Source organism: Oerskovia sp. Root22 (assembly GCF_001429135.1).
Classification (GTDB): Bacteria; Actinomycetota; Actinomycetes; order Actinomycetales; family Cellulomonadaceae; genus Oerskovia; species Oerskovia enterophila.
The window spans coordinates 344,289-570,883 of sequence record NZ_LMIL01000001.1 but is presented as its reverse complement, the minus strand read 5'-3'; the positions used below and the strand labels follow the sequence as shown (position 1 = coordinate 570,883).

204 protein-coding genes, 3 tRNA genes, 1 other RNA gene, 4 pseudogenes and 2 riboswitches (2 of these 214 cut by a window edge) are annotated in these 226,595 nt (G+C 72.1%); of the genes and pseudogenes, 111 read left to right on the top strand and 101 right to left on the bottom strand.

The genetic code is table 11. The features are described 5' to 3' along the window. Positions 1–406: the start of a TetR/AcrR family transcriptional regulator gene (locus tag ASE15_RS02410; protein ID WP_082618114.1), read on the bottom strand. The gene continues 485 nt to the left of window position 1, outside the view; the window shows 406 of its 891 coding nt (coding positions 1–406); it begins with the start codon at positions 404–406; its stop codon lies off the left edge, out of view. A 110-nt stretch (positions 407–516) separates the two neighbouring features. Between ASE15_RS02410 and ASE15_RS02405 the strand changes: the two genes are divergently transcribed. The 8 genes from ASE15_RS02405 (at position 517) to ASE15_RS02370 (ending at position 6,672) form a co-directional block, all read left to right on the top strand. Then, the gene (locus ASE15_RS02405; RefSeq protein WP_056760953.1) at positions 517–1,599 is read left to right on the top strand and encodes an ABC transporter ATP-binding protein; all 1,083 of its coding nucleotides are present in this window, start codon (positions 517–519) and stop codon (positions 1,597–1,599) included. Further along, the gene (locus ASE15_RS02400; protein WP_082618113.1) at positions 1,599–2,561 is read left to right on the top strand and encodes an ABC transporter permease; all 963 of its coding nucleotides are present in this window, start codon (positions 1,599–1,601) and stop codon (positions 2,559–2,561) included. Before ASE15_RS02405 ends, ASE15_RS02400 begins: the two co-directional genes overlap by 1 nt. A gap of 5 nt (positions 2,562–2,566) precedes the next feature. Continuing rightward, positions 2,567–3,175: a dihydrofolate reductase family protein gene (locus ASE15_RS02395; RefSeq protein ID WP_056761443.1), complete on the top strand. Its 609-nt coding sequence runs from the start codon at positions 2,567–2,569 to the stop codon at positions 3,173–3,175. A 19-nt stretch (positions 3,176–3,194) separates the two neighbouring features. After that, on the top strand, positions 3,195–3,605 hold the full coding sequence (locus ASE15_RS02390) for a MazG nucleotide pyrophosphohydrolase domain-containing protein (protein WP_056760950.1): 411 nt from the start codon (positions 3,195–3,197) through the stop codon (positions 3,603–3,605). A 75-nt stretch (positions 3,606–3,680) separates the two neighbouring features. Further along, on the top strand, positions 3,681–4,019 hold the full coding sequence (locus ASE15_RS02385; RefSeq protein WP_157277098.1) for a hypothetical protein: 339 nt from the start codon (positions 3,681–3,683) through the stop codon (positions 4,017–4,019). Positions 4,020–4,164: 145 nt separating this feature from the next. Then, complete coding sequence (locus ASE15_RS21390) at positions 4,165–4,671, top strand: hypothetical protein (RefSeq protein ID WP_056760944.1); 507 nt, start codon at positions 4,165–4,167, stop codon at positions 4,669–4,671. Between the two features lie 98 nt (positions 4,672–4,769). Further along, a complete protein-coding gene (locus tag ASE15_RS21675) occupies positions 4,770–5,546 on the top strand; it encodes an HAD hydrolase-like protein (RefSeq protein ID WP_056760941.1) in 777 nt (258 codons plus the stop codon). 328 nt (positions 5,547–5,874) lie between these two features. Continuing rightward, on the top strand, positions 5,875–6,672 hold the full coding sequence (locus tag ASE15_RS02370; RefSeq protein WP_056760938.1) for a MerR family transcriptional regulator: 798 nt from the start codon (positions 5,875–5,877) through the stop codon (positions 6,670–6,672). Between the two features lie 80 nt (positions 6,673–6,752). Here the strand turns inward: ASE15_RS02370 and ASE15_RS02365 are convergent, their stop codons facing one another. The 9 genes from ASE15_RS02365 to ASE15_RS02325 form a co-directional block, all read right to left on the bottom strand. After that, the gene (locus ASE15_RS02365) at positions 6,753–7,667 is read right to left on the bottom strand and encodes a heme ABC transporter ATP-binding protein (protein WP_056760936.1); all 915 of its coding nucleotides are present in this window, start codon (positions 7,665–7,667) and stop codon (positions 6,753–6,755) included. After that, a complete protein-coding gene (locus tag ASE15_RS02360; RefSeq protein ID WP_056646481.1) occupies positions 7,664–8,674 on the bottom strand; it encodes an iron ABC transporter permease in 1,011 nt (336 codons plus the stop codon). The genes ASE15_RS02365 and ASE15_RS02360 overlap by 4 nt, the downstream gene beginning before the upstream one ends. Before the next feature lie 230 nt (positions 8,675–8,904). Beyond that, positions 8,905–10,140 (bottom strand): hemin ABC transporter substrate-binding protein, encoded by a 1,236-nt coding sequence (locus tag ASE15_RS02355; protein ID WP_082618111.1) that lies wholly within the window; start codon positions 10,138–10,140, stop codon positions 8,905–8,907. A gap of 352 nt (positions 10,141–10,492) precedes the next feature. Beyond that, on the bottom strand, positions 10,493–11,167 hold the full coding sequence (locus tag ASE15_RS02350; RefSeq protein ID WP_369800534.1) for a heme oxygenase (biliverdin-producing): 675 nt from the start codon (positions 11,165–11,167) through the stop codon (positions 10,493–10,495). A gap of 157 nt (positions 11,168–11,324) precedes the next feature. Beyond that, positions 11,325–12,014, bottom strand: coding sequence for a hypothetical protein (locus ASE15_RS02345; protein ID WP_056644714.1), 690 nt, complete (start codon positions 12,012–12,014; stop codon positions 11,325–11,327). Continuing rightward, entirely contained in the window at positions 12,011–12,556 is a 546-nt protein-coding gene (locus ASE15_RS02340) for a SigE family RNA polymerase sigma factor (RefSeq protein WP_056760932.1), read from the bottom strand. Before ASE15_RS02340 ends, ASE15_RS02345 begins: the two co-directional genes overlap by 4 nt. Positions 12,557–12,686: 130 nt before the next feature. After that, positions 12,687–14,075 carry an MFS transporter gene (locus ASE15_RS02335; RefSeq protein ID WP_056644722.1) on the bottom strand — a complete coding sequence of 463 codons (1,389 nt, stop codon included), beginning with the start codon at positions 14,073–14,075 and terminating at the stop codon, positions 12,687–12,689. A gap of 169 nt (positions 14,076–14,244) precedes the next feature. Beyond that, the gene (locus ASE15_RS02330; protein WP_056644725.1) at positions 14,245–15,063 is read right to left on the bottom strand and encodes a CPBP family intramembrane glutamic endopeptidase; all 819 of its coding nucleotides are present in this window, start codon (positions 15,061–15,063) and stop codon (positions 14,245–14,247) included. Positions 15,064–15,100: 37 nt separating this feature from the next. Next, entirely contained in the window at positions 15,101–15,706 is a 606-nt protein-coding gene (locus tag ASE15_RS02325; RefSeq protein WP_056644728.1) for a TetR/AcrR family transcriptional regulator, read from the bottom strand. A gap of 136 nt (positions 15,707–15,842) precedes the next feature. Here ASE15_RS02325 and ASE15_RS02320 point away from each other — a divergent pair, with 136 nt between their 5' ends. The 9 genes and pseudogenes from ASE15_RS02320 (at position 15,843) to ASE15_RS02285 (ending at position 25,434) form a co-directional block, all read left to right on the top strand. After that, positions 15,843–17,204: a helix-turn-helix domain-containing protein gene (locus tag ASE15_RS02320; protein WP_056644730.1), complete on the top strand. Its 1,362-nt coding sequence runs from the start codon at positions 15,843–15,845 to the stop codon at positions 17,202–17,204. 191 nt (positions 17,205–17,395) lie between these two features. Continuing rightward, positions 17,396–18,919 (top strand): aldehyde dehydrogenase, encoded by a 1,524-nt coding sequence (adh, locus tag ASE15_RS02315; protein WP_056644733.1) that lies wholly within the window; start codon positions 17,396–17,398, stop codon positions 18,917–18,919. A 99-nt stretch (positions 18,920–19,018) separates the two neighbouring features. Continuing rightward, positions 19,019–19,300: pseudogene (locus ASE15_RS21795) on the top strand (DUF779 domain-containing protein); the annotation flags it as partial. 228 nt (positions 19,301–19,528) lie between these two features. Beyond that, positions 19,529–19,714 (top strand): annotated as a pseudogene (locus ASE15_RS21790) (DUF779 domain-containing protein); the annotation flags it as partial. A 439-nt stretch (positions 19,715–20,153) separates the two neighbouring features. Beyond that, positions 20,154–21,596 (top strand): sugar porter family MFS transporter, encoded by a 1,443-nt coding sequence (locus ASE15_RS02305; protein WP_056644737.1) that lies wholly within the window; start codon positions 20,154–20,156, stop codon positions 21,594–21,596. An 85-nt stretch (positions 21,597–21,681) separates the two neighbouring features. After that, positions 21,682–21,978: an antibiotic biosynthesis monooxygenase gene (locus tag ASE15_RS02300; protein WP_056644741.1), complete on the top strand. Its 297-nt coding sequence runs from the start codon at positions 21,682–21,684 to the stop codon at positions 21,976–21,978. 50 nt (positions 21,979–22,028) lie between these two features. Then, positions 22,029–22,595 carry a DinB family protein gene (locus ASE15_RS02295; RefSeq protein WP_056644743.1) on the top strand — a complete coding sequence of 189 codons (567 nt, stop codon included), beginning with the start codon at positions 22,029–22,031 and terminating at the stop codon, positions 22,593–22,595. A gap of 141 nt (positions 22,596–22,736) precedes the next feature. Next, positions 22,737–23,735, top strand: coding sequence for a hypothetical protein (locus tag ASE15_RS02290; RefSeq protein WP_056644746.1), 999 nt, complete (start codon positions 22,737–22,739; stop codon positions 23,733–23,735). 577 nt (positions 23,736–24,312) lie between these two features. Next, a complete protein-coding gene (locus ASE15_RS02285; RefSeq protein WP_056760928.1) occupies positions 24,313–25,434 on the top strand; it encodes a pirin family protein in 1,122 nt (373 codons plus the stop codon). A 75-nt stretch (positions 25,435–25,509) separates the two neighbouring features. Here the strand turns inward: ASE15_RS02285 and narI are convergent, their stop codons facing one another. From narI to ASE15_RS02265, 4 genes are all read right to left on the bottom strand, one after another. Continuing rightward, the gene (narI, locus tag ASE15_RS02280) at positions 25,510–26,271 is read right to left on the bottom strand and encodes a respiratory nitrate reductase subunit gamma (protein WP_056644751.1); all 762 of its coding nucleotides are present in this window, start codon (positions 26,269–26,271) and stop codon (positions 25,510–25,512) included. After that, complete coding sequence (gene narJ, locus ASE15_RS02275; RefSeq protein ID WP_056644753.1) at positions 26,268–27,017, bottom strand: nitrate reductase molybdenum cofactor assembly chaperone; 750 nt, start codon at positions 27,015–27,017, stop codon at positions 26,268–26,270. Before narJ ends, narI begins: the two co-directional genes overlap by 4 nt. After that, complete coding sequence (narH, locus tag ASE15_RS02270) at positions 27,017–28,723, bottom strand: nitrate reductase subunit beta (RefSeq protein WP_056644755.1); 1,707 nt, start codon at positions 28,721–28,723, stop codon at positions 27,017–27,019. The genes narJ and narH overlap by 1 nt, the downstream gene beginning before the upstream one ends. A 73-nt stretch (positions 28,724–28,796) precedes the next feature. Next, complete coding sequence (locus ASE15_RS02265) at positions 28,797–32,750, bottom strand: nitrate reductase subunit alpha (protein WP_056760924.1); 3,954 nt, start codon at positions 32,748–32,750, stop codon at positions 28,797–28,799. 130 nt (positions 32,751–32,880) lie between these two features. Between ASE15_RS02265 and ASE15_RS02260 the strand changes: the two genes are divergently transcribed. Beyond that, positions 32,881–33,411, top strand: coding sequence for a molybdenum cofactor biosynthesis protein B (locus ASE15_RS02260; RefSeq protein WP_056644758.1), 531 nt, complete (start codon positions 32,881–32,883; stop codon positions 33,409–33,411). A gap of 84 nt (positions 33,412–33,495) precedes the next feature. Here the strand turns inward: ASE15_RS02260 and ASE15_RS02255 are convergent, their stop codons facing one another. From ASE15_RS02255 to ASE15_RS02230, 6 genes are all read right to left on the bottom strand, one after another. After that, complete coding sequence (locus tag ASE15_RS02255; protein WP_056644761.1) at positions 33,496–33,732, bottom strand: MoaD/ThiS family protein; 237 nt, start codon at positions 33,730–33,732, stop codon at positions 33,496–33,498. A gap of 1 nt (position 33,733) precedes the next feature. Then, positions 33,734–34,084: a DUF6457 domain-containing protein gene (locus ASE15_RS02250; protein ID WP_235534080.1), complete on the bottom strand. Its 351-nt coding sequence runs from the start codon at positions 34,082–34,084 to the stop codon at positions 33,734–33,736. Next, positions 34,081–34,833: a molybdenum cofactor guanylyltransferase gene (locus ASE15_RS02245; RefSeq protein WP_235534079.1), complete on the bottom strand. Its 753-nt coding sequence runs from the start codon at positions 34,831–34,833 to the stop codon at positions 34,081–34,083. Before ASE15_RS02245 ends, ASE15_RS02250 begins: the two co-directional genes overlap by 4 nt. Further along, on the bottom strand, positions 34,830–35,303 hold the full coding sequence (gene moaC / locus ASE15_RS02240; protein WP_056644764.1) for a cyclic pyranopterin monophosphate synthase MoaC: 474 nt from the start codon (positions 35,301–35,303) through the stop codon (positions 34,830–34,832). The genes ASE15_RS02245 and moaC overlap by 4 nt, the downstream gene beginning before the upstream one ends. Continuing rightward, positions 35,300–36,682, bottom strand: a complete 1,383-nt coding sequence (gene glp, locus ASE15_RS02235; protein WP_056760919.1) for a gephyrin-like molybdotransferase Glp — start codon at positions 36,680–36,682, stop codon at positions 35,300–35,302. The genes moaC and glp overlap by 4 nt, the downstream gene beginning before the upstream one ends. A gap of 309 nt (positions 36,683–36,991) precedes the next feature. After that, complete coding sequence (locus ASE15_RS02230; RefSeq protein WP_235534078.1) at positions 36,992–38,272, bottom strand: nitrate/nitrite transporter; 1,281 nt, start codon at positions 38,270–38,272, stop codon at positions 36,992–36,994. Positions 38,273–38,498: 226 nt separating this feature from the next. On the opposite strand from ASE15_RS02230, the gene ASE15_RS02225 reads away from it, so the two are divergent. After that, the gene (locus tag ASE15_RS02225; protein WP_056644768.1) at positions 38,499–39,203 is read left to right on the top strand and encodes a DUF1361 domain-containing protein; all 705 of its coding nucleotides are present in this window, start codon (positions 38,499–38,501) and stop codon (positions 39,201–39,203) included. 11 nt (positions 39,204–39,214) lie between these two features. On the opposite strand, the gene ASE15_RS02220 is transcribed toward ASE15_RS02225, so the two are convergent. After that, positions 39,215–39,517, bottom strand: a complete 303-nt coding sequence (locus ASE15_RS02220; RefSeq protein ID WP_056644770.1) for a hypothetical protein — start codon at positions 39,515–39,517, stop codon at positions 39,215–39,217. A gap of 144 nt (positions 39,518–39,661) precedes the next feature. Next, positions 39,662–40,744 carry a LacI family DNA-binding transcriptional regulator gene (locus tag ASE15_RS02215; RefSeq protein WP_082618177.1) on the bottom strand — a complete coding sequence of 361 codons (1,083 nt, stop codon included), beginning with the start codon at positions 40,742–40,744 and terminating at the stop codon, positions 39,662–39,664. 261 nt (positions 40,745–41,005) lie between these two features. Here ASE15_RS02215 and ASE15_RS02210 point away from each other — a divergent pair, with 261 nt between their 5' ends. The 5 genes from ASE15_RS02210 (at position 41,006) to ASE15_RS02190 (ending at position 45,618) form a co-directional block, all read left to right on the top strand. Continuing rightward, positions 41,006–41,749 carry a glutamine amidotransferase gene (locus ASE15_RS02210; RefSeq protein ID WP_056644776.1) on the top strand — a complete coding sequence of 248 codons (744 nt, stop codon included), beginning with the start codon at positions 41,006–41,008 and terminating at the stop codon, positions 41,747–41,749. Next, positions 41,749–42,717, top strand: a complete 969-nt coding sequence (locus tag ASE15_RS02205; RefSeq protein WP_056644778.1) for a ribokinase — start codon at positions 41,749–41,751, stop codon at positions 42,715–42,717. Before ASE15_RS02210 ends, ASE15_RS02205 begins: the two co-directional genes overlap by 1 nt. A 136-nt stretch (positions 42,718–42,853) precedes the next feature. Then, a complete protein-coding gene (locus tag ASE15_RS02200; protein ID WP_068627678.1) occupies positions 42,854–43,936 on the top strand; it encodes a DMT family transporter in 1,083 nt (360 codons plus the stop codon). Next, positions 43,933–44,982, top strand: coding sequence for a phosphotriesterase (locus tag ASE15_RS02195; protein ID WP_056644783.1), 1,050 nt, complete (start codon positions 43,933–43,935; stop codon positions 44,980–44,982). Before ASE15_RS02200 ends, ASE15_RS02195 begins: the two co-directional genes overlap by 4 nt. A 198-nt stretch (positions 44,983–45,180) precedes the next feature. Then, positions 45,181–45,618: a YdeI/OmpD-associated family protein gene (locus tag ASE15_RS02190; RefSeq protein WP_056644786.1), complete on the top strand. Its 438-nt coding sequence runs from the start codon at positions 45,181–45,183 to the stop codon at positions 45,616–45,618. Positions 45,619–45,698: 80 nt separating this feature from the next. Here the strand turns inward: ASE15_RS02190 and ASE15_RS02185 are convergent, their stop codons facing one another. Both ASE15_RS02185 and ASE15_RS02180 read right to left on the bottom strand, forming a co-directional pair. Further along, complete coding sequence (locus tag ASE15_RS02185) at positions 45,699–47,120, bottom strand: serine hydrolase (protein ID WP_082608369.1); 1,422 nt, start codon at positions 47,118–47,120, stop codon at positions 45,699–45,701. A gap of 67 nt (positions 47,121–47,187) precedes the next feature. After that, entirely contained in the window at positions 47,188–47,457 is a 270-nt protein-coding gene (locus ASE15_RS02180) for a DUF4235 domain-containing protein (protein WP_056644793.1), read from the bottom strand. 169 nt (positions 47,458–47,626) lie between these two features. After that, positions 47,627–47,752, top strand: a riboswitch (TPP riboswitch). Between the two features lie 58 nt (positions 47,753–47,810). On the opposite strand from ASE15_RS02180, the gene ASE15_RS02175 reads away from it, so the two are divergent. The 4 genes from ASE15_RS02175 to ASE15_RS02160 all read left to right on the top strand — a co-directional run bounded on the left by ASE15_RS02175 (position 47,811) and on the right by ASE15_RS02160 (position 52,318). After that, positions 47,811–48,902 (top strand): thiamine ABC transporter substrate binding subunit, encoded by a 1,092-nt coding sequence (locus ASE15_RS02175; RefSeq protein WP_056760910.1) that lies wholly within the window; start codon positions 47,811–47,813, stop codon positions 48,900–48,902. A gap of 5 nt (positions 48,903–48,907) precedes the next feature. Continuing rightward, positions 48,908–50,605 (top strand): iron ABC transporter permease, encoded by a 1,698-nt coding sequence (locus ASE15_RS02170; RefSeq protein ID WP_056761439.1) that lies wholly within the window; start codon positions 48,908–48,910, stop codon positions 50,603–50,605. Further along, on the top strand, positions 50,605–51,906 hold the full coding sequence (locus ASE15_RS02165; RefSeq protein WP_082618109.1) for an ABC transporter ATP-binding protein: 1,302 nt from the start codon (positions 50,605–50,607) through the stop codon (positions 51,904–51,906). Before ASE15_RS02170 ends, ASE15_RS02165 begins: the two co-directional genes overlap by 1 nt. An 85-nt stretch (positions 51,907–51,991) precedes the next feature. Then, entirely contained in the window at positions 51,992–52,318 is a 327-nt protein-coding gene (locus ASE15_RS02160; RefSeq protein WP_056760907.1) for a DUF4235 domain-containing protein, read from the top strand. Between the two features lie 42 nt (positions 52,319–52,360). Here ASE15_RS02160 and ASE15_RS02155 read toward each other — a convergent pair whose 3' ends face one another. Continuing rightward, a complete protein-coding gene (locus tag ASE15_RS02155) occupies positions 52,361–53,014 on the bottom strand; it encodes a response regulator transcription factor (protein WP_056761433.1) in 654 nt (217 codons plus the stop codon). After that, the gene (locus ASE15_RS02150) at positions 53,011–54,204 is read right to left on the bottom strand and encodes a sensor histidine kinase (RefSeq protein ID WP_056760904.1); all 1,194 of its coding nucleotides are present in this window, start codon (positions 54,202–54,204) and stop codon (positions 53,011–53,013) included. Before ASE15_RS02150 ends, ASE15_RS02155 begins: the two co-directional genes overlap by 4 nt. 186 nt (positions 54,205–54,390) lie before the next feature. Between ASE15_RS02150 and ASE15_RS02145 the strand changes: the two genes are divergently transcribed. Together ASE15_RS02145 and ASE15_RS02140 are read left to right on the top strand one after the other, a co-directional pair. Continuing rightward, positions 54,391–54,828 (top strand): DUF6069 family protein, encoded by a 438-nt coding sequence (locus ASE15_RS02145; protein WP_056644803.1) that lies wholly within the window; start codon positions 54,391–54,393, stop codon positions 54,826–54,828. Positions 54,829–54,968: 140 nt separating this feature from the next. Further along, positions 54,969–55,583: a dihydrofolate reductase family protein gene (locus ASE15_RS02140; RefSeq protein WP_056644805.1), complete on the top strand. Its 615-nt coding sequence runs from the start codon at positions 54,969–54,971 to the stop codon at positions 55,581–55,583. 90 nt (positions 55,584–55,673) lie between these two features. On the opposite strand, the gene pgi is transcribed toward ASE15_RS02140, so the two are convergent. From pgi to ASE15_RS02115, 5 genes are all read right to left on the bottom strand, one after another. Next, the gene (gene pgi, locus ASE15_RS02135) at positions 55,674–57,380 is read right to left on the bottom strand and encodes a glucose-6-phosphate isomerase (RefSeq protein WP_200955867.1); all 1,707 of its coding nucleotides are present in this window, start codon (positions 57,378–57,380) and stop codon (positions 55,674–55,676) included. Between the two features lie 226 nt (positions 57,381–57,606). Then, positions 57,607–58,833 carry a GNAT family N-acetyltransferase gene (locus ASE15_RS02130; protein WP_056760900.1) on the bottom strand — a complete coding sequence of 409 codons (1,227 nt, stop codon included), beginning with the start codon at positions 58,831–58,833 and terminating at the stop codon, positions 57,607–57,609. A gap of 64 nt (positions 58,834–58,897) precedes the next feature. Continuing rightward, positions 58,898–60,076 (bottom strand): GNAT family N-acetyltransferase, encoded by a 1,179-nt coding sequence (locus ASE15_RS02125; protein ID WP_056644814.1) that lies wholly within the window; start codon positions 60,074–60,076, stop codon positions 58,898–58,900. Continuing rightward, entirely contained in the window at positions 60,073–61,206 is a 1,134-nt protein-coding gene (locus ASE15_RS02120) for a GNAT family N-acetyltransferase (protein WP_157277097.1), read from the bottom strand. Before ASE15_RS02120 ends, ASE15_RS02125 begins: the two co-directional genes overlap by 4 nt. Before the next feature lie 154 nt (positions 61,207–61,360). Beyond that, positions 61,361–61,627: a GlsB/YeaQ/YmgE family stress response membrane protein gene (locus tag ASE15_RS02115; RefSeq protein WP_056644819.1), complete on the bottom strand. Its 267-nt coding sequence runs from the start codon at positions 61,625–61,627 to the stop codon at positions 61,361–61,363. Between the two features lie 214 nt (positions 61,628–61,841). Between ASE15_RS02115 and ASE15_RS20635 the strand changes: the two genes are divergently transcribed. Then, on the top strand, positions 61,842–62,228 hold the full coding sequence (locus ASE15_RS20635) for an RNA-binding S4 domain-containing protein (RefSeq protein ID WP_056646500.1): 387 nt from the start codon (positions 61,842–61,844) through the stop codon (positions 62,226–62,228). Here the strand turns inward: ASE15_RS20635 and argG are convergent. The 3 genes from argG to ASE15_RS02095 form a co-directional block, all read right to left on the bottom strand. Next, the gene (gene argG / locus ASE15_RS02105; RefSeq protein ID WP_056644822.1) at positions 62,225–63,667 is read right to left on the bottom strand and encodes an argininosuccinate synthase; all 1,443 of its coding nucleotides are present in this window, start codon (positions 63,665–63,667) and stop codon (positions 62,225–62,227) included. The two genes, ASE15_RS20635 and argG, sit on opposite strands and share 4 nt — an antisense overlap. Before the next feature lie 154 nt (positions 63,668–63,821). Beyond that, positions 63,822–64,592, bottom strand: a complete 771-nt coding sequence (locus ASE15_RS02100; protein WP_082618108.1) for a lytic polysaccharide monooxygenase — start codon at positions 64,590–64,592, stop codon at positions 63,822–63,824. A gap of 240 nt (positions 64,593–64,832) precedes the next feature. Next, positions 64,833–65,615 (bottom strand): lytic polysaccharide monooxygenase, encoded by a 783-nt coding sequence (locus ASE15_RS02095; protein WP_235534077.1) that lies wholly within the window; start codon positions 65,613–65,615, stop codon positions 64,833–64,835. Positions 65,616–66,083: 468 nt separating this feature from the next. Here ASE15_RS02095 and ASE15_RS02090 point away from each other — a divergent pair, with 468 nt between their 5' ends. After that, on the top strand, positions 66,084–66,650 hold the full coding sequence (locus tag ASE15_RS02090) for a flavodoxin family protein (protein ID WP_056644831.1): 567 nt from the start codon (positions 66,084–66,086) through the stop codon (positions 66,648–66,650). Between the two features lie 56 nt (positions 66,651–66,706). On the opposite strand, the gene ASE15_RS02085 is transcribed toward ASE15_RS02090, so the two are convergent. The 3 genes from ASE15_RS02085 to ASE15_RS02075 all read right to left on the bottom strand — a co-directional run bounded on the left by ASE15_RS02085 (position 66,707) and on the right by ASE15_RS02075 (position 70,091). Then, the gene (locus ASE15_RS02085; RefSeq protein ID WP_056644834.1) at positions 66,707–67,099 is read right to left on the bottom strand and encodes a GntR family transcriptional regulator; all 393 of its coding nucleotides are present in this window, start codon (positions 67,097–67,099) and stop codon (positions 66,707–66,709) included. Then, complete coding sequence (locus ASE15_RS02080; protein WP_056644837.1) at positions 67,096–67,995, bottom strand: hypothetical protein; 900 nt, start codon at positions 67,993–67,995, stop codon at positions 67,096–67,098. The genes ASE15_RS02085 and ASE15_RS02080 overlap by 4 nt, the downstream gene beginning before the upstream one ends. Before the next feature lie 128 nt (positions 67,996–68,123). Further along, the gene (locus tag ASE15_RS02075) at positions 68,124–70,091 is read right to left on the bottom strand and encodes a glycosyl hydrolase family 28-related protein (RefSeq protein WP_235534074.1); all 1,968 of its coding nucleotides are present in this window, start codon (positions 70,089–70,091) and stop codon (positions 68,124–68,126) included. A 340-nt stretch (positions 70,092–70,431) separates the two neighbouring features. Here ASE15_RS02075 and ASE15_RS02070 point away from each other — a divergent pair, with 340 nt between their 5' ends. After that, positions 70,432–71,277, top strand: coding sequence for an alpha/beta hydrolase (locus ASE15_RS02070; RefSeq protein ID WP_056644843.1), 846 nt, complete (start codon positions 70,432–70,434; stop codon positions 71,275–71,277). 46 nt (positions 71,278–71,323) lie between these two features. On the opposite strand, the gene ASE15_RS02065 is transcribed toward ASE15_RS02070, so the two are convergent. From ASE15_RS02065 to ASE15_RS02050, 4 genes are all read right to left on the bottom strand, one after another. After that, positions 71,324–74,146, bottom strand: a complete 2,823-nt coding sequence (locus tag ASE15_RS02065) for a LuxR family transcriptional regulator (RefSeq protein WP_056760888.1) — start codon at positions 74,144–74,146, stop codon at positions 71,324–71,326. A 439-nt stretch (positions 74,147–74,585) separates the two neighbouring features. Next, positions 74,586–77,186 (bottom strand): ABC transporter permease, encoded by a 2,601-nt coding sequence (locus ASE15_RS02060; RefSeq protein WP_056760885.1) that lies wholly within the window; start codon positions 77,184–77,186, stop codon positions 74,586–74,588. Then, positions 77,186–77,995: an ABC transporter ATP-binding protein gene (locus tag ASE15_RS02055; protein ID WP_082618106.1), complete on the bottom strand. Its 810-nt coding sequence runs from the start codon at positions 77,993–77,995 to the stop codon at positions 77,186–77,188. The genes ASE15_RS02060 and ASE15_RS02055 overlap by 1 nt, the downstream gene beginning before the upstream one ends. A 236-nt stretch (positions 77,996–78,231) precedes the next feature. Then, on the bottom strand, positions 78,232–80,520 hold the full coding sequence (locus ASE15_RS02050; RefSeq protein ID WP_056760882.1) for a transglycosylase domain-containing protein: 2,289 nt from the start codon (positions 80,518–80,520) through the stop codon (positions 78,232–78,234). Between the two features lie 162 nt (positions 80,521–80,682). Between ASE15_RS02050 and ASE15_RS02045 the strand changes: the two genes are divergently transcribed. After that, positions 80,683–81,345 carry a TMEM175 family protein gene (locus ASE15_RS02045; protein WP_056644855.1) on the top strand — a complete coding sequence of 221 codons (663 nt, stop codon included), beginning with the start codon at positions 80,683–80,685 and terminating at the stop codon, positions 81,343–81,345. Positions 81,346–81,376: 31 nt separating this feature from the next. After that, a complete protein-coding gene (locus tag ASE15_RS02040; protein WP_056760878.1) occupies positions 81,377–81,676 on the top strand; it encodes a DUF1330 domain-containing protein in 300 nt (99 codons plus the stop codon). Positions 81,677–81,709: 33 nt separating this feature from the next. Here ASE15_RS02040 and ASE15_RS02035 read toward each other — a convergent pair whose 3' ends face one another. Beyond that, positions 81,710–82,432: a phosphatase PAP2 family protein gene (locus ASE15_RS02035; protein WP_235534072.1), complete on the bottom strand. Its 723-nt coding sequence runs from the start codon at positions 82,430–82,432 to the stop codon at positions 81,710–81,712. A 228-nt stretch (positions 82,433–82,660) separates the two neighbouring features. Here ASE15_RS02035 and ASE15_RS02030 point away from each other — a divergent pair, with 228 nt between their 5' ends. Continuing rightward, positions 82,661–83,452, top strand: coding sequence for a TIGR02569 family protein (locus ASE15_RS02030; RefSeq protein WP_157277096.1), 792 nt, complete (start codon positions 82,661–82,663; stop codon positions 83,450–83,452). A 24-nt stretch (positions 83,453–83,476) separates the two neighbouring features. Here ASE15_RS02030 and ASE15_RS02025 read toward each other — a convergent pair whose 3' ends face one another. Beyond that, positions 83,477–83,728: a hypothetical protein gene (locus ASE15_RS02025; protein ID WP_056644865.1), complete on the bottom strand. Its 252-nt coding sequence runs from the start codon at positions 83,726–83,728 to the stop codon at positions 83,477–83,479. A 100-nt stretch (positions 83,729–83,828) separates the two neighbouring features. Between ASE15_RS02025 and ASE15_RS02020 the strand changes: the two genes are divergently transcribed. The 7 genes from ASE15_RS02020 to ASE15_RS01990 all read left to right on the top strand — a co-directional run bounded on the left by ASE15_RS02020 (position 83,829) and on the right by ASE15_RS01990 (position 90,738). Further along, positions 83,829–84,359, top strand: a complete 531-nt coding sequence (locus ASE15_RS02020) for an NUDIX domain-containing protein (RefSeq protein WP_056760870.1) — start codon at positions 83,829–83,831, stop codon at positions 84,357–84,359. 207 nt (positions 84,360–84,566) lie between these two features. Further along, positions 84,567–85,496, top strand: coding sequence for a cold-shock protein (locus ASE15_RS21725; RefSeq protein ID WP_056760868.1), 930 nt, complete (start codon positions 84,567–84,569; stop codon positions 85,494–85,496). 396 nt (positions 85,497–85,892) lie between these two features. After that, entirely contained in the window at positions 85,893–87,773 is a 1,881-nt protein-coding gene (gene dnaK, locus ASE15_RS02010) for a molecular chaperone DnaK (protein ID WP_056644875.1), read from the top strand. Then, a complete protein-coding gene (gene grpE, locus ASE15_RS02005; RefSeq protein WP_056760864.1) occupies positions 87,770–88,399 on the top strand; it encodes a nucleotide exchange factor GrpE in 630 nt (209 codons plus the stop codon). The genes dnaK and grpE overlap by 4 nt, the downstream gene beginning before the upstream one ends. 238 nt (positions 88,400–88,637) lie before the next feature. After that, entirely contained in the window at positions 88,638–89,648 is a 1,011-nt protein-coding gene (locus ASE15_RS02000; protein WP_056760860.1) for a DnaJ C-terminal domain-containing protein, read from the top strand. A gap of 79 nt (positions 89,649–89,727) precedes the next feature. After that, positions 89,728–90,222, top strand: coding sequence for a heat shock protein transcriptional repressor HspR (locus ASE15_RS01995; RefSeq protein ID WP_082618104.1), 495 nt, complete (start codon positions 89,728–89,730; stop codon positions 90,220–90,222). Between the two features lie 207 nt (positions 90,223–90,429). Beyond that, positions 90,430–90,738: a DUF1540 domain-containing protein gene (locus ASE15_RS01990; protein WP_056644890.1), complete on the top strand. Its 309-nt coding sequence runs from the start codon at positions 90,430–90,432 to the stop codon at positions 90,736–90,738. Positions 90,739–90,864: 126 nt separating this feature from the next. On the opposite strand, the gene ASE15_RS01985 is transcribed toward ASE15_RS01990, so the two are convergent. Beyond that, positions 90,865–91,632, bottom strand: coding sequence for a hypothetical protein (locus ASE15_RS01985; RefSeq protein WP_056644893.1), 768 nt, complete (start codon positions 91,630–91,632; stop codon positions 90,865–90,867). A 218-nt stretch (positions 91,633–91,850) separates the two neighbouring features. On the opposite strand from ASE15_RS01985, the gene ASE15_RS21720 reads away from it, so the two are divergent. Both ASE15_RS21720 and ASE15_RS01975 read left to right on the top strand, forming a co-directional pair. After that, positions 91,851–95,369, top strand: a complete 3,519-nt coding sequence (locus ASE15_RS21720) for a sigma-70 family RNA polymerase sigma factor (RefSeq protein ID WP_056760853.1) — start codon at positions 91,851–91,853, stop codon at positions 95,367–95,369. Next, positions 95,366–96,511: a hypothetical protein gene (locus tag ASE15_RS01975; protein ID WP_056760847.1), complete on the top strand. Its 1,146-nt coding sequence runs from the start codon at positions 95,366–95,368 to the stop codon at positions 96,509–96,511. Before ASE15_RS21720 ends, ASE15_RS01975 begins: the two co-directional genes overlap by 4 nt. A 4-nt stretch (positions 96,512–96,515) precedes the next feature. Here ASE15_RS01975 and ASE15_RS01970 read toward each other — a convergent pair whose 3' ends face one another. The 4 genes from ASE15_RS01970 to upp all read right to left on the bottom strand — a co-directional run bounded on the left by ASE15_RS01970 (position 96,516) and on the right by upp (position 100,486). Beyond that, on the bottom strand, positions 96,516–97,601 hold the full coding sequence (locus ASE15_RS01970) for a glutathione S-transferase family protein (protein ID WP_082608375.1): 1,086 nt from the start codon (positions 97,599–97,601) through the stop codon (positions 96,516–96,518). A 44-nt stretch (positions 97,602–97,645) separates the two neighbouring features. Further along, complete coding sequence (locus ASE15_RS01965; protein ID WP_056644902.1) at positions 97,646–98,656, bottom strand: hypothetical protein; 1,011 nt, start codon at positions 98,654–98,656, stop codon at positions 97,646–97,648. Between the two features lie 175 nt (positions 98,657–98,831). After that, positions 98,832–99,512, bottom strand: a complete 681-nt coding sequence (locus ASE15_RS21715; RefSeq protein WP_056644905.1) for a winged helix-turn-helix domain-containing protein — start codon at positions 99,510–99,512, stop codon at positions 98,832–98,834. Positions 99,513–99,850: 338 nt separating this feature from the next. Continuing rightward, entirely contained in the window at positions 99,851–100,486 is a 636-nt protein-coding gene (gene upp / locus ASE15_RS01955; protein ID WP_056644908.1) for a uracil phosphoribosyltransferase, read from the bottom strand. A 171-nt stretch (positions 100,487–100,657) separates the two neighbouring features. Here upp and ASE15_RS01950 point away from each other — a divergent pair, with 171 nt between their 5' ends. Next, on the top strand, positions 100,658–101,089 hold the full coding sequence (locus ASE15_RS01950) for a nucleoside deaminase (protein WP_056761425.1): 432 nt from the start codon (positions 100,658–100,660) through the stop codon (positions 101,087–101,089). A 182-nt stretch (positions 101,090–101,271) separates the two neighbouring features. Further along, the gene (locus ASE15_RS01945; RefSeq protein ID WP_056760844.1) at positions 101,272–103,215 is read left to right on the top strand and encodes a glycoside hydrolase family 5 protein; all 1,944 of its coding nucleotides are present in this window, start codon (positions 101,272–101,274) and stop codon (positions 103,213–103,215) included. Positions 103,216–103,290: 75 nt separating this feature from the next. Here ASE15_RS01945 and ASE15_RS01940 read toward each other — a convergent pair whose 3' ends face one another. Next, positions 103,291–104,394: a metallophosphoesterase gene (locus ASE15_RS01940; RefSeq protein WP_162259108.1), complete on the bottom strand. Its 1,104-nt coding sequence runs from the start codon at positions 104,392–104,394 to the stop codon at positions 103,291–103,293. Between the two features lie 11 nt (positions 104,395–104,405). Beyond that, positions 104,406–106,541 carry a DUF5054 domain-containing protein gene (locus tag ASE15_RS01935; protein WP_056760836.1) on the bottom strand — a complete coding sequence of 712 codons (2,136 nt, stop codon included), beginning with the start codon at positions 106,539–106,541 and terminating at the stop codon, positions 104,406–104,408. 188 nt (positions 106,542–106,729) lie between these two features. Between ASE15_RS01935 and ASE15_RS01930 the strand changes: the two genes are divergently transcribed. The 4 genes from ASE15_RS01930 (at position 106,730) to ASE15_RS01915 (ending at position 111,842) form a co-directional block, all read left to right on the top strand. Further along, positions 106,730–107,653: a carbohydrate ABC transporter permease gene (locus tag ASE15_RS01930; protein ID WP_056646506.1), complete on the top strand. Its 924-nt coding sequence runs from the start codon at positions 106,730–106,732 to the stop codon at positions 107,651–107,653. After that, entirely contained in the window at positions 107,650–108,594 is a 945-nt protein-coding gene (locus ASE15_RS01925; protein ID WP_056644919.1) for a carbohydrate ABC transporter permease, read from the top strand. The genes ASE15_RS01930 and ASE15_RS01925 overlap by 4 nt, the downstream gene beginning before the upstream one ends. 54 nt (positions 108,595–108,648) lie before the next feature. After that, the gene (locus tag ASE15_RS01920; protein WP_056644921.1) at positions 108,649–109,977 is read left to right on the top strand and encodes a sugar ABC transporter substrate-binding protein; all 1,329 of its coding nucleotides are present in this window, start codon (positions 108,649–108,651) and stop codon (positions 109,975–109,977) included. 80 nt (positions 109,978–110,057) lie between these two features. Next, entirely contained in the window at positions 110,058–111,842 is a 1,785-nt protein-coding gene (locus ASE15_RS01915; RefSeq protein ID WP_056760833.1) for a beta-galactosidase family protein, read from the top strand. A 14-nt stretch (positions 111,843–111,856) separates the two neighbouring features. Here ASE15_RS01915 and ASE15_RS01910 read toward each other — a convergent pair whose 3' ends face one another. After that, complete coding sequence (locus ASE15_RS01910) at positions 111,857–112,906, bottom strand: LacI family DNA-binding transcriptional regulator (RefSeq protein WP_056760829.1); 1,050 nt, start codon at positions 112,904–112,906, stop codon at positions 111,857–111,859. Between the two features lie 93 nt (positions 112,907–112,999). Between ASE15_RS01910 and ASE15_RS01905 the strand changes: the two genes are divergently transcribed. Further along, positions 113,000–115,258, top strand: coding sequence for an alpha-galactosidase (locus ASE15_RS01905; protein ID WP_082618103.1), 2,259 nt, complete (start codon positions 113,000–113,002; stop codon positions 115,256–115,258). Then, complete coding sequence (locus ASE15_RS01900; RefSeq protein WP_056644940.1) at positions 115,255–116,100, top strand: hypothetical protein; 846 nt, start codon at positions 115,255–115,257, stop codon at positions 116,098–116,100. The genes ASE15_RS01905 and ASE15_RS01900 overlap by 4 nt, the downstream gene beginning before the upstream one ends. A gap of 110 nt (positions 116,101–116,210) precedes the next feature. On the opposite strand, the gene ASE15_RS01895 is transcribed toward ASE15_RS01900, so the two are convergent. Then, the gene (locus tag ASE15_RS01895) at positions 116,211–117,053 is read right to left on the bottom strand and encodes an NAD-dependent protein deacetylase (RefSeq protein WP_200960493.1); all 843 of its coding nucleotides are present in this window, start codon (positions 117,051–117,053) and stop codon (positions 116,211–116,213) included. 222 nt (positions 117,054–117,275) lie between these two features. Here ASE15_RS01895 and ASE15_RS01890 point away from each other — a divergent pair, with 222 nt between their 5' ends. Continuing rightward, positions 117,276–118,982: a glycosyl hydrolase family 18 protein gene (locus ASE15_RS01890; protein ID WP_056760827.1), complete on the top strand. Its 1,707-nt coding sequence runs from the start codon at positions 117,276–117,278 to the stop codon at positions 118,980–118,982. A gap of 174 nt (positions 118,983–119,156) precedes the next feature. Here ASE15_RS01890 and ASE15_RS01885 read toward each other — a convergent pair whose 3' ends face one another. Genes ASE15_RS01885 through ASE15_RS01875 form a run of 3 tightly spaced genes read right to left on the bottom strand, consistent with a single transcriptional unit; the run spans position 119,157 to position 122,763 of the window. Continuing rightward, the gene (locus ASE15_RS01885; protein ID WP_056760821.1) at positions 119,157–121,271 is read right to left on the bottom strand and encodes a carbohydrate-binding domain-containing protein; all 2,115 of its coding nucleotides are present in this window, start codon (positions 121,269–121,271) and stop codon (positions 119,157–119,159) included. Then, positions 121,271–122,128, bottom strand: coding sequence for a polyphosphate polymerase domain-containing protein (locus ASE15_RS01880; RefSeq protein WP_056760819.1), 858 nt, complete (start codon positions 122,126–122,128; stop codon positions 121,271–121,273). Before ASE15_RS01880 ends, ASE15_RS01885 begins: the two co-directional genes overlap by 1 nt. After that, positions 122,125–122,763 carry a DUF4956 domain-containing protein gene (locus ASE15_RS01875; protein ID WP_056644952.1) on the bottom strand — a complete coding sequence of 213 codons (639 nt, stop codon included), beginning with the start codon at positions 122,761–122,763 and terminating at the stop codon, positions 122,125–122,127. The genes ASE15_RS01880 and ASE15_RS01875 overlap by 4 nt, the downstream gene beginning before the upstream one ends. Before the next feature lie 239 nt (positions 122,764–123,002). Between ASE15_RS01875 and ASE15_RS01870 the strand changes: the two genes are divergently transcribed. The 4 genes from ASE15_RS01870 (at position 123,003) to ASE15_RS01855 (ending at position 126,072) form a co-directional block, all read left to right on the top strand. Further along, positions 123,003–123,089, top strand: a tRNA-Ser gene (locus tag ASE15_RS01870). Between the two features lie 383 nt (positions 123,090–123,472). Then, positions 123,473–124,306, top strand: a complete 834-nt coding sequence (gene lepB / locus ASE15_RS01865) for a signal peptidase I (RefSeq protein WP_082618101.1) — start codon at positions 123,473–123,475, stop codon at positions 124,304–124,306. An 82-nt stretch (positions 124,307–124,388) separates the two neighbouring features. Then, a complete protein-coding gene (locus tag ASE15_RS01860; RefSeq protein WP_056760817.1) occupies positions 124,389–125,594 on the top strand; it encodes a hypothetical protein in 1,206 nt (401 codons plus the stop codon). Between the two features lie 10 nt (positions 125,595–125,604). After that, positions 125,605–126,072 carry an NUDIX domain-containing protein gene (locus ASE15_RS01855; protein ID WP_056644960.1) on the top strand — a complete coding sequence of 156 codons (468 nt, stop codon included), beginning with the start codon at positions 125,605–125,607 and terminating at the stop codon, positions 126,070–126,072. Positions 126,073–126,093: 21 nt separating this feature from the next. Here ASE15_RS01855 and ASE15_RS01850 read toward each other — a convergent pair whose 3' ends face one another. From ASE15_RS01850 to ASE15_RS01830, 5 genes are all read right to left on the bottom strand, one after another. After that, complete coding sequence (locus ASE15_RS01850) at positions 126,094–127,914, bottom strand: FUSC family protein (protein WP_056760816.1); 1,821 nt, start codon at positions 127,912–127,914, stop codon at positions 126,094–126,096. Between the two features lie 183 nt (positions 127,915–128,097). Further along, a complete protein-coding gene (gene aztD / locus ASE15_RS01845) occupies positions 128,098–129,387 on the bottom strand; it encodes a zinc metallochaperone AztD (protein WP_056760813.1) in 1,290 nt (429 codons plus the stop codon). Positions 129,388–129,562: 175 nt separating this feature from the next. Then, entirely contained in the window at positions 129,563–130,297 is a 735-nt protein-coding gene (locus tag ASE15_RS01840) for an ABC transporter permease (protein ID WP_157277095.1), read from the bottom strand. Next, on the bottom strand, positions 130,294–131,082 hold the full coding sequence (locus ASE15_RS01835) for an ABC transporter permease (RefSeq protein WP_200960492.1): 789 nt from the start codon (positions 131,080–131,082) through the stop codon (positions 130,294–130,296). Before ASE15_RS01835 ends, ASE15_RS01840 begins: the two co-directional genes overlap by 4 nt. Beyond that, positions 131,079–131,792, bottom strand: coding sequence for an ABC transporter ATP-binding protein (locus ASE15_RS01830; protein WP_056644971.1), 714 nt, complete (start codon positions 131,790–131,792; stop codon positions 131,079–131,081). The genes ASE15_RS01835 and ASE15_RS01830 overlap by 4 nt, the downstream gene beginning before the upstream one ends. 132 nt (positions 131,793–131,924) lie before the next feature. On the opposite strand from ASE15_RS01830, the gene ASE15_RS01825 reads away from it, so the two are divergent. Beyond that, on the top strand, positions 131,925–132,812 hold the full coding sequence (locus ASE15_RS01825) for a sensor histidine kinase (RefSeq protein ID WP_056760807.1): 888 nt from the start codon (positions 131,925–131,927) through the stop codon (positions 132,810–132,812). After that, positions 132,809–133,504, top strand: coding sequence for a response regulator transcription factor (locus tag ASE15_RS01820; protein ID WP_056760804.1), 696 nt, complete (start codon positions 132,809–132,811; stop codon positions 133,502–133,504). The genes ASE15_RS01825 and ASE15_RS01820 overlap by 4 nt, the downstream gene beginning before the upstream one ends. 20 nt (positions 133,505–133,524) lie before the next feature. Here the strand turns inward: ASE15_RS01820 and ASE15_RS01815 are convergent, their stop codons facing one another. The 6 genes from ASE15_RS01815 to ASE15_RS01790 all read right to left on the bottom strand — a co-directional run bounded on the left by ASE15_RS01815 (position 133,525) and on the right by ASE15_RS01790 (position 140,288). After that, positions 133,525–134,856, bottom strand: coding sequence for a glycosyltransferase 87 family protein (locus ASE15_RS01815; RefSeq protein WP_082618100.1), 1,332 nt, complete (start codon positions 134,854–134,856; stop codon positions 133,525–133,527). 166 nt (positions 134,857–135,022) lie between these two features. Further along, on the bottom strand, positions 135,023–136,213 hold the full coding sequence (locus ASE15_RS01810) for an acetyl-CoA C-acyltransferase (protein WP_056760801.1): 1,191 nt from the start codon (positions 136,211–136,213) through the stop codon (positions 135,023–135,025). 166 nt (positions 136,214–136,379) lie between these two features. Further along, the gene (locus ASE15_RS01805; RefSeq protein WP_056760798.1) at positions 136,380–137,624 is read right to left on the bottom strand and encodes an acyl-CoA dehydrogenase family protein; all 1,245 of its coding nucleotides are present in this window, start codon (positions 137,622–137,624) and stop codon (positions 136,380–136,382) included. Positions 137,625–137,756: 132 nt separating this feature from the next. Continuing rightward, positions 137,757–138,182 (bottom strand): VOC family protein, encoded by a 426-nt coding sequence (locus ASE15_RS01800; protein ID WP_056644987.1) that lies wholly within the window; start codon positions 138,180–138,182, stop codon positions 137,757–137,759. 117 nt (positions 138,183–138,299) lie between these two features. Continuing rightward, positions 138,300–139,019, bottom strand: coding sequence for a nicotinamide riboside transporter PnuC (gene pnuC / locus ASE15_RS01795; RefSeq protein WP_056644990.1), 720 nt, complete (start codon positions 139,017–139,019; stop codon positions 138,300–138,302). 173 nt (positions 139,020–139,192) lie between these two features. Beyond that, positions 139,193–139,318: riboswitch (FMN riboswitch) on the bottom strand. 118 nt (positions 139,319–139,436) lie between these two features. Continuing rightward, positions 139,437–140,288: a TetR/AcrR family transcriptional regulator gene (locus tag ASE15_RS01790; protein ID WP_056760795.1), complete on the bottom strand. Its 852-nt coding sequence runs from the start codon at positions 140,286–140,288 to the stop codon at positions 139,437–139,439. Positions 140,289–140,514: 226 nt separating this feature from the next. Between ASE15_RS01790 and ASE15_RS01785 the strand changes: the two genes are divergently transcribed. Beyond that, complete coding sequence (locus tag ASE15_RS01785; RefSeq protein ID WP_056644994.1) at positions 140,515–141,111, top strand: hypothetical protein; 597 nt, start codon at positions 140,515–140,517, stop codon at positions 141,109–141,111. Between the two features lie 196 nt (positions 141,112–141,307). Here the strand turns inward: ASE15_RS01785 and ASE15_RS01780 are convergent, their stop codons facing one another. Continuing rightward, positions 141,308–141,955, bottom strand: coding sequence for a DUF1684 domain-containing protein (locus ASE15_RS01780; protein ID WP_056644996.1), 648 nt, complete (start codon positions 141,953–141,955; stop codon positions 141,308–141,310). A gap of 200 nt (positions 141,956–142,155) precedes the next feature. Further along, complete coding sequence (locus ASE15_RS01775; protein ID WP_082618175.1) at positions 142,156–143,355, bottom strand: methyltransferase domain-containing protein; 1,200 nt, start codon at positions 143,353–143,355, stop codon at positions 142,156–142,158. 108 nt (positions 143,356–143,463) lie between these two features. On the opposite strand from ASE15_RS01775, the gene ASE15_RS01770 reads away from it, so the two are divergent. Next, positions 143,464–144,957, top strand: a complete 1,494-nt coding sequence (locus tag ASE15_RS01770; RefSeq protein WP_056761410.1) for a 3' terminal RNA ribose 2'-O-methyltransferase Hen1 — start codon at positions 143,464–143,466, stop codon at positions 144,955–144,957. Beyond that, on the top strand, positions 144,954–147,662 hold the full coding sequence (locus ASE15_RS01765; RefSeq protein ID WP_056760792.1) for a polynucleotide kinase-phosphatase: 2,709 nt from the start codon (positions 144,954–144,956) through the stop codon (positions 147,660–147,662). The genes ASE15_RS01770 and ASE15_RS01765 overlap by 4 nt, the downstream gene beginning before the upstream one ends. Positions 147,663–147,756: 94 nt before the next feature. Here ASE15_RS01765 and ASE15_RS01760 read toward each other — a convergent pair whose 3' ends face one another. The 3 genes from ASE15_RS01760 to ASE15_RS01750 form a co-directional block, all read right to left on the bottom strand. Beyond that, entirely contained in the window at positions 147,757–148,029 is a 273-nt protein-coding gene (locus ASE15_RS01760; protein WP_056645002.1) for a hypothetical protein, read from the bottom strand. 224 nt (positions 148,030–148,253) lie between these two features. Next, entirely contained in the window at positions 148,254–148,442 is a 189-nt protein-coding gene (locus ASE15_RS01755) for a hypothetical protein (RefSeq protein ID WP_056645005.1), read from the bottom strand. Positions 148,443–148,486: 44 nt separating this feature from the next. Further along, the gene (locus ASE15_RS01750) at positions 148,487–149,146 is read right to left on the bottom strand and encodes a TetR/AcrR family transcriptional regulator (protein WP_056645008.1); all 660 of its coding nucleotides are present in this window, start codon (positions 149,144–149,146) and stop codon (positions 148,487–148,489) included. Positions 149,147–149,217: 71 nt separating this feature from the next. Here ASE15_RS01750 and ASE15_RS01745 point away from each other — a divergent pair, with 71 nt between their 5' ends. Then, complete coding sequence (locus ASE15_RS01745) at positions 149,218–151,176, top strand: ABC transporter ATP-binding protein (RefSeq protein ID WP_056760790.1); 1,959 nt, start codon at positions 149,218–149,220, stop codon at positions 151,174–151,176. Between the two features lie 89 nt (positions 151,177–151,265). Here ASE15_RS01745 and ASE15_RS01740 read toward each other — a convergent pair whose 3' ends face one another. Next, on the bottom strand, positions 151,266–152,153 hold the full coding sequence (locus ASE15_RS01740; RefSeq protein WP_056760787.1) for an LLM class flavin-dependent oxidoreductase: 888 nt from the start codon (positions 152,151–152,153) through the stop codon (positions 151,266–151,268). Positions 152,154–152,256: 103 nt separating this feature from the next. On the opposite strand from ASE15_RS01740, the gene ASE15_RS01735 reads away from it, so the two are divergent. From ASE15_RS01735 to ASE15_RS01725, 3 genes are all read left to right on the top strand, one after another. Further along, entirely contained in the window at positions 152,257–152,865 is a 609-nt protein-coding gene (locus ASE15_RS01735) for a hypothetical protein (protein WP_056760784.1), read from the top strand. Positions 152,866–152,930: 65 nt separating this feature from the next. Continuing rightward, positions 152,931–153,854, top strand: coding sequence for an LLM class F420-dependent oxidoreductase (locus ASE15_RS01730; RefSeq protein WP_197487150.1), 924 nt, complete (start codon positions 152,931–152,933; stop codon positions 153,852–153,854). A 208-nt stretch (positions 153,855–154,062) separates the two neighbouring features. Next, positions 154,063–155,376, top strand: coding sequence for a uracil-xanthine permease family protein (locus tag ASE15_RS01725; protein ID WP_056645021.1), 1,314 nt, complete (start codon positions 154,063–154,065; stop codon positions 155,374–155,376). Between the two features lie 358 nt (positions 155,377–155,734). On the opposite strand, the gene ASE15_RS01720 is transcribed toward ASE15_RS01725, so the two are convergent. The 6 genes from ASE15_RS01720 to ASE15_RS01695 all read right to left on the bottom strand — a co-directional run bounded on the left by ASE15_RS01720 (position 155,735) and on the right by ASE15_RS01695 (position 161,083). Beyond that, positions 155,735–156,343, bottom strand: a complete 609-nt coding sequence (locus ASE15_RS01720; RefSeq protein WP_056645025.1) for an N-acetyltransferase — start codon at positions 156,341–156,343, stop codon at positions 155,735–155,737. 112 nt (positions 156,344–156,455) lie between these two features. Next, positions 156,456–157,154, bottom strand: a complete 699-nt coding sequence (locus ASE15_RS01715; RefSeq protein ID WP_157277094.1) for a LytR C-terminal domain-containing protein — start codon at positions 157,152–157,154, stop codon at positions 156,456–156,458. A gap of 9 nt (positions 157,155–157,163) precedes the next feature. Beyond that, positions 157,164–157,475, bottom strand: coding sequence for a type II toxin-antitoxin system VapB family antitoxin (locus tag ASE15_RS01710; RefSeq protein WP_056760778.1), 312 nt, complete (start codon positions 157,473–157,475; stop codon positions 157,164–157,166). Between the two features lie 114 nt (positions 157,476–157,589). Further along, positions 157,590–159,257 (bottom strand): ABC transporter permease, encoded by a 1,668-nt coding sequence (locus ASE15_RS01705; protein ID WP_056760776.1) that lies wholly within the window; start codon positions 159,255–159,257, stop codon positions 157,590–157,592. Beyond that, a complete protein-coding gene (locus ASE15_RS01700; RefSeq protein WP_056645035.1) occupies positions 159,254–160,222 on the bottom strand; it encodes an ABC transporter ATP-binding protein in 969 nt (322 codons plus the stop codon). The genes ASE15_RS01705 and ASE15_RS01700 overlap by 4 nt, the downstream gene beginning before the upstream one ends. 132 nt (positions 160,223–160,354) lie before the next feature. Continuing rightward, entirely contained in the window at positions 160,355–161,083 is a 729-nt protein-coding gene (locus tag ASE15_RS01695) for a TetR/AcrR family transcriptional regulator (protein ID WP_082618099.1), read from the bottom strand. A 188-nt stretch (positions 161,084–161,271) separates the two neighbouring features. On the opposite strand from ASE15_RS01695, the gene ASE15_RS01690 reads away from it, so the two are divergent. Both ASE15_RS01690 and ASE15_RS01685 read left to right on the top strand, forming a co-directional pair. After that, positions 161,272–161,460, top strand: coding sequence for a PspC domain-containing protein (locus ASE15_RS01690; protein ID WP_056645039.1), 189 nt, complete (start codon positions 161,272–161,274; stop codon positions 161,458–161,460). Positions 161,461–161,543: 83 nt separating this feature from the next. Beyond that, positions 161,544–162,113 (top strand): hypothetical protein, encoded by a 570-nt coding sequence (locus tag ASE15_RS01685; protein WP_056760773.1) that lies wholly within the window; start codon positions 161,544–161,546, stop codon positions 162,111–162,113. Between the two features lie 46 nt (positions 162,114–162,159). On the opposite strand, the gene ASE15_RS01680 is transcribed toward ASE15_RS01685, so the two are convergent. Both ASE15_RS01680 and ASE15_RS01675 read right to left on the bottom strand, forming a co-directional pair. Next, positions 162,160–162,663: a DUF6584 family protein gene (locus tag ASE15_RS01680; RefSeq protein WP_056760770.1), complete on the bottom strand. Its 504-nt coding sequence runs from the start codon at positions 162,661–162,663 to the stop codon at positions 162,160–162,162. Between the two features lie 94 nt (positions 162,664–162,757). After that, positions 162,758–162,843, bottom strand: a tRNA-Ser gene (locus tag ASE15_RS01675). A gap of 184 nt (positions 162,844–163,027) precedes the next feature. Between ASE15_RS01675 and ffs the strand changes: the two genes are divergently transcribed. From ffs to ASE15_RS01640, 8 genes are all read left to right on the top strand, one after another. Further along, positions 163,028–163,124: signal recognition particle sRNA small type (gene ffs, locus ASE15_RS20165), an RNA gene on the top strand. A 576-nt stretch (positions 163,125–163,700) separates the two neighbouring features. Then, complete coding sequence (locus tag ASE15_RS01670; RefSeq protein ID WP_056645045.1) at positions 163,701–164,594, top strand: MetQ/NlpA family ABC transporter substrate-binding protein; 894 nt, start codon at positions 163,701–163,703, stop codon at positions 164,592–164,594. A 249-nt stretch (positions 164,595–164,843) separates the two neighbouring features. Beyond that, the gene (locus ASE15_RS01665) at positions 164,844–166,127 is read left to right on the top strand and encodes a methionine ABC transporter ATP-binding protein (RefSeq protein WP_369800532.1); all 1,284 of its coding nucleotides are present in this window, start codon (positions 164,844–164,846) and stop codon (positions 166,125–166,127) included. Then, the gene (locus tag ASE15_RS01660) at positions 166,124–166,786 is read left to right on the top strand and encodes a methionine ABC transporter permease (protein ID WP_056645046.1); all 663 of its coding nucleotides are present in this window, start codon (positions 166,124–166,126) and stop codon (positions 166,784–166,786) included. Before ASE15_RS01665 ends, ASE15_RS01660 begins: the two co-directional genes overlap by 4 nt. 114 nt (positions 166,787–166,900) lie before the next feature. Beyond that, positions 166,901–169,717: a DNA polymerase III subunit gamma and tau gene (locus ASE15_RS01655; RefSeq protein WP_056760767.1), complete on the top strand. Its 2,817-nt coding sequence runs from the start codon at positions 166,901–166,903 to the stop codon at positions 169,715–169,717. A gap of 2 nt (positions 169,718–169,719) precedes the next feature. Next, complete coding sequence (locus tag ASE15_RS01650) at positions 169,720–170,121, top strand: VOC family protein (protein WP_231907873.1); 402 nt, start codon at positions 169,720–169,722, stop codon at positions 170,119–170,121. A gap of 76 nt (positions 170,122–170,197) precedes the next feature. Beyond that, positions 170,198–170,797: a recombination mediator RecR gene (recR, locus tag ASE15_RS01645; RefSeq protein ID WP_056645051.1), complete on the top strand. Its 600-nt coding sequence runs from the start codon at positions 170,198–170,200 to the stop codon at positions 170,795–170,797. Further along, complete coding sequence (locus ASE15_RS01640) at positions 170,790–171,365, top strand: DUF5063 domain-containing protein (RefSeq protein WP_056645053.1); 576 nt, start codon at positions 170,790–170,792, stop codon at positions 171,363–171,365. Before recR ends, ASE15_RS01640 begins: the two co-directional genes overlap by 8 nt. A gap of 33 nt (positions 171,366–171,398) precedes the next feature. Here the strand turns inward: ASE15_RS01640 and ASE15_RS01635 are convergent, their stop codons facing one another. Further along, positions 171,399–172,595: a GNAT family N-acetyltransferase gene (locus ASE15_RS01635; protein ID WP_157277093.1), complete on the bottom strand. Its 1,197-nt coding sequence runs from the start codon at positions 172,593–172,595 to the stop codon at positions 171,399–171,401. A 30-nt stretch (positions 172,596–172,625) separates the two neighbouring features. On the opposite strand from ASE15_RS01635, the gene ASE15_RS01630 reads away from it, so the two are divergent. The 12 genes from ASE15_RS01630 to ASE15_RS01575 all read left to right on the top strand — a co-directional run bounded on the left by ASE15_RS01630 (position 172,626) and on the right by ASE15_RS01575 (position 183,885). Continuing rightward, on the top strand, positions 172,626–173,132 hold the full coding sequence (locus ASE15_RS01630) for a MarR family winged helix-turn-helix transcriptional regulator (RefSeq protein ID WP_082618097.1): 507 nt from the start codon (positions 172,626–172,628) through the stop codon (positions 173,130–173,132). A gap of 294 nt (positions 173,133–173,426) precedes the next feature. After that, positions 173,427–174,224: a TSUP family transporter gene (locus ASE15_RS01625; RefSeq protein WP_056646518.1), complete on the top strand. Its 798-nt coding sequence runs from the start codon at positions 173,427–173,429 to the stop codon at positions 174,222–174,224. A 71-nt stretch (positions 174,225–174,295) separates the two neighbouring features. Then, positions 174,296–174,799: a hypothetical protein gene (locus tag ASE15_RS01620; RefSeq protein WP_056760764.1), complete on the top strand. Its 504-nt coding sequence runs from the start codon at positions 174,296–174,298 to the stop codon at positions 174,797–174,799. Positions 174,800–174,942: 143 nt separating this feature from the next. Then, positions 174,943–175,638: an HAD family hydrolase gene (locus ASE15_RS01615; RefSeq protein ID WP_056760762.1), complete on the top strand. Its 696-nt coding sequence runs from the start codon at positions 174,943–174,945 to the stop codon at positions 175,636–175,638. A 272-nt stretch (positions 175,639–175,910) separates the two neighbouring features. Continuing rightward, positions 175,911–177,230: an aspartate kinase gene (locus tag ASE15_RS01610; RefSeq protein ID WP_056645058.1), complete on the top strand. Its 1,320-nt coding sequence runs from the start codon at positions 175,911–175,913 to the stop codon at positions 177,228–177,230. A gap of 14 nt (positions 177,231–177,244) precedes the next feature. After that, positions 177,245–178,324 (top strand): aspartate-semialdehyde dehydrogenase, encoded by a 1,080-nt coding sequence (locus ASE15_RS01605; protein ID WP_056760760.1) that lies wholly within the window; start codon positions 177,245–177,247, stop codon positions 178,322–178,324. A 255-nt stretch (positions 178,325–178,579) separates the two neighbouring features. Continuing rightward, a complete protein-coding gene (locus tag ASE15_RS01600) occupies positions 178,580–179,599 on the top strand; it encodes a Dyp-type peroxidase (RefSeq protein WP_082618096.1) in 1,020 nt (339 codons plus the stop codon). Positions 179,600–179,768: 169 nt separating this feature from the next. Next, complete coding sequence (locus tag ASE15_RS01595) at positions 179,769–180,158, top strand: GntR family transcriptional regulator (protein WP_056646520.1); 390 nt, start codon at positions 179,769–179,771, stop codon at positions 180,156–180,158. Beyond that, a complete protein-coding gene (locus tag ASE15_RS01590; RefSeq protein WP_056645064.1) occupies positions 180,155–181,060 on the top strand; it encodes an ATP-binding cassette domain-containing protein in 906 nt (301 codons plus the stop codon). The genes ASE15_RS01595 and ASE15_RS01590 overlap by 4 nt, the downstream gene beginning before the upstream one ends. After that, the gene (locus tag ASE15_RS01585) at positions 181,057–181,854 is read left to right on the top strand and encodes a hypothetical protein (RefSeq protein WP_056760757.1); all 798 of its coding nucleotides are present in this window, start codon (positions 181,057–181,059) and stop codon (positions 181,852–181,854) included. Before ASE15_RS01590 ends, ASE15_RS01585 begins: the two co-directional genes overlap by 4 nt. Before the next feature lie 148 nt (positions 181,855–182,002). Next, the gene (locus tag ASE15_RS01580; RefSeq protein ID WP_082618095.1) at positions 182,003–183,064 is read left to right on the top strand and encodes an ABC transporter ATP-binding protein; all 1,062 of its coding nucleotides are present in this window, start codon (positions 182,003–182,005) and stop codon (positions 183,062–183,064) included. Beyond that, positions 183,061–183,885, top strand: a complete 825-nt coding sequence (locus ASE15_RS01575; protein WP_056645069.1) for an ABC transporter permease — start codon at positions 183,061–183,063, stop codon at positions 183,883–183,885. The genes ASE15_RS01580 and ASE15_RS01575 overlap by 4 nt, the downstream gene beginning before the upstream one ends. 73 nt (positions 183,886–183,958) lie before the next feature. Here ASE15_RS01575 and ASE15_RS01570 read toward each other — a convergent pair whose 3' ends face one another. Then, positions 183,959–184,456, bottom strand: coding sequence for an NUDIX domain-containing protein (locus ASE15_RS01570; RefSeq protein WP_056760753.1), 498 nt, complete (start codon positions 184,454–184,456; stop codon positions 183,959–183,961). 440 nt (positions 184,457–184,896) lie between these two features. Between ASE15_RS01570 and ASE15_RS01565 the strand changes: the two genes are divergently transcribed. Then, positions 184,897–185,997, top strand: coding sequence for a 3-deoxy-7-phosphoheptulonate synthase (locus ASE15_RS01565; RefSeq protein ID WP_056646523.1), 1,101 nt, complete (start codon positions 184,897–184,899; stop codon positions 185,995–185,997). Positions 185,998–186,128: 131 nt separating this feature from the next. Here ASE15_RS01565 and ASE15_RS01560 read toward each other — a convergent pair whose 3' ends face one another. Then, positions 186,129–187,535, bottom strand: coding sequence for a DUF4232 domain-containing protein (locus ASE15_RS01560; protein WP_082608384.1), 1,407 nt, complete (start codon positions 187,533–187,535; stop codon positions 186,129–186,131). Positions 187,536–187,688: 153 nt separating this feature from the next. On the opposite strand from ASE15_RS01560, the gene sigK reads away from it, so the two are divergent. From sigK to ASE15_RS01545, 3 genes are all read left to right on the top strand, one after another. Next, the gene (gene sigK / locus ASE15_RS01555; RefSeq protein WP_056645075.1) at positions 187,689–188,264 is read left to right on the top strand and encodes an ECF RNA polymerase sigma factor SigK; all 576 of its coding nucleotides are present in this window, start codon (positions 187,689–187,691) and stop codon (positions 188,262–188,264) included. Further along, positions 188,257–189,033: an anti-sigma factor gene (locus ASE15_RS01550; protein WP_056645077.1), complete on the top strand. Its 777-nt coding sequence runs from the start codon at positions 188,257–188,259 to the stop codon at positions 189,031–189,033. The genes sigK and ASE15_RS01550 overlap by 8 nt, the downstream gene beginning before the upstream one ends. 195 nt (positions 189,034–189,228) lie before the next feature. After that, positions 189,229–190,707 carry a hypothetical protein gene (locus tag ASE15_RS01545; RefSeq protein WP_056760748.1) on the top strand — a complete coding sequence of 493 codons (1,479 nt, stop codon included), beginning with the start codon at positions 189,229–189,231 and terminating at the stop codon, positions 190,705–190,707. A gap of 179 nt (positions 190,708–190,886) precedes the next feature. Here the strand turns inward: ASE15_RS01545 and ASE15_RS01540 are convergent, their stop codons facing one another. Further along, positions 190,887–191,561, bottom strand: a complete 675-nt coding sequence (locus ASE15_RS01540) for a fasciclin domain-containing protein (protein ID WP_056645081.1) — start codon at positions 191,559–191,561, stop codon at positions 190,887–190,889. Positions 191,562–191,722: 161 nt separating this feature from the next. Between ASE15_RS01540 and ASE15_RS01535 the strand changes: the two genes are divergently transcribed. The 3 genes from ASE15_RS01535 (at position 191,723) to ASE15_RS01525 (ending at position 195,524) form a co-directional block, all read left to right on the top strand. Beyond that, positions 191,723–193,711 carry a cytochrome c biogenesis protein DipZ gene (locus tag ASE15_RS01535; protein ID WP_056645083.1) on the top strand — a complete coding sequence of 663 codons (1,989 nt, stop codon included), beginning with the start codon at positions 191,723–191,725 and terminating at the stop codon, positions 193,709–193,711. Between the two features lie 79 nt (positions 193,712–193,790). Next, entirely contained in the window at positions 193,791–194,693 is a 903-nt protein-coding gene (locus ASE15_RS01530) for a formate/nitrite transporter family protein (protein ID WP_082618092.1), read from the top strand. A 126-nt stretch (positions 194,694–194,819) separates the two neighbouring features. Beyond that, positions 194,820–195,524, top strand: a complete 705-nt coding sequence (locus tag ASE15_RS01525) for a DUF2625 family protein (protein ID WP_056645087.1) — start codon at positions 194,820–194,822, stop codon at positions 195,522–195,524. 114 nt (positions 195,525–195,638) lie between these two features. Here the strand turns inward: ASE15_RS01525 and ASE15_RS01520 are convergent, their stop codons facing one another. From ASE15_RS01520 to ASE15_RS01500, 5 genes are read right to left on the bottom strand one after another with little or no spacing between them, the layout of a single operon-like run. After that, complete coding sequence (locus ASE15_RS01520; RefSeq protein ID WP_056760741.1) at positions 195,639–196,718, bottom strand: sulfite oxidase; 1,080 nt, start codon at positions 196,716–196,718, stop codon at positions 195,639–195,641. Positions 196,719–196,743: 25 nt separating this feature from the next. After that, entirely contained in the window at positions 196,744–197,610 is an 867-nt protein-coding gene (locus ASE15_RS01515; RefSeq protein WP_056760738.1) for an enoyl-CoA hydratase/isomerase family protein, read from the bottom strand. After that, complete coding sequence (locus tag ASE15_RS01510) at positions 197,607–198,977, bottom strand: Dyp-type peroxidase (protein WP_056760735.1); 1,371 nt, start codon at positions 198,975–198,977, stop codon at positions 197,607–197,609. Before ASE15_RS01510 ends, ASE15_RS01515 begins: the two co-directional genes overlap by 4 nt. Positions 198,978–198,979: 2 nt before the next feature. Next, positions 198,980–200,119 carry a DUF4331 family protein gene (locus ASE15_RS01505; protein WP_056760732.1) on the bottom strand — a complete coding sequence of 380 codons (1,140 nt, stop codon included), beginning with the start codon at positions 200,117–200,119 and terminating at the stop codon, positions 198,980–198,982. A gap of 1 nt (position 200,120) precedes the next feature. Beyond that, the gene (locus tag ASE15_RS01500; protein WP_056760728.1) at positions 200,121–200,651 is read right to left on the bottom strand and encodes a hypothetical protein; all 531 of its coding nucleotides are present in this window, start codon (positions 200,649–200,651) and stop codon (positions 200,121–200,123) included. 143 nt (positions 200,652–200,794) lie between these two features. Between ASE15_RS01500 and ASE15_RS01495 the strand changes: the two genes are divergently transcribed. The 4 genes and pseudogenes from ASE15_RS01495 (at position 200,795) to ASE15_RS01480 (ending at position 205,588) form a co-directional block, all read left to right on the top strand. Continuing rightward, positions 200,795–201,502, top strand: a complete 708-nt coding sequence (locus ASE15_RS01495) for a GntR family transcriptional regulator (RefSeq protein ID WP_056760726.1) — start codon at positions 200,795–200,797, stop codon at positions 201,500–201,502. Between the two features lie 124 nt (positions 201,503–201,626). Continuing rightward, positions 201,627–203,141: pseudogene (locus ASE15_RS01490) on the top strand (MmgE/PrpD family protein); the annotation flags it as partial. A gap of 251 nt (positions 203,142–203,392) precedes the next feature. Then, on the top strand, positions 203,393–204,298 hold the full coding sequence (prpB, locus tag ASE15_RS01485) for a methylisocitrate lyase (RefSeq protein ID WP_056760723.1): 906 nt from the start codon (positions 203,393–203,395) through the stop codon (positions 204,296–204,298). A 99-nt stretch (positions 204,299–204,397) separates the two neighbouring features. Next, positions 204,398–205,588 (top strand): bifunctional 2-methylcitrate synthase/citrate synthase, encoded by a 1,191-nt coding sequence (locus ASE15_RS01480; protein WP_082618090.1) that lies wholly within the window; start codon positions 204,398–204,400, stop codon positions 205,586–205,588. A 34-nt stretch (positions 205,589–205,622) separates the two neighbouring features. Here the strand turns inward: ASE15_RS01480 and ASE15_RS01475 are convergent, their stop codons facing one another. The 4 genes and pseudogenes from ASE15_RS01475 to ASE15_RS01460 all read right to left on the bottom strand — a co-directional run. Beyond that, positions 205,623–206,861, bottom strand: a complete 1,239-nt coding sequence (locus tag ASE15_RS01475; RefSeq protein WP_056760720.1) for an NAD(P)/FAD-dependent oxidoreductase — start codon at positions 206,859–206,861, stop codon at positions 205,623–205,625. Between the two features lie 597 nt (positions 206,862–207,458). Beyond that, positions 207,459–207,992 (bottom strand): hypothetical protein, encoded by a 534-nt coding sequence (locus ASE15_RS20630; protein WP_157277092.1) that lies wholly within the window; start codon positions 207,990–207,992, stop codon positions 207,459–207,461. Between the two features lie 5 nt (positions 207,993–207,997). Continuing rightward, the gene (locus tag ASE15_RS01465) at positions 207,998–209,611 is read right to left on the bottom strand and encodes a hypothetical protein (RefSeq protein WP_056760717.1); all 1,614 of its coding nucleotides are present in this window, start codon (positions 209,609–209,611) and stop codon (positions 207,998–208,000) included. Positions 209,612–209,771: 160 nt separating this feature from the next. Beyond that, positions 209,772–210,741 (bottom strand): annotated as a pseudogene (locus ASE15_RS01460) (IS256 family transposase); the annotation flags it as partial. Between the two features lie 429 nt (positions 210,742–211,170). Between ASE15_RS01460 and ASE15_RS01455 the strand changes: the two are divergent. Together ASE15_RS01455 and ASE15_RS01450 are read left to right on the top strand one after the other, a co-directional pair. After that, the gene (locus ASE15_RS01455; protein WP_056760714.1) at positions 211,171–212,142 is read left to right on the top strand and encodes a DUF4365 domain-containing protein; all 972 of its coding nucleotides are present in this window, start codon (positions 211,171–211,173) and stop codon (positions 212,140–212,142) included. A gap of 66 nt (positions 212,143–212,208) precedes the next feature. Next, a complete protein-coding gene (locus ASE15_RS01450) occupies positions 212,209–212,877 on the top strand; it encodes a restriction endonuclease (RefSeq protein ID WP_056760712.1) in 669 nt (222 codons plus the stop codon). Positions 212,878–212,923: 46 nt separating this feature from the next. On the opposite strand, the gene ASE15_RS01445 is transcribed toward ASE15_RS01450, so the two are convergent. The 4 genes from ASE15_RS01445 to ASE15_RS01425 all read right to left on the bottom strand — a co-directional run bounded on the left by ASE15_RS01445 (position 212,924) and on the right by ASE15_RS01425 (position 217,725). Further along, positions 212,924–213,307, bottom strand: coding sequence for a hypothetical protein (locus ASE15_RS01445; protein ID WP_056760710.1), 384 nt, complete (start codon positions 213,305–213,307; stop codon positions 212,924–212,926). A 924-nt stretch (positions 213,308–214,231) separates the two neighbouring features. Continuing rightward, positions 214,232–214,308, bottom strand: a tRNA-Pro gene (locus ASE15_RS01435). A 112-nt stretch (positions 214,309–214,420) separates the two neighbouring features. After that, the gene (locus ASE15_RS01430; protein WP_056760703.1) at positions 214,421–215,365 is read right to left on the bottom strand and encodes a metallophosphoesterase; all 945 of its coding nucleotides are present in this window, start codon (positions 215,363–215,365) and stop codon (positions 214,421–214,423) included. An 11-nt stretch (positions 215,366–215,376) separates the two neighbouring features. Beyond that, a complete protein-coding gene (locus tag ASE15_RS01425; RefSeq protein ID WP_056760700.1) occupies positions 215,377–217,725 on the bottom strand; it encodes a transglycosylase domain-containing protein in 2,349 nt (782 codons plus the stop codon). Between the two features lie 221 nt (positions 217,726–217,946). On the opposite strand from ASE15_RS01425, the gene ASE15_RS21120 reads away from it, so the two are divergent. Continuing rightward, the gene (locus ASE15_RS21120) at positions 217,947–218,111 is read left to right on the top strand and encodes a hypothetical protein (protein WP_191802177.1); all 165 of its coding nucleotides are present in this window, start codon (positions 217,947–217,949) and stop codon (positions 218,109–218,111) included. Next, positions 218,111–218,587 carry a RidA family protein gene (locus ASE15_RS01415; protein WP_056645109.1) on the top strand — a complete coding sequence of 159 codons (477 nt, stop codon included), beginning with the start codon at positions 218,111–218,113 and terminating at the stop codon, positions 218,585–218,587. Before ASE15_RS21120 ends, ASE15_RS01415 begins: the two co-directional genes overlap by 1 nt. 119 nt (positions 218,588–218,706) lie before the next feature. On the opposite strand, the gene ASE15_RS01410 is transcribed toward ASE15_RS01415, so the two are convergent. Next, the gene (locus ASE15_RS01410; RefSeq protein WP_056645111.1) at positions 218,707–219,384 is read right to left on the bottom strand and encodes a Crp/Fnr family transcriptional regulator; all 678 of its coding nucleotides are present in this window, start codon (positions 219,382–219,384) and stop codon (positions 218,707–218,709) included. A gap of 186 nt (positions 219,385–219,570) precedes the next feature. Here ASE15_RS01410 and nth point away from each other — a divergent pair, with 186 nt between their 5' ends. Beyond that, on the top strand, positions 219,571–220,344 hold the full coding sequence (nth, locus tag ASE15_RS01405) for an endonuclease III (RefSeq protein ID WP_369800545.1): 774 nt from the start codon (positions 219,571–219,573) through the stop codon (positions 220,342–220,344). A 49-nt stretch (positions 220,345–220,393) separates the two neighbouring features. Here nth and ASE15_RS01400 read toward each other — a convergent pair whose 3' ends face one another. Both ASE15_RS01400 and ASE15_RS01395 read right to left on the bottom strand, forming a co-directional pair. Next, on the bottom strand, positions 220,394–221,326 hold the full coding sequence (locus ASE15_RS01400; RefSeq protein ID WP_056645115.1) for an alpha/beta fold hydrolase: 933 nt from the start codon (positions 221,324–221,326) through the stop codon (positions 220,394–220,396). Then, entirely contained in the window at positions 221,323–222,087 is a 765-nt protein-coding gene (locus ASE15_RS01395; RefSeq protein ID WP_056645117.1) for a response regulator transcription factor, read from the bottom strand. Before ASE15_RS01395 ends, ASE15_RS01400 begins: the two co-directional genes overlap by 4 nt. A gap of 207 nt (positions 222,088–222,294) precedes the next feature. Here ASE15_RS01395 and ASE15_RS01390 point away from each other — a divergent pair, with 207 nt between their 5' ends. The 4 genes from ASE15_RS01390 to ASE15_RS01375 all read left to right on the top strand — a co-directional run bounded on the left by ASE15_RS01390 (position 222,295) and on the right by ASE15_RS01375 (position 224,818). Then, positions 222,295–223,029 carry a hypothetical protein gene (locus ASE15_RS01390; protein WP_056645118.1) on the top strand — a complete coding sequence of 245 codons (735 nt, stop codon included), beginning with the start codon at positions 222,295–222,297 and terminating at the stop codon, positions 223,027–223,029. A gap of 53 nt (positions 223,030–223,082) precedes the next feature. Beyond that, complete coding sequence (locus ASE15_RS01385) at positions 223,083–223,511, top strand: thioredoxin family protein (protein WP_056645120.1); 429 nt, start codon at positions 223,083–223,085, stop codon at positions 223,509–223,511. Between the two features lie 79 nt (positions 223,512–223,590). After that, positions 223,591–224,052, top strand: a complete 462-nt coding sequence (locus ASE15_RS01380; protein WP_056645122.1) for a DUF4395 domain-containing protein — start codon at positions 223,591–223,593, stop codon at positions 224,050–224,052. Positions 224,053–224,146: 94 nt separating this feature from the next. Then, on the top strand, positions 224,147–224,818 hold the full coding sequence (locus ASE15_RS01375) for a pentapeptide repeat-containing protein (protein WP_082618088.1): 672 nt from the start codon (positions 224,147–224,149) through the stop codon (positions 224,816–224,818). 210 nt (positions 224,819–225,028) lie between these two features. On the opposite strand, the gene ASE15_RS01370 is transcribed toward ASE15_RS01375, so the two are convergent. Then, complete coding sequence (locus tag ASE15_RS01370) at positions 225,029–225,433, bottom strand: DsrE family protein (protein WP_056645125.1); 405 nt, start codon at positions 225,431–225,433, stop codon at positions 225,029–225,031. Between the two features lie 258 nt (positions 225,434–225,691). On the opposite strand from ASE15_RS01370, the gene ASE15_RS01365 reads away from it, so the two are divergent. Together ASE15_RS01365 and ASE15_RS01360 are read left to right on the top strand one after the other, a co-directional pair. Then, positions 225,692–226,312, top strand: coding sequence for an FABP family protein (locus ASE15_RS01365; RefSeq protein ID WP_056645126.1), 621 nt, complete (start codon positions 225,692–225,694; stop codon positions 226,310–226,312). An 88-nt stretch (positions 226,313–226,400) separates the two neighbouring features. Next, on the top strand, positions 226,401–226,595 hold the beginning of the coding sequence (locus ASE15_RS01360) for a folate-binding protein YgfZ (RefSeq protein WP_056760690.1). Its footprint extends 1,017 nt past the window's final position; the window shows 195 of its 1,212 coding nt (coding positions 1–195); the start codon lies at positions 226,401–226,403; the stop codon falls past the right edge of the window.

The window sequence follows — 226,595 nt, the reverse complement described above, 5'->3', positions numbered from 1 at the left end:
CGAACGCCCGGTCGATCATGAGGTCGACGAGCTCGGTGCGCCCGGGCACGTAGGTGTAGAGCGACATGGCGCCCACGCCCAGACGTGCGGCGACGCGGCGCATCGAGAGCGCCTCGAGCCCGACCTCCTGCGCGACGGCGGTCCCGGCCTCGACGACCTCGGCGAGGGTCAGGCGCGCCTTGCGCCCGCGCGTGGGCGGGGCGGGCGGGTCCCACAGGAGCGCGAGGCGCCGGGTCACGTCGTCCGGCCGGGGGATCTGGTCGGTCGGGTCGTCCACGACGTCCTGCGGGTCGTCGCTGCCGGCGTCGGGGGACGTGTCGTCGAGCGGCGCGTCGACCGATGAGTCCGGGGTCCGGGCGGAGTCCACCCCGTCGGAGGGGACGGGGGCGACGGTGTTGCTGGCCATGGTGCCTGATCCTCCCACTTCCGCGCAGTTCCGGGGACCCTTTAGTTCCCGTACGCCGTATGCTAACGTGAAATCTCTTTCCAGTACACCGTACGCGAGAGGCGTGAGTCATGATCCATACCGAAGGACTGACCAAGACGTTCCATCGCAAGAAGGAAGTGGTCGAGGCGGTCAAGGGCATCGACGTCGACGTCCACGAGGGCGAGCTCGTCGCGTTCCTCGGCCCCAACGGCGCCGGCAAGTCCACGACGCTGCGCATGCTCACGAGCCTCCTCGAACCCACCGCGGGCCGCGCCCAGGTCGCGGGCTTCGACATCCGCACCCAGCCCGCCGAGGTCCGGTCGCGCATCGGCTACATCGGCCAGGGCAACGGGGGCGGGTTCTCCTACCGGGTCGCCGACGAGCTCCACAACCAGGGCCGCTTCTACGGGCTGTCGGCCGCCGAGTACCAGCGCCGCGCCGCAGACCTCCTCGCCGCGCTCGAGCTCGACGGCCTCGGTAAGCGCACGGTCCAGAGCCTGTCGGGTGGCCAGCGCCGCCGCCTCGACGTGGCGCTCGGCCTCATGAACCACCCGCCGCTGCTGTTCCTCGACGAGCCCACCACGGGCCTCGACCCGCACAGCCGCGCGAACCTCTGGGAGCACATCGGTGCGCTGCGCGAGCGGTACGGGATGACGATCGTCCTCACCACGCACTACCTCGACGAGGCCGACTCGATGGCCGAGCGCGTCGTCGTGATCGACCACGGCACGATCGTCGCCGACGCCCCGCCCGCCGCGCTCAAGCGCGACCACGCGGACGACGTCGTGACGCTCGTCGTCGCGGGTACGCCCGGTTCCCAGGGCCAGGTGCCCGACGACGTCACGCGCGTCCGCGCGGCCCTCGCCCCGGTCGTGGGCGACGTGGGAAGCGGCGAGCGTGGCGGAGCGGGTGCAGGCAGCGGGGCTCGTGCAGCCGGCGGTGCCGGTGCGACCGGCGGAGCCGACGACGCGACGATGCAGGCGACCGTCGGCGCGGGGGGAGACGTCACCGTGACCCTGTCCACGACGCACGGCGCCGACCGGCTGCCCGAGGCGATCGAGTCCCTGCGCGTGGCAGGGTTCGCGGTCCGGTCGGCCGGGCTCAAGCAGGCGAGCCTCGACGACGTGTTCCTCAACCTGACCGGTCGGAGCCTGCGCGAGGAGGCGGCGTGATGGACGAGCAGACTGAGCCGACGACGGGCACCGGCGCAGGAGCCGGACCGGAGGCCGGACGAGCGCCCGCACCGACGGGACCGACGAACCACGGGCCCGGCACGGCCGGGACCGCGACGCAGACCGCACCACGGACCGGGGCGAGGGAGCAGACCGACCGGCGCTCCGACGTCGGGCGCTCGCGGGCCGGGAAGTTCTTCGGCGACACCTGGGCGGTCTTCACGCGCGAGATCCTCCTGGTCCTGCGCGACCCCTTCACCCTCATCTTCTCGCTGCTCCAGCCGCTGATCTTCCTGGGCCTGTTCGGGCCGCTCCTGACCGGCGCCGTGGGCGGCGGCATGGGCGGGCCCGGCGGGTCGACCGCCGCGACGCTCCAGTGGTTCGTGCCCGGCGTGATCGTCATGATCTCGCTGTTCGGGACCTCCATGACGGGCTCGAACCTGCTCTACGAGATGATGACCGGCTCCTACGAGCGGGTCCTCGCGACGCCGCTCGACCGGTCGGCGATCCTCGTGGGCCGGGCACTCAAGGAGTTCGCGCCGCTCGTCGTCCAGGGGCTCCTCATCGCGGTCGTGTGCATCCCGTTCGGCTTCACGTTCTACCCGTTGCACGCGCTCGCCGGTCTCGCGCTCCTCGGGCTGTTCGGCGTGGGCGTCGGTGCCCTGTCGTGCGCGCTCGCGCTCGCCGCGAAGAACCGCGAGTGGCTGTTCTGGGGCGTGCAGCAGTCGCTGCTCTTCCCGCTGCTCATCCTGTCCGGCATGATGCTCCCGCTCGAGGCCGGCCCCTCGTGGATGCAGACCGCGTCGAAGTTCAACCCCCTGACCTACATGGTCGACGCCGAGCGCGCCCTGTTCGGCGGGACGTTCGCGAGCACCGAGGTCCTGTGGGGCGTGGTCGCGGCCGCGGTCACGTGCGCCGTGGGGCTGTTCGTGGGCATCCGCCGGACCCGGAAGTCGGTGTGAGCGCCGTGGGCAGGGTGACGTTCGACGTCGGGCTGTCCCTCGACGGGTACGTCGCGGGACCGCACCAGTCCCTCGAGAACCCTCTCGGCGAGGGCGGCGAGGAGCTGCACCGGTGGATGTTCGAGGAGCCCGAGGTCAACACGGCCGCGCTCGAGTCCGTCGCGGCGCCCACCGCGTTCGTCATGGGGCGCAACATGTTCGCGCCCGGTCGCGGCCCGTGGGACGAGTCGTGGCGGGGGTGGTGGGGCGAGGAGCCGCCGTACCACGCGCCCGTGTTCGTGCTCACGCACCACCCGCGCGAACCTCTCGTCATGCAGGGCGGCACAACGTTCTTCTTCGTGACCGACGGGATCGCGTCCGCGCTCGCGCAGGCGCTCGCCGCCTCGAGGGACGGGCACGTCGGGATCGCGGGCGGCGCCTCGACCATGCGGGCGTACCTGGCCGCGGGGCTCGTCGACGAGTTCGGGCTGCACGTCGCGCCCGTGCTGCTCGGGGCGGGCGAGAGGTTGTTCGAGGGTCTGGGCGACCTGGGCGTCGAGCCCGGGCCGGTGACCAGCAACCACCTCGTGACGCACCTGTCGTACCGCGTCGTGCGGGGGCTCGTCGGGGAGTGACGCGTGCTTGACTGACGCGATGACCATCGCGACGCCGAGCACCCCGCCCGAGCCTGCGCCGTCGGGCCTCACGCTGCCCGCGCTCACCGAGCGCGTCGAGGCGGTGTCCGCGCTCTACGCACGCAAGTTCGGGATCGCCCGCGACCCCGACTGGTTCGTGCTCAAGCTCGCCGAGGAGACGGGCGAGCTCACGCAGGCGTACCTCGCGGCCTCGGGACGCACGCGGCCGCGCGTCGCGTCGGAGGGCGAGGTGCCCGACGGCGGACGGGCGGCGCTCGCGGCCGAGGTCGCCGACGTCCTCGCGCACCTGCTCCTGCTCGCGCGGTCGCAGGGGATCGACGTCGAGCGGGCCGTGCGGGAGAAGTGGCTCGTGTGGGAGGGAGAGGTCGGGGGCGAGGTGGACGTGCAGGCCGAGGTGGGCCGGGGGTGAGGCCGGGTGCCGGGGGTGCCCGGTGCCCGGCGCGGGGCGTTGCGGCCCCGCAGCGACCACGCCAGGATGTCCGGCATGACCGCTTCCTCTGTCCCTGGACCGACGAGCCCTCGCCCCCGCGGACTGGGTCGAGGTGAGGTGCTTGGGCTCGTGGCCGGGGTGCTGCTGGTCGGTGTGGGGGGATGGCTCGCGTCGCGCTCCTACGGTGCCGCGTCGTTCGGGTGGTTCGCGTACGCGCCCTTGTCCGGCGCGGTGTACGAGCCGTCCCGCCCGTGGTCCCAGGTCCTGGGGCTCGTCGCGGCGGGGGCCGGGCTGCTGGTGCTCGGCTTCGTGGCAGGGTGGGTGGTCGCGCGGCGGCGGGGTGGCGACGGCGGCGCCGGGGCGGACCGACCTGCGGAGCGACCGGATGCGTGACGCGAGCGTCCCGGGAGGCACCGGGGCGCCTGCCGCACGGACCGACGGGCGCGGGGGTCCCGGGCGGGCCGGTCGGGATCACGACCCAGGATCTGGGCCCGCCCCTTCCGTCGGGGAGGGACCGACGACGGGGCGCGGAGGCACCGTGTTCACCGAGGTGCGCCACGCGTCGGTCGTCACCCAGGCGCTGGTCATGACGCTCGGTATCGCGGTCACCGCGCTGACGGTGGGCCTCGCGGTGTCACCCACGGGAGGGCTCGGATGGCTCGACGTGCTGCCCGGGGCCCTGGTGCTCGCGATCTGTGCCGCGGCCGCGCGCATGTCGTCGGTCGTGGCGGTCGGGCCCGATGCCATGACGCTCTCGCTGCGCCTGGGCGGGGTGCCGGTCTGGCGTCGTCGGATCCCTGGCCACGAGATCGATCAGGTCCAGGGAGGGACGGCCGGCGGGCCGACGGTCGACGCACTGTCCGCGGGCGGGCTCGGTCTCCGGTTCCTCGGTGGCGGTCGGGTCGCGCTCATGGTCCGTCAAGGAGAGGCCGTGCGGATCGTGGTGCGCGGCGGACGACGCGAGTACCTGGTCGCGAGCGGCCGGGCGCGCGAGCTGACCGCGGCCGTGGCGGCGCTGGCGGCCCGCACCCCGACGCCGAGATAGAGGGCCGGCGTCGAGGTAGAGGGCCCGGGCCCTCTGTCTCGACGGGAAGCCGCTGTCTCGGCGACCGTGTGCGCTCGGCGCACGGCAGAATCGATGCCGTGACCACCGCGAACCCTCCCTACCGACTGGCCCTCCTCGACCTCGACGGGACGCTGACCGACTCGGCTCCCGGCATCCTCTCCTCGGTCCGGTACGCCTACACGACCCTGGGGATCGAGACCCCGACCGACGAGACCCTGCGGCGTTTCGTGGGCCCTCCGCTCACCGAGACGTTCGCGCGGCACGGCGTCCCGGTGGACCGGGTCGCGGAGGCGGTCGCGGCGTACCGCGAGGTCTACGCAGCCGGCGGCATGCTCGACAACTCGCTCTACCCGGGGATCCTCGAGTGCCTGACGGCGGCACGTGCGGCGGGCGTCCGGCTCGCGGTCGCGACGTCCAAGCCCGAGGTCTACGCGCGGCGCATCACCGCGCACTTCGGGATCGACGCCCTGGTCGAGGGGGTCTACGGCGCGACCCTCGACGGATCGCGCGGCTCCAAGGCGGACGTGATCGAGCACGCGCTCGCGTCGCTGGCCGCGTCGGAGGGTGTGGCGGGCGCGGTGGGCGCGACGGCGACGGTGGGCTCGGAGGACGAGGAAGTTCCGGGCGCAGGGGCCGGTGGGGCCGGCAGGGCCGTCCTTGACGGCCTGCCGCCGCACGAGGAGATCATCATGGTCGGCGACCGGGAGCACGACGTGCTCGGCGCTGCGGCGCACGGCATCCGTTGCCTCGGCGTCTCGTGGGGGTACGCGGTGCCGGGGGAGCTCGAGGACGCAGGGGCCCTCGCGGTCGTGGAGAGCACCGACGAGCTGGCGCGGATGCTGCGAGGCGAGTGACGCCGTCGGGCGGTGAAGACGCGAGGCGAGTGACGCCGTCGGGCAGCGAGGCCGCGAGAACCACGGGAGACGCGAGAGCCGCAGCGCTGGGCGCGACGAGCGGACCCCGCTGAGAGCGCAAGGACTAGTTGTCAGAAGTGCACCGGGGCATACCTCGGTGCACTTCTGACAACTCATCTGCGGCGACGAGGGTTGACCTTGACGTAGCGTCAACTTCTAGGGTCGATCGTGCTGCCTCACCCGAGGCGTCCAGATCCGGGCCGTCCGCGAGACGACCGGACAGCCGCGACGACATCGTGTCGTCGCGAGGCCCAGGAAGGAGGAGCGCATGACCGCGCACGCACCGCAGGCCCCGACCGACTGGTCGATCCAGGAGATCGCCCGCCTCGCCGGGACCACGAGCCGCACGCTGCGTCACTACGACGCGATCGGGCTGCTCGCGCCCAGCAGGGTCGGGCACAACGGCTACCGGTACTACGACGGGGCCGCGCTCGTCCGCCTCCAGCGGATCCTCCTCCTGCGGGACCTCGGCGTGGGCCTCCCGGCCGTCGCCGAGATCCTGGAGCGTGACGGCGAGGCCAGTCCTGCCGTGCAGGCGCGGGCCCTGCGGACCCACCTGGACGCCCTCCGGGCCGAGCGGCAGCGGCTGGCGCGACAGATCGCGTCGGTCGAGCACACGATCACGACCATGGAAGGAGGTGGGCGGCTCATGGCGGACGAGATGTTCGACGGGTTCGACCACACGAAGCACGAGGCGGAGGTCACCGAGCGGTGGGGTGCCGAGGCCTACCGGACGGGCGACACCTGGTGGCGCGGGCTCTCCGCGCAGGACAAGGCGGCCTACCAGGAGACGACCCGGCAGCTCGGGGCGGACTGGATCGCTGCGGCCCAGTCCGGGATCGCGCCCGACAGCGACGAGGCGCAGGTGCTCGCTCGCCGCCACGTCGAGTGGCTGAGCAGCATCCCGGGCACCCCGGGCCACGGCGGGGCGCCGGTCAAGGAGTACGTCGTCGGGCTCGGGGAGATGTACGTGGCCGACGAGCGGTTCGCGGCGAACTACGGCGGCGTCGAGGGCGCGACGTTCGTGCGCGACGCGCTCGCGGTGTACGCGGGGCGGAACCTGTAGGTCACCCGCCGCACTGGCCGCGAGGTAGAGGCCTGGTGTCGAGAAAGAGGGGTACAGCCCTCTACGTCGGCGGCAGGCCTCTACCTCGGCGGAACCGCAGCAGCAGACCGTGCCGGCAGGATGATCGGCGCCCCGCCACCGGGATGCTCGACGACCTCGACCGGGTAGTCGTAGACCTCGCTCAGCCGCTCGGCCGTCAGCACCTCGGCGGGCGCCCCGTCGGCGACCACGCGACCTCTAACCATGAGCGTGACCTGGTCGGCGTAGGCCGACGCGAGCCCCAGGTCGTGCACGACGACGACCACCGCACCCCCGGACGCCGCGTGGCGGCGGGCGATCTGCAGCACGAGCTCCTGGTGCTTGAGGTCGAGCGCCGCGGTCGGCTCGTCGAGCATGAGCAGCCCGGTCCGCTGGGCCAGGACACGCGCGAGCGCGACGCGCGCCTTCTCGCCCCCGGACAGCGACGGGAAGTGCCGGTCGGCGAGGTGGGACACGTCGGTCGCGGCGAGCGAGGCGGCCACGACCTCCTCGTCGGTCTCCTCGAGGGGCGTCCCGCGCCAGGGCGCGCGGCCCATCTGCACGACGTCGAGCGACGTGAACGGGAAGCTGAGGTGGATCTGTTGCATGAGCACGGCCCGGCGCATCGCGAGCTCGGTGGGCGTCCACGACCGCAGGGGCGAGCCGTCGACCAGGACCGAGCCGCCGTCGAGCGGCAGGTCGCCCGTGAGCGCCCCGAGCAGCGAGGACTTGCCCGCGCCGTTGGGGCCGAGCAGGGCCCGGACCTCCCCGGCCCGTACCGTGACCGACACGTCCCGCAGCACGGGGGTCCCGTCGAGCGAGAGCGTCGCACCGCGCGCCTCGGTCACGACGTCGCCCGCCGCCGCGGCAGAAGGCAACCGCGAGGAGCGTCGCCGCCCCGTGACCGCAGTCCGCAACGACGACCAGAAGCTGCTGCCCTCGTGGCGCGAGTCGAGCTCGACCAGTGTGCGGCTCATGCCCAGCCTCCCTGGCGAGAGCGCGTGCGGCGCAGCAGGTAGAAGAAGAACGGCCCGCCGACGAGCGAGGTGATCATGCCGAGCGGCAGCTCGACGTTCGCGACCGCCGTGCGCGAGACGAGGTCCGCGAGCAGCAGGACCACGGCCCCGCCGAGGGCCGAGGCGGGGATGAGCCAGCGGTGGCTCGGGCCGCACACCATGCGGACCAGGTGCGGCACGACGAGCCCCACGAACGCGATGATCCCCGTGAAGGCCACGCCCGCGGAGACCAGGAGCGCGACGAGGACGATCACGATCTGCCGCAGCCGCTCGACGTCGACGCCCAGGTGCTGCGCGGCGCGCTCGCCCAGGGACAGCAGGTCCAGCTGGCGGCGCAGCAGCATGGCGCCGACCACGCCGACGATCGCGATGGGAGCCACGACCGCGACCGATCCCCACGTGGCCCCGCCGAGCGATCCGAGCTGCCAGAACACGATCTGCTCGCGCGCGGCCGGGTCGGCCACGAACGTGAAGAACGCGAGCAGCCCGCCCGCGAACGCGTTGACCGCGATGCCGGTGAGCACGAGCGTCACGACCTCGGTGCGCCCGCCCGAGCGCGAGAGCGCGTAGACGACGAACGTCGTGATCAGCCCGCCGAGGAACGCGGCCGCGGCGACCCAGGTCCCCGAGACGAGAGAGCCGGCCGTGACGATGACCGCGCACGCGCCCACGGCCGCGCCCGCGGAGACGCCGATCACGCCGGGCTCGGCGAGCGGGTTGCCGAACACGCCCTGCATGAGCGCGCCCGAGCAGGCGAGCGCGGCCCCGACGAGGATCGCGAGCACGACGCGCGGGAAGCGCACGACCCACAGCGTGTTCTCGCCCTGCGGGTGCGAGGGCATGGGCCCGATGTCGAGGCCCATGTGGTGCATGAGCGAGCCGAGGACCTCGGCGGGGGACACGGGCACCTGCCCGGTCATGCCGGACAGGACGGTGAGCACGAGCAGCGCGACGCCGAGCCCGATCATGAGCCAGGTCGCGGCGCGTCGCCGCCCGCGCCCGACGGCGGTGAGCGCCGCGGCGTCCTTCTCGTCGCGCCCGGAGCCCCGGGGAGCAGCCCCGTGCCCGACGGCGTCGCTCACCGGTGTGCTCGGCTCGCGTCGGTCGGTGGTCGTCCCGTCCGCGGTGCGCTGCGCCGTGGTGAGGGCGTCGGAGGTGGGGCGTGCCGTCGTCGGGCCGGCGGGGTGGGAACCCGGCGTCACGGCGTGGCCGTCCCGGCGTCGGCCGAGGCGACCGCGGTCAGGTCGGGGGCCGGGACGCCGTAGAACGCCTCGACGAGCGACGCGATGGTCTCGCCCGTGCGCGGGCCGAACGTCAGCAGGCGGCTGCCGTCCATGTCGATCACGCGCTGGTTCTGGCCCGCCGGGGTCTGCGCCAGGCCAGGGATGGCCATCATGGCGTCGAGACCGCCGCTCGACTCGAGGCCGTCGGTCATGACGAGGTACGCCGCCGGCGCCGCCGAGATGATGGCCTCGCTCGTGACGGGCGCGTACTGCTGCGTGAGGCCGATCGCGGTGCCCGCGTCCTGGCCGCCGATCTCGCGGATCAGGTCGTCGGCGCCCGAGCCGGGACCGAACAGCATCTTGATGTTCGACCCACGCAGGTAGAGGAACGCGACGAGCGGGTTGCCCGTGTCCGCGGGGACCCCGGCGAGGGCTGCGCAGATCTGCTGGTCGGTGCGCTCGACGAGCGCCGCCCCGGCCTCGGGGACGCCGAGCGTGGTCGCGACCGCGGTGATGCGGTCGTCGATCCCGTCGAGCGTGCGGGCCTCGTCGAAGTACACGACCGGGATGCCCGAGGACTCGAGCTGCGAGCGCGCGGTGTCCGTGAGGAGCGTGGCGTCGGTCAGGATGACGCTCGGGTTCAGGCCGAGGATGGTCTCGATGTTCAGGGCGTGGCCCGCGCCGGTCACGACGGGGACGTCGGCGGCCTCGGGGAAGCCCGTCGGCAGGTCGCGACCCACGACGTTCGCGCCCAGCCCCAGGCTGTAGACGATCTCTCCGAGGGTGCCGTAGAGGTCCACCGCGATGATGCGCGAGGCGTCGGCGACCGTGACCTCGCGGCCGTCGAACGACTGCACGGTCACGGGCAGCGTCGGGGTCGGCGCCGAGACGATCGGGTCGATCACGTTGTCGGCGAACGTCGCGGTCGTCGGGCCGGTGGGGAACGTCGCGGGGTCCACGGTGGGGCGCTCGCCGGTCTCGAGGGCCGTGCACGCGTCCAGGGCGACGGTCTCGGTGGGTGCGGGCGACGAGTCCGAGGCCGAGGGGGGCGCCGTCGTCGGGCCCTCGGGCTCGTAGGGGAGGGGGGCGCAGCCTGCCCCGAGCAGCACCGCGGCGAGCGTCGCGACGCCCACGACGGACGAGCGGCGCCGGCCGCGCGACAGGGGTCCGCGCGGACGCTCGGGGGACGGGACGCGGGCAGGGTGCGACATCACAAAGGCTCCAGCGGGGGTCGGCCGCCCACGCGAGAAGGCGGCTCCGGGTAAGTTGAGGCTAACCTACGAAGGGCCTCGCCAGGGTGGCCGGTCCACGGGATCTTCTGTGATCTTGGAGACGCTGCCGGCGGTCCCGTGCGCCGGCGCAGCGGTCGGGTGCGGCCGTCTCCCGGTGCCGAGCATGCGGTGGGCGTCGAGAATCCGGGGAATCTCGACGCCCACCACCTGCTCGACGAACGTCCACCGCATGCGCGGCACCGGAGGCGGGGTGGAGGGGCCGGCGGAGCCGCGGGAGCGGCGCTCTCAGCGGGAGCGGCGAGCCGGTGGGCTCACCGCACGCTCAGCGCGGTCAGCAGTGGATCGCGCCGAGCTCCGCGAACAGCGCGCTGTTGAGGCGGAACGCGAGCTTGGCCTCCTCGACCGTCTCGGCGATCTGCTCGTCCGTGAGGTCCAGGGAGTCGAGGCGCTCGCGGTAGACGTCCTTGAAGGGCTTGGCCTTGGGGATCTCGTCGAACGTGTAGAACGCGAGGCCGTCGGGGCCGAGCCCGTAGTGGCGCTCCATCATGCGCTTGATGATCTGGCCGCCCGACAGGTCGCCCAGGTAGCGCGTGTAGGCGTGCGCCGCGTAGGCCGAGAGCGAGGTGCCGACCTCGAGCAGGCGGGCCACGTAGGCCTCGGTCGCGGGCAGGATGCGGATCTCGGTGGCCCAGTCGGACCCGACCAGGAACGCGAGGTCCTTCTCGATCGAGGGCGTGCGGGTCAGCTCGTCGAACACGAGGGTCGCGCCCTGGGCGTCGTCGCGGATCTGGGCGCTGGCCCGCTCGAGCGCCCCGTAGATCGCGTACTGCTGCGCGGCGAGGTCCGTGTAGGCGGCGACGTCGAGCTCGCCCCCCATGAGCTTCTCGACGAAGCCCGTGGTCTCGGCCTGCTCGTGCTCGGGGCGCGTGCCCTCGCGCAGGCGCAGCGACAGGGACGCGGGCGCGGGTGCGGGGGGAAGGGTCTCAGCGGTCATCTCAGCGGTCACGAGGGGCTCCTGCGGTTCGTCGTGTCACGTGCACGACGTCGGCACGCGCGCCGGGGTCCAGCGCAGGGTCCACGGTGTGGTGACACATCGTCATGACGTCGCGTCAGGAACGATACAACAGTGAGGTGAGGTTTACCTATGCTCTGTGGGAGAGATCTCACGGACTGGGCGCGAGGAGAGTGGATTCGGCGAGGATCTCGCCCGTCTCGACGTCGAGCACGACGATCGACTCGGCGGGCAGGGTGTCGAGGGGCGGCGGCACGTAGTCCGGGACCGATGTGCAGCTCCTGCGATCGAAGGTCTCGAGGACGGTACCGCTCCGGGTCTCGACCTGCGCTGTCACGGGGTGGTCGAGGATCTCCTGGGGCCACTCCTCGACGGGGAGCACGTCACCGTCGAGGTCTGCAGGGAAGCTGTTCCACCAGCCCTCCAGGCCACCCAGCGTCATGGGGTTCCCGTGCTCGTCGGCTCCCTCGACGGACCCGCGTTCGGTGGGACTGTAGTTGAAGCACGTCCGCACTCCGTTGGTCTCGCGCGCCGGTGCGGCGTCGGCCGGAGAGGACACGTCGGACGCCGTCTCGGCCGGGCTCCCGGTGTGCTGGGAGACGAGACCCGCCGGGGCCAGACCGACCGGTCCCCTGAGGGGGAGGTCGAGGCCGAGAGCCGGCAGTGCGAGCGCAGCCCCCACGGCCAGGGCGCCGACCGAGCCGGTGACGGTCACCACGCGCCGGACGCGCTGCGCTCTCCGCGCACGAGCGCGCACCTCGCCGGGCGTCGCGAGCGAGGTCAGCGGTGCGTCCTCGACCCGGGCACGCAGCCCGGCCGCGAAGTCGTCGTCGTCGTTCATCTCTCGCTCCTCTGCTCGCCCAGGAGGGCGCGCAGGGTCGCCAATCCTCTCGACGACGCTGCTTTGACGGTGCCCGGCGTGACGCCGAGGTCGGTGCTCACCTGCTCGACGGACAGGTCGAGCAGGTGCCGCATGACGACGATCCGGCGCTGCTGCAGGGGAAGGGTGCGCAGCGCCCTGACGAGCTCGTCCCGGGCGACGACCGCACGGTCGCCCGCCGCCACGGGCCGCTCGTGCACGTCAGCGACGAGGTGCTCGCGCCGCCGACGCCGCCAGTGGTCCACCCGGAGGTTGACGAGCACGCGCCGGGCGTACGGCAGAGGGTCCTGCCGGGCCCGGACCCACGCTCGCCACACCCGCTCGAACGCCTGCTGGGTCAGCTCCTCGGCGCGGTGCCGGTCCCCGACGAGCAGGTAGGCCGTCGTGAGCAGGGCGGAGGACGACTCGCGGACGAACGCCTCGAACTCGGTCGCGTGCGACCGCCCGTCGACCAGCAGGACTGTGCCCTCGCCGTCACCGACCACCAGCGCCCCCTGATCCATCCAGCCTCCCTCGACGCAGCGTGCACCCACCCTCTCAACCGGGACAACGCGCGACACCCGTCGAAGGTTGAGAGCCTGTGTGAACTCGTCGCGAGGCCCCGGGGGGCTGCGGTCACGGCGTGGTGCGCCCTCACCTGGTCGGCAGCGCGTGCTCCGCGACGTCCTCGGGGTTGGGCAGCCCGTGCAGGAACCGGTAGCCCGCGGCGGCGACCACGACCGTGAGCCCGCCCGCGACGAGCAGCGGCGTCGTGAGGTCGATGCGTGCGAGCAGGCCGCCCAGCAGCGAGCCCAGCGGCATGGTCCCCCAGAGCAACGTGCGCCACGTCCCGTGGACACGGCCCAGCAGGTGGCCCGGGATCGCGGCCTGACGCAGCGACATGACCAGGACGTTCCACACCGACGTCGACCCGAACGACACCGCGAAGCACACGACCGCGACCGGGATCGTCGGGAAGAGGCCCATGACGACGAGCGCGACGGGCCCGACGAAGTTCGCCGCGGCCATGACGGGGCCGGCCCCGAACCGGACCTTGAGCGGGCTCACGACCACGGCGCCGACGATGCCCCCGACGGCCCCCGACAGCATGAACACCCCGAACCACTGCTCGGGCACGTCGAGGCGGTCGAGCACGAACAGGACATCGGTCGCGATCGCCGCCGAGAAGAACAGTGCGATCAGGATGCTGAGGAACCAGAGGGGCCGCAGCATCGGGTGGCTCATGATGAAGCGGAAGCCGTCCGTGAGCTGGTGGGCGAACGTCGCGCGGACGGACGGGAGCGAGGGCGTCCCGGCGTCGTCGGAGGACAGGACGTCCGAGGCGGCGGTGTGCGCGTCGTCGGACCTGCGCCTGCGCGCACGGTGGGTGCGGTGCGCGCCGGCCGCGGCGGCGGGCAGGAAGAACGCGAGCACCCCCGCGACCGCGTAGGACAGGGCGCCGATGCCCAGCGGGATCACGACCGCGACCGCGAACAGCGCCGACGTCACGGGGACGGCGAGGAAGTTCTGCACGACGAGCTCGCCCGCCTCGATGCGGGAGTTGGCACGCGGCAGGTCCGCGCGGCGCACGATCGCGGGGACGACGGCCCGGATCGCGCCGTCGTACAGCGTCTCGAGCGCGCCGTACGCGAAGATCACCGCGTACAGCCACCAGATGGTCAGCGTGCCCGTCGCGAAGAGCGTGAGGAGCGTGACTGCGAGGAGCGTCCGGGTGCCGTTCGCGATCGTCATGGCGTGGCGGCGGTCGATCCGGTCGAGCAGCACCCCGGACGGGATGGCGAAGAACAGCCACGGCAGCATCGCGACGGCCGCGATGCCCGCGATGAGCAGCGGGTCGTCCGTCAGGCGGGCCGCGAGGAGAGGGGCGGCGACGCGCGCGATCCCGTCGGCCAGGCTCGAGCTGATGTTGGCCGTGAAGACGTTGGTGAAGGACCGGCCGAGCCCGCGGCGGGCGGGTTCGTCGGGGCGCCCGGGCGGTGTCCGGGCAGCGTCAGCGGGGGGTGGGGGTTCTGCGGGGGGCACCGGAGAACTCTAGGCGCCCTGCCGCGAGGGGCCGTGCGCGAGCTCGTCGGCCGCTGTGATGACGGCCCGACGGCGGCGCTCCGGCCAGGGTGTCGGGTGCGGCCCCATGCGACGGCCCGACGGCGGAGGCCGGCCCGGGCAGTCACGCGCGCCCCGTCGTCGGGACGTCCTACGCCGCGACGTCCTGCGTCCGCCGCGCCACGAGCGCGCTCTTGCCGCGCTTGCGCTGGGCCGCGGCGAACATGGCCATGAACACGGCTGTCGTCACGAGCGCGGCGATCGCGTTCGCGACGGTTCCGTCGGGGGTCGAGTGCCGGTCTCCGAGAGTGAGCAGCAGGGCGACGTTCACGAGCCAGTGCACGAGGGTCGCGAGCGCGACGCGCTGCCGCACGGTGCCTCGTCCGAAGTGCCCCATGAGCACCGACAGGGCCACGGTCGCGAGCAGGAAGCCCACGATCACGACCGGCCCCTCGGTGAAGATCTGCACGTGCCACACGCCCCACACGAGGCCTGTCACGATGCTCGCGACCAGGAGCGAGAACCGGTTCTCGAGCAGCGGCTGGAGCATGCCGCGCCACCCGATCTCCTCGCCGGCCGCGCCCACCAGGTAGGTGAGCAGGAGGAGCGCGAACGGCACACCCGCGGTCGCGTGCACCCCTTCGAGGGGTTCGCCCTGGACCAGGAGCGTCACGACGAGCACGCCCCAGTAGAGCAGGCACGCGGCGAGCGCCAGGACCAGGTGGGCGACGACCTGACGGCGAGGGACTGCGCTCGGCAGCAGCGGCGCGAGGCGCCCCCGGAAGATCGCGAACGTGAGACCGGCCCCGATCGCGGGGCCGAGCTGGACGAGGGCGAGCACCGACGGGTCGATCCCCGAGACCGGTTGGACGAGGAGCATCGCGCCCGACGCGACGAACGTCGCGAGGACGAACGTGAGGGTCGGGGCGAGGAAGGCGCGGGCCGCGGGGGCCGGGGCGGTCGGGGTCACGCCGCAGGCTCGCAGCCGATCGTGCGGGGTGTCAACCTCAACCGGCCACGAGCTCCTGGGTCCCGACAGCCCGCAGGACGAACGCCTCGGTGGCCTCGATCGCGCGCTCGCGCTGGGCGGGGTCCTCGGGGATGAGGCGGCCCGAGAGGCACGCGTTGACGAGCTGGACCGTGGTGCCGAGGTCCTGCTCGGGGAACTCGCCGCACGCGATGCCCGCGGTCAGGATGCGACGCAGCGTGTCCTCGACGATCACGGCGTGCTCGCGCAGGCGCTGCTGCGTGCCGCGCGAGAGCACGGTGCGCAGGTCCGGCCCGGGGGCCAGGTGGAAGACGCGCTTGAGCTGTGCCTGCTGGCGGATGTAGGTGCGGAGCTGCTCGACCGGGTCGTCGACCCCCTCGAGCGCGCGCTCCAGGGTGCCGACGTACTGCTCGGTCTCGTGCGTGATGAACCCCAGGAGCAGCGACTCCTTGTCGGGGAAGTGGTTGTACACCGCGGTGCGTCCCACGCCCGCCGCGGCGGCGATGTCTGCGAGCGAGATCGCGTCGAAACCGCGGTCCATCATGAGGTTCGAGAGCGCCGCGAAGAGCTTCTGACGGGTCTGTGCGCGGTGCTCGTGGAGCGAACCGCCGATGATCTTCGGCATGCTGACATCATAGGCACTTGCTGTCAGAATGCTAATTCGCGAGATCCTGCGGCTCCTGAGCCCTCCCGGCGGCGCGGCTGCCTACACTGGCAGCAGCCCCGGATCGACCCGACAAGGACGTCGGAGGAAGGCGACCATGACCGACCATCGTGCACCCGCCCGCTCCGACGGTCCCGCCGCACGCCCCGGCCCGGGCGCCACGCCCCGGCCCGCATCCGTCCGCGCGGCCCGCGAGGCCTTCCTCAGCACGGGCGCGCTCCCGCCCGGCGTCCGTCCCCTCGTGGCCGAGTCGTGGCGCCGCAGCGCACGCAGCGGCGTGGACCCCGACTCGCCCCAGCCGGACACGTCGATCACCGACCTCGACCTCGGCGCCTACCGGTCGCAGCACCCGCTCGCACGGGCCATGCCGATCGTGCGCGACCTCCTGGTCGCGGGCCTCGCGGGCGAGAGCGCGGTCGTCGCGATGACCGACGATGCCGGCCGCCTCCTGTGGGTCGAGGGCAGCTCGAGCGTGCGCGACCAGGTGGGACGCATCGGGTTCGTCGAGGGGGCGGTGTGGCGCGAGGAGCGCGTCGGGACCAACGCTCCCGGCACCGCGCTCGCCACGGGCCGCCCGGTCCAGGTCCTGGGCGCCGAGCACTTCACGCGCCCCGTCCAGTCGTTCAACTGCGCGGCCGCGCCCGTGCGCGACCTGCACACGGGCCGTGTCCTGGGCGTCCTGGACGTCACGGGAGGCCGGGTCGCGGGGTCGGGACTCGTGCTCTCGCTCGTGCGGGCGTCGGTCGCGGCGGTCGAGCGCGAGCTCGCCGAGCACGTCGCGCCCGGCGGTCGGCTCACGGGGGCCGCGAGCGCCCCGCAGCTCGACGTCCTGGGCCGCTCGGGCGGCGTCCTGCGCGCGGCACCGGGGGCAGCCGCGGGGTGGCCCGGCCCGGCCACGTACGCGACGGTGCCCGACGGCGGCACGCACGCTGCGCCGTCGGGCCGCCTGAGCCTTCGCCACAGCGAGATCCTCCTGCTGCTCGCCGCGCACCCGCGGGGGCTCGGTGCGGACGAGCTGGCCGTGCTGCTGCACCCGGGCGAGCTGTCGGACGTCACGGTGCGGGCCGAGGTGTCGCGCCTGCGTCGGGCCGTAGGGCCGCTGCTGGGCGGATCGCGACCGTACCGGCTGGGCGGGCCGCTGCGCACGGACCTCGACACGGTCCGCGACCTGCTCGCGGTGGGCGACGTGCACGGCGCGCTGACCGCGTACGCGGGTCCCGTGCTGCCGAGGTCGGTCGCGCCGGGGGTCGAGCAGCTGCGTGACGAGCTCTCGGCCGAGGTGCGAGGGGCGGTCCTCGCGTCGGGCGACCCGGGGGCCGTGGGGCGCTGGCTCGCGAGCGACGAGGGCGCCGACGACCACGCGGCGTGGCGACGGCTCGCGGCCCTGGCTGCACCGGGCAGCCCCGCGGCGGCGCGCGCGAGGGCGCGTCTCGCGCTGCTGGACCGCGCGCTGGGCTGAGGCGCCCTCCCGGACCGACCCGCGCTCGAGCTGACACCGTGACTGCAACCCTCCTGCAACCCTGGCGCCCGTAGCGTCCTGACCAGCCCGGCGCAACGGTGCGCCACGGGCTGCGGACCGCGTCGGCCGGCAGGCAGCCGACACCACGCGGGCCGCGCACGGCACGGAGCACTGCAAGGAGGCAGACGCACATGACCGTCTACGCAGCACCCGGTACCCCCGGGGCGATCGCCGAGTACAGGTCTCGCTACGACCACTGGATCGGTGGCGAGTACGTCGCCCCGGCGAGCGGCCGCTACTTCGAGAACCCGAGCCCCGTCACGGGCCGCACCTTCACCGAGGTCGCGCGCGGCACGGCCGAGGACATCGACCGCGCGCTGGACGCCGCGCACGGCGCCGCCCGCACCTGGGGGAAGACCACGGCGACCGAGCGCGCCGTGATCCTCAACAAGATCGCCGACCGCATGGAGGCCAACCTCGAGAAGATCGCGGTCGCCGAGACGTGGGAGAACGGCAAGCCCGTGCGCGAGACGCTCGCCGCGGACATCCCGCTCGCGATCGACCACTTCCGCTACTTCGCGGGCGCGATCCGGGCGCAGGAGGGCTCGATCTCCGAGATCGACGAGGACACCATCGCCTACCACTTCCACGAGCCGCTGGGCGTGGTGGGGCAGATCATCCCGTGGAACTTCCCCATCCTCATGGCGGTGTGGAAGCTGGCCCCCGCGCTCGCGGCGGGCAACTGCGTGGTCCTCAAGCCCGCCGAGCAGACGCCCGCGTCGATCCTGTTCCTGATCGACATCATCGGGGACCTGCTGCCCCCGGGCGTCCTCAACGTGGTCAACGGGTTCGGGGTCGAGGCGGGCAAGCCGCTCGCGTCGAGCCCGCGCATCCGCAAGATCGCGTTCACGGGCGAGACCACGACGGGCCGGCTCATCATGCAGTACGCGAGCCAGAACATCATCCCGGTCACGCTCGAGCTGGGCGGCAAGTCGCCCAACCTGTTCTTCGAGGACGTGGCGCGCGAGAAGGACGACTTCTACGACAAGGCCCTCGAGGGGTTCACCATGTTCGCCCTCAACCAGGGCGAGGTGTGCACGTGCCCGTCGCGCGCGCTCATCCAGTCGTCGATCTACGACTCGTTCCTGGGCGACGCGATCGAGCGGACCAAGGCGGTCAAGCAGGGCAACCCCCTGGACACCGAGACCATGATCGGCGCGCAGGCGTCGAACGACCAGCTCGAGAAGATCCTCAGCTACATCGACATCGGCAAGGCCGAGGGCGCCAAGGTCCTCACGGGCGGCACGCGGGCGGAGATGAGCGGCGACCTCGCGGGCGGCTACTACGTGACGCCGACGATCTTCGAGGGCAAGAACTCGATGCGCATCTTCCAGGAGGAGATCTTCGGGCCCGTCGTCGCGGTCACGGACTTCGCGGACTTCGACGACGCGATCACGGTCGCGAACGACACCCTGTACGGCCTGGGCGCGGGCGTGTGGTCGCGCGAGGCCAACATCGCCTACCGGGCGGGCCGCGAGATCCAGGCGGGCCGCGTGTGGACGAACTGCTACCACGCGTACCCGGCGGCGGCGGCGTTCGGCGGGTACAAGGGCTCGGGCGTGGGCCGCGAGAACCACAAGATGATGCTCGACCACTACCAGCAGACCAAGAACCTCCTGGTCAGCTACTCGGCCTCGAAGCTCGGCTTCTTCTAGGCCTGGCGCAGGCCACCGCGTGCGGGTCCCGGGGAGTCCCGGGCCCGCACGCGGTGGTGCGCACCGTCCGGACCGTCCGCCACGAGGGAAGAAGGAACCATGCCCGACGACGTCACGCCCGCCCCGCAGGTCACCGCACCGGGGGCGGTGGGGATCGTGCCGGGCGGGGCGGTGGGCGTCCCGGCCGGCGAGCCGCCCGAGCGGGTGACCCTCACCGAGGGTGCTGCCGAGCTCCTGGCACGGCTGCGTGTGCAGTACGGCGAGCTCATGTTCCACCAGTCCGGCGGGTGCTGCGACGGCTCGTCGCCCATGTGCTACCCGCAGGGGGAGTTCCTCACGTCGGACGCCGACGTGCACCTGGGGGACCTGGTGGTCACGGACTCGTACTCGGCCCTGGCCGACGTGCCCGACGCCCTGCCGCTCGGAGGACTGTCGGACGACCCTGCGCTCGTGGTGCCGCCGGGTCCCGTGGTTCCGGGCCCCGGGCCGACGGCACCCCGAGGGGCGGCGACGGTGCTGTCGGCCGCCGTCTCGGGGCACGTGCTGTCGGAGCCTGCGGGGGCACCGGGTCTCGCGGGCGACGAGACGCGGGCCGGGGGGCCCACGTTCACCGTGCCGTTCTGGATGAGCCGCAACCAGTTCGAGTACTGGAAGCACACGCACCTGACGGTCGACGTGGTCCCGGGACGGGGTTCGGGGTTCAGCGTCGAGGCGCCCGAGGGCGTGCGGTTCATGATCCGGTCGAGGCTGTTCTCGGACGAGGAGTCGGCGGCGCTCGAGGGCCAGGTGTTCTGACGGGTGGGCGGGGTCCGGGGCTCCGACGAGTTGGCGAGGGGCCAGCACCCCGACGAGTTGTCAGAACTGGGCCGGGCCATGCACCTGGCAGGTTCTGACAGGTCGCACGGCCGAGGATTCGTTGTCAGAACCGAGCCGGGCCATGCACCTGGCAGGTTCTGACAGGTCGCACGGCCGAGGATTCGTTGTCAGAACTGAGCCGGGGCATACCCCGGCTCAGTTCTGACAACTCATCGGGGCCCGTGCTCCTCGTGGCTCATCAGGCCCGCGGCCCTCGCGACGCGCCCGGCGCCCAGGACCGTACGTCCCCCGCGGACGGCGCCCGAACCCAGCGCCCGGCGCCCCGGACCGTACGTCCCCCGCGCACGCCGCTCGCACCCGCCGCGCATCACACCTCGCCACCGTGCCCGGCCACCCGTCGCATGGCAGGGTTCCGACCATGACCCCCGAACCACCCGTGGCCCCGCCCGTCCCCGCCCGCGTCCCCGGCCGGGTCGTGCTCGCGTGCCTCGCGGCGGCCCTCGGCGGGCTCCTGTTCGGGTTCGACACCTCGGTCGTCAACTCGGCCGTCGGTGCGCTGAGCGAGCACTTCGAGCTGACCGCGAGCATGCGCGGCATGGTGGCCTCGCTGTCGCTGCTGGGCTGCGCGGTGGGGGCGTGGTTCGCAGGCTCGGTCTCGGAACGCCTCGGGCGCGTCAAGGTCATGGTCCTCTCGGCACTTCTGTTCGGGGTCTGCGCAGTGCTCGCAGCCTTCGCCCCGTCGGTCGCTCTGCTGCTGCCCGTGCGCCTGCTCGCGGGGGTCGGGATCGGCGCGGCCTCGGTCATGGCCCCGGCTTACATCGCAGAGGTCGCCCCGGCGCGGGCCCGCGGGCGGCTCGGCGGGCTCCAGCAGCTCTTCATCACGATCGGGATCTTCGTGGCGCTCGCGGCCGGGCTCGCCATGGCCCGCGCGGCCGGCGGTGCGGCGCACGAGCTGTGGGGCGGCCTCCCGGCCTGGCGCTGGATGTTCCTCGCCGAGCTCGTCCCCGCCGCGCTCTACGCGCTCGCCGCGTTCCGCCTGCCCGAGTCGCCCCGCTACCTGGTGTCCCAGGGGCGCGAGGACGAGGCCAAGGCGGTCCTGCAGCGCCTCACGGGTGTCGGTGACCGCGAGGTCGACGACACGGTGCACGAGATCCGGGCCTCGATCGGTGAGCACGCGACGACGTCGCTGCGCGACCTGCGCGGCTCGGCGCTGGGTCTCAAGCCCATCGTGTGGATCGGGCTGGGCGTGGCCGCACTCATCCAGCTCAGCGGCATCAACGCGGTGTTCGTCTACTCGACGTCGCTGTGGGAGTCGGTGGGCTTCACCGAGTCGCGGGCCCTGACCATGTCGCTCGTGACCGCGGCGGTCAACATCGCCGTGACGGTCGTCGCGATCGGGCTCGCGGACCGGTTCGGGCGCCGCCCCATGCTCGCGGCCGGATCGGTCGGGATGGCGGTCTCGCTCGCGGTCACGGCCTTCGCGTTCGGGCACGCGACGACGTCGGTCTCGGGCGAGCTGGTCTTCCCGCAGGTGTGGGCCATGACCGCGCTCGTGGCCGTGAACCTCATGGTCGTCTCGTTCGGCCTGACGTGGGGGCCGCTCGGCTGGGTCCTGCTCGGCGAGATGTTCCCCCACTCGATCCGCGCGACGGCGCTCGCGGTCGCGACGGCCGTGCAGTGGTTCGTGAACTACGGCGTGACGCGCTCGTTCCCCGTCGTGAGCGAGTCGTGGGGGCTGCCCGCGACGTACGGGACGTTCGCGGCGATCTCGGCGTTCGCGGTGTTCTTCGTGCTGCGGTTCCTCCCCGAGACCAAGGGCCGGACCCTCGAGCAGATGGGGGACGGGGCCCGGGCGGGGTGACGTCCAGGATCTCACCCTGTCGGGCGCTTCCCCGGGCCCTGGCGGGAACCGTAGCGTTGGATCGGATACCTGGGGAGGGCCGCCGATGTTCACGCAGGTCATCGTGCACCGCCCCAAGGACGAGTTCCGGGGGGCGACCGTGGCGTACCTCCAGCGCGTGACCGGGGCCGCGCGGGAGCTCTCGGGCATCGTCGAGGCCGTGGTGTGGTCCGAGGGCGACGGCGAGCGGATCGTGGTCACCACCACGTGGGAGTCCCCCGCGGCCTTCGCAGCGGGCGAGGACGCGTTGTTCGACCTGATCCATGGCGTCCCGTTCACGGAGTGGATGCAGGAGCCTCTCGACGTCCTGCTCCTCGACGAGATCCCGCCACCTGCTGCCTGAGCACCGGGCAGGGGTTCACGCTCGCCGGGCGCGGGCCTACCATTCCGTGCATGACGACGACGCCCGCCCCGCCCACCCCGCAGGACCCCACGGGGATCACCCCGGACACCAAGGACTGGACGTGGGTGCTCGAGCGCCCGTGCCCGGAGTGCGGATTCGTGTCGTCGAGCGTGGACCCGGACCAGGTGGGCCCCGCGGTACGCGCAGCCGTCCCGCGGTGGCAGGAGGTCCTGGAGCGTCCCGACGCGACGCTGCGCCCGGACGAGCACACGTGGTCCCCGCTCGAGTACGCGGCGCACGTGCGCGACGTGTTCGGCATCTTCGACGTGCGGCTCGCGTCGATGGTCGAGGGTGACGACCCGCAGTTCGCCAACTGGGACCAGGACGCCGCCGCGGTCGAGGGTGACTACGCGAGCCAGGACCCGCAGGTGCTGTCGCGCGAGCTCGCGTTCGCGGGCGACCGGGTCGCGGGCCGGTTCGACGCCGTCGGGCCCGACGACTGGGAGCGCCCGGGACGTCGCTCGAACGGCTCGGTCTTCACGGTCCGCACGCTCGGGCAGTACTTCCTGCACGACGTGGTCCACCACCTGCACGACGTGGGCGCGCCGACCACCTGACGTCCGCCCGTGCGACCGTCAGGCCACCCGGCCCGCCCAGGCCAGGACGAGCCCCGTCGGCCCACCCGGCGTCCCGCGCACGACCCACGCCCGTAACCTCCCGGCATTCTTGGCGGTCGTCGCCCCGTCTAGCGTCACGTCATGACGCTTCCTCTGACGGGGTCGGTCCCCGAGATGTACAGCAGTGACCATCTGCTCGCGCTGCCGCGCTCGCGTGGCGTGGCGCGTCCGGGGATCGAGGCGCTCGCCACGGCCTGGTTCCCGGAGGCGGGGTGGGTCAGCGAGCCGTCGAGCGGTCCGGCGGAGCGTCCCATGGCAGGTGCCCGCTTCCGCGGCGTGGTGCCCGACGACGTCCGTCGCCCCGGGGTGCTGCGGCTCACCGAGGGTGTGGAGGTCGTGGGGCCGTTCGTGGTCCCGGCGCCGCAGTCGCTCGCGCTGGACCTGGCCTCGTCGGTCGCCGAGCTGTGGGCCGTGCGCGTGGCGCACCGGTCGCGCGACCGGCTCCCGGCCGAGGTCGACGACCGCGACGGCCTTGCCCGGGTCTTCGCCGCAGGGCTCCCGGACGACGTGGAGCTGCGGGTGCTGCGGTGGATGGTGGCCGCTGCGCGCAAGGTCGGGGGCACGCTGTTCGTCGACGGCGCGGTGCCGCTCGCGCCCGAGCCCGCGGCTGCGGTCGACCTGACGCTCTACAGCGCGCAGGCCCTGACCCCTGATGCCGCGCTCGGCTCGCTCCAGACCGTGGTCCCGGGCGCGCGCGTCGTGGAGGTCGTGGAGCGCCCGGACCGTCTGGTCGATTACGCGCTCGACGGGGAGACGGCCTACGACGGCGCGCTGCGGGTCGTGGTGCGCAAGGTGGACGTGGTCCCGGCGGTGCTCGGTGCCCTGGACTGGCGCGAGTACGGTCCGTTCGCGTACCGCATGAGCTGGGTCCCGGCGGACCCGTACGAGCTCGAGGTCGAGGAGCCGTCGGGTCTGCACCTCATCGCGCGCTCGCGGATGCGGGCCTCGGTGGCCCGGCTCGCGTCGGTCCTGCAGGGGCGGGCGGCCGGCGTGCTCGTGGACGACGGCGGCTTCGAGGTGACGTCCGCGGAGGTGGACGAACGCATCGCGGCGGTGAGCACGGCCCGCTTCTGGGTGTGACCCGTCCCCAGAGTTGTCCACAGATTCTGTGCACAAGCCTGTGGGTAACTCCGTGGGGCCGGGCCTCCGGTTGTGGACGAACCTGTGGTCTCGGCCCGGGCAGAAATACCTCGTGCGGAGGTCTTGCCGCGGGCCCCGGCACAGGACTAGAAACGACAGTGTTGGCTCCGACGGGTACGGACGAGGCAGCCCCGACGACGCTCTCCCGCATGGGAGGACGGACCGGCAAGGACGCTGGAACCACAACCCCGAGGGACCCTGGTCGACCGGAAAACGGTGGGACGTCTCGTGGCCGCAAGGCCCCGAGCTGCGGGTGACGACGCAGGTCTCCAGCGGACCGGAAGACCGATCGTGAGAGACACCTCCCAAGGAGACCGGGACGGACTTCGGTACGTCGCGGGGGAGGCGTCGAGCCGCGACGTCGACGCGGAGCCCGGCCGGCCTACCCCTGCGGCCGACCGCACAGGGCACACGGTCATCAGCGAGGCCCCCGGCAGCTGTCGGGGGCCTCGCTGAGTCACGGGCCCCTCGCACGCCCGGGTGGGCCCCGGTCCGGGCGCGCGCCTACGCTCGACCCATGAGCAACCTCGAGACCCGGCCCCGCGAAGAGGTGTGTGCTGCGGGGAGCCACGCTCCGTCGTCGGGCACCCCCGGAACCTCGCCGCGCGTGGAGATCCTCGACCACCGCCAGGTCCCGCTCGGCGGGACCCGCGCCATGGACGTACGCCGCACCCTGCCGCAGCGCGCTCGCTCGCTCGTGGGTGCGTGGTGCTTCCTGGACCACTACGGCCCCGACGACGTCTCGGCCTCCGACGGCATGCAGGTGCCCCCGCACCCGCACACGGGCCTGCAGACCGTGAGCTGGCTCTTCGAGGGCGAGATCCTGCACCGCGACTCGGTCGGCTCGCTGCAGACCGTACGGCCGGGCGAGCTCAACCTCATGACGGCCGGGCGGGGCATCTCGCACTCGGAGGAGTCGCCCGCGGGCCTCCGGCCGCCTCTGCTGCACGGGGTGCAGCTGTGGGTCGCGCTGCCGGGGGACCGGCTCGGCGACGAGCCGTTCTTCGAGCACCACGGCGACCTGCCCCTGTGGAGCGGGCCGAGGGGCGAGCGGGTCCAGGTGCTCGTGGGTTCGCTGAGCGTGGGCGGCGTCGAGCTGCGGTCGACCGCGACGGTCTTCACGCCCCTGGTCGGGGCGCAGGTCGACCTGCCCGCGGGGGCCTCGGTCCAGGTCGAGGTGGATCCGCGGTTCGAGCACGCGCTGCTCGTCGACACCGGCGACGCGTCGTTCGAGGGCGTGCTGGTGCCTGTCGCGTCGCTCGGCTACGTCGAGCCGGGGTGCTCGACGGTGACGGTGTCAGCGGGCGAGCGCCCCGTGCGCGCTGTGCTGATCGGCGGCGAGCCGTTCGCCGAGGAGATCGTCATGTGGTGGAACTTCGTGGGCCGCTCGCACGACGACGTCGCGGCCGCGCGTGCGGACTGGATGGCCCAGGTGGAGGTCGCCCAGGGCGACGAGGCGGGCGCGCCCGGAGCGAGCGGGGCGGAGGTGCCCGTGCCGGTCCCTGGAGACGGCGGCACGCGGTACGCCGCGGGGGCGACAGGCCGGCGGTTCGGAGAGGTCGTGGGGTACGACGGCGGGCCGCTGCCGGCCCCGGTGCTGCCGGACATCCGGCTCGTGCCGCGCAGGCGGCCCGTCTGAGGTCGTCGACGAAGACGGCGGACGCCGCGATCAGTGCTGAGAGGTCAGACCTCGTTGGCGTGGCGCGCCGCAGACCTACCGCTTCGCTCCTGGCCGCTCCGACGGGTCCCAGCCGGGCCGCGGCTCACGGGACGCCACGGCGGCGTCGCGCGAGCGGTACACGATGTAGGGCCGGAACATGTACGGCACGGGCGCCGAGAACGCGTGCACGAGCCGGGTGAAGGGCCACAGGATGAACAGCAGGTTGGCCGCGACGATGTGGAGCTGGAACGCGGCGGGCACGCCTGCCATGAGCTCGGGCTGCGGCTGGAAGTACCAGAGCGAGCGGAACCACGGCGAGATGGTCTCGCGGTAGTCGTACCCGTGGTTCGCGGCGAGGAGCTGGGTCTGGACCGTCGCCCACGTCCCGAGCACGATCGACGCCGCGAGGAACACGTACATGACCTTGTCCATGCGCGTCGTGGCGAGGAACACCGGGCCCGTGGTCCGTCGGCGGTAGATGAGGATGAGGAGCCCCGCGACGAGCACGAGCGCGGCGAGCGCACCCATGTACGTCGCGACGAAGTGGTAGGCGCCCTCGCTGATCCCTACGGCCTCGGTCCACGTCTTGGGGATCACGAGGCCCATGAGGTGCCCGAGGATCACGAACAGCAGCCCGAAGTGGAACATGGGCGACCCGAGCCGCAGCAGCTTCTTCTCGTAGAGCTCGCTCGACCGCGTGGTCCAGCCGAACTTGTCGTAGCGGTACCGCCACACGGACCCGACGACGAACACTGCGAAGGTCACGTAGGGGAAGACCACCCACAGCAGGATGCTCCCCGTGCTCGCACCGTTCATCGTCGTACCTCCTCGGAGGGCGCCCCCGCGGGGGCGAAGGGTTCGAGCGGTCCCATGGCCGACAGCCCGACCATCTCGGTCGGCGGCCCGGAGGTCACGAGCTCGAGGTACCGCCGCTCGGTCTCGGCGTCGAGCGGGGGCAGGGTCAGGCACACGGCCTCGACCACGAGCGCGTACGGGCTGGCCATGGCAGCGAGCGCAGAGCGCAGCACCTCGATGCCCTGGCGGTGCGAGCCGAGCAGGCCCGCGGCGATGCGCTCCTCGTCGCGGGACCGGGCGCGCGCGGAGAACTCGAGGGCCATGGGCAGGTAGTCGGGCAGCTCCTCGCCGTCGACCTCCCACCCGGCGGCGCGGTAGGCCTGCACGAACCGCACGAGCGCCATGCCGCGTTTCCGGGTGTCCCCGGCGGCGTAGTACGAGAGGTACATCGAGCACTTGCGCTTGAGGTCGAACGTCGCGACGTAGCGCGCCTCGAGCGCCGCGGGGTCGCCGGCTTCGAGGTCGTCGAGGAACGCGTCGAGCCGCGCCTGCACGGCGTCGGGAAGCTGCCCGACGACGTCGCGCACCTCGCGCGCGGCGGCGAGCGTCCCGGCGTCGGGGTAGTCGAGCAGGAGCGAGGCGGCCATGTGCGTGGTGCGTCGCTGCGCGGGCGTGGCCCGAACCGGGGCGAGGGGCTCCAGGAGCGGGGTGCGCGCCGTCGGGCGGGGCAGGAACGTGGTCGAGGGCGACCTCGTGAACAGTCCCATCAGCGGGCCGCCGTTCCGTCGCCCGAGGTGTCCTGCCCGGGGCCCTCGGCCCCGTCGGGAGTGCCCGGCGGGAACAGGCCCGCGGGCCGGCCGTTGCCGTCCCAGTTGAGGAGGTTGACGCGCCCCGAGGTCGACGGACCGTTGGGGGAGTCGGCCGTCTGGCGGGCCTGCAGGACGTGGAAGTTCTCGACCGCGACGGGCACCGGTGTCCCGCTCGACGAGCCGAACGGCCCGGCGCCGCCCATGCCGCCCATCCCGGGACCGCCGTCGAAGTCGAGCGAGCAGCTGATCTCCTCGAGCTCGCGCGCGATCTCCTGGTGCGCCGTGGGGATGACGTAGCGGTCCTCGTACTTGGCGATCGCGAGCAGGCGGTACATCTCCTGGATCTCGGTGCCCGTCATGCCGACCGCGCGGGCGATGGCCTCGTTGGGCTCCTCGCCCAGGTTGATGTCGCGCATGTAGGAGCGCATCGCGGCGAGTCGGCGCAGCGTGCGCTCGACCGGCACGGTGTCGCCCGCGGTGAACAGCCCCGCGAGGTACTCGAGCGGGATGCGGAGCTTGGAGATCGCCGCGAACAGGGTGCGCGGGTCTTCGCCGTCGTTTCCCGACGAGCCGACCACGTCGACCACGGGCGACAGCGGCGGGATGTACCAGACCATGGGCATGGTCCGGTACTCGGGGTGCAGCGGCAGCGCCACGCGGTACTTCTGGATGAGGGCCCAGATCGGGGAGGCCTGGGCGGCCGCGATCCAGTCCTCGGGGATCCCTTCGGCCCGGGCCGCGGCGACGACCTCGGGGTCGTGCGGGTCCAGGAACACCGAGCGCTGGGACTCGAGGAGCTCGTGCTCGTCCTCGACCGACGCGGCCTCGGTCACGCGGTCGGCGTCGTACAGGACCAGGCCCAGGTAGCGCAGGCGCCCCACGCACGTCTCGGAGCAGACCGTGGGCAGGCCGACCTCGAGGCGCGGGTAGCACAGCGTGCACTTCTCGGCCTTGCCGGTCTTGTGGTTGAAGTAGACCTTCTTGTACGGGCAGCCCGTGACGCACATGCGCCACCCGCGGCACTGGTCCTGGTCCACCAGGACGATCCCGTCCTCGGCCCGCTTGTACATGGCCCCCGACGGGCACGACGCGACGCACGCCGGGTTGAGGCAGTGCTCGCAGATACGGGGCAGGTAGAACATGAACGTCTGCTCGAACTCCGAGGCCACGTGCTCGCTCATGTGCTGCAGGATGGGGTCGTCCTGCATGGTCTCCTTGGACCCGCCCAGGTCGTCGTCCCAGTTGGCCGACCACTCGATCTTCATGTCCTCGCCCGTGAGCAGCGACTTGGGCTTCGCGACGGGGGTGTGCGGGCCCTGCGGGGCCGAGAGCAGCATGTCGTACTCGTACGTCCACGGCTCGTAGTACTCGTGGATCGAGGGGAGCTTGGGGTTGGAGAAGATCGTCGCGAGCTTCTTGGCCCGTCCGCCCGCGCGGAGCTTGAGCTTCCCGCGCTTGGTCCGGACCCAGCCGCCCTGCCACTTCTCCTGGTCCTGGTAGGTCCGGGGATAGCCGAGGCCGGGCCGCGTCTCGACGTTGTTGAACCACACGTACTCGACGCCCGTACGGTTCGTCCACGCCTGCTTGCAGGTGACCGAGCACGTGTGGCACCCGATGCACTTGTCGAGGTTCATGACCATCGACATCTGAGCCATCACGCGCACGGTGCCACCTCCTGGTCGGATCGGTACGCCAGCGGACGGCGGCGAGGGCCGGGACGCCTCTGCGGGGCGCCCATCAGTACGTCACGTCCTGCGAGCGGCGGCGGATCGTCGTGACCTCGTCGCGCTGGTTGCCCGTCGGGCCCAGGTAGTTGAACGCGAAGGCCAGCTGCGCGTAGCCCCCGACGAGGTGGCTGGGCTTGAGCAGCACACGTGTCAGCGAGTTGTGGATGCCGCCGCGCAGCCCCGAGGTCTCGGCGAGCGGGACGTCGATCGTGCGGTCGGTCGCGTGGTGCATGTAGACCGTGCCCTCGGGCATGCGGTGCGAGACCACGGCCCGGGCCACGACCACGCCGTTGCGGTTGTACGCCTCGATCCACTCGTTGTCGCGGACCCCGATCTTGTCGGCGTCGCGCGGCGACATCCAGACGTTCGGCCCGCCGCGCGAGAGCGAGAGCATGAACAGGTTGTCCTGGTACTCCGAGTGGATGGACCACTTGGAGTGCGGGGTCAGGTACCGCACCGCGACCTCGGCCTGGCCCTCCGAGCCGGGGTACCCGCTCGGGGAACGGTCGCCCAGGGGCGGGGAGTCGGGGAACAGGCGGTGCATGTCGAGCGGCGGCCGGAACACGGGCAGCTGTTCCCCGAGCTCGGTCATCCAGTCGTGGTCGAGGAAGAAGTGCTGGCGCCCCGTGAGGGTGTGCCACGGCTTGAGCCGCTCGACGTTGATCGCGAACGCGGTGTACCGGCGACCCCCGTGCTCCGAGCCGGACCACTCGGGAGAGGTGATGACCGTCGTCGGGCGGGACTGGACGTCGGGGAACGTGACGCGCTTGCCCTGCTCGTCGCGCGCGAGGTCCGCGAGCTCGACGCCCGTGCGCTTCTCGACGTGCTCGAACCCCTGGACCGCGAGGCGACCGTTGGTCGTGCCCGACAGCGCCAGGATCATCTCGCACGCGTGCGTGTCCTTGTCGAGCCGCGGGCGCCCCGCCGCGGGGCCCGAGGGCACGAGACCGTTCTTCTGCCCCAGGACCCGCACCTCCTCGCCGGGCGAGAACTGGACGCCCTTGGTGACCATGCCGAGCTTCTCGGTGAGCGGACCGAGCGAGGCCATGCGGTCGGCGAACGCCGGGTAGTCGCGCTCGACCACGACGAGCTTGGGCATGGTCACGCCCGGGACCAGGGGACGGGACGCCGACCCCGCGCCCGAGTCGACGATCGTGCCGTGCGGCACGGACATGGCGTCCGGGGTGTCGTGCAGCAGGGGCGCGGCCACGAGGTCCTTGCGCACGCCCAGGTGCTCGACCGAGTACTCGCTGATCTTCTTCGCGATCGTGTGGAAGATGTCGAAGTCGGTGCGGGTCTGCCACGGCGGGCTGATCGCGGGGTTGAACGAGTGCACGAACGGGTGCATGTCGGTCGTGGACAGGTCGTGCTTCTCGTACCAGGTGGCCGCGGGCAGCACGACGTCGGAGAACAGCGTGGTGCTCGTCATGCGGAAGTCGAGGGTCGTGAGCAGGTCGAGCTTGCCGCGCGGCGCCTCCTCGGCCCATTCGATCGACTGCGGGCGCCGCCCCGGCGCGGACTCGTCCGCGAGCACCGCGGAGTCCGTCCCGAGCAGGTGCTTGAGGAAGTACTCGTTGCCCTTGCCCGAGGACCCCAGGATGTTGGCCCGCCACACCGTGACGCAGCGCGGGAAGTTCTCGGGGGCGTCGGGGGCCTCGACCGCGAACCTGAGCGCGCCGCTGCGCAGTTCGGAGACCACGTAGTCCGCAGGCTCGGCCCCGGCCGCCTCGGCCTGGTCCACGAGGTCGAGCGGGTTGCGGTCGAACGTCGGGTAGCTGGGCATCCAGCCGCGCTGCGCGGACTCGACCAGGCAGTCGGCCGTGGTCCGGCCCGCGAACATGCCCGAGCCCAGCGGTGTCGCGAGCGCGTCGGCGGGCAGCCCGTCGTAGCGCCACTGGTCGGTCGCGACGTACCAGAACGCCGTGCCGATCATCTGGCGCGGGGGCCGCGACCAGTCCAGGCCGCCCGCGTACTGGGCCCACCCGGTGACGGGTCGGCACTTCTCCTGCCCGACGTAGTGCGCCCAGCCGCCGCCGTTGACGCCCTGGCAGCCCGTCATGGTCGTCAGCGCGAGCATGGCCCGGTAGATCGTGTCGGCGTGGAACCAGTGGTTGGCGCCGGCGCCCATGATGATCATCGAGCGCCCGCCCGACCTCTCGGCGTTGTCCGCGAACTCACGCCCGATCCGTGCGGCCGCCGCCGCGGGGACCCCCGTGAACTGCTCCTGCCACGCCGGGGTGCCGGGGGAGTCCGCGTCGTCGTAGCCCGAGGGCCACTCCCCGGGCAGGTCCAGGTCCTCGCGGTTCACGCCGTACCGGGCGAGCAGCAGGTCGAACACCGTGGTCACCAGGTGCCCGCCCACGCGCCGGACGGGCACGCCGCGCGTGACCGAGCCCGCGCCGCCGGTGTGCCTCCCGGTCTCGCCCTGGTCGGGGTCGGGCGAGAGGTCGAAGCGCGGCAGGTCCACGCGCACGGTCTCGACCCGAGTGCCACCCGGGCCCGACGGCGCCGCTCCCGTCAGCGGGTCGGGCCCGGCGGACGTGTGGCCGTCCGCGACCGACAGCAGCGGTTCGACGCCCTCCAGGTCGAGGTTCCACTTCCCCTCGTCGGCCTCGCCGAACCGGTGTCCCAGCGTGCCGTTCGGGATCACGGGCGAGCCGTCGGCGTCGAGCAGGACGGGCTTGAAGGCCGCGTTCGCGGCGCTCGCGGCGCCCGGCAGGACGTCGTCGGCCAGGTCGGCCGCGGTGAGGAACTTGCCCGGGACGTAGGTGACGTCCCCCGCGGGGCGGGCGGCGCCGTCGGGCGCTGTGCTCGACGTGCCCGCTGTGCCCGGTCTGCCCGCGGGGCTCGGCGTGAGCGTCACGAGGAACGGCGAGTCCGTGAACCTCGTCAGGTAGTCCACGAACGGCGCCGTGCGACGTTCCACGTGGAACTCGCGCAGGATGACATGTCCCATCGCGAGGGCCAGCGCGCCGTCGGTGCCGGGGTGCACCGCGAGCCACTCGTCCGCGAACTTGGTGTTGTCCGCGTAGTCGGGCGAGACCACGATCACCTTCTGGCCGCGGTAGCGCGCCTCGGCCATGAAGTGCGCGTCCGGCGTGCGGGTCACGGGGATGTTCGAGCCCCACATGATGCAGTACGAGGAGTTCCACCAGTCGGCCGACTCGGGCACGTCGGTCTGGTCGCCGAACACCTGCGGCGAGGCGACCGGGAGGTCCGCGTACCAGTCGTAGAAGGACAGCATCGCGCCGCCCAGCATCGAGATGAACCGCGCGCCCACGCCGTGCGAGACCATCGACATCGCCGGGATGGGGGAGAAGCCCGCGATGCGGTCCGGGCCGTAGGTCTTGATCGTGTGGACGTGGGCCGCCGCCACGATCTCCGCGGCCTCGTCCCACGACGCCCGGACCAGGCCGCCCTTGCCGCGCGCCTGCTTGTACGCGCGCGCGGTCTCCGGGTCGCCCGTGACCTCGGCCCACGCCCGCACGGGGTCGCCCGTGCGGGCCTTGGCGTCCCGGAACGCGCGCAGCAGCACGCCGCGCACGTACGGGTACCGGACCCGCGTCGGCGAGTAGGTGTACCAGCTGAAGGCCGCGCCGCGCGGGCAGCCCCGCGGCTCGTACTCGGGCGAGTCCGGGCCGACCGACGGGTAGTCCGTCTGCTGCGTCTCCCACGTGATGATGCCGTCCTTGACGTACACCTTCCACGAGCACGAGCCCGTGCAGTTCACGCCGTGCGTCGAGCGCACGACCTTGTCGTGCGACCACCGGTCCCGGTAGAAGACGTCGCCCTCGCGGCCCCCCTGGAGGAACAGCTGCCGCAGGTCGGGCGAGACCTCCCCGCGGCGCAGGTGCTTGCCGAGCCGGAGCAGCGCGTCCTCACCACCACCTCCGGGGGACTCAGGGCGTGCGGCGCCCGCGGCGCGGGCGGCGGTGCCCGGGCCGGGGACGGTGGACTGCGACATGCGACCTCCTGGGGCGAGCAGGACCGTGCGTGTACGTTCGTCTGCCTCGCAGTATGCCCAGGTCCGGTCGCTCCCGCCCGACGAGCACGGTTCCGTCGCCCCGCGCCGCGCGATTGTCTACGGTGCTCTCATGACCTCGTTCGACGGGCCCTCCGCGGGCTTCCCCCTCGCCCACCTGCCGGTCACCGTCGTCACGGTCTCCGACCGCGGATCGCGCGGCGAGTCGACCGACCGGTCGGGCCCGCTCCTGGTCTCGCTCCTGGAGACGGGAGGCTTCGAGCGCGTCACGCTGCGTCTGGTGCCCGACGGCGTCGACTCCGTCCGCGACGCCCTCACCTCGGCGCTGGTCGAGGGGGCGCGCCTCGTGGTCACCACGGGCGGGACGGGCATCGGCCCACGCGACCACACGCCCGAGGGTACGGCCGAGGTCGTCGATCAGGAGCTGCCGGGCGTCGCCGAGGCGATCCGGCGTCGGGGCGCGACCGTGGTGCCCAGCGCGGTGCTCTCGCGCGGGATCGTCGGGACCGCGCCCGCCGCGCACGGGACGCGCGCGCTCGTCGTGAACCTGCCCGGGTCGCCGGGCGGGGTGCGGGACGGGTGGACCGTGCTCGAGCCGCTGCTGCCGCACGTGTTCTCGCAGCTCGCTGGCGGGGACCACTAGCTTCCCGCGGCCGTCGCCCGCGACCGATCCTGGCCTCGAGCGCTGCCCCCGCGCACTCAGCGCGTGGCCGAAGGCGGGTGGCCGTCAGCCGCCCGCGAAGGGCGGCAGCACGTCGACCTGCTGGTCGTCGGCCAGCGCGACGCCGTGGTCCGCCGTCCGCACGCCGCCCACGAGCACCGAGCAGCGCGGCAGCACCTCGGCGAGCGCGGGGTGGCGCGTGGTCATCGCGGCGAAGAGCTCGCCGACCGAGGCGCCCGGGAGCGACTCCGCCTCGAGCCCGGCCGCCTCAGCGGCCCCCGCGAAGTAGCGGACCTGCGGCACGTCATGCCCTCTCGAGCGAGGGGTCTGCCGGGCTCGCTGCGCCTTCGGCTCCAGCGGTCCCGGCGGGGTCTGCGGATTCCTCGACGACCTCGTCGAGCGTCGCCTCGACGTCCCACGCGAGCGCGAGCTCGGTCGCCCGTTCCATGGCGTCCAGGCCGGGGTGGTCTGCCCCCTCGCCCGCCGAGAGCCCGGCGACGTACCCCGCGATGAACGTCGTCAAGGGTGCAGCGGGCCGTTCTACGCGGTGCGCGGCGTCCCGGGCCAGGTCGAGGATCGCTCCGATGTCCACCGCCTCGCGGTCCAGGTCGAACTCGTCGACGAGGGCGTCCACCCAACGCTCGAGGTTGCTCATGCCATGCCTCCCGATGATCCGTGCAGGTCGTGACTCGGAGTACTGCTCTGCGCGCGACGGTGCGCGTATGACTCCGCATCCTGCCACGTGTCGACGTCGGTGCTCAGGCCGTCCACGTCCTCGACCTCCAGGAGTCTCAGCCCTGAGACGAGGCGGCGGACGGGAGCGCCGTGCAGGCCCGACGGAGAGAGACCGCTCGCCGTCCCCGTGCGAGGGCCACCGGACGGGTCCCCGTCGGACGGGTCACCGACCGGGACGTCCTGCGCGACGCGGGCCACCGCGGCGTCGAGCGCCTCGCGCCGGTACAGCCCCACGAGCCACTGGGCCTTCCCGCCGGCCGCGAGGTGCGCGCCGTCGACCACGTCGCCGCTCGTGCCCGTCCGGGGCGCGCCGGCCACGCTCGCCACGAGCAGCGGCACGGCCTCCGCGGCGCGCGGGACGTCGCAGGCGAGGAGGAGGACCCAGGGGGCGGCGCCGTCGGGCAGGGCGGCGAGGCCCGCCGCGGTGCCCGCGACCGGACCGCCGAACGGCGGGTCCTCGCGCGTGAGGACGTACGCGTCGGAGGCCAGGTCGGCAGGCCCGACGACGACCGTCGCCCGCGCGTCACGGGTCGCCGCGAGCACGTGGTCGAGCAGACGGGCGCCGTCGACGACGAGCTGCGGCTTGGACGTGCCCAGGCGCCGGGCGCGCCCCCCCGCGAGCACGACGGCGTCGAACGCGAGGACCTCCGGCGGCAGGGGGGTGCTCACACCGAGCGCACCCAGTCGCCCGACTTGCCGCCCGTCTTGGCCTGGAGGCGGACGTCGCTCAGCTCGACCGACTTGTCGAGCCCCTTGACCATGTCCACGACCGCGAGGCCGGCCACCGCGACGGCCGTGAGCGCCTCCATCTCGACCCCCGTGCGGTCCGCGGTGCGCACGGTCGCGCTGATCTCCACCCCGTGGTCCTGGACGTCGAGGTCCACGGTCGCGCCGTGCACCCCGATGATGTGCGCGAGCGGCAGCAGCTCGGCCGTCTTCTTGGCCCCCTGGATGCCCGCGATGCGCGCGACCGCGAGCACGTCGCCCTTGGGGACCTCGCCCGAGCGCAGCGCCGCGACGATGTGGGGGCCGCAGCGGACGACGGCCGTCGCGGTCGCCGAGCGGACGGTGGGCTGCTTGAGGGTGACGTCGACCATGCGGGCGTGGCCGCGCTCGTCGAGGTGCGTGAACTCGCTCATGCGATCACCATGACACGCACGGTGTCGCCCGGCCCAACCGCCTCGACCTCGGGCGGCACGACCGCGATCGCGTCGGCCCGGGTCAGGGCCGAGACGTGGTGGGCGCCGGGCCCGACCGGGGCCACGCCGTCGTCCCCGACGAAACGCACCGGGAGGAACTGCTGGCGCCCCGCGGGCGATCGCCACCCCTCCGCGGCGACGCGTTCGACGAGGGGCTCGGCCGGGTCGGGGTGACCCGCGAGCCGGCGAACCGCGGGACGCACGAACGCCCGGAACGACACGTACGCGCTCACGGGGTTGCCCGGCAGCCCGAGCATCGGGGTCCCGCGCCAGCGCGCCGCGGCCTGGGGCTTGCCGGGCTGCATGCCGACCGCGACCAGCAGGACGTCGGAAGGGCCCTGCGCCGGGGTGAGCGCCGCGTCCTGGGCACCGCTCAGGACCTCCTTGACCACGTCGAACGCGCCCGCGCTGACCCCGCCCGAGGTGACGATCAGGTCCACGTGGGGAGCGACGTCGTCGAGCACCGCGCGCAGCGCCTCGGCCGTGTCCGGGACCGCCCCCACGCGCACCGGGACGCCTCCCGCGTCACGCACGCACGCCGCGAGCAGGAGCGAGTTGGAGTCGGGGATCTGGCCCGGGCCGGGCGCGGTCCCCACCGGGACCAGCTCGCTGCCCGTCGACAGCACCGCGACGCGCGGGACGCGGTGCACGGCGAGACTCGCATGGCCCGCCGAGGCCGCCGCGGAGACGAGGCGCGCGGTCGTCGGTGCGCCCGCCGCGGCGACGAGGTCGCCGATCGCGACGTCCTCCGCACGGCGGCGGATGTTGGCGCGCGAGGGGGCGTCGACCTGGATGGTCGGGTCGAGGGGCGCACCGGGTGTGAAGCGACGCGTCGAGGTCCGCTCCACGGGCACGACGGCGTCGCACCAGTCGGGCACGGGTGCGCCCGTCATGATGCGGGTCGCCTCGCCGGGCGCGTGGGCGGGGTGGGTCGTGGGTGGGGCGTCGGCGGGGGCGTCGGTGAGGGTGGCGGGCGAGCCGGCCTCGGTGAGAGGGGCGCCCGTCGGGGGCGTGGTGGGCTGTCCGGCGGCCGGCCCGGGCGTGGGCACGCTCGCCGTCGGAGCCGCCGCGATGTCGCCCACGACCCGGAGCGTCACGGGTGACGCGGCGCTCGCGGTCGCAAGGTCCGCGCTGCGGACCGCGTACCCGTCCATGGCCGAGGCGTCGAAGCGGGGCACGTCGAGGAGCGAGCGGACGTCGTGCGCGAGCACGCGCCGCGCGGGGGTCCCGGTCGCGAGCGCGTCGAGGGCGACCTGCTCGGCGGCCAGCGGCGCGACCAGCGTCAGGACGTGGTCGCGGTACTCCTCGACCGAGTGCACGCGCCCGGCAGCCGCATGGTCGGTGGGCGAGCGGCCCTCGGGACGGCTCGTCGAGCTCGCTGGCGGGTTGCCGCCTGGCGTGGACGTGTTGTCAGAACGTGGCCGGTCTGGAGCCCAATGGGCTTCTGACAACTCGCCCGGCGTGGACGTGTTGTCAGAACGTGGCCGGTCTGGAGCCCGGTGGGCTTCTGACAACTCATCGGAGGGGCGCGGGTCCATGGGGACACCGTAGGCCGACGCGCCGGGTGAGGGGCCACGCCTGGCGGCACGGCGGACGAGGACCGTCCGAGGAGCGGGCCGTGCCGCCCGTCAGCCGCGCGTGCCTCGCCGCACCGGTCCCAGCGTGAAGAGCAGCGTGACGAGTGCCGTCACCGCGAGGGCCGCGAAGCCCAGGCCGTAGTCCCCGTTGAGCTGGTACACCGCGCCCATGATGAGCGGAGGGATGAACCCGCCGAGGCCGCCCGCCGCGCCCACGAGGCCCGTGACTGCTCCGACCTTGTCCTGCGGGGCCACCTTGGCCACGAGCTCGAACGTCGCGCCCGACGACGCGCCGAGCCCAGCGGCGAGCCCGAGGAACGCGACGGTCCCGAGCGGCACCAGGTCGGGCTGGAACGCGACGACCGCCGCGAGGACCGTCACGACCGCGAAGCACACGACCGACACGGGGATGCCGCCGAACCTGTCCGAGAGCGTGCCTCCCACGGGCCGCATCGCGACGGCGAGGACCACGAACCCCGCGGTCCGCGCGGCGGCGTCGGCGGCCGTCAGGTCGTAGGCGTTCACCAGGAAGGTCGGCAGGTAGACGCTGAACGCCACGAAACCGCCGAAGCCCACGGCGTAGAGCCACGAGAGCTGGAGCGTCGCGGGCAGCTTGAACGTGGCCCAGGTCCGCGCGAGGAAGTTCCCGTGCGCGGCAGGGACGCGGCCCGGGGCGTCGCGCACCAGGAGCCACGAGACCACCGCGTAGACGGCCAGGACGCATGCCACGAGCACGAACGGTGCGGTCTCGCCGTACGTGTCGGAGATCCGCACGGTCGTGAACGCCGAGATCGCGGTGCCGCCCATGCCGATCCCGAAGATCCCGATCGCCGTCCCTCGCCTCGCCGGCGGGTACCAGGCGTTGACGAACGGGACGCCGACCGCGAACGCCGTACCGCCCAGGCCCAGGAAGAAGCCACCCAGGATGAGCATCGGGTAGCTGTCGGCGACGAAGCCGATGAACAGCACCGGCAGGATCGTCGCTGCGCTGACCAGCGGGAACATGATCCTGGCCCCGTACCGGTCCGTGAGCGCACCGACCGGGATACGGCCGAGCGAGCCCACGATGACCGGCACCGCCACGAGCACCGACTGCTGCACGGCCGACAGTCCGAGCGCCTTGCTGTACGCGCCACCGAGCGGGCTGATGAGAGCCCATGCCCAGAAGTTCACCGCGAAGCCGATCGTCGCGAGCGTGAGCATCAGGGTCGCTGAGCCGCCGGGTGCGGCGCCCGTGGGAGTCGGGGTCCCGGCACCCCCTGCGGCGGGCGTCGCGTCCTTCCCCGGGCCGGGAGCCGCCGGCGGCGTCGCTGCTTCGTCGTGGTGCGTCACTGTGACTCCCGGGGTTCGGTCGCCCGTCCTTGGACGAATCGGTGGAGCTCGAGATTCCCGCGCGACCCACGCTAGCCGCGAGGGTGACGTGTCGCGCGGGCTGGCGGAGGCGCCGTCGGGCCCTACCGTGGTCTACCTGACCGCGGCCCGGCCGCTCGGTCCCCGCCCGTGCGGCCCGAGCGGCACCCGCGCCTCACCTGCCCGCACCGCACCACGAGAGCCCACCATGAACCTGCTGTTCCTCGGCGTGATCCTCCTGAACGTCTTCGCGTTCGCGCTCGTCCTCCTGCGCGCCCCGCTGTTCCGCACCGAGGTCTACCGGCCCATGCTGCTCAACATCGGGCTGTCGGTGCTGCCAGTGTTCGTGCTGACGTTCTGGATCGTCGGTGACCTGGCGCTCAGCGCGGCCGGGGCGTCGACGTGGCTCGTCGTGACCGTCGCGGCCGCCGGGCTCGTGGTCTGGCTGCTGCTCCTGCCCAACGCCGGGTACCTCGTGACCGAGCTCAACTTCAGCCACCGCAAGGACGGCGAGGACGTGCCGCTCTGGTACGACATCGTCGCGGTCCTGTCCCTCGCGATGTCCGGGGTCCTCAACACCGTGGTCAACATCTTCCTGGTGCAGATGTTCTACGCCGTGCTGCGCTACCCCGACGACCCCAAGCCGTTCGAGCGACCGGCATCCTGGGTGGTGGTCGCGGTGGTCCTCGTGCTCGTCTCGTTCGGCATCTACCTGGGTCGGTACATCCGGTTCAACAGCTGGGACCTGGCGCACCCGATCGGCTTCCTCCGGAAGTTCCTCGGCTACTTCCGCGCCCCGGGCAAGGTGCGTGACGCGCTGCTCTTCAGCGGTCTGCACACGGTGTTCTTCGCGCTCATCTACCTGGTCGTGATCGGCTCCCTCCTGGAGACCATCACCGCGGCGACGGGGTGAGCCACGCCAGCTCAGCGGGGCGGCTCGTTGCCGGGCTTGGGCGGTGAGTACGGCGCCGGACCCGTGTAGCGCTCACCAGGGCTCCGGGTCAGTGCGCGCACGGTGAAGGCCGCCGCGACGAGTCCTGCGCCCAGGTAGTGGGCCACCGACACGAGGGACGAGACCGGTTGGAGGATCGTCTGGAAGACGGCGCTCCCTGACGAGTAGACGAGCTCGGAGACGAGCTGCGGCAGCACGAGGTTGCCCACGACTCCGGCGACGATCAGTCCCACGCCCCACCAGAGGAGTGCGGTGGCGCTGAGCCTGGGGGGCATGGGCGGTCCTCTCGACGTGCGGGCCCGGCGGCGTCGCCAGGACGGGGCCGGCTCCGCCTCGACGTCGAGGTGGGGATCACCGGTCCGTGGACACTATCGGACAGGGTGCCGCACGGGTGTGCGCCGCGCGTCGAGGGCAGGACGTCAGGCCGACGGCGGCGCGACCGATCCGCGGATGACCAGGTGGAGCGGGAGGACCGTGCGAGCGGGCTCGAAGCCCGTGGCGGCCCCACCGGTCCCGGCCGACTCCTGCGCCTCCCGGCGGGCCATGGCCCGTTCGAGCGCGTCGACCGCCGAGAGCGCGAGCGCCGCGACCGGCTGCTCGAGGGTCGTGAGCTGCGGGCGCAGCCACTGGCCGATGCGGATGCCGTCGCAGCCCACGACCGAGAGGTCCTCGGGGATGCGGATGCCGTGGAGCTCGGCCGCGCCGAGCATGCCGACGGCCACGATGTCGCTGCCGACGAACACCGCGGTGGGCGCGCTGCCCGGTCGGGTGAGGTACGGGAAGGTCGAGGCGCCGAACTGCTCGGTGTACGGGCCGTGGCGGATCAGGTCGGGGTCGGCCGTCAGCCCGGCGTCGGCCAGCGCGTCGAGGTAGCCACGCTTGCGTTCCTGGGTCGTCGAGAGCTCGGGCGGACCCGCGACGTGCGCGATGCGGCGGTGCCCCTGCTGGATGAGGTAGCTCGTGGCCTGGTACGCGCCGCCGTAGTTGTCGACCGTGACGGTGTCCACCGCGAGGTCTAGGTCGATCTCCTCGTCGATCACCACGACCGGCAGGCCGTCCGCGACCGCGCGGGCCAGGCGCTCGTCGGTGCGGCTCATCCCGAGGTAGATGAGGCCGCCCAGGACGTCGGTCCCGCCGATGAGCGGGCTGAGGCCGCCGTTGCGCTCGCCGTGCTTGCCGGAGACGGCGACGACGAGGGGGATCTGGCGGGAGGCGGCGAGGTCGGCACACTCCTCGGCGAGCGTCGTGAAGAACGGGTTGGTGAAGTCGGGGACGACCAGGGCGACGACGCCCGTCCCGCGCGCGGGCGATCCCTGCCGGGGCGTGGCCGACCGGGAGCCGCGCGCGACCCGTCCCGGTGTGGCGCCGCGGTAGTCGAGCGCGGCCACCGCGGCGTCGATGCGCGCGGCGGTCTCCGGCTGGACGTTGAGCTGGCCGCGCAGGTAGCGCGAGGCCGTCGAGGTCGAGACTCCCGCGTGTTGCGCAACTTGCGTCAACGTCATGGTGTCCACCCCTCTGCTCGTGCGCCCGGCCGTCGGATGCTCCCAGAGCCTATCGCTGCGCTGGTCGTGGGCGCGTCCAATGTCCAGGGAGCCCTGTGATCGTGCGGCATCTCGCGGGGCCCGAGGGGTGGAGGCGTCCGTCCGACAGGTCGCCGGTTGACACGAGCCTGACGCACACCTAGGTTGTTGCGCAACAGCAACACAACATTGCGCAACGTCGCCGATGTGCGGCCGAGCCCGAACCGTCTTGAGGAGAACCGCATGAGCCGCGTGCTGCTTGCCGGAGAGTCGTGGATCAATGCCGCGACGGACTACAAGGGCTACGACGCCTTCCCGCACGCCCAGCTGGAGATCGGCTGCGCCAAGCTGCTCGAGGCGCTCGCCGCCGAGGGCCACGAGGTCACCCACCTGCCCTCGCACCTCGTCGCGACCGACTTCCCGTCGACGCTCGAGGAGCTCGACGCGTACGACGTCGTCCTGCTCTCGGACATCGGCGCCAACACCCTGCTCCTGCCGCCCGTCGTGTTCTCCGAGGGACGCCCCTTCCCGAACCGCATCAAGCTCCTCGCCGAGTGGGTGCGTCGCGGCGGCGGCCTCATGATGGCCGGCGGCTACCTCAGCTTCCAGGGCTTCCAGGCCAAGGCCAACTACCACGGCACCGCGGTCGAGGCCGTGCTGCCCGTCGAGATCCTCCCGTACGACGACCGCGAGGAGACCCCCGAGGGCATCGGCGGCGTCCTGACCGAGGTCGAGCACCCCGTGACCGCGGGCCTCGACGCCGAGTGGCCCATCCTGCTCGGCTACCAGAAGCTCACGGCCAAGGCCGACGCGACCGTCCTCGCCACGATCGAGGGACGCCCGCTCGTCGCCGTGCGCACCGAGGGCGAGGGGCGCACGCTGGCCTTCGCGTCCGACATCTCCCCGCACTGGGCCCCCCGCGAGTTCATGGAGTGGTCCGGCTACCCGAAGCTCTTCGGCCAGGCCGTGACCTGGCTCGCGGGCTGATGAGCACCGACCACGGGAGCGGGGGCGCCCCGGCCCCAACTCCCGAGATCACGGTCGTCGGCAGCCTCAACATGGACGTCCGGCTGACCGTCGACCGGATCCCGCGCTCGGGCGAGACCATCAGCGCGACCGGGCTCAAGCGCTCGCCCGGCGGCAAGGGGGCCAACCAGGCCGTCGCCGCCGCGCGGCTCGGCCGCCGCGTCGCGATGGTCGGGGCCGTCGGGGACGACGACGCGGGCCGCGAGATCACGGCCCGGCTCGTGGCCGAGGGGCTCGACGTCACGTCGGTCGCGACGTCCGAGGAGCCCACCGGCACGGCCGTGATCCTCTGGGAGCAGCCCGAGTCGACCATCGTCATCGAGGCGGGCGCCAACGCCGACGTGGACGAGTCGTTCGTCGACTCGCGGGACCCCGCGGTGCGAGCCGTCGCCGACGCGCAGGTCGTGCTGTGCCAGTGCGAGACGCCGCTCGGCTCGCTCGCCGCGGTCACGCGCCTCGCGACCGGGACCACCATCCTCAACCCGGCCCCCGCGATCCCGGTCCCCGCCGAGATCCGCGACCGGTTCGACGTCCTGGTCCCCAACCGGTTCGAGCTCGCGACCCTCGCGGGAGCGGGCGAGGCCCCCGAGTCCCTCGCGGACGTCGTGGCCATGGTGCGCGGGCTCGCCTTCCCGGGCGACGTCGTCGTGACCCTCGGGGCCGACGGCTCGGTCGTGGTCCCGCGCGACGGCCTCCCGACCCCCGTCCCCGCGGTGCGCGTCGACGCGATCGACACCACGGCCGCGGGCGACAGCTTCTGCGCAGCGCTCGCCGACGGGCTGCTGCGTGGTGAGGACCTCGTCGGGGCAGCCCGCTGGGCTGCCCGCGTCGCGGCCGTCACGACCACTCGCGACGGGGCGATCGAGTCCCTGCCGCTCGCCGACGAGGTCCCTGCAGCCCTCCCGGAGGACGTCGCACCGGGGCAGTGACCCGCTCGGCCCAGCACGACCCGCACGACCGCACGACCCCCACCCAGCCCGACCACTCAGCGTCGACCCAGGGCTGGCCGTTCGATCGGTCCACCGATCCGACGTACCGTCGAAAGATGAAAGGCACGGCCAAGCAATGAAGCACACCACGCCGGAGACCGCCTCCCGCTCGGGAGGCGCCCAGACGGCCGCCCCGTCGCCCCAGCGCAGCAAGGTCAAGAGCACCGCGACCGCGCTCCTCGTCCTCGCGACCGTCCTGGCCGGGGCCCTGGGCCCCATGCAGGCGGCGGTCAACGGTCAGCTCGGCAAGACGATCGGCGACGGCCACGCGGCCGCCCTCATCTCGTTCGGCACGGGCCTGGTCCTGATGTTCGTCATCGTGTTCGCGCGTCCCGTGACGCGTCGCGAGGCGCTCGCGATCCCGCGCCTCATCAAGGGCCGCACGATCCCGTGGTGGAACTTCCTCGCGGGCCTGTGCGGTGCGGTCATCGTCCTGTCCGAGGGCGTGACGGTCGGCGTCCTGGGCGTCGCGACGTTCCAGATCTCGCTCATCTCGGGTCTCGTCATCTCGGGCGTGATCTGCGACCGCCTGGGCGTCACCGCCTCGGTCAAGCAGCCGCTCACGTTCTTCCGCCTCGCGGGCGCGGTCCTCGCGATCGTCGCGACCGTCATCGTCATCTCGCCGAACTTCTCGGCCCCGCACACGATCGCCCTCGCGATCATGCCGTTCGTCGGTGGCCTCCTCGCCGGGTGGCAGCCCGCGGGCAACGCGGCCGTGGCCGACGCCACGGGCTCGATGCTGGTCTCGATCGGCTGGAACTTCCTGGTCGGCTTCACGGCCCTGGGCATCGCCTACGCGATCCGCGCCATGACCTCGGGTGTCGACTTCCAGCTCCCCGGCTCGTGGTGGATGTACCTGGGCGGCCCGCTCGGCCTGCTCTCGATCGCGCTCATGGCGCTCCTGGTCCGCGGGCTGGGCCTGCTGCTCCTGGGCCTCGCGTCCACCGCGGGTCAGCTCGTGGGCTCGCTCCTCATCGACGCGGCCATCCCCTCGCTCGGCCACACGATCTACGCCGCCACGATCATCGGCACCGTGATCGCGCTGATCGCCGCGGTCATCGGCATGATCCCGTCGGGGAAGTCGCCGGAGACGACCGCGGACACCGCAGTGGCCGCCGCCGTCGGCGGTGGTGAAGCAGGAGAGGTGAGCCCGCGATGAACGTCACGCCGGTCGGGTTCGTCCAGACGGTCACCGGACCCGTCGCCGCGCAGGACCTGGGGCTGACCCTGCCCCACGAGCACCTGTTCAACGACCTCTCCGGTGTGCTCGACGCGCCGAGCTACGAGTTCTCCCAGGCCGTGGTCCGCGAGCCGGTGTCCGCATCGGTCGCCTGGGCGCTGCGTCAGGACCCGTACTGCTGCGCCGACAACATCGCCGACAAGCCGGTCGCCGCCGTCGAGGCCGAGATCCGCAGCTTCGCGGCCCTCGGCGGCCGGACCGTCGTGGACGCGACGTCGAGCGAGTCGATCGGGCGCAACCCCGAGCGCCTGGCGGACGTCGCGAGCCGCACGGGCCTCAACGTCGTCATGGGGGCGGGCGCCTACCTCGAGAAGTTCGAGGGCGAGCGCATCACGGTACAGGCCGTGGACGCGCAGGCCGCAGCGATCTCGCGCGAGCTCTCCGACGGCGTGCGGGACACGGGCATCCGCCCGGGCGTGATCGGCGAGATCGGCGTCTCGCCGGACTTCACCGCGGGGGAGCGGGCGTCGCTGCGGGCCTCGGCCCTGGCGCAGCTCGAGCACCCGCAGGTCGCGATGCAGATCCACCTGCCCGGGTGGCAGCGTCGCGCGCACGAGATCCTCGACCTCGTGCTCGACGAGGTGGGAGTGCGGCCGGAGAAGGTCGTGCTGTGCCACATGGACCCCTCGGCCGAGGACCCCGAGTACCAGCGGGCCGTCGCGGAGCGGGGCGTGTGGCTCGAGTTCGACATGGTCGGCATGGACATCACCTACCCCAAGGAGGGTGTCTCGCCCGACCCGCACACGACCGCGGGCGCGGTCCACCGGCTCGTCGACCTGGGGTTCGCGGGGCAGGTGCTCCTGAGCCACGACGTGTTCCTCAAGCAGATGTGGGTGCAGAACGGCGGCAACGGCTTCGCGTACGTGCCGACCGTCTTCACCGAGATGCTCGCCCGGCGCGGCGTCGAGCGCGAGGTGCTGCGTCGGCTGACGCACGACAACCCGGCGGCGATGCTGACGGCGTGACCGGGGGCGACGGCGTGACCAGGTGACCGCGAGGTAGAACGTGCTGCGCGAGGTAGTGCGCGGTGCGTTCTACCTCGCGCAGCATGTTCTACCTCGGCCCAGGCGTCCCCGCCCCCGGCGGCCCCACCCGGCCCGACGGCGGGGCGAGCGTCGAGCGGTCGGCGCGCGACGTCGTCGGGCCGGTGGAAAACTCGGCCCATGCGATTCCGGACGACGATCCTCCAGAGCGGCAAGACGGCCACCGGCATCCCCGTGCCCGACGACGTGGTCGCCGCGCTCGACGCGGGCAAGCGCGTCCCGGTGCGCGTCACGCTCGGCGGGCACACCTACCGCAGCTCGGTCGCGCCGTACCAGGGGCGGTTCATGATCGCGCTCAGCGCGGAGAACAGGGAGGCCGCCGGGGTATCGGGCGGCGACGAGGTGGACGTCGAGATCGAGGTCGACGACGCACCGCGTGAGGTCACCGTGCCCGACGACCTCGCGGCAGCGCTCACGGCCGAGGCGCGTGCGGCGTTCGACGGGCTGTCGTTCAGCCGCCGGCGCGCGCTGGTCGAGCCGATCGAGGCCGCCAAGACCCCCGAGACCCGGCAGCGGCGGATCGACAAGGCCGTCGCGGAGCTGGCTCCCGGCGCGTAGGCCCCACGACGGAGATCCCGGGCAGGGCCGGGGCAGGACGACGGTCAGCCCCGGTCCCCGGGGGCCTCGCGCAGCTCGCCCTACTTCGAGCCCGCCGCCCCACCCAGCAGCGCGAACGCGCTCTCCGCGGTGTCGACCAGCACCATCGGGTTCGCGAGCACGGCCGGGTCCGTGGCCGCGAGCTGCACGGTCACGACGTACGTGTCGCCCGCGGCGTCCTCCGCGAGCCACGAGCCCGCCAGGACGCCGGGCGCGCTGCCACCCTTGAACGCGACGTAGGGCCACGCCGTCGTGTCGACCTCGATGCCGGGGTTGGCCGAGAGCACCTCGCGCACCACGGGGTCCTGCTCGCCGCGGTCGTGCAACCAGACGTGCGCGGCGCACAGGTCCGACGACGTCGCGAACCAGTCGACGTCGTCCTGCCACACGGGCGTGGTCACTCCCGCGGGGTCGACGGCGAGGGGCCCGCCGGGCAGCGCGTCGAGCATCGCGCGCCGTCCCGCGGTGTCGGCCGCCGCCCACCCGGTGGCCTGCGACGGCGAGCCCCAGGCGATCGCGAACGCGTCGCGGGTCGTGAGGAACGGGGTGTTGAGCGACGGGTCGGCGTGCCCCAGCGTGGCCTGCGCGCGTTCGACGGCGTCACGCCCCACGGCCTGGACCAGCAGGTCGGTCGCGGTGTTGTCGCTGATCGAGATCATGAGCTCGGCCGCCTCGCGCACCGTGACCGCGGTGCCCGTGGGCGCGTCCTGGAGCTGCCCCGAGGGCAGGGACCGCACGTCGTCGGTCACGGTCAGCTCGTCGTCCCAGGTCAGCGTCCCGGCCTCGACGGCCTGCGACACCGCGCCCAGCACGTAGAGCTTGAAGATCGAGCCGAGCGGCAGCACCTCGTCCGGGTCCGAGCCGCCGGGAGCCTCCTCGACCGCCTGGCACGTCCCGTTGTCCAGGACCTGGGCCACGAGCAGCGAGCTCTGCGCGTCCACGGCGTCGAGGCGTTCGCCCAGCTCGTCCCAGCTCGCCGCGGGCTCGCGGTGCGGGTCGTCGCCCGGGCCGAAGAACAGGGTCTCGATGCGGCTGTCCGCGTCGACACCGATCTGCATCGTGAAGAACTGCCCGCTCGCCCCGACGATCGTCAGCGCGGCCTGCTTCTCGCCCGCGTCGACGACGTCGACCGAGACCGGCACCCATTCCCGGTCCGCGCGGAGCTGGTCCAGCACGGGCACGAGCTGGGCGGCGGGCACCTGGTCCAGGAACGTCCGGGCGAACCGCCGATCGAGCGTCGCGGCATCGGGGGACGCGTCCGCGTTGAGCACCTCGAGCACCCAGGCGGCCGCCTTGCCGACCGTGCCGCCCGGCAGCGCGACCGCGGTCGGGGCCACGCTCGGCGAGGGCGACACCTCGGAGCCGTTCCCGGACGACGAGCACCCGGTCAGTGCGAGCCCCACGACGAGGAGGCCTCCTACGAGGGGTGAGCGACGGCGTCGGGCGGCAGGAGAGGAGGGCATCGAGACACCCTACGGAACATCCGTGACGCGGCGGGCGCTGACCCGCCGGAGCCGCCCGACCCCGACCTCAGGACGCGCGGGCCGCGAGCCGCGTCACGACGCGCTTGGCCTCGCGCCCCGCGAAACGGCGGGCGAACACGCTCGCGGCCGCAGCGGCCGCGGCGAAGGTGACGGCGCTGATGATGCTGACCTCGGGGTCGTCCAGGTCCTTGGGGGCGTCGTGCCCCGTGGCCTTGGCCCACGCGAAGCTCACGACCTTCTGCGCGACCCAGCCCGCGGCCAGCGTCAGGGCGACGGTCGCGACCTTCTCGGTGAGGGTCTGCTCGTTCTCGGCCATGTGGACCTCCAGGTGAGGGTGAGGCGGGCGGGGCGCGCCGCGCGTCGTGAAGGTGCCCGACGGCGGAGCTCAGGTCCCACCGTAGCCGTCGCCCGGGGCGGGGCGCGCCCCGGGCGAGACCACACGCCGGACCCCTGCCTGCGCCGTCGGACCGCGGTGTAAAGTCGCAGGTGAACGACAGGGGAGCGCCGACCGCCCGGAGACAACGGGCAACAGGCGCTGAGAGTGCGGACCACCGCAGACCCTCGAACCTGATCCGGTTAGCACCGGTGGAGGAAGTCGGGCTTCTCCAGCCTCGCTCACGGGACCTCCCGTGCGCGAGGTCCCCCTCCTGTGACGTCCAAGGAGGACACATGAACACCATCAGTACCCGCCGCGGCACCGCCCGCACGATCGGCCTCGGCCTCGTCGGCGGGCTCAGCGCGCTGGCCCTCACGGCCTGTGCCGGCACGACCGACACGGGCGCGGGCGACACCTCGTCGAGCGCCGAGGCGAGCACCGTCACGCTCGTCACGCACGACTCCTTCAACGTGAGCGAGGACGTCCTCGCCGCGTTCGAGAAGGAGTCCGGGCTGACCGTCAAGCAGGTCGCTCCCGGCGACGGCGGAGCGCTCGTCAACCAGCTCATCCTGACCAAGGACGCGCCGCTCGGCGACGTCGTGTTCGGCATCGACAACTCGTTCGCGACCCGCGCGATCGACGAGGGCGTGCTCGAGCCCTACACGCCCTCGGGCCTCGCCGACTCGGCGACCCAGTACGCCGTGGGCGACGGCGAGCTCACCCCCGTGGACCTCGGCGACGTCTGCGTCAACGTCGACCGCGCCTGGTTCTCGGCCGCGGGGATCCCCGAGCCCACGACGCTCGACGACCTGACCGAGCCCGCGTACAAGGACCTGCTCGTCGTGACCAACCCCGCGACCTCGTCGCCCGGGCTGTCGTTCCTGCTCGCGACCGTCGGCGCCTACGGCGAGGACGGCTGGGAGGGCTACTGGAGCAAGCTCAAGGACAACGGCGTCAAGGTCGCCGACGGGTGGTCCGACGCCTACTACGTCGACTTCTCCGGCTCCGAGGGCAAGGGCCCACGCCCCCTCGTGCTGTCCTACTCGACGTCGCCCGCGTTCACGGTCACCGAGGACGGTACCGAGACCACCACGGGCGCGCTGCTCGACACGTGCTTCCGCCAGGTCGAGTACACGGGCGTGCTGGCCGGGGCCAAGAACCCCGAGGGCGCCAAGAAGCTCGTCGACTTCCTCGTGAGCGACGCGTTCCAGGCCGACATCGCCGACAACATGTACATGTACCCGGCGGACGCGGACACCGAGCTGCCCGAGGGCTGGGCCGAGTTCGCGCCCCTGTCCCCGTCGCCCTTCGAGGTCGCCCCCGCCGACATCACGGCCCACCGCGACGAGTGGATCAAGGCGTGGACGTCGACGGTGATCGGCTGAGCACGATGCCCGTGAGCCGCGGCCTGCCCGCGGCCGTGCAGCGCGGCGGGCGGGTCCTCCTGTGGGGGCTCGCCGCCGGGCTGCCGCTGCTCTTCCTCGGGGTGTTCTTCGCGTGGCCCGTCGTGACGCTGATCGCGCGCGGGTTCGTCACCAACGGCTCCCTCGACCTCTCCGGCTTCGCCGAGGTGTTCTCCGAGCCGCGGACCTGGCGGATCATCGGGCTGACGCTGTGGCAGGGCGTGCTCGGCACCGTGATCTCGGTGCTGCTCGGCGTGCCCGGCGCGTACGTGCTCTACCGGTGCCGGTTCCGGGGGCGCACGTTCCTGCGGGCGTTCGTGACGGTGCCGTTCGTGCTGCCGACCGTCGTGGTGGGAGTGGCGTTCCGCTCCCTGCTGGTCGAGGGCGGGCTGCTCGGGTTCCTGCGGCTCGACGGGACGTTCGGGGCGATCGTCCTGGCCCTCGTCTTCTTCAACTACTCGGTCGTGGTCCGGACCGTCGGCGGGCTCTGGGAGCACCTCGACCCGCGTGCCGAGGAGGCGGCCCGCGCCCTGGGGGCCTCGCCCTGGCGGGCGTTCCGGTCCGTGACGCTGCCGTCGCTGGCCCCGGCCATCGCGTCGGCCGCGTCGATCGTGTTCCTGTTCTGTGCCACGGCGTTCGGTGTCGTGCTCGTCCTGGGCGGGGTCCAGTATGGGACCATCGAGACCGAGATCTGGATCCAGACGACCCAGTTCCTCGACCTGCGCGCGGCCGCGGTGCTCTCGGTCGTGCAGCTCGTGGTCGTGGTGGTCGCGCTGAGCGTGGCCAACCGGACCCGCGCCCGGCGCGAGCGCGCGCTCAACCTCTCCGCGGCGACGTCCGCGGCCCGGCCGCTGCGCCTGCGGGCCGACGCGGTCCCGCTCGCGGTGACCGCCGTCGTCGTGCTGGGCCTGATCGCCCTGCCGCTCGTCAACCTCCTCGTGCGCTCGTTCCAGACCCCCGACGGCTGGAGCCTCGCGAACTACGCGAACCTCGGCACGACCGGCGGCCGCAACGCCCTGAGCGTGACCGTGTGGGAGGCCACGGCCAACTCGGTGCGGACCGCCGCGATCGCGACGCTGCTCGCGGTCGTGATCGGCGGGCTCGTCGCGCTCGTCGTCTCGCGACGGCCTCGGTCGCGCACGGGTCGTCGGGCGATCAGCGCGCTCGACTCGGTCTTCATGCTCCCGCTCGGCGTCTCGGCCGTGACGGTCGGGTTCGGGTTCCTCATCACGCTCGACAAGCCGCTCGGGATCGACGTGGACCTGCGGACCTCGGGGTTGCTCGTGCCCATCGCGCAGGCGGTCGTCGCGATCCCGCTCGTGGTCCGGACCGTGCTGCCCGTGCTGCGCGCGATCGACCCGCGGCTGCGCGAGGCCGCAGCGACGCTCGGGGCGTCGCCCGCTCGCGTGTTCGCCGCGGTCGACGGCCCCATCGCGGCCCGGTCCCTGGGTCTCGCGATCGGGTTCGCGTTCGCGGTGTCGCTCGGCGAGTTCGGGGCGACGTCGTTCCTGGCCCGGCCCGACGCGGCCACGCTCCCCGTGGTCATCTTCCGGCTCATCGGCCGGCCCGGGGCGGAGAACTACGGCATGGCACTGGCCGCGAGCGTCGTCCTCGCGGTCCTCACGGCAACGGTCATGATGGTGGCGGAACGCCTGCGCGGCGACCGCTCGGCAGGAGAGTTCTGATGGACGGAGCCACGGTGGTGGAGCGAACGACGGACGGCTCGGCTGAGCCGCACGTGCCGCACGACCCGAGCGGGAGCACGGCGGGCCGAGGGCTCGCGGTGCGCGACGTCGTCGTGCACTACCCCGACCCGGCCTCCTCGAAGGGCCCCGGGACCACGGCCGTGCGCGGAGTGAGCCTCGACCTCGCGCCGGGCGAGGTGCTCGCCCTGCTGGGGCCGAGCGGCTGCGGCAAGTCGAGCCTCCTGCGCGCCGTCGCGGGGCTCGAGCCCGTCGCGGGCGGGAGCATCGCGTGGGACGGGCGCGACCTCGCGGGCGTGCCCGTGCACCGGCGCGGGTTCGGGCTCATGTTCCAGGAGGGGCAGCTCTTCCCGCACCGGGACGTCGCGGGGAACGTGGCGTTCGGCCTCCAGATGGCGGGCCTCAAGCGGTCCGCGGCGGCGGGCAGGGTGGCCGAGCTGCTCGACGTCGTCGGGCTCGCCGGGTACGCGCAGCGGCCCGTCGCGACGCTGAGCGGTGGCGAGCGCCAGCGCGTCGCGCTCGCGCGCGCCCTGGCACCCGAGCCGCAGCTCCTCCTGCTCGACGAGCCGTTGTCGGCGCTCGACCGGGGGCTGCGCGACCGGCTCGCAGGCGACCTGCGCGCGGCGCTCGTCGCGACCGGGACCACCGCGCTGTTCGTGACGCACGACCACGACGAGGCCTTCACCGTCGCCGACCGCGTGGCCGTCATGGACGCTGGGCGGCTGCTCCAGGTCGCGGCGCCCGAGGACCTGTGGCGCGCTCCCGCGTCGCGGCGGGTCGCGGAGTTCCTCGGGTACCAGGCGTTCGTGGCGCTGGGGTCGGTGGGGGGATCTGTGGGGGGCTCCGAGGCGGCTCGTGGGGCTGATCGGTTGTCAGAACGTGGCCGGGGTATGCCGCGGGGTGGTTCTGACAACTCCTCGGCGGCGGGTGGTGAGCTGCTCGCGATCGGCCCGACAGGGCTCGTGCTCGTGCCCGGTGCCCACGCCACGGATGAGTTGTCAGAACGTGGTCGGGGTATGGACCGGGGTGGTTCTGACAACGCATCCAGGGCATGGTCCGCGAACGGCACGGTCGTCCGCAGCGCCTTCCGGCGCGGACGCACCGAGGTCACGGTCGACGTCGACCTGGGGGCCGGCCCGCAGCGCGTGGTCGCGCTCGGCATGCCGTCGGCGACACCCGTGCCCGACGGCGCCACGCACCACTCGTTCGCCCCCGCACCGGGGGAGCGGGTCCGGGTCGCGCTCGACCTCGCGGGCTGTGCGGTGGTGCCGGCGGACTCGTAGCCCGGCGGACGTGGTGTGCCGACAGGCACCCGGTATCGGCACCCCCCACCCTGCGACCGCCCGTCCCCCGCGTTAGCGTCGAAGCATGAGCGACGCCACGATCGACCACGTGACCGACCGTACCGAGGAGCACGACGGCAAGGCCGCGAAGATCCTGTACCGGCCGTTCGGGCTGATCAGCTCGATCATCGGCGGCCTGGTCGCGGGCCAGGTCTTCAAGCAGGTCTACAAGCGGGTGTCTCCTGGCCACCGCAAGGACGCACCTACGCCACTGCAGTCGGAGTACCCGCTGCGCGAGATCCTGATCGCCGCACTGATCCAGGGCGCGGTGTTCTCCGGGGTCAAGGCCCTGATCGACCGTGGCGGGGCGCGTGCCTTCCAGAAGTGGACGGGGGAGTGGCCGGGGGACTGAGCCACCCCGGCGCGTCGGCCCGGAGCACGCCTGGACGACGGCTCACGCGCCCCCGGCGTCCCGCACCAGCACGGCGAGCTGCGTCCGGTTCTCGAGCCCCAGCTTGTCCAGGACGCTCGACACGTGCGCCTTGACGGTCGGCACGCTGAGGTAGAGCTCGCGCCCGACCTCGGCGTTGCTCGCGCCGCGCCCGACGGCGAGCGCGACGTCACGCTCCCTCCCGGTCAGCCGGTCGAGCGACGCCCGCGCCCGTGCCCGCGCCTCGCCGACCGAGGCGGCCGAGGCCATGAGCCGCCGCGCGACGTCGGGGGACAGCACCGGTTCGCCGGCCGCAGCCGCGAGGACCGCTGCCGCGATCCGGGCCGGAGGCATGTCCTTGAGGAGGTAGCCGGCGGCGCCGGCGCGGAGCGCTCCGAGCACCTCGTCCTCGGTGTCGAACGTCGTGAGCACGACGACGGCGGGCGGGTTCGTCCGGGCGCGCACCCTGGCGGTCGCGGTGATCCCGTCGACCCGCGGCATCCGCAGGTCCATGAGGACCACGTCGAGGGGGTGGGCGTCGAGGAGGCCAGGGACCTCCGCGCCGTCGGCGGCCTCGCCGACCACCTCGATGCCCAGCGTGCCGTGCAGCATCATGCGCAGGCCGGACCGCACCAGGGCGTCGTCGTCGACGATGGCGATCCGTACGGGTCCGGTCATGAGCCCCACGGTAGCGACACCGTGAGCCGGAACCCGGCACCCTCCGGGAGCGGCCCGGCGAGCACCTCGCCGCGCAGCAGCCCGGCCCGCTCGCGGAGCCCGACGAGCCCGGTCCCCGTCCCCTGGAGCGAGGGCGCGTGCCCGGGGGAGGGGCCGTCGTCGGACACGTCGACCCGGACCTCGCCCGGCACGACCACGACCGCGACGCGGACCGCGCTGCCGGGAGCGTGCCGTCGGGCGTTGGTCAGTCCTTCCTGGACCGCGCGGAAGGTCGCTGCCTGCACGGTGGCCGGGACCGCGGTGAGGTCGCCGTCCAGCTCCCAGTCGACCGCGACGCCCGCGAGCCGGGACTCGTCGACGAGCCGGGCCACGTCGGCAGGCCCGGGAGCCGGGCGCAGGGCGTCGGGCTCTGCGCGCAGCACGCCCACCACGTCCCGCAGCTCCTCGAGAGCGGCGCTCACGCCCTCCCGGACCAGGCCGGCGGCACGGGCGACCTCCTCGGGCGGGGAGTCGGGCCGGAACTCGAGCGCCCCCGCGACGGTCGCGAGCAGCGACAGCCGGTGCGCGAGCGTGTCGTGCATCTCCCGGGCGATCCGCGTGCGCTCCGCGGCGCGGGCCTCCCGCACGCGCAGCTCCTGCTCACGCTCGGCCCGCCGTGCCCGCTCGCGCAGGTCGACGACGACCTGAGCCTTGGCCTGGGCGAACGCCCCCCAGCCGACGAGTGCGGCGTGCACCGCGGCGTCGCACAGCAGCCACCAGCCGAGCGGGAGGCCCGTCGGGCGCCACAGCGCCTGGACCGCGTGGCCCGCGAAGCCCGCCGCAGCGACGAGCACCGCGACACGCAGGGGCCGACGGCGGGCGACCTCGAGCGTCGCGACGGTGGATGCGGGCGTCGCCGCGGGGGACAGGGCTGCAAGTGCCGCCAGCACGAGGGCCGGCACCACGGGGTCGCCGAGCGCCGCCCCCGCGCCGCCCCGACGCCCGCGGGGTGTCCACCACAGGAGCGGGCTGAGGGCCACAGCGACCAGTCCGACGACGACGTCCAGCACGACGCGCGGCCCGGGCTCGCCCGGCAGGGCTCCCCACAGCATCAGGGCGGTGAGGGCGCCGACGGCGAGCACGGCCCCGGTCAGCACGCCCCGGGAAGGGGCCCGCGGCGGAGAGCATTTCTCGTTCGGGTAGCTGTTCATGCCGCCACCCTAGGAACGGGCGCGCTGCCGTCACCACCGACTTTCGGAGGGGGGAGCGGGCCGTCGGTCGTGAGGGGCGAGCCGTCGGGAGGGTCCGGCGAGGGAGGCCCGGGAGACACGGTGGGGACGTCGGCCGAGGGGTCGGCGCGGGCCCGGACGGGGCCCGATCGATCGGAGGGAGACGTCATGGACGCGTACCGGACAGCAACGAGCGGGGCGGCCGAGCGCACGGGCCAGGGGCGCACGAGGAAGGTGCCCGGATGGAGCGTGCCGCTGCTCGCCGCGGCGGCAGGGGTGGTCGTGTGGGGAGCCGGGACGGCGCTCGGCGTCGAGGCCGTCGTGCGGGGCGGAGCCGGTGACACGGTGATCGGACCGGTCTCCGTGATCGTCACCTCGCTGCTCGTCGGTCTCGCGGGCTGGGGTGTCCGTGCGGTGCTCCGACGGTTCGGCACGCCGCGGGCCGGGAGGACCGCAGGTGAGCGGACCTGGATGGTGACCTGCGGCGTCGTGCTCCTGGTGTCCCTGCTCGGACCGCTGGGTGCGGCGGGCGTGTCCGCGACCGTGCTCCTGGCCGCTCTCCACGTCACGGTCGGGGCCGTGGTCGCGCTGGGCCTGCGGCGCTGAGCCCACGTGGCCCGACGGCACGCCCCCCGCGCGCGCAACGCGCCGGGGTGCGTGCCACGGTGGGAGGCAGGGACCGATGAGTTCGGCAGCGTCGCCCGGTCTCAGCAGACGTACCCGCAGACCCCCGAAGGGACCTCATCATGGCGAAGCTCGTCTCCACCTTGTTCAGCTCGCTCGACGGCGTCGTCGAGATCGACCCGACGTGGCACTTCCCGTACTTCGACGAGCACATGGGCGCCGCGGTCGACGAGGACTACACGGGCGTCGACACCCTGCTGCTGGGCCGCGTCACGTACGACAGCTTCGCGGGTGCCTGGCCCGGCCGCGAGGAGGCCGGCGAGGAGGACGCGGTGTTCGCCAAGCGGCTCGGCGACCTGCGCAAGGTCGTCGCGACCCGGGGCGACGCGGACCTCGGCTGGCGCAACGTCGAGAGGATCGACGGTGACCTGGTCGAGGCCGTGACCACGCTCAAGGAGACTCCGGGCATCGCCAAGGTCCTGGTCGCGGGGTCGATCTCGGTGGTCCGCCAGCTCCTCGCGGCCGGGCTCGTGGACGAGCTGAGCCTCCTGGTCCACCCTGTCGCGGCCCGCAAGGGCGAACGGCTCTTCGACGAGGGCGACACGATCTACCCCCTGCGGCTGCTGCGCTCCGAGGTCTTCCCCACGGGCGTGGTCCACCTGGTCTACGGGCCGGCCGAGCTGCCCGGGAGCGAGGGGTACGACGAGGCCAAGGAGCACGTGCCGGGCGAGGCCTGAGCCTGCTGGAGGGGTGCCGAGCACGAGGTTGCGGTCGTTCTGGGCATCAGAACGACCGCAACCTCGTGCTCGGCACCAGCAGTCCGAGCGTCAGCTCCGCTGCTCGAGGTACCACCCGATGAGCGCCTGCGTCGACGGGTCCTGCGCAGCCAGCGCGGTGGCGTCGCCCGTGACCGCCGGGGCGATCTCGTTCGCGAGCTTCTTGCCGAGCTCGACGCCCCACTGGTCGAACGAGTCGATGCCCCACACGACGCCCTGGACGAACGTGATGTGCTCGTAGAGCGCGATGAGCTGGCCCAGCACCGAGGGCGTGAGCGCGGGCGCGAGGATCGACGTCGTGGGGCGGTTTCCCGAGAACACGCGGGCGCTCACGAGGTCCTCCGCGGTCCCCTCGGCCCGGACCTCGTCGGCGGTCTTGCCGAACGCGAGGGCCTTGGTCTGCGCGAAGAAGTTCGCGAGGAACAGCGAGTGCACGTCGACGGGCTCGTCGCCCGCCGCGGTGTCGACGAGCGGGTGCGCGGGGTTCGCGACGGCGATGAAGTCCGCGGGGACCAGACGCGTGCCCTGGTGGATGAGCTGGTAGAACGCGTGCTGGCCGTTGGTGCCCGGCTCGCCCCAGAAGACCTCGCCGGTCTCGGTCGTGACGGGGGACCCGTCCCAGCGCACCGACTTGCCGTTGGACTCCATGGTCAGCTGCTGCAGGTACGCGGGGAAGCGGTGCAGGTACTGCGCGTAGGGGAGCACCGCGTGCGTGTGCGCCCCGAGGAAGTTGACGTTCCACACGTTGAGCAGGCCCATGAGCGCGGGCACGTTCTGCTCGATCGGGGTGGTGCGGAAGTGCTCGTCGATCGCGTGGAAGCCTGCGAGGAACTCCTCGAAGCGCGCCGGGCCGATCGCGATCGCGAGCGACGTCCCGATCGCCGAGTCGACCGAGTAGCGCCCGCCGACCCAGTCCCAGAAGCCGAACGCGTTGGCGGGGTCGATCCCGAACGCGGCGACCTTGTCGAGGGCCGTGGAGACCGCGACGAAGTGCTTGCCGACCGCGGCCGTCCGGGCCTCGTCCGAGTCGTCGAGAGCGTCGACCGCCGCGAGCTCGGTCCAGAGCCAGTCGCGCGCGAGGCGTGCGTTGGTCAGGGTCTCGAGCGTCCCGAACGTCTTGGACGCGACGATGAACAGCGTGGTGCGCGGGTCGAGGCCCGCGGTCTTCTCGGCGACGTCGGTCGGGTCGATGTTGGACACGAACCGGACGTCGAGGTCCTCGGCCTTGTAGGGCAGCAGGGCCTCGTAGGCCATGACGGGGCCCAGGTCCGAGCCGCCGATACCGATGTTCACGACCGTGCGCACGCGCTCGCCCGTGACGCCCGTCCACTCGCCCGAGCGGACCTTCTCCGCGAACGCGTAGACCTTGGCGAGCTCGCGGTGCACGTCGGCGTCCACGTCCTGGCCGTCGACCGTCAGCGCCGGCGAGGCTCCGGACGGACGCCGCAGCGCGGTGTGCAGCACGGCGCGGTCCTCGGTCACGTTGATGTGGTCGCCGCGGAACATGGCGTCGCGGCGTCCGGCGAGGTCGACGTCCTGTGCGAGGCGCACGAGGAGCGCGATCGTCTCGTCGGTCACGAGGTTCTTCGACAGGTCGACGTGGAGGTCCGCGGCGTCGAACGTGAGGCGCGCGGCGCGGCCCGGGTCCTGGGCGAACCATGCGCGCAGGTCCGGGTTCAGTGCGGCCTGGTGTGCCGTGAGGTCGGCCCAGGAGGGAGTGGTGGTGGCGTCGATCGGCGGTGTGCTCGCAGTGCTCACGATGGTCTCGCTGCTCCCTGGTCGGTGGGGGTCTTCGGGGGTCGCCCGGGTCTTGGCCGGACCCGACAACCGTAGGCTGCGACCTGCGGGGTTGTCCTGGTGGCTCACGGTGCGAGCGGTTGTGAGGTGCGGTGCCGGACAGTCGGGCGCGCCCGACGGCGGATCGTCCGCCGGGTGCGCCCGTCGCCGCGCGCGGGCGGCAGGGTCTGCGACAGCCGCAGGACCGTCAGTCGAGGCGCTTCTGCCAGACGGCCGCGACCCCGACGGGCTCGAAGCCGAGCGCGACGTTGATCGCGAGCATGTGCTCGTTCTCCTGGGCGTTCCACGTGTTGATGCGGCGTTCGCCGGGTCGTCGATCCTCGTAGGCGCGCAGGTTGGCGACCTTGACGAGCATCCCGAGCCGGTGGCCACGGTGCTCGCGCAGCACGAGCGTGTCCTCCTGGAACGCGAAGGGCACGTCGGGGACGGGCATCTGCAGCACCGAGAAGGCCGCGAGCGTGCCCGTGGGTGCGTGCTCGGCGACCGTGATCAGCACGTGCTGGTGCCGGCCGGCGAGGTCGCGCAGGTGGCTGCGGACGCGTGCGGCGTCCCAGCGGCTCTCCGCGACGTCGAGGCCCGCGTTGGGGATGTCGGTGCTCATGCGCGTCCACAGGACCGCGACCTGGTCCTCCCACGCTGTGGGCACCTCGTCCCACCAGGTGTGCAGCCGGTAGTCGTCGCCGGCCGCCTCGGTGGACTGCGCGCCGAGCGCGTCGAGCAGGGTGGGGTCGACCGGGAGCCTCAGCACCGAGGCGCGCTCGACCTGCTCGAGCGTGAAGCCCCGCCCGAGCGCGAAACGTGCCGGGCGTGACGCGACGGGCACGCGGCCCGCGCCCGTCGGTGCGTCGAGGGCGTCGGGACCGGGGGACGGCTCGGGAGAGTGGTTGCTGAAGGTGATGACCGTGGTCCGGTCCGCGGCGCGCGCGATCTCCTCGACCCGTGCCAGGAGGGTGTTGCCGATGCCCTGGCCCTCGAGCCCGGGGCGCACCATGAGCGTGACGTACGCGAGGTGCGTGTTGCTCACGGTCGCGAGGTTGACGATCGCGGCACCGCCCACGTCGCGGGGGGCCGGGGTGTCAGGGGTGAGCGGCCCGCCGTCGCCGGGTCCGTCGCCGCCGCCGGCGGCGTCGGCCGTCCCCGGAGCCCCTCCAGGAGTTTCTCCGGGGAGCGCGACGACCAGGACCTTGCGCTGGTACTCCTGCTGCTGGAGCGCCCCGTGGATCACGGGCAGGGGAGCCCACCAGTCGGTCCAGCCCCAGGTCGCGAGCTGCACGTCGTGCTCGATCTCGCTGTACGCCTGGTACGCCCAGATGTCGGGGTGCTCGAGCGTGGGCGGGACGGGAGGGGCGTCGACCGCGCGCCAGGTCGTGCCTGCGGGGGCCGCGGCCCTGGGGGAGGTCTCGGTGCTCGTCATGTGCCCTACTCTTGCGCGACCAGGTCCGCGCGGGCCAGACAATAACGACACATCGCCCCGTCGGTCAGGCGAGCCGCAGCTGCCACTCCGCGTCGACGCTCGCGACCTCGAAACCGAGCGCCTCGTTGATCGCGAGCATGTGCCGGTTCTCCTGCGCGTTCCAGGTGTGGATGCGCCGCGACGAGGGCCGCACGCGCGCGAGCTCGTCGAGCACCGCGATCTTGACGAGCATCCCGAGCTGGTGGCCCCGGTGCTCCCGCAGCACCAGGGTGTCCTCCTGGACGACGACCTCGGGCCGGTCGTGCGGGTAGGAGACCATCGAGAACCCGGCCAGCCGTCCGGTCGCGACGTGCTCGGCGACCGCGATGAGATACCCCTGCCCTCGGTCGGCGAACGACCGGGAGGCCGCGCGGACGCGGTCCGCGTCCCACGGGTCCTCCTCGAGGTCGAGCCCGCCCGAGGGGGCGTCGGTGCTCATGCGGGTCTCGAGCACGGCGAACTCGTCGATCCAGTCCTCCGGGACCGTGTCCTGCCAGAGGTGGACCCGGTACCGGTCGGCGGCCGCGGCACGGGCAGCCTCGCGCAACCGGGCCACGACGTCCTGGCGAGGAGGCAGCGAGATCGCCGAGTGCCGCATGACCTGCTCGAGCGAGAACCCGCGAGAGAGCGCGAAGCGGGTGCCCGGGTCGTCGAGCGGGACGCGTCCGCTCCCGGTCGGCGACTCGAGCGCGCCGGGCCCCGCCGGGGGTTCGGGCGAGTGCGACGAGTCCGACAGGATCACGGTGCGTCCGGCCTCCCGCGCGATGCGCAGGCCCTCCTCCCAGAGCGCTGTACCCACGCCTTGGCCACGGTGGTCGGGGTCGACCCCGGCGTACACGATCGCGACGTGCGTGTTCCCCTTCTGGGGAAGGCCCACCATGCCGCGCCCGACGACGTCGCTCGCCGCCGGGGTCCGGTCCGGTTCGCCGCCACGGGCGCCGTAGGCCACCGCGACGAGCCGGACGGTCTTCTTGTACTCCTGCTGGGCCGTCATGCTGACGAGCGTGGTCGCGGCGTCCAGCGCGAGGTCGGTGTGCCCGTGGATCTCCCGGTCGACGGCCTCTCCCACACGGACGGTGCCGTGCACGCCCCACGCCTCGGGTGCGTCGAGCGAGTCCGGGACCGGCACGCGCAGGACGCGCCACGCCGTCGGGCCGGAGACCTGGTCCTCCGCAGGGATCGCGGTCTGCGACGGGCCGCTCACGCGCCCACCCGCTTCTGCCAGCCCGCGTAGCCGCCGGCAGGCGTGAAGCCCAGGTCGATGTTGATCGCGAGCATGTGGTCGTTCTCCTCGGCGTTCCAGGTGTGGATACGTTCGGTCGCGGGCCGGCGCACGGCGAGCTCGTCGAGGTTCACGACCTTGACGAGCATCCCGAGGCGGTGGCCGCGGTGCTCGCGCAGCACCAGGGTGTCCTCCTGGAAAGCGAACGCGGTGCGGTCCTTGGGGTAGGCGAAGACCGAGAACGCGGCGAGCGTGCCGGTCGGGACGTGCTCGGCGACCGTCATGAGCAGCCCGTGCCCCTTGCCGAGCAGCTCGTCGACCCAGACGCCCACGCGCTGCGCGTCCCACGGGTCCTCGCGGAAGTCGATGTCGCCCACCGGGGCGTCGGTGCTCATGCGCGTGAACAGCGTCCCGACCTGCTCGCGCCGGTCCGGGGGGACGTCGTCCTCCCACACGAGCGTGCGGTAGTCGGGGCCGGCTGCCACGACCGCGCCTGCCCGCAGGCGGTCGAGCAACGCGGGGTCGACGGGCAGCGGCAGGACCGAGTGCCGCTCGACCTGCTCGAGGGCGTAGCCCTTGCTCGCGACGAAGCGCGGCCCGGGGGCGTCCGCAGGGACGCGCCCGGCGCCCGTGCGTGCCTCGAGGGCGCCCGGTCCGGGCGGCGGCTCGGTGCCGTGCTGGGTGTCCGTGAACAGGACTGTCCGGCCCGCGTCGACGAGGATCTTCTCGCCCGTCTCCCACAGTGCGCTCCCGATCCCGTGGCGTCGGTGCGCGGGTCGGACCTGCACGGACAGCTCGCCCAGGTGCGTGTTGCTGCTGGTCGGCAGGGCGACGGCCAGGTGGCCGAGCACGTCCTGCGGCCGCGGGGTCCCGGGGGCGTCCGAGCGGACGGCGACGACGCGCTGCTTGGTCGTGTACCGCTGGCTGTTCATCCCGGCGAGGACGTCGCGCGCCTCGTCGGCGAGGTCGTCGTAGCCGTGGGCCTCGGTCGTGACCTCGGCCTCGACCTGGGCGATGCCGAGGTAGGCCCAGGCGTCGGGGGCGTCGAGGCTCGTGGGGTGCGGGGCCTCGAGGACGCGCCAGGTCGCCGTCGACTCGGTGGGGGAGCTCATGGTCCCAGCGTCCTCCGCGGGGTGGGAGCGGTCCACGGTATTTCGAGGGGTGTGTCCGCGTCGCCGGACGGCCCGGCCCGTCGAGGGGCCGGGCCGTCCGGGGTGTTGCGGTGCGCCGCGGGGAGCCGCCAGGTGCCCGACGGCGGAGCGAGCGTCAGGCCTTCGACCTGCGGCCCGAGATCAGGCCCCAGATGAGCAGCACGACGAGCGAACCGATGAAGGCCCAGAACCAGGTCGAGAAGGACCAGAACTCCTGGTTGGGGTCGGAGCCGAAAGCCCTGCCGATGAATCCACCGACGAACGCCCCGACGACGCCGACGATCAGCGTCACGACCCAGCCTCCACTTGCCCTACCAGGCATGATGGCGCGAGCGATGGCTCCCATGATGAGGCCGATGACGATCCAGGACAGAATCCACATAGCCACTCCGTTCTCCGGGCGACGACCCGGACGGTGCGAGTGCGGCCGGGTGGCGTCGGTTCCCGTTCACCGTGGCACGGTTGCGCGGGGTTCGCACGCCCAAAGACGACATTCGCCGCAGTGGCGCTCGGCGCCGTCGGGCGTGACGGCCGGTCCCGCGCAGGCCGGGAGCCGCCTACGCTGGGGTGGTCCGACGTCGGGAAGGGAAGTGGCCATGCGGGTCGACAGCTGGCTCTGGGCGGTCCGCCTGACCAAGAGCCGATCGGTGTCCACGGCCGCGTGCCGCGCCGGGCACGTCAAGGTGAACGGGACGCGGGTCAAGCCCGCCGCGAACCTCAAGGTCGGCGACACCGTGACCTACCGCGGTGAGCGTGAACGGATCGTCGAGGTCGTCCAGCTCCTCGCCAAGCGCGTCGGTGCGCCCGAGGCCGCGAAGGCGTACGTCGACCACAGCCCACCGGTGCTGCCGCGCGAGGCGGTGCCGTTCGTGCCGGTGCGCGACCGCGGGGCAGGGCGCCCGACGAAGCGAGAACGACGCGAGATCGACAAGCTGCGCGGGCGCGACCTGCCCCCGGTGGGCTGGGTCGACGAGGACGACTAGTCGACCCCGAACTCCATCGCGGCGCGGTCCAGCGCCTCGTCGAGCTCGGACGAGGACGTGCCGCGCGACGCGATGGCCTCGGCGCCGCCCTCGGGCATCTGGCCGATGAGCTCGGTCTGTCCCGTCCCGATCAGCGCCGCGTGCTGCGCGCCGACCATGCCGAGACCCGCGTACTGCTCGAGCTTGGCGCGCGAGTCGGCGATGTCGAGGTTGCGCATGGTGAGCTGGCCGATCCGGTCCGTGGGACCGAACGCCGAGTCCGTCGTGCGCTCCATCGACAGCTTGTCGGGGTGGTAGGAGAAGTTGGGGCCCGTCGTGTCGAGGATCGAGTAGTCCTCGCCGCGACGCAGGCGCAGCGTCACCTCGCCCGTGATCGCCGCACCGACCCAGCGCTGCAGGGACTCGCGGATCATGAGGGCCTGCGGGTCGAGCCAGCGGCCCTCGTACATGAGGCGGCCCAGGCGACGGCCGTCGTTGTGGTAGCTCGCGACCGTGTCCTCGTTGTGGATCGCGTTGACCAGACGCTCGTAGGCGATGAACAGCAGCGCCATGCCCGGGGCCTCGTAGATGCCGCGGCTCTTGGCCTCGATGATCCGGTTCTCGATCTGGTCGGACATGCCGAGCCCGTGGCGGCCACCGATCGCGTTCGCCTCCATGACCAGGGCGACGGCGTCGTCGAACTCCTGACCGTTGATCGCGACCGGGCGCCCCTTCTCGAAGCGGATCGCGACGTCCTCGGTCGCGATCTCGACCGAGGGGTCCCAGAAGCGCACGCCCATGATGGGCTCGACGTCCTCGAGGCCCGTGTCGAGGTGCTCGAGGGTCTTGGCCTCGTGCGTCGCACCCCAGATGTTGGCGTCGGTCGAGTAGGCCTTCTCGGTGCTGTCGCGGTACGGCAGGTCGTGCGCCAGCAGCCACTCCGACATCTCCTTGCGCCCACCGAGCTCGGTGACGAAGTCGGCGTCGAGCCACGGCTTGTAGATGCGCAGGTTCGGGTTGGCGAGCAGGCCGTAGCGGTAGAACCGCTCGATGTCGTTGCCCTTGAACGTGGAGCCGTCGCCCCAGATCTGGACGTCGTCCTCGAGCATGGCCCGCACGAGCATGGTGCCGGTCACGGCGCGACCGAGCGGGGTCGTGTTGAAGTAGGAGCGCCCGCCCGAGCGGATGTGGAACGCGCCGCACGTGATCGCGGCCAGCCCCTCCTCCACGAGCGCTGCGCGGCAGTCGACGAGACGGGCCAGCTCGGCACCGTAGGCCATGGCGCGGCCCGGCACGGAGTCGATGTCCGGCTCGTCGTACTGCCCGATGTCAGCGGTGTAGGTGCAGGGCACCGCACCCTTGTCGCGCATCCACGCGACGGCGACGGAGGTGTCGAGACCCCCGGAGAAGGCGATGCCGACGCGCTCGCCGGCCGGAAGTGAAGTGAGTACCTTGGACACGACTCAATTATATGCAGACGATTGCATATTCATGCAATCGGAACGGGGAGAGGGCCCGCCCGGGGCCGCCTGCTGATCCAGGCGGGCTCCGGACGGGCCCTGGCGATGCTCCCGCCGTCACGTTCTCCAGCGCGTCGACGGGACGGTCGTCACCTCAGCAGGCGCCGAGGTTCTTCCACACCCCCCACTGGCCGCTCGTGCCCGGGTTCTCGCCCGTGGTCCACCACTTGGCCTCGTACTTCGTGTTGTTGTAGGAGACGCGGGCGCCGCCCGTGTAGACCGAGCCCGCCGACCAGGCCGGGTCCGTGCACGTGCCGTTGCCGGTCGTGCCGCCCGTGGTGCCCGTCGGGTCGCCGCCCGTGGGGTTGCCACCGGTCGGGTCGCCGCCCGTCGGGTTGCCCGTGGGGTCGCCGCCGACCGAGATGTCGACGCAGTTGTAGAACGCGTTGACGGTGTTGGACACGTTCCACCGGGCGAGCACGGTGTGGTTGCCCGCAGGCAGGTTCGTCAGGGTGTGCGAGATGTTGCTCGGCGGCTGTGCGCCACCCTGGCTGAACGTCTGGTGCAGCTTGCCGTCGACGAAGTACTCCCACGTGCTCGTGTTGTGGGCTGCCGTGAGCTTCCACTGGAACGTCACCGTCGAGCCGACGCTCTTGCGAGGCCAGGCCTTGCTGTTGTCGTCCAGGACGGTGAACCCGCTGCCGCCCGAGCACTGCATGGACCCCTTGGGGGCCTCGGCGCTCTGGGGCTCGTACTGCACCCCGCCACAGCTGAAGGACACCGCGCCGGTCGCACAGTTGTCCTGCCGGCTGGGCGGGGACGTGATCCACCCGTGCGCCGAGGCGCTGGGTGCCACGATGATCGGGGCTGCGATCGCTGCCACTCCGAGGACGGCGGCGATCATCGCCGCGCGTAGTCGTCTCATGTTTCTCTTCTCGCTCTCCATGGAAGTCGGTAGGCCCCATTGCCGGGCGACCTACTCATGTCGAATCGGACATCTTCGACGCTAAGGAAAGAAACAGGCAGGCACAATCCGGTAAAGCACGTAGGGGGTCCTACGTATCGGGCACGCGCAGAAGTGGCGCCGTGCCAGGAGAATTCCTGGCACGGCGCCACTTCTGTGCGCTTCGTGCGCGGTACCTCACGCCCTCACGGGCATCGGGTCTCAGCAGGCGCCGAGGCTCTTCCAGGGGCCCCACTGCGCGCCGGCGCTGGGAGCCTCACCCTTGGTCCACCACTTGGCCTCGTAGACCTGACCGTCGAGCGACACCTTGGTGCCGCCCGTGTAGACGGCGTTGGTGTCCCAGGCCGCGTCGGTGCACGTGCCGGGCGTGCCGCCCGTGGTGCCGCCGGTGGTTCCACCGGTCGTGCCGGTCTCGCCGCCCGTGGTGCCACCGGTCGTGCCGGTCTCACCGCCCGTGGTGCCACCGGTCGTGCCACCCGTGGTGCCGCCACCCTCGACCGTGATGTCGATGCAGTTGTAGAACGAGTTGACCGTGTCGGCCACGTTCCAGCGCGCGAGGATGGTGTGGTTGCCCGCCGGCAGGTTCGTCAGCGTGTGCGAGATGTCCTTCGGCGGCTGGGCGCCACCCTGGTCGTAGGTCTGGTGCAGCTTGCCGTCGACGAAGTACTCCCAGGTGCTCGTCGCGTGGTTCGCGGTGAGCTTCCACTGGATCTTGACCGACGAGCCGACCGTGGTGCGGGGCCAGGGCTTGCTGTTGTCGTCGAGGATCGCGTAGGCGCTGCCGCCGCTGCAGGTCGTGCCGCCGTGCGGGGCCTCGACGCTCTGCGGCTCGTACTTCAGGGTGCCGCAGTCGAAGGACACGGCGCCGGTCGCGCAGTTGTCCTGACGGCTCGGCGGGGAGGTGACCCAGCCGTGTGCAGAGGCGGCGGGCGCCAGCACCACGGGGGCGACGATGGCGGTCGCGCCGAGAACGGCGGTGATCATTGCCGCGCGAAGTCGTCTCATGTGCATCTCGCTTTCTTTGTGGCGAACGGCGAGACGCAGGGCCTCGGTCCACCTCGACCAGAACGGTGCGACGTTAGGTCAGCGGTCGTCGCGTCTTCAAACGGTCGGCAGGCGTACGGGAAACCACGTAGTCGTGTCGTCCTGGCGCCCGGAGCGGCGTCTTGGTGCGGTTGGTGAACGGAATTCTCCGGCAGATGAGAGCTCCATGAGATCGTTTCGACGTTTAATCGTGTGGAGAACACCTATATGACTGGAACGTCCGGTCTCGGGGTGGTCGGCGCACCGGCAGGCAGCCGACGCCCGGGCTCCGGAGTGGCGTCCCGACCGCGGGAGAGCGGCGCGACCCCCTCTGGGCGAGCGGCGCCGTCGGGCGGGGGGACGAAAGTCCCTGACCCCCGGGACCGTCGTCCGTGGCCCGGGGCGGGCTGCGGACGCGAGGCTGGGAGCATGACGAACCGTGGAGAGAACCTGACTGCTGCCGTCGTCTACGAGTCGATGTTCGGGAACTGTGAGAAGGTCGCCCGCCAGATCGCCGCGGGCATGGCGACGGGCGTTCCCGTCAAGGTCGTCGACGTCGCGGACGCCGTGGCGGACCCCTCGCTCCTCGACGACGTCGACCTGGTGGTCGCGGGCGGTCCGACGCACTCCATGTCGATGAGCCGCCCGGGGACCCGGGCCGAGGCCGTCCAGCGCTCGGGCGGCACGGTGCCGGCCCGCAACGTCGGGCTCCGCGAGTGGTGCGTCGCGCTCCCCGACCACTCCGAGGGGACCGGCCCGCGCTGGGTCACGACGTTCGACACGCGCACCGCCCTGGGCCGTGCGATCCCGAGCTCGGCGTCGCGCGCCGCGGCCAGGATCATCACGCGCAAGGGCTACGAGATGCTCGTCCCGCTCAAGTCGTTCCTCGTCGAGGACGCGGCGGGGCCGCTGGTCGACGGGCACATGGAGCAGGCGTACGTGTGGGGCGAGTCGATCGCCGCGGCGCTGCGCGCGAAGGCGCCGCTCACGGTCTGAGACCGTGGGTGCACGACGGCCCCACCAGCAGCCGAGCCCGGCCGGGGAAGACGGGTTCAGCCGCCGGTGGGGCCGTCGTGCTGCTGGAGCAGGCCCGTGACGACGTCGAGGATCACGGAGTCCTCCATGCCGAGCGCCCGTCCGTGGGCCACGAGCTCGGTCGCGCGCGCGGCGAACGAGCGCTGGTCGGCCTCCGAGGTGCCGTGCTCGGGCACCGCGACCACGGTCCCCGTGCGTCGCCGCGAGACGACGGCCCCGGTCGCCTCGAGCTCGCGGTAGGCGCGCTGGACCGTCCCGACCGAGATCCCCAGGTCGCGCGCGAGGTCGCGCGACGAGGGCAGGCGGTCGCCCGGGCTCAGGGCCCCGAGCGAGACGAGCGCGGTGATCTGGCTGCGGATCTGCTCGTAGACGGGGACGGGTCCTTCGAGGTCGACCGTGAGGGTCTTCATGCGGCGGACGGCTGGGGCGCCGCGGGAGCGGCCGGTGCGGGGTGGCGCGCGAGCACCGAGAGGCCCGCGACGACCGAGGTGATCCCGATCGCCGTGGCGACCGCGAAGGCGACGAACGCGGCGGGGCTGCGGTCCGCCGAGAACAGGGCGAGGGACGCGAGGAGCATGACCGCGGCCGTGCCCAGCCCGACGAGGAGTTGCACGCCCGCGAGCACGTGCGCGGCGCTGAGGCGGCGCAGCGCGTCGTCCTCGGCGGCGGTCGCGCCGCTCACGACCGCACGGCGCGAGACCAGCTTGAGGACGCCCAGCGTCGCGAGGGTCACGACGGCCAGCGCGACGAGCAGCGGCACCCCGTAGGGCCAGCCCGGGTACGGGCCCGAGCTCCCGGTGGACCAGCCGTCGGGCGAGACCTGGATGGGGGCGTCGACGGCACGTCCGCCCTCGCCCGCGGTCAGACCGAACACCACGAGCCCGACGGCGGAGACCGCCACGGTCACGAGGAAGAGCGTCAGGCGCCACTCGCCCAGGGAGCGGACGCTGCGACGAGAGAGGGCCGCGGTCCGCACCGCGCCCTGGGTGCGGGGCCAGGTCAGCTCGCCCACGGCGCGGACGGCGAGCAGGAGCACGGCCGTGGCGGGCGGTGCGACGGCGAGCAGCAGGCCGGGGGTGTGCGTGCTGCTCGTGAGGTCCGCGGCGCCCACGGGGGAGAGGGCGTAGGCGATCACGAGCAGCGCGAGCAGGCCCGCGACGGCCGAGGTCGTCCGTTCGTGGGTCAGGGCGGCGTCGAGCACCTTGCGGGTCGGGTGCCGACGGACGCGGACGGAGCCGGCCAGGATCAGCACAGCGGCCGAGACGGCGCAGAGCGCGGCCAGGGCGGCGACGGGCGGACCGAACATGGGCACTCCTCCGACTGGATCAATGAATCATAGTATTGACTCATTGGAGCCCGGGTGTCCACCCCGCCCGTCGCGGTCCCGACCACGGGGTGCGCCTCGCCGCGTGGCTCGGCGCACCCCGCGGTCAGTCACCAGGTCGAAGGCGCCGGGGGTGCGACGACCGGGGGCCGGTCGTCGCACGTGATGGTGTTCGGCAGCTCCCACGGCGCGAGCCACGGGCCGGTGGTCCCGCCCCCGTCGTTGCCGCCGAGGTCGGTCACCGTGAACTCGGAGCCCGTCGCCGGGAAGTTGAACGAGCCGCAGTTGTTGATGCCGACCGCCCCGACGTTCCGGGCGTCGACGTTCTCGAACGTCGCCGAGCCCGCGACCCGCGCGCTCAGGACCGAGGTGCCGGTCCCGTCGATCCGCGTGTCCTTGAAGTGGACGCCACGGATCGCGACCTGGTCCTTCACGGGCCAGTCGGAGACCAGCATGATCGCGTTGTAGGTGCTGTCGAGGAAGTGGTTGCCGACGACCTGGACGTCGGCGTCGATGTCGCGGTCGAGCGCGTAGAACCAGATCGCACCGAGCCCGATGTTCCAGTTGAGCTCGTACGTCCCGGACCGCACGGTCGTGTTGTCCGTGATCCGGAGGCTGCCCGTGAAGGGCTCGGCGCCGAACCGTGACCCGACGTGGAGCGCGCTGCCCTCGCGGACGGGGTCGGCGACCAGGTTCCTCGACACGGTGTTGTCGGTGCCGCCGTAGACCGCGATCCCGTTCGCGAGCGTCGGGGACTGGATCGTGTTCCGGTCGAACGTGTTGTTCGCGTTGGCGAGCTTCTCCGACCACATGGCCAGGCCGTCGTCGCCCGTGTTGCGGACCAGGTTGTTCGAGACGACCGAGCCGGTCACGCCGCCGTGGAAGTTGAGACCGTCGGCGATCTGGTCGGTGATGACGTTGTTCGTGACGCGCAGGTTGTCCATGGGGCCGTCGAACCACAGCCCCACCTTGGTCCGGTGGATGTAGAGCCCGTCGATCGTCGAGTCGCTCATGGCCCCGCCCACGCCGTTCACCTGGTCGGTGTCGATGCGCTCGCGGACGTCTCCCTCGATCGTGAACCCGGACAGGTGGACCTCGCGGCTCCCGCCGTCCGCCGCGTCCTTGCCGTAGAAGCCCACCCCCGTGTGCACCGAGCCGTCGGGCGCGGGCGTCGCGAGCGTCGTCTCGCGGCCCTTGACGATCGTGTACCAGCTGCCCGCGCCCTGGATCGTCACGTCGTCGACCATGATGTGGCGGTTCACCTGGAAGGTGCCCGGCGGGACGTAGACGGGGAGCCTGGCCTTCTTCGCGAACGCGATCGCCTTGTCGAACGCGGCGGCCGAGTCGCGGCGACCCAACGGGTCGGCGCCGAACGCGAGCACGTTCGCGGCGCGCAGCGTGAGCTTCGGAGGGGCCACGACCTGCGAGTCGAGCAGGTCGATCACGGTCCAGGCGGCCTGGCTCCCGGCGGGGACGGTGAGCCGGACGGTCGAGCCGGCCGGGTAGGTCCTCGTCAGGAGCAGGCGCTGCTCGTCGTAGAAGTGCGTGGGCCGGAACGGCTTGGTGATCTCGGGGGCGGGGGTCGTGGCGGCCGGGACGCACGCGCACTCGGTGATCCACCAGTCGGGGTGCAGGAGGTCCGCGCCCGGGTCGTTCGTGAACGGGTACTGGTTGTAGAGCCACGAGTACTGCGAGGTGAGCGTCATGGTCCGGCTCGGGCCCCGGTCGACCGACACTGCGAGCGGAGCGGTGATCCCGCCGCCGCCCGGCGCGTCCGGGATCGAGTACCGCACGGTCAGCGCGTTGGCGGCCTTCGGCAGCGTGAACTCGACGTACTGGCCCGGTGCGAGCCGGACGCCCGAGCGTCCCGAGGCCTCGGACGCGAGCGTGTAGGCCGTCCGGTCGGGGGTGAGGACGGTGCCGTCCGTGACGGCCGACTCGGCCTCCTGCTCGACGATCCCGAGGTCCGCGCCGCGGCCCGCGACGAGGTCCGGGGCCAGTGCCGCACGGGTCGCGGCGGGGCTCGGGGGGCGCGGGTCGCGGCCATGGGCGGCCGCGCCGGCCGCGGTGCCGACCACGAGGCCGAGTGCGACGGTGAGCGCGGTGAGCGAGGTCAGGGGGGATCGGGACCGCCCTCGTCCTCCGAGGGGGAGAGTGGGGCTGAGGTGTGTTCGTGTCATCGTCGACTCGACTTCTCTCGGGAAGGCGCTGCCTTCGCGGTGCAGGGCGTCCTCGCCCTGACGGTGAGCCCGAATCTATGGCCGAGCGTTCACCCGCGCAAGGGTTCTGCGAGAAGTTTTCGCGCTTCTGTCGATTTCTTGCGTCGATCCGGTGGTGACTACCCGCGACGGGTGATGCCCCGACCACCAGGTGCCGGGGAAGGTGGGGAGCACGATCCCTCGGCCACAGGAGACCACCATGAGCGACACCACCCCGCCGACCGCCCCTGACACCGTGGTCCTCGTCCACGGCCTGTGGATGACGCCTCGCAGCTGGGAGCACTGGGTCCCGTACTACGAGGCCAAGGGGTTCCGCGTGCTCACGCCCGGCTACCCGGGGTTCGAGATCGAGGTCGAGGCGCTGCGCGAGAACCCCGAGGTCATCGCGAGGCTCACGGTCCCCGAGACCGTCGACCACCTCGCCGGGATCGTCGAGGGCCTCGACAGGCCGCCCATCATCATGGGCCACTCGTTCGGCGGCACCCTGACCCAGCTCCTGCTGGCCCGCGGCCTGGGCGCGTCGGCCGTCGTGATCGACGCGGCCCCGACCGAGGGCGTGCGGGTCAACCCGCCGTCGCAGATCAAGTCGCTCTTCCCCATCCTCAACAACCCCGCCAAGGCGCACCGCGCCGCGGGGTTCACGCCCGAGCAGTTCCACTACGCGTTCACCAACACGCTCACGGCCGAGGAGTCCCGCGAGGTCTACGACCGCTACCACATCCCTGCACCCGGGAGCTGGGTGTGGGCCTACGGGCTCATCGCCAACTTCAAGCCGGGCAAGCAGGAGACCTGGGTCGACTACGACGCCGACCGTGCACCGCTCCTGTTCATCACGGGCAGCGAGGACCACATCATGCCGGCGTCGGTGAACCGGTCGAACGCCCACAAGTACCACCGCTCGCCCGCGGTGACCGAGGTCCTGGACTTCGAGGGCCGTTCGCACTGGACGTGCGCCGAGCCCGGCTGGGAGGCCGTCGCGGACGCCGCCCTCCACTGGGCCGTCGCGCACGCCCGGGCGCCCCAGGCCGCGGGGGAGCCGGCCTGAGACGACCGACCACCTGCGCGAGGCTCCCGCCCGGCACGGGCGACGTCTACCGCCGGACCGTCGCTCCGGCGTCGGGCGGGCGCAGCGCGTGCGCGAGCTGACGGCGCGAGGAGACCCCGAGCTTCCGGAACGCCTTGCGCAGGTGGTAGTGCACGGTGTGCGGGCTGATGAACAGGTGCGCGGCGATCTCTGCGTTGGTCGCGCCCGTGGCGGCGAGCTCGGCCACGCTCTGCTCCTGCGCGGTCAGACCCGTCGTGGGGCGGTCGAGCGGGACCTGGGCCCGCCCCGTGACCGCAGCCAGCTCGCGGCGGGCGCGCGCCGCGAACGGCTCGGCGCCCATGCGCTCGAACAGGTCGAGCGCGGCGCCCAGGGCGACGGTCGCCTCGCGCCGGCGACGCCGTCGCCGCAGCCACTCGCCGTGCAGGAGGTGGGTCCGTGCGAGGTCGGCGACCGCGCGTGTCCGCGACAGGTGCCCGACGGCGTCACGGAAGTGGGCGTCCGCCTCACCGTCCTCCGCGAGGAGGGCTCGCGAGCGGGCGAGCACGCCCAGGCCCCACGGCGCCCCGCTCGCCAGGGTCACGTCGGCGAGCCGGGCGAGCGCGGCGCGGGCCGCGTCGTCGTGACCGCTGCGTCGTGCGGACTCCACGAGGTCCGGCAGGACGCGGAGCCCGACCTGCAGGAACCCCTCGCGAGCGATCGCCGACGCAGCGTCGAACGCGGCGGCGTGGTCGCCGGCGGCGAGGTCGAGCAGCATGCGCGCGGTCCGCGCCAGGCTCGCGGCCCCGCCCAGGCCCAGGTGGTCCGCGGCCCCCTGCGCCTGGTCGATCCGCTCGCGCAGCGCGGGGAAGTCGGGACCGTGCCACGCGAGCAGCTCGACGTTGGCGAAGATCCGGGCTTGCTCAGGGCTGAGCCCCACGGCCTCGCGGAGCTCGTGGACCTCGGCCAGGAGGTGGTCGGCCGCCCCGAGCTGACCCATCACGGTCTCGCACAGCGCGAGCACCCACAGGGCCGAGTCCAGGGCAGGGATCGCGCCGGCAGCCCGGGTCTGAGCGGCGGCCTGGCGCACGAGCTCGTCGCGGGCAGCGTCGTCCCACAGTGCCGTGGTCACGGCGACGGCCAGGAGGCCGTGCCGCTGGAACGTCTCGGAGGACGCCGCACCCGGCGCACGCATCGCCTCGACCGCGGCTCGTAGCGCGGGGACGCACCGGGCGTCGGGCGTCGTCGCGAGCGCTGCGAGCGCGCCCAGCAGGGTCGAGGCCATGTCGCTCGGCCGGTCGAGAGTCGTGTCGTCGGTGCTGTCGACCTCCTGGGCGCGTGCCTCGCGCGCGAGGTCCGCGAGGGTGTCGTCACCCGCCGCGCGCTCGGCGCCGAGGATCTCGCCGAACGCCGTGAGCAGCGCGTCCTGGGCAGCCGCCGGGTCCGTCGCGCGCAGCGTGCGCGCGGCGCGCAGGAAGAGGCCCGGGCTCTCGGCCGCGGCGTGCGGAGCCCCGGAGTACTTGCGGGCGACGGCCCGAGCGGTGAGGCACCGTGCGAGGACCGCCGGGGCGAGAGAGTTCTCGTCCACCCCGTCCAGGAGGGCCAGCGCACGGACCGGCGACCCGGCGAGCGACGCGGCCTCGGCCGCCGAGACCGCGCGTCCGTCCCGCCGCGGACCTGGCGCGGTGAGCTCGACCGCGCGGGCGAGGAAGGCCGCGCGGGCCGCGTAGCCGCCTCGGGCGCGGGCACGCTCGGCGCCCTGCTCGAGCGCTGCCGCCACGCCCTCGTCAGGGCCGAGGGCGGCCGCCGAGAGGTGCCAGGCACGCTGGTCGACGTCGGCCGGCCTGTTCGTCACGGCGGCGAGCGCGGCGTGGGCGGCCCGGCGCTCGCTGCCGGTCGCGCCGCGGTAGACGGCCGACCGCACGAGCGGGTGGCGGAACGCGACGTGGCTCTCGACCGTCACGAGGCGGTCGCGCTCGGGCGCGTCGGAGGCGTCGTCGGGCAGGCCGAGGGCCTCGGCGGCGGCCCTGACGTATGCCGTGTCGCCCCCGGGCTCGGTCGCGGCGAGCAGGAGCCAGCGCTGGGTCGGGCGAGCGTACGCGCGAGTGTGCCGCTGGTAGTGGTCCTCGAGGTGGCTGCCGACAGGGAGGGGCGCCGAGAGCACCGCGCCGCCCGCGAGCTGAGCGGCGCTCAGCTCGCCGCTCAGGTCGAGCAGCGCGAGCGGGTTGCCGCCGGTCGCGGCGACGATCGAGTCGGCGACCTGCGGGTCGAGGGCCGTGCCCACCCGGGAGCGCAGGAGCGAGAGCGCCGCGTCCCGCGGGAGCCCTGCGAGGTCCACCGTGGGCAGGTCCGACACCGCGGCCGCGCCCGGCGTCCCGGCCCGGACCGAGAGGACCAGGGCCACCCGCTCGGCGCGCAGCCTGCGGCCGACGAACGCGAGGAGGTCGAGGGACTCGCGGTCGAGCCACTGCGCGTCGTCGGCGAGCACGAGGACGGGGGCGTCGTCGGACAGCGCGGCCAGGAGGGACAGCACGGCGAGGCTCACGAGGAACCGGTCCGGTGCGGGGCCCGACGACGCCCCGAGGGCCGTGCGGAGCGCGTCCGCCTGGGGAGCGGGGAGGCCCGCGATGCGCGACGCCCGGGGGAGGAGCGCGCGCTGGACGGCCGCGAAGGGCAGGTCCGTCTCGGTCTCGGTCCCCGTGAGGCGTAGGACGTCGAGGCCGCCCGCCGTGGCGGACAGCCGGTCGAGCAGGGCGGTGCGGCCCGATCCGGGCTCCCCCCTCAGGACCAGCACCCGGCTCGATCCCTGACGCACCGAGGCCAGCAGGTCGTCGAGGACCTGCTTCTCGCGCTCGCGGCCGATCAGGGTCACGTCGCCCGGACGTGCGGACATGGCACCACATCCCTCGAGCCCGCCGGAGGGCTCCGTCCACGGCACGGCGGGGGTCGGGGCGCCCCTCAGCGGGACACTATCGGGTGAAGCGGGCCACGTCACCGGGAAGGGGCCACGGGCTCTGCGCGCGTCGGCGGAGGGCACCGAGAAGGTGACGGTGACGGCGACGGTGACGGTGATACGGCGACGTTCCGCCCGTGCGCCTCGCGAGCGACCACGGGCGTCCGGCTCCACTTCCCCTTCCCCTGCCCCTGCCCCCGCCCCTCTGCCTCGTGGGGCCCGGGGTACGGATGTGTTTTCTGCGTAGCCACCACAATTGTGGTGGCTACGCAGAAGAACACCCGCCTCCGGGAGGGGTGCGGACCCCTCCGGGAGGGGGCGGACCTGGATCACCGGTGACTGGAGCGCCGGCCAACCAGCCGACCGCCGCCGGGGTCCGTCAGTCGACCGTCACGGCGTCGAGCACCGGGAGCCGCGCCGCGCGCAGCGCGGGCCAGCCCGCGGCCAGGACGCCGACGAGCACCGCGATGCCCACCATGGCCCCGAGCCCGGCCCACGGGATCGCGAGGGCCGTGAAGCCCGTGCTCGCGAACACGGTGGGCATCGCAGCGGCGAGCCCCACGCCCACCGCGAGCCCGAGGAGCGTCCCGAACACGGCCGTGAGCACCGACTCGATGACGATCGTCCCGGCGAGCTGCGACCGCCCCAGACCCACGGCCCGCAAGAGCCCGATCTCACGCGTCCGTTCGATCACCGACAGCGCCAGGGTGTTGACGATGCCGAGGACCGCGATGACGATCGACAGCCCCAGCAGGGCGTAGAGGATCGTGAGCATCTGGTCGATCTGGCTCGCGAGCGCCGAGACGTACTCCTCGTCGTCCATGACCGACACGATCATGTACGGCTCGGCCGCCGCGGTGACCGCGGCGTCGAGCTCGGCCTGGGACACGCCGTCGGCCGCCTTGACCAGGAGCATGGTCGACATCTCCGCGGGGGCGACCGAGAGCTCGGCGAACACCGCGTCGGGCACGACGACCGGGACGCCCAGCGCGGGCGAGTCGAAGATCGACCCGATCGTGACGTCCACGCTGCCCTGCTGGGAGCGGAGCGTCAGCTCGTCACCCAGTCCCCAGCCCTCGTCGGCCGCGGTCGCCTGGAGGACGCTGACCTGCCCGTCGGCGAGCGAGTCGAGGCTGCCCTCGACCGTCTCGGTCTGCCACGTGCGGCCGAACACCCCCGGGTCCACCCCGAGCACGAACAAGGGAGACGCGTCGGCAGCGTCCCCAGAGGACGACCCGACGAAGTACTGGTCGGCCGTCAGCGAGTCGGCCGCACCGACCTCGGGCAACGTCGAGATGTCGCTCACGGCACCCGAGGGGACCGTGCCCGTCGCGGACTCCACGACCAGGTCGGCCAGCGACTCGTCGGCCACGATGGACTTCATCGACGCCTGCATCGACACGGCCAGGACCGAGGCCGCGCCGACGAGGGACATGCCGATCATGAGGGCGCTCGCGGTGCTCGCGGTGCGGCGCGGGTTGCGCGTCACGTTGCCGCGCGCCAACGTCCCGAGGGGCTTGGCCCACGCGACGAACGGCGCCGACATGACGTGCAGGACGCCGCGTGCGACGACGGGCGCCAGCAGGAGCGTCCCCACGATCACCCCGACGGCCCCGAGACCGAGGAGCGCCCCGGTGCCCGCGGTCTCGTCGGCCGCCGCCTGGACGACCGCGACGACCACGGCCCCGACGCCCGCCCCGGCGACGACAGCGCCCGCGATGCCACGAGCGCGGAGCGACCCGGCCTGGGCGGGGGAGTCGTCGCGCATGGCCTCGACCGGGGCGACGAGCGCCGCGCGTCGGGCAGGGAGGGCCGCCGACGCGACCGAGACGACCACACCCAGCACGAGCGAGACCACGACGGTCGTCGCGTCGAGGGGGATGTCGCCCGCGAGCTCCATGCCCATCGACCCGAACATCGCCTTGAGCGCGGTGACGAGCCCCAGCCCGCCGAGCACCCCGAGCGCGCCGCCGAGCGCCCCGATGACCGCGGCCTGGACCAGGATCGAGGCGAACACCTGGAGCGGGGACGCCCCCACGGCGCGCAGCAGGGCGAGCTCGCGCTGCCGCTGCCGCACCGTCATCGCGAACGTGTTGGCGATGATGAACCCGCCGACGAACAGCGAGATGCCCGCGAAGACCAGCAGGAACGTCTCGATGAACCCGAGCTGCGACGCGATGTCCTCGCGGGCCTCGTCGCGGGCCGTCGTGCCCGTGACGGTCTCGACGGGGGTCGTGGCGGTCAGCACGGCGGCGGACGCAGAGCTGTCGATCGCGGCCGTGATCCGGTCGGCGAGCTCCTGCTCGCCCACGCCGTCCTCGGCCAGGACCGAGATCGTCGAGACCATGCCGTCGGGCGCGAAGGCCGCCGCGGCCGTCGGCTCGTCGAAGAACACGATCCTCGCGCCCGCCATCGAGGCACCCATGTCCACGATCCCGGTCAGGGTCGCCTCGGCGACCTGTCCTGCGACGACGAGCGTGGTCGAGTCCCCGACCGTGAGGCCGCTGGCCTCGGCCGTGCCGGCCTCGAGCAGGAACTCCCCGGGGCCCGACGGCGCCGCGCCCTCCGCGATCGGCGTCGAGGGGTCGGCGGCCCGCCACGCGAGGCCGAACGTCGGCGCGCCCGTGGTGGGCGGCGGGGTGCCGTCCGCCCCGACGAGCACCAACGGACCGGTGTAGTCGGCGAAGGCGTGCGCGACGCCGTCGACCCCCTGGACCGTGTCCGTCAGGTCCGCCGGGATCGTGGTGCGGACCTCGCCCGCGCTCGCGTTCTCCTGCGTGAGCGCCGCGGAGTCCTCGCCGCCGCGCAGGTACACGTCGAACGAGGACCCGGCGTCGACGATCCCGTCGAAGGTCGAGGAGAGCATCTCGCGCAGCGAGAACGTGCCCGCGACGAACGAGACGCCGAGCACGACCGCGAGGATGGACAGCCCGAGGCGCACGAGGTGCGCGCGGACGTTGCGCAGGGCGACGCGCAGCATCAGGCGGCCGCCTTCTTGCGCGTGAGCGAACCCAGGACGGCGAGCACCGAGTCGGGCGTCGGGTCGGTGACCTCGTCGACGATCCGGCCGTCGGCCAGGAACAGGACGCGGTGCGCGTAGCTCGCCGCGACGGGGTCGTGCGTGACCATGACGACCGACTGGCCCAGGTCGTCGACCGACTCGCGGAGGAACGTCAGGACCTCGCGCGAGGACGTCGAGTCCAGGTTGCCCGTGGGCTCGTCCGCGAACACGACCGCGGGACGGGAGACCAGGGCGCGCGCGCACGCGACGCGCTGCTGCTGGCCGCCGGACAGCTCGCTCGGGCGGTGCGTCAGGCGGTCCGTGAGCCCGACGGCGTCGACCACCTTGGCGAGGTACGCCCGGTCCACGGGCTTGCGGGCGATGTCGAGGGGCAGCGTGATGTTCTCCTCGGCCGTGAGCGTCGGGACGAGGTTGAACGACTGGAAGACGAAGCCGAGCTGGGTGCGCCGCAGCTTCGTGAGCTGTCGCTGGTTCATGCCCGAGACCACCAGGTCGTCGACCACGACCGTGCCGGCCGTCGGGGAGTCGAGCCCCGCCATGCAGTGCATGAGGGTCGACTTGCCCGAGCCCGAGGGGCCCATGATCGCGGTGAAGCGGCCACGCCCGAACTCGACGTCGACGCCCGCGAGCGCGTGGACGGCCGTCGGGCCCTTGCCGTAGGTCTTGACCAGGCCACGGGCGGACGCGATGGTCGGCGCGGCCCCGCTCGGTGCGGGATCGCCGGGGAGGGCGGCGGGGGACGTCGTGGTGCGGGTCGGGGAAGGCATGGCGGACTCGTCTCTGGGAGGGTGCGCTGGGCTGTGCAGCGCCCCTGACGGAGCGAGCCGACGGGGCCGCGAGCCCTGTCCACGGTCACCCCTCCGAGCCGCTGGCACCATGCTGGCGCGCACGGCCGGTGCGGGGCATCGGGGATGCCCCTGAGACGGACCCTGAGAGTTTCCTGGGGGTGAGCCTGGGTGGGAGGGGCCCGGGCCCGGTCGGCGGGACTACGGCGTCGGCGGGACTACGGCGTCGGCGGGACCGCCGGGTCAGCGGGAGGGGCGGGGTCAGCGGGAGGGGCGGGGTCAGCAGGCGGGGCGGGGTCCGCGGGCGGGGCCGGCTCGGCCGGCGCGGCCGGGTCGCTCGGCGCATCCCCCTTGGGGGTCTTGGGGGGCTTGGGTGCGGGCGCCTGCCCGAGCATCGCGGGGTCCGGGCCCGGGAAGCCGACGACCGGCGTGCCCTCGAGCGCGGTCTCCATGTAGGACCGCCACGTCGGTGCGGCGAGCGTCGAGCCGTACCACCGCTTCTCGTAGCGGCCGTTGATGCGCATGTAGCTCATCGAGACGTCGTTCTCGGCGTTGCCGATCCACACGGCCGTGACGAGCTGGGGTGTGTACCCGATGAACCAGGTGTGATGGTTGTTGTTCGCGGTCCCCGACTTGCCCGCGCTCGGGCGGGAGAGCTGGGACTTCTTGGCCGTCCCCTGCGTCATGACGTTCTCCAGCGCGAACGTCACGGTGTTCGCGATCCGTGGGTCGACCGCGTTCGGGGTGCAGTTCGCCGAGGGGACGGGGAGGTCGGCACCGTCGGCGCCGACGACGCGCGTGATCGCGATCGGTGCGCAGTACGTGCCGCCGCTCGCGAACGTCGCGTACGCCGCGGCCATCTGCAGCGGGGACGAGTTCTGGGTGCCGATCGTCATGGTGGGCATGACGTGGATCGAGGACGCGTCGCCCTTGAGCTCGGAGGTGATCGACGGGCGCAGCCCGGCGTTCCACGCCATGTCCCGGACCCCGCACAGGTCCAGCTGGGACTCCATGGACGCGTACGCGGTGTTGACCGAGTTGAACGTCGCGCGCAGGACCGGGATCGACCCCTGGTCCGTCGACCCGTCGGAGTTCCCGGGCGACCAGGCGTCGCGGCCGAGACGGGCGCACGAGGCGCGGAAGTCCCTGTTGGGCACGAACGTGCGCTTGTTCGCGTTGACCGTGTCGTTGAGGGTGTGGCCCGAGCGTAGCCACTCGGCGAGCGTGAACACCTTCCAGGTCGACCCGGGGGAGAAGCCCCGCGACGAGCCGTGGAGCTGGTCCGAAGAGTAGTTGATGGCCGTGGTCCCGGGGGCGGGTTCGCGGGAGACGTCGTAGGGCCGGTTCTGGGCCATCGCGAGGATCTTCCCGGTCCCGGGCTCGACGGTCACCAGCGCGTCCTCGAGGCCGCTCGGGTCCAGGGCGGGGACGGCGGCCGTGATGTTGGCCTCCGCGGCGGCCTGCAGGCGGGGGTCGAGGGTCGTGGTGATGTCGAGGCCGCCGCGGTAGAGCAGGGCCTGACGATCCTTCTTGGTCTCGCCGAACGTGGGGTCCGACGTGATGACCTTGGTGACGTAGTCGCAGAAGAACGCCGCACCGGCCGCCGTCTGGCACCCGGCGGAGATGGGCTGGACGTTGAGCGTCGCGGGAAGCGGGGTCGCGACGGCCTCGTCGTGCTCCTGCTGGGTGATGTACTCCTGCTGGAGCATCCTGTCGAGGACCCTGTTGCGGCGCGCCTCGGAGTTGGCCGGGTTCGTCACGGGGTCGTACCGGGTCGGTGCGTTCGTCACCCCGGCGATGGTCGCGGCCTCGACGATGCCGAGCTCGGAGGCGTGCTTGCCGAAGTAGTGGAGCGAGGCCGTCTCGACGCCGTAGACCCGGATGCCGAACTGCGCGATGTTGAGGTAGCCCTGCAGGATCTCGTCCTTGGTCATGACCGTCTCGAGCGAGATCGCGAGCTTGGCCTCGCGGGCCTTGCGGCCCAGCGTGTCGTCGCGGGCAGCGCGGACCGCGATGGGGTCCTCGTCGCGCATGGCCTGCTCGATCAGGACGTTCTTCACGTACTGCTGCGTCAGGCTCGACCCGCCCTGCGTGTCGCCGCCGGTGAAGTTGTTGATCGCGGCACGGCTCACGCCCTCGGGGTCGAGCCCGCCGTGCTCGTAGAAGCGCTTGTCCTCGATCGCGACCACGGCGTTCTTCATGTGCTGCGAGACCTCGTCGAGCGGCACCACGATGCGGTTCTCGGTGTAGAACGTCGCGAGGAGCGTGGCCCCGTCGTTCGCGAAGACGCGCGACTTCTCGGAGAGGGGGCCGGGCTGCAGGTCGTCGGGGAGGTCCTCGAACAGCTGCGTGACGTCCTTGCTCACCGCGCTCGCACCGGCGGCGAGCGGCAGCAGGAGGCCGGCCGCGAGGACTCCCCCCACAGCCGACACGAGCAGGAAGGCCAGGAGGAGCGCGAGCGCCTTGACGGCGTGGGGCTGCTGGCGGGGTCGTGTGGACTGGCCCATCTGCCGACTGTACGTCTGGCGGTGCGGCACGGCTCGGCGACAGCACGGTCGTGACCTGGGCGTGACATGGGCGGTGCTGCACCGTCAGGCCTGACCCGCCCGGTCCTCGCCAGGCAGCGGACGACTCGTCGCCCTAGCCTGGAGGTCGACCCGGGAGGCGACATGCTCACGTCCCGCACGCCCCGAGGCCTCGACCGGCTCGTCAACTTCACGGACGCTGCGGTGGCCATCGCCATCACGCTCCTCGTCCTGCCGCTCGTCGACCTGGTGACCGACGGCAAGGAGCACCCGCTCCGCACCCTCGTGGAGGACGAGCGGGGGACGTTCCTGGCGTTCGCGATCAGCTTCGTCGTGATCGCGAGCTTCTGGACCGGGCACCACCGGGTGTTCGAGCACCTCGAGGACTACTCCTCGGCCATGCTCTGGGCCAACTTCCTGTGGCTCGCGAGCATCGTGTTCATCCCGTTCACGACCCAGCTGCTCGCCGACCAGGGCACCGACACCGCGCCCGTGAACGCGCTGTACATCGGGACCATGATCGTCACGACCGGGAGCCTGGCCCTGATCGAGGTCCTGGCGGTCCGGGATCCATCCCTCCAGCGCGCCGAGGTCCGCGGACAGCTCGACGCCCGTGGCGCGCTCGTCGCGATCGCGCTGCTGCTCGTCGCGCTCGTGCTGAGCGTCGTCACGCCGGTCGTCGGGCTGTACTGGCTGTTCCTGCTCTTCCTCTCCGGGCCGCTGACGCGGTTGTTCAGGTCGCGACGTCCCACGGAAGACGCGGGCGTCGCACGGAAGGCCTCGGAAGAGGCCGACGGCCAGGACTGACGCGCCGGCTCTGTGGCGCTAGCGTGACCTCGTGCCACTCACGCTCTGCGTCCTCCTCTGGGCCGTCGACGGTCAGGTCCGCTCCCTCGCGCGCTACGAGGACGAGGTCCTCGCGCTCGTCCCGCGCCACGGTGGGCGGGTCCTGTCGCGGGTCCGGAGCGTGCCCGGCGAGGACGCGTCCCGGCCCACCGAGGTGCAGGTCATCGAGATGCCCGACGACGCAGCGCTCGCCGCGTACATGGCCGACCCGGACCGCGTGGCGCTCGCGGACCTGCGGGACCGGTCGGTCGCACGGACCGAGATCGTGCGCGTGGAGCAGGTCGTCGGCTGACGGTCTGAAGCCGCGGGTGACGGCTCGCCGTCGTCAGGCCCTGACCTGCGACGTGTCGCGACGCAGGTAGCCCCACGCCAGGACCGCGCACACGACGCCGTTGACGAACCCGGCGAGGACGTCGGTCAGCGAGTGCATGCCGCGGTACAGCCGGGCGAAGCCGACCGCGAACGGGACGAGCACCGCGAGGACCGTGAGCACGACCCGGAGCGCCGGGTTCTGCACGCGCTGCGCGAGGAGCGCGAGCGTGAGGTAGAAGGCCGTGGAGGCCCCCGTGTGGCCGCTCGGGAAGCTCGAGGTGGGCGGGGCGTGGTCGAGCATCTCGACCTCGGGGCGCGAGCGGCCCACGACGAGCGAGGACGTCAGGAAGACCAGGGCCTGCAGAGACACCGCGAGCGCGGGGACCAGGGCGAACCACCACTGCCGCGTGCGCCACCAGATCAGGGCGACCGCGAGCACGCAGGCGCCGATGATGAACTCGGTCGTCCCGATCGCGGACAGCATCTCCGTGACCGTGTCGAGGAAGGGGGTCCGCCAGGTCACGAGGTTCTCGTTGATCCCGGCCTCTCCCGGCAGGTTCTCGAGCGGGCCCTTGATGAGGAACCCCAGACCCACGACGGCGAGCCACAGCGCGGCGCCGGGAAGGAACGCCCGGAGGGCCAGGTCGCGGGCGACCTCGCGGCCGGTCGGCCGAGAGGTGTCGAGCTCGTAGCGGTGGACGAACGGGTGCACAGGGCCTCCAGCGGTGGTCGGCACGCGACGACCTGGGTCGGCGCGTGGGCGTCACCGGACATTACGTGCAGACCGGGCGACTCGCGCGTCGGGAGTGGTCGCGTCGGCCGACGCGGCGGTGGGCGGTGGCGGCGTTCGGTGCCGAGCATGCGGTTGCCGTCGTGATCCGGCGGGTTCTCGACGACAACCGCATGCTCGACCCACGACAACCGCATGCTCGTCGCGCAGCCGGCTCCTGGGTAGGGTCGTCCGGTGCAGCCACCAAGAGAGGTCCTGGAGGCTTTCGGCGCCGTCGGCCCCGCGGTGAAGCTCGACGGCGGGCGGGGCGCCGCGTGGCGCGCGGGCGACCTGGTGCTCAAGCCGCTCGACGTGCTCCCGGCCGAGCTCGACTGGCTGCGGCGCCATGCGCCGGCCGTCTGCGACGACCTGCGGCTGAGCCTGCCTGCTCCGAGCCGGACGGGCGAGCTCGTCGTCGACGGCTGGACCGCGTTCCCGGTGCTCCAGGGCGAGCACGTCGCGGGACGGTGGGCCCGGATCGCCGACGTGGCGTGGCGGTTCGCGGAGGCGTTCGACGGCGCGGAGCGGCCGTCGTTCCTCGACGAGCGGACGCACGCCTGGGCTCGTGCGGACCGCCTCGCCTGGGGCGAGGACGCGGTGGAGGTGCCCGACGACGTCCCGCACCTCCCTGCGCTGCTCGCGGCCCGGCGGGTGGTCGCCGAACGGTCGACGATCGTCCACGGCGACCTCACGGGCAACGTGCTGTTCGCCGACAGCCTGCCGCCTGCGGTCATCGACCTCACGCTCTACTGGCGGCCCGTGCGGTACTCGGTGGCGATCGTCGCCGTCGACGCGGTCTGCTTCGAGGGAGCGCCGCTGTCTCTCCTCGGGACGATCGACCCGGGGGAGGGCTTCGCCCAGCACCTCGTGCGCGCACTGGTGTTCCGGATCGCGACGGACTGGTTCAACGGACTCCTGACCGAGACCTCCGAGGTCTATGCGGCGACAGTGGAGCAGGTGCTCGACCTGGCGACGCAGGGGCGGTAGCCGCACCCTCGCCGCGGCTGGCTGTCAGGGCGCGTCGGTGGCTTTCGCACCCGAGCGGTGCAGGGCCGCCACGACAGCTACGCCCGCGATCGTCAGGACTGGCCCGAGCACGAACGCCGCTACCTCCGCGGGCATCAGGCGACCGACGGTGTGCCCCTCGTCCGCGGCGACGCCCTCGACGTAGCCGGTGTAGGCACCCGCGGCGAACAACAGTGCTCCCACGACGATCGCGAGCCAGCACAGGACGAGGACGCCCCGTCGCAGACCTGGAGCCATGTCGTCTTCTCCTCGCTCGAACCGGCAGCTGCGGGAACCGTAGCGCAACAGCGAGATCCGCCGTCGGGAAGGTCTGGAGTGCCGCTGCGAGGATGCGTGGATGGCTGACGCAGAGACGTGGGACCTGCTCGACGACCAGGGCAGTCCCGCCGGGGAGGTGCACCGCCGAAGCGACCCGGGATGGCCCCTGGGCCGCTTCCACCTCATGGTGGCGACGTGCGTCGTCCGGTCCGACGGCCTGGTCCTGCTGACACGTCGCGCCGCGACCAAGACCTTTCCGTTTGCGTGGGAGATCCCCGGCGGCAGCGTGCTCGCGGGCGAGACCGGCGCTCAGGCGGCCGTGCGCGAGGTGCGCGAGGAGACGGGGCTCGTGATCGACGGCGAGTCCCTCACGCGGGTGGGCAGGGGGCTGCTGCCCACTGCGTTCCTCGACGTCTACGTCGCGGCCGTGCTCGGTCGCCCGCGGCTGGTCCTCGACCCGGCCGAGGTCGACGACGCCGCGTGGGTCAGCTGGGCCGAGGTCGAGGCGCAACGCGCCTCAGGAGGGATGCCTGCGCCCTGGGTCGGGAGCTTCGCCCCGCTCTGGTCGGAGCTCACGCGGGTTGTCGCGGAGGTGGCAGGCCGAGGGTGAGCCGCCAGACCACCGAGGCACGACCGGTCCACGAGCCCGTCAGTGGTGCAGGTCGATCGGGGGAGGGGCGCGGTGGTGCGTCGGTCGTAGCCATGGCCGCACGTTCGTGCCTCGACCGGGTCGAGGGTCAAGGAACCCAACGGTCGGCGGTTCCGTCCGGGGGGACAATAGGTGACAGCAATGTCTGCCGAGATAGAGGAGCCCCAAGTGCCCCAGGGAACAGTCCGATGGTTCGACGCCGACCGAGGCTTTGGCTTCATCGACCTCGGGAACGAGGCCGAAGACCTGTTCGTGCATGCGTCCGAGATCGTCGGTGACGACGGACCGAGGCTGCTCCGTGAGGGGCAGACCGTCGAGTTCGAGATGGGCGAGGGGGACCGTGGGCCCCAGGCGCGCCGCGTCCGTGTCACGGGCGACCGCGCCGCAGATGCGCCCATGGGCGTGCTCGGTACCGTCAACTGGTACGAGCCGACCAAGGGATACGGGTTCGTCACGCCCGACGACGACCGCACCGAGATCTTCGTGCACAGCTCGGCGATCGTCGGGGGCGGTGTGATCTCGGAGGGGCAGCGTGTGGCGTTCCTCGTCGTCGACGGGGAGAAGGGGCCGCAGGCCGACCACCTGCTCCCGCTCAGGGCCGAGGCCGCACGGCCCGCGTCAGACGGCGCGGACGGCACGGTGTCCTGGTACGACGACATCAAGGGCTTCGGGTTCATCGCTCCCGACTCGGGAGGCGACGACGTCTTCGTCCACGTCAAGGCGCTCGGCTCGGGGCTGACCGAGCTCTCCGAGGGCGACCGCGTGACGTATGACGTCGTCGACGGCGACAAGGGGCCGAACGCCCGCAACGTGCAGCTCGCACGCGGCTCCGGGGGCGGGCACGGCGGCATGGACCGCGGACGGCCGGGCCGTCCCGCCGCATCCGGCGGACCCGTGCGCGGCGGCGAGGGCACGGTTGCGCGCTACGACGAGGAGCGTGGTTTCGGTTTCATCACCCCCGATGACGGGGGCCTGGACCTGTTCGTGCACGTGTCGGTCGTGCGGGGTGACGAGGTCCTGGAGGAGGGCGACCGGGTCCGGTACAAGGTGCGCCAGAGCGACCGGGGACCGCAGGCTGACGCCGTCGAGCTGGCCTGAGCCAGGGGCGGGCGCCGCGAGCGAGGGGATGAGCGGCTCCAGGCGACCGGCCCCCTCGAACGACCACGGTGACCACCTCTCGCCGTGGTCGTTCGCGTGCGACACGATCTGCGTCGCCTCCTGGACGAGCCGTTCGACCCTGGGAATACTCCCCTCCAGGCCAAGGTTGAGCCTAGTGGACTCAAGTTCACGCCCCCGCCGCTTGCGCAGCGGCACGGACCGGCATAACTTGAGTGAGGACGACTCAACCGGCAGCCGGGTGGCGACACCCATCACCGGGCAGGGGAAGGTCCGGGCGAGCGCGCCACGACGCGCCGTCGGGCAGTGAACCGCCACGGGCTGCCGATCGAACGACACACACGTAGCAGCACACAGCAACACAACGGAGGCACGAACATGGCACGAGCGGTCGGAATCGACCTGGGCACCACCAACTCGGTGGTTGCCGTCCTCGAGGGTGGGGAGCCCACCGTCATCGCGAACGCCGAGGGCGCTCGCACGACCCCGTCGGTCGTCGCGTTCTCGAAGACCGGCGAGGTCCTCGTCGGCGAGATCGCCAAGCGTCAGGCGGTCACCAACGTCGACCGCACCATCACGTCGGTCAAGCGCCACATGGGCACCGACTGGTCGGTCGAGATCGACGACAAGAAGTACAGCGCGCAGGAGATCTCGGCGCGCGTGCTCGGCAAGCTGAAGCGCGACGCCGAGGAGTACCTGGGCGAGCCCGTCACGGACGCGGTCATCACGGTCCCGGCGTACTTCAACGACGCTGAGCGCCAGGCGACCAAGGACGCCGGGCAGATCGCGGGCCTCAACGTCCTGCGCATCGTCAACGAGCCCACCGCCGCCGCTCTGGCCTACGGCCTGGAGAAGGGCAAGGAGGACGAGCTCATCCTCGTCTTCGACCTCGGTGGTGGAACGTTCGACGTCTCCCTCCTCGAGGTGGGCAAGGACGAGGACGACTTCTCGACCATCCAGGTGCGCGCGACCTCGGGCGACAACCGCCTCGGTGGCGACGACTGGGACAACCGCATCGTCGAGCACCTCATCCAGCAGGTGAAGAACAGCTCGGGCGTCGACCTGTCCAAGGACAAGATCGCGCTCCAGCGTCTGCGTGAGGCTGCCGAGCAGGCGAAGAAGGAGCTCTCGTCCGCGACGAGCACCAACATCTCCATGCAGTACCTCTCGATGAGCGAGAACGGCCCCATCCACCTGGACGAGAAGCTCACGCGCGCTCAGTTCCAGCAGATGACGCAGGACCTCATCGACCGGACCAAGGCGCCGTTCCACGCCGTCATCCGTGACGCCGGCATCTCGGTCAACGACATCGACCACATCGTGCTCGTGGGTGGTTCCACCCGCATGCCCGCCGTGACCGAGGTCGTCAAGGAGCTCACGGGCGGCAAGGAGCCCAACAAGAGCGTCAACCCGGACGAGGTCGTGGCCGTCGGTGCCGCGCTGCAGGCCGGTGTCATCAAGGGCGAGCGCAAGGACGTCCTCCTGATCGACGTCACCCCGCTGTCCCTGGGCATCGAGACCAAGGGTGGCGTGATGACCAAGCTCATCGAGCGCAACACGGCCATCCCGACCAAGCGCAGCGAGGTCTTCTCGACCGCCGAGGACAACCAGCCGTCGGTGCTGATCCAGGTCTTCCAGGGTGAGCGCGAGTTCGCCCGAGACAACAAGCCGCTGGGCACGTTCGAGCTCACGGGCATCGCCCCGGCCCCGCGCGGCCTGCCGCAGATCGAGGTCACCTTCGACATCGACGCGAACGGCATCGTCCACGTCGGCGCCAAGGACCGCGGCACCGGCAAGGAGCAGAAGATGACCATCACCGGTGGCTCCGCGCTGCCGAAGGAGGACATCGACCGCATGGTCAAGGAGGCCGAGGAGCACGCGGCCGAGGACAAGAAGCGTCGCGAGGAGGCGGAGAACCGCAACCAGGCCGAGGCGTTCGTGTACTCGACCGAGAAGCTCGTCGCGGAGAACAAGGAGAAGCTCCCCGCTGAGGTCGTCACCGAGGTCGAGGCCGACATCGCGTCGGTCAAGACGGCGCTCGAGGGCACCGACGCGGAGGCCGTGAAGTCGGCCCACGAGAAGCTCCTGGCCTCGAGCCAGAAGATCGGCGAGGCGCTCTACGCCGCGGCGGAGCAGGAGCAGGCCGCGGGCAACCAGGGCGCGGCTGACGCCGACGCCGCTGCGGCCGCCGGTGCTCCGTTCGCGCCCGACGAGGACATCGTCGACGCGGAGATCGTGGACGAGGACGACAAGAAGTGACGAGCGACGCCCAGGGCCCCGAGGAGCTCGGCTCCGAGGACCAGCCCTTCCACTTCACCGACAAGCGCAAGGTGACCCCGGAGGGGCAGCCCAAGGAGGCTGCCCCCGAGGGGGCCGGCTCGGCAGGTGACGACGCCGAGAACGACCCGCTGGCGGGGCTCGACTTCGAGCCCACCGGTGAGGCCGGGGACGACGCAGCGCTGCTGGCTGCGCAGTCCGAGGCAGCTGCCCACCTCGACGCCCTCCAGCGTGAGCGGGCCAGCTTCACCAACTACCGCAACCGGTCGCTGCGTGACCAGGAGGCCGCGCGCGTCAAGGGCGTCGAGGACGTCCTGGCCGCGCTCCTGCCGGTCCTCGACGACATCGACCGGGCCCGCCAGCACGGCGAGCTCGACGGACCGTTCGTCGCGATCTCCGACAAGCTCGACGCGAGCCTCGCAAAGTTCGGCATCGAGCGGTACGGCGTCGTGGGCGAGGAGTTCGACCCGAACGTCCACGAGGCGCTCATGCACCAGGTGGACCCGCAGGCCACGTCGGCCACGGTCAACATGGTCATCGAGCCGGGCTACCGGATCGGCGAGAAGGTCGTGCGCGCCGCGCGCGTCTCGGTCGTCGGACCGGAGTAGGACGGTCGTGGGCGCCCGGTCCTCCGGGGCCGGGCACCCACGTTCCCGGTTGCCCGACGACGGAGCGCACCTTCCACGCGAAGGTGACGCTCCGCCGTCGGGCAGGCCGGGAGAGCAGGTCCCCGGGACCTGACGCACGACAGAACGACAGAACGAGCGAACGACTGAACGAACACCAAGACTTCAGAGAGCAGACGACCACCGGCCCGCGGCCGGTGACACCACGAGAGGAGGCGCCTTGACCGGTCAGGACTGGATCGAGAAGGACTTCTACGCCGCGCTCGGCGTCCCCAAGGATGCCGACGACGCCGCGATCAAGAAGGCGTACCGCAAGCTGGCCCGCACCTACCACCCCGACCAGAACCAGGGTGACGCCAAGGCCGAGGCGAAGTTCAAGGAGATCGGCGAGGCCTACGCGGTCCTCTCCGACGCCGAGCAGCGCCAGCAGTACGACGCGATCCGTGCCATGGCCGGCGGGGGCGCCCGCTTCTCCGCAGGAGCCGGTGGACCGGCCGGCGGGGCCGGAGGGTTCGAGGACATCTTCGGCGGCATGTTCGGCGGCGGCGGTGGCGGGGGAGGCCGCGTGCGGTACTCCACGCAGACCGGCGGAGGCGGAGGCTTCGAGGACATCCTCGGGTCGATGTTCGGCGGCGGGGGAGCCCAGACCGGGTTCCGTCCCAACGCGGCAAGGCCGCAGGCCGGTGCCGACGTGCACTCGTCCGCGACGCTCGGCTTCCGGCCCGCCGTCGAGGGCGCGACCGTCACCGTCTCGACCGAAGGCCGCACCGTCACGGCCCGCATCCCTGCCGGTGTGCGCGACGGCCAGAAGATCCGCCTGCGTGGCAAGGGGCGTCCGGGCGTCGCGGGCGGAGCGCCGGGCGACCTGGTCATCACGGTGCACGTCACGCCGCACCCCGTGTTCTCGGTCGACGACAAGCACAACCTGCGGCTCACGGTCCCCGTGACGTTCGCCGAGGCAGCGCTCGGTGCGACCATCGAGGTCCCGACGCTCGACGGCAAGCCCGTCAAGGTCAAGGTCCCCGCGGGCACGCCGTCCGGACGCACGCTGCGCGTCAAGGGCAAGGGCGTCAAGACCGCCAAGGCCACCGGAGACCTGCTCGTCACGATCCAGGTCGTCGTGCCGCAGAAGCTCTCGAAGGCCGCCAAGGAAGCGGTCGAGCAGCTCGCGGCAGCGACAGACGGCGAGAGCGACGTGCGTTCGGACCTGTTCGGACGCGCCGCGGAGTAGCAGGACCCGCGCTCGACGAGGCCCCCGCAGGCCTCGTCGAGCGCCACCCCCCGAGAGCAGAATGGTGAGAGGAGGACGCATGGTCAGGAAAGAGTCCGGAGCGGCAGCGGCACAGATGCCGTTCAACGCGTACGACGACGCCCCCGTGCTCGCCATCTCGCAGGCGGCGGCGCTCGCCGGGATGCACCCGCAGACGCTGCGCCAGTACGACCGGCTGGGGCTCGTGACCCCGCGCCGCACCATGGGGCGCGGGCGCCGGTACTCCCAGCGCGACGTCGCGAAGCTCCTCGAGGTCCAGCGGCTCTCCCAGGAGGAGGGCGTCAACCTCGCCGGGATCCGCCGCATCCTCGCGCTCGAGGAGCAGGTCGACCGGCTCGAGTCCCGGCTCGACGCGCTCTCGGCGCGGCTCGAGGGCGGGCGAGTCTTCGCCGCGGGGGTCAGCGGCGACGTGGTCATGGTCCCGCGCGGCCGACGGGTCCGGCGAGGCAGCCCGGAGGACGCCGGACGAACCGTCGCAGGGCAGGACACGGAGACCCGGGCACTCGTCCTCTGGCGGCCCGGGCGCGGGGACTGACCGCGCCGAGACCCGCGACGCGACGCGGGAAATGCCGGGCCGAACGCGAATCTCTTCGCATTTACGCGCGGTTCGTGTGACGTAAAATTGGCGGAATTCCGCCGAAGTGAGTGAGGCCTTGCTTCCTATACAAGGGCTGCATCAAGGAATACCGTGAAGGAAATGCACGGTTGATCTGCCCCTGTCCCTTGAGCAAGGAGAAGTCCCATGAGCAGCCTGATGGAGTTGCCCCAGGTCGTCGAGTGTTCGATCGACGGCTGCGGATACAACCACGAGCACGGCTGCCACGCCGGTGCCGTGACGATCGCCGCCCACGGCGGCGAGGCCGAGTGCGCCACGTTCATCCCGCTCACGGCCAAGGGCGGCCTCGAGAAGGTCATCGCCCACGTCGGCGCCTGCCAGCGCGGGGAGTGCGCCCACAACGAGTCGCTCGAGTGCAACGCCTCCTCGATCCGCGTCGGAGCCGGCCCCCTGGGCGCCGACCACGCGGACTGCCTCACCTACGCTCCTCGCTGAGCGAGTCCCGACCCCTCGCGCAACGTCCCCCCTCGCGCGTTCCCCCTCGACGCCCTGCTCGTCCCTCGCCGGACGACGGGCGTCGAGGTGTTTCCGGGGACACGGCGCCTCGAGGAGGAAGGTCTCTCAGCGCCCGAGCGCCTGGAGGAGCGACGCGGCTCCCGCGTGAGCGGTCGGGAGCGGCTCGACCCAGACGCGCGGAGGTCGCCGGAGCACCGCGGTGACGCCGTAGGAGAGCGCGGTGCGCTCGATCCGGTGCCGCAGCTCGGAGCGCACCGGCTCGAGGTCCGCGCCGCGCTCGCACAGCGCGGCGTAGACGCCCCCACCGAGCGTCGCGACGGGATGGCCCGTGCCGAACACCTCGGTGAAGATCTTGCCCATCGCGGCCGCGCGCGCGACCTTCTGCCAACCGTCGATCCGGTCGACCGCGACGTCCACGAGCAGCAGGCAGTGGGTGCGGGACGCGGGGCGTCCGCTGCGCTCGCCCGCGCCGTACGTCTCACGCAGACGCTGCACGAGGTACTCGGGGGTGGCCAGGCCCGACCGCGGGTCGGTCGTGAGCGGGACCAGGAGGCTCGGCTCGTTGCCGCGGACCCATCCGGTGCTCAGGGCGCGCAGGGTGTCGAGCTCGGGCTGGGTGCCCCAGGCGCCGAACAGGCACGCGAGGTCGTCGATCGTCTCGCCCATGCTGATGCCGACGTGCCCCCGAGCCTCACCGAGCCGGTCGGCGGCAGGGGCCGTGGGGCGTCCGTCCGTCAGCGCCTCGGCCAACGCTTCCACCGCAGGGTGGTACCAGTCGCCGGGGCGCAGCCAGACGGAGTCCATGCTCGCCGCCTGCCACTCGGCGAGCAGCGAGTCGACGGCTGGCTGGGGGTAGCCAGGTCGTAGGTCCATACCCATGAGACCCCTCAGGCCGACACTCATGACGCGATACCGACCGAGCACTTTGGTTTCATCCGCTCGGAGGTCCGGGCGGTTCGCGAGGATCGCCCCTGCGAGGATAGGACAAGCAGCGCATATCGCCCGTGAGACGTTGAAAACACTGGGGTTCGTGACGTCTACTATGAGCGAGAGGAGCCTCAACTGCACGAGGCGCAGTCAGGGGCGAGGGAATGACCCAGGTCGAGACGTACGCGGACGGCGCTTCGACGAGCGACGCCGAGCTGATCACCGCCGTGCGCGGTGGCGACCACTCCGCGTTCGGTGCACTCTACGAGCGGCACGCCGCTGCCGCCCGTACCGTGGCGCGCCAGTACGTCCACTCGACCTCGGACGCGGACGACGTGGTGTCCGAGGCGTTCGCCAAGGTCCTCGGCATCCTGCAGACCGGCGGGGGACCGGACGTCACGTTCCGTGCCTACCTCTTCACGGTCGTCCGCCGCCTCTCGTACGACCTGGTGAACGGAGTCAGGCGCACCCAGCCGACCGACGACGTCGAGACCTTCGAGACCGCGTTCGGCCCCATGGCCTCGACCGAGGACCCGACCCTGCAGGGTTTCGAGCGGTCGATCGTGACCAAGGCCTACCAGGGCCTGCCCGAGCGGTGGCAGGCCGTCCTCTGGTACACCGAGGTCGAGGAGATGAACCCGGCCCAGATCGCGCCCCTGCTCGGGCTGTCGGCCAACGGAGTCTCGGCCCTCGCCTACCGCGCGCGAGAGGGGCTGCGTCAGGCCTACCTCCAGCAGCACCTGACGGGAGCGGCGAGCGAGGGGTGCGAGGTCGTCAACCCGCTGCTCGGCTCCTACGTCCGGGGAGGGCTCGCGAAGCGGGAGAACGCCAAGGTCGACGCGCACCTCGAAGGCTGTGGCGAGTGCCGAGGGCTCGTGCTCGAGCTCGGTGACGTCTCGCACGGCATGCGTGCGGTGATCGCGCCCCTGGTGTTCGGGGTCGCGGGACTCGGGCTGGTGGGGCACGCGCTCCCGATCGTCGGCGGCGGTGCCGTCGCGGGCGGAGCCGGTGCGGGAACCGGGGCCTCGGCGAGCGCCTCCGGGACGACAGCAGGTACCTCCGGTGGTGCCGCGGCAGGGGGGAGCAGTGCCGTCGGGGCCGGGGGAGGCGCAGCGGCGACGGCCGGAGCAGCCGGTGGAACCACGGCCGCGGGTGCCGGGGCGGGCGGGGCCGTGGGAGCCGCAGCCGCCGCCGGTGCGACCGGTGCCGTGGCTGCCGGATCAGGGGCGGCCGTGGCCGGTGCGACAGGGATCGCCGCCTTCATCGCAGCATCACCGCTGGTCGCGGCGGCCGTCGGCGTCGTGGCCATCGCGGCTGTCGGCGTAGGCGTCGTCGCGGTGAACGGTGGATTCTCGTCCGACACGCCGCCCAGCGCGGGTGCGAGCCCGGACCCTTCCCAGTCTCCGACCGACACGCCGACCGGATCTCCGACGACAGCACCCACGCCCCCGAGCGCGGACCCCACGTCCCCCGCCAACCTGGCGCCGCTCGAGGAGGACGGCACCGGCTCGACGCCGCTGACCGCGGGCGGGAACACCGGCGGGGGCGCGGGCGGGACCGGCGCTGGCACCGGTGGCGACGCGGGTGGCGGTACGGGCACCGCCGGCGATCAGGCAGGGCCCGGGACGACCGTCCCGGCGACGCCCCTCACCCCGGTCGATCCGGTCGATCCGGTGGACCCGGTCGATCCGGTCGATCCGGTCGACCCGGTGGACCCGGTCGATCCCGCTCCGGCCACGCTCGATCTGGCCTTCGCGCCACTCCAGCTCGCTCCTCGCGACCCTGAGGATCTGACGCTCACGGCGTCGAACACCGGTGGGACGTCCGCCGAGGAGGTCGTCGTCGACGTCACGCTCCCGGCCAACGTCTCGGTCGTGAGCTCCACGGTCATTGCCGGGCGGGGCGTGGTGCCCGCCCTGAAGGCCGCGGCGCTCCCGTGCGGCACGGCCGTGCCTCAGGGCGACGGGACCTCGCTCGTGACCTGCACGGTCGGCGTGCTGGCGCCAGGGGAGAACAAGGAGCTGGTCGTCACGGTGCAGGCCTCCCGCGGAGGCACGTACAGCTTCGGTGGCACTGTCCACGGCAAGGGCCTGGTGCCCGTGAAGAAGACCTACGCGCCGGCGCCGGTCCAGTCCTACGGCGCCGAGGTGGACCTTGCGACCCCCGTCGTGGGTGAGCTGCTCAACCCCGGTGCGTCGGCGGTCCGGCTCTCGGCCCGGAACACCGGTGACGTCGACGCCCAGGGACTCACGTTCTCGGTGGGGAACCTTCCGTCGGGGAGCTCGGCCCGCGCCCTGACGCCTGGATGGTTCTGCGAGCCCGACGGATCGTCGGCGCGCTGCTCGGTGACCGGCGCAGGCGGACTCCCGGCGCCGGACGCGAGCGCGAGTGCCGGACCGGCCGTCGTGCTCGACGTGCAGCTGGTCGCAGACGGCGGGGCCCCGGCGTCGACGACCGGTCTGACGTTCGCGGCCTCGGCGAGCTCCGACGGGAAGTCGGTCCAGGACTCCGCGAGCGCGACGCTCCGGGTCGGCTCCCCGTGGGCCGGTGCGGAAGACGCGATCCCCTCGGGGACCCGCGCGGTTCCCCAGTGCGTCGGCGTCGACGCGAGCACAGCCTCGATCGCTCTCGCAGGCGTCACCAACACGACCGCGTACGACGACCTCCGGGTGCGTCTCGACGCCGTCGGCTCGACCTCGCCCGTCGTCGGACTGACTCGTGGCGAGACGGCCGACCTCCGGCTGGACGACGGGTACCGCTTCCCCGAGGGCAAGGCGACCCTGACGCTCGCGACCACCGTCGCAGGCGCCGAGTACACCCGTCCGGTCGAGGCGGGTGCCTTCGAGGCTCTCGACTGCTATCGGGTCCCGGACGGCGACTGGCTGGCCGCCGCCACGGTCACCGCAGAGAACGTGGGCGGTACGGTCCGTCTCGTCGGTTCTGCGACCAACACGTCGACGACCCCGATGGACGTGCGGATGCTCGCGCCGGAGGGTCTGGGTGACGTCGCGGACTCGAAGGTGGTCACGCTCGCGCCGGGTGCGACGGGGACGTTCGTGATCGACACGGGCAGGGCTGCGGTCGAGGCCGGGAAGGTCGCCTTCCACCAGGCCCGCTGGGTCGAGGACATCGGTCCGGGCGAGGACGGACCTCCCAGCGACGGCAAGGAGTACACGCACACCACGACCGCTGCGTTCGAGGGTGCGGTGATCGCTCCGAAGGTCGTGCAGCCGGTGGTGGGTGAGTGTCGTTTCGACGTGGCGWCGCGGACGTCGGTGTTCGACGTGGTGTTCGTGTTCGACAACTCGTCCTCGACGCTTCCGGTGGTGTTCGGGGTCGTGGGGCATGAGGGGCTGCGCACGGAGGTGGGTGCGGGCGAGAAGGCGAGCGTGACGGCGTCGGGCCTGGTGCAGGGGTTGGCTGCGCAGGACGTCAGCGTGCTGACCGATGGTCGGTCGGCGGGTTCGTTCACGGTGCAGGGTGAGAGCTGTTATGTGCCGGCGTGGTCGCAGGAGTTCTCGGTGGCTGCGCAGAACGTGGGTGGTGCGGTTCGTCTGGTGGGTACGTTGACGAACACGACGGCTGAGGCCATGGACGTGCGGATGCTCGCGCCGGAGGGCTGGGGGACGTCAAGGACTCGGAGAAGGTCACGCTCGCGCCGGGTGCGACGGGGACGTTCGTGATCGAGACGGGCAGGGCTGCGGTCGAGGCCGGGGAGGTCACCTTCCGCCAGTACCGCTGGGTCACCGAGGTCGGTGCACCGGGCAAGGGATACACGCAGAACCAGGCCGTGCTGTTCCCGGCTGCGTCGATCGCGCCCACGAGCCCGGCGCCAGCCGTCGGCCAGTGCGTGTTCGACCCGGACGCGCACTCGTCGTCGGCCCCTGTGACGCTCACGTTCGACAACTCGGCCTCCACGCTCCCCGTGCCGTTCACGGTGACGGGACGTGACGACCTCTCCCGGACGGTCGCCGCCGGGCAGACCGAGACGGTCAGCACGAGCGTCGGTCCCGCGGGCGCGACGTTCACGGTCCTGGCCGACGGTGCCCAGCTCGCGAGCCACACCGTCCCGGGCGTGAGCTGCTACGCGCCCGACTGGACGGTCAAGGCCTCCGCGACGTCCGCAGTCCTCGATCGCACGGTCCGCCTGACGGGCCGACTGACCAACTCCTCGAACGAGTCGATGCAGGTCTCGATGGTCACCCCGTACGGCACCGCCGGTGCTCCGGTAACGGTCGAGCCCGGGGCCACGGCCACGTTCACCCAGGACACGGGCAAGAGCGAGGTCCCTGCGGGGGTGGTCGAGCTCCGGCAGTCGCGCACGGTCGACGGCAAGGAGTACACGAGCACCGCGACCGCGGGCTACGAGGCGGCGCGCTACGTGCCGGTCGTCGTCGCTCCCGTCGTCGGTGCTCCCACGGTCGGTGCCTGCTGGTTCGAGGACAACGATCAGCGCTCGTACCAGCCCGTCACCTTCGTGTACGACAACACGGCGTCGACCCAGGCCGTGACGTTCCACATCGAGGGTTCGGCCGCGGTCGTCCGCGACTCGACCCGCACGGTGCAGCCCGGGACGAGCATCCAGGTCAAGGCGCCCAGCGCGGGTGAGGGCGGCGCGACCTACCGCGTCGTGACCGACGCGGGGACGTCGTGGACCTTCCAGGTCGCCGGGAAGTCGTGCCTGCCCGCCTGGCAGTACGGGCAGTTCTACGTCCGGGGTGACCGCGTCGTGAGCCATGGCACGAACTACGTCGCGACGATCTCCCACCTCTCGTTCTTCACGCCGCACACCCTCCTGGGGAGTGCGACGTGGGACGCGGAGTAGACCCTCAGTCGCGCGGCCTCGCGGCCTGGGGCTCGTCGGCCACAGGGACTGCGAGCGGCGCAAGGTGGTAGGACGCCAGGTCCGTCGCGGCCGTCGGTGCGCGTCCGTCGCCGAACGGTGAACCACCGAGCGCCTCGCGCCCGTGGGGGGTCAGCCATCCCGAGAGGTCAGGGCCGTCGGGCACGATCCCGCTCGGGTTGAGCTGCGTGTGCACGCGGTAGTAGTGGTGCTTGATGTGGTCGAAGTTCACGGTGTCGCCGAACCCCGGCGTCTGGAACAGGTCCCGCACGTAGGCCCACAGGACGCGGTCCTCGGTGATCTTGTTGCGGTTGGTCTTGAAGTGCCCGTGGTAGACCGCGTCGAAGCGCACGAGCGTCGTGAAGAGCCGCACGTCGGCCTCGGTGATGTGGTCACCCACCAGGTAGCGGCGCTCCGACAACCGGTCCGACAACCAGTCGAGCCGTTCGAAGAGGATCCCGAACGCCGTGTCGTACTTCTCCTGCGAGTCCGCGAACCCGGCCCGGTAGACCCCGTTGTTGACGTCGAGGAAGACCTTCTCGGCGACGTCGTCGATCTCGTCGCGCCACGCCTCGGGGTACAGGTCGGGCGCGCCGGGGCGGTGGTAGGCGGTCCACTCGGTCGACAGGTCGAGCGTGATCTGCGGGTAGTCGTTCGTGACGAGCAGCCGCGAGGGCACGTCGACGATCGCCGGCACGCTCACACCGCCGTCGTCCTCAGGGTCGCGCGCGAGGTAGTGCTCGGCGAGGAAGCGTGAGCCGAGCTCGGGGTCGATCCCGTCGCGGTCGAGCGTGAAGCGCCACGACCGGGAGTCCTGGATCGGGTCGACGATCCCCAACGAGATCGCGCCCTCGAGCCCCAGCAGGCGCCGCACGATGATCGAGCGGTGCGCCCACGGGCACGCGAGGCTTGCGACGAGGCGGTAGCGGCCCGGCTCGACGGGCCACCTGCCCTGGTCGTCGCCCTGGCCGCCGGGCTGCGAGGTGCTGCTCGCCGCGATCCGGTCGGTGAAGTGCGGGCCGCGGCGCTTCCAGCCGCGCGGTACGGGGTTCGATCCGGTCGAGTCGCTCATGCTCCGAACCTACGTCGGTGGCCGGGGACGTGCAGCGATCCGGGTCACGGGGCGGGTGTGACGTCCGTCCGGACCGGGCGCAGACCGGACCCGACCACCCGGGACGTGCCGTCGTCGTGCACCTCGACGAGGACCGTGACCGACTGCGAGACCGTCCACCCCGACAAGCGGGCCCCGACGGGGACCGTGCCGATCGTCCCGGTCGTGGGCGTCGGCGCCGTCCAGCCTCCCGTGAGCGCGACGCTCTGCGTGCACTCGACCGACGCCATCGCGAAGATCCCCCGGGTGGACGAGGCCCAGGCCGGGGCGGGCTCCTCGAGCGTGCAGGCGCGCTGCTCGGTCCCGGCGTCGGGCGAGAGGTCGGGCAGGGGGAAGCCCTGGGTGTGCGCGGTCGCGAGCTGGTCGGCGTCCGTCACGTCGAGCGCGGGGGCGGGCTGCCCGGTGCTCGCGTACGCGACCACGTCCTGGAGGGCGAGGTCCCCGCGGGCGCGCGCGTCGCCGTCGGGCACGACGGCGGAGCCGCCCGAGAGCGCGGGCTGCGGCAGGGCGACGGCCGGGTCGGTCGCCAGCCGGTAGGTCAGCAGCCAGGGGTCGCCCTCGCCCGCGCGCGTGAAGAACGTCGACTCGACATACTCGCCCGTGGTGTCGCCGACCGCTGTGTCGCCCGGTGCGCTCAGCGAGTAGAACCAGTCCGCGGTGCCACGCTCCGGGGCGGCGAGTGCGCCCGCGGTCGAGGTGTAGGGCGCGACGGGCGCGGCCCCCTGCGCGACCTGCGCGGCGTAGGCGAAGGTCGAGGCGCGCAGGCTCGGCCCCGTCTCGACGAGCGAGAGAGCAGCCGCGTCCCGGGCCGCGTTCGCGGTGTTCCGTGCCGAGGTGAGTCCCGCGAAGAGCGTGTCGGCCTCGGCGCGGGTCGTGACGGGTTCACGCACGGCGACAGAGGGCACAGCCGGTGCCGCGGTGGCTCCGGTCCCGGTGCACCCCGTCAGGAGCACGAGCGCGACGCCTGCGCCGAGGAGGCCGACGGACGGTCGGGCGGGCGGTGGGAGGACGGGCACGGCGGAGAGGACCTCGCGGGGACGGAACGGATGAACCGGTCCATCCAACCCCGGCGGGGCGTCCCGGCCAAACCGGTCCTCGAGGCCCGGGTGGTCTCTCGCACCGGAGCCGTGCTGCCGGGCCGCGCCGATCCCCCCACGGAATCACGAGCGCCCGACCCGGCAGCACCTGTCCTCAGGCGGCGTCCCCCGAGCCGCTGAGGACGACGTGGGTCTGCGGGTCGAACCGGTAGCCGAGCCCGCGGACGGTCGTGATGACGTGCTGGAGGCCGAGCTTCTCGCGCAGCCGCCGCACGTGGACGTCGATCGTCCGGCTGCCGTCGCGCACGGCGTCGGCTCCCCAGACGGTCGACAGGAGCTCCTCGCGGGTCACGACGCGGTGCGCCGAGCGGTAGAGGTGCGACAGGAGCTCGAACTCCTTGTACGTGAGGCGCTGGACCGAGCCGTCGACGGTGACCCGCCGACCGACCGGGTCGATCACGACGCGCGGGAACGGCGACAGGGCCGCGAGGCGGTCGCGGAACGCGTTGACGTCTCCGAGCGGGGCCAGGTCCGGTGCCGGGGTGGGCACCTCGGCGCGGCGGGCCGCGCTGCGCCCACGCACCTTGCGTCGACCGTGGTCGACGAGCGGCTCGTGCGAGTCGGTCGCCGGTTCGGAGAGCGTCAGGGCCGTGTAGGTCTCGGCGGCCGGCAGCCATTCCCGGGCGAGCTCTCCGAGGGCCTCGGCGAGCTCGACGAGCTCGGCCTGCGGGTGCTCGCCCGACGCCGCGTCGACCCCGACGTACAGGACGAACCCGGGGTGGTTGCGGCGGTGCGCGGCGTGGGGCTGGGCGGTCTTCTGGGTCAGCGTGGTCATGCGAGGCTCCGTGGGTCTTCCCGCTCGACGGCGAGGAGCCGGAGCGGCGCCGACGAGGGTCGGCAGGGTTGTCAGGGGGCTGAGCGAGTCAGGCCGGACAACAGACGCAGGAGGACATGCTGACGCTCGGGCGCCGGGTGGCACCGCGGAAGCTCAGCGAGGGGGTCACCAGGTGAGCATGGCAGCGGTGCCGAAGGCCGCCAAGGGGAAGAACCGAAGATCTCACAAGGTGAGACGCGAAAATGGGACGGACGTGGCGTCGTCGGGCATCGTCACGCAGGACGGGGCCGCCAGGTCCTCCCGGCGGCCCCGCTCCGAGCGCTCGGACGTCGACCCGGTCAGACGACGCCGTACAGGCGGTCGCCCGCGTCACCCAGGCCGGGGACGATGTAGGCCTTCTCGTCGAGCCGCTCGTCGACCGCGGCCACGACGAGCTGGACGTCGACCCGGTCGCCGATCGCCTTCTCGAGGACCTCGATGCCCTCCGGGGCCGCGAGCAGGCACACCGCCGTCACGTCACGGGCGCCACGCTCGAACACGTAGTCGATCGCCGCGACGAGCGTCCCGCCGGTCGCGAGCATGGGGTCGAGCAGGAACACGTGGCGACCCGTCAGGTCGTCCGGGAGGCGGTTGGCGTACGTGACGGCCTCGAGCGTCTCCTCGTCGCGCTGCATCCCCAGGAAGCCCACCTCGGCGGTGGGCAGCAGGCGGGTCATGCCCTCGAGCATCCCCAGGCCGGCACGCAGGATGGGGACGACGAGCGGGCGGGGCTCGGCGATGCGGACCCCGACCGTCGTGGTGACCGGGGTCTCGACCTCGTGGGGCTCGACCCGGACGTCCCGCGTCGCCTCGTAGGCCAGCAGGGTCACGAGCTCGTCCACCAGGAGGCGGAAGGTCGGGGAGGCGGTGTCCTTGTTGCGAAGGACGGTGAGCTTGTGGGCGACCAGCGGGTGGTCGGCGACGTGCAGGCGCATGGTTCGAGGGTACCGCCCGGTAGCCTCGGGAGCATGGTCCCCGACGACGTCGCCCCCACCGCAGAGTCCGGCCCAGGAACGCCCGGCCCTGCGGGGCTCGACCTCCCCTGGGCGAGCGGGACCTTCCCGCCCGACACGGTCGCGGCCCGCCGCGCGGTCTGGGACGAGCTCATGGGGCTCGCGCTGCACGAGGCGACCCACGCGCTGGCGACGGGCGACGTGCCCATCGGGGCGCTCGTCGTCGGGCCCGACGGGCGTCTGCTCGGCCTCGGGCGCAACCGGCGCGAGGAGATCGGCGACCCCACGGCCCACGCCGAGGTGCTCGCGCTGCGTCAGGCCGCCGCGACGCTCGGCTCGTGGCGCCTCGAGGGGTGCACGCTCGTCGTGACGCTCGAGCCGTGCGCCATGTGCGCCGGGGCGACGACGCTCGCGCGGGTCGAGCGCCTCGTGCTCGGCGCCTGGGATCCCAAGGCGGGCGCGTGCGGCTCGGTGTGGGACATCGTGCGCGACCGGCGCAACCCTCACCGCGTCGAGGTCGTGGGAGGCGTCCGCGACGTCGAGTGCGGCGACCTCATCCGGGAGTTCTTCGAGACGCAGCGCTGAGAGGCGAAGCGGGCCCGGCTCATCCGGAGCGGGTGATGTTTACGTTGCCACGAATGCGGATGTTTACGTTGACATCGGTGATTCGTCACCCTAGCCTGACCGGATCAGGTCGCGGGGCGCGTCCCTCCAACGGTCGGCCGAGCCTCGCGAACACGCAGAAGACGAACAGAGAGGTTCGCAGCATGCAACGTCGCATCACGCGGCTCGCCGTGGCACTCGTCACGGTCACGGCAACGATCGGGCTCACGACCACCGTCGTGACCCCGGCGACCGCCACGTCCACCGAGGAGCCCATCCCCGTGCTGACCGGCCCGGAGCTGTCGGCGTCGTGGGACGCGCCGCTCAGCACCCGCGGTCGGTACGTCGTCGACGCCGACGGGGACCGGTTCAAGCTCAAGTCCGCCAACTGGGACGGCGCTCAAGGGCACTGGAACGGCAGCGGCGACAAGAACGATCCCGCCAACCACAACAGCGGCATCAGCTACGACATCCCCATGGGCCTTGACCGGGTGCCGATGGCCACCCTCATGAGCGACTTCCACGGGCTCGGGCTGAACAGCATCCGGCTGTCCTTCTCGAACGAGATGCTCGGCATGACGGCCCCTGTGCCCGACGTCGCCGTGACAGCCAACCCCCAGCTGAGGGGCATGACACCGCTGCAGGTCTTCGACGAGGTCGTCGAAGCGCTCACGGCCGACGGGTTCGCCGTCATCCTCAACAACCACACGACGACGTCGCGCTGGTGCTGCGGCGCCGACGACGGCAACTCCAAGCCCTACAGCAGCCAGACGATCGAGAAGTGGATCGGTGACTGGGTCATGCTCACCGAGCGCTACGCCGACAATCCCCGCGTCGTGGGCATGGACCTGCGCAACGAGGTGCGTCGCGACATCCTCGACGACCCCAACTGGGGCATGGGCGACAAGAACGACCTGTACAAGTCCTACCAGCAGGCCGGCATCGCCATCCAACGCGCGGATCCTGACGTGCTCGTCATCATGGAGGGCATCAACTTCCAGGGCATCCCGACCGACGTCACCTTCCACGACCGGCCGCACCTGAAGCCCGTGCGCAACCTGTCCAACACGCTGCTCTACCCCGACAAGATCGTCTACGCCGCGCACATCTACGGGTTCACCGGACCCCAGCACACGGGCGCGACCGGGCTCGGCGAGACCACGGACCTGCGGTACCGCGACATGACGGCGGCACAGCTCAAGGCCTCCGTCACGGAAGCAGCGCTCTTCGTCAACACGACCGGTCAGCACTACACGGCCCCCGTCTGGTTCAGCGAGTTCGGCACCACCGGTGCCGGGCAGACGAACGAGAAGGAGAAGGCGTGGTGGGTCAACTTCACCGACATCCTCGTCGAGAACGACAGCGACTTCGCGGCCTGGCCCCTCGTGGCCCACGCCACGGACGACGGCAGCTTCGTCGACACCTTCTCGCTCCTCGCCTACAAGGCCGACGGCACCCGGCTGAGCATCGCCGACGACTGGCGCTACCCGCAGTGGAAGAAGCTCGTGACCTCGGACGGCAAGACCGGTCCCGTCGCTCCCGAGGTGCGCTGGAACATGCTCGGCAGCGGGAGCCACTCGCCCGACACGAACGCCTCGGCCCTCATGAACGACCGGCCCGACTGGGACCCGGGCCGGTGGAAGGGCAGCTGCCCCGACACGCAGCGTCTCGTGGGCGTCGCACGGAGCACCAACCGCGCGCTCTGCACCGACAACCTGCAGCCCGCGCTGACCACGACCCGCACGGTCGTGAGCAACGAGGCGTACGTGCAGAACGACTGGGCGAGCGGCTACGACAAGCTGCAGTGCCCCGCCGGGCAGATGGCTGTGGGCTACAGCCTGACGATCGGCACGGTCAACAAGTGGTCGACGTCGAAGCTGCTGTGCGCGCAGCCCGAGACCGCGCTGCCGTCGAACCAGGGCCGCAACGTCTGGTTCGACCAGGGCGACAACCGGCCGGCAGGCGGCGGCTCGACCGCGAGCGACTGGGCGCCCGGCAGCTACAAGGGCCAGTGCGGCGACGGCGAGTACATCGCGGGCGTCGCGTTCACGTGGCGCTGGAACCACGGGGGCACGCCCGACGCGCTGCTCTGCAAGCCGCTCGGCTGATCGACGGCTGAGCAGCACGGGGACGAGGTGAGGGCCGGGTCGCAGCTGCGACCCGGCCCTCACGTCGTCGCCGCGTCAGGCGAGCGGTGGCAGACGGACCTCGTGCAGGACCTCGCCTGCGAGGTCGCGCATCGTGAGCACGAGCTCGTCGGCGGACGCGGTGCCGTCGATCCACGCGGCAGCCTCGTCGGACGTCGGGTCGGCATCGGGACCGCCGCTGATGAGCTGCGCGTACGGGAACTCCTCGGTCGCGGGGAGCGAGGTCTGGTAGTGCGTGTGGCCCGACACGACGATCTGGGCGCCCCACCCGACGAGCGCGTCGTGCCACGCGTCGCGGCTCATGCGGCTGAACCAGTCGTAGCCGTCGGCGTCGTAGTCGACGACAGTCTCGTCGATCCACCGCAGCGGGATGTGGCAGAACACCACGCGGTAGGGAGCGTCCGCGATCTCGGGACGAGCCGTGACCTCGCGCAGCCACCTGGCCTGCTCGGCGCGCAGCGGCTCGAACGCGACACGTCCCTCGAAGGTCGGGTGGGCGTCGGGCTTGTCCTCGCCCGTGTGCAGCACGACGCATGCGACCGGACCGATGCGGAAGGCCGTGAACGGCCGCCCCTCCGGCGTGGCGACGAAGTCCTCGAGCTGGTACGCCCACGTGCCGCGCACGTCGTGGTTGCCCACGACGACCGCGAGGGGGCGGCCGTCGCTCACGTCCAGGCCCGCAGGGTTCAGGACGGTCGTGGTGAACTCCGCGGGGTCCGTCCAGTCGTTGCAGAGGTCGCCGTTCCAGACGAGCACGTCGACCTCGGGCGTCGCCTCGTGCAGCGCCCTCAGGGTGTCGTCGCGCTGGTGGGTGTCGTTCCACACCGCGAAGCGCGCGTCCTCGGACGAACCGTCGAGCGTGCGCACCGACTTCCACGCGCTCTCGTGCCGAGGGGACGAGGCGTCGACGGCCTCGGTGACGGTCCTGATGCGCAGGGTCGAGCCGTGCGGCAGGCTCTCGACCCGCACGCGCAGCACGCGGGCCCCCTGGGGCACCATGCCGAACGCGTCCCCCGACGCGGTGCCGCGCGAGCCGTCGTCGGCCTCCCACTCGACCCAGCCGCGGCACAGCCGGCTCACGCCCCAGACGACCTCGAAGCCGTCGGGGCGTGGGGCCATCACGACGGGAGGGCTGGTCACGAGCGCGCCGGTCATCGTGCGTCCCCGAGGGTGAGCACGAAGCGGAAGCGCAGGTCGTCGTCGAACCACATGGTGAAGTTCGTCCCCCAGACGTTGTTGTGCAGGTTCACGTGAAGTCCTTCGTCGGGATCGGGCAGGGAGTTGTCGAAACGGAGCAGCGCGGGGCGCCCGACCGCGACGAGCGCCGCGTCGAGCGGGCGCAGCGAGAAGGTCCGCGCCGCTGTGTGGGTGACCTCGGCCACGGCGTGCAGGCTGCGGTTGCCGTTGCGCACGACCGACCGCGGGTCGACCGGCGTGTCGATCTTGGTCAGCCGCCAGTCGCCAGGCTCGGTGCGCGGGCGGAAGCCCAACCACCCTGCCTCGGGGAGACGGGAGGCATCCTTGCCGCGCAGGTCGAGGGTGATGCCGACCGGTCCTGGATCGCCCGGGAAGCGGTACGTCAACCGGATGTCGCGTGGCCCTCCCCACGTGTCGCACGCCGCGTCGGGCAGGGCGAGCTGCAGCGTCACGACCGTGCCCGTGCCGTCGGCCGAGCGTTCGCCCGCCACGACGCGCGGGGCGAAGGTCGTGGCCGGCAGCCTCTCGGCGATCGCGAGGCCGGGCTTCGACTGGTCGGGCACCGCCCACAGGGCGTTCTCGTCCATGTCGCGGCAGTACTCGCGCATCCACCGGGCCTCGTCGCGCTCGTCGAACGTCTCGTAGCGGTAGGCCGCGAGCGGGTGCTCGGGTCCCGCCCAGTCCGTCCCCGCGGGGTCGACGAGGGAGACGAGCGAGCCGTCGGGGCCGAAGCGGACCCGGTAGGCGCCGACGTCGAGCGTGGCGTCGAGGTCGACGGGCGTCCCGCTCGACCCCGTACCCGTGCCGGGGGCCGGGCGGGTCTCGGCGATCGCGGCCTCGGCCTCGGCCCGGCGCTCGGGCGAGAGCGCGGCGAGCGCGCGGTCGACGTGGGCCCGCTGCTCGGCCCACGAGCGTTCGAACGCCGAGTAGGCGAGGCCCTGCGGGCTCGGGTGCTCGGTGTACGCCCAGGCGTACTCGTCGAACGCGGCCGGGTTCCCGGACGGGTCGACGACGTCTGCCGCGCGGGCGCGCTCGAAGTCGGCCTTCTCGTAGCTCACGTAGTCGGGCAGGTAGGTCTTGAGGTCCTCGCCCCAGGTGTGCTCGGGCACGAGCAGCAGCCCGTCGCTGAACGCGTCGCACTCCTGGGTGCCCGGTACGAGCGCGCCCGAGGCGACCCACTCGGTGCGCAGCCGCAGCAGCGCCCGCAGCCGTGCGGTCAGCACGGGATCGCTCGCGACGCCGTGGATCCAGGAGTCGCCGATCTCCTGCTCGAGCACCGGCAGGGTCGCGCGGGCCGCGACCGCCTCCCGGCTGAAGGCGTCGAGCGTCGAGGCGATCACCCGGGCGCCCGGGTACGCGGCCTGGAGCTCGGCGAACAGCGCCTCGACCTCGTCGACGGGCGGCGGTCCGAAGTTGTCGCCCGTGTGCGCGAGGTGAAGGGCCTCGGTGCCGCCGGGCACGACGGCCACACCCAGCTCGGTCGCCCCGTAGCTCCGCGCGTAGTTGACGACCACCTCGCTGCCGTCGGGAGCGCGCCAGACGAAGAACTCCGGCACCTCGGGCACCGCGGAGGCCCCGTTGACGCCCAGGTGCAGGAAGTCGAGCCCGCCGCGGGCGAGGAAGGGGACGAGGCCGATCGTGTGGCCGGGGACGTCGGTCATCTTCGCTGCTCGGGTGCAGTGGCCGAAGCGGGCGTCGAGCGACCGGCCGATCGCGATGCCGTGCTCGACGAGGCCGGCGTCCATGAGCTCGGTGTGGGTCGTCATCGGGAGCCCGTGCCAGGTCACGTGACCGGCCCGGATCGCTCGTTCCAGGGCTGCTCGTCCGTCGGCGTCGCCGAGCCGGAGCGCCTCGTGGATCAGCCAGGAACCGGTGGTCCAGACGAAGCGGGCCGCCCCGCCCCTGCGCACGAGCTCCTCGGCCAGCGCGATGGCGCGCGGCAGGTACTCGTGGACGTACCGATCGGTGACGTTCGCGGCGGTGTCGGTGAACCCCAGGTCGAGGTGGGTCTTGAAGACGACGTGGACGGTGGTGATCGGTCCGTCGGCCGGGGGTCTGGTGCCCGGTTGGGCGAGGGGGGTCGCCAGCATTCGTTACTCCTTCGTGACGTGCGGTGGCTCCATGCTGTTTGCGTAAACATACTAGGTCCCACTATCTTCCTGGTAACGCAAACACCCACGAAGGAGTGCGGCCGCGCATGTCGAAGAAGTCATCCGTTCAAGATGTGGGCGCCAGAGCGCACATCGCTCTGGCGCAGGGACCGGTCGAGCCGTCGACCGTGACCTCCGTGCACGTGCCGACGGCAAGAACCACAGCACCTCCACGGCGGCGCGTCCGCCGGGACTGGGCCGGCTGGTGGTTCGTCGGACCGTTCATGCTGGTCTTCGCGCTCGTCTTCCTCGCGCCGTTGTTCTACGCGATCTATCTCAGCCTCTTCCGCGAGACGCTGATGGGTGGCAACTCGTTCGTGGGGGTGGAGAACTACGCACAGGCCCTGACCGACCCGAAGTTCTGGGAAGCCATGGGCAGGGTCGCGATCTTCCTGCTCGTGCAGGTGCCGATCATGCTCCTGCTGGCGCTGTTCGCAGCCCTCGCCCTCGACAGCGCCCGACTGCGCTGGGTGCCGTTCTACCGGCTGTCGATCTTCCTGCCCTACGCCGTGCCCGGGGTGGTCGCGGTGATGATCTGGGGCTACATGTACGGCTCGCAGTTCGGCCTCGTCGCCGACCTGAACCACTTCTTCGGGGTCGAGCTCCCGTCGCCGCTCGCGACGAACCTGATCCTGGTCTCGATCGGCAACATCGTCACGTGGGAGTTCGTGGGCTACAACATGCTCATCTTCTTCTCCGCGCTCAAGTCCGTGCCGCAGGAGCTCTACGAGGCCGCGGAGATCGACGGCGCCGGGACGTTCCGCACGATCTTCTCGATCAAGCTCCCGTCGATCCGAGGAGCCCTCGTCATCGCCACCGTCTTCTCGGTGATCGGCAGCTTCCAGCTCTTCAACGAGCCGTCGATCCTGCAGACCCTCGCGCCGAACTCGATCCCGTCCTACTACACGCCGAACCTCTACGCCTTCAACCTGTCGTTCGCCGGTTCGCAGTTCAACTACGCGGCAGCGATCGCGATCATCTCGGGAGTCATCACCATGGTAGTGGCCTACCTCGTCCAGCTCGGCGGCGAGAAGAAGGGGGCGGGGGCATGAGCGCCGTCAGCACCGGGCGCAGGCAGGGCCGCACGCCGAGCCGTCTCGCCAGCGGTCGGATCCCGGGGGACGAGTCGCGCCGTGCGAGGCCGAAGCCTCGGCACAAACGCCCCTCGCTGCTGCTCGGCGTCCTCATGACGCTCATGGTCCTGTACTGCCTCGTGCCGCTGTGGTGGCTCGTCGTGAACTCGACCAAGACGATGGACTCCCTCTACGGCTCCTTCGCGTTCTGGTTCAGCGGCGAGTTCTCCCTGTTCCAGAACATCGCCGACACCTTCACCTACCAGGACGGGATCTTCCTGCGCTGGCTCACGAACACGCTGTTCTACGTGGTCGTCGGAGCCGGGGGCGCCACGCTGCTCGCGACGCTCGCCGGCTACGGCCTGGCGAAGTACAAGTTCCCCGGTCGCAAGTGGGTGTTCGCGATCATCCTCGGCGCGATGGCCATCCCCGGCACGGCGCTCGCGGTCCCGCAGTTCCTGCTCTTCAGCGGCCTCGGACTGACGAACACGCCGTGGTCGGTGATCATCCCGGCGATGGTGAGCGCGTTCGGCCTCTACCTCGTGTGGGTGTACGCCCGCGACGCGATCCCCGACGAGCTGCTCGAGGCGGCACGCCTCGACGGTGCCGGGGAGATCCGCATCTTCTTCGTGATCGCGCTGCGACAGCTCGCGCCGGCGCTGATCACGGTGCTGATGTTCGCGGTCGTCGCGACCTGGAACAACTACTTCCTGCCGCTCATCATGCTGAGCGACGCGCAGTGGTACCCGCTCCCCGTCGGACTGGCGCAGTGGTCCGCCCAGTCGAGCTCGATCGGCGGCCAGGCCATCCCCCACCTCGTCATCACGGGATCGCTGCTCACCGTCATCCCCATCTCGGCGGCCTTCCTCTACCTCCAGCGCTACTGGCAGTCGGGGCTGACTGCCGGGAGCGTCAAGTAGTCCGGTTCATCCGGTACCAGAAATCGAACAACCAACCGCAAAGGAATCACCTCAATGAAGAGAATCTCCACTCGCCGGTGGGAGCGCCTCGGAGCCGTCGTCGGCACCGGTGCACTGCTCGTCGGAGTGCTGGCCGGCTGCAGCACCGGCACGGCCGGGACCGACAGCGGCTCGACCGACACCGACAAGGCGCTCGAGGGCGATGTCACGCTCACCTGGTGGACCTGGTCGGACGACACCCAGGTGATCGCGGACGGCATCTCGAAGGCCTACCCGAACGTCACGTTCGACGTCGTCAAGCTCGAGAACCCGGATGCGGTGGTCACCAAGCTGCAGAACGCGATCAAGGCGGGCAAGGGTGCCCCCGACCTCGTACCGGTCGAGTACCAGACCCTCCCGCAGCTGACTCTCGGCAAGGCGCTCGCCGACCTGAACGGCTACGGTCTCGACACGTACGAGGACGGGTTCACGGCCTCGACGTGGAACGCCGTCAACGTGCAGGACAAGCTCGTCGCGCTCCCTATGGACTCGGGCCCCATGGTCATGATCTACAACAAGGACATGTACGACAAGGCCGGCGTGACGGCCGCACCCACGACGTGGGACGAGTTCGCGGCGGCGTCGCAGGCGATCCACGCGGCGGACCCCGAGGCCTACATCGCGAACAGTGGTGACGCGGGCTTCTTCACCAGCATGATCTGGGCCTCGGGCGGTCAGCCGTTCCGGACCGACGGCGAGAACGTCACGATCGACCTGCAGGACGAGGGCACCAAGAAGTTCGCCGACTTCTGGGGCGAGCGGCTCACCGCCGGCGAGCTCTCCGGCCTCTCGACCTGGTCGGACGAGTGGTCCAAGGCGCTGACCCAGGACAAGCTGGCGACGCTCCTCATGGGCTCCTGGATGATCAGCGGGATGGACGACTACGGTCCCGCGGGCAAGTGGCGCGTCGCCCCGGTCCCGTCGTGGGACGGTCAGCCGGCCTCGGCCGAGAACGGCGGCAGCGGACTGGCCGTGACCGAGCAGAGCGCGAACAAGGCCGCCGCGGCGGGCGTCCTGAAGTTCCTCGCCGACGGTGAGGGGCGCGCACTGCTCAACACGACGGGCTTCCCCTCGACGGTCGCGGACCTCTCGAACCCCGAGTTCCTCGACTTCCCGTTCGAGAACTACGCGGGCCAGCCCGCCAACCAGGTCGGCGCGGCCTCGGCGGCGTCGGTCGTCACCGACTGGCAGTACCTGCCGTACCAGGGCTACGCCAACAACGTGTTCGGTGACTCGGTCGGCAAGGCGCTGGGCTCGAACGGCGACCTCAACGCGGCGCTCCTCGAGTGGCAGGAGACGCTCGTCGCGTTCGGCAACGAGCAGGGCTTCAGCGTCAACGAGTAGCACCGATCGCACCATCCCGCGGGGCTGTCGCCGTCACGGCGGCCGCCCCGCGGGCCATTCCACGACCTACAGGATGATGCATGCCCAGCTTCGCCATCGGTGAGACGGACTTCCTTCTCGACGCCGTCCCCTTCCGCGTCCTCTCGGGCGCGCTGCACTACTTCCGCGTGCACCCCGACCAGTGGGGCGACCGGATCCGCAAGGCACGCCTCATGGGGCTGAACACGATCGAGACGTACGTGCCGTGGAACGAGCACGCGCCGGTCCGAGGCGAGTTCCGCGCCGCTGGACAGCTCGACCTCGGCCGCTTCCTCGACCTCGTGCACGCCGAGGGGATGCGCGCCATCGTGCGTCCGGGCCCGTACATCTGCGCCGAGTGGCACGACGGGGGACTCCCCGGGTGGCTCGTCGCCGACCCGGCGATCACGCTGCGCTCGAGCGATCCCGCGTACATCGAGGCGATCGGCGAGTACCTCGAGAAGGTCTACGCGATCGTCGGGCCGCGCCAGGTCCAGCACGGCGGGCCGGTCGTCCTCGTGCAGATCGAGAACGAGTACGGGGCCTACGGTGCCGATCACGAGTACCTGCGGCGTCTGACGTCGATGACCCGCGCCCTGGGGATCGACGTGCCGTTGACCACGGTCGACCAGCCGACCGACGAGATGCTCGCGAACGGCGGTCTCGACGAGCTGCACCGGACGGCCTCGTTCGGTTCGCGCGCGACCGAGCGTCTCGCGGACCTGCGCCGTCATCAGTCGACCGGGCCGTTGATGTGCTCGGAGTTCTGGTGCGGCTGGTTCGACAGCTGGGGCGAGATCCACCACACGACCTCGGCCGAGGAGTCGGCGCGCGAGCTCGACGAGCTGCTCGCGACGGGAGCCTCGGTCAACATCTACATGTTCCACGGCGGCACGAACTTCGGGTTCACGAACGGCGCGAACGACAAGGGCACCTACCGGCCCATCGTGACGTCGTACGACTACGACGCACCGCTCGCCGAGGACGGCACCCCGACCGAGAAGTACTGGCGCTTCCGCGAGGTGATCGCGAAGTACGCGCCCGTGCCCGACGAGGTCCCCGAGGAGCGGGACGACGCGCCGGTGCTCGAGGTGCGCTTCGACCGCTCCGTGCCGCTCTGGTCCGTCCCGGTCATCGACGCGCAGACCTTCGACCACCTGCCTGACGCGACCGAGCTCGGCTCGACGCGGGGGTTCACCTGCTACTCGACCACGGTCGAGCACGGAGGGCTCCTCACGTTCACCGAGGTGCGGGACCGCGCCCAGGTCTTCCTCGACGGCGTGCCGGTCGGGACGCTCGACCGTGAGCTCCACGAGAAGATGACCCCCTTGCCCCGCGGGGACGGCGGCCGGATCGCCGTCCTCGTCGAGAACCTCGGCGGCGTGAACTACGGCCCGCGGCTGGGCGAGCCCAAGGGGCTCATGGGCCCGGTGACGCTCGCCGGCGTCGAGATCGCGGAGTGGGTCGCCGGACAGGTCCGTCTCGACGACCTCGGGCCGATCCGGGAGGCGCTCTCCAGCGCGGGCGACGGGACAGGGACGGACGCCCGTCGGCGCGGGGACGAGAGCCCGGCGGTCTGCGGACCGGCGTTCGTGCGTGGTTCGTTCGTGCTCGACGAGCCGGCAGACCTTCACCTCGACCTGCGCGGGTGGGGCAAGGGCGTCCTGTGGGTCAACGGCGTGAACCTCGGCCGCTACTGGAGCCGTGGGCCGCAGCGCACCTCGTACGTCCCGCTGCCCGTGACCCGGGCCGGGGAGAACGAGGTGCTGGTCTTCGAGACGATCGGCGCCGCCACGGCGACCGCGCAGCTCGTCGCCCGCCCCGAGCTCGGACCGACCGAGGCGTGAGGATCCCCGTGGGGCTAGCCGCGAGCCGGCCCCGTGCTCGCGCGGACCACGAGACGCGTCGGTACCAGGACCTTCTGCGTACCGTTCGGGTCGCCGTCGATGATCGAGAGCAGCAGCTCCGTCGCCTGCCGGCCCACGGCGTCGAAGTTCTGGTGCACGGTGGTCAGCGCCGGCCAGTACGCGGCCGCGTCGTCGGTGTCGTCGAAGCCGACCACGCTGACGTCGTCGGGCACCTTCCAGCCGTGCGCATGGATGGCGTGCATGGCTCCGAGCGCCATCTGGTCGTTGCCCGCGAACACGGCCGTCGGTGGCTGGGTGGAGGCGAGGAGGTCGCGCATGCGCTCCATCCCCGAGGTCGCCGTCCAGTCGCCGACGACCACCGGGCGCGGCTCGAGCCCGGCGTCGGACATGATCTGGCGGTAGGCGGCGGCTCGGCGCTTGGCCGAGAAGGACGTCGCCGGTCCGGAGATGTGCGCGATGTCGCGGTGCCCGAGGCCGAGCAGGTGCTCGAGCGCGATCCGGGCGCCCTGCTCCTGGTCGGTGTCGACGATCGTGTACGGCAGCTCGGCGTCGGAGTCGACGATGACGAGCGGGAGGTCCGCCGTGAGCTTCAGCTCGTCGAGCGAGTCGAGCTCGGCCGACATCACGAGGATGATGCCGTCGACGGCCTGCTCCTCGAGCCGGCTGAAGGCGCCCGCGACCTCGAGCTGCGTCGGGTCCTCGACGGGCAGCAGCGTGGTCGTGTAGCCGGCGGCCTCGCAGGCCTCGGCGATGGCGTTGAGCGTGCGCTCGGTGCCGAGCGTGGCGAGGTTGAAGGTGACGAACCCGATGCTGCGGAACCGGCCCGACTTCAGGATGCGAGCAGCGCTGTTGGGCCGGTAGCCGAGCGCCTGCATCGAGACGCGTACGCGTTCTCGCGTCGAGGCCCGGACGTTCGTCTGCCCGTTCGCGACGCGCGAGACGGTCTGTGCGGAGACTCCCGCGTGCTTGGCGACGTCGTTGATCGACGCGCGCGGCCTGGACGAGGGCTCGGCGCCCGGCGATGTGTTCGATGAGGACGTCATGGTGGCGCAAACAATAGCGGAATTCTGCCGTTCCGTCCTCCCTCGTCCTGAAACTCGCAAGAACCTGTACGACCACCCGAAGAGAGGTCCCCGATGACCACCGACCGACCCGTCCACGGCCTGGTCCTGCGCTCCGGCGGCGTCGCCCTCGCGCTCGATCTCGCCGACGGCGCCCTTCCCTCCGTCGTGCACTGGGGGGCCGACTGCGGCCCCCTCGACGAGCGCGGCTTCGACGCCGTGCGCAGGTCCGCGGTCCTGCCCGTGGGCGCGAGCGAGGTCGACGTCCCCGTGCGGGTCGCGATCCTGCCGGAGCACACGCGCGGCTGGATGGGCCGCCCGGGACTGAGCGGGTCGCGCGGGGGCACGGCCTGGTCGCCACGCTGGCGCACGACGTCGGCGCTGCTCGACGGACGCGAGCTGCTCGCGCCCGCGGCTCTCGCGGTCGTCGACCACGGCAGCGGGACGCTCGTCGTCACGGCCGTCGACGACGACGCCGAGCTGAGTCTCGCGCTCACCGTCGAGCTGTCGGCCGCGGGGACCGTGCGCCTGCGCGCGGAGGTCGAGAACACGGGCGAGGGGCACTACCAGCTGGACGAGCTGCTGCTCTGCCTGCCCACCCCGACCGAGGCGAGCGAGATCCTCGACCTGGCCGGACGGTGGGGCGGCGAACGAGCGCCCCAACGCAGCACGGTGATGGTCGGCGCGCACCGCCGAGAGGGCAGGCGCGGCCGGACCGGGCTGGACGCGGCGACCGTGCTCTCGGTCGGCACGCCGGGGTTCGGCTTCGGTCACGGCGAGGTCTGGGGGGTGCACACCGGGTGGTCCGGCAACCACGTCCACCAGGTCGAGCGGGTCCTGGGCGGCGAACAGCTGATCGGCGGAGGGGAGCTGCTGCTGCCTGGCGAGGTGCGCCTCGCCCGCGGTGAGCGGTACACGAGCCCCTGGGTCCACGGCTTCTACGGGGCAGGCCTGGACGACGCGGCACGGCGCACGCACCGGTACCTGCGCTCGCGCCCGCAGCACCCGACCTCGCCCCGCCCCGTCACGCTCAACGTGTGGGAGGCCGTCTACTTCGACCACGACCTCGACACCCTGCGGGAGCTCGCCGACCGTGCGGCCGAGCTCGGCGTCGAACGCTTCGTGCTCGACGACGGCTGGTTCGGCGGGCGGCGCGACGACCGCGCGGGCCTGGGGGACTGGTACGTCTCGCCCGACGTGTGGCCCGACGGTCTGCACCCGCTCGTCGACCACGTGCGTGGCCTCGGCCTGCAGTTCGGGCTGTGGTTCGAGCCCGAGATGATCAGCGTCGACTCCGAGCTCGCACGCGCGCACCCCGAGTGGATCATGGCGACCGGAGGCCGGTTGCCGGTCGAGGCCCGCCACCAGCAGGTCCTGAACCTCGGGATCCCCGCGTGCTACGCCCACGTCCGCGACGCGATGTGCGCGATCCTCGACGAGTACGACATCGCGTACATCAAGTGGGACCACAACCGCGACCTGGTCGACGCGGGATCCGGGCCCGACGGGCGTCCGGGGGTGCACGAGCAGACCCTCGCCTTCTACCGGCTCGTGGACGAGCTGAGGTCCCGCTACCCGGGCCTGGAGATCGAGTCGTGCTCCTCGGGCGGCGGTCGGGTCGACCTCGGGGTGCTCGAGCGCACCGACCGCGTCTGGGCCTCCGACGACAACGACCCCCTCGAACGTCAGCAGATCAACCGGTGGACGGGCCAGCTCGTGCCCCCCGAGCTCGTCGGGGCCCACGTCGCGTCGGGTGCCTCGCACACCACGGGCAGGGTCCAGGCGCTGTCCTTCCGGGCGATCACCGCGCTGTTCGGGCACCTCGGCATCGAGTGGGACCTGCGCGCGGCGAGCGCGGCCGAGCTCGCCGAGCTGGCCGGGTGGATCGCGTTCCACAAGGAGCACCGCGCGCTGCTGCACGGAGGAGAGGTCGTGCGCCTCGACCATCCTGACGCCTCTCTCGCACTGCACGGCGTCGTGGCGGCCGACGGCTCGGAGGGCGTGTACTCGTTCGCCTCTCTCGCGCGCGCCGCGGTGGCGAGCCCGGGGCGCATCCGGCTCCCCGGGCTCGGACGCGACGTGACCTACCGCGTCGGACCCGTCCTCGTGGGAGGCGTCCCGCAGGGGGCCGACCCGGCTCCGTGGTGGGACGGCGGCCCGCTCACGCTGAGCGGTGCGGTCCTGGCCACCGTGGGCGTGGTGATGCCCGCGCTCCGGCCCGAGCAGGCCGTCCTGCTCCACGCGGTGCGCGTGGCCGACGGCGCCGGCCCTGTCGGTGCCGGCCCGGTCGGTGCCGGCTCCGAGGGCGGGGACGTGCCGGGGGGAGCGGAGTGACCGGGTCGGTCGTCGCCGTCGTCCTCGGTGCTGCGGTCCTGCACGGCACCTGGAACGCGATCGCCAAGGCGATCCCTGCCCGGCTCGTCTCCTCGACGCTCATCGCGCTCGTGTACCTCGTGGTCGGGGGAGCGGCCTGCCTGGTGCTGCCGCTCCCCGAACGGGCGGCGTGGCCGTACCTCCTGGTCTCGGCCGCCGTCCAGACGCTCTACCTCCTGCTGCTCACGGCCGCGTACGCGAAGTCGGAGTTCGGGAGCGCCTACCCCCTCACCCGTGGCATCGCGGTGCTCGGCATCACCCTCGTCTCGACGGTCTTCCTCGGGGAGGTGATGACCGCAGCGCAGCTCGGGGGTGTCGCGGTCGTCGCGCTGGCGCTGCTCACGCTCGCGTGGGCACCCAAGGGCCGCGCGAGCGCGACCGGCACGCTCATCTCGGTCGTCGTCGGCCTCACCATCACGGCGTACTCGGTGCTCGACGGCGTCGGGGTGCGCCTCTCGGGCGAGCCGCTCAGCTACGCAGCATGGCTGTTCCTGCTCCAGGGGGTCTCGATCCCGCTCACGTGCCTGCTCCTGGCACGGGACAAGGGTGAGTTCGTCCGAGGGCTGCGCACGCACGCACCGATGGGGGTGCTGGGCGGCGTCCTCTCGCTCGCGGCCTACACGATCGTGGTCTGGGCGCAGTCGATCGCACCGCTCGCGGTCGTCTCGGCGCTGCGCGAGACGGGCGTGCTCGCGGCCGGAGCGATCGGCTTCCTCGTGTTCCGCGAACCGCTGAGCGCACGGCGCGTCACGGCGACGATCTGCGCCGTCGTGGGCATCGTGGCGATCCGGCTCGGCGCCTGAGGGGACCTCCGGCCGAGAAGTGAGCAGATGCCCCTGGATCGCTCGATCCGGGGGCATCTGCTCACTTCTCGGCGCAGGCCCCACGCGCAGCTCCCGGCGCGAGACGCCCGTCAGAGCCTGTCCGCGAGCTCCTCGAGCGTCTCGGAGACGCCGGCCTCGAGCTTGATCGTCGCGAGCGGGTCGCCCCGGGTCGCGCCGCGGTTGACGATCACGACGGGCTTGCCGGTCTTCACGGCGTGCTTGACGAACCGCAGCCCGCTCATGACGGTCAGCGACGAGCCCGCGACGAGCAGCGCGTCCGCGGCGTCGACCATGGCGTAGGCCCGCTCGACCCGCTCGCGCGGCACGTTCTCGCCGAAGTACACGATCTCCGGCTTGAGCATGCCGCCGCAGAACTCGCAGGCCGCAGGCACGAAGTGCGCGGTCGACTCGATGACCGCGTCGGCGTCGGGAGCGGTCTCGACGTCCTCGAGGTCGCCGATGCTCTCGAGGAAGTGCGGGTTGAGCTCGGTGAGGCGATCGGCCAGGTGCTCGCGCGAGACGACGCGCGAGCACGACAGGCAGATCACGCGGTCGTAGCGCCCGTGCAGGTCGATCACGTTGCGCGAGCCCGCGTCCTCGTGGAGCAGGTCGACGTTCTGCGTGATGATCCCCTCGAGGACGCCGCGTTCCTCGAGCCGCACGAGGGCCTTGTGCCCGCCGTTGGGGTGCGTGCGGTGCACGCGCTGCCAGCCGACGTGGTTCCGCGCCCAGTAGTGACGGCGGAAGGCCTCGTCGCCGACGAACTGCTGGTACGTCATGGGGTTGCGCGGGGGAGAGTCGGGGCCGCGGTAGTCGGGGATGCCCGAGTCCGTCGAGATGCCCGCGCCGGTCAGGGCGGTCAGCCGCTTGCCGCGCAGGAGGTGCAGGACGTCGTCGGTCGTCGGGGTCGTGGCAGGGGTCTCCGGTAGCACCGTTCGAGCGTACGACGCGTGCCTGAAGATCGGGTGAACCTCCCGGACGGGCCTCGGTGGGACGAGGTGTAAAACACCTGTTGACGGGGCAAAAGGGACGCCTCGGGGACCAGTAGGAAACTTATTGGTTAAGGGTCTTGGCAAAGGTTCTCAGCACGGCTAATGTGCGAGGCGTCCGAACAAAGTTCCGGGCGTGCCCGGAGGAGAGCAACGAGGCCCTTCATGCAAGACACACCCACGCGCCGGCTCGCGCCGGTGGCGATCGCCGCAGCAGCGGTGCTCGCGGCATCCGTCCTGGTGGCCCCCGCTGCCCAGGCCGTCGCGACCCAGTCCGTCGCTTCTGCCAAGCCCGCTGCGACGACCGCAGGTCCCGACGACATCAACGGCTACCGCAGCGTCGGCTACCTCATGGCCGACAGCCCCGTCACGCGCGACTTCCACGTCGCGAACCTCGTGTCCTCGGGCGCGATCAAGGACCTGACCCACCTCAACTACGCGTTCGGCAACGTCACGACCGACCTGGTGTGCGACATCACCGAGGAGCCCGGCGAGGGTGACGCGCAGAACGACTTCCTGCGCCTCGTCCCCGCCAAGAGCTCCGTGGACGGCAAGGCCGACAAGCCCGGCCAGGCGCTCGCGGGCAACTTCAACCAGCTCCGCAAGCTCAAGGAGGTCAGCCCGGACACCAAGATCCTCGTGTCGCTGGGTGGCTGGACCTGGTCGGACAACTTCTCCGAGGCCGCCTCGACGGCCGAGGGGCGCACCCGGCTCGTCGACTCGTGCCTCGACATCTACATCAAGGGCAACCTGCCCCAGATCGGTGACAAGGGCGGCCCGGGTGCTGCGGCCGGCATCTTCGACGGCATCGACATCGACTGGGAGTGGCCCGTCACGGGCGGCGAGACCGCCAACGCACGCCCCGAGGACAAGGAGAACTTCTTGCTCCTCATGGAGGAGTTCCGCTCCTCGCTCGACGCGCTGGGCGACCAGGACGGTGAGGACTACCTGCTCACGGCGTTCGCGCCGGCCGGCGGCTGGAACGCGGGTCAGGGCGGCTGGCTCGACAAGCGCTTCTTCGCGTCGGTCGACTTCCTCAACGTCCAGGGCTACGACTTCCACGGCGGCTGGGTCCCCGACAAGACCGGGCACCAGGGCAACCTGCACCCGGACGGCACCGAGAACTGGGGCCTGGGCCTCGACGGCGCCATGGGCATGTACGTGAACGCCGGGGCGGACCCCCAGCAGCTCAACGCGGGCCTCGCGGCGTACGGCCACGGCTGGTACGGCGTCGAGGACGGCAGCGCGGGCTGGAAGCCCGCCGAGGGCTACGTCGGCACCAAGACCTACGCCGAGCTGCGCACGTTCGGCAAGGCGTTCTTCGACCCGACGATCGGTGCGTCGTGGCGCTACGACGGCGACCAGTGGTGGAGCTTCGACGACCCGGCATCGGTCAACGCCAAGGCAGAGTGGCTCGCGGTCCAGGGGTACGGCGGGGCCATGTGGTGGGACCTGAGCGGTGACTACAAGAACGAGCTCGGCGGGACGCTCGGCTCGACCCTGCGCGCCTCGACGCCCGGACCCGGGGTCGACGCGCAGTGCGCCGCACCGTGGTTCGGCTCGGGCGTCTACACGTCGGGTGACGTCGTCTCGCACGACGGCGCCGAGTACAAGGCCAAGTGGTGGACCCGCGGTACGGCTCCGGCAGCGACCTCGGGCAGCCCGTGGCAGAAGATCGGCCCGTGCGGCACGGCCCCCGTGGTCGAGGTCGTCAAGTGCGCCCCGGCGTTCTCGCTCGAGGCGACCTACACGGGCGGCGCCGTCGTCTCCCGTGCGGGCGTCAACCACACCGCCCAGTGGTGGACCCGCGGCGAGGTGCCCGGGAGCAACGTCTGGGGTGCGTGGGACGCGGGTCAGCCCTGCTCGGCATGACCTGCGTGACGGCGGTCTGACCGCCGCGCTGCACCGCAGCACCGTGTCGTGGGCCGTTCCATGACAGGGGAGAGGGGTGCCGCACCGTCGGGTGCGGCACCCCTCTCGTGTCGTCCTGTCGGGTGACGGGCTCGTCCCGTGCCTACGGCCGGCGGACGCGCGTGCCCGACGGCGTCACGTGCCGCTCGTCGTCGCCTCGCCCGTGGCGTCGCTGGCACCGGGTCGGCGTCCTCCGCCACCCATGCCTCCCGTGCCGCCGCCCGCGAACTCACCCGCGGTGGCCGTCGCGACCTGCGTGGCGCCGTCGGTGCTGCCGTCCGACGAGAGGCCCGTCGTGTCGGGCGAGCCGAGCGTCCCGCCCGCCTGGACGACGTACGTCGCGCCGGTCGTGATCTCCGGCGAGGAGTAGACGATGTTCTCCGTGTCCTTGGTGACCTCGTAGGACACGAGGGTCGTGCCGTCGTCGGACAGGACGTGGACCACGGTCCCGGCCGCGGCCGTCTGGTCGAGGTTCGCCGCGACCCAGCCCTGCGACGAGTCGGTGTCCGGCGCGACGGCCATGCCCGAGCTGCCCGCGGCGAGCAGCGTGCCACCCGAGACCGTGAACGCCCCGGCGGTGTCGAGCGCACCGTTGCCCGCGTTCGTCGGGCCCTGGACGACGGTCGTGCCGCCCGTGATCTCGATCGTCCCGTTGCTGTCGAGGCCGTCTCCGCCCGCGTCGACCACGAGCGTGCCGCCCGTGATCTTGAGCCAGTAGTCGCCCGTGTCGGCGCTCTCGCCTCCCGGTACACCGCCCTGGCCGCCGGCCTGACCACCCGGGGCCGCGCCGTCGGGCATCTCGCCGTCGGGCATCGCGGGAGGCTCGCCCGCCGTACCGTCGCCCGGGGCGGCGCCGTCGGGCATGGCCGGCATCTCGCCGTCGGCCGGGGGAGTGAAGTCGTCGGGCATCTCGCCGTCGCCCGCGGGAGCGCCCTGGGGTGCGGTGCCGTCCTGGGTGGTGCCCGCCGCGGTGTCCGACGTGCTGCTCGTCCCGCCAGCGGCGTTCACGCCGTCGTCGGACGACGTGATGTCGACGTCGCCGCCCGCGAGCGTGATGGTCGCCCCCTCGAGGCCCTCGACCGACTCGGTGACCGTGAGGTTGCCGTCCGCGACGGTGACGTCGCCGTCGGCGTGGACGCCGTCGTCGCCCGAGGCGAGCGTGATGTCCCCACCGGAGACGGACACCGCGCCGTTCGAGTGCAGGCCGTCGTCCGCGGCGTCGACGCGCACGTCGGCGCCGCCGCCGACCACGACCCCCACGTCGCCCTTGATGCCCTTGGCGGACGCGTCCTCGGCCACCTCGGCGCCCGCGCCCCCGGCGGCGGCGATCGTCACGGTCGCGTCGGAGACGATCGCGTCGGTCTCGGCCTGGACGCCGTCGTCGCCCGCCGTGAGGTCGACCGTGCCGCCGAGGACCGCGACGTAGCCCATGGTCTCGTCGTCGGCGTTGGTCGACTTGAGACCGTCGGCGACGGCGTCGACCGTGACCGAGGCGTCGCCCGTCACGACCAGGTAGTCCTTGCCGCGGACGCCGTCGTCGGCCGCGTCGACCGCGAGGACGCCGCCCGCGATCACCAGGCCGTCCTTGCTCACGATCCCGTCGGTCGAGGCGCTGACCACGTCGAGCGACCCGGTGCCGCCGATCGTCAGGTCGGCGGAGGAGAACAGGGCGCCGTCGGGCTCGTCGGTGCTGCCGTCGCCATCGGCATCGACAGCCGCCCCCGTCGCCTCGAGGTGGTTCGTCGAGCCGTCGGCGAGGACGACGACGGCGCTCGCCGCGTCGTCCACGACCAGGGCCGAGGTTGTCGAGCTCGTGACGCTCGCGCCGTCGAGCACGAGGCGCACCACGCCGTCGCCCGACGAGGCCACGACGAGCTGCCCGTCGGTCAGGTCCCCCGTGACGCGGTAGGTGCCGGTCTGGGTGATCGTGACGGTCGAGCCGTCCACGCTCACGCCGTCGCCGTCCGCCCGGGCCGTGTCGCCGTCGAGCGAGATCGCGACCTCCTCGGACTCGTCCCACGCGAGGTCCTCGTCGTCGGCTCCCGAGGAGTGCGGCTCGGCGTTCGCGGCCATGGCCTCCTCGGGAGTCAGGCCCGCGACGGCGGACGACGCGGTGGTGGCGGACGCGGCGTCGCTCGTGGTGGCGCTCGTGCTCTCGCCGGCGTCGGCCGAGCAGCCGACGAGCGCGGCGGCGGTGAGCGTGGCGGTCAGGACCGCGGTGGTGACGGTGGTCGGTCTGCGAAGTCGCATCAGATGCTCCTGTCGTGAGAGGTGGTCAGGGAGGGCTCGACGTAGCGGCGGATGACGCGCCGCCACGGCGTGCCCGGCAGGTCGGGGCGGAGGACCGCCAGACCCGTGCCGTACTTGGAGATGCGCTGCGGCCGGTGGCCGCTGCGCCAGAGGAGGTGGTCGAGGCACGACGGCGTCGACCCGGTCTTGGTCTCGACGACGACGAGGTCGGGGACCGCCGCGGTGCGACCGGCGGACGTGCCCTCGTCGAGCAGCCACGTGAGGTCGCTGTCGAGCGTCGCGCGGGCGGCCGGTGCTCCCTGCACGCCGCCAGGGAGGAAGAGCGTGGTGCGCTGGTAGCGGGTCACGAGCCCGGCCGCGAGCGGCAGGTCGGCGGCCGCGGGGATCGCGGCGTCGTCGAGCGTCGCGGACACGAAGCGGCGGCCGTCGCCGAGCGCGCACCTGGCGTCGGGCTCGTGCCCGACGCGCTCCTTGACGGTCGACCCACGGGCCGCGCGCGTCTTGACCTCGAGCCACACCTCGCCCGAGTCCAGGTAGGTGCGGGTGCGGACCTTGAACCGGCGGCGGCGCCGGTGGGCCGCCAGGTGGTAGCTCGTGAGATCGGGGGTGTCGAAGTACACCGACTCGTACGCGAAGTCGCGGCGGCCGTCGATGTCGAGGACCCGCACGCCCGGCTCCCGCTCGACCAGGTCGGCGAGCACCGCGCGCGCCTCGGCCCGGTGCAGGACGTACTTGCGGTCGAGCCGGGTCTGGAGCGAGGCCGACTCGACGAGCTCGTCGAGCGAGATGGGGGCGAACCCCGCGTGAGGTGCGGAGAGGGAGTCGGGCGTGGCGCCGTCGGGCAGGAGCGTGGTCATGCCGGCACCTGCCCTGCGCTCGCGCCGCCCGGGAGGGCGGCCGCGGACGGTGTGGCGTCGCTGCTCGCGATGACGCCGCCGCCCGGGGCGACCTCGTAGCGGACGTCGACCAGGGTCGTGTCGTTGACCAGGTCGAGGCGCTGGACCGAGGCCGAGTGGACGTGCGCCCCGAGGAGCTGTTCGAGGTAGGCGACGAGGCCGACCTCGTCGGGGAAGGCCCGGTCGAGCATGATGACCTGGCTGCGGTGGCGGCGCAGGAGTCGCGGGTGGTCCGCGACCGCCATGACCACCAGGATCAGGGCGCTGCCCGCGACGCCGAGCCAGCCCGCGCTGGTGCCGAGCCCGCCCAGGAGACCCAGGGCGAGGGCGGCGAAGTAGTAGGCGACCTCGTGCTGCGACAGCTCGGTCGACCGCAGGCGGATGATCGACAGGACACCGAAGAGGCCGAGTCCCAGGCCCGCGCCGACCGTGCTGCTCGCGAGCGTCGCGGCGACCGCGAGGACACCCACGTTGACGCCCAGGTAGGCGACGACCAGGTCGCGGCGCCGGTGGCGCGGGAAGTAGAGGCCGAACGTCAGGACGAGCACGGCGACCAGGTCGACGAGGTACAGCGCGAGCTGTGGGGGCTGGGTCACGGGTGACCTCCAGGTGACGGGGAAGTGAGCTCCTCCAGTGAGCCGTCCGAACCTGTGAGGTCCCTATGACCCGGGGTAGCCGGGGATATGAGTTCGGGACGCGGCGTCGGTGCCCGACGGCGGGCCCGGCGTCGGGCGTGCGACGGCGCCTCCCTCGGGTGCCGGCAGGCGCGCGGGGTGCCCGATTCGGTCCAGGCGCCGCGAGCGGGTATCCTTCTGCAGCCGGGACTTCCCGGCTGGGTAGCGTGTCCGAGTGGCCTAAGGAGCACGCCTCGAAAGCGTGTGTGGGTGAAAGTCCACCGTGAGTTCGAATCTCACCGCTACCGCAAGTACGAAGGGTCCCGACCGGTGGTCGGGGCCCTTCGTCGTTGGTGCCCCGGCTGGGGCGCTCTCGCCGGCGGAGCGGATCGTGCCGCTGACGGGGCCCGCGATCTTGCGCCACCTGCCTCGGGTTTCGCGGTCGTGCGGGACGCTTGTGCCCTGCCTGTCTCCCGGGGGTGAGATGTGTTGTTCGTGCAGCCACCACAATGGTGGTGGCTGCACGAACAACACACCCCACCCCGGCCGCTTCCGGACTCACCCCGTCGGGCGCCCGCCAGGTCTGGCGAGTCGTGAGCACCGCACCCGGACAGCGGCCCGTCACCGTCCGCGGCGCCGGCACCGCCGAGACCGACCAGCCCCACGAGCCCATTGGTGAAAGAGTGTCCCCGTGACTTCGAACGACGCCGAGCGCCCAGACGACCAGCCGAGACCGTCGGGCGCCTTCCCTGGCGCGCCCGACGTCGAGTCGGTCTTCCCCGAGGGCCAGGCGCCCAGCGGCGAGCCCGGCGACGGCTCCGCGGGGGCCCCGGCTCCGGGCGCAGCCGTGAGGACTCGCCGCCGCTGGTCGTTCGCGCGCGAGGTCGGCGTGATCGTCGTCGCGGCCCTGGTCATCTCGTTCCTCATCAAGACCTTCGTGGTCCAGCCGTTCGTCATCCCGAGCGAGTCCATGGAGAACACCCTCATCAAGGACGACAGGGTCCTGGCCTCGCGGTTCGTCCCGCGCTTCCTCGACATCCACCGTGGCGACGTCGTGGTCTTCAAGGACCCGGGCGGCTGGCTCGCGAGCCAGCCGCAGCAGGAGTCGACGGGCCTGGTCAAGGCGGGCGAGACGTTCCTGACCTTCATCGGCATCCGTCCGGTGGACGCGGGCGAGCACCTCATCAAGAGGGTCATCGGGCTGCCCGGGGACCACGTGACGTGCTGCGACGCGCAGGGCCGCGTCTCGGTCAACGGCGTCGCGATCGACGAGACGTACATCAAGCCGGGCTCGATCCCCAGCGAGATCGAGTTCGACGTGGTCGTGCCCGAGGGCTCGCTGTTCGTCCTGGGCGACAACCGGCAGAACTCGGGCGACTCGCGCTACAACACGGACAAGCCCGGGAACGGGTTCGTGCCGATCGACAACGTCGTCGGCACCGCGGTCGCCAAGGTGTGGCCGCTCGACCGGGCGTCGCTCATGCGCAACCCGGGGAGCGTCTTCGAGGACGTCCCGGAACCCTGAGCAGACTCACCCGCTCAGGCCGAGCGCGGCACCGCGTCCTCCCCTAGCGTGGTGGGACGGCCCACGCTCGGAAGGACTCTTCGTGTCACTGCGTTCTGCTCGTCCTGTCGGAACGGTGCGCCGGGCGGCGCTCGGTGCGGGGGCGGTGGTCGCGGCCCTGGCGCTGGTCGCCGGGTGCACAGGATCTCCGGGGCCCACAGAACCGGGCCCGACGGCGGAGCGCCCCACCGGGGACGTCTCACCCTCGGAGGAGCCCACGCCCGAGGAGCCGACCCCCACGCCCACGCCGACCCCCACGCGGGCGGCGTCGAACGTCCCGCTCACCAAGCTCGCGCCCGGCGAGAACCCGCCGCAGTTCATCATCTTCTCGTTCGACGGCGCCGGGTGGCACGACCGGTGGACCGAGTTCCGTGAGGCGGCGGCCCAGGTCGACGCACGGTTCACGGGATTCCTCACGGGCATCTACCTCCTGACGGACGAGCACCGCGACGCCTACACCGGACCGGGGCACGCGCCGGGCAAGGCGTCGGTGGGGTTCGGCGGGGACGCGGCCACGGTCACGACCCTCGTGAGCGACCTCAACGCTGCCTACCTGGAGGGCCACGAGATCGGCACGCACTACAACGGGCACTTCTGCGCCGACAACCCGCCCGGTGGCGCGGACTGGACCACGGCCGACTGGAACAGCGAGCTCGACCAGTTCTTCGGCTTCTGGAACGACTGGCAGGAGATCAACGGCCTCCAGGACACGCCACCGCTCGAGATCCCGGCCTCCGAGGTCACGGGCGGCCGGACGCCCTGCCTCGAGGGCAACTGGGACCAGATCGCCCCGGCGTGGGCCGCGCACGGGCAGACGTACGACTCGTCGATCCCCGGCAGCGGCATCGCGTGGCCCAAGCAGGAGTACGGCGTGTGGGAGTTCCGGATGCAGACGACGAGCTCTCCGACGCTCGGCAACGTCATGGCCATGGACTACAACTTCTGGTACAAGTTCAACAAGGCGCAGAACCAGCCCGAGCGTGCCCCCGAGATCCGCGCCGCGGTGCTCGAGACCTACCGGCACATGTACGACGTCGCCTTCAACGGCAACCGTGCGCCCGTGCTCGTGGCCAACCACTTCAACCAGTGGAGCGGCAACGCGTTCAACCCGGCGGCCAAGGACTTCATGCTCGAGGCGTGCGGCAAGCCCGAGACCATCTGCGCCACGTACCAGGACGTCATCGCCTGGATGAACGTCCAGGACCCGGCGGTGCTGGCCGAGCTCCAGGCGCGTCCCCCGGTCTCGTAGGGCGCGGGTCGTGGCGAGCAGCGCGGGGCTCCTCCTGCACCGGGTCGGTGACGGGGGAGAGGTCGAGGTGCTCGTCGGGCACATGGGCGGTCCGCTGTGGGCGCGCAAGGAAGAACGCGCCTGGACCATCCCCAAGGGCGAGCACGACCCCGACGAGGACCCGCACGCCGCGGCGGTCCGCGAGTTCACCGAGGAGCTCGGGTCCGCTCCGCCCGAGGGGCCGGAGATCGACCTGGGGCAGATCAGGCAGCGAGCGGGCAAGACCGTTCGTGCCTGGGCGCGCCGCGCCGACTTCGACGCGAGCACCGCGACGAGCAACACGTTCGAGATGGAGTGGCCGCCGCGGTCGGGCCGGACGGCGTCGTTCCCGGAGCTCGACCGGGTCGCGTGGGTGCCGCTCGCGCGGGCGCGCGAGCTCGTGGTCGCGGGGCAGGTCGAGCTGCTCGACCGCCTCGCGGAGGCGCTCGCCCGGTCCTGAGGCGAGACCGTGCGAGCCGGCTCAGGCGTGGTCCGGCAGCGTCCGCAGCAGGTACCGCTCGGCCGAGCCGGCGTGCTGGGCCAGGTCCCACAAGGTCGAGGACGCTGCGCCCGAGGTCTCGGGGGCCGTGCCGTCGGCCCCGTTCCCGCCCGTCGGGTCGTCGGGGCTCAACGCCTGGAGGACCTGGTCGAGCTCGCCGCGGTTCAGCTGCGCTGCGTCGGCCAGGACGGTCAGGTCGCGCAACCCGTTGCGCAGCGTGTCGAGCTCGGCGAGCTGCCTGTCGTCGAGCCGGTCGCGGTCGGGCACCAGCTCGTCCTGCAGGCGGACGGCGTCCCGGAGCAGGGCGATCTCCTCAGGCTGCTGTGGACCGGACCTCTCCGACGAGGCACGGAGCGCGGTCGCGGTGGCCTCGGTCGCGGTCTCGATACGTCGTCGCAGAGGTGGGGGCCGGAAGCCCGGGATCACGGCGAAGCCGAGGACCACTCCGACCAGCACCGCGCTCAGGGTGAGCACCACGTACTGCGTCAGGAGGTCGACCGCGTTCAGGTCACGGGACACGGAGTTGAAGCCGACGCTGACGACGACCATGAACGCGCCGCCCAGCGCCGGGCGGGTGACGATATACCACAGCCCCAGGCACAGGGCGACGACCGCGACCAGGGTGAGGTAGCGCGACGGGACGACCAGCAGGACCACCGCGACCGTGAGCGAGCCGGAGACCAGACCGATGATCTTGTTCCTCGTCTTGGCCACGGTGCCGCTCCAGCTGGCCTGGAGGATGCTGAAGGTGGTCAGCAGCACGGTCGAGACCAGGGGGTCGCCTCGTTCCAGGCCGGACGTGATCAGCAGCATCAGCAGCACTGCGAGCGCAGTGCGGAACGCGTGCCGGAACTGGATGGACAGCAGCCTGGCCGCGGGGTGCAGCACCGCGTCCTGGAGCTGGTGGCGCCGGTCCCGATCGAGCGTGACCGTGGTGGTGTCGCGCTTCTGGATCGCCTGCTCGACGGAGTCCAGGGCGCGCGCTGCGTCGGTGAAGGGGGGCTCGGCGACGGCTGATGCCGGCGAGGGCGACGGTGCCTTGACGGGCTCGCCCCGCCGGGGCTTGGCCTTCATCTCCTCGGCCAGCTCGTGAGCCCGCTCGCGGAGCACGGTGTCGTCGGGATCGCCCGCCGCGGTGAGGTGTGCCGTGTGCAGGGCGAGGCGGTAGCGCGAGGCCCCCTCGAGCGCGTCCGCGAGCCAGCGCTGCCTGCCGTCGCTGAGCCAGGTGCTGAACGCGGTGGCGGTGGCGCTGCTCGGATCGTCGGCGACGAGCACCGCGGCGACCTGTTCGCGGGTCTGCTTGGACGGGTCCGAGATCCCCATCAGGATGCGCAGGACGAGCGCCACGGCGACCCCCGCGACGGCCGCCGCGATCACCTGCCGATGATCGGCCCCACCCATCGGTGCGTAGCCGTAGCCGAACACCGTGGTCATCCCGAGCCCCATCCCCGCGTTGCCGAAGCGGGGGCCGAGCAGGGGGAGGAGCGCGGCCACGAACACGAGCACCACGACGAGCGCGATCGCCGCGGGGCGCGAGGTCTCGGCCACCAGGCGCGGGACGGCTGCTGCGAAGATCAGCAGCGGGCCCATCACCGCAGCGATGCGGAGGTCGGCCCGGAGCGGACCGCCCATGAAGGCCACCAGCGCGAACATGCCCGTCAGGCCGCCGATGATCCCCACCGGGCCGGCTCCCCACGCGTCGGCGAGCAGCACGGAAGGGAGGACCACGATGATCATCAGCACGATCAGCATCGGGCTGCCCGGGGGACGCTTGGGCGCCTCGGCCTTGTTTGAACCCTTCACGGGCCCTCCTCGAACGTCGGTCGGGCGGTTCACCCCTCGACGGTACGGCGGAAGCGCAAGGGCTGCCTGGGCGGAAGAGGCGATCGCCCGTCCCGGAGGGGCCCGACGACGCAGCGCGCCCCGGGCGACCACCTCGCGCGGTGAGGTGGTCGCCCGGGGCGCGTGGCGCCGTCGGGCAGGCGATCACTCGGGGAGTCCCGAGACCCCCGTCAGCTCGTTGGGGACCACGTCGAGCGTGGTGCTCGCGTAGACCTTGCCCGACTCGACGTCGACCGCGTGCACGGCCTTCGTGGCGGGGTCCGTCACGTAGGCCGTGTGGTCGAGCACGAACAGCGTGGGGCGCGGGGCCTGCCAGTCGTCGGGCTCGGTCCACGCGTCGATCACCGCGATGGTGCTGGTGACCGCCCCCGAGGCGGGGTCGATGACGCGCAGCGCGCCGTCGGTCCCCAGGACGAGCGCCTCGCCGTGCGGGCCGCGGCCGAGCGAGCGGAACGTGTAGCTCGCGCCCGTGTCGACCAGGGTGATCTGCCGGCTCACGGTGTCGACGAGCGAGACACGGGTGGGTCGCTCGAGCTCGGCGTCCGGGTCGGACTTGTAGTCGCCCAGGACCACGGGCGACTCGTCCGAGCCGGCCTGGTTGCCGATCCGGCCGTAGGCGTCGGGCGACGCGATCTTGGTCAGCTCGCCGCCTGCGTAGACGACCACGCCGTCCTCGCAGCCCACGACCACGGCCTCGTCGGACGCGACGGCCTCGCCGTGCACGCCCGGGCAGGTGTCGGTGCGCGCGACCTCGTGGCGACCGCTGTCGAGGACCACGACGCTCGACCGCGAGTCCTCGGTGCCGTCGGTGACGAGCAGGTCGCCGCTCTCGAGCTCGACCGCGACGCCGTGGTGCGGGGACGGGGTCGTGTACGTCGTGGTCTCGGGGTCGCCGTCCGCGAGGTCGTGCGGGTCGAACGACTCGACGAGCCCCGAGCCGTCGTTGAACAGGACCGTGCGGCCCGCGTGGCGGACCACGTGGCCGGGGTGGTTCGCGGCGAACTCGGTCGTCGTGAAGGCCGGCTCGGAGGTGTAGAAGTGCGAGTGGTTGCCGTGCGGCTCACCCCACGTGCCGAGGTCGAGGACCCGGAAAGCGTCACCTGCGGAGACGATCACGTGGCGCTCGTCCCCCGCGGGGTTGATACGCGTGAAGCCGTCGACCGGGAGGTCGGCGACCTGCTCGAGGCTCGTGCCGTCGAGGACGACGACCCCGCCGTCGTAGGTCAGGGCGATGCGCGGGGTGTCGGTCGCGGCCTCGGTGCCGTGGCCGCCCTCCTCGTGCTCGTCGTGCTCGTCGTGCTCGTCGTGCTCGTGTGCGGACGCGTCGGACGTCGCGGCGGGGGAGGCCTCGCCCGTGGCGCAGCCGGCGAGCACGGCGGCGGGCAGGGCGAGGGCGATCCCCAGGGCGAGGTGGCGGTGTCTGGTGCTGGTCATGGCGTCACGGGACCCCGGCGGGTCCCACCGTCCTTCCGGTAGGTGTGGGCTGCGGCGCAGGGAGCGCGCCGAACTCGCACACCGTAGCAGAGAATGAGAACCGCTCTCATTATCAACTAGAGTGGGTGCTGCCGGGGTGGGGCGCTGGGGCCCGACCACCCGCGCCTCGACCTCGTCATGCGTCCCGCGTGAGGAACCGCCACGAACCCAGGACGCCGACGACCGCCACCCAGGCGAGCGCGACGAGCGTCGCCGTCGGCCCGTCGAGCGTGCTCGGGCCCGCGTCGTACCAGGCCGACGCGGCGCGGTCCGGCAACCAGCGCGCGTGCTCGGTCGCGCCCGCGAGCAGCGGGGACACGACGAGGACCAGCGCGAGGACGCCGACGAGCGCGGGCACGAGGTGACGCACGACCAGCGCCACGGCGTGCGAGAACAGTCCGATGACGACCAGGAACGCCGCGGCACCCAGGAGCGTGCCCGCTCCGGCGTCGCCCGTCGCGGCGGGCGCGTCGAGGAGGTGCTGCGTGACCGCGGACGCGGCCAGGCAGGCGCCGAGCACCGAGACCGCGGTGAGCCCGACGGCGCAGATCGCCGCGACGCTCTTGCCCGCGACGAGGAGCCCGCGCCGCGGGACCGCGGTCAGGGTCGTGGCGACCTGGCGACCGGCGTGCTCCTGGGAGACCGGCAGCACGCCGACGAGCACGAGGCCCGCCACGACGAAGGGCACCGTGCGGAGCGTGGGATCGAGGGCCGTGACGGGCAGGCCTCGGTCGGCGGCCGCACCCGCCTGCGCGGCGGCGATCAGGGCTCCGACCAGGGTGGTCCCGACGACCGCGAGGACCGCGCCGGGCAGCGTGCGGAGCTTGTCGAGCTCCGCGGCGACCACGGACGCCAACCCCCCGGCGCTCACGCGTCCCGCCGTGAGAACACGGTGCCCGCGACCGCGAGGAGCGCCAGTGCCCACGCGGCCATCACGAGCGCACCGGGACCGGGCGACAGGCCGCCCGCGACGGTGTCGACGTCCCCGAAGAGCCTGCGGCCGGCCATGTCGGGGAGCCAGTGCGCGAGCGGCGTGAGCATCGTGAGCAGGAGCGACACCGACACCAACGAGCTGTTGACCACGAGCACCAGGAGAGGGACGACCCCGCTGCGCGTGAAGACCGTGACCGCCAGGGCCAGGAGCGCCGTGAGGGTCCAGTAGAGGGCCGCGCCGAGGCAGCGCCGGACGGCCTCGTCGAGCGGGACGGTCGCGGTCGCGGCGTCGGCGATGATCACCTCGGCGAGTGCGATGCTCGCCGGGACCGCCACGACCGCCGTGGCGATCACGAGCAGGACGACCGCGGTCACCTTCGCGACGAGGACGCTCGCGCGCCGCGGGACGGCCACCAGCGTCGTACCGATCTGCCGACCGCCTCCGGCGTCCGGGCTGTTCGCGGTGTACTCGCTGCTCACCGCGATCACGCCGATCACAACCGCGCCCACGGTCCCGATCGGCATCGCGGCGAACGCCGTGTCGAACGCGGAGCCGTAGCCCGTGTCCTCGGGACGTCCGGCGACGAGCGCGTCGCGGACGCCGACCGCGTTGAGCAGGGTCAGCGCGGCCGTCCCGAGGACGGCGACCGCAGCCCCGGTCCACACCCCGGGCAGCGCCAGCATCTTCTGCAGCTCGGCGACGAACACGTTCCACCCCCTCACCGGACCGTCCCCTGTCCGTCGCTCGTGAGCGCGAAGAAGGCGTCCTCGAGCGTGTCGTAGCGGTGGGTCACGTCGGCGAGCGTCCCGTCCGCGACGACCCGACCGCCCGAGATGACCACGAGGTCGTCGGCGATGTCGGCCACCTCGCCCATGAAGTGGCTCGACAGCAGGACCGTGCCGCCGTGGTCCGCGTGCGCACGGAGCAGGCCACGGATCCACCGGATGCCCTCCGGGTCGAGACCGTTGACGGGCTCGTCGAGGACGAGCGCCTCGGGCTCGCCCAGGAGCGCGCACGCGAGACCCAGGCGCTGTCCCATGCCGAGGGAGTAGCGCCCCACCCGTGTCCGGGCGGAGGCCGTGAGCCCGACCTGCTCGAGCACCTGGTCGACGCGCCTCTGCGAGATCCCGTTGCTGCGCGCGACCCAGGAGAGGTGGTTGCGGGCCGTGCGGGAGCGGTGCGCTCCGGAGCCGTCGAGCATCGAGCCGAGGGTGCGCAGCGGGTCGCGCAGCGACCTGTACGGCTGCCCCCCGACGAGGGCACGACCCTCGTCGGCCCGGTCCAGGCCGAGGAGGATGCGCAGGGTCGACGACTTGCCGGCTCCGTTGGGCCCGAGGAAGGCGGTCACGCGGCCCGGCCGGGCCTCGAAGGCGACGCGGTCGAGGACGGTGCGGGGACCGTGGCGTTTGACGAGGTGCTCGATCTTCAACATGCCCACAGTCCAGCCGCCAGGTGCGCGTAGGGCATCGGACCGGAGGCCGGACCTGGGGTCCGGGCCTCGGCCCGCGGTCTCTCGGACCGTGGGCCGATGTGCGGCGGGCGGCGCGTCCCTAGACTCCGGTGGATGGAGACGACCGCCCGACCCGTGCTGCGATCCCGCGTCTGGCCGATCGCGGGCGGTCTCGTCGCGGCCCTCGTGCTCGGCCTGGCGACCCTCGGCGTCGGTCGCCCCGTCGAGGCCCTCGCCGTCCTGCTGGGTGCGACCGCGGTCGCGGCGGGCGTGCTGGCCTGGGCCCTCGTCCGCTCCCGGCGCGAGCGACGTGCCTTCGAGGACGACCTGACGGGCTGGGCGGCGGAACGGGCCGCTCAGGCCGAGAGGCTGCGCATCGCACGAGACCTGCACGACCTCGCCTCGCACGGGCTGGGGCTCATCACGGTGCGTGCGGCGTCGGCGCGCACCGTGCCAGGGCCGGGCGGCGATGCCGAGCGGGCCCGCGCCCTGGCCGACATCGAGCGCGCGGGCCGGGACGCGACCACCGAGCTGCGCAGGATGCTCACGGTCCTGCGCGGACCGGGCGACGAGGCTCCGCTGCGTCCGGCGGAGACGCTCGCCGACCTACCGCGTGTCGTCACGACCGCGCGGGGCGCGGGCCTCGACGTCGCGCTCGACGCCGAGGAGGTCGTGGCCTCGGCAGGAGTGGGCCTCTGCGTGTGCACGGTGGTCCGTGAGGCCCTCGCCAACGTCCTGCGTCACGCGGGGCAGACGCGTGCCTCGGTCGTCCTCGGCCGCGACGCCGAGGGCCTGCGGCTGGTCGTCGAGGACGACGGGCCCGTCGTCGGGTGGGAGCCTCACCCGGGGGCGGGGATGGGGCTCGCAGGCCTGCGCGAGCGGGTCGAGTCGCTCGGCGGCTCTCTCGTCGCGGGGCCCTCCTCCCGAGGTTTCTGCGTGACGGTCGTGCTGCCGGACCCGGCCCCGCCGGCCGCCAGCCTGCTGGGACGAGCGCAGTCGTGACGGTGCCGGTACGGGTGCTCGTCGTGGACGACCAGCCCCTGATACGTCACAGCCTGCGGCTCGTGCTCGACGGTGCCGACGGGCTCACGGTCGTGGGCGAGGCGGGCTCGGGCGAGGCCGCGGTGGAGGTCGCGCGCCGGACCCGCCCCGACGTCGTCCTCATGGACGTCCGCATGCCCGGCGGTGACGGGATCGATGCGACGCGCCGGATCGCGGCCGACCCCGACCTCACGTCGACCCGCGTCCTCGTGCTCAGCATGTTCGAGCTCGACGAGTACGTCCACGGGGCCCTGCGCGCAGGCGCGAGCGGGTTCCTGCTCAAGGACGCCGAGCCCACGAGCCTCGTCGACGCCGTCCGGCGTACGCATGCCGGCGAGTCGCTGTTCGCCCCGGCCGTCCTGGCGCGGATCGTCGGGCACTACCTCGACGGTGGGCCGCAGCGCGGGGCCGTGGCGCCGCAGGTCCTCACCAGCCGGGAGGTCGAGGTGCTCGCGCTCGTGGGCCGTGGGCTGTCCAACCAGGAGATCGGGCGGAGGCTGACGATCTCCATGGGCACCGTCAAGACGCACATCGGCAACCTGCTCGCCAAGCTCGTCGCCCGCGACCGTGCCCAGCTCGTCATCGCGGCGTTCGACCACGGCCTCGTGACCGCCGAGCGCCCTGCGCCCGGGAGGCGCCCCGGTCCCGCGTGAGGGGCAGCCGGCATCAGTGGTCAGGCGTTCGCCACGGGCCCGGGGTCTGGCCGTGACGCGTGCGGCTCGGCCACGACGGTCGACGCGACGGTTCCCGCCGCCCCTCGCCCCAGCCGCACGAGCTGGACCACGGCCCCGACGAGCAGGACCACGAGCGCGAGGTTGCGCACGGCCGCGACCAGGACGATCCAGGGCTCCCCGACCATGAACTCGTCGTACGCGACCGGGTAGAGGAGCTGCGTCAGACCAGCGGTGCCCAGGACTGCCAGCGCGGGCGCTGACCAGACGGAGCGGGCGCCGGGTCCGGCGAGCGCGATCGCGACGGCCACGGGAGGCCCGATCCACGCGACGAACTGCGGCGATCCCACCTTGTTGAAGACGATGAGGCTCAGCAGCAGGGCCGTCACGGACAGGAGGAACACGTCGGTGCGGACCTCGGGGCGCCGCCGCACGGCCCACCAGGACAGGGCCGCGATCGCGAGCACCGCGACGGGCAGCAGCACGTCGAGCAGCCGTCCCGTCACCGCGGTGCCGGGGCCGTAGATCTCGAGCGTGCGGATGTCCTGGTTCATCCAGACCCGGAACCGGGGGTCGAACAGCCGCAGCACGCTGAACGGGGTCGCGAACACCGACTCCGACTGGAGGCCCCGCGCGTCCTGGGTCCCGAACACCCCGAGCACCCGCTTGCCCGCTCCGCCCGCGAGGGCGAGCGCGACGACGACCGCGCTGACCGCCGCGCCCGGGAGCACGACCGTGCGCAACGGGCGCTTCGCGGTCGTCAGGAGCGCCACGACCACGGCCCCGGGGGCGATCTTGACCCAGGCACCGAACGTCGCGATCGCGGTCGCCACGGCCGGGCGGCGTACCGCGAGCGCGAGCGTGATCACGAGGAGGGCAGCGGCGACGCCGTCGAGCCTGCCCAGGAAGATGGGGCCGAGCGCGACGAGGAACGCGAGCCACCACCAGGCCGCGACACGGCCGCGCCCCGGCAGGCGCGCGAGGAACCACAGCGCGAGCGCGTTCAGCGCGACGATCAGCGCGAGGAACTGCGCGTAGTACGCCTCGAACGACGTCCCCAGGAGCGCGGGGGCCGAGACCGGCACGAGCGCCCCGACCGGGTAGACCCAGTCGTAGTCCAGCACGGGCCAGATCCCGCGGTCCCAGCCTGCGCGCGCCCAGACCCGGTAGAGCTGCACGTCGCCCGAGATCCGGTACCCCCAGGTCAGGGCATCGACGACGAGCCAGGCGTGCACGAGCACGAAGCCCGCGACCAGGGCCCACGGCGAGCGCAGGGCCCAGGCGAGGAACCGGCGTCCGGTCGAGGCGGGCCGGGCGGCGGAGGTCTCGGGCACGGGCTCATCGTCGCACGACGGCGCCGCTCGCCCGGGGAGCGCGACACGCCCTGGACGCCGCACGCCGTCGGGCACGAAGAAGCGGCCCGGCCGGAGGCGAAGGGGACCTCCGGGCGGGCCGCCGGTCGCGCGGTGAGGCAGCACCGCGCGACGCGAGGGGAAGGACTCAGGCGCGCAGGATCAGCGCGTCCCCCTGGCCGCCGCCGCCGCACAGCGCGGCAGCGCCCACGCCACCCCCGCGGCGCTGGAGGGCGAGGGCCAGGTGCAGGGCCAGGCGCGCGCCCGACGCGCCGACCGGGTGACCCAGGGCGATCGCGCCGCCGTCGGCGTTGACGACCGCGTGATCGATCCCGAGGTCCTCGACCGACTGGAGCGCGACGGCCGCGAAGGCCTCGTTGATCTCGACCAGGTCGAGCTCGTCGGCCTTCATGCCCTCGCGCTCGAGCGCACGCTCGATCGCGCGGGCGGGCTGGGAGTGCAGCGAGTTGTCGGGGCCGGCGACCTGGCCGGCCGACCGGATCTCGGCCAGCCACGTGAGGCCGCGGGAGACCGCGAAGGCCTTGCTGACGACCACGACCGCCGCGGCGCCGTCGGACAGCGGGGACGACGAGCCGGCGGTGATGGTGCCGTCCGCGACGAACGCGGGACGCAGGCGGGCGAGCGCCTCGACCGTGGTGCCGGGACGGATGCCCTCGTCGTCGGCGACGACCACGGGCTCGCCCTTGCGCTGCGGGACCGTGACCGGGGCGATCTCCTCGGCCAGGCGCCCTTCCGCGCGGGCCGCGGCCGCGAGGGCGTGCGAGCGGGCAGCGTACTCGTCCTGCTCGGCGCGGCCGATGCCACGCGTGGTGCAGCCGCGGTCGGTGGCCTCGCCCATGATCTGACCGTCGAACGGGTCGCGCAGGCCGTCGTGCGTGAGCGAGTCCGCCATGGTCACGTCTCCGAACGCGAAGCCCTTGCGCGAGCCGAGCACGAGGTGCGGCGCGTTCGTCATGGACTCCTGGCCGCCCGCGACGACGACCGACGCCTCGCCCGTGCGGACCAGGCGCGCCGCGTCGATGATCGCGGTCAGGCCCGACAGGCACAGCTTGTTGATGGTGACCGTGGGGACGTCCCAGCCGATCCCGGCCGCGATCGCGGCCTGCCGGGCCGGCCCCTGGCCGCCGCCTGCCTGGATGACCTGGCCCATGATCACGGCGTCGACGTCGGAGGCCGCGACGCCAGCGGCGTCGAGCGCGCCGCGGATCGCGTGCGCGCCCAGCTCGTTCGCCGACAGGGACGCGAGCGCACCCTGGAAGCGCGTGAACGGCGTGCGCGCACCGTGCAGGAGGACGGGGACGTGGGCGTCGTTGCTCATGAGGTGCTCCGTGGGAGAAGGGGACCCGGCGCCGTGCGTGTCAGGTGAACGAGGAGGTCCGGTACGGCGCCGGGTGGTCTTGTGGTGTCGACGGGTGGCCGCTGCGGGCCAGGTGTGGCAGGAGAGGGTGCGGCGCTCCCGGTACGGGGAGCGCCGCCGCAGGGGGCTACACGAACGCCGAGACGCCCGTGATGTCGCGACCCACGATGAGGGCCTGGACGCTCTCGGTGCCCTCGTAGGTGTGCAGGGCCTCGATGTCCGCGAAGTGCCGCGCGACGCGGTTCGCGAGGAGGATGCCGTTGCCGCCCAGCATGTCGCGCGCGCTCGCCGCGATCTCGCGTGCGCCGCGCGTGCTCGTGTACTTGGCGATCGACGCCTGCGGGCCGGAGAGCTGCCCGGCCTCGTCGAGGCGGGTCATCTGCGCGACCAGGAGCTGCATCTGGGTGAGGGTCGAGAGCATGCGGGTCAGCCGCTCCTGGACCATCTGGTTGGCCGCGAGCGGGCGGCCGAACTGGACGCGCTGCTTGGCGTAGGCGACGGCCGTCTCGTAGCAGGCGGTCGCGTGCCCGACGGCGGACCATGCCACCCCGAGGCGCGTCGCCTGGAGCACGCGGCCGGTGTCCTTGAACGACCGTCCGCCCGGGAGCATGGCCGAGGCCGGGACGAACACGTCGGTCAGGACGATGTGGGCCTGCCAGATCGCGCGGAGCGAGACCTTGCCCTCGATGGTCGTGGCCGCGTAGCCCGGGGTGTCCTGGGGCACGAGGAACCCGTGCACCTGGTTGTCGCCCTCGTCGCCGACCAGTCGCGCCCACAGCACCGTGATGTCGCCGCACGACCCGAAGCCGATCCACTTCTTCTCGCCGTCGATCACGAAGCCCTCGACGCCGTCGCGGGTCTCGCGGCGGGCCGTGGTCTCGAGCGAGACCGAGTCCGAGCCGTGCGTGGGCTCGGTCAGGGCGAACGCGCCGAGCTTCTCGCCGCGCGCGAGCGGGCCGAGCCACTCGGCCTTCTGCTCGTCCGAGCCGAGGAGCTGGATCGAGCGCAGCGCGAGGCCGCCCTGGACACCGCAGATGGTCGCGACCGAGCCGTCGCCGCGCGACATCTCCATCTCGGCGAGACCGGCGCCCATGAGGCTGATCCGTGGCGCACCGGGGACGTCGACGCCGTCGCGCAGGAAGTCGAGCTCGCCCATGCGCTTGGCCAGACCGAACGGCACCTCGGCGCGCTCCCAGTACCCGTCGATCACGGGCAGGACCTCGTCCTGGACGAACGTGCGGACCCGCTGCTGCAGGTCGCGGTCGGCGTCGGTCGCGTCCGAGAACGCGCCGGCGTAGTCGATGCCGAGCGGCTGCGAGAGGTCGTAGTCCGGCTCGGTCACGTTCTGGCGGACGGGGTTCTCGATCGTCATGGGGGATGCTCCCGGTGTCGGGCCGGACGTCGGTGTCGGGCGATACCCCCCATGGTGCGTGATATCCCGTCTCAGGTCAAGAGACGGGGTATCACGGGCGTGCCCGATGCCCTGCCTGACCAGGGGGAGAGCTCAGGCCCGCGCAGCCCCGGCGATGTTCACGAGCCAGCTCACGCCGAACCCGTCGACGCACATGCCGAACGCGTCTCCCCACGGCGCGACCTCGAGCGGCACGGTCACGCTCCCGCTCGACGAGAGCTTGTCCCAGTAGCCGCGCAGCTCGGCGTCGTCGGGCTGCTCGCCGCTCAGCGAGATCGAGAAGCCGGCGCCGGTCGGGACCTCCATCGAGCTCGGGGTGTCCGCGGCCATGAGGACCAGGCCGGTGGGGGACTCGAGCTGGGAGTGCATGACCTTGTCGGCGTCGGCAGGGTCCTCGGAGGCCTGGAAGTCGGCGAACGTGCTGATCGTCACCTCGCCGCCGAACACGTCGCGGTAGAACTCGATCGCCTGCCGTGCCTCGTCGCGGAAGTTCAGGTAGGGGTTGAGTCGCGTGACCATGATGGTGCCGCCTTTCCCGTCGCGTCCTCGCGTCATCGGGCCGGAAGTGGTGCGCCCGGCGCGAGCAGGGCGCACCTTCGAGTATCCGCCCGGCCCACCCGGACGCAAGGGGTGGCTTCAGGGGGTGGTGGCGGGGGCGCTCGCCGCGACCTCCAGGGCCTTGGAGCGCCGGTCGATGCGCCACCACACGAAGAACCCGACGAGCGTGAACGCCCCGTAGAACACGTACATGAACGCGGACGCGTAGAAGCCGGCGTCGACCAGCAGGGGCACGCCCACCACGTCGACGGCCACCCAGATCAGCCAGAACTCGACCCATCCCTTGGCCATGCCGTACGTCGCAAGCAGCGAACCCATGAAGATCCATGCGTCGGCCCACACGGGCTCGTAGGACTCGAGCATCCGGAAGATCGGGGTCAGGACGAGCGTCCCGCCCACGAGCGCCACGACGAGGAAGGTTCGTTGCCGCCACGTGGCCCATCGCGGTTCGACCGAGACGCCGTGGCTGTCCGCGTCGAGACCGGCCGCGTCCTGGTCGAGGCGCGCACGGGTGCGCCGCCACTGGACCCACCCGTACACCGACACGACGACGAACATGACCTGGCGTCCGGCCTGGCCGAGGAGGTTGACAGGGTTGGGCGTCGCGAACACCGCTCCGAGGAACACCGTGAGGAGCAGCAGGTTCCCGACGATCCCCACGGGCCATGCCCAGATCTTGCGCCGCATGCCGCCGAGCGCGGAGGCCAGGCCGAACCCGTTGCCCACGATCTCGCGCCACAGCAGGTGCTGGCCGCCGATCGTCAGCTGCGCGTCGAAGAGCGCGTGGAGCAGGTCCATCGATGTTCCCTCGTCCCGGGCACGTCGGCTCCGGGGTGAGGGCGGGCGCCGGGTCGGGGGAGCCCTGTCCGGGCTGCCCGACGGCGGCGCTCACCACGGCGAGACCGGTCCGGACGGCCGGGGGTGGGCACGACGATCACGTCGTGCCCAGCCCGGCCGGGGACGGCCGCGCCGCACGTGCTTCCTCCCATCCGGACTTTCACCGTCGGTCCTGGAGTTCCACCAGGTCAACCGCGCGTGGGCGCGGGTCGCGGACTGTCACCGCCGGCTCGGAATTGCACCGACCCCGGAGCACGTTCGTGCGTACTGCTTGCTGTGTGCTGCAACCGCAGATGCTACCCGTGCATTCCCGGGGCTCAGCGGTGCTGAGCCGAGTGCGTGGTTCGGCTGCGACACGCCCGGCGAGTCGCAGCCGAATCACGCACCCAACGCGTCGCGCACGGCCTGGGCCACCTCGTCGGGGTCGGCGTCGCCGTCGAGCACGGTCACCACGACGCGGCGGGTCGGTGCGGTGCTGGCAGCAGCGGGGGCAGCCCGGTCGGCCGTGCTCTCCGTGCCTGCCGTGCCCACCCTGCCCTCGGCGCCTGCCGTGCCAGCCGTGCCCTGCGTGCGCGCCGGCGAGGGCGACGTGGACGCGGTGGCGGGCTCCGCCGTCGGGCCCGCGGGGTTGCGCGCCGCGCGCCGCAGGTCCGCGAACGCCTCCTCGAGCTCGGGGCGCAGGTCCTGGTCGGGGTCGCGCAGCCAGCGGCGCAGGATCGCGTTGTGCACCGCGACGACCGACGCCGCGAACGCGACCGACGCGGTCGAGTGCCGGGTGTCGGCGGGCAGGGTGTCGCGCAGGTAGGACGTGAACGCGCGCTCGTAGCGGTGCGTGGTCACGAGCTCCCGGTCGCGCAGCGCCGGCACGTCCTGCAGGAGGCGGTGCCGTGCGACCGACGTCTCGCGCTGGCCCACGTGGTGGTCGAACACGAGCCGGGCCGCCTTGCACACCTCGACGTACGGGTCGACGTTCTCGAGCTCCTCGGGGGTGACTCCGCGGGCGGCGGGCCGGGTCTCCCCGAGGAGGACCACCACGGCGTCCAGGAGCAGCTCGTGGTCCGCGAAGACCACGTCCTCCTTGGAGCGGAACCGGCGGAAGAACGTGGCCCGGCTGATCTGCGCGGCGTCGGCGATGTCCTCGACGGTCGTCTGCTCGTAGCCCTTCCGGGTGAACAGCTCGATCGCCGCGTCGACCGCCTGCGCGTGGGTGTTGCTTCGTGCGGCACTCATGAACGGGACGGTACACCGCGCGCAGCGGGCGGGGCATGCTGCGGCGAGGCCGTGGGAGAGCGCTGCTCGTCAGTCGGTCGGTGGGGCACGTCGCCCGAGGATCGGCGGTCGGTCGCCGCGCGCGGTGCTGGCGGGTCGGCCGCTGTCGCCGCGCGCCGGGCCCGACGGCGTCGCTACAGTGACGAGAGAGGCGGCGACAGGCCGACGCGACCCGGAGGCGACGCGGATGACTGACGGTGACGAGACGCGGGCAGCCGGCTCCGACGACGGAGCCGAGGGCGGCGCGGGCGAGCAGGCCGCGCGTTCGTGGAAGAGCGTCGACCACCACGCCCAGCGCGACAACCTGGGCGACCGGTTCGCGCGGGGTGGCCCCGCCGACTTCCTGTACGGGGCCGTGGTCTCGGGGTTCATGCTCGCGGTCTCGAGCACGCACGACGCGTCGAGCGACTTCGTGATGCTCGCGGTGGCCGGCGTGCTCGTGGGGTACTGGGCAGCGCACGTGTACGTGTCGGCGATCGGCGGGCGGTTCCGCGACACCGACCACACCATCACCGAGCGCCTGAGGCTCGCGTCGTCGGACGAGGTGTGGGTGCTGATCGGCGGGGTGCCCGCGCTCGGGGTCTTCCTCGTGGGGAGGGTGTTCGGGCTGGACGTGGTGGACGCCGCGCTGATCGCGCTGTGGTTCACGGTGCTGATGCTCGCGGTCGTCGGCCACCTCGCGGCGCACCGGGCCGGCGTCCGGGGGTGGGCGCTGACGGTCGAGACCGTGGTCGCGGGGGCTTTCGGCCTGCTCATCATCGGGCTGAAGACGCTGCTGCACTGAGGTGCTGCCCGCGAACCCGGGGCGGCCTCGCCCGTCCGAGCGACGCCCGGGCGTCGGTGCTCCCGAGGTCGTCGTCTGCGCAGCCACCACAATTGTTGTGGCTGCGGAGAAAACACACTCCGGGGTAGCGCCAGGCGTGTCCGGCACACCTGACGCGTGACCATGCTCGGTCTGCGGACCGTCGCCCGGGCGGACGCTACGCCGCGGCCCGCACCAGCTCTCCGCACGCCAGCTCGACCGCGAGCGTGTTCCCCGGTGGGGCGAGCGGGCACGCCCACGCAGGGTCGTAGGCGCACGACGGGTTGTACGCGAAGTTGAGGTCGACGACCAGGGGTGCGTCGCCGTCGGGCACGGGACGGGACGACGCGGAACCCAGGTCCGCGCCCTTGATCGTGTCCAGCAGGTACCGCCCGCCGCCGTACGTCGCAGGCGACCGGTCCTTGACCGGCACGAACAGCCCGCCGCCGTACGAGCGCAGCGCCCACACGTCGAGCGACCCCAGGCCGGGGAGGTCGAGGCGCCCGACACGCTCGAACGGCACCACGCCGTCGGTGCCCGTGGGGACGTCGAGCCGTGCGGCGTCCGGCGTGCCCCGCGCGGGGTCGGGCACGAGCGGCACCTCGAAGCGCATCGCGGCGTCGTACGGACCGACCGGGAGACCTGTGAAAGCCGCACGGTCCTCGGGCAGGAGCGGCGAGGCCGGGTGCTCGGCCAGGAGGTCGTCGCGCGACGCGACCCAGTACTCGTGCGCGGCCGCGGGGTCCTCGGCCGCCAGGTCGCGGACCCGCGCGTACAGGTGCTGGACGCGGCGGCGCCAGTCGACGACGTGCAGCTCGGTGATCATCTGGCCAGGGTGCCAGGCCGCGCAGGGACCGGCACGCCGTCGCCCCCGGTGGCCCCGGCCTAGAAGACCGGCAGGAGTCTCAGCCACCCGAACGTGAACCGGAACGGCGAACTCACCCCGGCCCACAGCACTCCCCACGCCCCCGCACGGTGCCGGACGGCCTCGACGACGTCGAGCGGCTGCCGCACCGGCAGGGGCGCTCAGTGGTGCAACCGGTAGAACCGGAAGAAGCTGAACCCCTCGATCGGCAGGACCTCGACGCGCTCGAACCCGGCGTCGAGCGCGTACCGCTCGAGCGTCGCGGGCCGCATGACCGTGCCCGTGCCGACCGACGGCGACGACGACAGGCCGTCCGGCAGGCACACGAACTGGCTGAACCCGTACATGAGCCGCTCCACCTCGTCCCCCGGCGCAGTGAACTCCTGGGCGACGGCCTCGTCCATGACGACCACGGCGCCGTCGGGCAGGACGGCCCGACGGACCGCCGACAGGACCTCGACCGGGCGCGGCATGTCGTGCGTGCACTCGAACGCGAAGGCCGCGTCGAGCGGGGCGGCCGTGGGCAGGGCCGCGGCGTCGGCGGCGTGGAACGCCACGCGGTCCGCGACGCCCGCCGCCTCAGCGTTCGCGCGCGCCATCTCGACCGAGGGGCCGTCGATGTCGTACCCGTCGAACCGGGCCTGCGGGTAGGCGCGCGCGAGCGCGACCGTCGACCACCCGGCGCCGCAGCCCACGTCCGCGACCCGCGCGGTGGGCCGCGACAGGATCGCGTGCAGGTCAGGGACCCGGCCGAGCGCGCCCGCGAGCTCGTGCTCGAACCACGGCCGGTTGAGGTCGGCCTGTGCCTCGCGCGCGTCCGGCCCGAGCCGCCCCCACGAGACCCCGCCGCCGTCGCGGTACGCGCCGAGCAGCTCGTCGAACGTGCGCCCCACGGCCGCGAACAGCCGGGGCAGCGGCGCCAGGTACGCGAGGCTGTGCTCGTCCGTCAGCACCTCGGCCGGGCCGGGCGGCAGGGCGTAGCGGCGTGCCGCCGCCTCCGTGACGAGAGGGCCCGACGACGGAGGCTCGCCCCGCGGGGAGCGGTCCGGCTGGGTCGTGGGCTCGGCCCAGGGCGCGTGCCCGGGAGCGACGGTGAGGACGCCCGCGACCGCCTGCCCCTCGAGCCACTCGCGCGCGTAACGCTCCTGCGTCCCCGTCCGGGTCGCGAGCTCGGCCGAGGTCGCGGGCCCGTCCGTCGCGAGGGACCGGTACCAGCCCAGCCGGTCGCCGAGGTACACCGAGAAGACGTCGAGAGCGCCGAGTGCCGACGCGAACAGGCGCTCGGCGAACTCGTCGGCTCCCGGACCCTCGTCGGTCGGCCCGCCGGAGGTGGCGAGCGGGACCTGGGGTGTCGTGGACATGAGTGCTCCGTCCGTCGAGGACACGGCGCTCGCGGTCGTCGTCGACGCGCGGACGCACGGACCACCTCCAGCCTAAATCCGTTGCGTCCCCGTGGGAGCATGCACAGCATGCTGGTCACCCTCACGACGACCGCCGGCGCGCCGGCCGGGTCCGTCGAGCACGGAGCCCTTCTGGACGCGACCGACCTCGGGTACCTGCTGCACAAGCACCCCGCCCGAGCCCAGTCGTTCGACCTCCCCGTCGGCACGGCGCACGTCTTCTATCCCGAGGCCGACACCGCGCGCTGCACGGTCGCGCTGCTCCTCGAGGTCGACCCCGTGGGGATCGTGCGCAACAAGCGGTTCGGCGGACGCGACGCGTTCTCGCTCGCCCAGTACGTCAACGACCGCCCCTACGCCGCCTCCTCGATGCTCGCGGTCGCGCTCGGCGCGGTGTTCCGGACGGCGATGACAGGCCGCTGCGACTCCCGGCAGGTGCTCGCGGACTCCTCGATCCCGCTCGAGATCCACGTCCCCGCGCTGCCCTGCCGCGGTGGCGCGGGGCTCGCCGAGCGCCTGTTCGGGCCCCTGGGCTGGACCGTCGACGCCACGCCCGAGCCGCTCGACCCGACCGTGCCCGAGTGGGGCGACTCGCGCTACGTCGACCTGCGCCTGACCGGGACCGTGCGCCTCGCCGACGCCCTGCACCACCTGTACGTCCTGCTGCCCGTGCTCGACGACGCCAAGCACTACTGGGTCACGGGCGACGAGGTCGACAAGCTGCTGCGCGCGGGCGAAGGATGGCTCGCCGAGCACCCTGAGCGCGACCAGATCATGCACCGCTACCTCGCGCACCAGCGCCGGTACGTCGAGGACGCGACCGACCGCCTCGTGACGCTCGACGGCGGCCCGCTGCCCGCCGACGCCGAGTCCGAGGACGCCCCGGCCGAGGGCGACGTCCCCGCCGCGGGGAGCGACGCCGTCGGGACCAGGGCGCCCACGCTCGCTCGGCAGCGCGCCGAGGCCGTGGTCGCGGCCCTGCACGAGGTCGGGGCGCGCAGCGTCGTCGACCTCGGGTGCGGCGAGGGCGCCCTGCTGCGCCTCCTCGTCGCCGACCGCCGCTTCACGCGGCTGCTCGGCACCGATGTGGCCGCGCGCGAGCTCGAGCGGGCCGCGACCCGCCTGCGTCTCGAGGACGCGAGCGACGCCGAGCGCGAGCGCGTGCAGCTCGTGCAGTCCTCGCTCACGTACCGCGACGAGCGGATCGCGGGCTTCGACGCCGCGGTGCTCATGGAGGTGATCGAGCACGTCGACCCGCCGCGCCTGGGCGCGCTCGAACGCGTCGTGTTCGCCGAGGCACGGCCGGGGACGGTCGTGGTGACGACGCCGAACGTCGAGTACAACGCGCTGTACCCCACGCTCGAGGAGCACGGCCACCGTCACACGGACCACCGGTTCGAGTGGACGCGGGCCGAGCTCCAGGCCTGGGCCGGTGGCGTCGCGCACCGCCACGGCTACGCGGTCACGTTCCGCGACGTCGGGCCCGAGGACGTCGGGCCGCGCGGGCTGGGCTCGCCGACGCAGATGGCGCTGTTCACCCGATCGACGGAGGCAGGGGCATGACCACCGAGCAGCACGTGACCAGCGGGGAACCCCGCGTCCTGACCGTGCCCGAGCTCTCGCTCGTGGTGCTCGTCGGTGTGTCCGGGTCCGGGAAGTCGACGTTCGCGCGCGAGCGCTTCGCCCCCTTCGAGGCCGTGTCCTCGGACTTCTGCCGAGGCCTCGTGTCGGGGGACGTCAACGACCAGTCGGCCACGGCCGCGGCGTTCGAGGTGCTCGACACGATCGTGAGCAAGCGGCTCGAGGCGGGGCACCTGACGGTCGTCGACGCGACCAACGTGCAGTCCGCAGCGCGCAAGAGCCTCGTCGCGCTCGCGCGGGCGCACGACGTCCTGCCCGTCGCGATCGTGCTCGACGTGCCCGAGTCCGTCGCGATCGAGCGCAACCGCTCCCGCCCCGACCGCGACCTCGGCGACCACGTCGTCAAGCGTCAGCGCCAGGCGCTGCGCTCGTCGCTCAAGTCCTTGAGCCGCGAGGGCTTCCGCAAGGTCCACGTGCTGCGCGGCGTCGACGAGATCGCCCGCGCCACGATCGCCCGCGAGCCCCTGCTGAACGACCTCCGCGACCAGACCGGGCCGTTCGACGCGATCGGCGACGTGCACGGCTGCCGCGCCGAGCTCGAGACCCTGCTCACCGAGCTGGGCTACGTGATCGAGCGCGACGAGGCCGGTCGCCCGGTCGACGCCGCCCACCCCGAGGGCCGCCGCGCGGTGTTCCTGGGCGACCTCGTCGACCGCGGACCGGACTCGCCGGGCGTCCTGCGCCTCGCCATGGGCATGGTCCGTGCGGGCCACGCGCTCGCGGTCCCGGGCAACCACGAGCACAAGCTCGTGCGCGCGCTCTCGGGGCGCAACGTGACGGTCAGCCACGGGCTGGAGACGACGCTCGCGCAGCTCGCCGACGAGCCCGAGGAGTTCCGCCAGGACGTCGAGACGTTCTGCCGTGACCTGGTCTCGCACCTGGTGCTCGACGGCGGGCGGCTCGTGGTCGCGCACGCAGGGCTCAAGGAGTCGTACCACGGGCGGGCCTCGGGTCGGGTGCGCAGCTTTGCGCTCTACGGCGACACGACGGGGGAGACCGACGAGTTCGGGCTGCCCGTGCGCTACCCGTGGGCGAACGAGTACCGCGGTCAGGCCGTTGTGCTCTACGGGCACACGCCCACGCCCGAGGCGGAGTGGGTCAACAACACGATGTGCCTCGACACGGGCTGCGTGTTCGGCGGCAAGCTCTCCGCGCTGCGGTACCCGGAGAAGGAGCTCGTCTCGGTGCCCGCGGCCCAGGTCTACTACGAGCCCGCGCGCCCGTTCCTGCCCGACGCCGGGAGCGACGCGGCAGGTGCCGAAGGGGCTCTCCGGCAGCGCGACCCCGACGTCCTCGACGTGACCGACGTGCTCGGCAGGCGCTCGGTCGTGACGGGCACGCGGGGCAGGATCACGGTCCCCGAGGAGAACGCCGCGGGCGCGCTCGAGGTCATGAGCCGGTTCGCGGTGGACCCGCGCGCGCTGCTGTACCTGCCGCCGACCATGAGCCCGGTCGCGACGTCGCGTCTGCCCGGCTACCTCGAGCACCCCGACGGTGCGTTCGCGGCCTACGCGGGCGACGGTGTCGGGCAGGTCGTGTGCGAGGAGAAGCACATGGGGTCGCGCGCCGTGGTGCTGGTGTGCCGCGAGGCGTACGGGGCCTCGGCGTGGCGCTTCGGGGTCGACGCCCAGCCGGGCGGGCGCGGCGTCGCGCACACGCGCACGGGCCGCCCGCTCTTCTCCGGCCCGACGGCGGAGGCTCTCCTCGAGCGCGTCGCGAAGGCCCTCGACGGGGCCGGGGTGTGGGACGAGCTGGGCGCCGACTGGGTCCTGCTCGACGCCGAGATCCTGCCGTGGTCGGCCAAGGCCGACCAGCTCATCCGTGACCAGTACGCGAGCGTCGGGGCCGCGGCCCGGGCCGTCATGGCGCCCGCGCTCGCCGCGCTGGACGCAGCCGCCGCGCGCGGCGTCGACGTCGACGGGCTGCGGGCGCGGACGGCGTCGCGGGCCGAGGACGCCGAGAGGTACACCGAGGCGTACCGCCGCTACCGGTGGCCCGTCGACGGGCTCGACGGCGTCCAGCTCGCCCCGTTCCAGGTGCTCGCGAGCGGTGCGGACGGTTCCGCCGCCCCGACGGTCGACGGCGTTCCCGCTCCGCTCGACGGCCCGGCGGCGGACGTCGCGCCCGCCCCCGGCACTGCGACCGGTGCCACCTACGCGACCCGTGACCACCTGTGGCACCTGGGGACCGCGGACCGCCTGGTCGAGGCCGACCCGGTGCTCTTCCGGCCCACGCGTCGTCTCGTGGTCGACCTCGCCGACGAGGCCTCACGCGCCGAAGGGGTCCGCTGGTGGGAGGAGATGACCGAGGCGGGCGGCGAGGGGATGGTCGTCAAGCCGCTCGCGAACCTCGTGCGCGGGCCCCGGGGGATCGTCCAGCCGGGGCTCAAGGTCCGGGGCCGCGAGTACCTGCGGATCATCTACGGGCCCGAGTACACCCAGGAGCACCACCTCGAACGGCTCCGCGACCGGTCGCTGGGGCGCAAGCAGTCGCTCGCGCTGCGCGAGTACGCGCTGGGTCTCGAGGCCGTCGAGCGCGTCGTGGCGGGCGAGCCGCTGTGGCGCGTCCACGAGGCAGTGTTCGCCGTCCTGGCGCTCGAGTCGGAGCCGGTCGACCCGCGGCTCTGAGCCGCGCGGGACGGGCCATGACGCGGCAGGACCCGCGAGACCTCGAGGTCACGCGGGTCCTGCGGGGTGCTGCGGGTCCTGACGTGTCGGCCGGTCAGCCCAGGGTCGCGAACGAGCTGAGCGCGAGCGCGGAGAACAGCGCGATGGCCACGAGGACCGAGCCGGCCACGAGCCAGCCGTTCGCACGGTCGGACGGGTCGCTCGTCGCACCCGGACGACGCGACTGCGGGGCGGGCGCTCCGTCGTCGGGCAGGGAGGCGGGACGCGAGCCGTCCGGGCGCTGCGACGAGCGCGCACGGCGCGCGGTCGAGTCGTGGCCGCGGAGTGCGACGCGGATCGGCGCCGAGGTCGTGACCTGCGTGGTCATGGTTCCTCCCCAGAGAAAGTTGGCCGCCCTCGCTGTCGCGGGGCGTGCCACCAGTCTCTGCGGGGGAGGGTCGCCGGCACATCGGCCCTCCGAACCATCCTCGGCGAGGCCCTCGTCCTCCCGGAGGATGACGGGCGCCCGTCGGATGGGGGACATCCCCTCCGGGACGCCCCTGAGGGGCAGGTCCGGGGTGTGCGGCGGGCCGCGCGAGGCAGGTGCCGAGACTACCGCGGGGCGTTGCGCTGGTGGTCGATCCGCTGGAGGTAGCGGATCTCGCGGAAGCCCACGGCGACCGCGACGAGCAGCGGGAACCACGCCCACGTGCGGCCCCGGAGCAGTGAGAACAGGCTCACGAGCCCCACCACGGCGCACCCGAGCACGGTCAGGACGCTCGCCCAGCGGATGTTCTTCATGCGGTCGTCCTCGGTTCGCTCGTGCGGGTCGTCGGTGCGGGTGCTCAGGACGGAGGAGTGCTCCGCGCCGCGAGGACCACGCCCTCGACGCTGCGGACCGCCATGCGCAGCGCGTCGCTGCGCGACGCACCGTCCTCGGTCATGACCGACCAGGCGTTGAACAGTGTCCACCACACCGTGCGCTGGTTCCAGGAGACGGTCAGGGTGGGGTCGAACGCGCCGTCCTCCTGGCCTCGTGCGAACAGGGCACGGACGGGGGCCTCGGCCGCCTCGCTCTCCTCCCAGAACGCCTCGTCCTCGGCGAGCGAGGCCTCGTGGAACAGGAGCATGTACCAGGGGCCCAGGTCGAAGTACTCGATCACGAGCCGTCGCAGCGCGGCCGCGGGGTCGCCGTCGTCGAGGCGCGCGGCACGGATCGCGGCCCGCGTGCGGTCGAGCGCCTCGGTGCCGACGGCCCGGATGAGGTCCGCGCGCTCGGGGAAGTAGCGGTGCAGCGTGCTCCGGCCGACCTGCGCGGCCTGGGCGACCTCGCCGAGCGAGGCCGAGGCGTTGGTGCTGAACACCTCGACGGCCGCGTCGAGGATCGCGCGCCGGGTCCGGGCGCGGGCGCCCGTCGCGGGGGCCTCGGGGGTCGCCGGCGTCGCGGCGGCGGGAGCGTCGGTGCTCGCCTCGCGCGGCGCGGCGGCGGTGTCGCTGGCTGTCACGTGCTCAGCGTATCCGCGAACGGGTGAGACGTCTCTTGTCTGAAATGAGACACGCGTGTTCCACTGGTCGCATGGCTGCCACCGCCCCCGCGTCGACCGACCCGACCACCGAGACCCCGCAGGCCCCTGCTCCGAAGGGGCCGCTCCTTCCACGCCTCAAGGTCCTGTGGACCTTCGTCCGGCCCCACCGACGCACGCTCGCGCTCGGCCTGGTCCTCGGGCTCGGGACCACGGCCGCGAGCCTCGCGACCCCCATGGTCACCAAGCGCGTCCTCGACACGCTCGGCACGGGGGTCTCGCTCGCGCCGGCCGTCGGGCTGCTGATCGGGCTCCTGCTCGTGGGGCTCGTCCTGGGGCTGTGGCAGTGGATCCTGCTCGGCACGCTCGCCGAGCGCGTGGTGCTCGACGCCCGCACCTCGATGGTGCGCCGCTTCTTCCGCGCCAAGGTCGGGGAGCTCGGGTCGCGCCCCACGGGAGAGCTCGTCACGCGCGTCACGTCGGACACGGTGCTGCTGCGCGAGGCCGCGTCGTCGAGCATCGTCAACCTGGTCAACGCGGTCGTCGGGCTGGTCGGGACGATCGTCCTCATGGCCGTGCTCGACACGGTCCTGCTCGGCACCACGCTCCTCGCGATCGTGATCATCGGCGTGCTCGTGGGGTCGCTCATGCCGCGCATCGCCAAGGCACAGGAGCAGGCGCAGGAGTCTCTCGGCCGGCTCGGCGGCGTGCTCGAGGGCGGGCTGCGCGCGCTGCGGACCATCAAGGCGAGCCGCGCCGAGCAGCGCCAGATCGACCGCGTGGTCGACGACGCGCGCGACGCGGCCCGGCACAGCGTCCGGTCGGTGCGCACCGAGGCCGTCGCCTGGACCATCGCGGGCGGCGGCATCCAGCTCGCGATCATCGTGATCCTGGCGCTCGGCGCATGGCGCGTCGACCAGGGCCTGCTCGCGGTCTCGAGCCTGGTCGCGTTCCTGCTGTACGCGTTCCAGATCGTCGACCCCGTCACGAGCCTCACGCAGAACGTCAGCCAGCTCCAGGCCGGCATCGCGGCCGCGGGCCGCATCCGCGAGGTCGAAGCCATCGAGATCGAGGAGCCCGAGCGGGCCTCCACCCCGTCCGGGGACGCACCCGGGCGAGGCGCGGCGGGAGGCCGCGTGCCGTCGTCGGGCCGGGGGAGCGCCCTGCCCGACGGCGCCGCGCACCCCGCGCACCCCGCTCCGGACCAGGTGGGGGAGACGCCCGTGCTCGCGTTCCAGGACGTGACCGCGCGCTACCTGCCCGGCGGCGAGCCCGTGGTCCGCGACCTCACGTTCGACGTCCCACGGCGCGGGCAGGTCGCGATCGTCGGCCCGTCGGGGGCGGGCAAGACCACGACGTTCTCGCTGCTCCTGCGCTTCCTCCAGCCCGAGTCCGGCACGCTGCTGCTCGACGGGCGACCCTACGACGGCTACACGTTCGACGAGGTGCGCTCGCGCATCGCGTACGTCGAGCAGGAGACGCCCGTCGTGCCCGGCACGATCCGCGAGAACCTGCGCCTGTCCGACCCCGACGCGACCGAGGACGCCATGTGGGACGCGCTCGCCAAGGTGCGCCTCGACGCCAAGGTCCGCTCGCTCGAGGACGGGCTCGACACCTCGCTCGTCGGCACCACGGTCTCGGGCGGCGAGCGCCAGCGCGTGGCGCTCGCGCGTGCCGTGCTGCACGCCCCCGAGGTCCTGCTGCTCGACGAGGCGACCGCGCAGGTCGACGGGCTCACCGAGGCCGCGGTCCACGCCGTGATCGAGGACCTGTCGCGTGAGCGGGCCGTCGTGACGATCGCGCACCGGCTCTCGACCGTTATCGACGCCGACCAGATCCTCGTCATGGAGGACGGCCGCGTGCGGGCGCGCGGCACGCACCACGAGCTGCTCGCGTCCGACGAGCTGTACCGCGACCTCGTGGCCGCGCTCCGCATCTCGACCGAGACGCGGGGCGCCGAGCGCGAGACGCCCGGGGTCGTGACCGGGGCCGGCGGGGTCGTCGAGGGCTGAGCGCGGCCGCTGCAGGCGGGCAGGCGGGGCCGGGCTGCCGCAGGGGCGTCGGCCCGGCTGCCCGTCCCCGCTGCCCGACCCCTCGCGCGTCAGCCGAGCTGCGCGAGGCCCTCGGTCGCGATCCGTTCGAACGTCGCCCGGTCGGCCGCGAACTGCGAGTCCGCGATGGGCCAGTGCAGCACGATCTCGGTGATCCCCTGGTCACGGTAGGCGGCCGCGGTCTCGACGAACGCGTCGACCGAGTCGAGCGGCCGGTCAGGCGTGAACCCCGTCAGGAGGATGCGCTCGATGGTGCTCGGGTCGCGCCCGACCTCGGCGCACGTCGCCTCGAGCCGGGCCACCTGGGCGCCGACCGCCGCGCGCGACGCGGCCGGGGTGCCGTCCGTCCCGACGCGGTCGTCACCCGTCGTGACCCACGCCTGGCCGTAGCGCGCCGCGAGACGCAGGCCGCGCGGGCCGGTCGCGGCGATCGCGAACGGGACGCGCGGCTCCTGGACCGGTCCGGGGATCGTCCGGGCCTCGTGCGCGCGGTAGTGACCCTCGTCGTGCGTGACCGCGGGCTCGGTCAGCAGACGGTCGAGCAGCGCGGTGAAGTCCCGCAGCCGGTCCGCGCGCTCGCGAGCCGACCAGCCCTCGCCGCCCAGGACCGTGGCGTCGAACCCCGTGGTCCCCGCGCCGAGGCCGAGCGTGATGCGCCCGCCCGACACGTCGTCGAGGGTCATGAGGTCCTTGGCGAGCGTCACGGGCTCGCGGAAGTTCGGTGAGGTCACGAGGGTCCCGAGCCGGATCCGCCTGGTGACCGTGGCCGCGGCCGCGAGCGTCGGCAGCGCGCCGAACCAGGGGCCGTCGCGGAAGCTCCGCCACGACAGGTGGTCGTACGTGTAGGCCGCGTGGAACCCCAGGTCCTCCGCGCGACGCCAGACGTCGCGGCCCTCGGACCAGCGGTAGATCGGCAGGATCACGGTGCTCAGTCGCATGCCCCGACCCTACGGTGCCACGTGCGGAACGTGCGGTGCGGGGAAGAGCGCCGACGTGTGATCTGCTGTCCTGAGTCCGATCCACGCATCACCGGAGGTTCCCATGGCCGTCGTCGTCAACGTCTCCCACCGCTACCCGCGCACCGGGTCGCGCGACGAGCAGCTCGCGGTGGTCCGCGGTGACTGGCCCGTCCCTGAGGTCGACACCGCCGAGGCCTTCGCGGACTCCGACGACGCGCAGGAGCTCCTCGACGCCGCCGACGTCCTGGTCGCCGCGGCGAGCAACGAGATCGTCGACGTCCAGCGCATCACGGGGCTCCAGGTCGACGAGGGCGGGCACGTCCGGTTCGAGACCGCCGACGAGCCCGCGCTCGCCGGTCTCGTGGGGCGGCGCCTGCGCGTCGGGGCGGCCTGGGAGCCGGGCGAGAGCTGGCCCGTCAAGCTCGTCGAGGCGTCGCGCGACCTCATGGAGTACCTCGACCTCGCGGCCCCGGCCGGCGGGGCGGTGTCGGAGGTGCAGGCCTCGACCGACGAGCACGACGCGTCGGAGGCCGGCCGTGCGTCCGACGCGCCCCACGCGGCGGGCGCACCGGGGGCAGACGCCTCGCGCGAGCTCGGCGGCTTCCGGTGCTCGCTGACCGACGACGGCGACCTCGTGGTCGTCGCGCCGCCGGGGCGCTCGGTGACCGTGGTCGCCGCGCAGGTCGGCTGAGGCGCCGCGGGCCCCGGGCCCGCTCTCGGCACCCCCGGCGACGTGGCAAGGTGGAGGACATGACGATCGACCTCCGCATCTTCACCGAGCCTCAGCAGGGCGCCACCTACGACGACATCCTCGCGGTCGCACGCGCCTCGGAGGAGCTCGACTTCGACGCGTTCTTCCGTTCCGACCACTACCTCGTCATGGGCGACGGCGACGGGCTCCCGGGCCCGACCGACGCGTGGACCACGCTCGCGGGGCTGGCGCGCGAGACCAGCCGCATCCGCCTCGGGACCCTCGTGACCTCGGCGACCTTCCGGCACCCCGGGGTGCTCGCGATCCAGGTCGCGCAGGTCGACCAGATGTCGGGCGGTCGCATCGAGCTGGGCCTGGGGGCGGGCTGGTTCCCGCAGGAGCACACCGCGTACGGCATCCCGTTCCCGGCCAAGCGGTTCGGGATCCTCGAGGAGCAGCTCGCGGTCGTCACAGGCCTGTGGGAGACCCCCGTGGGGGAGAAGTTCAGCTTCGCGGGCGAGCACTACACGCTCACGGACTCGCCGGCGCTGCCCAAGCCCGTGCAGAGCCGCATCCCGGTGATCATCGGTGGGCACGGCCCGCGCCGCACCCCGGCGCTCGCAGCGCGCTACGCGACCGAGTTCAACGTCGCGTTCCCCGACCCGGGCGTGCTGGGCGACCGCATCGAGAACGTCCGGGTGGTCTGCCAGGACGCGGGCCGCGACCCTGACGACCTGATCTACTCGGCAGCCTTCGTGGTGTGCGTGGGCAAGGACGAGGCGGAGTTCCGTCGTCGCGCCGCAGCGATCGGTCGTGACCCCGAGGAGCTGCGGACGAACGGCATCGCGGGCACCGTGGCCGAGGCGGCGGACAAGCTCGCGGCCATGAGCGAGGACGGCGCGACCCGCTTCTACCTGCAGGTCCTGGACCTCGCGGACCTCGACCACCTGGAGCTCGTCGCGCGCGAGGTCAGGCCGCAGCTGAGCTGAGCGCCCACTCCGGCCCGACGGCGGAGCGCACCTTCGTGGAGAAGGTGCGCTCCGCCGTCGGGCGTCCGGGGGCGGCCGGTGGTGCGCGCGTGCGAGAGGGCTGTGGGACGGGGCTGTCCACGGCGTACCGGTCGGTCACGGAGCGGGCGTACCGGGCAGTACCCTTCCCTTCGGCACTTCACCAAAACTTCACGATCGGAGCCCCCTCATGGCAGCACTCGGCTGGAAGATCCACGGAGACGGGAAGCGCGTCGAACCCGGCGCCGTGGTCAGCACCGACGAGCGCCTGAGCTGGCCTCGCACGATCGGGATCGGCATGCAGCACGTCGTCGCGATGTTCGGCGCGACGTTCCTGGTCCCGCTCCTGACGGGCTTCTCGCCCGCGACGACGCTGTTCTTCTCGGCGATCGGGACCATCGGGTTCCTGCTGATCACGCGCAACCGGCTCCCCAGCTACCTCGGGTCGAGCTTCGCGTTCATCGCACCCATCACCGCGGCGAGCGCCTCCGGGGGACAGTCCGTCGCGGTCGGCGGGATCCTGGTCACGGGCCTGGTGCTCGCGCTCATCGGCGTCGTGGTGCACTTCGCCGGGCCCCGGTGGATCGACGTGACCATGCCGCCCATCGTGACCGGCACGATCGTCGCGCTCATCGGCCTCAACCTGGCGCCCGCCGCGTGGAACAACTTCAAGGTGTTCCCCGTGACGGCGTTCGTCACCCTCGCCTCGATCATCCTCATCACGGTGCTCTTCAAGGGCATCATCGGTCGCCTGGCGATCCTGCTGGGCGTGATCATCGGCTATGTCGTCGCGACGATCCGCGGCGAGGTCGACTTCGCCCCGGTGTCGGACGCCTCGTGGCTGGGCCTGCCCGAGTTCGTGACCCCGACGTTCGACGTCGCCGTCCTGGGCCTGTTCGTCCCGGTCGTCCTGGTGCTCGTCGCGGAGAACGTGGGCCACGTGAAGTCGGTCGCGGCCATGACGGGCAAGAACCTCGACGACCTCACGGGCCGTGCGCTCTTCGCCGACGGTCTCGCCACGACGTTCGCGGGCATCGGCGGCGGGTCCGGCACCACGACGTACGCGGAGAACATCGGGGTCATGGCCGCGACGCGCGTCTACTCGACCGCGGCCTACTGGGTCGCGGGCGTGACGGCGCTGGTCCTGAGCATGTCCCCGAAGTTCGGGGCGCTCATCGCGACGATCCCTGCGGGGGTCCTGGGCGGGGCGACGACCATGCTCTACGGCATGATCGGCATCCTGGGGGCGCGCATCTGGGTGCAGAACAAGGTCGACTTCTCCGACCCGGTCAACCTCACGACCGCGGCCGTGCCGCTCGTCGTCGGCATCGCGAACTTCACCTGGGTCATCGGGGACGTGACGTTCGAGGGCATCGCGCTCGGCACGGCGTCGGCGCTCGTGATCTACCACGTGATGCGCAACATCTCCCGGTGGCGCGGGACGTCGCAGGAGCCCGCGAGCCCGGCGTCGGTGCCGGGCGGCGAGGAGATGGCGGACCGCTGACGGCCTGTCGTTGACGGCCGGCGGCGGCGAGGCCGTTGGGGCGCTGGGCCGCTGGCCGTCGACCGACCGCCGTTGACGGCCAGCCGGATCCCTGGCCGCCGGGTCGCTGGGCGCCGGCGTTCGCGGTCGACCCGGTGCGCACGCGGGTACCCCGCCGCCCGCGAGATGCGGCCAACGGGGGTCTGGGAGAAGTCCTGACCCCCGTTGGCCGCATCTCGTGCGTGGCGGGTGGGGGGGAGGTGCTCGACGGGCCGCGGGTTCGGTGCCCCCGAGGTCGGGGAGGTTGCCTGGCGGGCCGCGAGGTCGGTGCCCCAGCGGCCAGGGGTCCGGTGCCCCACGAGTCGGAGCGTGCGAGGGGCTAGAGCTTAAGCCCCAGCACGTAGCCCTGCGGCACAGCCAGGCGCTCGAAGCCCAGGTGCTCGTAGAACCCGATCGCCGACGCGTTGGTCTCCGAGACGCCCAGGTGCACGCCCGGGACACCGCGCTCACGCAGCGCGTCGAAGAGGGTCTCGAGGAGCCGGCGGCCGTTCCCCCCGCCCTGGGCCTGCGGGAGCAGGTCCACGTGGAGGTGGGCCGGGTACAGGTCCACCACGTCCTGCTCCGCGGGTCCGCGTGAGTGGATCTGCGCGACGAGCCCGTGGTCCTCCGAGCCCGCAGGGAACGAGTCCAGGGGGTAGCGCTCGCGCAGCTCCGGCCACCACTCACGCTCGCAGCGTGCCTCGAACTCCCGGGTGTCCGCGGTGCCGATCACGTAGCCGACCGCTCCCGTGCCGTCGTCGACCACGAACGCCAGGTCCGGCTCGAGCGCCAGGTACGCACCGAGGTAGACCTCGCCGAGCAGACGGGGGTCGCGGTACCTCGCGGTCGCGTCACCACCGTCGGCCCCTGTCCGCAGGCAGATGTCGTACAGGCGCTCGACCTCGGCAGGGTCGGTGACGCGAGCGGGGCGGAGGGGGAGCGAGGCCATCGTTGCAGCGACCGTTCAGGAGCAGGGACGAATCAAAGACCGGGCCAGACAGTAGCGCCGAACCCTGCACGGGGCCAACGCACTCCCCGGCATGGACGCGTGGCGCCCGGCGTCAGCCTTCGGCGGGGGCGTCCTCGGCGGGAACCTCTTCGGCAGGTTCGTCGGCTGCGGGTGCTGGCGGGACGTAGGCGGCCCGCGGCGTGAGGGTCTCGACCGCGGCGCAGTCCTTGCGGCTCTCGAGCGGGACGGCGCCGTCGAGGCCGACGAGCTCCTCGTCGACGAGGTTGTCGAAGTCCTTGCCGAGCACCACGTCGACCGTTGCGTCTGCCCGGTCGTCGAGGACGAGCACCGGGGACGGGTAGTGGGCCGCGAGCGTGTACGCCTGCGCCACCCCGGCCAGGCCGTACGAGATCTGCGTCACGTTCTGCGTCGTGTTGGTGCCGTCCGGGTTCTCGAGGTCTCCCAGCAGGACGACCGTGAAGCCGCGGTTGGCGAGGATCTCCTTGTTGGCCGCGCCGAGTCCGCCCTTCCCGGTGCCGTTGAAGACGCGGACCTGGACGTCGGTGTACGGGACGGGCAGCGTGCCCTCGGGCAGGCAGGGGGACTTGACGTCGGCGAGCTCGTCGTCGACCTGGATGGTGGTGAAGCCCTTGTTGAAGGGGGCGTCGACCGCGCCCGTGTACACGGCCAGCGCGCCGATGCCGATGATGACCAGGAAGGCGACGAGCAACCCGAAGATCACGGCCTGGCGTTCGTGCATGCGCCGTCGTCGGACGGTACGGGAGGTGTCGGGGCCGGGCTGCGTGGTCACGCCAGCAACCTACCCGACCGCAGGGGCGTTGAGCACGAGCACACGGGCGTGCAGGATCGCGCGTTGCTGCAGAGCCGCCCGGACAGCACGGTGGAGCCCGTCCTCGAGGTAGAGGACACCCTGGTACTCGACGACGTGCGCGAAGAGGTCTCCGTAGAACGTCGAGTCCTCCGAGAGGAGCGTCTCCAGGTTCAAGGTGCCCTTGGTCGTGACGAGCTCGTCGAGCCGCACCTGCCGGGGTGGGACGCTCGACCAGTCCTTGGGCGTCACCAACCCGTGATCGGGGTACGGGCGCCCCTCGCCGACGGCCTTGAAGATCATGCGGGCCAGTCTAGGGCGGGGGCCGAGCGCCCGGCGCTGGATGTCCCGCGGTGCCCCACAACTCCACAGGCCCCGCACATCCGGCCCGGGCAGGGGCCGGGTCTCACGTCGGGCTCACGCACCGCTCACGTCCCGACGCCCGAACCCGACGTAGGCGACCGCGAAGAGCGCCGCGGCCACTGCCGTCAGTGCGAGCACCGGGCCGAGGGCGAACGGGTCGAGGGGGACCTGGGGAAGGTGCGTGAAGGGCGACAGGTCGCGGACCCACTGCGGCAGGCCGAGGAGCTCGCCCAGCTGCCCGACGACGAGCACGAGCGTCACCACGCCCCAGCCCAGCGCGACGAGCCGCGGCCACCACCCGTAGAGGACCAGCACGAGGCCCGCGACGACGAGCGCGGCCGGGACCTGCACGAGCCCGGCCCCGACGGCGTCCGCGAACGCGCTGCCCCACCCGCCCGACACCAGCGCGTGCCCCAGGCCCATCATGAGCCCCGACCACAGCGGGACCGCGACCACCCCCGCGACCGTCATGACGACCGAGGCCGACAGGTAGCGGGTCCGCGAGACCCCGGTCGCGAGCACCAGCTCGGCTCGCCCGGACGTCTCCTCGGCGTGCAGCCGTGAGACCGACGTCACCGCGAACGCCGCGGCCGCGATCCCGACGAACCCCATGATCGCGACCTGGAAGACCTGCGCGAGCGCGCCTGCCCCGCCGAGCTGCTCGATGATCTGCTGCATCTGCGGCGACGACCCGGCGATGTCGTCGACCGAGTCCAGGAGGAACCCGACCAGCAGGCAGTAGGCGCCCACGCCCAGCGCCCACGACGCGACGCCCGGGAGCTGGAGCCGGCGCGCGATCGCGAGGGGGCTCGTCAACGAGGCCGACCCGGCGGGCCCCGGGCGCGGCTGCACGAGCCCCGCCCCGAGGTCGCGACCGAGCGACGTGCGCGCCGCGACCGCGACGCACACGACGAACAGCGCGAGGCACAGCAGCGCGGGCCCCACGGCGTTCGCCCCGAACGGGTCGATCTCCTGGACCCAGCCGACGGGCGAGACCCAGTGCAGCCAGTCGGCGGACGGCTCGATGTCGGCGACGCCGCGCAACGCGTACCCCGCGACGAGCAGCAGCACGCCGATCGTGTTGGCGGTCCGCGACGACGTGGCGACCTGCGCGCAGACGGCCCCGATCCCCGTCCCTGCCAGGCCGAGCGCCGCGAACTGGAGGCCGAACGCGACGGACGAGGCGCTGTCGGCTCCTTGGGCCACGAACATCGCGGCCATGAGCGCGCCCGTGAGCACCGACATCCCGGCCGCGACGAGGACGCCCGTCGCGAGCGGCGCGAGCGATCCCACCCGGGCCGCGCGCACGAGCTCGAGCCGTCCGGTCTCCTCCTCCTTGCGCGTGTGGCGCACCACGGTGAGCACCGCGAGCACGCCCAGGACGAGGATCATGAAGAGCCCCACGCGCCACGCCGTGGTCGAGGCGACCGACCCGGTGTGCTCGAGCGGGCCCAGCAGTGCCAGGAACGCACTGTTGGTGCCCATGCTCGCGGCGAGCTCGTCGCGCTCGGCCTGCGTCCCGTAGACGGTCGCGACCGACGAGTACGTGACCGCGACCATGAGCAGCACGACGACGACGTACACGGGCAGGACGACCCGGTCGCGCCGCAGCGCGAGCCGCAGGAGCGACCAAGTCCCGGCGAGCGCGCGGTGCAGAGACAGGGGCGGGGCGGAGGCGCGCGCCGGGGCTGGGGTGGTCGACGGCGCCGCGAGCGCGGTCATCGCCCGTCCTCACCCTCGAGCAGGGCGAGCTCGTCGCCGTACTGCCGCAGGAACAGCTCCTCGAGCGAGGGGGGCTCGATCGTCAGGCCGTGCGGCTCGAGGTCCGCCAGGGCGCGCGTGACGTGGGGGAGCGCGTCGTCGTCGACGTGGAAGGTCAGGTGCGACCCGTCGACGGTCAGGTCGTGCACGCCCTCGAGCGCAGCGAGCGCGGCGGTCGAGGGTGCCCCCGGACCCACGGTCACGACGACCTTGGAGCGCGTGAGGTGCCGCAGCTCGCGCAGGGTCCCGGACTGCACGGCCCGGCCGCCTCGGATGATCGTCACGGTGTCGCACAGCGCCTCGACCTCGGCCAGGATGTGGCTCGACAGCAGGACCGACGTGCCGCGCGCGGTCGCCTCGCGCACGCAGTCCTGGAAGACGGACTCCATGATCGGGTCGAGGCCCGACGTCGGCTCGTCGAGCACGAGCAGCTCGGCGTCGGCGCTCAGCGCCGCGACCAGCGCGACCTTCTGCCGGTTGCCCTTGGAGTAGGTCCCGGTCTTCTTGGTCGGGTCGAGCTCGAACCTCTCGAGCATGCGGGCCTTGCGGCGCTCGTCGACGCCCGCGCCGCGCAGGCGCAGCAGCAGGTCGATCGTCTCGCCGCCCGAGAGCTGGGGCCACAGCGTGACGTCACCCGGGACGTAGGCGAGACGCCGGTGGAGGGACACGGCGTCGCGGAACGGGTCGCCGCCCAGCAGGGTCGCGGTGCCCGAGTCGGGGCGCAGGAGGCCCAGCAGGACCCGGATGGTGGTGGACTTCCCGGCGCCGTTGGGTCCCAGGAATCCTGCGACCTCTCCGGCGCGGACGGTCAGGTCCAGGCCGTCGAGGGCCCGGGTGGTACCGAAGGACTTGTGCAGGTCGTGGATCTCGACGGCCGGTCCGCGGGTCGTGGCGGGGGCGGGGGTCGTCCGTGCGGTCGTGGTCATGGTTCCTCGTCGGGGAGGCGTGGGCGGGGGAGGGGAGAGGTGGACCTGGCTGCCGTCGGGCGGGGGACGTCCGTGCCCGACGGCGCAGCTCGCCTCGGCGAGCGGGCGGCGGTCCGCACAGGTTCGGAGGGGCTACGAGGCCGGTGCTGCGGAGGCCTGCTCGTCGGGCGGCGGCTCGGCGTACCGGAGGTACGCGTCGAGGAGCGTGCGGTCGGTCAGGAAGCCGTGGGTGAAGAGCTCGATCGACGGCAGGCCCATGCGGTCGACGTAGCCACGGACGATCGCGCCCGTGTCGGTGGGGTCCGTCGGCGGGTGGAGCGTGAGGTCGAGGAGGATCGTGCCGAGCGACTGCGTGACGAGGTACTGCGCACGCGCGGTCTCGTCGAGCGAGGGCCTGATGGTGCCGGCGGCGACGCCGTCGGCGATGTACGCGGCGGCGTCCTCGACCATGCTCTCGACGAACGAGCGGGCGAGGTCGCCGCCCTCCTGGAGGCTGCGCAGCACGTAGCCGAGGACCGGGCCGTACTCCTCGACCGACGAGAGCTGTGCGAGGACGTCCATGGGGCTGCCTCGGGAGCCCGTCTCGTCGCCCAGGACGTTGCGCTTGTTCTCCCGGATCAGGGCGAGGACGTGCTCGTCGCACGCTCGCCGCAGGCCGTCCTTCGATCCGAAGTGATGGATGACGAGGCCCGCGCTGACCCCGGCGTCGGCGGCGAGCGTGCGCAGCGGGACGCGGAAGCCCTCGCTCGCGAAGCGGGCCAGGGCCGCGTCGCGGATGCGAGCGCGAGCCGTGAGGTCCGAGGGGTCGGCCGCGGGCTCTGCCGCGTCCTCGGCCCGGGGGCGGGACGATGCTGAACGCATGTTCAACACGCTAAACACTTGTTCAGCCGGGCACAAGGGGTGGGCGCCAAGAAGTCGTCGACGGTCGAGGAGGCCAGGGGGTCCGCCTCGGGGATGACGGCCACCCTCCTGAGGGACGGACCGGTATCAGGGACAGACCAGGGGAGTCCCCGATGTGCGCGCGACGAGGCCCGGCGTACCGTCGAAACATGAGCCACATCCTCGCCAGACCGCGCCGCGGCGCCGTGATCGCCGGCGTCTGCGCGGGCCTCGCCCGCCGCTTCGATATCAGCCCGACGCTGGTCCGCGTGCTCGCGGTCGCGTCCTGCATCCTGCCGGGACCGCAGATCCTCCTGTACATCGTGCTGTGGATCGTCCTTCCCAGGGACCCGGAGTGAACCGACCCTGACGAGAAGAGGTCCGTCGTGACCTCGCGCTGAGGGTTTTGTCCAGTGCCGCAGCATCGTGGCACCATCCGAGGGTGCGCTCCCACCCGACTCGAACCGCCCTGCTGCCCCTTGCCCTCGGCCTCGTCGTCGCGGCGCTCGCGGGATGCGCCTCGTCGGCGTCGCCCGTCGCCACTGCGGACGTGACCCCGGCGGCTCCGGCCGCGGGTCCCGCTCCGACGTTCGACAGCGCCACGACCGAGGGGGCGTTGCTGCTCACCGCGGCATCGGAGATCGACGAGGCGATCCTGCCCGCGGGCTTCCGCTACGTCGAGACCGTCGACATCGACCACTCGGGGTCCACGAGCTCGATCTACGTCCAGGGGCAGCCCGAGGAGCAGGGGCCCGGTCTGTACGTCTACGCGGTCCCCGAGGGGGTCGACGTCGAGTACCTCGGCGACGACTGGGCCCCCGAGCCGGTCCCCGAGCTCTCGGTCGACCTGGCCGTGACCGTGGTGTCCGACCCGGAGGGGGAGGAACGGTCGGTCGTGTCGATCGAGGCGCCTCCTGCCGGGACGGTGCGGCTCATTGGTGACGGTGTGGTCCGTGACGAGCTGATCGGGATGGCGGAGCGGCTGCTCGACAGCCTCGGCGACGAGGGCTGACGACTCGCCCGCACCCCGTGGGTCCGGGGCGAAGCTGCGACGACTCCTAGACGATCCAGCCGACGACCGTCACCGCGCCGATGATCACGAGAGCGACGAGGGCGATGCCCATGACCAGGCAGCCGACGGCGAAGAGGTCCCGCCACCAGGGGTCACCCGCCTCGCGACCGCGATCCGACCAGTCGAGCGTCCTGCCGGCCTGGGCCTCGGCGCGGCCACGGACGTCGAGGAGCCGTTGCCGTGCCACCTCGGTGGTGGCGGCCTCCTCGGAGGAGCGCCAGCGCAGCGCGCGCATGATCCGGACCGGGTCATTGCCACAGGCGCGCTCGAACGCGGCCACCTCGCCCTCGTCGCGATGCTCGCTCAGGTACGACCACCGTCCGGCCTCGACGAGGTCGCCGTCCAGGCGGCAGACGTCGGCGAGGCGTTCCCGCGCGTCGAGCCGGTGCGGCAGGCTCCGGACCAGGCTGCTCAGCCTCGTGCGCGCCATCGTGACGTCGCCGACGCGCAGGTCCTCCTCGACCCGTGCCAGGGTCCGCTCCACGGTCATGGGGTGACTCTAGGGCCTGGCTTCCCGCGCCCCGTCCACCGGAGTCCGTGCACGACGAAGGGCCCGCAGCGCACGCTGCGGGCCCTTCGTTCTGCGGAGGATGGGGGATTCGAACCCCCGAGGGCTTTTAACCCAACACGCTTTCCAAGCGTGCGCCATAGGCCACTAGGCGAATCCTCCGTGCTGCAGCGTCGACCCACGCGGGGCGTCAGGCAGCGTGTCGAGAATACCGGACGGACGCCCAGCGACCGAATCGGGCCGCTGGCCCCCGGGCTGGTGCCGTTCTGGGGTCTCAGGGCAGGCGGCGAGGAGGGATGTGCAGGGGCCGGTTTCTGACGACCGCCCGTCCTGGGCTAGGCTGGGTCCAGACCCCTCGTGCGGCACTATCTCACTGAACTCCCCCAGGGCCGGAAGGCAGCAAGGGCAGGTGGGCTCTGGTGGGTGCACGGGGGGTCCTTGCATGTCCGGACAGAGCCGCGGCCCGTTCCGGAGCTCGGCACCGAGCCGTGCCCGACGTCGGCGCTCGCCCCGGACGGCCAGGTGTGGCCCGTGCCACACCCCATGGGTGGAAAAGCCGCAGAACAGCACAAACGTCCGTCGACGGACCAGGATGCGGACGAAAATCCGTCCAGCATCTGGAATATCGACCGATGCAGTGGTTTTGGGACGCCGAGCGTGCGCATCATGGAGCCATGACCCGCCCCACGAGCACCGAGCTCACGACGCACCGCGCAGCCCCCTGCTGCCGAATGTCGTGTCGCTCCGTCCTGCGTGGCGCCGGTCGAATGTGCTGTCAGCTCTGACCTGACCCCAGCACCGCACCACCCGCCACGAGTGCAGCCCGGAGACGACCGGAGCCCGCGCCGGAGCGCCCTGCTCATCCCTTCCTGACCACCGACCACCGGTGACGTGTCCTCGCGACCCGTGACCCGCCGTCGGGCAGGAGGACGTTCCACCCGTCACCCCCGTCACCACCACGACGCCCCCCACGGACGCCCCGCGACAACCGCCGGCGCCCGTCACCGGAAGGACAGACCATGCTCCGCAAGAACCTCACCCTCGCTGCGATCGCGGCCACCGCAGCCCTCACGCTCGGAGCGTGCGCCACGACCCCCACCGACAGCGGTGCCTCGGCGAGCAGCGCCGACGACGTCGTCAAGATCGGCGTGGTCGGCGCAGCCGACGACAAGTGGGCCGTGTTCGAGAAGGTCGCCAAGGAAGAGGGCCTGAACATCGAGATCGTCGACTTCGGCGACTACCAGCAGGCCAACCCGGCGCTCGCGCAGGACCAGATCGACCTCAACCAGTTCCAGCACCTGCAGTTCCTCGCGGGCTACAACGTCGAGGCCGGTGACGACCTCCAGCCGATCGGCGCCACCGCGGTCTACCCGCTCGCGCTCTACTCGTCCAAGCACACGGCACTCGAGGACATCCCCGCGGGCGGCGAGATCGCGGTCCCCAACGACGCGACCAACCTCGCCCGCGCGCTACTGGTCCTCCAGGAGGCCAAGCTCATCGAGCTCAAGGACGGCGGCAGCTCGCTGTCGACCGAGGCCGACGTGCTCCCGTCCTCCAAGGTCAAGGTCACCCCGGTCGACGCCGCGCAGACCGCGATCTCGCTCCAGTCCGTCGACGGCGCGATCATCAACAACGACTTCCTCGAGGACGCCGGCCTCAAGCCCGAGGACGCCCTGTTCCAGGACGACCCCGACTCGTCGGCCTCCGAGCCCTACATCAACGTGTGGGTCGCCCGTGCCGCGGACAAGGACGACGAGACGCTCCTGAAGATCGCCGCCCTCTCGCAGAACGAAGAGGTCATCGCCGCAGAGAAGAAGGCCTCGGGCGGCACCGCGGTCATCAAGGACAACTCGCCCGCCGACCTCCAGGAGATCCTCGCGGGGATCGAGGAGAACTACCGCGCCCAGGGCTGAGCCCTCGGCGTGAGCCACCGGTGCCCGACGGCGTCACTCACCTGACGTCGTCGGGCACCGGCGTGCTCCCGCCCGCCCCGGGCGATGCACGCGCTGCTCTCGCCCGCGGGCCCCGGAGCCTGTTGGATGAGAGCTGTCCGCACGCGCCGGCCGCACGGCCACCAGGCCGCAGCCCCTCCGCACCCCGTCGGCCCACGGCTCTCACGAGGAGCCCCGGTCGCCCCCACCCCCCGCACGAGAGGTTCCTCCGTGAGCACCACCTCGGACACGATGGTCCGTTTCCGCGACGTGACGAAGGTCTTCGGGACCGGTCCGTCCGCCGTGGCGGCCGTCGACGGCGTCACCCTGGACATCGAGGCGGGTGAGATCTTCGGCGTCATCGGCTACTCGGGCGCGGGCAAGAGCACGCTCGTCCGGCTCATCAACGCGCTCGAGTCCGTCACGTCGGGCAGCGTCGTCGTGGACGGGGACGAGGTGAGCGCGCTCTCCGAGCGCGAGCTGCGTCCCGTGCGCGCGAGCATCGGCATGATCTTCCAGCAGTTCAACCTCCTGTCCTCACGGACCGTCGCCGGGAACGTGGCCTACGCGCTCAAGGTCGCGGGCTGGGACAAGCCCCGGCGCGAGGCCCGCGTCGCCGAGCTCCTCGAGTTCGTAGGGCTCTCCGACAAGGCCAAGGCCTACCCGTCGCAGCTCTCGGGCGGGCAGAAGCAGCGCGTCGGGATCGCCCGCGCGCTCGCCACGTCGCCCAAGCTCCTGCTCGCGGACGAGGCGACGAGCGCCCTGGACCCCGAGACGACGCGCGACGTGCTCGCGCTGCTGCGCCGGGTCAACGCCGAGCTCGGCGTGACGATCGTGGTCATCACGCACGAGATGGACGTCGTGCGCTCGACGTGCCACCGCGTCGCGGTCATGGAGCACGGCAAGGTCGTCGAGGTCGGCGAGGTCTACGACGTGTTCTCCTCGCCGCAGGCCACCGCGACCAAGAAGTTCGTCGGGACGGCGCTGCGCGACCGCCCCGGCCCCGAGGCGCTCGAGCGCCTGCGTCGCCGGCACCCCGGGCGCCTCGTGACCGTCGGGGTCCACGAGGACGGGACCTCGGGCGCGAGCCTGACGCGGCTCCTGCGAGAGCACGGGCTCGACGGCTCCGTGGTGTTCGGCGGGATCTCCGAGATCGGGGAGCGGCCCTTCGGCTCGCTCACGCTCGAGCTCGCGGGGGACGACGCCACGATCGCGGCCTTCCTCACCGAGCTCGCGGCGACCACCGACGTCGTGGACCTCGGGACCGCCGCGGACCCGCGCGACGACCCGCGCGTCGTGGCCGGGGCGAGCGACGAGTCGGGCGAGGCCGACGACGTGACCGGGGCTCCGCCGTCGGGCCGTGCCGACGAACCCGACCCGCGCGACGCGTGGCAGAGCGAGAGGTGGCCCGGGACGGGCAGCACCGGGATCTCAGGGCTCGGCCGCCCCGGCACCCAGGGAACCCAGCCCGGTGACTTCGGCAACGAGCCCGGCACGTTCGGAGGCGAGCGATGAACCGCGACTGGTCCACCCTGTGGCCGATCCTGCTGTCCTCTCTGGGCGAGACGCTCTACATGGTCTCGATCGCGCTCCTCGCGGGCGGGATCGGCGGCCTGGTCCTGGGGCTCGCGCTCTACTGCACGCGCAAGGGCAACCTGCTGGCGAACAGCGTGGTGTTCAACGTCCTCAACGTGCTCGTCAACATCGTCCGACCCATCCCGTTCATCATCTTCCTGACGATGATCTACCCCGTGACGCTCGCGGTCGTCGGGACGACCATCGGCACCGAGGCGTTCATCCTGCCGCTGTCCGTCATGACGGCGTTCGGGACCTCGCGCATCGTCGAGCAGAACCTCGTGAGCATCGACCCGGGCGTGGTCGAGGCCGCGCGCGCCATGGGCGCCTCGCCGTGGCGGATCATCCGGACGGTCCTCATCCCCGAGGCTCTCGCGCCGCTCATCCTGGGCTACACGTTCATCTTCGTGGCCGTGATCGACATGTCGGCGATGGCCGGCTACATCGGCGGCGGCGGCCTGGGCGACTTCGCGATCCGGTACGGCTACCAGCGCTACAACTGGGCCGTGACGGCCGTGACGGTCGTCGTCATCATCGTGATCGTGCAGGTCGTGCAGTTCTTCGGCAACTGGCTCGCGCGCAAGGTGCTGCGGCGCTGAGGCACTGCCGTCGACGGGCCGGCTCTCCGTCGACGGACCGACGGCGGGGCCCCGGGCAGCACACCTGGGGACCCGCTGTGCGGGCTGTCAGCCACGCCGTCTAGAGTTGCCGGGGTGAGCACCGCCCTGTACCGCCGCTACCGGCCAGAGACCTTCGCCGAGGTCATCGGGCAGGACCACGTCACCGGACCCCTGCGGCAGGCACTGCGCAGCGGACGCGTGAACCACGCCTACCTCTTCTCGGGCCCTCGTGGCTGCGGCAAGACGACCTCGGCGCGCATCCTCGCCCGCACCCTGAACTGTGCGCGCAACACCGAGGAGACGCCCATCGACACCCCCTGCGGGGAGTGCTCGTCGTGCATCGAGCTCGCGCGCGGAGGGTCGGGCAGCCTCGACGTCATCGAGATCGACGCGGCCTCGCACAACGGTGTCGACGACGCACGAGAGCTCCGCGAGCGCGCCACCTTCGCGCCCGCTCGGGACCGGTACAAGATCTTCATCCTCGACGAGGCCCACATGGTCACGCCGCAGGGCTTCAACGCGCTCCTCAAGCTGGTCGAGGAGCCGCCGCCCCACGTGAAGTTCATCTTCGCGACCACCGAGCCGGACAAGGTCATCGGGACCATCCGGTCGCGCACGCACCACTACCCGTTCCGGCTGGTCCCGCCGGACGTCCTGGGTCCGTACCTCGAGCAGCTCTGTGCCGCGGAGGGCGTGACGATCGGCACGGGCGTCGTGCCCCTCGTGGTCCGCTCGGGCGGCGGCTCGGTGCGTGACTCGCTGTCCGTCATGGACCAGCTCATCGCGGGCGCGGAGGCCGGGAACGTCGACTACGAGCGTGCCGTGGACCTCCTGGGCTTCACGCACGCCTCGCTGCTCGACGACGTGGTGGAGGCCCTCGCGGCCCGCGACGGCGCGAGCATCTTCCGGGTCGTCGAGCAGATCATCACCACGGGGCACGAGCCGCGCCGCTTCGTCGAGGACCTGCTCGAGCGCCTGCGCGACCTGATCGTCATCTCGGTCTCGGGCGGTGCTGCGGACGCGGTGCTGCGCGACGTCCCCTCGGACCAGCTCGAGCGCATGAAGGCCCAGGCGCAGCACCTCGGCGCGGCCGAGCTCTCGCGTGCGGCGGACCTGGTCAATGCGGCGCTCACCGAGATGAGCGGCGCCACGTCCCCGCGCCTGCACCTCGAGCTCCTGTGCGCGCGCCTCCTGCTCCCCGGGGTGGACGACGGCGCAGCGGGACTCGCAGCACGCATCGACCGGTTGGAGCGTGGCGGGCTGGGAACCGCCGGCCTGGCCCCGGTCGCGTCCGCGCCGCGGTCCGGCGGCCCCGAGGGACTCGTCGCCGCAGCGCCGCGAGGCCCGCGGGTCGAGGAGGACGCCCCGGTCGCCCCCGTCAACGGGTTGAGCGGTGCCGCGGCCGCGCGAGCCGCGCTCCAGGCGCGCAAGAGCGGGGAGGTGGCCGCGGCGGCTGGGGCGCCTGCTGCTGCGCCGGTCGCTCCTGCGGTCACGGTGCCGGCCGAGGCCGCCCCCCAGGTCGAGGAACCCGTCGGCGCGAGCGAGGCGGTCGCCCCGGCGACCGACGACCGACCGGTCGTGGTGCCCGTCGGCGACGCCCACGCGGAGCCGGCGGAGTCGGTGCGAGTCGCTGCGCAGGGTCCTGCGGACGACGTGTCCCCGGTCGCCGAGGACGCTTCCGGCGTCACCGATCCCGCAGATGATGCGGGGCCCGCCGCTCCGCTCGATGCCGTCGAGGACGGGACGGAGCAGGGCGTGCCCCGCGCAGCCCCTGCTCCCGCACCGGTCGCCGAGCCCGTCTCGCCCGCAGTGGAGGCTCCTGCCCAGCCCGAGGTCACGGCACCTTCGCCCGGTGCCGGTGCCGGACAGGCTTCGAGCGACGGCGACGCGCTCAGCACCGACGCGTTGCGACGTCGCTGGCCCGAGGTCCTCCAGACCCTCAGCTCGAGCCGCGTCACCTGGTCCCTCGTGAGCGCCAACGCGCAGGTCGGCGAGCTCACCTCGGACACGCTGTACCTCGCGTTCCAGACGCCCGCCCTCGCGCGGACTTTCTCCACCTCCCGGCACACGGGCGCGGTCCAGGAGGCCGTCTACCAGACGCTCGGGTTCCAGGTCCGGGTCGAGGCCCGCCTCGACGAGGGCGGAGGTTCGGTGCCCAGCGGTTCGGCGCCTGCCGCGCCCCCGGCTCCACGCCACGACGACCCGTCCGACGCAGGGCCGTCGGCCCCGGCCGACGTGTCCGGGCACGAGGCCCCCGGCGGACAGGGTGCGTCGGGGTCCGGCGGCTACGGGCCCTCGGGGTCGTCGGCCCCGGCTCCGGCCTCTGATCGCGTCGGCGTCGTCGCAGCGCCGACAGCCACGAGTGCCCCTGCTGCTCCGCAGCACACGGGCGAGGCAGCCCCGCAGCACGAGCAGCGGAGCAGCGTCGCGGTCCAGGAACGCCCAGCTCCGGCCACCGTGCCCGCCGCCCCCGTCGCGCCCCCGGCTCCGCGCCGCGACGAGCCGCCGGTCGTCAACGCGGCCGACGAGGCCTGGCTCGCGGGAGCCTCCATGACCGAGCCGCCGGCAGACTTCGACGAGGGCCCGGAACCGCCGCCCGCGGACGTGAGGCGAGCTGCGCCGTCGGGCAACCGGCAGACGCTGCGCGCGCCCGCCGCGCCCAGCGCCCCGACCCCCGCAACCGCGGGACCGCCGCCCGGCGTGCGGGAGTCCCGCCGCCAGACGCTCGAACGCCAGGCCGCCGAGCAGAAGGCGCGGCAGTCCTCCGCCCGCGTCGCGATCTCGATCGAGGACGACTCGCCCTCGGACGACGACCCGGACCTGGCGTCGTCGGGCCTGGTCGGTGCCCCGCTCGTGGCGCAGCTCCTGGGCGGCGTCGTGATCGACGAGACCATCGACACCGGGCTCTGACCGTGAGTCCGCGCGGCGAGCTCCACCACGTCGAGCTCTGGGTCAAGGACCTCGACACCGCGGAGAGCTCGTGGGCGTGGCTGCTCGACGAGCTCGGGTACACGCGGTTCCAGACGTGGGCCACGGGGCAGAGCTGGCTGCGCGGGGCGACGTACATCGTCCTCGAGGCGAGCCCCGCGGTCCGTGGCAAGGATCACGACCGCATGCGCCCCGGGGTCAACCACCTGGCGTTCACGGGTGGTCGGCGCAGCGAGGTCGACGACCTCGTGGCCCGTGCCGCCGAGCACGGGTGGAGCCTCATGTTCGCCGACGCCCACCCGTACGCGGGCGGGCCCGACCACTACGCGGCCTACCTCGAGAACGAGGACGGCTTCGAGGTGGAGATCGTCGCGGACGAGGACTGATCGGACTTCGCAGGCGAGACCAGGGCACTCTCCCTGCGCGGACCCGACCGTGGGCGGCGACCCGTAGGCTGGGGACGTGTATGAAGGCGCGGTCCAGGACCTGATCGACGAGCTCGGCCGACTCCCCGGGGTCGGTCCCAAGAGTGCCCAACGCATCGCGTTCCACCTCCTCGCGGCAGACGCCGCGGACGTGCGCCGACTCGCCGACGCGCTGACCGAGGTCAAGCTGCGCGTGCGCTTCTGCGAGGTCTGCGGCAACGTCGCGGAGGGCGAACGGTGCCGCATCTGCCTCGACCCCCGACGCTCGGCCGCGGTCATCTGCGTCGTGGAGGAGCCCAAGGACGTGGTCGCGATCGAGCGCACGCGCGAGTTCCGGGGCAAGTACCACGTGCTCGGCGGGGCCATCAACCCCATGGACAACGTGGGCCCTGACGACCTGCGCATCCGCGAGCTGCTCACACGCCTGGCCGACGGGGAGGTGCAGGAGGTCATCCTCGCGACCGACCCCAACGTCGAGGGCGAGGCCACGGCCACCTACCTGACACGCATGCTGTCCCCGATGGGGCTGCGGGTCACCCGCCTCGCGTCCGGCCTGCCCGTGGGTGGAGACTTGGAGTACGCGGACGAGGTCACGCTGGGGCGGGCCTTCGAGGGACGGAGAGTCGTCAGTGGTTGAGATCAGCGAGGCCCTGGGGTCCGACCTCCGGTCGGTCGCCGCCTCCGTGTCCGCGCAGGCCCGCACGTTCCTCACCACCACGGCAGAGGTCGCCTCGGGTGCCGCTCCCGAGGCCGCGATCCCCCTCCTGCTGCTCGCCACGTCGGACATGCTGGCAGCCGGTGCGCGGCTCGGCGCCATGATGGACGTCGTCCCGGACCAGCGGTTCGAGCCCGACGCGGGACCCGAGACCGACCTCGACCCGCTGCGCGAGGCCCTCGCTCAGCTCCTCGACGGGCTCGACGAGTACCCGGAGATCGTCGACCCCGTGCTGGGTGCCGTCGTCAGCCAGGCGTACGTGTCCGGAGACATCGCGTGCATCGCCGAGGCGCTCGCCAAGGGGCTCCAGCACTACGACTCGGGCCAGGAGCTCGAGGCGCTGTGGTGGTGGCAGTTCTCCTACCTGTCCCTGTGGGGAGAGCGTGCCGCGAGCGCGCTGCGCGTCCTGCAGATGGTGCTCGCGCACCTGCGCCTCGACGTCGAGGACGACGTCGCGGCCGAGGCCGAGTACGACGCGCTGCAGTCCTGACCTGCGAACCGCTGCCACCGCGGCCATGACCTGTCAGCCGACGTCGACAGGTGCCCCGACGGCGCGGACCGGACGCTTGCGATCGTCCCGTGGTTCGTCGACGCGGTCGCTACGTCGCCTGTCGGCTTCTTCGTCGCGCATCCCGTCGACGTTCTCGTTGTCCAGGTTCTTGACCAGCCGGACGGCACCGTCGACCTCGTCGACGGGTCGGTAGCCGGCCCGTCGATAGAGGGCGAGGTTGCGCAGGCTCCTGCTCCCCGTGGACAGGCCGATCGACGTGGCCTCCTCGGGTGCGGCACGTTCGGCATGCTCCAGCAGCCACGTGCCCAGGCCGCGTCCGGCGAGATCGGGGGCCACCATCAGCCGGCCGATCTCCCAGATCGCTCCGTCGCGGCGAGCACGCACCGCTGCGACCAGGCGCCCGTGGCGGTGCACCACCCAGACCTGCCAGTCGGCGACCCACGCGATGACGTCGTCGAGAGACTCGGTGAGTGCCGCATGTCGGAGCGAGGCGTTGGCGATCGCCTCCTGCACCCAGCAGGCGCGCTGGAGCACCAAGAGCTCGCCCGCGTCCGCGGCGGTCGCCCGGGTGAGCGTCACGTCAGGGACGGGCACGGGCGCCGGGAGTGGCGGGGCGTCGGAACCGTTGCTGGTCCTGGTCGTTCGTGCGAACAGAGGGTGGACGGTGCTCGACACCCGTGCGAGGTCGTCGAGGAGGGCGCCGGCGCTCGCGACGAGCGCAGGGGAGTCGATCACGGTTCCTTTTGGGAGAGCGTCGGAGATCCGCAGCGAGATGGCGGCGCCCACCGGGATCATCTTCAGGGCGCTCGTGACCTGCTTGGCCATCTGCAGGGAACGCGTGCCCGCCGAGGTGTTGCCGTAGCTGATGAATGCGACGGGCTTGTAGGCCCACTCGGCGGAGAGGTAGTCGACTGCGTTCTTGAACGTCGCCGGCATGCCGTGGTTGTACTCCGGGAGGATGACGACCACCGCGTCCGCGGCAGCGACCCGATGGCTCCACTGCTGGGTGTGTCGATGGCGGTAGGAGCCCGATGCCGGCTCGCCGGGCTCGTCGAGGAGGGGCAGCCGGATCCGGGCCAGGTCGGCGTCGTCGACGGTGAGGTCTGGACGCGAGGAGGCGACATCGAGGAACCAGTCGGTGATCGCCCGCCCCCTGCGTCCGGGCCGGGTGCTGGTGGTGAGGACCATGATGCGCGGCTTCGTTGACATGTCAACGACCTTAGAGGCTAGAATGATGACATGTCAACGAATTTCATCGGACGGCCTGCCGGCTCTCGGCACGATGCGCCGACGACGGCCGTTCCGTGGCTCACCCCCGAGGAGGAGAGAGCCTGGCGGGCCTTCCGTCGTCTGCTCACGGTGCTGCCTGCCCGTACGGCCCGCGACCTGGCAGCCGACTCCGGGCTGTCTGCCCCCGACTACGAGGTGCTCAGCACGCTCTCGGAGCGGGATGGCCGACGCCGCGCCCTGAAGGACCTGGCAGCCAAGATGGAGTGGTCCCGCAGCCGCCTGTCGCACCACATCGACCGGATGGAGGTGCGTGACCTCGTCGAGCGGCACCCGGACCCGTCGGACGCGCGCGGCTGCGTCATCGGACTGACTGATCACGGCTTCGAGATCCTCGAGCAGGCCGCTCCGCACCACGTCCGCTCGGTACGCCGTCGTCTCGTCGACCACCTGACGTCCGACGAGCTGCGTGTTCTGGAGCGGATCTCGTCCCGCATCGCCGACCTCCCGGACGCCTGAGGAGCGGGCCGGTCGCCGTCGCTGAGGGGTGAGAGAGAAGAAGCGGCGCGACGGTCGTGAGACGACGCGGGCCACCGACGAGTCACAGGCATGCGTCCTGGGGAGCTCCCGTGCTCGTCACTTCGCTGAGCGCCACGGGGCATCGAGGACCGTGGTGACGAACCCGGACAAGGTTCTGTCCAGTACCTGGGTGCCCCCTCCGCCGTCGTGCAAGACTTCCGTGTGACCTGGGACCTCGCCGCGACGCTTCCTCTCGTGGCGCACGCGCCTCTCGCCGCGGGCGAGGGGATCGTGCTGCCGGGCTCGGGCGGGCTCGAGCTCGACCTCCTGACGATCGCCCTCCTGGTCCTCGCGGGCCTGACCGCGGGCTGGATCGACGCGGTCGTGGGCGGGGGAGGGCTCGTCCAGCTCCCTGCGCTGCTGCTCGTGCCGGGCATCAGCCCGGTCCAGGCCCTCGCGACGAACAAGCTCGCGAGCATCATGGGCACCTCCGTGAGCGCGACGACGTACTACCGGCGGGTGGGTCCCGACCTGCGGACCGCCGGTCCCATGGCGATCGCGGCTCTGTTCGGGGCGATCGGCGGCGCGGCGCTCGCGTCGAAGATCCCCGCCGAGCTGTTCAAGCCGATCATCCTCGTGGTCCTGATCGCGGTGGCGGTCTACACGATCGCCAAGCCCAGGCTCGGGCACACGACGAACCTGCGCTGGGAGGGCAACGGGCACCGGTGGGCCGCGGCCGGGATCGGGCTCGTGATCGGGTTCTACGACGGGCTGCTCGGGCCCGGGACGGGGACGTTCTTCGTCATCTCGCTCGTCAGCATCCTGGGGTACGCGTTCCTGCCGGCCTCCGCGCTCGCGAAGATCGCCAACTTCGCGACCAACGCGGGCGCGCTCATCTTCTTCGTCCCGTACGGCGCGGTGCTGTGGGGGCTGGGGCTCGCGATCGGGGCCGCGAACCTGCTGGGCGCGTACATCGGGGCGCGCATGGCCGTGGCCAAGGGCAGCGGGTTCGTGCGGGTCGTGTTCGTGGTCGTGGTGGGGGCGCTCATCTGCAAGCTCGGGTACGACGTCGTCACGAGCCTCGGGGAGTGAGGTTGAGCGGGGCGGGGGCCGGGTCGGACGGCACGGGGTCGGCCGGGGCCCGGCGGGCAGGGCCGCGACGCATGGTCCGGTCGGAGACGGGTGGCTGCTCGCCTGATCTCGAGCTGCCTGCCACGCGCGACGACCCGCCTCGTGCGCGGGCGGGGGAGCGGGCGCGCGACCCGGTGCGCATCGACCCCTCCGGCGTGACCGGCCCGTTCGGCCGGCCTCGGCCCCGGCCGCGGAGGCCAGGCCTGGCGCTGGGGCGGCTGGTCGCCGGGGTGGTCGTCGCGGTCGTGGGATACATCCTGGCGGTGTTCCCCGCCCTGATCACCTACGACGTGGGGATGGACGGGTACGGCTACTACGGCGAGACGGGGATGTTCGTCGAAGCGGACCTGGCCTGCTTCGGCGATCCGACGCCTGCCGCCGAGGCCTTCGCACTCTTCGTGGCGATGGTCACGGTGCCTGCCGCGCTCGGGGTCCTCGTCGCCTGGCCGCGGCGGCGTGGCCTCCTCCTGTTGCTGCTGGCGTGCGCGGCGCTCGGGCTGTACGCCTATCTCGTGCTGGCCAATCCGCGCACCTGACCGGGCCGTCGGCCTGACCACCTGCTTGCCTGCCTGCCCAGCGCGGTTGTTCGCCGAGCACGAGGTTGCGGTCGTTCTCAGAGTCATACCGACCGCAACCTCGTTCTCGGCACCAGGCGCTGGCGTCGCCTAGGATCGCGGCCGTGACCGTTCCCGTGCAGGCCGTCGTCCTCGATCTCGACGGGACGCTGCTCGACCACGAAGGGGCCGCGCGCGCGGCGCTCGCTGCGTGGCTCCCCGAACTCGGGGTGCAGGTCACCGACGCGCTGGTCTCGGCGTGGTTCACGGCCGAGGAGAAGCACTACCTGGCGTGGCGCTCGAAGGAGGTCGACTTCGCTGAGCAGCGGCGCAGGCGTCTGCGCGACGTCCTGCCGCTCGCGGGCCTCGATGTGGGATCTGACGACGACCTCGACCAGGTCTTCGCCGGCTATGTCGCGCACTACGAGGCGTCGTGGACCGCGTTCCACGACGTCGAGCCGATGCTCGCCGCGCTGCGGGCCCGGCCGGTCCAGCTGGCCGTCCTGACCAACGGGACCGAGGATCAGCAGCACGCCAAGCTCCGCGCCGTGGGCCTGGACGGGCGGATCGGGCCGGTGTTCACGGCCGAGAGGCTCGCGGTGGCCAAGCCCGCACCGGCGAGCTACCGGAAGGTCTGCGCCGCGCTGGGAGTGGTGCCGGAGAAGGTGCTGCACGTCGGGGACCGGCACGACCTCGACGTCGTCGCCGCCCGAGCGGCCGGGCTGCAGGCCGTCCACCTGGACCGGGACGGACGAGGGCCGTTCGACGAGCCCGCGCGGATCACGTCGCTCGACGAGCTGCCGGGGCGCCTCGGGCACTGACCCTTCACGCGGTGGCGGCTGCCGAGCACGAGGTTGCGGTCGTTCTCAGGGTCAGATCGACCACAACCTCGTGCTCGGCACACAGCGCCGGTAGCAGCATCGGCCCGGACCGCCCGCATCCCCGCAGGTCAGCGACCGGCACCGGCCCGGACCGTTCGCATCCTGAGCCCCCTCCCGCCGTCCACGGGCGCCGGGCTATCATCGACCGACTCGTAAAACACCCGGCGGGCCGTTGAGAGAGACGGAGGCCGGCGACGTAACGGAGCAGGCTAGTGGCACTTGTCGTGCAGAAATATGGTGGCTCGTCGGTAGCTGATGCGGAGAGCATCAAGCGGGTGGCGAAGCGCATCGCAGAGACCAAGCGGGCCGGACATGACGTGGTCGTCGTGGTCTCGGCCATGGGTGACACGACGGACGAGCTCATCGATCTCGCCCAGCAGGTCACCCCCCTTCCCCCCCAGCGCGAGATGGACATCCTGCTCACGGCAGGCGAGCGCATCTCGATGTCGTTGCTGGCGATGGCGATCAACAACCTCGGCGTCAAGGCCAAGTCGTTCACGGGCCAGCAGGCCGGCGTGATCACGGACGCCGTGCACGGCAAGGCGCACATCGTCGACGTCGTGCCGCACCGCATCCGCGAGACGGTCGAGAAGGGCTCGGTCGCGATCGTCGCCGGGTTCCAGGGCGTCACGCAGAGCACCAACGACGTGACGACCCTCGGTCGCGGCGGCTCGGACACCACGGCGGTCGCGCTCGCGGCCGGCCTGGGCGCCGACGTGTGCGAGATCTACACCGACGTCGACGGCGTGTTCACCGCGGACCCGCGCATCGTGCCGACGGCCCGCAAGATCGACCGCATCTCCTACGAGGAGATGCTCGACATGGCGGCGAGCGGGGCCAAGGTCCTGGTGCTGCGCTGCGTCGAGTACGCGCGCCGCTACGACGTGCCCATCCACGTCCGTTCGTCGTTCTCGACGAAGCCGGGGACCATCGTGTCGAACGACGCGCGCCCCGTGCCCAACGTCCCCCAGCAGGCTCCCGGCCACCCGGCCGACAACGAGGCAGAGGTCATCATGGAAGATCCGATCATCTCCGGCGTCGCGCACGACCGCAGCGAGGCCAAGATCACCGTCGTGGGGGTCCCGGACGTCCCGGGCACGGCCGCCCGCATCTTCGAGGTCGTGGCCGGTGCCGGCGCGAACATCGACATGATCGTCCAGAACGTCTCGGTCGCGGCCACGGGCCTGACCGACATCTCGTTCACGCTGCCCATGGACGACGGCGCGCTCGCGACCACGGCCCTGGACGCCGTGCGCGAGGAGATCGGGTTCGCGTCGCTCCAGTACGACGACCAGATCGGCAAGGTCTCGCTCATCGGCGCGGGCATGAAGTCGAGCCCGGGCGTCTCGGCGCGACTGTTCGGTGCGCTGCGTGACGCGGGCATCAACATCGAGATGATCACGACGTCCGAGATCCGTATCTCGGTCGTCACGCGGGCCGACAGTCTCGACGACGCGGTGCGGGCCATCCACACCGCGTTCGAGCTGGACGGCGAGAGCGAAGCAGTCGTCTACGCCGGCACCGGCCGTTGAGCGAGGAGACCACCATGAGCAACCAGAACTCTGCAGGCCTCGTCGTCGGCGTCGTCGGGGCGACCGGTCAGGTGGGCGCCGTCATGCGCCGCCTGCTCGAGGAGCGCGACTTCCCCGTCGCGCAGATCCGCTACTTCGCCTCGGCGCGCTCCGCGGGCAGCACCCTGCCCTGGAAGGGTGAGGACGTCGTCGTCGAGGACGCGGCCACGGCCGACGTCTCGGGCCTCGACATCGCCCTGTTCTCCGCGGGCGGCGCGACGTCCAAGGCGCAGGCCGAGCGCTATGCCGCAGCGGGCGTCGTCGTGATCGACAACTCCTCGGCGTGGCGCATGGACCCGGACGTCCCGCTCGTCGTGTCCGAGGTCAACCCGGAAGCGATCCACGAGGCGCGCAAGGGCATCATCGCGAACCCGAACTGCACCACGATGGCCGCGATGCCGGTCCTCAAGCCGCTCGCGGACGAGGCAGGCCTCGAGCGCCTGATCGTGGCGACGTACCAGGCGGTCTCTGGCGCGGGGCTGGCAGGTGCGGCCGAGCTGCGCGACCAGGCGGCTGCCGGGGCCGAGCAGGACCTCACGGGCCTGGTGCACTCGGGCAGCGCTGTCTCGTTCCCCGCGCCGGACAAGTTCCCGCGCAACATCGCGTTCAACGTGGTGCCGCTCGCCGGGTCGATCGTCGACGACGGCGAGGAGGAGACCGACGAGGAGAAGAAGCTCCGCAACGAGTCGCGCAAGATCCTGGGTCTTCCCGACCTCCTGGTCGCGGGCACGTGCGTGCGCGTCCCGGTCTTCACGGGCCACTCGCTCGCGATCCACGCCGAGTTCGGCCAGGCCATCACTCCGGACCGTGCGCGCGAGCTGCTCGCGGCGGCCCCGGGCGTCGAGCTCTCGGACGTCCCGAACCCGCTCGAGGCCGCTGGCGCGGACCCGTCGTTCGTGGGCCGCATCCGCACTGACCAGAGCGTGCCGGGAGGACGTGGCCTGGTGCTGTTCGTCTCGAACGACAACCTTCGCAAGGGTGCCGCGCTCAACGCGGTGCAGGTCGCGGAGCTGGTCGCGGCAGACCTCACGAGCAAGGCCGCTGCCTCGGCCTGACTCGTGCTGCCGGGACGGGCGGGAGGCCGAGGTCTCCCGTCGGTCCCGCTGGCCCGGCGACGGGCCAGGCACCGCGGTGCCCGACGGCGCCCCTCACCTTCCGGTGGGCGGGCGCCGTCGGGCTGTGCGCACCCAGGCGCGGCCGCCCCGTCCTGCGCGCACGGGATCCGTTGCGCGCGACGAACCGCCGCCCGCCGGACAGACTCGGGGAAGACCCGCGCCTCCCGTGCGGCGGGCGCGACGCGGAGGTGCCCCGTGACCAACCCCCAGCTCCCGGCCCCCGTCCCTGCGCCGGACCCCGAGCCGCAGCCCGTGCTGTACCAGCTCACGACGTCCGCAGAGTTCCTCGTCGTGCGCTCCACGGGGACTCCCGAGGCGGACGCGACGCTGCTCGGCGTGGCCTCGGACGTCAACGGGCTGGTGCGCTCGGTGGGCTTCCGGCAGGGCCGGGCCGAGCTGTCGTGCGTGGTGGGCCTGGGCTCGGACTTCTGGGACCGCGTCCGGCCCACGGGGGCGGCGCGCCCCGCGCACCTGCACCCGTTCACGGCCCTGGCCGGTGCCCGGCACACGGCCCCGTCGACCCCGGGGGACGTGCTCTTCCACCTCCGCGCGGACCGGGCCGACCTGACGTTCGAGCTCGCCCGCCAGATCATGCGCGCGCTGGGCGACGCCGTGGTCGTCGAGGACTCGACCACGGGCTTCCGGTACTTCGACTCGCGCGACCTCCTGGGCTTCGTCGACGGGACCGAGAACCCGACGGGCCGGGCCGCGCCCGAGGCCGCGCTGGTCGTGGACGAGCCGGACTTCGTGGGTGGGAGCTACGTCGTCGTGCAGAAGTACGTGCACGACCTCGACACCTGGAACGGGCTGAGCACCGAGGAGCAGGAGAAGGCGATCGGGCGCACCAAGCTCGACGACATCGAGCTCGACGACGACGTCAAGCCCAGCAGCTCGCACGTCGCGCTCAACGTGATCGAGGACGAGGACGGCGAGGAGCTTGCGATCCTGCGCGACAACATGCCGTTCGGCGATGCGGGGTCGGGCGTGTTCGGGACGTACTACATCGCGTACGCGAAGGACCCCGCGGTGACCGAGCTCATGCTGCACCGCATGTTCATCGGCGAGCCCGAGGGCAACACCGACCGGATCCTCGAGGTGTCGACCGCGCTGACGGGATCGTTGTTCTTCGTGCCGTCGCTCGACCTGCTCGAGAGCCTCGCGGACGAGGAGGTCCAGCAGCAGCCGGAGAGCGGTGCGGTGGCCGTCGAGTCGTGAGCGCTCGACCGAGCGACGCCGAGAAGTGAGCGGTGGCCCCTGATTCCACCGGATCGGGGGCCACCGCTCACTTCTCGGCAGCGTTGCCCCTTGCGCACACCCAGGGTTCTATGGTTCATTACTCATGTAACGAACCATAGAACGTGCGATCGGCGAGAGGATGGGCACCATGTTCGACGGACCTGAACCCATCTACCTGCAGATCGCCCAGCAGATCCGCGCCCAGATCCTGAGCGGAGACCTCGCCGAGGAGGAGCAGGTCATGTCGACCACCCAGTACGCGACGACCTTCCGCATCAACCCCGCGACCGCCGCCAAGGCGTTCGCAGGGCTGGTCGACGAGGGAGTGCTCTACAAGCGGCGCGGCGTCGGCATGTTCGTCGCCTCGGGAGCCCGCGAGAAGCTGCTCGCCGAGCATCGCGACCGCTACTTCGCCGAGGTCCTGCGCCCCGCTCTGGTCCAGGCCGACCTGCTGGGCATCACGCCCGCCGAGATCGTGGACCACGTCCTCGGCCGCGGTCCCCAGGACCGCCCCACCCCGACGGGAGAGACCCCATGACCGCCCCCACCCGCCCCGACCCGTTCGGCGTCGAGCTCCGGGACGTGACGCTGAGCTTCGGCAAGGGCGAGAAGCACCCGGCGCTCGACGGCCTGAGCCTCCAGATCCGTCCCGGCACCATCACGGGACTTCTCGGCCGCAACGGCGCGGGCAAGACGACGGCCCTCTCGCTGATCGCCGCCATGCGCCGCCCCGACGCCGGGACCGTGCTGGTCGACGGCGAGGACCCGTTCGAGAACGCCTGGGCCATGGCCGGCACGCAGCTCGTCCGCGAGAGCGGCGACACGATCTCGGCGACCAAGGTCGCCGACAGCCTGGGGTACTACGCCGAGATGCGCGAGCACTGGGACGCGGACCTCGCGGCCCGTCTGGTCGACCTGTTCGAGGTCGACCTGCGCAAGAACCCCGAGGACCTCTCGCGCGGCAAGCGGTCGGCGCTCGGGGCGGTCATCGGGCTCGCGTCCCGCGCACCGCTGACGATCTTCGACGAGGTGTACCTCGGCATGGACGCGCCCAGCCGGTACGCGTTCTACGACGCGCTCGTCGAGGACTACACCGAGCACCCGCGCACGATCGTCCTGTCGAGCCACCTGATCGACGAGGTCGAGCGGATCTTCGAGGACGTCGTGATCGTCGACCGGGGGCGCGTGCTCCTCGCGGAGAGCGTCGAGTCCGTCCGCAGCAGGGGAGTGAGCCTCACGGGCTCGGCGGCCGTGGTCGAGTCGTTCGTCGACGGCCGGCGCGTCCTGGCCCGGCAACGCCTGGGTGGCACGGCCCAGGTCACGCTGTTCGGCACGCTCGACGACGCCGAGCGCACCGCGGCGACCGAGGCGGGCCTCGAGCTCGGCGCGGTGCCGTTGCAGGACCTGTTCGTGCACCTGACGCGAGAGGAGCGGTCATGACCGAGAACCTGGTGGGCCCGGCAGCCCTCACCGACCGGGCCGTGCAGCGTGCCGAGGTGCGCCGCACGGCCGAGAAGCGGTCGCTGCGCACAGCGACCTGGAACATGACCGCGGGATCCTGGACGGTCGGCGTCTGGTACTGGGCGATCGTCGTGGTCGTCGCCGCGGTCATCGGCTACCTCGGGGGCCAGACGAACACCTTCGAGGGCGAGCCGATCGAAGGCGTCGTCAACGGGTCGGTCAAGTTCTTCCTGTTCGTCCTGGGGATCATCTTCCCGATCGGGAGCATCGCCGTGCACGTCGCGGCAGGCGGCACGCGACGGTCGCTGATCCGCGCGGCGTGGCTCACGGCGGGCGTCGTCGGGGTCACGTTCGGTCTCGCGGCAGCACTTCTCGGCTACGCCGAGTGGGCGGTCTTCCGTTCGCTCGGGTGGCTCCCGACCCTCGAGAGCAGCCAGCTCGACGTCGACGCCAGGGTCCTCGGGACAGTGTTCCTGTCGCAGGTCTTCTTCTGCGCCGTCTACTGGCTCGTGGGCGCGGCGATCGGCATGGGGTACTACCGGCTCCGCTTCCTGCGCGGGACGTTCGCGCTCCCTCTGCTCCTGGTTCCCGTGGCGCTCGTCGAGCTCGCGTTCCAGAGCGGCTACTTCGGCAAGCCGTTCGCCCAGGCGGTCGGCCTCGACGACCTCGAGGTCCTGATCGCGGCGGTCGGTGGGCTGGTCGCCCTGGCCGCAGCGGCGTTCGCGTTCCGCCTGGTCACGCGGTCGGTGGCCATCGCTCCCGTCACGACCTGACGGCCCTGGCGTCCCCGACGCCTTTCGCGCGGCGTGCCTCCGAACCGGGGACCGGCGCACCCACCACAGCGTTCATCCCGTCCGACGGACGGCGTCCGGTCCACCGGTGCGCCGCCCGGCGGGCGAGCACACCCTCAGGGAGGGCACCATGACCACCGCACATCCTGTCCCGTCCGTCCCGCCCGCGTCGTCGACCACCCGGTCGCGCTCGGCGCGCACGCTGCCCGACGGCGCCGCACCGGCCATCGAGGTCGTCGCCCTCCGCAAGGCGTACGGGAGCAACGTCGCCGTGCGCGACGTGAGCCTCGCCGTCGGGCCGGGGGAGATCTTCGGCATCCTCGGCCCCAACGGGGCCGGCAAGACCACGACCGTCGAGTGCCTCGCCGGGCTCCGGCAGGCCGACTCCGGGACCGTCCGGATCCTCGGCAGGGACCCGCAGAAGGACCCGGCCTCGGTGCGCGAGCTCCTGGGCGTCCAGCTCCAGGAGGCCGAGCTCAACGACCGCATGACCGTCGCCGAGGCGCTGCGGCTGTACGCGTCGTTCTACGAGTCGCCCGCCGACACGAGCGAGCTCCTGGACCTGCTCGACCTCACGCCGCACCGCGACCAGCAGTTCGCCAGGTTGTCGGGCGGCCAGAAGCAGCGGCTGTCGATCGCGCTCGCACTCGTGGGGAACCCGCAGGTCGCGATCCTCGACGAGCTGACCACGGGCCTGGACCCGCAGGCCCGTCGCGCCACGTGGGAGCTCGTCGAGCGGGTGCGCGACCGCGGCGTGACGATCCTGCTCGTGACCCACTTCATGGACGAGGCCGAGCGCCTGTGCGACCGGCTCGTCATCATCGACCAGGGAGTCGTGGTCGCGGCCGGTTCGCCGGCCGAGCTCATCGAGTCGGTCGATGCCACGCGCGTGCTGCGCCTGCGGGTCGAGCCCCACGAGGAGGCCGACGTGCTCGAGATCCTCGCCGGGCTCGCGGACGTCCAGGCAGTGACGCGCGAGGGCCACGAGATCGAGGTGGCCGGGACGCGGCGGGTGCTGCCCGCCGTCGTGCTGGCCCTCGCCGAGGTGGACGTGGTGCCCGACGTCCGGACCGTGACGCGCTCGCTCGAGGACGTGTTCGTGCACGTCACGGGCAGGACCTACGACCACACGGGGGCGACGGGCCCCACCCTGACCGACGACCGGTCCGACACCGAGGGAGCAGCGCGATGACCACGCAGACGGCAACACGCACGCAGGTGGCAGGGCCCCGCCGCCGCAAGGTCGCTGGCACGGGCTGGCACGGCCTGCGGACACTGACACTGACCGAGGCCCGGCTGCTGCTCCGCGACCCGGGGACGGTCTTCTTCGCGCTCCTCTTCCCGACCGTGCTCCTCGTGGGCGTGGGCTTCGCGATCCCCGGCATGCGGGAGGTCATCACCGACGCCCCACCGCCCTGGGGAGGGCTGACCGCCGTGGCGGTCTACGTGCCCGTGGCGCTCGCGACAGCGGTCGCGACGGTCGCGCTCACGACCATGCCCGTGTACTTCGCGACGTTCCGTGAGAAGGGCGTGCTGCGCAGGCTCTCGACCACGCCCATGAGGCCGCAGGGGCTCATCGGCGCCCACCTGTTCATCAACCTGGTGACGGTCTGCGTCGCGGCGCTGCTCGCGGTGCTCGTCGGGAGCCTGGTGTTCGACCTCGCGGCGCCCGCGAACCCGGCCGTCGTCGCGGGGAGCTTCCTGCTGGGGATCCTGTCGATGTTCTCGCTCGGGATGCTCATCGCGTCGCGCGCAGGGAAGGCGAGCACCGCGTCGGCGATCGGGATGACGCTCTACTTCCCGATGCTCTTCCTCGCGGGCATGTGGACGCCCGGGCCGATCATGCCCGAGGTGCTCCGCACGATCGGTGGGTACACGCCGCTCGGCGCCGCGACGCAGGCCATGACGACGGGCTGGTTCGAGGACGGCGTGCCCCTCTCGCAGCTCGTGGTCATGGCCGTGTGGACCGTGGTGCTGCTCCCGCTCGCGGTGAAGCTGTTCCGCTGGTCGTGACGCGACCGCGACCCCCGCGCACACCGCGGGGCGCCCGGTGCGCGGGTCCTGCCGGGCGGCCCCGCGCACCGGGCTACCGGACGAAGAACGGTCCCGCGGTCGGGTCCGCGAGGTAGCCCAGGGTGTGGCCGAGACGCTCGCTCGTCGAGGCGGCGAGGTCGGCCGGCAGGTCGTCGGGGGCGAACCACGCGACCGCGAGGGACTCGTCGTCGGCCACGTGGGCCGCTGCCGCAGCGGCGGGGGAGACCGGGCGGCACAGGAAGCACAGGTCGAGGTACTGCGAGCGGTCACCGTTGGGGTACTCGACGGCCGGGGTCACCGTGACCCCGGTCAGGGCGTCGACCCGGACGGTCACGCCGGTCTCCTCGAGGACCTCGCGCGCGAGACCGACCGCGGGGTCCTCGCCCGGCTCGAGGATCCCGCTCACGATCGCCCACTGCCCGGTGTCGGCGCGCTGCCCCAGCAGGAGACGTCCGTCGTCGTCGATCACGACGCCCGAGACCCCCGGCATCCACAGGAGGTCGGTCCCGACGTGGGAGCGGAGCGCGGCGACGAACTCGGGGATCGGCATGGACCGAGCGTAGACGGCGCGTACCGACGGCGCGCTGACCGCGTGCCGGCCGCCTGCGGGGCCGGCGCGGCCCCGAGCACTCCCGACCGGAGTCTGAGACGGCCCTGCCGGTCCCCGAAACGGCTGTGCTACGGTCGTCGGGTGAACACGGTTCGTTGGTATTGGCGCTTTACGCTGGCTCCTGGAGGGGCCGAGCGGGCGTTCGCCTGACCAACCTTCCCCGGAGCCAGCACAGGGCCTTGGACGCAGACCGCGTCCGGGCCCTTCGTCATTCAGACGGGCCGACTCCGGACACAGAGCAGGCCGCACGGCTCCGTCTGAGTCACCTTCAGATCAGGAGCCCTCGCATGACCGCCACGACCTCGACCGCCGTCTCTGCGGAGACCGTCGACGAACGTCACCCCGAGACGGTCACCTCCGCCACCGGCGCAGGTGACACCATGGAACGCGTGACCTCTCACCCCGAGTACGAGCTGCAGGCGCCCACGAGCGACCTGCGCATCCGCGCCCTCGACCCGCTGCCCGCACCCGTCGACATGCTCGCCGAGCTTCCCCTCGGCACGGCCCGGGGTGACCTGGTCACCCAGTCGCGCCGCGAGATCCGCGACGTCCTGGCGGGGGACGACGACCGCCTGCTCGTGATCGTCGGCCCGTGCTCGGTCCACGACCCCGAGGCAGCGCTCGACTACGCGCACCGCCTGGCGGCCGTGGCCAAGGACCTGTCGGAGGACCTCGCGATCGTCATGCGCGTGTACTTCGAGAAGCCGCGCACGACGGTCGGCTGGAAGGGCCTCATCAACGACCCCGACCTCGACGGCACGCACGACGTCAACCGCGGCCTGCACCTGGCCCGCGAGGTCCTGCTCGGTGTCCTCGACGCGGGTGTCCCCGCGGCGACCGAGTTCCTCGAGCCCACGAGCCCGCAGTACATCGCCGACGCCGTCTCGTGGGGCGCGATCGGTGCGCGCAACGTCGAGAGCCAGGTGCACCGCCAGCTCGCGTCGGGCCTGTCGATGCCGGTCGGCTTCAAGAACGCGACCGACGGTGACATCCAGATCGCGGTCGACGGCTGCATCACCGCGGCGAGCGAGCACACGTTCTTCGGTACGGACGGGGCGGGCCGCGCGGCCGCGGTCGAGACCGCGGGCAACCCGGACTGCCACATCATCCTGCGCGGTGGCCGCAGCGGCCCCAACTACGGGCCCGACGACGTCGCGTCCGCCCTGCGCGTGGCCGCGTCCTCGGGCCTGGGCGGGGCCGTCGAGCACGGCCTGGTCATCGACGCGAGCCACGGCAACTCGGGCAAGGACCACGTGCGTCAGGCCGAGGTCGTGCGCGAGGTCGCGACGCGCATCGCCGAGGGCGAGGCCGGGATCACGGGCCTCATGATGGAGAGCTTCATCGTGGCCGGGGCGCAGGCGCCGGCTCCGCGCGGGCTCGTCTACGGCCAGTCCGTGACGGACAAGTGCATCGACTGGGACACCACGGCCGAGCTGCTCGGCGAGCTGGCCGAGTCGGTGCGGGCGCGCCGGGCGCTCTGAGCCACCGCACTCCTTGGCACGACCGACGGCCGCTCTCCCCACGGGGAGAGCGGCCGTCGGTCGTGCTGAGTCGGTGCGACCGTGCGGTAGTGCGACCGAGCCCGGGCGCGAGCGCGCCCCGACATCGCGGGTCAGGACGAGGAGCGGACCCAGTCGCCGACCACGACGCGCGCGCCCTCGAGGATGTCGACCCCGGACTCGGCGCCCGGGACGTCCGTCACACGAAGGCGCGCCTCGTCGGCGCCCGGCACAGTCGTGACGAGGACGCTCGTCGTCTGGTCGGGGTCGTTGGCCGTCGACATGGCGCCCCACCGGAGCTGCGAGGTCGCGACACCTCCGGGCGGCACGACGATCCGGACCGGGTTCTGCCCGGGGATCTCCGGCTCGGACAGGACGTCCGGGACCGTCCCCGAGGCGCGCAGGAAGCTCAGCCCGGGGCGCCCGTCGAGCGCGCACGGTGCGTCGGTGACGTTCTCCGCGGTGACGGTGAGGAAGCGCGACCCGGCGGCGGCGTCGAACCCGGTCACCCCTGCTCGGAGGTCCTGCCCGGTGCAAGGCGGGACCCCGTCGGCGGCCGCGGCCGCGGCGTCGGCCTCGTCGTTCGCGGGGTCGGTGCTCACGAGCTCTCGGTCCGAGACGAAGCCGGACTCGGAGGTCTCGCTGCCGTAGACCGTGAAGGCGATCGCGCTGCCCAGGAGGTCCGCCTGGCCCGAGGCGCGCAACCAGTCCGCGACGGGTGTCGGCGGGCCGTCGACGTAGACGGTGAGCAGCGGGACGGGGTTGCCCGTGGGGGACCTGGCCTCGTAGACGGTCTGGGTCGTCTCGTCGCGCGACCCGGCCTCCGCCAGGAGCTGGACGGCGGGCAGGGGTGGCGGCACGGGGTCGACGCCTGCGGTGTACAGGGCGTCGTAGCCGTCGGTCGAGAGCGCGCTCAGGGGCCGGGCGAGGGTGCCCGCGACCTCGGCCAGCCCGGGCAGGTCGGCGGGCTCGCGGCCGCTGACCGCCGAGCTCTCCGGCGTGAGGTGGACCGAGGTGGCTCCTGCGTCGAGGAACGCCACGGCGTCGTGGACGGCGGGGTCTCCCGGGCCTGCGGGTTCGAGCGTCAGCGTCGCCTTGGTGCCGGGCAGCGTGTCGACCACGGTGACCGTGGGCGGCGCGCTGAGCCCCGAGCCGGCGAGGATGCCGTAGACGGCGTCGACGGTCGCCTGGGTGTCCTCGGGGGTCCGGAAGCTCTCGAGGTCGATCGTCACCGCAGGGGAGGGCGGGGGCACGTTCTCGAGCATCCCCTCCTCGAAGACCTGGATCGTGGCGGACTCGACACCCTCGATCGTCCCGAGATCCCGTTCGACGTCCGCGCGGATCCGGGCGTCCTCGGACGGGGCGGGATCGGCAGGAGCTTCGCGCTCGTCCCCCTGCTCACCGGCCCGGACGTCGCCCCGGGCCGTGGCCCAGAGCGCGAGCGCGACGAGCACCACGAAGAGCACCACCACGACGACGTAGAGGGGATGGAGCCGGGTGGGCTGCGGCGTCTCGGTCACCCCGTGAGGGTAGCGGCAGCCCCCGACCGACCGGCGACCCATCCGCAGGCCCGAGCGCGACGAACCTTGGGTGCCTCAGCCGTCGCGGATGCAGCGCACCTGCGGACGTCCCGCCCGTGCGCCGCGGCGGTGAGCCTGGGGCAGACTGGTCGGGTGCCACCCGTGAGGACGAGCGAGCCCGACGCTCTCGATGCCGCGCTCGCCGCGTGCGCCGAGGGTGATCCGGCTGCGTTCGCGCCGGTGTACGACGCCCTGGCGCCGGCCGTGTTCGGCACGGCGCTCGGCGTGCTGCGAGACCACGACCACGCGGCCGAGGTGACCCAGGAGGTGATGATCGAGGTGTGGCAGACGGCGGTGCGTTTCGACGCCTCCCGGGGTTCGGCCCGGACCTGGGTCGTCACGATGGCCCGACGGCGAGCGGTGGACCGGGTGCGGTCCGAGCAGTCCCGCCGGGTCCGGGACCAGAAGGACGTCGACGGAAGGTTCGCCGGGGGAGGGCACGACGTCGTGGCCGAGGAGGTCGAGCAGCTGATCGAGTCGGCCGCGGTGCGCCGGTGCCTCGGGAGCCTCACCGAGACGCAGCGCGAGTCGGTCGTCCGGGCCTACTTCGGTGGGCTGACGTACCGCGAGGTCGCGCTCGAGCTGGGCGCCGCCGTGCCGACCGTGAAGTCACGGATCCGTGACGGCCTCGTGCGCCTGCGTGACTGCCTGGGGGTGAACCGTGGTTGACGACCCCGGCCAGACCGGAGACACCCGCGGCACCGGGTCGGGGCCCGGAGGACCGGGCGCGGACGACCCGCGCGACCTGCTCGCGGCCTACGCGCTCGACGCGGTCGACGACCTGGACCGCCGCGTGGTCGAACGGCTGCTGGCCACGGAGCCCGACGCGCGCCGCGAGCTCGACGAGCACCGCGCGGTGGTTGCGGCCTTCACGGTCGACACGCCCCCGCCTGCTGGGCTCCGCGACCAGGTGCTCGAGCGCGTCGCGTCGACGCCCCAGGTCGCGGCCGCCCAGGCCGGTCGCGCTGACGCTCGCCCGGGCCGGACGGCTCGCCCTCCCCGCCGGTGGGCCGTCGTCGCGGCGGTCGCGGCCGCGGCCGTGGCGGTCGCGGTCCCGACGACGCTCGCGGTCCAGGCCCGGCAGGAGCAGGTCCGGCTCCAGACGCAGGCCGACGCGGTCGCCTCGATGCTCGCCGACCCCGCTGCGGAGATCGTCCGGGGCGAGATGGTCGGGGGCGGGGACGCGAGCGCGCTCGTCTCGGGCGACCGCGTGCTGTTCTCCGTCTCGGACCTGCCGCAGGCCGGGGCTGCCGAGGACTACCAGCTCTGGCTCGTCGAGGGTGAGGGCATGGTCTCGGCCGGGGTGTTCGACGCCCGGGACGGCTCGGCGGCCCTGCTCGTCGATGCGGCCGGGAGTGCGGGGGTGGCGGTGACGCTCGAGCCCGCCGGGGGTTCTCCGCAGCCGACGAGCGACCCCTTGGTCGTCCTCGAGACCTGATGCTCGATCTCGGATAATTTCCGACCCGAATTCCGGTCACAATGCCCGCTCTCGGGTAATTCCTTGGTCCGATTCCGGATATATGCCGGGGTTTGTCAAAGTCTGGGTATTGGTGATGCAATACGACACGTTCCCACCCCGTGTCGTTCGTGCGACGTCGCATCTCGGCATCACCCCGGAAGGAATCCACCACCCGTGAAGAAGCTCCTGGCGAGCACGGCAGCCTCGCTGCTCGCCCTCGGCGGACTGGTCGCCACCGCGGCCCCCGCCTCTGCCCACACCCCGCAGGTCTCCGCGACCTGCACGGGCCTCGACCTCTCGCTCAAGGCCTACTCCGCCAAGGACAACACCGTCACCGTGAAGGTCGACGGAAAGGTCGTCAAGGACGAGACGTTCCAGCGCTCGTACTCGACCTCCTACGCGTTCCCCGACTCGTCGGTCGCCCACTCGTGGGAGATCGACGTGCGTGCCTCGGACGGCAAGAGGTACGACTTCGCGCAGCAAGGAAAGACCACGCCGTGCGTCTCCGCACCCACGCCGGGCAATGAGGTGGGCATCTACGTCTACCAGAAGACCGACCCCGCGAAGCCCGCCGCCTGGGAGAACTCCGGACCCCAGACGCTCATCGACCACAGGCCGGGGACCGAGTGGTACACCACCTTCCCGTCCGACCTCCCGCGGGAGGTCTGCGGGGACGGGTGGGCGGTCCAGCAGGACAGGATCCGTCAGGACGGGACGTTCGCCTGGCCCGTGACCATCACTCCGCCGAAGTCCGCACTGGGCGGAGTCATGACCGGCTCCAAGCACCACGACCTCGACGACCTCGTCGAGGTCCCGGAGTGTGCCGAGGAGACCGTGCCTCCGGCCGAGCCGGAGACGCCTGTCGTGCCGGAGCCCGAGGAGCCGTCGCTGACGTTCGTGCCCCCGGTCGCACCGACGATCCTCGAGGTCTGCGGCACCGACGACGAGCGCTTCGTCCTGCCCGAGAGCACCGAGCAGATCAGCTACACGCGGACCGACGGCGCGATCGTCGCGCACGCCGGGGACGGCGTCGCTCTGGGGGAGTCCGCGGGGTACGTGCTCGCCGAGGACGGCAGGAGCGCGTCGTTCCTGATCGACCCGGAGGCCGCCGCCGAGGACTGCGTCCTGACCCCCGGTGACATCGGTGCGGTCTGCGAGGCCGACACGCCCTACCTCGGCTACGAGGTCTTCCTGCCCGAGGGGTACGAGGCCGACAGCGACCGCCCCCTGAGCATCACGTTCCTGAACCCCGGCGAGGGTGAGGACTACACGGTCGAGGGGCTGCCTCTCGACGGCAGGATCCTGTGGCCGGGCGCGTCCGCGGACGAGCCCCGTGCCTGGCCCGGCTGGGAGCGTCAGTCCGACGGCACCTACGTCGAGACCGACGGCAACTACGCGTGGACGCGATCGGACGTCGAGGTCCTGTTCCAGGTCAACCCGGACTACTCCACGACGGTCCGCTACCCGGAGGGCACGGCGTCGTGCGCCAACCCGCCGGTCGTCGCGGCCCCCGGTCCCGTGAGTGCCGAGGCGCCGAGCGGTCCGTCGCTCGCCGCGACGGGAGCCACGGCCGGAGCAGCCGGGTTCCTCGCGCTCCTGCTCATCGGTGGCGGTGCTGCGCTCGTGTGGGCGCGCCGCAGGGCGAACGGCTGATCGCCGACCCGCTGAGCCGCAGCACGTCTGCCCGCCCCTGAGGGGTCGGGCAGACGAGAGGAGCCGGTCGCTCGGGGCATCCCGTCCGGAGCGACCGGCTCCTCGTCCGTGTCCCCGTGCATCTCCTGGTGGGCCGACCGCCGCGGCACGGGGACAACCGCGGCGGCCGGCGTCGGGGGTCACATGGTCGGCATGAGGACCGTGTCGATCAGGTAGACCGTGGCGTTCTGCGTCATGACACCGCCGCAGATCACGCTCGCGTCGTCGACCTTGAGGTCGTCCCCCGAGCCCGTGACGGTCACGGTCCCGCCCTCGACGGTCTCGTGCTCGCCGACGACCTGGTCCGGGGTCAGCTGTCCGGGGACCACGTGGTAGGTGAGGATCGAGGTCAGCGTGTCGGAGTCGGTCTTGAGGCTCTCGATGGTGGCCGGGTCGATCTTCGCGAAGGCGTCGTCGACCGGCGCGAACACCGTGAACTCGCCGCCGTTGAGGGTGTCGACCAGGTTCACGTCGGGGTTGAGCTGTCCGCTCACCGCGGCCGTGAGGGTCGTGAGCAGGGGGTTGTTGGACGCCGCGACCGCGACGGGGTCGGTGGACATGCCCGTGACGGAGCCGGCACCGTCCGGGACCTGCTCGGCGTAGGCGGCACAGCCGGGACCCACGAGGTTGGCCGCCGGGTCCACCTCGGGGGTCATGGCGTCCTCGGACATGTCGTCGCTGGGCATCGTCGTCTCGGCCGCGCTTGAGGTGTCGTCGCTTCCCGAGTCGGAGTCCGAGCTGCAGGCCGACAGGCCCAGGACCGCCAGGGTCGCGACGCCGACCACGGCGTACGAGGTACGGGTTCGAACGTTCATCGGTCTCTCCTCGTTGTCGTCGCCCCGTCAGGTGCGGGGCGTCTCGGAGGAGGTTCGGAGCCCGGGCGAGGGTGGATGGGTCCGGTCTTCTCGCCGTCGCCGCGCGGTGGTCCGACGGCCCCTCGACCCATCCCGCGGGGACGCGGCGCCGAACCCCGGCCATGGAAACCCTCGTCCTCATCGGTCTGCTCGGTGGCCTCATCACCGGCATCTCGCCGTGCATCCTCCCCATGCTGCCCGTGATCTTCTTCGCGGGCGGGGTGCAGGGTGCCCGCGGCGCCGCACCCGCAGCTTCCGCCGTGCCCGACGACGGAGCCACCACCGAGGTCCGGTCGCCCTCGGCGGAGGACGGGTCGGCAGCGCCGTCGGCCGCGCTCTTCGCGGGTGCTCCGGGCGTCGTGACGGTGGGTGCGCGCGGGCAGGTCGTCACGGCGGCCCCGCCGACCAGCGACCGTGGCGCCCCACGCGCCGAGGGCGAGCGGCGCCGTCGGGCCGGGGGCGGCGCGGACGCCCGCGACGACGCCCACGCGGCCGCTCGTCGCTCGTGGCGCCCGTACCTCGTGATCGCAGGGCTCGTCGTGAGCTTCAGCGTCTTCACTCTGCTCGGCTCGTTGCTCCTCGGGGCGCTCGGCCTGCCGCAGGACCTCCTGCGCTGGGTGGGCCTGACGCTGCTCGCGGTGATCGGCGTGGGCATGATCGTGCCGCGGTTCGAGGAGGTGCTCGAACGACCGTTCCAGAGGATCGCGGCGCTCGGTGCGCGACGAGGGACGCGCAGCCAGGACCGCGGGGCGTTCGTGCTGGGTCTGGGGCTGGGGGTCCTGTACGTCCCGTGCGCGGGACCGGTCCTCGCGGCCATCACGGTCGCGGGCGCGACGGGGAACATCGGGCCGGAGACCATCGCGCTCACCGTGTCGTTCGCGGTGGGCGCGGCGATCCCGCTGCTGGTCTTCGCGCTCGCGGGCCGTCGGGTCGCGGAACGGGTCAAGGCCTTCCAGCGCCACGCACGGGGGATCCGCGTGGCGGGCGGCGTGGTCATGATCGCGCTCGCGGTCGGGCTCGCGTTCAACCTGCCCGCCTACCTCCAGCGCGCGCTGCCCGACTACACGGGCAGCCTCCAGGAGCGCGTCGACGCGTCCGGGACGGTGCGCGAGGCGCTCGACCTCGGTGGGATCGTCACGGACGAGAACCGCGAACTGTCGAACTGCTCGAACGGTGCGCCCGAGCTCGAGGACTGCGGTCCGGCTCCCGCGCTGCGCGGGATCGACACGTGGTTCAACACACCCGGCGACCAGCCGCTCGTGCTCGACGACCTGCGCGGCAAGGTGGTCCTGGTCGACTTCTGGGCCTACTCCTGCATCAACTGCCAGCGCGCGATCCCGCACGTGAACGCCTGGTACGAGCAGTACAAGGACGTGGGCGAGGGGTTCGAGGTGATCGGGGTGCACACGCCCGAGTTCGCGTTCGAGCGCGAGACGCGCAACGTCGTGGCGGGGGCCGACGACCTGGGCGTCACGTACCCGGTCGCACAGGACAACTCCTACGCGACCTGGACCGCGTACCGGAACCGCTACTGGCCGGCGCAGTACCTGATCGACGCCGACGGGACCGTACGTCACATCCGGTTCGGAGAGGGCGGGTACGAGGACACCGAGGCGTTGATCCGCGAGCTGCTCGCGGACGCGAACCCGGGCGTCACGTTGCCGGGTGCGACCTCGGTCGAGGACGGGACACCGGACGGTTCGACGACCCCGGAGACGTACCTCTCGGTCGGCAAGGTCGGCAACTACGCGGGCGAGCCGCGCTACGCCGCGGGCGAGCAGGCGTTCACGCTCACCCAGGACCAGGCCTCCGACACGTTCTCGCTGGGCGGGACGTGGGACGTCGACTTCCAGGGGGCGACCGCGGTGTCCGAGGGTGCGCGCGTGCGGCTGGCCTACCGCGGCACCGACGTCTTCACCGTCCTGGGTGGCCAGGGCACCGTCGTGGCGACCGTCCGCGACGCGGACGGGGAGGTCGTCGAGCGGCGGGACATCGCGGTCTCGGGGAACCCGACGCTCTACCCGGTGATCGAGGGGGACGCGCCGAGCGAGGGGACGGTCGAGCTCGAGGTCCCGGCGGGGATGCAGGTCTTCACGTTCACGTTCGGGTAGGAAGCGTCCGGACTGAGACCGCCCGTTCCATCTGCCGACCCTCCGGGACGCATAGATGGAACGGGCGGATCATCGAAGGGTGCTGACCCTCACCGAGAACCTGTCCGAGCAGTCCCGAGCAGCTCGCACCAAGGTCGAGGGCACCCGGCACCCCTGGCGATATCTGGTGGCCGCGATGCTCGCCGGGGCCTACATCGGGGTGGGCGTGGTCCTCATGGTCGCCACGGCCGGGCCGTTCCTCGCGGCGGGGGCGCCGGCCGAGCGGCTCGTGGCCGGTGGCGTCTTCTCGGTCGCGCTGACCCTGGTCGTCTTCGCGGGGGCCGAGCTCAGCACCTCGGCCATGATGATCCTGACCCAGGGAGCGGTGACGCGGACGATCCCGGTGCGCTCCGCCGTCGGGACGCTGCTGTTCTGCTTCGGCGGGAACCTGCTCGGGTCCATGCTGTTCGGGTGGATGGTCGTCCAGTCGGGGATCCTGCACACCAACGCCGCCGCGGGCGAGATGATCGCGTCGATGCTCGCGGGCAAGTCGCACGAGACCGGCGGTCAGCTCTTCTTCCGCGGCGTCCTGTGCAACGTCCTGGTGTGCGCGGCGATCTGGGCGTGCGGTCGCCTCCGGTCGGAGGCCGGCAAGGCGATCGTCATCTTCTGGGCGATCTTCGCGTTCATCTCCTCGGGGTTCGAGCACGTGGTCGCCAACATGACCACGTTCAGCATCGGCCTCTTCAGCCCCGAGATGCTGACGACGTGGGGCCAGTTCGGACGGAACCTGCTGTTCGTCGGGCTCGGCAACCTCGTCGGGGGCGCGGTCGTCGTGGGCCTCGGCTACGCGGCTGTGGCCGGACGGCGCCAGGTCGCGACGCCCGATGCCGGTGCGGTCGCAGGACCTCTCCACGGGGTGGACGAGGCCGCTGAGACCGTGCCCGCGCCGATGGCCGAGGGCTCCGTCCGTCTCACGGAGCGGACGCCCCGGGAGGTCTAGTTGCCCCGGAATTCCGGGGATCGCACCTCCTTGAGCACGGAGAAGATGCACAGATGGGGAGAATCCGGTAGCGGATCCTCCGCGACGTGTCGGAATTCACTGCCGGACGTGGCATGATCCCCGGTCATGGGCATCAGGACGGTCTCGGATCTGACGCAGGTCGACGATCCTGCGTGGCCCACGCTCGCCCGGATGTTCCAGCGGCCCGGCGTCGAGGTCCTCGCGCCGCCCGAGTGGGCGCCCGAGGTCCTGTACCGCCTCCAGATCACGACGCGCTCGACGCTCGGGGCGCTGGCCCTCTACACCGGCGGCGTCCTGGTGGACCACGGCTGGCTCCGGCTCCTCGGCGGAGGCGCGTACGGACTCCCCGACCTCGCGACGATCAACGGCCTGGGCACCCCGGAGGAGGGGGCCGTCGCGCCCCAGAGGCTCGTCGTCGCGTTCGACGTGCTCGGCGGGACGTTCGCGGTCAACGGCGGCGGCCTGCCCGGCCCGCTCGGGGACGTGCACTACTTCGCCCCGGACACGCTCGAGTGGCACGTCCTGGGCTTCGGCCTCGGTGCCTTCGCGGAGTGGGCCGTGAGCGGCGGGCTCGCCGAGTACGTGGCCGACCTGCGCTGGCCGGGCTGGGTCGACGACCTGGAAGCGCTCCCGCCGAGCCAGGGGCTCAGTGTCTATCCGCCGTTGTGGTCGGGCCAGGGGAGCGGATCGACCAAGCGGAGCCCGGTCCCGCTCGACGGCCTCGCCGCATGGCACCAGGAGCTGGGAGAACGGATGACCCCGTTCGCCGACGCGGCAGCCGAGGGAGAGACGGGCCCCGGCGTCCGCTGACGGCAGTGGACGCCACCGTTGCGCAGGCACGTCGCGCGGTCTGGTCCCGGAGGGGTGAGCGGTTCTCCAACGAGGCCAGACCCTGTCGTGCGAGAGCGCAGTGGTGGGATCTGGTCAGACGACGTCGACGTAGACGACCTCGATGGCGTTGTTGCCGTAGCCGAGCCGGTTCCACGGCGGTACGTCCGGTTGCACGTTCCCCGCTGCATCGGTCGCCCTGACGCGGAGCGTGTGGCGCCCGACCGCGGCCTCCTCCCAGTCGAACGACCACTCCTGCCAGTGGTACGGGCCCGTCGGCGGAGCGAGGTGGGCCTCGCGCCACTCGCCGGCGCCCGTGAGGCTCACGTCGACACGTGCGATGGGGCCGGTGCCCGACCAGGCCTTTCCGCGCACCTCGACGGTGCCCGCGGGCACGGTCGAGCCAGCGGCGGGAGCGGTGACGCGCGCCCTGACGCGCATGAGGTCGACGGGTTCCGGGTCCCGATCGGCCCACTCGTAGATGTAGTGCCCCGTCTGGAACTCGCCGACGTACGGCTCGGTCAAGACGTCGATGCGCTGGAGCCACTTGACCGACGCCACGGCATACCAGTGCGGCACGACGATCCGGAACGGCGCACCGTGGTCCTGGCCGAGGGGTCTGCCGTTCATCTCGTACGCGATGAGGATCTCGGAAGCCGGATCGGCGACGTGGTCCAGCGGCAGGGAGCGGACGAAGTGCATGTCCTCGGTGTCGGTGTCGGCGAGCACCGCGGCCAGGTGGTAGGCGCCGTGATCGGCGCCCTCGAACCTCACGTCGACGCCGTCGTCGTGCGGCCGCGCCTGTGCCAGCACCTCGTGCAGCAGAGCACCCTTCCAGCGGGCGGTCGAGACGGCGTAGTCGCCCCATGGCTCACCGGTGGGCAGTGGACGCATCTCGAGGCGTCCGTTGCCGGCGCACTCGAGCGTGACCGCGCGTTCGTGCGCGGGGAAGGCACGAAGGTCCTCGAGCGTGAGGGTCAGCGGGTGCTCCACCGCGCCGCCGATCTCGAGCCTGCCGTCGTGCTCGGGCAGCGAGAAGTTGCTGCGCACGTAGTGGAGCTCGGTCGGGGTGATCTCCTCGGCGAGCGCCGCGGGCGGCGCCTCCGCGTTGTACGGGGCCGGGTTGATCATCTGCAGCGCGGCGCGCGCACGGATGACCTCGTCGGGAATCGTCATTGCTCTGCCTCCTCGTAGGCCGGGTTCAGTAGTCGGCGTCGCGGAAGACCGGGTCTCGGCCCTCGTTGAAGGCTCCGATGCCCTCGATGCGGTCGGGGTGCACGGCCGAGCGCCAGTGCGCCTCCATCATGATGGCGATCGCCTGCTCCACGGGCTGCCCCTCGCCGAGCTGTACGGCCCGCTTGACGGCCTGGACCGCCGTCGGGGAGTTGCGGGCGATCTTCTCCGCGATCCGAGCTGCCGCGGCCGCCAGGTCGTCCTGGTCGTGGACCTCGTTGACCATGCCGAGCCGGTGTGCTTCGGCCGCGGAGATCGGGTCGCCGGTCATGAGCATCTGCAGTGCCCTGCCCGGTCCGAGCAGGCGTGGCAGGAACACCGGGGAGCCGCCACCGGCCGAGAGGCCGAGCATCGCCTCCGGCTGCCCGAACGTGGCGTTCTCGGAGGCGATGATGAAGTCGCAGCTCTGGGCGAGCTCGCACCCGCCGCCATAGGCGATGCCGTTCACGGCGGCGAAGAGCGGCTTGCGCAGCTGCCGCACGGTGTACAGCGTGCGGTCGAACGCCTGGCGCTGGCGAAGCCAGTCCTCCTTCGTCATGCTCCTGCGCTGTCGGAGGTCGCTGCCGACGGAGAACGCGCGCTCGCCGGCGCCCGTGAGCACGACGACGCGCACGGCGGTGCGCACGGCGATCGTCTCGACGATCTCGGTCAGTCGAGCACCCATCTCGGTCGTGATCGCGTTGTCGGCGTGCGGACGGTTGAGCGTGATCACGGCGATCTGGTCGTCATGCTGGTACTCGACGAGGACGGAGGACTCGGGTTCGGGGGCGTCTGCAGCCGGCGGGGCGAAGTCGAGCGCCTTCCAGCGGTCGGTCCCCTCGGGGGTCGTGCTCATGGCGTGCTCTCCTCGGTCGAGACGGAATGCGGAAGCTCTGCGAGCCAACGCATGGCCGAGAGGCTCGGCGCGAAGCAGTACTCGCCCCCGCGCGTGACGACGAACGGCGGGAGCTCCTGCAGGCGGCGTCGGATCGGTCGCCGGGGGATCGTGAAGGTGTTCGCGTGGTGGGGGGAGCCGACGATCGGGTCCGCTTCGTCAGGGGCGCCGATGAAGATCCCGTCGTTGAGCCACTGGGTCTTGACGAACTCGAACTGGCGCTTGATGTGGGCGCCGGCGAACACGAAGATGATGCCGCGGTCCGCGCCGTCGTCCTCCAGCACGCCGTCGGGGAGCATCGGGCCGTAGCTCGTGCCACGTCGGATCATGCGGTGCAGGCGCACGTCCGTGCTGCCGTCGTCGCCGAGCGCGTCGCGCGGGTTGGCGCGTCGTGCGTGGGCGCCGACCGGACACTTGAAGCCCCGGGGGTCATCGCCGTAGAGATAGGCGTTGTTGCGCTGCGGATCGCTGCCGAGCTCGGCGTCGTCGACGTCGGGCGTCAGGGCCAGCGGGGCTCCGCTCTGCCAGCGTCCGACCATCTTCGCCCCCAGCAGCGCCTCCTCTTCACGGTTCGCCGCTCGCGCGCGGAGGTACTGCCGGTAGGCCGCGACCTTCGTATGGAGCTTCCGGAAGACGACGTAGGTGCCGTTGCGGCCGAGGACGTCGGGGCTCGGCATCGGCGGCAGCCCGCCGGTCTCGTCGGGATAGCCGAGGATGATCTCGCCGGCCTTGAGCGGCGGTTCGTGCGGGTTCGTCGGCGCCCTGCCGCTGCCCTCGACGGCCGGCTGGCCGATCCCGTCCTTGAACCCGAACGAGGTGCGCCCGGTCGGGAGCTGGTAGCAGTCCTGCCGCCAGACGACCGAGATGCCCGCCAGCTCCTGGTGGGCGAGGCGAGCCTTCTCGGTGACGGCCTCGAGTCGTTCGGCGTCGGGGGAGATGACCGCGATGGCGATGTGGACGTCGGGAGTGCCGAGCGGCTTCTCCCAGTTCTCAGGACTGCTCTCGCCGACGTCTCCCAGGTGCTCCGCCCGCGCGGCCATCCCTTCACGGAACTCCGGCGTGAAGCTGTCGAGGGAATCCTGAGGAACTCCGAGCGCCTTCAGCCCGTGGTAGGTGAACGCGACGGTGAACCAGGCGTCGTTGGCGGGATCGAGCGACTGCGTCCCCGAGCTCACGAGGGCTGTCAGCCGCCGGACGACCTCATGGCCGTCGGCGCGGTCGTCGATGCGCAGCATCAGGTAGGCGCCGACGTAGGGGGAGGGGCGCTCGTGCAGGGCGCCACTCTGGATGTCATCGAGCTCGAGCGTGACGCTCCCCGTCTCAGCCATGCTCAGTGGTGCTCCGGCTTCTCTGGCGGATGGGGGTTGGGAGCCGAGAGGTACGGGAAGGTCTGCGAGGCCGGCCGGGACGAGCCGTCCACCCCGTCGCGGATGATCGGTCCGTTGCCGGCGTTGATCAGGGTCGTGAAGAACACGTCCATCACGTCGTCGTTGATCGCGCGCCCTCCGCAGGTCGCGTGGGCCCGTCCCCTGCGGGAGGCGAGCTCGATCTCGAGGAACGAACCCTTCTCCTGGTAGGGCTTGGAGAGGTCGACGACCAGGTAGTCGGCGAGCACGAGCTCGGTCAGCGGATGGACGCCGTCGATCGTCGGCCAGTCGGTCTTGCCGTCGAGGCTGTCCCAGAACGCGAGGTTGGCGTCGAGCCGTGCCCGGTAGGCGCCTTCGTAGCCGTGCTGGATGTGGAACGCGTCCTCCATGTTGTAGAGGTCGCGGATCTCGAGGTCCTGATTGACCCGATCGAACTGCATCGGCCCGAGCATCAGGTTCTTCACCTCGGGTCGCCCGACGCGCTCGATCCGGACGTTGAACACGCCGCGCGTCAGGGTCTCGGCGACGACGCCGACCAACGTGGCGCCGCCCAGCAGCGCAGGGTCGATCTCGACGACGAGTCCCAGGACGTTCTTGCCGTCCATGTAGATCGAGCCGCGTTCCGCGAAGGCGAGCTCGCCGATCACGACGGTCTTCAGCGCCGCGGGGGCGTCGAGGATGAACGGATCCCAGCGCGCACCGGCGAAGACCCGCACGCCGTGCGCGGAACCGCCGTCCTCGTCGTTGACGCGGAACGACACGGTCTCGCCGGAGGGGGTGGTGCAGGTGCCCTCCTGCTCGAACGGCTGGCCTTCGGCGCCGGTCGGCGGAGAGAAGACGCAGTCGAACACGAACTCCTCGGCGCCGTGCTCCGGGCCTGCGGAGAACGGGGCGTGGTCGCCGGGCGCGGCTGCCGTGAGGGGCCGCACCCGGAACCGGTAGATCAGGCCTTCCGAGAGGGCGTCGGAGACCTTGGCGAACGGCAGGGTGTTCATCACGAGAACGAGGTGCCGCGGCCGGGCGGGGCTCGGGAACGCGAAGACGTCGGTGATGTCGGCGATCGAGTTGGCCAACGCCCGCGGGCCCGAGATGTGATCCGACACCTCAGTCTCCGGCCTCGTCGAGGAGTGGCTGGAGTGCCGGGTGCTGCAGCGCGGCCGCGGCATCGGGGTGATCGAGCACCTTCTGGAAGGCCGCGTTCACGCGCTGCGCCTTCAGGATCTCCTTCACCGTGCCGGGGTAGTTGCGTGCGTAGGCGGCGGCACGCTCCTGCGCTCCGAGGATGAACGCCTTCTCGGTGGCGAGGTCCGGCAGGCCGGCGTAGCCCTCGGTGTGCCTGAAGATGAGGTCGAAGAGCGCGAGCGTCGGGCCGGAGTTGAAGAAGTCGTCCATGTAGGCGTCCCAGGGACCGTCGAAGCTCGTGATGAAGGCGAGTCGCGTGTCGTCGTCGAAGAGCACGAATCGTGCCTCGTGAATCGTCTTGATCGCCATGCCGTAGTCACCGGGAAGATACCCCGGGGTCTGTTGCAGGTCGTCGAGCGCGGCCCGGAGCGGCTCGCTCTGGCCGGGCTTGACGTGGAAGAACAGGCTGAACTCACTCGTGGGCCCGACGCTGCGGCCAGCAGTTGTACTCACCTTCGGTTCCTCCTTCGATGAGGTTTCTTCAGCGTTCCACGGCTTCCTGGTGTCCACATCACCCAGATGGAATGAGGCGACCTGAGGCACGCGGGCACTCAGCGTTGTATACAAGTACGCAGGTGCTGTGGCACGATGGCCGCATGCCCAGCGCTCCGACGACGACGTCGCCCCCACCGCGCGACGAGCCCCTCGCCGCAGTCCGCCGACAGTCCGGCGCGCGCGCGGTCTACGACCTCCTGAGGGCCCGGATCATCGACGGCACCCTCGCTGCGGACGCACGTCTGACCGAGCCCGTGCTCTCCTCTCAGCTCGGCGTCAGCCGGACACCCGTCCGCGAGGCGCTGCGTCTCCTCCAGGCCGAGGCGCTCGTCGTCGAGCAGCCCACCGGGGGAGTGCGCGTCGCGCCGCTCGCGGTCACCGACCTCCACCGCGTCTACGACGTCCGCTCCCGTCTCGAAGGGCTGCTCGCGCGGGACGCGTGCGAACGCGCACGGCCTGCCGACGTCCAGCACCTCGCTCGCCTCGTCGATCTCATGGACGCCGTGCGTGACCACGAGGACGAGGTGCTGCGCATCGGCGCCCAGTTCCACGGCGAGATCGAGTCGCTCGCCGACAACCGCTGGTGCTCCGCGCTGCTGCGCCAGATCCGCGGGCACGTCGACCGCTACCGTTCGCTGTCTGCGCGCGAACGCGTCGGGACGACCGACCACGTCGACGAGCACCGCGCGGTGGCCCGCGCCATCGCGAGCGGCGACCCGGACGCGGCCGAGCGCACCATGCGCGAGCACATCGAGCGCAGCGCGGCCATGGCTGCCAAGGCCCTGGGCGAGGCGCCACCGCCCGGCTGACGACGCCGCGAGCCTCACCGGCCCCCCGCCGACCGCACCCGCACCCCCAGCCCGCGCGGCGCCGTCGGGCAGGACGCCCACCCGACGCACCCCGACGCACCGCACCCGACCACCGGAGGCACCGATGCCCACGACCCACCACCTGCGGACCCACCGCTCCGCGGAGAACCTCGCCCGCACCGACCAGCTCGCGTGGAAGCTCGCCGAGCTCGCGACCGACCCGGTCGAGGTGCCCGACGAGGTCGTCGAGATGATCGTCAACCGCGTGATCGACAACGCGGCCGTCGCGGCCGCGAGCCTCACGCGCCCGCCCGCCGTCGCAGCCCGCGGGCAGGCCCTCGCGCACCCGTACGAGCCCGGCGCGACGGTCTTCGGGACCCCGCTCGCGACCCGCACGAGCCCCGAGTGGGCCGCCTGGGCCAACGGCGTCGCGGTCCGCGAGCTCGACTACCACGACACGTTCCTCGCGGCCGAGTACTCGCACCCGGGTGACAACATCCCGCCGATCCTCGCGGTCGCCCAGCACGCGGGCTGCGACGGGGCGGCGCTCGTGCGCGGCATCGCGACGGGCTACGAGATCCAGGTGGACCTGGTGCGGGCCATCAGCCTGCACGCGCACAAGATCGACCACGTCGCGCACCTGGGCCCGTCGGCAGCGGCCGGGATCGGGACCATGCTCGGGCTCGACACCACGACGATCTTCCAGGCGATCGGTCAGGCCCTGCACACCACGACCGCGACGCGGCAGTCTCGCAAGGGGCAGATCTCGACGTGGAAGGCGTATGCGCCCGCCCTCGCGGGCAAGGTCGCGGTCGAGGCGGTGGACCGGGCGATGCGCGGGCAGACCTCGCCCGAGCCGATCTACGAGGGCGAGGACGGCGTCGTCGCGTGGCTGCTCGACGGCCCCGAGGGACGCTACGACGTCGTGCTGCCGTCGCCCGGCGAGCCCAAGACCGCGATCCTCGACACCTACACCAAGGAGCACTCGGCGGAATACCAGTCGCAGGCGCTCATCGACCTGGCGCGCGCGCTGCACGCCGAGCACCCGTGGCTCGCCGACCCTGACAACATCGTCGGCATCACCATCCACACGAGCCACCACACGCACTACGTGATCGGCTCGGGCGCGAACGACCCGCAGAAGTACGACCCGAAGGCCTCGCGCGAGACGCTCGACCACTCCATCCCGTACATCTTCGCGGTCGCGCTCCAGGACGGCGGGTGGCACCACGTCGACTCGTACACGCCCGAGCGCGCCGGCCGCGCCGACACCGTCGCGCTGTGGGGCAAGGTCACCACGGCCGAGGACCCCGAGTGGACGCGCCGCTACCACTCGGTCGACCCGGCCGAGAAGGCGTTCGGTGGTCGCGTCGAGATCGAGCTGGCCGACGGCGGGCGGATCGTCCGCGAGATCGCCGTCGCCGACGCGCACCCGCTCGGCGCACGCCCGTTCGCCCGCGCGCAGTACGTCGCCAAGTTCCGGCTGCTCGCGGACGGCGTGCTCGAGCCCGCCGAGATCGAGCGCTTCCTCGACCTCGCGCAGCGCCTCCCGTCACTCACGCCTGCCGAGGTGCGCGAGCTCTCGATCGTCGCGCGGCCCGGGCTGCTGGACGCGGTCCCGGTGCCCACGGGCATCTTCGAGCTGGGTCGTCCCTCGCAGGGCGCGGCAGGCGGCGAGCCCGACGGCGGAGCGCACCCAGGCGCGTCCGGCACCCCGGGAACGGGGCGCGCGGGCGGAGGGCCGGCCGGGAGCGGGCCCGGGGACGGCTCAGCCTCCTGGACCATGCGCGACGTGACCGACGAGGATCCCGACGCTGCCGACGCTGCCGACGCTGACGGCTCTGCCGGCTCTGCTGGTTCTGCCGACCCGACCCCCGCAGGAGGCAACTGATGCTGTACTCGCACGTGACGCCGTCGGACAAGCGGGCCGTGCTGCGCGCCCGGCTCGCCGCCGGTGAGCTGCTCCAGCTCCCCGGTGCGTTCAACCCGCTCTCGGCGCGGCTGATCGAGGACAAGGGCTTCGACGGCGTGTACATCTCGGGGGCCGTGATCTCCGCGGACCTCGGGCTGCCGGACATCGGCCTCACGACCCTCACCGAGGTCGCGACGCGTGCGGGGCAGATCGCGCGCATGACGAACCTGCCCGCGATCGTCGACGCCGACACGGGGTTCGGCGAGCCCATGAACGTCGCGCGCACCATCCAGACGCTCGAGGACGCGGGCGTCGCGGGCTGCCACATCGAGGACCAGGTCAACCCCAAGCGGTGCGGCCACCTCGACGGCAAGGCGACCGTCGACCTCGAGACCGCGACCAAGCGGATCCGTGCCGCGGTCGACGCCCGGCGCGACCCGAACTTCCTCGTCATGGCGCGCACCGACGTCCGGGCGAGCCTCGACGGAGCAGCGGGCCTCGCGACTGCGATCGACCGGGCCAAGGCGCTCGTCGACGCGGGAGCCGACGCGATCTTCCCCGAGGCCATGCGCGACCTCGCCGAGTTCGAGGCCGTGGCCTCCGCGGTCGACGTGCCCGTGCTCGCCAACATGACCGAGTTCGGCAAGTCCGAGCTGTTCACGCGAGACCAGCTCGCGTCCGTCGGCGTGCAGATCGTCATCTATCCCGTGACCCTCCTGCGTAGCGCGATGGGGGCCGCGGAGCGCACGCTGGACGTGATCCGGGAGACCGGGACGCAGGACGGGGTGGTCGGCGAGATGCAGACGCGCGCGCGGCTGTACGAGCTGGTGGACTATGCCGGCTACAACCACTTCGACACCGAGATCTTCACCTACCGGCCGTAGGGCGGTCGGGGTTCCCGGGCCGGCGAGGACTGGGGTCCTCGCCGGCCCGGGCGACCCGGTACTGCAGCACATGACCCCGCATCACGAAGGAGTGAGCACATGACCACCAGCACCCCCGCGCAGGTCCCCGACGGCACCGAGGCCCGCGCGACCGCCCCGGGCACGGCGTCCCCGGCCCCGGAGATCCGCAAGGGCCTCGCGGGCGTCGTCGTCGACACGACCGCCGTGTCCAAGGTCAACCCCGACACGAACTCGCTGCTGTACCGGGGCTACCCCGTCCAGGAGCTCGCGGCCCGCAAGAGCTTCGAGGAGGTCGCCTACCTGCTGTGGCACGGCGAGCTGCCGACGCCCGAGCAGCTCGCCGAGCAGACCGCCGTCGAACGGGAGAACCGGGCGCTGCCGGGTGAGGTCCGCAACGCGATCCTCGAGCTCCCCACGAGCTGCCACCCCATGGACGTGTGCCGCACCGCCGTCTCGGTCATGGGCGCGCACGACCCGAGCGCCGAGGACTCGTCCCCCGAGGCCGAGCACGCCAAGGCCCTGCGGCTGTGGGCCATGATGCCCGCGGTCGTGGCCCTCGACCAGCGACGCCGGCGCGGCCAGCAGATCGTCGACCCCGACGAGGACCTGGGCTACGCCGAGAACTTCCTCCACATGACGTTCGGCGAGGTGCCCGACGCGTGCGTCGTGCGTGCCTTCGAGGTCTCGATGGTCCTGTACGCCGAGCACTCGTTCAACGCCTCGACGTTCACGGCCCGCGTCATCACCTCGACCCTCTCGGACCTGCACTCGGCCGTCACGGGGGCGATCGGCGCGCTCAAGGGCCCCTTGCACGGTGGGGCCAACGAGGCCGTCATGGCGACGTTCGCCGAGATCGGGACCGCCGACCGGGCAGCCTCCTGGCTCGACGAGGCCCTGGCCGGCAAGCGCAAGATCATGGGGTTCGGCCACCGCGTCTACAAGAGCGGCGACTCGCGCGTGCCCACCATGAAGAAGACGCTCGACGACCTGGTCGCGCACCTCGGCACCGACGAGGCGACCGCGCTCGACGAGCTGTACGACGCGCTCGAGGCCGCGATGACCGAGCGCAAGGGCATCCTGCCGAACCTCGACTACCCGACGGGCCCCGCCTACCACCTCATGGGGTTCGACACCCCGACGTTCACGCCGCTGTTCGTCGCCGCGCGAGTCGTGGGCTGGACTGCGCACGTCGTCGAGCAGCGCGCCGCGAACGCCCTCATCCGGCCGCTCAGCCAGTACGTGGGGCAGGCGCAGCGCGCGGTGCCGTAACGGCGGTGCGGGGCCGGTCTCGTGCCGGGGCCGCTCAGCCGTGGAACGCCGCGAGCGCATCCCGGTCGACCGGCCCCGCGGCCCGGACGATCTCCTCGACGCGTTCCATTCGCTCCCAGACGTTGACCGTCATGCCCGCCTGGACCCGGTCGCCCGACACCCAGAACGCGACGAGCTCGTGGTTCTCGAGAGACCCGCTCACGACCACCTCGGTCGCGGCCGGGTCCTCGACGAACCCCAGGTACTCCATGCCCACGTCGTACTGGTCCGAGTAGAAGTAGGGCAGCTTGTCGTAGGGCTCACGAGAGCCCAGCATGGCGCGTGCCGCGTGCGGCCCGGTCTCCAGGGCCACGGCCCAGTGCTCGACCCGCAAGGGGCGGCCGTAGCGCGGCGAGGGGACGCTCGCGATGTCACCCGCCGCCCACACGTCCGGCGCCGACGTCCGCAGGGTCGCGTCGACGGCCAGACCACCGCCCAGGCGAGCGTCGCGCAGGTCGATCCCCGCGGCCTCCGCGAAGCCGACGTTGGGCGTCACTCCCACGCCGACCACGACGACGTCGGCGGCCACGTGCGTACCGTCCGCGACGTCGAGCCCCGTGACCCTCCCCTCGCTCCCCGTGATCCCCACGACCTGGGCGTCGCGGTGCAGGTGGACGTCGTGGTCGGCGTGGACCTTCCCGTACATCTCGCCCAGCAGCGGGCCCAGCACACGCCCGAGGGGGTGCACGCCGCGCCCGACGACCGTCACGTCCAGGCCGAGGCTGCGCGCCGAGGCCGCGACCTCCATCCCGATCCACCCGTCACCCACGACGGCGAGCCGACCCGCGCCCTCGCGGGCCGACGCCTCGAGCGTCGCGGCGAGCAGGTCGGCGTGCTCGATCGTGCGCAGGTAGTGCACCCCCTGGAGGTCGGCGCCGGGCACCGCGAACGAGCGCGGCGTCGAGCCCGTCGCGAGGAGCAGGCGCGAGTAGGGCAGCGACGTCCCGTCGATCAGCGTGAGGGAGTGCGCGTCGACGTCGATCCCCGCGGCCCGCGTCGCGGTCCGCAGGTCGACGCGGTGGTCCGTGTACCACTCCTCGGAGAGAGGGAAGAGGACGTCGCGCTCGGCCTCGCCGCGCAGGTAGTCCTTCGAGAGCGGCGGGCGCTCGTAGGGGCGGTGCGGCTCGCTCGAGACGACCACGAGGTCGCCGTCGTACCCCTCGGTCCGCAGGGACTCGGCGGCCTTCGCGGCCGCCAGGCCGCCTCCGATAATGACGATCGGCTCCTCAGCCATGACGACGACCTCCGACGCTGGGGGTGCAGGACCCTCATCGTGACACCGGAAGAGGGGACCCGCATAGGGCTGTCGTGGGCGGGACCATCGCCCTGGACCCGGACGGCGAGCGCGGTCCGGTCGCGTCGTCACCCTCGGCGGAGGGGACGGTCACCGTCGGCGGGCGAGGGCGTCACCCGCGGCGGAGGGGGCGTCGCCCTCGGCGGTGCTGCGAGGGCGGGGACGACGAAGGCCCGGAGTCCAGTGGACTCCGGGCCTTCGTGCTGGTCGGACTCCTGCATCGCTACTGTAACTTCTCTTATAGGACAAAGGCGACAGAGCGGTTGCTGGAGGGGGCGATGGGTTCGGTTCGCCCTGCTCAGTCTCAGCAAGAGTCAGCTTCGCGGCAGGTGCGGCTGTCGCGGGCGCGGGTGGATGCGTTGGTGGCGGGGTATGAGGGTGGGCGGACGGTCTACGAGTTGGGGGGCGAGTTCGGGGTGCATCGGCAGTCGGTGGCGCGGTATCTGCGGGGTCGTGGTGTGGTGATGCGGATGCAGGGCCTGAGTGAGTCAGAGATGGACGCTGCTGCGGTGCGGCTCTACGAGTCCGGGCTGACCCTCAAGCAGGTGGGGTCTCGGGTGGGGGTGAGTGCGGAGACGGTGCGGCATGTGCTGATCGAGCGGGGTGTGCCGCGGCGGAGTGGTCATGGGAACCACGGGCGGGCGTGAGGTCTGTCCTGGTTTGTTGTACTTGGCGGACTTGGTCGCGGATGTGTTCGGCGAACATGCGGGAGAGCTTGGCGGTGTCGATCTCGGGGCGTGCCAGGGCGCGGACCGTGATGGTGCGCCAGCCTCGCTGGATGGTGGCGGTGATGTGCTCGCCAAGTAGTGCGTCAGGTGGGCGGCGGTCGATTGTCAGCAGGCGGCGCAGTGCTCTGCCTGCTTGCTGGGGGAGTGCTGGGCGCTGCTGGGTGATGTGTTCTCGGTGCGCGAGGAGCTCCTTGTCGCTGAGCAGGTGCGTGAGCTGGAAGAAGTCGTGCAGGTGACGCTGGTCGTTGAAGGACAGGTCGGCGAAGGAGTTCGGTGAGACCTCCCAGATCTTCTTGAGCAAGTGGTGCTGTTTGATGAAGCGGTGGGAGGTGAGGCGTGGCATGTGGCTTAGCTTCGTGATCTCTTGTCGCCGCGGTGAATGAGGTGCAGGCTTCGATCTTCGCTGGTCTTGATAGTCAAGAGGTCGACCTGCTCGCTGAAGATCTCACGGAGCGCTGCCATGGAGATCTTGACTGCGTCATCAGCTCCTTGCTGCAGTTTCTTGAGATCTGCGTTTGGTGCACCGTGGACGACACCCGAGCGCAGTGCATAGAGCCTCTTGTAGGTGGACTGGTTGGCGAGCCGCTCAGTCGCGGTGGCTTCTTCGGAGCTGAGGAGCAGCGCGAGTGAGCTGGCGATGCGCAGTGTCGTCTCGGACTTGGCACCGAAGAGGTTTTCCCAGACAACGACGGCATCAACGAGAACATCCTCAGGATTACGCCGCTCGGCGACGGCCATAAGCATGCGGCGGATCGCGACGCCGATCGTGGGGATGCGATGCTCGTCGATGGCTTTGGACCAGGTGAGCCATTGGTCAACATCGTCGGCGGTGAGCTGGCGTGCCATGAGGTTGGGCACGGTCTTCGCATCGGCCCAACCGAGGCCGTTAGAGTGAGAAATAGGGTCGAGCACGGATTGCCATGTTGTCACTACGAGTGTGCGGTGATCGGGGTCGGCGAGTAGGAGCCCGAGGCGAAGGCTTTCAGAGATCTCGGTGAACCTGTCCCAGACGGCCATCATTTCTGCTGGCCAGGCTTCGCTAATGTCGCGTTCGCCAAGAACCATCTTGTACGGGGCATCGAACTCGAGGATCAAGTCTCCGCGGTAGCTGATCTCGACGGTCTCGCCCTGCTCCGTTGTGGTCGTCAGGCTGCCCGCTTCATCAAGAGAGGTCGCTGCCCACAGGTGCGCATCGCTACTATCTGCACGGCGAAGTCGCGCCCAACCGAAGTCCATCTCGGTGCGCGCGTCCGGCAGGAGCACGCCAGTGAGTCCTACCCGGACCGGCACACGGACATCCTCGCCACGTAGCGCACTGCGGATCAGTTCGAGACATCGCAGCGCATCTTGGGCCACCTGCTCGGGTGACAGCGCAGACTGCTCGAATCGGGCTAGCTTGATGCCTGCGCCGATGATCTCTTGCGCAAACATGGTTAACTGGATCGTCCCACCCTGTCCGGTGCTGCGAGTCGTGTAGCCCATCTGGCCCGTGTGTTCTTCGTTTCTCGGAAATATTCGCTTCAGGTCTCGATCCTGCATGACGAGATCTTCGAACGTCTCGCGCAGCGGGTGCCGGTAGTACGCGCCCGCTAGATTGTGAGCAGGGCTCATGCCGAAGGGACCACTGACGGGAAGGACAAGCCCAGCGTAGAGATCGGTGATTAGCCCTGACAAGCAGCCTGCTAGCGTGCTGGTGTCTGGTGCGATCGGCTCCTCACCAGTCGCGAGAGCACGCAGGCGGTGCGCCAAGATAAAGCCGTCGCTGCGCTGCAAGAGCCACTCGGCCCACTGCATGGAGCTAAAGTCGGGGTGGGTATCGAGCGTCTCGATTCTCTGTCGCGCCATATCTAGCGCTGCCAGGACTTGAAGTTGCTCGGCGGTAAAGGACGAGTCGCCGTTCTCCTCCGCAGCCTCGAGAGTGGAAGTGGAATCGACACCCAGTAGATAGTTGAGAGTGTCCATTCCTAGGCTCTCCACGAGATGTGGGTCAATACTGTTCATGACCACATCATCCCACCAGGACGTGAGGATCCACAAGAGTTCGATGTATATGACACAACACCGTCGGTACATCCCACCCCTGTCATAGAAAGTGGCGTTTTTGATGTACCGATAGTTGCTACCTTTCCCACGCGTTCTTCCAGGTCGCGACCGCGTGCGGGGACTTGACCCCGAGCGGCGAGGCCTCGAACGCGGCCAGCGCTTGCTCGGCCGCTTCGGCGTTGGCGGCGGTGTAGACCGGTTTGAGCGCCGTCGTGACGGCCTTGCGGTCGCCGTTGGACATGAACCGCATCGCGGCGCGGATCAGGTGCACCACGCAGGTCTGCACGATCGAGTCGGGTCGCCTCGATCGCGTCGGGCAGACCCGTCAGGCCGACGCAGCACACGATCAGCACGTCACGCACGCCGCGGTTGGCGAGCTCGGCGCACACGCCCGCCCGGAACTTCGCGCCCTCGGCGAGTTCGATCCAGATCCCCAGGACGTGCTTGATCCCGTCCATGTCGACCCCGACGGCGATGTGCGCGGCCTTGTTGCGCACGTGCGCCCCGTCGCGGACCTTGACCACGATCGCATCGAGGTAGATGACCGGGTAGAACGCCTCCAACGGCCGGTTCTGCCAGGCCATGACCTCCTTGCAGACCTCGTCGACGATGTTGCTGATCGTCTCGTGGCTCAGCTCGGTCCCGACCGTCGTGACGAGGTGGTGGGCGATGTCGCGGATCGTCATCCTGCCCGCGTAGAGGCTGATGATCATGTCGTCCAGCCCGCTCGGACGCCGGGCGCCCTTGGGCACGAGCATCGGGGTGAACGTCCCGTCGCGGTCGCGCGGCACGTCCAGACGCACGTCCCCGACCTCGGTCGCCACCGTCTTCGAGGTCGTGCCGTTGCACGAGTTCGCAAAGTGCCTGGCTTCCGGGTCGCCCTTGTCGTAGCCGAGGTGGTCGGGGAGTTCGGCCCCGAGCCCGCGCTCGAGCGCGGCCTTGATCATCGGCGGCAACATCGCGCCGTCCCCGGTCAGCGTGACCTCGCCGGAATCGATCCGGGCGAAGAACTCGTCCAGAGCCCCCGAAGCCACCAGGTCCGCGGCCATCACCGCCGGCACGTCCTTCCTACTCATCCGTCACGGACATGCATGCTCCTCTCATCAGGCCCACGACCCGGCCTTACACAGAGAAGTTGACAGGCTCGGGTCGGTTGAGCTGTCCTGGCGGTGCTGCATCTCCCGAGCAGTCATGAGGAGCGCTTGAGCGAACTTCTCAACGTGAACCTTCGGACGCGAGACCGGGTGGGTCCGAATGCGACCACGGACCAGCTCCGAGTGATTGACCAGCTTCACCGTGCGCTGTGCGGCCAGCCGGTGCGGTGCGGCGGCGACGCCTGACAACCCATTCCTCACAGAACGCCAGGCTCAACACCCGAACATTGTCATGAAGCGATGTCGGGCGAACCGATGGGAGCTCTGGCTCGCATCCCCTACCGGGAACGAGTGCAGCAGAGACCTCGTCCGTACACTGCGACCATGTCGAAGAAGGTGAAGGCCTCTGCCGTCCAGGACCGCAAGGGCATAGCCACGGTTCAGCAAATCGTGACGAGCGACATTGGTTGGGTCTTCCGCGAGCAGACCACTGACGACTTCGGCATCGACGCGCACCTTGAAGTAGTGGAGAACGAGACCGCCACAGGTCGCCTGATCGCGGCGCAGATCAAGTCGGGCCCGAGCTACTTCAAGAAGCCCCACGATGACGGCTGGTGGTTCCGACTCGACCCCGACGACCTGGAGTACTGGATCGACCACTCACTGCCCGTCATCGTCGTGCTGTGTAACCCGGACACCGGGACCGCCTACTGGCAGACCGTGACGCAGAAGACGATCGTCACCGGCAAGCGAGGTGGCAGGAAGCTCCTGGTCCCGACTGCCCAGCAGCTTGGGGGCGAGTCGCGACGAGGCCTGGCCAAGGTCGCCGAGGGTAAGCCCTACGAGCTCCGCCTGCGCCAGCTCCGACTGGCGCTGCCGTGGATGAGGCTCCTGCAAGACGGGCGCCGGATTCTCCTCGAGGCCGGCGAGTGGATCAACAAGTCTTCGGGGCGAGGCGACATCACGATCGTGTCGGTCGACGAAGGCAACGAGGACCGCCAGGAGCTCGGCGCCTGGTTCATCATGGTCGGTTCACGACCATACGATGAGGTCCTGCCATCTCTCGTGCCGTGGGCCGACGTGATTCTTCACGAGGAGACCTACGACGACGCCGACTACGAGGCGTGGGAGGACGCTTGCGTCTACTACGACAACGAGGGTGACCGAATCGTTCGCGAGGGCTACGCCGAGTGGCGCAGAGAGTGGATCGGTGACCGAACACTCCGCCCGTACGCGAATTCCATGGGCGAGGTCGACAGCTGGCGACTCGAACTCGTCCTGAACGACCTCGGCACGAGCTTCCTCGCCGTTGACCGGTTCGCCGAGGGAGACGGGATGATCCTCACCTCGCGCTGACGACCCGTGCGGATTTCACCCGCTCCAGATTCGTCGCCAAGGCAAGGGGCCCGAGACGATTCGGCTATGAGCGAGTCCGATTGGCGACCTGGCGAACACATCCAAAGTGACTACGCTGCCGAGCGGATGGCTGCCCACGCGATGCGAGGCATGGGCTACCCCGATGCTCAGGAGACACCAGTCGGTCCCGATGGCGGCGTAGACGTTCGTGCGTCGCATGCCATCGCGCAGGTCAAGTGGCGTGCCGCCCAGACTGGACGTCAGGAGATCCAGGCGCTTGTCGGCGCCCGTGGCCGCAACCACTACCTACACCTCCTCTTCTTTAGCGCCTCTGGCTTCTCGCAGCAAGCCGTCGAGTACGGCGAGATGATGGAGGTCGCGCTCTTCACATTTAACGTCGTCGGCGGCCTGACCCCGATCACCTCCAAAGCAACCGAGGCGCTCCGCCGACCAGTGAACCCACAAGGCGTCGCACAGTCATCAGTGTCGTCGCAGGCCTCCCGAATCTCGCCTTCCACGAAGGCGTGGTGGAAGCGTCACTGGATTCACGTCCTCACGATCTTCGGCTGCGTCGGAGCTGTCGTGTCGACGATCGGTGTGTTCGCGGATCCCGAGATCACCTGGGGGCAAGTGATCTTCTACTGGACGGTCGCCGTAGTCGGAACGGCGCTTTGGCGGCGGCAGCTTCGAGCCACACTCACGCGGCCGCCAACCGAGGGGACTCTGCGCGGGTAGGTGACAGGCGATCTCAGGCTGAGCACACGCAGGACACGGTGGGCGATCATGGTTGGTCGTAGCGCAGGCCGGTGGCCCGTTCGTAGAGGTCACGCACACTCATGCTGCCAACGCCGAAGGGCCCGATGACGCTGACAGCGTGGACGTGCTGACGGATCTGGCGGCCTTCCTCGTTGTCGAAGCTCAGCGGTGTACCCAGCCACACGGCGAGGTTCTCGAAGGGGTTGAGCCCCAGGAGAAGATTGCTCTTCTCCTCGACGATGGCTGCTTCGCTCCAGGTGGCCGTCAGTACCCCGTCGACGAGTTCGAGTTTGGTGAATGCACCGGCTATCAGGACGCGGGAAGCTGCCCTCTCATCGATGAAGGCCTGTACGGCCGCAACAGCCTGCTCCGGAGTGACGGGCGTCTCGGGAGCCTGGTCGTAGGGCATCTGCACTCTCCTGGTGAATGATCGTCATCATGACGTTGCTCTATGGCTCGGACGCTCGCGCCGCAACAGGTCGGGCTGGCCGCGCTCGCAGGGCATCAGAAGCACGGTCATCTGTCCCGGGAGTCGCGCCTTTGGCCGCCACTGTGGAGAGGCACACACAGCCCCTCGTCTCATGCTGGCGACTGTAGACAGCGTAGCGAGCGCTCTGGCATGGCGCGCCAGGTGAACTGCGGGCTGATCCGTGGCGAGCCCGTCTGGAATCGCGGAGTCCCCCGGCGTCGAGGACGCTGTCGCGGGGGTCTACCGGCACCTCGCCTTCGCGCCTGAGTTCTTCGAGGTCATGCGGGCCGGTATGCGGGAGACGCTCGACGACCTCCAGAGCGCCGAACGGCTGGCCGCGCGCCAGCTCGCCGAGCAGTTGGAGGCGCTCGACACTCAGGAGGAGAACTTGGTCGATCTCGCTGCTGACGGAACACTCGCCACAGGCGAAGATCCGGCAGCGGCTTCGAGACATCGCTGCCCAACGAGCGCGCCTGCGCGAGAAGGAGACGAAGGTCACAGCCGACCTCGCAGACGGCGCAGGGTTCATTGAGGCGAGCCTTCGGCTTCTGACTGACCCGTACGCTCTGTACTCGGGAGCGAGCGACGAGTGGCGTCGCCGACTCAACCAGGCCATCCTCCACTACATCCTCATCGACACCGACAAGGTCGTCGGCTACGCCCTGCGTGAGCCTGCGATCGAGTTGCTCTCGCTCCAGGCGGGCGTCCTAGCCCAGCGAGCTGGCGCCTCCACTGCCGCTGCATCTCGGCAGGCCAGCGACTTCTGGGGCCGCTACGGGCAACGACGAAGCGGGGCCACCCCGAAGGATGGCCCCGCTCTACGTACCTTCGATGACCTACTGCGTAGTTGCAGTAAGCCTTCGATGGTCGGGGTGACAGGATTCGAACCTGCGACCTCGTCGTCCCGAACGACGCGCGCTACCAAGCTGCGCCACACCCCGATTGCTCTCGTTGCGTCAGGTCGGTGAGGGGTCCTCGAAAGGTCCCGCCAAACCTGCGCGCTGGAGCCTGCCTAGAATAGCGGACGTTTGCCCCTGGGACGAAACCGCTGCCTCAGCGTGCGGTCAGCGTCACGATCGTGGCCTCCGGACGGCACGCGAATCGGAACGGCGCGTAGGGTGACGTGCCCGCTCCGGCCGAGACGTTGAGCCAGGTCGAGTCCTTGCCGCCGGGGGCGTCGGGCCGTGCTCCGGGCCAGCCGTGCAGGCCCTTGGCCCGCCCGCGGTCCAGGTCGCAGTTGGTCACGAGAGCCCCGTAGAACGGGACGCAGAGCTGGCCGCCGTGCGTGTGGCCGGCGAGGATGACGTCGGCGCCGTCGTCGTGCATCTGGTCGAGGACGCGCACGTAGGGCGCGTGCACCACGCCCATCCGCAGGCCCGACGGCGCAGCGTCCGTCCCCGCTCCCCCCACCGCCCGCTCGGGTGCGGCAGGGAAGACGTCCCGGTCGAGATGAGGGTCGTCGACGCCCACCAGGTCGATGTGCAGACCGCCGACGTCGACCGCGTCGCGCCGGTTGGTGAGGTCGATCCAGCCTGCCGAGGACATCGCGGCAGCGAGCTCCGCGGCCGGGAGCTTCGGCGGATCGATCTTGTGGAAGATCCGCGCGTCCGGCAGCAGGTAGCGTGCCGGGTTCTTGGGCGAGGGGGCGTAGTAGTCGTTCGAGCCCATGACGAAGGCGCCGGGCGCGCTGCTCAGGAGCGGCTCGAGGGCGTACAGGAGCGGCTCGAGCGAGTCGAGGTGCGCCATGTTGTCACCCGTGTCGACCACGAAGTCGGGGCGCAGCGCGGCGAGCGACCGGACCCACTCGATCTTGCGCTCCTGGCTGGGCGTGAGGTGCAGGTCCGAGAAGTGCAGGACCCGCAGGTCGGCGTGCCCCGGCGGGAGCACCGGGACCGTGACCTCGCGGAGCGTGAACAGCTTGGTCTCGACGTGGGCGTAAGCGAGCCCCCCGGCACCGACCGCGGCGAGAGCGCCGAGACCGACCAGTGCGGGGTGCACGCGGGACCGGGTCAGTCCTGCTCCTCGGGGGTCGTGGCGCCGTCGCCGTTGCCGTTCCCACCGCCGTTGTCGCCGCCGCTGTTCCCGTTGCCGTTGCCGGATCCGTTGTTGCCGCCGGACCCGTTGTTCCCCGAGCCCGACCCGTTGCTGCCCGATCCGGTGCCACCGTTCCCGGTGCCGTTGCTGCCCGAGCCGGTCGTGCCGCCGTCGGTCTTGGGCGGTGCCTGGACCTTGCCGAGGAGCTTGGGGTCCGGACCCGGGAACTCGACGACCGGCGCACCGTCGAGCGCTGCCGTCATGTAGTTCTTCCACATGGGGGCCGCCAGGTCGGAGCCGAACCACCACTGCTTGCCCACGCCGTTGATGTAGAAGCGACCACGTCCGTTGCTGCGCATCTGGACGTCCGTCTCGGCGTTGCCGATCCAGACGGCCGTGGCGAGCTGGGGCGTGTAGCCCACGAACCAGTTGTGCGTGTTGAGCTGGGCGGTCCCGGTCTTGCCCGCGCTCGGCCGGTCGGCGAGCTGGGAGTTCTTGCCCGAACCCTGCGTCATGACGCCCTGCAGCGCGTACGTGACGGTGTTGGCGACCGCCGGGTCCAGGGCGTTCGGGTTGCAGTTCGCCGAGGGGACCTCGAGCTCCTTGCCGTTCGGGTCGACGACGCTCGTGATCGCGACGGGCTCGCAGTACGTGCCACCGCTCGCGAACGTGGCGAACGCGGCAGCCATCTGGAGCGGCGAGGAGTTCTGGGTACCGATGATCATGGAGGGACGGACGTCCACCTCGCCCTTGTCCTTGGTGAGCGACGGAGCGAAACCCACGGACTTCGCGGTGCTGGCCACCGCACAGAGGTCGAGCTTGCTCGCCATGTCGGCGTACGCGGTGTTGACCGAGTTGGCCGTCGCCGCCAGGACGGTCATGCTGCCCTTGCCCTGGCCGTCCGAGTTGTTGGGGTTCCACTTCTCGCCGACGTTGAGCTTGGTGCACGACGACGTGAAGTCACGCCCCACGTTCCACTCGCGCCGGTTCGCGTTGACCGTCTCGTTGAGGGTGTGCCCTGCGTTCAGCCACTCGGCGAGCAGGAAGGGCTTCCACGTCGAGCCGGGGGAGAACCCGCGCGACGAGCCGTGAGCCTGGTCCGCGCTGTAGTTCTGGGCCGTGGTGCCCGGAGCGGCCTCGAGCGACGCGTCGTAGGGCCGGTTCTGGGCCATCGCGAGGATCTTGCCCGTGCCGGGCTCGACCGTCACGAGCGCGTTCTCGATGCCGCTGGGGTCGGACGCGGGGATCGCCGACGTGACCTCGTCCTCGGCGGCGGTCTGCAGGCGGGGGTCGAGCGTCGTGGTGATGTCCAGGCCGCCGCGGTAGAGCAGACCTTCACGGTCCTTCTGCGTCTCCCCGAAGATGGGGTCCGACAGGATGACCTTGGTGACGTAGTCGCAGAAGAACGCGGAACCGTTGGCAGCCTGGCACCCGGCCGAGATGGGCTGGACGTTGAGCGTGTCGGGCAGCGGGGTTGCGACGGCCTCGTCGTGCTCCTGCTGGGTGATGAAGGCCTGCTCGAGCATGCGGCCGAGCACGAGGTTCCGACGCTTCTCGGACTCGGCCGGGTTGGCCAACGGGTCGTACTTGCCCGGTGCGTTGGTCACGCCGGCGATGGTCGCGGCCTGGACGATGCTGAGGTCGGCGGCGTGCGTGCCGAAGTACTGTCTGGCCGCGGTCTCGACGCCGTAGACCCGGATGCCGAACTGTGCGATGTTCAGGTAGCCCTGGAGGATCTCGTCCTTGGTCATGCGCTTCTCGAGCGAGATGGCGAGCTTGGCCTCGCGGGCCTTGCGCTCGATCGAGCTCTCCTTGACGGCCTCGACCGCGATGGGGTCCTCGGCCCGCACTGCCTGCTCGATCAGGACGTTCTTCACGTACTGCTGGGTCAGGCTCGAACCGCCCTGCTTTGAGCCACCCGTGGCGTTGTTGATGGCGGCGCGCGTGGTGCCCTCGATGTCGACCCCGCCGTGCTCGTAGAAGCGCTTGTCCTCAGTCGCGACCACGGCGTTGCGCATGTGCTCCGAGACCTCGTCGAGGGGTACCACGATGCGGTTCTCGATGTAGAAGGTCGCGAGGAGCGTCGTCCCGTCGTTGGCGAAGACGCGCGACTGCTCCGACAGAGGGCCGGGCTCGAGCTCGTCGGGGAGCTCGTCGAAGATCTGGACGGTGCTGTCGGTGAGCTGGCTCGCGCCGGCCGCGATCGGGATCAGCAGACCCGCCCCGAGGACTCCGCCGACCCCCGAGACGAGGACGAACGCCAGCAGCAGGGCGATGAGCTGATAGGCGTTGACTTGTCGACGGGGACGCGCAGGGGAGGCCATGGCCCAAGCCTACGGGAGGGCACCGACGCTCCCCGGGCGTTCTCGCCCCTGCCCGGTGTGCGGGTTGTGTAAGCATCCGCGGGCCAGGATGCGGAGCATCCGTGACCGCAGAACCGCTCGGCCCCGGACCCCGGCGCGCCCCCGCAGGACCCGGGATCCGCGGTCGCGACGAACGTCACGACGCGCTGACCGGACCGGCGATCCCCGCTACGCTCGGTCGCATGGCAACCACCTGGGAGTACGCGACCATCCCCCTCATCATCCACAACACCAAGGCTGTCCTCGACCAGTGGGGCTCCGACGGCTGGGAGCTCGTCCAGGTCGTCACAGGCCCCGACGGCAACGGGCTCGTGGCCTACCTCAAGCGCCCGACCGGCGGGCAGTAGTGGCGACGAGCATCGCGGCGCGCCTCGCGGAGCTGGGCATCACCCTGCCCGACGTCGCCGCGCCCGTCGCCGCGTACGTCCCTGCCGTGCGCACGGGACGGTACGTCTACACCTCGGGTCAGCTGCCGTTCGTCGGCGGCGCGCTCCAGGTGACCGGCAAGGTGGGTGACGGCGACGGCCTCGTCGCCGCGGCCGACGCCGCGGTGCTCGCCCGCACGTGCGCGCTCAACGCGCTCGCTGCCGTGCACGCGCTCGTCGGCAACCTCGACCAGGTGACCAGGGTCGTCAAGGTCGTGGGCTTCGTCGCGAGCGACCCGTCGTTCACGGGGCAGCCGGGCGTCGTCAACGGCGCGAGCCAGGTGCTCGGCGAGATCTTCGGCGAGGCGGGCGTGCACGCGCGCAGCGCGGTCGGCGTCGCGGTGCTCCCGCTGGACTCGCCGGTCGAGGTCGAGCTGGTCGTGGAGCTCGCGGACTGACCGGTCCTCCCGAGCGCGCAGCACGGGTCGTTCCGCAGGAGCTGCAGCACGACGAGAGGCCGGTCGGGCCGACCCCGTGAGGGGTGGTCCGACCGGCCTCGGTCGTCGCAGGGGCGCGCTCAGCGGGCGCGACGCTCCAGGCGGTCCACGTCGAGGAGCACGACGGCGCGGCCCTCACGACGGACCCACCCGCGGGTCGCGAAGTCGGCCAGAGCCTTGTTCACGGTCTCGCGGGAGGCGCCGACGAGCTGGGCCAGCTCCTCCTGGGTGAGGTCGTGCGCGACGCGCACGCCTTCCTCGGTCTCCTCGCCGAAGCGCGTCGACAGGTCCAGGAGCGCCTTGGCGACACGGCCCGGGACGTCGGAGAAGACGAGGTCCGCGAGGGTCTCGTTGGTGCGGCGCAGGCGGCGGGCGAGAGCGTTGAGCAGGTGCTTCGCGACGCTCGGGTGCTTCTCGATCCACTCGATGAGCTGCTCGTGGCGGAGCTCGTAGAGGAGCGCGTCGGACACGGAGCTCGCCGTGGCCGTGCGGGGGCCCGGGTCGAAGAGCGAGAGCTCACCGAACATCTCGCCCGGCCCGAGGATGGACAGGAGGTTCTCCCGGCCGTCGTTCGAGCGTCGGCCGAGCTTGATCTTGCCTTGTGCGATCACGTACAGCCTGTCGCCGGGCTCGCCCTCGCGGAACAGTACGTCCCCACGGGTGAGCTCGATCTGCTGCATCGAGTCGAACAGCGTCCGGGTCTCTTCGCGGTCCATGGTGGCGAAGAGGGGGGCGGAGAGCACTACGTCGTCGTCCACGCGATGTCCTTCGGGTGTTGAGCGGACTTTCCCGGCATGTGCCCGTCTGCATCGGCGGAGTTCGAGCGAACCGGTACTCGTGATTCCTCCCACAAGTCTGCCTCATGCGCGCAACTTGGGACGCCAACGCCTGGGACCGGCCTGCGTCGATCCTGTGGGAGGGGTGTGTGGGTGGGGCCGAGTAGGCTGCCGAACGTGACCTCTTCGGGTGGTACCTCGCGTCCTGCTCCCTCTCCTTCGCCCGCGCCATCGCAGGTTCCGGCGGGTTCCTCCGCCGAGTCACGCCTCGCGCTCGTCCGGCGTGCGCGGCGGACCAACCGCGAGCTGGCGGAGACGTATCCGGACGCGCGGTGCGAGCTCGACTTCACCACGCCGCTCGAGCTCCTGATCGCGACGGTGCTCTCGGCACAGACGACGGACAAGCGGGTCAACCTCACGACTCCCGAGCTCTTCTCGCGCTACCCAGACGCCGCCGCCTACGCAGCGGCGGACCGCCTCGATCTCGAGGACGTCCTGCGTCCGCTGGGCTTCTTCCGGGCCAAGGCGCAGGCCGTCATCGGGATCGGACAGGCGCTCGTCGAACGTTACGGCGGGCAGGTCCCCAAGAAGCTCGACGACCTGGTGACGCTGCCCGGGGTCGGGCGCAAGACGGCCAACGTGGTGCTGGGCAACGCATTCGGCGTCCCCGGTCTGACGGTCGACACGCACTTCGGGCGTCTCGTGCGCCGGCTCGAGTGGACCTCGGAGGAGGACCCGGTCAAGGTCGAGACGGAGGTCGGCGAGCTGATCGAGAAGCGCGAGTGGACCATGCTCTCGCACCGCCTGATCTTCCACGGACGCCGGGTCTGCTTCTCGCGCAGGCCCGCGTGCGGGGCGTGCACCATCTCGCACCTGTGCCCGTCGTTCGGGATCGGCGAGACGGATCCTGTGGTCGCGGCGACCCTGGTCAAGACCGACTGAGCGCCCGTCCGGCGGCCTGCGAGGCCGCTGCTGTCGTCTCCTGCGCGGCTCAGCCCTGCGTGGAGGGCAACCAGTCCAGCAGGAGGCGCGTGACGTCGTCGGGCGCCTCCTCCGGGAGGAAGTGCCCCGCCCCCTCGAGGACCTCGAAGCGCAGGCTGCGCGAGACCGCCGCGGCGTCCGCGTCGGTGAGCTCACGACGCAGGAACCCGTCCGCCCCGCCGTGGACCTGGAGGGTCGGGACGTTGAGCGGGCGGCGCAGCGCGCTGCGGTAGCGACGCCCGTCGGGCCGGGGCGTGGAACGCACCGACCAGCGGATCGCCTCCATCGCTGAGTGCGCCGCGAACGGGATGCGCATGACGGTCGTGTAGGTCTCGACCGCCTCCGGGGAGAGCGGCGAGGCCGCACCGTCCGCGAGGACGCGCGCGACCAGGTCGTCGCGGGTCAGCGCGCGCTCGGGCAGCGTGGGCAGCTGCGCGAAGGCCAGGTGCCGCTGAGCGACGGGCGTGAGCAGGCGGCGACCCGAGGCGTGCACGTGCGAGGGGTGCGGCGCGGCGAGGGCCGCGACACCCGCGGTCACGGCGGGCTGGAGCGCGGCCATGGCCCAGGCGAGCCCGCCTCCGCTCCCGTGCCCGACGACGACGGCGCGATCAGCACCGAGCGACCGGACGACGCCCGCGACGTCACGCGTGCGGGTCGGGGCGTCGTACCCGATCGGCGGCTTGTCCGAGGCGCCCGTGCCCCGCAGGTCCATGGCGGCCACGCGGTAGCCCGCCTCGCCGAGAGCCTCGAGCTGGTGGCGCCATGCCCACCAGAACTGCGGGAAGGAGTGCAGCAGCAGCACGAGCGGCGCGCTCGAACCCCCTCCACGGGACTCCGGTCCCGCGAGGGCGACGTGGAAGCGCGCACCGTTGGCGGGCACGAACTCGTGCCGCCAGGGGCCGTCGACGAGTGCTGCGGAGAAGTCGCTCGAGTCGGTCGTCACCCGGACGAACTTACCTGGTCCTCCGCGAGGGCGGACTCGTCCGTGGGCTGGGCGGCGTCCGGCATCTCGGCGGACTGGGCCCGCCGGTCCTTGGGCGGGTCGAACCGGTAGCCGACGTTACGGACGGTGCCGATGAGCTGCTCGTGCTCGGGGCCCAGCTTGGCGCGCAGGCGCCGTACGTGGACGTCGACCGTGCGCGTGCCCCCGTAGTAGTCGTACCCCCAGACCTCCTGCAGCAGCTGGGCCCGCGTGAAGACGCGGCCCGGGTGCTGCACCAGGTACTTGAGGAGCTCGAACTCCTTGTAGGTCAGGTCGAGCGGGCGCCCGCGCAGCCTCGCGGTGTACCCGCCGGCGTCGATCGCGAGCTCGCCCGCCGAGATCTCCTGCGGGGCGTCCTCGGCCCGACCGTGCGCCGAGCGCTCGACGACCAGCCGGAGCCTGGCCTCGACCTCGGCGGGGCCCGCCGACTCGAGCAGCAGGTCGTCGGCCCCCCACTCGGCCGTCACGACCGTCAGGCCGCCCTCGGTGAGGACGAGCACGAGCGGCACCGCGAGACCCGTGGCGCGCAGCAGGCGGCACGTGGTGCGCGCTGCGACCAGGTCACGACGCGCGTCGAGCAGCAGGACGTCCGAGTCCGGCGCGTCCACCAGAGCCGACGGCTCCATGGGCAGCACCCGTATGCGGTGCGACAACAGTCCCAGCGCAGGCAGGACCTCGACGGACCCACCTGTCGCCGGTGTCAGGATCAACAGCTCTGCCACCGACGCACCTCCTCCCAGTGACCTTCGAGAAGGCCGGAATCATTACCGTAGCGCGTTGAACAGACGTCAACGGGGTGACCAGGGCCTTTCTGCTGTTACAACCTTGTTTCGTGTTCGCCGCCGCGCGTCATCTGGGAGACTCATGTTCGTGCTCAGCCTTTCCGGACCCGGTGCCGCTCGCTCCCTGACGCAGGGAGAGTGCGCCTAGTGGGTCTCTCCTCACGCGCAGTCGCCACCGCGGTGGTGGCCGCCGCGGTCGCCGTCGCAGCCTTCTTCGGGCTCCTCCCGCTCACCCTCGCGTCCGCGGCACTGGCCGTCCTCGTGGCGATCGGGTGGCCGTCGCTGCTCAACCAGCCCGCCCCCGGTGGGTCCGGCCTGGTCATCGGCCTGACCGGGGTCGGGGCGGTCGCCGCGGTCGCCGCGACCGAGGGCGAGCCCTCGTTGCGCAACCTGCCGCTCGTGCTCGCGATGGGGGTCGTCCTGGCCTTCGTCGCCGAGATGCTCCGCCGCGACGGACGGCCACGCCTGGTCGAGTCCCTGCTGGGCACGGTCAGCGGGCTCGTGGTCGCGGTCTCCGCCGCCGGGTGGATCGCGACGGACCGCACCGATGCCGGCGCAGCCCTCGTCGTGACGTGCGCGGCGACGCTGGCCGTCGCCTCGGCGGTCTCGGCACTGCCCGTGCCCGGTTGGTGGAACACGCTCCTGACCCTCGCGGCGTCGATCGCCGCCGGCGGCGCCCTGGCGTGGGCGCTCCCCGAGGTCGTGACCGCCAACGGGCTGTGGACGGGGGCGGTCTCAGGGTTGCTCGTCGCGTCCCTGCACGCGCTGTTCGACCAGCTGCCGGCCCTCGAGCGCAGGGCTGCCGCGCTTGCTGCCATAGTGCTTCCGGTGACGGTCGGGGGCATCCTGGTCTTCGTGGTGGGTCGGGTACTCGTGGGCTGACCTGCCCGGCTCTCTCCGGACGCACCGCAGACGGACGACGGGAAGGTCGAACCATGGTCTGGCGCATCGTGATCCTCCTCGCGCTGCTCGGCGCGAGCGTGCTCCTCGGCGTGTGGTGGCAGCGCCGGCAGGGAGTGGTCCGGCTCCGGGACGCCCAGCCCGCTGCCGCGGTCGACTGGTCGGCCCGCGGGATCGTGCTGGGGGACCACCGGACGTTCGTGCAGTTCTCGTCGGAGTTCTGCTCGCCCTGCCGTCACACGGCCAGGGTGCTCGACGAGGTCGTCGCGGCCCGCACCGACGTGACACATCGTGAGATGGACGTCGACGAGCACCACGACCTCGTGCGAACGTTCGGCATACTGCGCACGCCGACGGTGCTCGTCCTGGACCCGGCCGGTCGCGAGGTCGCCCGCATGAGCGGCAGCGTGAGCAGGGCGCACGCGCTCGAGGCGCTCGACGTGCCGGCGGGTTCGGTCGCCTGAGCGGGCCGTGCCGCTCGATCGTCCTGCTGAGAATCCCGCCCGAGGCTCCGCTGACGGCCCGTCCCACCGAGGAGCCCGCATGTCGCACGAGTCCACCCCCGCTGTGAGCGCGCCACAGGGCATCGACCCGCGAGGTCCCCGCGTCGGGGCAGGGATCACCGCGCTGCTGCTCGCGGTCACCCTTCTCCTGGGATCGTCGGAGGCCGCGCTGTGGGTCCTGACGTTCGTCGCGCTGAGCTTCCTGCTCGGGACGCTGCGCGGGGCGCAGGGCACGTGGCAGGGGTGGGTCTTCAAGACCTTCGTCCAGCCTCGCCTCGGCCCGACGGCGGAGCGCGAGGACCCGCGTCCTCCTCGCTTCGCGCAGGGGGTCGGTTTCGTCATCACCGGGGTCGGCGTGGTCCTGGGCTTCACGGTGTCCCTCGTGGCGGTGCCGGTCGCCGCGGGTCTCGCGCTCGTCGCGGCGGTGCTCAACGCGGCGTTCGGGCTGTGCCTCGGGTGCGAGATGTACCTGCTGATCCGCCGGTTCGCGCCCGCTCGCTGACGCTCCGCGCCGCCTCGTCGCTCGTGCCGGTGGCGGGCGGTACCGGAATCGGCGAGGTCTCGGCGCGCCCGCGTGCGGAGCGTAGGGTCGAGCGGTGCCAGCACAGCCCAGCCCCGTGACCACCGTCCCGCCCAGGATCAAGAGGCTGCGTGCCGGGGTCAGGACGCCCAGCGACGCTACGGTTCTCGGGGCCGAGGAACGCCGCCACGACGAGCGGTTCGAGGGTGCGGACCTGTCCCACGCGGACCTCTCGGACATCACGTTCGAACGTTGTGACCTCGTCGGGCTCGCGCTCCACCAGGCCGACCTGCGCGCCGCGACGTTCAGCGAGTCGCGGCTCGAGAGGATCGACGCGCCCGTGCTCAGCGCACCGCGCTCGGTGTGGCACGACGTGGTCCTGGACGGTTCGCGGATCGGGTCGGCCGAGCTCTACGAGTCGGGGTGGCGGTCGGTCGAGCTCGTCGACTGCAAGCTCGGCTACGTCAACCTGCGGGGCGCGACGGTCCGCGACCTGCGGCTCACGCGCTGCACGGTCGACGAGCTCGACCTGACGAACGCCCAGGCCACCCGGGTCGCGTTCGAGGACACTGCGGTCGACCACCTGGTCCTCGCGAGCGCCCGCCTGGTGCACGTCGACCTGCGCGGCGCGGCGCTGCGCCGGATCACGAGCATCGAGAGGCTCGCCGGAGCGACGGTGAGCCCGGCGCAGCTCGTGGACCTCGCTCCGCTGTTCGCGGCCGAGCTGGGGATCCGGGTCGAGGGCTGAGGGCTCGGGGCTCGGTGAGCTGTCGCAGCGCGGCTCGATGAGCTGTCAGAACGTGGCCGGAGTATCGCCCGGCTCAGTTCTGACAACTACGCCGGGGCCGACGGGCCGACGGGCCGGGGGTACGGGGGGACGGCGGTCGCCTCCGTGAGCGCCGCAAGTTCCCTGAGCCAGCTCGGCAGCTCGGCACCTTGGCACCGCCGCCGCACTCCCTCAGTAGACGAGAGCCTGCGCCCCCGGGCGCAGCGTCTCCTCGACGAACACCGCGGCCCCCGCGATCCGCACGCCGGGCAGCAGGTCTGCCTCGGTGATGCCGCGCCGTGCCGCGCACTGCGTGCAGACCGTGACGGTCCCGGCCTCGAGGATGACCGCGAGCAGGTCCGGCAGGGCCGCCGCGTGCTCGAGCTCGAGCTCGCTCGCCCGCCCCGGCAGCCCGAACCACGCGGACTCCCCGGTCAGCCACACGCTCACCTCGACCCCCGCGGCGACGGCCGCGGCAGCGACCGTGAACGCCTGGTTGGTCGCCTCGGGGCGTTCGAGCCCCGAGGTCGTCTTGACGACCAGGGAGCGCTGGGAGGGGACGGTCGTGGGCTGCGGGAGGGTGGGCTCGGTGGTCACGTGCGCGAGCCTAGAGGCCGGACGGTAGGATCGGCGACATGTCCACGCATGCACTCGAGCTCATCTTCCTGGGACTGCTGATCGCCGCGACCGTGACGATCACGTGGTTCGCCGGGTTCGTCGTCTACAAGCTGTACCAGGGTCAGCGCTGACCTGATCGTCGCGCCGGGCCTCCGTCGCCCGGCAGGACCCAGGTCCCCTCTCTCCTTGTCGTCACCCACCGGTCCACGGGACCGGCACCGCCGGAGGTACCACCAGATGGCTTTCGCGTTCCCAGAGGGGCTCGCCCCCGAGGCCTACCCGCTCGCGTGGCTCGTGGGCTCGTGGCGCGGCGAGGGGGTCATCGCCTATCCGGGGATCCCCGAGACACCGTTCGTCCAGGACGTGACGTTCGACCACGACGGCGGCCCCTACCTGCGCTACGAGTCGACGATCCGCGTCCTCGAGACCGAGGTCCCGGAGACCGTCCCCGAGTCCTGGACCGCGGACCAGCCTGCCGACCCCGAGGCTGACCCGTCGAGCGACTCGACCGAGCCGAGCACCGAGGGGCACCTCGCGCCCGGGCGGATCTGGTCCACCGAGACCGGGTACTGGCGCGTGTCCCCGGAGCGCCCCGAGGGCCTGCCCGAGGACAAGTCCGCGATCGAGGTCATGATCGCGGACCCGTCGGGCCGCATGACCCTGTACCTGGGCGTGGTCGGCAACGGCCGCGTGGACCTGTCGAGCGACGCCATGGTGCGCACCTCGACGTCCGCCGAGGTGTCGGCGTCGAACCGCCTGTACGGCAACGTGCAGGGCCAGCTCATGTGGGTCTGGGAATTGGCGGCCTTCGGTCAGTCGTTGCAGTCGTATGCGTCGGCGAAGCTGGACCGCCTGTAGCCCGTCCGACGCGTGAGGTACGGCCGTCGCCACCGCGCGGCCGGACGGACGTGCGCGCCCATCGCGGCGCCGAGGAGGTTGTTCGATCGTGACTGCTGGCACCGAAGACGCACCCCAGGCCGAGGCCCCCACCCGGACGAGCCCGCTGCTGGCCCGCCCCGGTGCGGTCGCGGGCTCGGGACCGGACGCGGGTGTGGCCTGGCACTACGGCGACCCCACGGGCGAGCAGCGTGCGCTCGAGGCGGGCGGCGCCGTCGTCGACCTCTCGCACCACGGCGTGGTG

Coding starts and splice junctions, on each gene's coding strand:
- ASE15_RS02405 (WP_056760953.1), top strand. CDS start 517: ATGATCCATACCGAAGGACTGACCAAGACGTTCCATCGCAAGAAGGAA.
- ASE15_RS02400 (WP_082618113.1), top strand. CDS start 1,599: ATGGACGAGCAGACTGAGCCGACGACGGGCACCGGCGCAGGAGCCGGA.
- ASE15_RS02390 (WP_056760950.1), top strand. CDS start 3,195: ATGACCATCGCGACGCCGAGCACCCCGCCCGAGCCTGCGCCGTCGGGC.
- ASE15_RS02385 (WP_157277098.1), top strand. CDS start 3,681: ATGACCGCTTCCTCTGTCCCTGGACCGACGAGCCCTCGCCCCCGCGGA.
- ASE15_RS02370 (WP_056760938.1), top strand. CDS start 5,875: ATGACCGCGCACGCACCGCAGGCCCCGACCGACTGGTCGATCCAGGAG.
- ASE15_RS02365 (WP_056760936.1), bottom strand. CDS start 7,667: ATGAGCCGCACACTGGTCGAGCTCGACTCGCGCCACGAGGGCAGCAGC.
- ASE15_RS02360 (WP_056646481.1), bottom strand. CDS start 8,674: ATGATCGGGCTCGGCGTCGCGCTGCTCGTGCTCACCGTCCTGTCCGGC.
- ASE15_RS02355 (WP_082618111.1), bottom strand. CDS start 10,140: ATGTCGCACCCTGCCCGCGTCCCGTCCCCCGAGCGTCCGCGCGGACCC.
- ASE15_RS02345 (WP_056644714.1), bottom strand. CDS start 12,014: ATGAACGACGACGACGACTTCGCGGCCGGGCTGCGTGCCCGGGTCGAG.
- ASE15_RS02340 (WP_056760932.1), bottom strand. CDS start 12,556: ATGGATCAGGGGGCGCTGGTGGTCGGTGACGGCGAGGGCACAGTCCTG.
- ASE15_RS02325 (WP_056644728.1), bottom strand. CDS start 15,706: ATGCCGAAGATCATCGGCGGTTCGCTCCACGAGCACCGCGCACAGACC.
- ASE15_RS02320 (WP_056644730.1), top strand. CDS start 15,843: ATGACCGACCATCGTGCACCCGCCCGCTCCGACGGTCCCGCCGCACGC.
- adh (WP_056644733.1), top strand. CDS start 17,396: ATGACCGTCTACGCAGCACCCGGTACCCCCGGGGCGATCGCCGAGTAC.
- ASE15_RS02305 (WP_056644737.1), top strand. CDS start 20,154: ATGACCCCCGAACCACCCGTGGCCCCGCCCGTCCCCGCCCGCGTCCCC.
- ASE15_RS02300 (WP_056644741.1), top strand. CDS start 21,682: ATGTTCACGCAGGTCATCGTGCACCGCCCCAAGGACGAGTTCCGGGGG.
- ASE15_RS02295 (WP_056644743.1), top strand. CDS start 22,029: ATGACGACGACGCCCGCCCCGCCCACCCCGCAGGACCCCACGGGGATC.
- ASE15_RS02290 (WP_056644746.1), top strand. CDS start 22,737: ATGACGCTTCCTCTGACGGGGTCGGTCCCCGAGATGTACAGCAGTGAC.
- ASE15_RS02285 (WP_056760928.1), top strand. CDS start 24,313: ATGAGCAACCTCGAGACCCGGCCCCGCGAAGAGGTGTGTGCTGCGGGG.
- narI (WP_056644751.1), bottom strand. CDS start 26,271: ATGAACGGTGCGAGCACGGGGAGCATCCTGCTGTGGGTGGTCTTCCCC.
- narJ (WP_056644753.1), bottom strand. CDS start 27,017: ATGGGACTGTTCACGAGGTCGCCCTCGACCACGTTCCTGCCCCGCCCG.
- ASE15_RS02265 (WP_056760924.1), bottom strand. CDS start 32,750: ATGTCGCAGTCCACCGTCCCCGGCCCGGGCACCGCCGCCCGCGCCGCG.
- ASE15_RS02260 (WP_056644758.1), top strand. CDS start 32,881: ATGACCTCGTTCGACGGGCCCTCCGCGGGCTTCCCCCTCGCCCACCTG.
- ASE15_RS02250 (WP_235534080.1), bottom strand. CDS start 34,084: ATGAGCAACCTCGAGCGTTGGGTGGACGCCCTCGTCGACGAGTTCGAC.
- moaC (WP_056644764.1), bottom strand. CDS start 35,303: ATGAGCGAGTTCACGCACCTCGACGAGCGCGGCCACGCCCGCATGGTC.
- ASE15_RS02225 (WP_056644768.1), top strand. CDS start 38,499: ATGAACCTGCTGTTCCTCGGCGTGATCCTCCTGAACGTCTTCGCGTTC.
- ASE15_RS02220 (WP_056644770.1), bottom strand. CDS start 39,517: ATGCCCCCCAGGCTCAGCGCCACCGCACTCCTCTGGTGGGGCGTGGGA.
- ASE15_RS02215 (WP_082618177.1), bottom strand. CDS start 40,744: ATGACGTTGACGCAAGTTGCGCAACACGCGGGAGTCTCGACCTCGACG.
- ASE15_RS02210 (WP_056644776.1), top strand. CDS start 41,006: ATGAGCCGCGTGCTGCTTGCCGGAGAGTCGTGGATCAATGCCGCGACG.
- ASE15_RS02205 (WP_056644778.1), top strand. CDS start 41,749: ATGAGCACCGACCACGGGAGCGGGGGCGCCCCGGCCCCAACTCCCGAG.
- ASE15_RS02200 (WP_068627678.1), top strand. CDS start 42,854: ATGAAGCACACCACGCCGGAGACCGCCTCCCGCTCGGGAGGCGCCCAG.
- ASE15_RS02195 (WP_056644783.1), top strand. CDS start 43,933: ATGAACGTCACGCCGGTCGGGTTCGTCCAGACGGTCACCGGACCCGTC.
- ASE15_RS02190 (WP_056644786.1), top strand. CDS start 45,181: ATGCGATTCCGGACGACGATCCTCCAGAGCGGCAAGACGGCCACCGGC.
- ASE15_RS02185 (WP_082608369.1), bottom strand. CDS start 47,120: ATGCCCTCCTCTCCTGCCGCCCGACGCCGTCGCTCACCCCTCGTAGGA.
- ASE15_RS02180 (WP_056644793.1), bottom strand. CDS start 47,457: ATGGCCGAGAACGAGCAGACCCTCACCGAGAAGGTCGCGACCGTCGCC.
- ASE15_RS02175 (WP_056760910.1), top strand. CDS start 47,811: ATGAACACCATCAGTACCCGCCGCGGCACCGCCCGCACGATCGGCCTC.
- ASE15_RS02170 (WP_056761439.1), top strand. CDS start 48,908: ATGCCCGTGAGCCGCGGCCTGCCCGCGGCCGTGCAGCGCGGCGGGCGG.
- ASE15_RS02165 (WP_082618109.1), top strand. CDS start 50,605: ATGGACGGAGCCACGGTGGTGGAGCGAACGACGGACGGCTCGGCTGAG.
- ASE15_RS02160 (WP_056760907.1), top strand. CDS start 51,992: ATGAGCGACGCCACGATCGACCACGTGACCGACCGTACCGAGGAGCAC.
- ASE15_RS02155 (WP_056761433.1), bottom strand. CDS start 53,014: ATGACCGGACCCGTACGGATCGCCATCGTCGACGACGACGCCCTGGTG.
- ASE15_RS02150 (WP_056760904.1), bottom strand. CDS start 54,204: ATGAACAGCTACCCGAACGAGAAATGCTCTCCGCCGCGGGCCCCTTCC.
- ASE15_RS02145 (WP_056644803.1), top strand. CDS start 54,391: ATGGACGCGTACCGGACAGCAACGAGCGGGGCGGCCGAGCGCACGGGC.
- ASE15_RS02140 (WP_056644805.1), top strand. CDS start 54,969: ATGGCGAAGCTCGTCTCCACCTTGTTCAGCTCGCTCGACGGCGTCGTC.
- ASE15_RS02130 (WP_056760900.1), bottom strand. CDS start 58,833: ATGACGAGCACCGAGACCTCCCCCAGGGCCGCGGCCCCCGCAGGCACG.
- ASE15_RS02120 (WP_157277097.1), bottom strand. CDS start 61,206: ATGAGCTCCCCCACCGAGTCGACGGCGACCTGGCGCGTCCTCGAGGCC.
- ASE15_RS02115 (WP_056644819.1), bottom strand. CDS start 61,627: ATGTGGATTCTGTCCTGGATCGTCATCGGCCTCATCATGGGAGCCATC.
- ASE15_RS20635 (WP_056646500.1), top strand. CDS start 61,842: ATGCGGGTCGACAGCTGGCTCTGGGCGGTCCGCCTGACCAAGAGCCGA.
- ASE15_RS02100 (WP_082618108.1), bottom strand. CDS start 64,592: ATGAGACGACTACGCGCGGCGATGATCGCCGCCGTCCTCGGAGTGGCA.
- ASE15_RS02095 (WP_235534077.1), bottom strand. CDS start 65,615: ATGATCACCGCCGTTCTCGGCGCGACCGCCATCGTCGCCCCCGTGGTG.
- ASE15_RS02090 (WP_056644831.1), top strand. CDS start 66,084: ATGACGAACCGTGGAGAGAACCTGACTGCTGCCGTCGTCTACGAGTCG.
- ASE15_RS02085 (WP_056644834.1), bottom strand. CDS start 67,099: ATGAAGACCCTCACGGTCGACCTCGAAGGACCCGTCCCCGTCTACGAG.
- ASE15_RS02080 (WP_056644837.1), bottom strand. CDS start 67,995: ATGTTCGGTCCGCCCGTCGCCGCCCTGGCCGCGCTCTGCGCCGTCTCG.
- ASE15_RS02070 (WP_056644843.1), top strand. CDS start 70,432: ATGAGCGACACCACCCCGCCGACCGCCCCTGACACCGTGGTCCTCGTC.
- ASE15_RS02065 (WP_056760888.1), bottom strand. CDS start 74,146: ATGTCCGCACGTCCGGGCGACGTGACCCTGATCGGCCGCGAGCGCGAG.
- ASE15_RS02060 (WP_056760885.1), bottom strand. CDS start 77,186: ATGCTGCGCGTCGCCCTGCGCAACGTCCGCGCGCACCTCGTGCGCCTC.
- ASE15_RS02055 (WP_082618106.1), bottom strand. CDS start 77,995: ATGCCTTCCCCGACCCGCACCACGACGTCCCCCGCCGCCCTCCCCGGC.
- ASE15_RS02050 (WP_056760882.1), bottom strand. CDS start 80,520: ATGGGCCAGTCCACACGACCCCGCCAGCAGCCCCACGCCGTCAAGGCG.
- ASE15_RS02045 (WP_056644855.1), top strand. CDS start 80,683: ATGCTCACGTCCCGCACGCCCCGAGGCCTCGACCGGCTCGTCAACTTC.
- ASE15_RS02025 (WP_056644865.1), bottom strand. CDS start 83,728: ATGGCTCCAGGTCTGCGACGGGGCGTCCTCGTCCTGTGCTGGCTCGCG.
- ASE15_RS02020 (WP_056760870.1), top strand. CDS start 83,829: ATGGCTGACGCAGAGACGTGGGACCTGCTCGACGACCAGGGCAGTCCC.
- dnaK (WP_056644875.1), top strand. CDS start 85,893: ATGGCACGAGCGGTCGGAATCGACCTGGGCACCACCAACTCGGTGGTT.
- ASE15_RS01995 (WP_082618104.1), top strand. CDS start 89,728: ATGGTCAGGAAAGAGTCCGGAGCGGCAGCGGCACAGATGCCGTTCAAC.
- ASE15_RS01990 (WP_056644890.1), top strand. CDS start 90,430: ATGAGCAGCCTGATGGAGTTGCCCCAGGTCGTCGAGTGTTCGATCGAC.
- ASE15_RS01985 (WP_056644893.1), bottom strand. CDS start 91,632: ATGGACCTACGACCTGGCTACCCCCAGCCAGCCGTCGACTCGCTGCTC.
- ASE15_RS01970 (WP_082608375.1), bottom strand. CDS start 97,601: ATGAGCGACTCGACCGGATCGAACCCCGTACCGCGCGGCTGGAAGCGC.
- ASE15_RS21715 (WP_056644905.1), bottom strand. CDS start 99,512: ATGACCACGCTGACCCAGAAGACCGCCCAGCCCCACGCCGCGCACCGC.
- upp (WP_056644908.1), bottom strand. CDS start 100,486: ATGCGCCTGCACGTCGCCGACCACCCGCTGGTCGCCCACAAGCTCACC.
- ASE15_RS01950 (WP_056761425.1), top strand. CDS start 100,658: ATGGGGCTCGCGCTGCACGAGGCGACCCACGCGCTGGCGACGGGCGAC.
- ASE15_RS01945 (WP_056760844.1), top strand. CDS start 101,272: ATGCAACGTCGCATCACGCGGCTCGCCGTGGCACTCGTCACGGTCACG.
- ASE15_RS01935 (WP_056760836.1), bottom strand. CDS start 106,541: ATGCTGGCGACCCCCCTCGCCCAACCGGGCACCAGACCCCCGGCCGAC.
- ASE15_RS01925 (WP_056644919.1), top strand. CDS start 107,650: ATGAGCGCCGTCAGCACCGGGCGCAGGCAGGGCCGCACGCCGAGCCGT.
- ASE15_RS01920 (WP_056644921.1), top strand. CDS start 108,649: ATGAAGAGAATCTCCACTCGCCGGTGGGAGCGCCTCGGAGCCGTCGTC.
- ASE15_RS01915 (WP_056760833.1), top strand. CDS start 110,058: ATGCCCAGCTTCGCCATCGGTGAGACGGACTTCCTTCTCGACGCCGTC.
- ASE15_RS01910 (WP_056760829.1), bottom strand. CDS start 112,906: ATGACGTCCTCATCGAACACATCGCCGGGCGCCGAGCCCTCGTCCAGG.
- ASE15_RS01905 (WP_082618103.1), top strand. CDS start 113,000: ATGACCACCGACCGACCCGTCCACGGCCTGGTCCTGCGCTCCGGCGGC.
- ASE15_RS01890 (WP_056760827.1), top strand. CDS start 117,276: ATGCAAGACACACCCACGCGCCGGCTCGCGCCGGTGGCGATCGCCGCA.
- ASE15_RS01885 (WP_056760821.1), bottom strand. CDS start 121,271: ATGCGACTTCGCAGACCGACCACCGTCACCACCGCGGTCCTGACCGCC.
- ASE15_RS01880 (WP_056760819.1), bottom strand. CDS start 122,128: ATGACCACGCTCCTGCCCGACGGCGCCACGCCCGACTCCCTCTCCGCA.
- aztD (WP_056760813.1), bottom strand. CDS start 129,387: ATGACCAGCACCAGACACCGCCACCTCGCCCTGGGGATCGCCCTCGCC.
- ASE15_RS01830 (WP_056644971.1), bottom strand. CDS start 131,792: ATGTTGAAGATCGAGCACCTCGTCAAACGCCACGGTCCCCGCACCGTC.
- ASE15_RS01825 (WP_056760807.1), top strand. CDS start 131,925: ATGGAGACGACCGCCCGACCCGTGCTGCGATCCCGCGTCTGGCCGATC.
- ASE15_RS01810 (WP_056760801.1), bottom strand. CDS start 136,213: ATGAGCAACGACGCCCACGTCCCCGTCCTCCTGCACGGTGCGCGCACG.
- ASE15_RS01805 (WP_056760798.1), bottom strand. CDS start 137,624: ATGACGATCGAGAACCCCGTCCGCCAGAACGTGACCGAGCCGGACTAC.
- ASE15_RS01800 (WP_056644987.1), bottom strand. CDS start 138,182: ATGGTCACGCGACTCAACCCCTACCTGAACTTCCGCGACGAGGCACGG.
- pnuC (WP_056644990.1), bottom strand. CDS start 139,019: ATGGACCTGCTCCACGCGCTCTTCGACGCGCAGCTGACGATCGGCGGC.
- ASE15_RS01790 (WP_056760795.1), bottom strand. CDS start 140,288: ATGAGTGCCGCACGAAGCAACACCCACGCGCAGGCGGTCGACGCGGCG.
- ASE15_RS01785 (WP_056644994.1), top strand. CDS start 140,515: ATGACTGACGGTGACGAGACGCGGGCAGCCGGCTCCGACGACGGAGCC.
- ASE15_RS01780 (WP_056644996.1), bottom strand. CDS start 141,955: ATGATCACCGAGCTGCACGTCGTCGACTGGCGCCGCCGCGTCCAGCAC.
- ASE15_RS01775 (WP_082618175.1), bottom strand. CDS start 143,355: ATGTCCACGACACCCCAGGTCCCGCTCGCCACCTCCGGCGGGCCGACC.
- ASE15_RS01770 (WP_056761410.1), top strand. CDS start 143,464: ATGCTGGTCACCCTCACGACGACCGCCGGCGCGCCGGCCGGGTCCGTC.
- ASE15_RS01765 (WP_056760792.1), top strand. CDS start 144,954: ATGACCACCGAGCAGCACGTGACCAGCGGGGAACCCCGCGTCCTGACC.
- ASE15_RS01760 (WP_056645002.1), bottom strand. CDS start 148,029: ATGACCACGCAGGTCACGACCTCGGCGCCGATCCGCGTCGCACTCCGC.
- ASE15_RS01755 (WP_056645005.1), bottom strand. CDS start 148,442: ATGAAGAACATCCGCTGGGCGAGCGTCCTGACCGTGCTCGGGTGCGCC.
- ASE15_RS01745 (WP_056760790.1), top strand. CDS start 149,218: ATGGCTGCCACCGCCCCCGCGTCGACCGACCCGACCACCGAGACCCCG.
- ASE15_RS01740 (WP_056760787.1), bottom strand. CDS start 152,153: ATGCGACTGAGCACCGTGATCCTGCCGATCTACCGCTGGTCCGAGGGC.
- ASE15_RS01735 (WP_056760784.1), top strand. CDS start 152,257: ATGGCCGTCGTCGTCAACGTCTCCCACCGCTACCCGCGCACCGGGTCG.
- ASE15_RS01725 (WP_056645021.1), top strand. CDS start 154,063: ATGGCAGCACTCGGCTGGAAGATCCACGGAGACGGGAAGCGCGTCGAA.
- ASE15_RS01720 (WP_056645025.1), bottom strand. CDS start 156,343: ATGGCCTCGCTCCCCCTCCGCCCCGCTCGCGTCACCGACCCTGCCGAG.
- ASE15_RS01710 (WP_056760778.1), bottom strand. CDS start 157,475: ATGATCTTCAAGGCCGTCGGCGAGGGGCGCCCGTACCCCGATCACGGG.
- ASE15_RS01705 (WP_056760776.1), bottom strand. CDS start 159,257: ATGACCGCGCTCGCGGCGCCGTCGACCACCCCAGCCCCGGCGCGCGCC.
- ASE15_RS01700 (WP_056645035.1), bottom strand. CDS start 160,222: ATGACCACGACCGCACGGACGACCCCCGCCCCCGCCACGACCCGCGGA.
- ASE15_RS01695 (WP_082618099.1), bottom strand. CDS start 161,083: ATGCGTTCAGCATCGTCCCGCCCCCGGGCCGAGGACGCGGCAGAGCCC.
- ASE15_RS01690 (WP_056645039.1), top strand. CDS start 161,272: ATGAGCCACATCCTCGCCAGACCGCGCCGCGGCGCCGTGATCGCCGGC.
- ASE15_RS01680 (WP_056760770.1), bottom strand. CDS start 162,663: ATGACCGTGGAGCGGACCCTGGCACGGGTCGAGGAGGACCTGCGCGTC.
- ASE15_RS01670 (WP_056645045.1), top strand. CDS start 163,701: ATGCTCCGCAAGAACCTCACCCTCGCTGCGATCGCGGCCACCGCAGCC.
- ASE15_RS01660 (WP_056645046.1), top strand. CDS start 166,124: ATGAACCGCGACTGGTCCACCCTGTGGCCGATCCTGCTGTCCTCTCTG.
- ASE15_RS01635 (WP_157277093.1), bottom strand. CDS start 172,595: ATGTCAACGAAGCCGCGCATCATGGTCCTCACCACCAGCACCCGGCCC.
- ASE15_RS01630 (WP_082618097.1), top strand. CDS start 172,626: ATGTCAACGAATTTCATCGGACGGCCTGCCGGCTCTCGGCACGATGCG.
- ASE15_RS01620 (WP_056760764.1), top strand. CDS start 174,296: ATGGTCCGGTCGGAGACGGGTGGCTGCTCGCCTGATCTCGAGCTGCCT.
- ASE15_RS01605 (WP_056760760.1), top strand. CDS start 177,245: ATGAGCAACCAGAACTCTGCAGGCCTCGTCGTCGGCGTCGTCGGGGCG.
- ASE15_RS01595 (WP_056646520.1), top strand. CDS start 179,769: ATGTTCGACGGACCTGAACCCATCTACCTGCAGATCGCCCAGCAGATC.
- ASE15_RS01590 (WP_056645064.1), top strand. CDS start 180,155: ATGACCGCCCCCACCCGCCCCGACCCGTTCGGCGTCGAGCTCCGGGAC.
- ASE15_RS01585 (WP_056760757.1), top strand. CDS start 181,057: ATGACCGAGAACCTGGTGGGCCCGGCAGCCCTCACCGACCGGGCCGTG.
- ASE15_RS01580 (WP_082618095.1), top strand. CDS start 182,003: ATGACCACCGCACATCCTGTCCCGTCCGTCCCGCCCGCGTCGTCGACC.
- ASE15_RS01575 (WP_056645069.1), top strand. CDS start 183,061: ATGACCACGCAGACGGCAACACGCACGCAGGTGGCAGGGCCCCGCCGC.
- ASE15_RS01570 (WP_056760753.1), bottom strand. CDS start 184,456: ATGCCGATCCCCGAGTTCGTCGCCGCGCTCCGCTCCCACGTCGGGACC.
- ASE15_RS01565 (WP_056646523.1), top strand. CDS start 184,897: ATGGAACGCGTGACCTCTCACCCCGAGTACGAGCTGCAGGCGCCCACG.
- ASE15_RS01540 (WP_056645081.1), bottom strand. CDS start 191,561: ATGAACGTTCGAACCCGTACCTCGTACGCCGTGGTCGGCGTCGCGACC.
- ASE15_RS01535 (WP_056645083.1), top strand. CDS start 191,723: ATGGAAACCCTCGTCCTCATCGGTCTGCTCGGTGGCCTCATCACCGGC.
- ASE15_RS01525 (WP_056645087.1), top strand. CDS start 194,820: ATGGGCATCAGGACGGTCTCGGATCTGACGCAGGTCGACGATCCTGCG.
- ASE15_RS01520 (WP_056760741.1), bottom strand. CDS start 196,718: ATGACGATTCCCGACGAGGTCATCCGTGCGCGCGCCGCGCTGCAGATG.
- ASE15_RS01515 (WP_056760738.1), bottom strand. CDS start 197,610: ATGAGCACGACCCCCGAGGGGACCGACCGCTGGAAGGCGCTCGACTTC.
- ASE15_RS01510 (WP_056760735.1), bottom strand. CDS start 198,977: ATGGCTGAGACGGGGAGCGTCACGCTCGAGCTCGATGACATCCAGAGT.
- ASE15_RS01495 (WP_056760726.1), top strand. CDS start 200,795: ATGCCCAGCGCTCCGACGACGACGTCGCCCCCACCGCGCGACGAGCCC.
- prpB (WP_056760723.1), top strand. CDS start 203,393: ATGCTGTACTCGCACGTGACGCCGTCGGACAAGCGGGCCGTGCTGCGC.
- ASE15_RS01480 (WP_082618090.1), top strand. CDS start 204,398: ATGACCACCAGCACCCCCGCGCAGGTCCCCGACGGCACCGAGGCCCGC.
- ASE15_RS01475 (WP_056760720.1), bottom strand. CDS start 206,861: ATGGCTGAGGAGCCGATCGTCATTATCGGAGGCGGCCTGGCGGCCGCG.
- ASE15_RS20630 (WP_157277092.1), bottom strand. CDS start 207,992: ATGCCACGCCTCACCTCCCACCGCTTCATCAAACAGCACCACTTGCTC.
- ASE15_RS01465 (WP_056760717.1), bottom strand. CDS start 209,611: ATGGACACTCTCAACTATCTACTGGGTGTCGATTCCACTTCCACTCTC.
- ASE15_RS01455 (WP_056760714.1), top strand. CDS start 211,171: ATGTCGAAGAAGGTGAAGGCCTCTGCCGTCCAGGACCGCAAGGGCATA.
- ASE15_RS01450 (WP_056760712.1), top strand. CDS start 212,209: ATGAGCGAGTCCGATTGGCGACCTGGCGAACACATCCAAAGTGACTAC.
- ASE15_RS01445 (WP_056760710.1), bottom strand. CDS start 213,307: ATGCCCTACGACCAGGCTCCCGAGACGCCCGTCACTCCGGAGCAGGCT.
- ASE15_RS01425 (WP_056760700.1), bottom strand. CDS start 217,725: ATGGCCTCCCCTGCGCGTCCCCGTCGACAAGTCAACGCCTATCAGCTC.
- ASE15_RS21120 (WP_191802177.1), top strand. CDS start 217,947: ATGGCAACCACCTGGGAGTACGCGACCATCCCCCTCATCATCCACAAC.
- ASE15_RS01385 (WP_056645120.1), top strand. CDS start 223,083: ATGGTCTGGCGCATCGTGATCCTCCTCGCGCTGCTCGGCGCGAGCGTG.
- ASE15_RS01380 (WP_056645122.1), top strand. CDS start 223,591: ATGTCGCACGAGTCCACCCCCGCTGTGAGCGCGCCACAGGGCATCGAC.
- ASE15_RS01365 (WP_056645126.1), top strand. CDS start 225,692: ATGGCTTTCGCGTTCCCAGAGGGGCTCGCCCCCGAGGCCTACCCGCTC.